The following is a 223,527-nucleotide window of genomic DNA, read 5'->3' as shown; positions in this document are numbered from 1 at the left end:
CGGAATCGCCAGGAGCCTTCTCGACCGCAGCGGTGCGACCGTCGGGCAGCAGCTCGGATGCGACCGCGAGCACTTCCTGTCCGTGCGTGTCTCCGACCGTGCGGATCGCTCCGGTGTCGAGGCCTGGAGGAACGTCGAACGGCACGAGGGACACGAGACGGAGATCGACGTGGCTGTCGCCGGCGAGGGCGACCGCCTCATCGAGCAGCGCGTCGGCGCCTGGGCGGTTGCCGACGGCGACCGTGACCCGCGGGATGACGTGATCGTCCTGCTGCGCTGTGCCCACGGGCGCCAGTGCCACCGGGATGGTCGACGAGTGCAGCAGCTCCGAGGCGACGCTGCCGAGCCGGTGGCGTCCGAAGATGCCCCCGCCGGCAGCGCCGATCACGATCAGCCTGGCACCGAACTCCTCACCGGCGGCGATGAGCCCTTCGGCGAACGACTCCGAGAACCGCACATGGCCGCTGCGAGTGAGCTCCTGAGGGAGGCGGACCACGGCGTCGCCGAGCCACTTCTTCGCCTGCGCCCTGATGTGCTCCTCGTAGGCGCGCTCCGGTGGAACCGCAGCACTGCGAGTGCCCTCGTTCGGCAGCACGATCACCAGGTGCAGGGTCGCACCGAGGCTCCGAGCGAGCCGTGCACCGAGAGCAGCGGCATCCGCTCCCGCATCCGTCGCCGTGTAGCCCACGACGACCGAGCCGGTCATCAGCTGCTGCTCTCGACCGCGCCGGTCTCGCGACTCGCGTCGACGATGTCGGATGCGACGAGGTGCCCCATCCGGATGGCGCCGTCGACGTGCTGGTATCCGGCGCCGGCGATGTCGCTGCACGCGAAGTGGATCGGGCCGACCGCGGTGCGAAGATCAGCACCGTAGCGGTGCAGGCCGCCCATGTCGAAGCTCGCGGCGTAGGCACCGCGCGTCCACTCCTCGCTGCCCCAATCGCTCTCGTAGTAGACGACGGTGTTCTTGGCCTCGGGCCCGTAGTAGTGCGACAGCGACTCGAGGATGCGCTCCTTGCGCTCCTCAGCCGAGAGCTCGAACACGCCGTCGGCGTTGGCGTCGGAGACGAAGCCCACCAGCGTGCCGCGCTCGTCGCCGTGGTTCGTGTTGTCGTAGGCCTCGTGCACCAGCTCGTAGGGGCTGAACGCGGTGCCGCTGAGGCCCTGCTCACGCCAGAACGGACGGTCGTAGACCGCGTGCACCTTGATCACGAAGCCCATCGAGAGGTGCTGGTGCAGCTGGTGCTGTCGGCGCGGCAGCGGCGGCACGAACGCGATGCGGCTGTACAGCACCGGCGCGTGCGCGAGGATCGCGTGGCGGGCGCGGACCGTGACATCGTCGGTCGTCGCCACGACCCCGGCATCCGACCATTCCAGGCTCCGCACCGGCTGGTTCAGCAGCACGTCGTCACCCAGGCGCTCGGCCAGACGCAGCGGAACCTGCTGCAGACCGCCGACGACACGCTTGTCGAGGATGAAATCGGCGTCGACGAGGTTCGAGTAGGAACCGGCGGATGCTGCCATCAGCAGCGACTGCAGCAGCGAGAACGCGTGCGTCGGCTTGGTGAGCATCGCCGACCCCGTGGCGAAGGCCAGGTTGCGAACGGCCTCATCGTCGTCGGTCTGCTGACGCAGCCACGCGTCCCAGGTGACGGAGTCCCACTCCTCGGCGTTCGGGTGCGCCCACGGACGATCCGGCTCGATCTCGGCGACCAGTGCGTCGAGGATGTCGGTGATGCGGGCGATCTCGGCCTCGGTCTCCGGCGCGACGGGGAACATCTCACCGGTGAAGCGGTGCGTCTTCCCGTCGGGGCCGACGTACACGCTGTCGCCCTCGCGGTAGCGGCTGTAGGTCTCGAGCCCCAGCTCTTCGATCGCTTCCTTGAGCGCGTCCTGATCCGGCGAGACCCACTGGCCACCGATCTCGAGCATGGCGCCGTCGATGACGTCGGTCCACAGGCGCCCGCCCACGCGGTCGCGGGCCTCCAGCACGGCAACCGAGAGGCCGGCCTTGCGCAGGTCGTTCGCGGCCGTGAGCCCTGCGGCTCCGGCACCGATGATGAGTACGTCGCGGGTGATCTCAGACATCTGCAACTCCTTCGTTGGGTGAAGTAGTGCCGGTCGCGACCCGAAATCCCCCGATTGGGGTCGCGACCGGACAAGGGGTCAGACCGCGCGGGAGCGCGGCCTGCACGTCATTCCTTCGTCGCGGCGAGTGCCGCAGCGACGATGTCGATTCCTTCGTTCAGCAGGTCGTCGCCGATCGAGAGCGGAGGCAGGAAGCGGATGACGTTGCCGTAGGTGCCGCAGGTGAGCACGATCACGCCCTGGGCGATGCACGCCTTGGCGACGGCAGCCGTGAGAGCGGCATCCGGTGCCTTGGTCTCGGGGTCGACGAACTCGGCGGCGATCATCGCACCGTGGCCGCGGATGTCGCCGACGCGCGGGTCGTCCTGCTGGATCGCGGTGAGGCGCTCGATCAGGATGGAGCCGATCTCCCGCGCACGCTCGATCACACCGTCGTTCTCGAAGACGTCGATCGACGCGAGTGCCGCTGCACACGCGATGGGGTTGCCGCCGTAGGTGCCGCCGAGGCCACCGGAGTGCGAGGCATCCATGATCTCGGAGCGACCGGTCACGGCGGCGAGCGGAAGGCCGCCGGCGATGCCCTTGGCCGTGGTGATCAGGTCGGGCTCGATGCCGAAGATCTCGCTCGCGAACATGTGACCCGTGCGGGCGAAGCCGGTCTGCACCTCATCGGCGATGAAGACGACGCCGTTCGCGCGGCACCAATCGACGATCGCCGGCAGGAAGCCGTCGGCCGGGACGATGAAGCCACCCTCGCCCTGGATGGGCTCGATGATGACAGCGGCCAGGTTGTCGGCGCCGATCTGCTTCTCGAGCTGCAGGATGACGCGGGCCGCAGCGTCGCCGCCGTCGAGCCCGTCGCGGAACGGGTACGACATCGGTGCGCGGTAGACCTCGGGGGCGAACGGACCGAAGCCGCTCTTGTACGGCATCGACTTGGCGGTCAGCGCCATGGTCAGGTTGGTGCGGCCGTGGTAGCCGTGGTCGAAGGCGACGACCGCCTGGCGACCGGTGTGCTTGCGGGCGATCTTGATCGCGTTCTCGACGGCCTCCGCCCCGGAGTTGAACAGGGCGCTCTTCTTCGCGAAGTCACCGGGGGTGATGCGGTTGAGCGCCTCGGCGACGCCCACGTACGACTCGTACGGCGAGATCATGAAGCAGGTGTGCGTGAACTGCGCGGCCTGCGCGGCGACGGCGGCTGCGACCTTGGGGTGCGCGTTGCCAACGGTGGTCACGGCGATGCCGGATCCGAGGTCGATGAGCGAGTTGCCGTCGGCGTCCACCACGACTCCGCCACCGGCGGCGACGGCGGCGATCGGCACGGTGTGACCGACACCGGCCGCCACGGCATCCGCCTTGCGCGCGAGGATCTCGGCCGAACGAGGGCCGGGGAGGTCCGTGACCAGGCGACGCTCCTGCGGGAGGTCGGGTCCGCCGAGAGGGACTGCGGGGGCTGCGGTGTCGAGGAGTGCCATGTTCGCGAGCGTACGGCGGCGTCACAAACGGTCGCACTCACCGATCTGTACAATTTGGATAAGGATTTCACCCGCGTGTACAAGAGTCGGAGAACGTCATGGCCGCAAGCGCTGAACCGACGCTTCGTGCACTCCTGCAGCGCCGCGACCTCGGCCTCGCCCTCGTCCCCCTCGAAGCCGACATCCCGGAGGGCGCACTCGACCGCCCGTTGCGGTGGGTGCACAGCTCCGACCTCGCCGATCCCACACCGTTCCTCTCCGAAGACCTGGCGCTGCTGACCACCGGCACCCAGTTCGATGAGGCCGTCAGCATCGACACATATGTCGGACGCCTCGCCGACCGTGGCGTCCTCGGTCTCGGCTTCGGCACCGAGGTGCACCGCTCCGGCATCCCTGAGGAGCTCGTGGCCGCCTGCGCCGCGCACGGGATGCCGTTGTTCACGGTCCCCTATCGCACGCCGTTCATCGCCGTCGCCCGCGCGCACTCCGAGACCATCGCCGCCCAGGCATACGCACGGCGGTCCTGGGCACTCGACACCCAGCGCGCTCTCGCCCTCGCAGCCCTCCGCCCGCACGGCCTCGACGCGACGATCGCAGAACTCGGCCGCAGGCTCGGCGTGTGGGCGGGGATGTTCGACGCCGCGGGTGCGCTCACCCTCTCCCACCCTCGGGACGCGGTCGGCCCACCGGTCCTCGACGGGCTCGGCGACCGTGTGATGGAGATCCTGACGCGTGGGCTCGAAGCCGGGCAGTCGCTCAGCATCGATGAGCACTCGTTCATGCTGTTCACGGTCGGGCGCGGCGGACACCTCCGGGGAGTGATCGCATTGGCCCTCGACGCGCTCGACCCGGAAGCACGGTCGGTCGTCACCTCGGTCATCGCCATGGCCGGGCTCGCGATGGAGCAGAGCGAGCAACTCGCCAGGAGTCGTCGGCGCCTGCACGCCCAGCTGCTCGGGTCGCTGCTCACCGACGACCCTGCCCTCGCCAGGCGTGTTCTGGGAAGCCTGCCTCCCGCCCCGGTGGTCGTGGCCGTCGCCGCAGACGCCCCGGCCGGGCCGATGGCGGAGTGGTGGGAACGGCACCGCGCCGAGCACGGCACCTCGGTGTTCCTCGCCGAATCCGAAGACGGCGTCACGATGTGCATCTCCGTCGGCGACGACGCCCTGCTCGACGAGGTCGCCGCCCGCTTCGGCATCCGCATCGGCGTCTCCGACCCCGACACGTACGACTCGTTCGCTCGCGCACACGCGCAGGCCCTCACCGCGCTCCGCCAACACGGCACGCACGGGGTCGCCCGGTACGCAGACACCGTGGGCTCGAGCATCCTCACCGCCCTCGCGACAGACGAGGCGCGCCTGGTCGCCGAGTCGCGCCTCGCGCCGGTCCGCGAGCACGACGCCCGCACCGGTGCCGAGCTCGAACGCTCGCTGCGCACCTGGCTCGAGCACGACGCCAGGGCCGAATCCGCCGCAGCAGCCCTCGGCGTGCATCGGCACACGCTGCGCTCCCGCATCACCCAGGCCGGGGCACTGCTCGACATCGACCTGTCGACCTTTCCCGCCCGCGCCGAGCTCTGGACGATCCTGCAGACCGCCCGCGACTGAGCCCTCGGCGAGCCGTTCCGGTCGCACTTCCTGCCGCCCCGACGCCGTGCGTGCGACCGGAAGTGCGACCGGAACGCCGAGAACGTGCGATCGGATCAGTCGGTGGCGCCCTCGCCGAGGTTCGCGGAGACGACCTCGAGCGCATGCGCGCGTGCCAGAACGGCATCGTCACCGCGTTCGGCCGTGACGGCAGCGGCGAACACCTCGGCGAACACGAGGTAGGCCACGCGGGAGGTGTGCTCGAGCTCGTCGCGGAAGCTCACCCCGGTGGGGGCGATCACGAGCGACAGCGATGCGACCTCGGTCAGCGCCGAGGAGGCGAACGAGGTCAGTGCGATGACCGTCGCCCCACCCAGGGCCGCTGCGGTCGCGACACGCAGGCTCGCCTCGTTGGCGCCCGATCCACTCACGACCAGGCACACGTCCTCGGAGGTGAGATGGCGAGCCGCGATCTGCTGGGCGATGGCGTCGGCGATGAACTCCGCCGAGCGTCCGGCGGCGGTCAACCGCATCGAGAGGTCGTTGGCGATCGGTGAGGACAGACCGTTCGCGAGCACGAGCACACGGCGAGCGGATGCCGAGAGCCGCACGGCTTCGGCGACCGCATCCGGGTCCAACAGGCTGGCGAGCGCGGGGAGCGAACCGGCCAGACGGTCGATTTCTCCCCGCATGCGCCCGAGAACTCCGGGACCATGATCGACAGCCGCCTCACCGGGCCCGCTGCCGAGTTCTGAGGCCAGCGCGACCCGCAGCTGCGGGTACCCGCGGTAGCCGATGCCCTGGCAGGTGCGCACCACGGTGGCTCGTCCGACACCGGCCCGATCGGCGAGCTCCTGAGCCGTCCATTCCACGACCTCGTCGGCCGATTCGACGATCAGTTCGGCGACGCGACGCTCGGCGGGCTGCAGCGTGTTGAGCACGGCGGCGATGCGCGCCGTGGGCGGGGCACTAGGCGAGAACACGGGCACGGGCTCCCTCCATGATCCGGCGACGGATGGCACCGGAAGCCGCATCGATCAGCATCGTCACCACGACGACCACGATGAGCAGGACACCCACCGTCGACCACTCACGGTACTGGGTGTAGGAGGTGAGCATGTCGCCGATCCCGCCGACGCCGATGAGTCCGAGCACGGCCGAGGAGCGCACGTTGATCTCGAAGCGGTAGAGCCAGAACGACCAGAACGTCGGCTCCGCCTGCGGCCACACCCCCCAGCGCAGCACCTGCAGGGTGCCGCCACCGGCTGCGCGCGCTGCCTCGATCGGCCCGCGCGGCACGGCCTCCACCGCCTCGTACCCCCACTTGCCGAGCGTGCCGACGCCGTTGATCGCGAGAGCGAGCGCCCCGGTGAAAGGGGTGAGCCCCGTGACCGAGAGGATCACGATCGCGATGATGATCTCGGGGACGGCACGGATCAGTGAGAACAGTCCGCGCAGGAGCGTCCGCAGCCAGGCCGGACCGAATCCGCGAGCGGCGAGCAGGCTCAACGGTGTCGCGAGCAGGATGCCGAGGATCGTGCCGACCCAGGCCATCTCGATGCTGCGCCAGGTCTGCCACAGTGCCTCCGGCAGCTTCTCCCAATTGGGGTCGGCGAACATCAGGAAGGTATACCGGATGATCTCGGACGGCAGGTCGGCGAGGCGTGACCAGTCGATGTCGATCGACCAGAAGGCGAGCACGACGATGCCGGTGACGAGAGCCCAACCTGCGATCAGCCAGGGCCGCCGGGGCTTGGCAGGGATGACGGTGAGCGCCGCGCTCATACGAGCCTCCGTCGGATGGCGTCCGAGACGAGGTCGATCACGATGACGACGATGAGGATCTCCAGGATGATGAGCGAGAGCTGGTCGTAGCGGTAGAACGTGCGCACCGCGTCGATGAGCAGACCCATGCCGCCGGCTCCGACGAGACCGAGCACGGTCGAGGCGCGCACGTTCAGCTCGAACACGTACAGGGTCTGGTTCGCGAAGGCGGGCCAGGCATCGGGCAGGGCGAGCGTGCGATTGATCTTGGTCTGTGTCGCACCCACCGCGCGTCCGGCCTCGAGGGGGCCGCGGTCGTTGGTGTCGATCGCCTCCGAGACGAGTTTGACGATGATGCCGACGTTGAACAGCAGCAGCGCCAGGATGCCGGGGAGCGCGCCCACCCCGACCATCGCGACCAGGATCGCGGCATACAGCAGGTCGGGGACACTCCGGATGACGTTGAGGATGCCGCGCACGATGATGCGCACCGGCGTATTCGGGTTGGTGGCGCGCGCGGCCCAGAAGCTGAGCGGCAACGAGACGAGTGCACCGATCGCCGTCGCGATCACGGCCATCTGCAGCGTCTCGACCAGAGGTGCGACGGTGCGGGGGAAGAAGCTCCAATCGGGCAGGAGCAGCTTCACGATCTTGTCGGCGCCGTTCTGCCAATTGCGCGCGATGGCCGAGAAGTCGACGCCGATGCCGATCACCGGCAGGCACATCACGACCGTGACAGCCACGACGGCAGCCAGGATCACCGGTCCCTTCCACGCGCCCGATGGTCGGGCGGGGATGTCGAGGGTGGGGATGTCGAGCGTGGCGGACTCCGGGGCGCTGCTCATGCGTCCAACCGATCGTCGGGGTTGAGCGAGCGGCCGTAGATGCTCTCGAAATCGGCATCCGTCGCACTGGTCGCCGGACCGTCGTAGACGATCTCGCCGGCGCGCATGCCGATCATCCGCGCACCGTACTCGCGGGCGAGGTCGAGGAGGTGCAGGTTCACGAGCACCGTGATGCCGAGGTCGCGGTTGATGCGGCGCAGGTCGTTCATGACGCCATGGGCGGTGGGCGGGTCAAGGCTCGCGACCGGCTCATCGGCGAGGACGATACGGGGTTCCTGCGCGAGAGCGCGGGCGATCGCGACGCGCTGCTGCTGGCCGCCGGAGAGCTCGGAGGCGCGGGAGTGCAGCTTGGGCAGGATGCCCACGCGATCGAGCGCGTGATACGCGAGCTGCTTGTCGGCTTCCGGGTAGAGGCCCAGGAGTGTGCGCCAGAGCGGCGTGTGCGCGAGGCGCCCGACGAGCACGTTCTGCAGCACACTCGCGCGACCTGCGAGGTTGAACCCCTGGAAGACCATCCCGATGTCGCCGCGGAGGCGGCGAAGCGTGCGCGGCGAGGCGCCGCTCACCCGATGCTCCCCCACGTCGAGCGTGCCGGTCGTGACCGGCACGAGCCCGTTGATCGTGCGGATGAGCGTGGATTTGCCTGATCCGGAGAGCCCGACGACGGCGACCATCTCGCCGGCCCCGATGTCGAGGGAGACGCGATTCAAGCCGATGGTGCCGTTGGGGTAGCGGACCGTGACCTCGTCGAGGCGGATGGACCACGGCGTGGACGCCGCAGCCGGAGCTGCGGCGTCCACGTGCTGGATCTGATCGGACAATTTACTGGAGCCCCAGGGCCTGCGCAGCGCGGGCCACGACGTCGAGCGAGTCGGGGTCGGCCGGCGCGAGCTTGGTGATCGAGTAGATGCTGGTGAGGATCTCAGAGCCCTCCGGGGTGTTCGAGAAGTCCTCGAGCGCCTTCGTGATGCGGTCCTGCAGCTCGGGCGAGAGGTCGGACGAGAGCGCGACGCCGTCGTTCGGGATCTCCTCGGTCATCGCGAAGACGACGACCTTCTGGCCGACGTCGGGGGTGTCCTTCGCGACGATCGTGCGCGCGTCCCAGAAGCTGAAGCCCACCTCGGCGTCACCGTTGTAGACCGCGAGCACCGAGGCGTCGTTCGCGGTGACCGGGATCTGCTGGATGTCGGTGTCGGTGTCCAGGCCCGCCTCCTGCAGCGCGAGGATCGGGTAGATGTAGCCGGCGGGTGATCCGGGGCCGAGCACCGCGACCTTCGCACCCTTGACCTTGTCGATGCTGTCGAGCCCTGCCGGTCCCTTCATCGCGTCGGCGCCGTTGCAGAACAGCATCCCGTCGCGCTCGACCGGCTCGTCGTCACAGTACTTGTCGGGGTTGTTGGTCATGAACTGCGCGGGGTAGGTGATGTTGCCGTTGCGCTCGGTCTGCAGCACGACCTTCGCGTCGTACATGTCGTTCGCCTGCCACAGCTGCAACGACGGCAGGAAGCCGATCTGCGCCTGGCCGGCGCCCATGGCCTCGACGGCGGCCTGATAGTCCTTCGAGACCACGCCGGTCACGTCGATGCCGAGTTCCTTCGTGAGGTAGTCGGTGAGTGGCGCTGCGGTGTCGACGAGTCCATCCTGATCCTGCGAGGGCACGAGGGCGAGCACGATCGAGTCGGGGTCGGCGACGGGAGCTGCGGAGTCGTCGGGCGCTGCGGTGCTGCTGGAACAGCCGGCGAGCGCCACGGTCAGCAGGGCGCCGACCGCGACGACGCCCGCTGCGGAGGAGCGGAAGAGAGAGGTACGCATGTTCATCCTTCGATGGGGGTGGGTATGTGAGGGAGGGAGGGGCTCAGCCACGCAGCCAGGCTTCGAGCTGGGGAACCAGCGTCGAGAACTCGGCGGCGCGGAAGGTCGGGGTGGCGTCGGGGTCGGAGAATCCGCCGATCAGCGCGGTCGCGTGGCCACGGGCGTGCGCGGGGGCCAGGTCGTTGTGCCAGATGTCGCCGATGCTCAGCACCCGGGCATTGTCGGGGAGCTCGACGAGCAGCGCTTCGAGTCCCTGGGGCTTGCCGGCGCCGGTGACGATCCGGTCGAACAGGCCGCCCAGCCCCAGGCTCTCCAGCGCGTCGACGATCCGGATGTCCGGCGCGTTCGTGACGAGGATCCGCTCGGCGTCGACCGATGAGAGGAAGTCGACGAGGCCATCCGGTGCGGTGATCGGAGCGTCCGGGGTGCCGAGCTGCGCACGGCTGGCGAGGTAGGCGGCACTGAGGAGGCGGGCATCCGCTCCCCTGGCCTCGGCGACCCGGCGCACCGCGTCGTAGCCGTCGAGCGAATCACCACCACCGGCGGCGAGGGCCGCGCGGGTGTCGTCGAGGAAGGCATCGTCACCGAGGCCGGCAGCGACCTGCTGTGCGTAGGCGAGGACCGGACCGTCGCCGAGTGCGATCGTGCCGTCGAAATCGAAGAGGAGAATGGAGTTCACGGAGTTCTTTCTGTGGGGACGCTCCGTCCAGCATGGGGAACGATTGTGGACAGAAAGTCCCGAACGCGTGAACGCCGTGTGAACAATCCGTCCACGCGACTCGCGTATGGTGAGCGCCGTGTCCGAACTCGAAAAGCTCGCGAAGGCGGCGAACCTCGCCGCAGACGGAACAACCTCCGGCGCCCGCACCGCCATCGATGCCCTCCCGTGGCTGGCACCCGCGATCCGTGAGGACCGCAGTGTCGGCCGCTTCGCCGCGTGGGGTCGATCGACGGTGGTCGATGAGAACACGGGTGTGGCGGTCATCCCCCGCACACTGTTCGAGGAACTGCATGAGCGCGCGGGCATCGATGCAGACTGGCCGCTCGGCAACGCCGGGCTCTTGCATTGCTACGGCTACCTGCTGTCGCTGGAGCCGACGCCTTACGGACTCAAGCGGGACCGCTGGACCGAGGGCGCACTGGCCAGGGCATGCCACCTGCCCCCGGACGCGTTCCACCCCTGGCTCGAGGGACCGACGCTGCTCGCGCGAGCCACCTCTGCGGCGACCGCACTCTCAATCGATCCGACCGTCGGCGCACGCCAGGGCATCGGCGGACGAGAGGCACACTTGGCGCTCAGCGCCGCATGCGGCCAGGCCGCGCTCACCTACGCGGTCGCCCCGGCCGTCGGCACCGCACCCCTGCTGGTCACGATGTTCCCGGTCGCCGACGCTGCTGCCGCCCTCACGGAGTTCCAGACGGATCCGCGCCTGCGCTGGAACGCCGTCTAGCCCCGGCCTTTCCGTCCAAGCCCGGCCTCTCCGTCCGGTGGGGTTCCGGTCGCAGTTGCGGCCGCGCACACGGGCGCCAGCGCGGCAACAACTGCGACCGGAACGAGGGTCAGGAGCGGGTCTGCGCGCGACCGGAGCAGAAGATCAGGGACGGGTCTGCGCGCGACCGGCGAGCAGCAGTCGACAGCGGACGACGTCGTCCGCGGTCTGCGCGATCAGAGCGTCGACACCGTCGAAGCGCAGGGTCGGGCGCAGGCGGGCGATGAGGGTCACGGCCAATCGGCGACCATACAGGTCGAGGTCCACATCATGCAGATGCACCTCGACGCGTCGCTCGCGGTCGCCGTCGAAAGTCGGATTCGCTCCGACGCTGACGCTCGCCGCCCAGGGGTTCACATCGTCGTCGATGTGAACCCATGCCGCGTAGATCCCGTCCGCCGGCAGTTCACCGTGATCGAGCGCCAGGTTCGCCGTCGGGAAGCCGAGCTCACGCCCCCGACCGTCACCCGGGACGACCACTCCGACGATCGTCCCGAGCGGCGAGGCGCTCACGCGCTCTCGGGGGCTGCGATGGAGCGGTAGCGGCTCTGGTGGAAGACGAGCGGCTCGACGTCGTCGAACAGGGTGATGTCGGCGATCTCGTACAGCGCGATCTCGTGGTCCCCGCCGTCGAAGGTGCTGTGCAGGCGGCAGGTGAGCCAGAGGGCGGCATCCGAGATCAGCACGGCCCCGCCATCGGTGCGCTTCCAGTCGTGCCCGCCGAACCTGTCGCCTTCCCGCGCCGAGAGCGAGCGGCTGAGCGGCTCGTGGTGTGCGGCGAGCACGCTCATCCCGAGCTCGGGCACCGTGCGCAGCACCGGCCAGGTCTTCGAGGTGCGGGCGGCGCTGATGGCGACGAGTGCGGGTTCGAGCGAGATCGAGGTGAAGGAGTTGACCGCCATCCCGACGGCTCGATCGTCGATGTGCGCGGCGAGGGCCACGACACCGGTCGGATACACCGAGAAGGCCCGGCGGAGGGCGAGGTCGCGCGGCAGGGCGTCGGTCACGGCAGTCGTCATTTCGGCTTCCTTTCGTTAGTCAACTTTGACTAGTTTTGATAATAGGCAATTTTGATCATGCAAACAACAGGAATCTGCGATGCCAGCCGTTAGCATGAGGGGCATGTCGACCACCCGCCTCGTCGTCCTCGGCGCCGTGAAGCAGTTCCAGCCCGTGCACGGGTACTTCCTCCGCCGCGAGCTGATGACCTGGCACGTCGACGAATGGGCGCACATCCAGCCCGGATCGATCTACAACGCCCTGCGCGCCCTCGAGGTCGACGGCTACATCGCCGAGAGCGGCACCGAGGCCGAGGGCAAGCGCCCCGCCCGCACGACGTACCGCATCACTCCGGCCGGCGAGGTGGAACTGCAGCGGATGCTGCGCGAGAACCTCTGGAACGTCGCAGCCTTCGACACACAGGCCATCATGACGGTCGCCTCGTTCATGTTCGTGCTGAGCCGGCAGGAGGTGATCGCCGGTCTCGAGCACCGCCTCATCAAGAGCGACGCGATCATCACGCAGAACGGCTTCGACGTGCAGGACACGCTGCGCTCCGAGACGACGCCCAAGTACGTGCGGGAGATCTTCGACCTCTCCACCGCCCGCCTCACCGCCGAGAAGCAGTGGCTGCTCGATCTGCTGGAGCGCTTGCGCGGCGGCGAGTACACCTTCGCCGGCGAGACGGTCGAGGGTGCGGCGCCGACCGACGCCGCACCCTCGAACTGACCTCAGCGCGACGAGACGAGCGCTGCGATCGACGCGGGCGAGAGCTCCTGCGTCGTCGCCCCGCGATGCTGAGCCACCACGGCTCCGGCGGCGCATGCTCGGACCAGAGCATCCTCGATGCACTCCCCTTGGGAGAGCGCTGCGGCCAGCACACCGCAGAAGGCATCGCCGGCACCTGTCGAGTCCACCGGATCGATCCGGAACGCATCGATGTGCAAGGGCTGCTCGTCCGTGCGGTGCAGGGTCACTCCCCCGGCACCTTGCGTGAGCACGACGGTCCGCGCTCCGGCCGCATGCAATCGGTCGATGCCGTCGAGCTCGGCGCACTCCGTCTCGTTCACGACCAGCACATCGACATCGGCGAGCATCCCGATCGTCGCGGCGTGTGCGGGCGCGGCGTTGAGGATGGTCAGAGCGCCGGCTCCCCGCCCCGCACGCAGCGCGGCGGCCACGCTCGGGACGGGCACCTCCAGCTGCGCGAGCACGACCGCTGCTCCCGCGATCCCGGCGACGGCGTCATCCGGGGCGAGCTCGGCATTCGCACCGGCCGCGACGATGATGCTGTTGTCGCCGTCGTCGAAGGCCAGCACGTGGGCGACGCCGGTCGGAGCATCGGCACTGCGGCGCACGGCCGCCACCACTCCGGCATCCGCCAACGTCTGCTGCAGCACGTCAGCCGCCTCATCCGCTCCGACGACCGCACAGAACCGGGTGGGCGCCCCGCTGCGGGCGGAGGCCACCGCCTGATTCAGGCCCTTGCCCCCGGAGAAGCGCCCACCCGACCGGCCGAGCAGGGTCTCGCCGACGCGGGGAGGGCGCGAGACCTCGACCACGAGGTCGAGGTTCGCGCTCCCCACGACGGCGACACCGGTGAGGGTGTCAGACACGCGACATCGTCCGCCGGTACTGCGATCCGGTGTGCGAGTCGGCGAGCGCGGGGGTCGGCGTGCCGATCAGACGCTCGCGCAGCGACTGCGGCTCCGACGAAGGCTCGACGATCGCGCCGCGCTCCTTGAGGATCGGCAGCACATGCTCGATGAAGTCGACCGTCGATGCCGGCGGGATGACGGGGGCGAACAGGAATCCGTCGAGGTCCGCGCCGGCGGCGAGCTCGATCATCCGGTCCGCCACCTGCTCGGGCGTGCCGACGATCGGACGGGCACCGACACCGTGCGCGTGCCAGTCGCCGAGCACGTCGCCGACGGTCTTGTCGGCGAAGCGCGCGACCTGCGTCTGCGAGAGCTCGGTGCTGAGCTCGGCCATCGGCGTGCTCGGCGCATACGCCGAGAGGTCGAGGCCGGTGAACCACGCGTACGAGGCGACCGTGACATCCGGGTTCTGCGCGTCGGCGACTTCGGCGTACTTGCGCCGGGCCTCCTCCTCCGTGCTGCCGACGATCGCGGCGAACGCCGACATGATCTTCACCTCGTCAGCCCCGCGACCGTTCTTGACGGCCTCCTCGCGGATCGCCGAGGAGTGCGCACGCAGCTGCTCGACCGAGCCACTCCCGACGAAGATCGCCTCTCCGTGCTTGCCGCCGAACTCACGGCCTGCGGGAGACGCTCCAGCCTGGAACAGCACCGGGGTGCCCTGCGGCGAGCGCTGCGTGTTGCCGTAGCCGTGCGAGCGGAAGTAGGGGCCGTCGTGGGCGATGCGGTGCACCTTGGACGGGTCGGCGAAGCGGCCGGACTTGTCGCGCTCCAGCGCCCCCTCTTCCCATGACTGCTCCCACAGCTTGTAGACGACCTGCATGAAGTCGTCGGCCATGAGGTAGCGCTCGTCATGTCCGACCATCGGCACGCCGAAGCCCTGCACCGCGGTATCGGCCGTGCCGGTGGTGACCACGTTCCAGCCGATGCGGCCGCCGGAGAGGATGTCGAGGGTCGCCATGCGGCGCGCGAACGAGTAGGGCGGTTCGAGCAGGGTCGAGCCGGTGGCCACGAGGCCAAGGCGCGTGGTCTCGGGGATGAGCGCGGCGAGGATGATCGCCGGGTCGAGGCGCGGCAGGTCGAGGCCCTCGACGGAGCAGATGTCGGGACGCTCACCCGCGACGTCGGCCCAGCCCCAGGCATCCGCGAGGAACAGGAAGTCGAACCCGGCGTCCTCGACCATGCGCGCGGTGTCGCGCCAGTACTCGAGCTTGTCGAACAGGTAGCGCCCGTTGTCGGGGTGCCGCCAGGTCGCGGTGCCGGAGTCGTTCGCCTGCGCGTTCTCGAAGAGGCCGAGACGCAGCGGCTTGACGGTGTTCTGATCGGTCATGTGCGGGTGCCTTCCTTGTGGGTGGTTCGTTCTGGTGGTTCCGGAGTCGTTCTGGTGGTTCCGGAGTGGTTCTGGAATGATTCCGGGCACGCCGGAGGAACCCCGGGACGGGTGGGGGCGCCCGTCCCGGGAGGCGGGTGCGCGTCAGCCCTTGGCCGTGACCTCGCCGTCGCTCCACCAGAGCACGCGCTTGCGCACCAGGGCGAGGACGATGATCAGCAGCACACCGAGCAGGCACAGCAGGGCGATGCTGGCCCAGGTGACGGGCAGGTTCGCCTGTGCGGCCGAGGTGGTGACGAGCGAGCCGAGACCGGCCTGCTGTCCCGCCGCGACGAACTCGGCGACCGCAGCACCGACCACCGCGAGCGGCAGCGCGATGCGGAGACCGGCGAACACGTAGGGCATGCTGCCGGGGAAGCGCAGCTCGCGGAAGATCTCCCACCGCGAGGCGTGCAGCGTCTTGAAGACGTCCATGGCCTTCTGGTCGACGTCGCGCAGACCCGCCAGCGAGTTCACGAGCATCGGGAAGAAGACCACGAGCCCCGTCACGATGAACTTCGGCACCATGCCGAACCCGAAGGCCACGACCAGCGCCGGGGCGATCGCCACGATCGGGGTCACCATCACGATGATCACGAGCGGCATCACGGCGCGCTCGATGATCTGGAACTCGGCCATGACCACGGCCAGCAGGAAACCGGCGAGGATGCCGGCGGAGGCACCGACCACCACTTCGAGCAGCGTGACGAGGAAGTTCGACCAGTACATGCCGGCGTCGTCGACGAGGCTGCCGCCGATCGCCTCCAGCGTCGGGAGCACGTACGGGTTGGTCCAGGCCACGACCTGCCAGAGCAGCGCGGCGATCACGAACGTGATCAGAGTCGGACCCCACGATCCCCAGCGCAGCCAGGCGGGGATGCCCCGATGCGGCTGGGCCTTCAAACGGGCGGTCGCGAGTGTCGCGGTCGTGTCTCTCATCGTCAGCTCAGACATGGGCCTTCTCCGTCTGCGCGCGCAGCGCATCGCGCACGACTGCTTCCATCTCGCGGAACTCCTCCGTGGCATACGACTGCTCGTCGCGCGGCCGCGGCAGGTTCACATCGATCACCTGGGCGATGCGCCCCGGGTGGGCGGCCATCACCACGATGCGGTCGGAGAGCATGATCGCCTCCGGCACCGAGTGCGTGACGAACATGACGGCCTTGCGGTTGGACTGCCAGAACTCCAGCAGGGCGATCCGCTGCAGGTCGCGGTTCATCTCATCGAGCGCCGAGAACGGCTCGTCCATCAGCATGATGGCCGGGTCGAACACGAACGCCCTGGCGATCGCGGCGCGCTGCTGCATGCCGCCCGAGAGCTGACCGGGATACTTCTTCATCGCCTGTCCGAGCCCGAACGTCGCCAGCAGCTCCTCGGGGTCGCGCAGCGCCCGCCCGGAGTTCGCCTTCGCGTTGATGCGCACCGGCAGCTCGACGTTCTCGCGCACGGTCTTCCACGGCAGCAGTGCGGGCGACTGCGGCACGAGGCCGATCTTCTTGTCGCGCGAGGCCGCGGTGACGCTCTCGCCGTCGATCGTGACGGTGCCGGAGTCGGCGTCGAGGAGGCCGGCGACCACCTTGAGCAGCGTGGACTTGCCGCAGCCGCTCGGACCGATCACCGACACGAACTCGCCCATGCCGATCGTGAGGCTCACATCGTCGAGCACCGTGACCTTCGCGCCGTCCGCACCGAAGGACTTCGAGACGTTCCTGACCTCGACGCCTGCGCCCTGTGCGACCGACATCACTTCGCCGGCCACGTCAGGGTGTCGCCGTCGTAGAGGTCGGCGACGAGGTCGGCGTCCATCATGTCGGCGATCGCGGGCAGGTTCTTGACGTCGCCGTACTTCTTCACGAGGGCGTACTCGGGCTCCCACATGGACTCGTTCTGCACGCCGGGGTTGCCGCCGGCGCTCTCACGCACCCACGCGGACTCGACCTCCCACGTGCGGGCGAGCTGGTCGCGCGGGAACGCGGCGCCCTGGTTGTTGTCCTCCGCCAGCTTCGCGAGCTTGTCGATGCAGGCATCCGACTCGTCGAGGCAGTACTGCAGCGCCTTGAGGCTCGCCCGCATGAAGTCGGCCGCGACCTCGCGGTGCTCGTCGAGGAAGCGGGAGTTGACCTCCATCACGTTGTACGTGCCCTCGACACCGAGGTCGGAGGGGAGGAACTCGCTGAACGGCAGGCCCTGCGCCTTGAGCGACTGCGGCTGGTTGGAGGCGTAGCCGACGATCGCGTCGACCTGCTCGCGCACGACGACCGTGGGGTCGTAGTTGGTCATCTTCACCATCTCGACCTTCGAGACGTCGACACCGGCCTCGTCGAGCATGGCCGAGGCGATCGGGGTCAGGTTGATGAAGTACCCGAGCGATCCGCCCTCGAGGTCCTTGAGGCTCTCGAGCTTCTCGTTGCCGAAGATCGAGAACGGCGGGGTGGTGCCGTAGGTGGCGACCGCTGTGAGGTTCTTGCTGTTCGCCGCGGCCAGCATCACGTCGGATGCGGAGCCGAGAGCGGTGAACTGCGCCTGACCGGATGCCACGAGCTGCTGCCCGTTGGCGCCTGAGGCGTTGATCTCCACATCCAGGCAGAGATCGTCGAAGTAGCCCAGTTCCTCGGCGAGGAACACGTCGAGCTGACCGGCGCTGGCGGAGTAGCCGTAGCCGGAGATGTAGGTGATGGTACCGGCATCCTGATTCCGCTTGCAGGCGTCGGTGTCGCTCGCACTCGTGGGGGCGGTATCGCCGCCTGGCGTCTGCGCGGAGCATGCTCCGAGCGTCAGCGTGGCGGCGAGAACGCACGTCAGGGTGGCAGTGATGCGGAATCGGGTTTCCGCAGAGGAAGTAGCCATGAGGGTCCCTTCTCGGCCGTTCGTCATTGATGGCTCGACGAAAGTAACATAGTCAAGATTGACTAAGCAAGATCAAACTAACTTTTGACGAAACACTGCGCGTTCCCGGCGTCGAGTTGGCGTCGAGTTGGCGTCGAGTTGGCGTCGAGTGCACGGGAACTCGTCGAGTGCACGGGAACTCGTCGAGTGCACGGCGTGGCGACGCGCAGAAGCCGTGCACTCGGCGGGAACCCGTGCACTCGGCGCCGGCGCTCGGGAGCGCGAGAGGGCGGGAGCGCGTCAGCGAGGGTAGAGGTAGCGGGTGACGAACTCTTCGAAGAGGGGGACCATGTCGACCGACTCGTCCAGCAGCCACTGCAGCTGGATGCCGTCCATCACTGCACTGATCAGACGCGCAGCGAGCACGGGGTCGATGTCGTCCCGCACCTCTCCGGCTTCCTGCCCCTGGCGGAGGATCTCCACGGCTTCGTCAGCTCGGGCCCGATAGCGCGCGGCGAAGTCGGCGTGCGAGGGATGCTCGGGGTCGGTCGCCTCAGCCGACACGATGGCGTACAGCGAAGTGAGGCCGCGCGAGGTCTGGTTGTGGGCGACGACTCGCTTCGCCTGCTCGAGGAGCGTGTGCTCGGCGGGGTCGCCCGCCGCCGCGCGCACCTTCTCGTCGCGCTGGTGGAGCACTTCGGCGAACAGCTCTTCCTTGTCGGCGAAGTGGTGCAGGAGACCGGCCGGCGTCACACCGACGCGCTTGGCGATCTCCCGCAGGGACCCACCGTGGAACCCGGTCCGGGAGAAGACGACGAGCGCCTCGTCGACGATCGCCTGCCGTCGCGCCTGCCCTGTGGCGTAGGGGCCACGAGAACCACGCCCTGCCGCCGGCTGACCGTCCGCTCCCACCGCCCACACCCCTCCCTCGGGGTGGGGAGGAAGCGGCTCAGCCCTTGTAGCCGTCGCCTCCTGCTCCCCACGACGAGCCGAATTCCTGCTGTCGCATCGCGGGACGCAGAAGCTTCTCCATCTGGCGATCCACGAAGTAGTCCTTGAGCTTATCCTTCGTGAGCTCGTTGCCGATCGCCGCCATGATCATCGACTGGTCGAGCGACAGGTAGCGCTCGGCGATCGTGCCGCTCTTCACGGCGACCGCGTCGTAGAACCCGCCGGGACCATAGGCGCCGAGGTCGTTCTCGATGCCTTCGAGGTTGCTCAGCACACCCTTGCGGTCATAGGGCAGCGCGAGGAATGCCGCATGCGGCGTCACCACTCCGTCACCGAACTCGGGAGCGGGATTCTTGCCCACCGCGCACCCCGGCCGGTTGACGTCGACGTCGGTCTTCTCGGCGTCGGACGTGTAGCCGTCAGAGCGCATCCCCGCGATGTCGACGCCGTACTCCGCGTATCCGCCGAAGGGATTGCTCGCGGGCGAGAAGCCCCAGTACCCGTAGCCGGCCTCCTCGAGCCCATGCTGCTTCTGCACGGCGACCGTGATCGGATGGTTGAGCTTCCACGACTTCGGCCCCCACTTCGTCTCGGGGACGAGCAGGTCGGGCATCAACGACTCGAACATGCTGCCGCCCCAGCTCGGAACGAACGACATCCCGCCGTAGCTGTAGGCGCCCTCCCAGACCTCGACGCCGCTGTAGGTGCGGTACTCGCCCTCGGGGAGCTGCTCCTGCCAGGCCCAGTCGCAGCCCGGCGGCATCGTGCGGTGCGTGCCGTACAAGGCGGTCGCCGGGATCTGACCGTTGGCGATGCCGAGGTAGGTCGCGATGCGGCTCTCGCTCACGGTCGTGTCGTAGTGGTGGCACGTGTAGTACGCGGTCTCGCCCGATCCGTTGTACATCGGCGCCGCGACGTTGCACTCCGGCGGCGCCTCGTCCCAGAAGCCGCCACGGTTCGTGCCGGCGGGGAGGCCGGCAGCTCCGGCGGGATCGAAGAACGAGGCGAAGTCCATCGAGTCGTAGAGGGCGTCGGCCTGCACCGTGAGCGTGAGGTCGGCCTCGCGGACGATGCGCAGAGCCGCGGCGAGCCATCCGTTGTCCACGGTGCTGAGGAACGGATACACCGGATCGCCCGAGTCGGGCCAGGTCGACAGCTTCTCCCCCGTCGTCGGCGAGTACCAGTTGTAGAACATCCCGCTCGCGTCGTTGCGCTCGAGCCCTTCGAGGGTGTCGAGCGTGGCGGACATGCGGACGCGCGCCTCGTCGGCACCGATGATGCCGAGGTCTCGCGCCGTGACGGTCGACCACAGGTATCCGCCGATGTTCGTCGGCGAGGTGTAGGCACTGGGAGTCTGCAGATCGCCGGTGACGTTGTCGGAGGGAAGGCCCGTCTCCTCATCGGTCATGGCCACCAGGGAACCCCAGGTGTCCTGCGCCCAGCGCTTGAGTTCCGCGTTGCCCTGACGACCGTCTCCCGCCGCAGCCGGCCCGGCGAGGGCCAAGCCCGAGACGACCAGCCCGACCGTCGCCAGTGTGCTCATCCACCGCTTCATCGTGTCTCCTCATCGAGAACGGGCGCCGCTGACCGGAGCCACTCAACACGCGAAAACCTAACATGTGTTCAGTGTTCGCTCAACCCCTCTTCGCGAACGTTTCGCGGCTTCAGCGGAATACTGCCCAGTCGCCGTTCCGGTCGCGTTTGCTGTCGCTTTCGCGGCTCCAGCGCGACAGCAAGTGCGACCGGAACCACTCGAGCGGACCGCACTCACCGTGGCGCGTGCGCCTCCAGGAACTCGTACACGTCGGTCGTGTCGACACCCGGGAAAGCGCCGGTCGGCAGGGTCGCCAGCAGCGTGCGCGGGGTCTTCACGTTCGGCCAGGAGTTCTCGCGCCAGCGGTCCTCCAGGTCGGCGGGGGCCCGACGGCAGCACACCTCGACCGAGTGCTTCGAGACGCCGCGGTGCGGGGTGTCGCGCCCCACGAACCACTTCGTGTCGTCGAAGCGCACACCGACGCTCACCGAGTGCAGCCCCTCGCTCGACGACTCGACCCGCGCGGTGCACCAGTACGTGCCGTTGCCGGTGTCGGTGTACTGGTAGTACGGGTTGAAGCGGTCGTCCTCATCGAACACCACGCGCGAGGTCCACCGGCGGCAGCACATCTGCCCCTCGATGGCTCCGAGCCGATCGGTCGGGAAGTTCACGTCGTCGTTCTCGTACGCCTTCGTGATCGTGCCCGACTCGTGCACTTTGAGGAAGTGCACCGGAATGTCGAGGTGCCGCGTCGCGAGGTTGGTGAAGCGGTGCGCGGCGGTCTCGTACGACACCGAGTACGCATCGCGCAGGTCTTCGATCGAGATCGCCCGCCGCTGCTTGGCATCCTTCAGCGCCGGGACGACATGCGGCTCCGGGATGAGGAGCGCACCGGTCAGATAGTTGGTCTCGACGCGCTGCCGCAGGAACTCCGCGTAGCTGCGGGGCTCGGAGTGACCGAGGATCCGGCTCGACAGAGCCTGCAGCACCGCGGTGCGCGCATCGCCCTTCGCCGGCACGCTGCTCGACAGGTACAGCCGGCCGTTCGCGAGATCGGCGACGCTGCGGGTCGTCTGCGGCAGATCGGGCGCGTAGTGCAGGGTGAAGCCGAGGTAGGCGGCGATCTCGGATGCCGCGCGCTGGGTCAGCGGTCCACCAGGGTGCCTGACCGCGGCGAGGATCTCGGCCGCCTTCGCCTCGAGCTCGGCGAAGTGATTGTCCTGCCGCCGCATCAGGTGCCGCAGCTCGACGTTCGCCCGCCTGGCCTCCTCCGGCGTCGCGGCCCGCTCGTCTTTGAGCCGATCGATCTCACCGTGCAGCGCGAGCAGCGCCTTCAGCGCATCCGTGGGCAGGCTCTTCGCGATGCGGAACGGCTCGATGCCCAGCGCCTGGAACGTCTGCCCCTTCATCGCCCGCTCGAGTGCGATCTCGACCGCACTGCGCTCGTCGAGCGGCTCGCCCTCCAGCAGCGCATCGATCGTGACCCCGAGCGCCCGGGCGATCGTCTGCAGCTGGGTGAGCTTGGGTTCGCGCTTGCCGGTCTCGATCATCGACATCTGGCTCGGCGCCCGATCGACGGCGGATGCGAGGTCGTCGAGGGTCATGCCCTTCGCCGTGCGGAGCTGGCGGATGCGACGGCCGATCGTGAGGGCGTCGGTCTCTTCTGCAGCGTCGATGGTGCTCATGGGGCCGATTCTGTCACAGAAACAGAATTTCAGCCGATCTTCTCCTTCCGATCGGTCGTTCGAGGCGTCGAACTTCACTCACAGTGGAACCACGCCACACCGGCACAGCCGCCGGATCCACCGAGGAGACACCATGACGAACACCGCCAACACCCCGACGCCCCGCCCCGCCGGTCTGCGAGCCGGCGACCAGGTTCAGACGGCCGCCGAGCTCCAGGAGATCTGGGAGACCGATCCCCGCTGGGACGGCGTCGAGCGCACCTACTCGGCCGAAGACGTCATCCGCATCCGCGGCTCCGTTCGCGAAGAGGCCACACTCGCCCACCGCGGGGCCGACAACCTGTGGAACCTCCTGCACACCGAGGACTACGTCCGGGCGCTCGGCGCCTACACCGGAGGCCAGGCCGTGCAGCAGGTGCGGGCCGGTCTCAAGGCCATCTACCTCTCCGGATGGCAGGTCGCCGCCGACGGAAACCTCGCAGGTCAGACCTACCCCGACCAGTCGCTGTACCCCGCGAACTCGGTGCCGGCGGTCGTGCGCCGCATCAACAACGCGCTCATCCGTCAGGACCAGCTGGAGCACGCTGAGGGTGAGACCACGCAGGACTGGCTCGCACCGATCGTGGCCGACGCCGAGGCCGGCTTCGGGGGACCGCTGAACGCGTACGAGCTCGCGCAGTCGCTCATCCAGTCCGGCGCCGCCGGCATCCACTGGGAGGACCAGCTGGCCAGCGAGAAGAAGTGCGGCCACCTCGGCGGCAAGGTGCTCGTGCCGACCCAGCAGCACATCCGCACCCTGAACGCGGCCCGGCTCGCGGCGGACGTCGCGGGCGTGCCGACCGTCATCATCGCCCGCACGGATGCCCTCGCCGCCGATCTGCTCACCAGCGACGTCGACGAGCGCGACCAGGAGTTCACCACCGGCGAGCGCACCACCGAAGGGTTCTACCGGATCCGCCCCGGTCTGGAATCGGTGATCAGCCGCGGACTCGCCTTCGCCCCCTACGCCGACCTGCTGTGGGTCGAGACGGGCGAGCCCGACATCGAGCTCGCGCGCAACTTCGCCGCAGCCATCCACGCGCAGTTCCCGGGTAAGCTCCTGGCCTACAACTGCTCTCCGAGTTTCAACTGGAAGAAGCACCTGTCCGACGCCGAGATCGCGACGTTCCAGCAGGAGTTGGCTGACCTGGGCTACAAGTTCCAGTTCATCACGCTCGCCGGCTTCCACGCCCTGAACTACTCGATGTTCGACCTCGCCCGCGGCTACGCCGATCGCGCCATGAGCGCCTACGTCGAGCTGCAGGAGGCCGAGTTCGCCGCAGAAGCCGACGGCTACACCGCCACCAAGCACCAGCGCGAGGCGGGCACCGGCTACTTCGACGTCATCTCCACCGCGCTCAACCCCGACAGCGCGACGCTCGCCCTCGCCGGCTCCACCGAAGCCGCACAGTTCCACTGATCCCCACGCCCCCTCCACCCGGCGCTGGCGCGCCGCGCGGAGCCTCCGGGCGCGTGGCCCCTCTTCGTCGCGGTGCTCGACGCATTCGTCGCAGTACTCGACACGACTCAAAGGACTCACGATCATGACCACTCCCACCGCTCCCCCGACCACGGCTCCGATCCAGACGACCCAGCAGGGTCCGGCGATCGAGGTCACCGGCCCCCTCCGCAACCGCTACGAGGAGATCCTCACCCCCGAGGCGATCGCCTTCCTCACCGAGCTGCACCACCGGTTCGCATCCCGTCGCCACGACCGGCTCGCCGACCGGATGCGCCGCCGCTTCGAGATCGGCAACGGGCACGACCCCCGCTTCCGTGACGACACGGCGCACATCCGTGAGGACCGCGACTGGCGGGTCGCCGGCGCCGGACCCGGCCTCGAAGACCGCCGCGTCGAGATCACCGGGCCGACCGACCCGAAGATGACGATCAACGCGCTGAACTCCGGCGCGCGGGTCTGGCTCGCCGACCAGGAGGATGCCACGAGCCCGACCTGGAAGAACGTCATCGAGGGGCAGTTGTCGCTCCGTGACGCGATCCGCGGTGAGCTGTCGTTCACCTCGCCTGCCTCTGAATCCGGCCCTGGCAAGGAGTACCGCGTCACGGCGGAGCGCACGCCCACGATCGTGATGCGTCCCCGCGGGTGGCACCTGCCCGAGAAGCACATCGCCTTCATCGATCGCGCCGGTCGTCGTACCTCGGCATCCGGCTCCCTGGTCGACTTCGGCCTCTACTTCCTGCACAACGCGCAGGCGCTGATCGACGGCGGTCGGGGACCGTACTTCTACATCGCCAAGATCGAGTCGAGCGAGGAGGCGAAGCTCTGGGATGACGTGTTCTCGTTCAGCGAGGAGTACATCGGAATCCCGCACGGCACGATCCGCGCGACCGTGCTGATCGAGACGCTGCCGGCTGCTTTCGAGATGGATGAGATCCTCTACGAGCTGCGCGACCACTGCGCGGGCCTGAACGCCGGCCGCTGGGACTACATCTTCTCGATCATCAAGAACTACCGCGGCCGCGGGGCGCGCTTCGTGCTCCCCGACCGCAGCGAGGTCACGATGACGGTGCCGTTCATGCGGGCCTACACCGACCTGCTCGTGCAGACCTGCCACAAGCGGGGAGCCTTCGCGATCGGCGGCATGAGCGCGTTCATCCCGAACCGCCGCGACCCCGAGGTGACGGCACGCGCGATCGAGAAGGTCACGGCCGACAAGAAGCGCGAGGCCGGCGACGGCTTCGACGGTACCTGGGTGGCGCACCCCGACCTGATCCCCACGGCTCAGGCGGAGTTCGACGCCGTGCTGGGCGATCGCCCCAACCAGGTCGACCGTCAGCGCGACGACGTGCACGTGGAGGCACGTGACCTGCTCGACCTGCACATCGGTCGGCCGATCACGGCGCAGGGCGTGCGGGACAACGTGTCGGTCGCCATCCGGTACCTCGAGGCCTGGCTGCGTGGGCTCGGCGCCGTGGCGATCGACAACCTGATGGAAGATGCCGCGACGGCCGAGATCAGCCGTTCGCAGGTGTGGCAGTGGATCCACCAGGACCGCACCACGCAGGACGGCACCCCGATCACGGCGGAGTACATCGAGGGTCTGATCACGCAGGTGCTCGCGCAGGCGACGCGCAGCCACGGCGACCGCTACGACGACGCCGCGGAGATCTTCCGCGAGGTCGCCCTGCAGGAGGAGTTCCCCACCTTCCTCACGCTGGGCGCATACAGCCGGTTCCTGATCGACGAGGACTGAGCGCGCGGAAGAGCCCCCCGAGCTGCGGCTGATGCCGCGGCCCGGGGGCTCTTGCGTGTCCCGAGCCGGTGCCGTCACACGCGCCCGGAGCCGGTGCTGACAGGCGGGCGTAGCCTGGAGGCATGACCGACGTCTGGGCGGACATCGCCTCCGAGTTCCTGCACTTCTACCCGCGCGGCCGTCGGCTGCTCGCGGTCGCCGGGGCGGATGCCGAGCGCTCACGGCAGGCGGCAGACGACCTCACTGTCGCGCTGACGGCGTCGGGCCAGCAGGTCATCCGAGAGCACTCGCCGAAAGGCGAAGAAGCCGGGCTCCGCGCCGTGGTCACCGCGTTCCGCGAAGGCCCGAAGAGCGACGACATCCTGCTCGTCTCCGGGCCGACGACTCTGCTCGGCGAGCGCACCAGGGGCATGTGGAACTATGCGGTGTGGCAGCTGGCGGGCGATGAGCCGCCGCACACGGTCGCGGGTTCGATCGTCGATGTGACCGACCCCGCGCATCCGGTGCGACGGTTCGCCGACTACTGCGCGCTGCCTGCCTCCTACGGCGCCTGACCCGCACCGTTCAACGCGCGTCGGCCGGTTCGGCGTCGAGGCGCTCACGCACCTCGACATCCAGCACCAGGTCGGCGGCGCCCAGTGCCTCCTCCAGCTGGGCGAGCGACGACACTCCGACGACGGGGATGACGGGGACCTCCGCACCGAGAAGCCACGCGAGGGCGACCTGGTTCGGCGTCGCGCCGACCTCTGCCGCGACTTCGTGCAGCAGCGCGCGGCGGGCGTGGCTGGTCGGGTGATCGACGCCTCCCCACAGCGGCTTGTCGAGACGCGCGATCCCGCCCTGGTGCAGCGGCGAGTACACGGTGATCGCGAGCTGTGGACGCTCGGGGGTGCCAGTGGATGCCGCATAGTCGAGCAGGTCGGGGGTGACGAAGTTGTTCCGCCCGATGCGCGGCGCGGGGTACAGGTAGCTGTACTGCTGCTGCACGACGCCGTAGGGAGCGATGCCCTGGCGCTGTGCCTCCTGCCGCGCCTCGACCACGCGCCAGGTCGGCACGTTGGAGATGCCGGTGATCCCGACGAGCCCCGCTGCCTGGAGCTCCCCGAAGGCGCCGACCGTCTCGGCGAGCGCGACGTCTCGGTCGTCGACGTGTCCGTAGAGGACATCGATGTGGTCGATGCCGAGGTGGCGGGCGCTCTCCGGGGCCTGCCGACGGATGACTTCGGCCGAGAGCCCCTCGAAGTTCGTCGGCGGGGTGTTCGACAGCGGCTTCGACGGATCCTTCTGCGCGGCGCCGAGCTTGGTGGCGATGCGGAGAGCGTCGCGGTTACCGCGGTCGCTCATCCAGCGGGCGAGCAGGTCTTCGCTGTCACGGCCGTCGCCGCCTGCCCAGAGGCTGTAGTTGTTGGCGGTGTCGATGAACGTGCCGCCCGCCTCGACGAAGCGGTCGAGGATCGCGCGTGAGGTGGCCTCGTCGGTGCGGGTGCCGAAGTTCATCGCCCCCAGGCACAGGGTCGAGACGTCGAACGAGGTGCGGCCATCGGAGAGGGTGCGGTACTGCATGGTGTTCCTTTCTCGGGGATGGCTCCACGGTAGGGAGATATCGGCTCGGAGATACACTCCAATCACGATGCAGAAGACCAGACCGATTCTCGCGTGGGAGATGCTCCTCGATCTCGAGGCCGAGGGCACCGACGCCCGACCGCCGCTGCGGGACCGGGTGGAGAACGCACTGCGCCGCGCGATCGAAGATGGCCGCCTGGTCACCGGGTCGGCCGTGCCGCCCAGTCGCACCCTCGCGGAGACGCTCGGAGTCTCCCGCTGGGTCGTGACCGAGGCGTACGGGCAGTTGGTCGCCGAGGGCGTACTGGAGGCGAGGACCGGATCGGCCACCCGCGTCGCGGAGCGGCAGGAGGTGCCGAAGGCCACCCGGGGCAACGATCATCCCCGGCCGCGTGACCCCGCGCCCGCACCGCCCATCCGCTACGACCTGCGTCCGGGCATCCCCGACCTGCGCGCCACTCCCCGATCGCGGTGGGCGGCAGCGCTGCGCGCCGGCCTCGCCGACCTCCCCGATCGCGAGCTCGCCGCCGCGCACCCCTTCGGATACGCTCCCTCCCGCGCGGCCGTCGCCGCCTACCTCTCCCGATCGCGTCACGCGGACGCCGATCCCGACCGTGTCACGATCACCCACGGCGCCACCGACGGCATGGACATCCTCACGCGCGAACTGCACGGGCGCGGGCACCGGGCGCTCCTGGTGGAGGATCCGAGCTGGCCACGGCTGCGAGCCGTCGCCGAAGACAACGGACTGCGCCCGATCCGGGTACCGGTCGACGACGACGGCATCGACATCGAGGTGCTCGCCGCCCTGGCCACGCGCACGGGGGCCCGTGCCGCGCTCGTGACGCCCGCGCATCAGTTCCCCCTCGGTGCAGCGCTTGCGCCGTCCCGACGCGAGCAGCTGGTCCGCTGGGCGCGAGAGCACGCGGGGCTGGTCATCGAAGACGACTACGACGCCGAGTTCCGCTACGACCGCCGGCCCGTCCCCGCCCTGCAGCGCCTCGCGCCCGACCACGTCGCGCTCATCGGCTCCCTGTCGAAGTCGGTGTCGCCCTCCCTGGGCCTCGGATGGATGCTGCTGCCGCCGGACCTCGCTCCCCCACCCTCGGCAGCCCCGCCCTCTCTGATCGATCAGGCCGCCCTCGCGGAGTTCATCACGCGAGGCGACCTCGAACGGCACCTGCGCTCCTCACGCACCCGTTTCCGCCGCCGACGACAACGGCTGCTCGACGCGCTCACGATCGAGCTCCCCGAGCTGGCGGTCACGGGCATCGCCGCCGGCATGCACCTGGTTCTGACCCTCCCGTCGCATGTTCCGGCTTCCGCCGTGGTCGGCGCCGGTGCCTCCGAGGGGCTGGCTCTCACCTCGCTGCGCCGCTACACCGACACAGCCGATCGCCCGGATGCGCTGGTCCTCGGATACGGAAATCTCGACGATGCTCTCGTCGAGGAGGCGATCGCTCACCTCGCCGCCCTCGTCCGATGAGGCTCGAGCCGCGCGCACCCGCCGCTCCGGTCGCAGTTCTTGTCGGATGTAGCGCGTCCAGGCGTCACCAAGTGCGACCGGAGCCGAATCCGAGGCGTTCGAGAGACCGTCTCAGCGGAAGGACGCCGCCACCGAGTTGCGGTGATAGTCGAACACGATGCTCGTGCGGGTCGAGGCGACGCTGCTCTGCGCCGAGAGATGCTCGAGCACGAACTCGCGCATCTCCGACGAGTCGGCGACCGCGATGTGCAGCAGGAAGTCGTCGTCGCCACCGAGGAAGAAGAGCTGGATCACCGGGGGCAGCACGCGCACGCGGTCCGCGAACTCGACGATGCTCTCCCGCCGTCCACTCGGACGCAGCGTGACGCCGATGATCGCCTGAAGGCCAGCGCCCAGCGCCCGCTCGTCCACGCTCGCATGGAAACCGGTGATCACGCCGCGATCGACCAGAGCGCGCAACCGGGCGTGCGCGGTCGACGGCGCGACGCCCAGGCGCCCGGCGAGCTCGGCGTTCGTCATGCGCCCGTCCGCCGTGAGCAGTTGCACGATCCTGGCATCGATCGCGTCGAGTGCCGGGGCCCGAACGGTGTTCGGCTCCGGGGCCTCTGAAGTCGTCTCCATACGAAGCATTATTCAGGAATCCCGCGGTTGACGAATCATCTTCACTGATTCTGTTGTTCCGTCGATGTTTCTGCGATCCTTGGTGCCGCACCGCGCAACCAATCCTGGAGGATCGATGAAGATCGGCGTACCGACCGAGGTCAAGAACAACGAGAACCGCGTCTCCCTCACTCCCGCCGGCGCAGACCGCCTGGTGCGCGAGGGCCACCGTGTGCTCGTGCAGTCCGGAGCAGGGCTCGGATCGCGCATCACCGACGACGACTACCGCGCGGCCGGAGCCGAGATCGTCGCGACCGCCGCCGACGCGTGGGGCGAGGCCGATCTGGTCATCAAGGTCAAGGAGCCGATCGCCCAGGAGTACGGCTTCCTGCGCGACGACCTCACCCTCTTCACCTACCTGCACCTCGCGGCCAACCTCGCGCTCACGACCGCCCTCGTCGATGCCGGGACCACCGCCGTGGCCTACGAGACCGTGCAGCTGCCCGACCGCAGCCTGCCGCTGCTCGTGCCGATGAGCGAGATCGCCGGACGCCTCTCGGTCACCATGGGCTCGTACTCCCTGCTGCGCTCTCAGGGCGGGCGCGGAATGCTGCTCGGCGGCATCGCCGGCACGCCGCGCGCCAAGACCGTCGTGATCGGCGGCGGTGTCGCCGGAGAGCACGCCGCGGCGAACGCCCTCGGACTCGGTTCGAAGGTCACCGTGATCGATGTCTCGCTGCCGCGCCTGCGCGAGCTCGAGCACCGCTACGGCGGCGCCCTCGAGACCCGCGCCTCGAGCCGCTACGACATCGCCGAAGAACTCAAGACCGCCGACCTCGTGATCGGCTCCGTGCTGATCCCGGGTGCTGCGGCCCCCAAGCTCGTCACCGACGACATGGTCGCCGCGATGAAGCCGGGCTCCGTGCTCGTCGACATCGCGATCGACCAGGGCGGATGCTTCGAGGGTTCGCACCCGACCACCCACGACGACCCCACGTTCGCGGTGCACGACTCGATCTACTACTGCGTCGCGAACATGCCGGGCGCAGTTCCCGAGACTGCGACCCGTGCCCTGACCAACGCGACCCTCCCCTACGTCTCGGCGATCGCCGGCAAGGGCTGGGAGCGCGCGGCGTCCGAAGACGCGGCGCTGGCTGCGGGCCTCAACGTGCAGGGCGGACGCATCACGCTGCCGGCCGTCGCGCAGGCGCACGGACTCGTCGCCGGCTGACCTTCCGAACCCGAAAGAACTCCGGATCTTGGCGGCATCCCACACCTCTCCTGCTGCATCGACCCGAGTACGCTCGTAATCGTGACCGAACGCGCTCCTCTCTCCCGCAAGCTGTCCGCCATCGCCGAGTCCGCGACCCTCAAGGTCGATGCCAAGGCCAAGGCCCTCAAAGCCGAAGGCAAGGACGTCATCTCCTACGCCGCCGGCGAGCCCGACTTCGCGACGCCGCAGTTCATCGTGGATGCCGCGGCCGAGGCTCTGGCCGACCCCGCGAGCTACCGGTACACGCCGGCCCCCGGCCTCCCAGCGCTGCGCGAGGCGATCGCCGCGAAGACCCTGCGCGACTCCGGCCTCGAGGTCTCCCCCAGCCAGGTGATCGTCACCAACGGCGGCAAGCAGTCGGTCTACCAGGCGTTCCAGGCGGTCGTGAACCCCGGTGACGAAGTGCTGCTGCCCGCGCCGTACTGGACCACGTACCCCGAGGCCATCCGCCTCGCCGACGGCACCCCTGTCGAGGTCTTCGCCGGCGCCGACCAGGAGTACAAGGTCACGGTCGCGCAGCTCGAAGCGGCCCGCACCGCCCGCACCACCGCGCTCGTGTTCGTCTCGCCGTCGAACCCCACAGGCTCCGTCTACACCGCCGAGGAGACCAAGGCCATCGGCGAGTGGGCGCTCGAGCACGGCATCTGGATCATCAGCGACGAGATCTACCAGAACCTCACCTACGAGGGCGTCAAGGCCACCTCGATCGTCGAGGCCGTCCCCGAGGTCGCCGGTCAGACGATCCTGGTCAACGGCGTCGCGAAGACCTACGCCATGACCGGCTGGCGCGTGGGCTGGATGGTCGGCCCGGCCGACGCCATCAAGGTCGCCGGCAACCTGCAGTCGCACCTCACCAGCAACGTGAACAACGTCGCTCAGAAGGCCGCGATCGCTGCCCTCACCGGACCGCAGGACGAGGCCGAACAGTTCCGCCAAGCATTCGACCGCCGTCGCCAGCTCATCGTGTCGGAGCTGTCGAAGATCGACGGCCTCGTGGTGCCGAACCCGCTCGGCGCGTTCTACGTGTACCCCGACGTGCAGGGCCTCCTCGGCCGCACCTGGGGCGGCGTGACGCCGACCACCTCGCTCGAGCTCGCCGACTTCATCCTCGACCAGGCCGAGGTCGCTGTCGTCCCCGGTGAGGCCTTCGGCCCGTCCGGCTACATCCGCATGTCGTACGCGCTCGGCGACGACCAGCTGCTCGAGGGCGTTCAGCGTCTGCAGCGACTGTTCGCCTGACCCGCTGAACCGACGAAGACCCCTCCCCTCTGCAGACGGGAGGGGTCTTCGTCATCTACACGAGGGAGCTCAGGCCCACGCCGATAGGCTGTCGCTGCCCTGAGGTGAGCTCCGCGATACTGGAACCATGACGAACGGCGAGCAGCGTGATGGTCGGATGCCGGTGACTCTGGGGGTGGCTTTCGCCATCCTGATCACGGTGACCGTGCTGGTCTTCTTCCTCTCCCTCGTGGTCGCTCCCTTCCTCTGGTACTGGGGAGGAGAGTCGCGACAGTGGCTCAGTGTGCTCCCCTTCGTCCCGGTGGTCGTCTATGCGACCATCACCGTGCTTGTCGCAAGACGAAAGTCGTGGGCCCGATACGCGACCCTGCTGTTCCCCCTCCCGCTCGCGCTCTACGTTCCGGCGGCAGCGGCCCCGATCTGGGAGTTCTGGGTCGGCCTCGCGGCCCTCGCCCTCACCACCACGGCGGTCGTGTTGATCTTCCTGCCGTCGTCTCGTCCCTACTTCGGCATCGGGACGCCTCAGTCCTCGGGGTGGAAGCCGATCAGCCAGCGGATGCCGTAACGGTCGACGAGCGTGCCGTCGAAGTCACCCCAGGGTCGCTTCTGCAATGCGTCGATCACACGGCCGTCGGCGGCGAGCTTGTCGTACCAACCGGTGAGGGTCAGGGCGTCTGCCGTGCCGAGGAGCGACAGGAACATTCCGCCCATCTGCACGGCGTCGTCGTCGGCCCCGGCATCCGCTCCCGCGATCTCGACCAACCCGCTCAGCTGCCCGTGTGCGATCGCATCGCCCGGTCCATCGTGTCGGCCAGCGGTGGCGTAGTCGAGCAGCTGCAGGTCACCGCCGAACACCGACCGGTAGTGACGCAGCGCCTCTGCGGCGTTGCCGGGGAACAGCAGGTACGGGATCAGTCCGCTCATGCCGCGAGTGTAGCCGCGACCGCCGACGCGTTCTAAGGGTTCGACCGTCTACAGCTCGACGCCGACGAGCACCGGCTCCGGCTGCAGCACGAGACCGAACTCGGCATGCACCCTGCTCTGGATGAACCGCGCGAGCTCGGAGACCTCGCCGGCGGTCGCGCCACCACGGTTGGTCAACGCGAGCGCGTGCTTGGTCGACACCGAGGCGCGAGAGCGCGGGAGCTTGAATCCCTTGCGGATGCCGGCCTGCTCGATGAGCCACGCTGCGCTCACCTTGACGTCGGAGACGGCCGCGGGCTTCGACGCGGGCACCTGTCCGGCGTAGGAGGCGAGCGGGATCACGGTCACCGCATCGAGGTCGGGGGCGACCGGCCAGCGCGGGCACTCCGGGGGCAGCGCCCTGGCCACCGCCGCCGTCACGATCGCGTTCTGGAAGAAGGAGCCGACGCCGTGAGTGTCGGGGTCATCCGCATCGAGCAGCATGCCCTTCGACGCGCGAGTCGTGAGGATGCGCTCGCGCACCCAGCCCAGTGGAACCGGTGTCTCATCGGTCAGGTCCAGCGCCCGACGCAACTGCTCGCCGCGCACCACGCGCTCGCCCGCGATCAGCAGGTCGACGGTCACGGAGAGGATCACGGCGCGGCGCAGCGGCACGCTGCCGTGGTGGTGCTTGAGCACCGAGGTGCGGAACCCGAGTCCGAGCTCGGCTGCGGGAACCGTCGAGATCTCGCCGGTCGACTCGTCGATCAATTCGACCTCGACCAACGTCTCCTGGATCTCCTGCCCGTACGCACCGATGTTCTGCACGGGGGCGGCGCCGACGGTGCCGGGGATCCCGCTCATGGCCTCGAGGCCTGCGTACCCGTGGCCGACGGCGTAGGCGACCAGGTCATCCCAGCCATGCCCGGCCTGCGCGCGCAGACGGATGCGGCCCGCGTGCGGGGACGGCAGCTCTTCGATGCCTTCGGTGCGGACGCGGATGACCGTGCCCTCGAAGGTCTCGTCGCCCACGAAGAGGTTGGAACCGCCGCCGAGGACGAACCACTCGTCGCCGCGCTCCCACGTCTCACGCAGCGCTTCGACGAGGCCCGCGGTGGTGGTGGCCTCGAACATCCGCTCCGGCGCCGCACCCGTGCGGAGCGTGGTCAGCTCCGCGAGACGGACCGGCTCGATCTCGCGCATCAGAGCGTCCGCATCAGACGGCGATGCGCAGCTGCGCCTTGACGAGGACGGTGGTCTCGCCGAACGTGACCTTGAGGTCGATGCGAGCGGCCTCCTCGTCGACTGCGCCGACCGTGGCGACGACGGTGATGTCAGCACCGTCGACCGGGTCGACCACTACCGGCTTCGTGAAACGAACGCCGTAGTCGAGGATGCGCGTGGCCGGGTCGAGTGCCGCGACGACCACCGACGAGGCGATGCCCATCGTGAGCATCCCGTGCGCGAGCACACCGGGAAGCCCGACGGATGCCGCGATGTCATCGCGGTAGTGGATCGGGTTGAAGTCTCCGGATGCGCCGGCGTAGCGCACGAGCGATTCGCGGGTGAGGTGCACGGTGCGCTCGGCGAGCACGTCTCCGACGGTGTAGCCCATCAGGCGGCCTCTCCTTCATCCGCAGTCGGCTCAGCACCGACCAGCAGCACGCTGGTCGCCGTCACGACATGGGCTCCCGCCGGGTCGGTGATCTCCGCCTCGCTGGTGATCATCGCGTTGCCGCCCATCATCCGGATGCCAGTGACGCGCAGCTGCGCGGTGAGCTCGTCGCCCGCGATGATGGGACGCGTGTAGGTGAAGCGCTGCTCGGCGTGGATGGTGCGCGCGAGCACGATGCCGGAGTCTTCCTGCCCCAGCAGCTGCTGGAGCGTGAGGTCCTGGATCACCATCGCGAAGGTCGGCGGCGCGACGACGTCGGAGAAGCCGTCCGCGCGGGCCGCCTTGACGTCGGTGTGCTGCGGGGCGTCGGCGAAGACGGCACGAGCGAACTCGCGCACCTTCTCGCGGCCGACGAGGTACGGGGCCGTCGGCGGGAACTCCCGGCCGACCAATTCTTGGTTCACTGCCACCCCTCGATCCTACCGAGGCCCGGCCCGATGCCAGGCCCCGGCAGGCTCAGGCCGCCCGTGCCGACATGGCCGATCCGAGAAGAACCATCCGCATGCTGCGCTCCGCGGCATCGCGCAGCAGCGCCTCGCCATGCTCCACCGCCTCCTCTAGCGGCATCGGCACGGTGATGATCGAGGCGATCGCGTCGATGCCGATGTCGTGCACGGTCGGGGCGCCCACTCCGAGAGACCCGGCGATGCCGAGCACCGGGACACCGGCGACCCGGGCACGCATCGCGATCTCGGCCGGCACCTTGCCGCGAGGGGTCTGGAAGTCGATGGCGCCTTCGGCCGTGATGACGAGGTCGGCCACCGCCATCAGCTCGTCGAGCGGTTCGGGCAGCAGCCCACTGTCGAGCAGCACCTCGAAACGCGGGGCGAGCCGCGCACCGAGCACCGCAGCCAACCCGGCCCCGAGTCCGCCCGATGCCCCGGTGCCGCCGCCGGTGCGCACATCCATCGACGCTCCGAACGGACCCTGCTCCTCGAGGAGACCCGCCCAGACGTCGAGGGCCTCTGCGAGCTGCTCGACCTGCTCCGCCGTCGCGCCCTTCTGCGGGCCGAACACCCTGGCCACGCCGCGCGGGCCGCACAGCACGTTGTGGATGTTGCAGGCGAGCACGATCTCGACCTCTCCGATACGGGGATGAAGACCCGCGAGATCGAGGCTCGCCGCTTCCCGCAGGTGCCGTCCGCCCGCGGCGATGGGTACACCGTCGCGATCGAGGATGCGCGCGCCGAGCGCTTCGAGCGCCCCGGCACCGCCGTCGCTCGTGCCGGAATCTCCGCAGCCGACCACGATCCGATCGACGCCGGCATCCAGTGCCGCGGCGATCAACTCGCCCACGCCGCGAGTGGTGGTCTCGCCCGGGTCGCGGCGGTCGCGGGGCACGAGCCTGAGGCCTGCGGCGGATGCCATCTCGACGACAGCGGTCCCTGTGGCATGTCGACCGAGCCTCGCCCAGTGCGCATCGACCGGCTCGCCGACGGGACCGGTGACCCGCACGGGGACGAGCTCGCCGCCGGTGGCCGCGGCGAGCGCGGCGGCGGTGCCCTCTCCGCCGTCCGGCACCGGGTACTCATCGACCTGCACGCCGGGGATGACCCGACGCACGCCGGCGGCGATCGCCTGCGCCACGGCCTCGGCACTCAGACTCTCCTTGAATCCGCTCGGTGCGACCAGGATGCGCTGCGGGGTGTGGATCGACATGGTTCCTCCTTCTGCGCCCGAACGGGCGACGAATGCCCGGTGTGCGGGCACGACGAGCACCGGTGCACCGGCGGCGCACGCGGAGTGAAGCGGATGTGAGGGGCGGGAGCGCTGCGGATCAGAGCAGCAGCGGCAGCCCCATCAGCGGCCAGACCCACAGGGCGAAGACCGCGACCAGCACGAACATCGCGGGAGCGAGCAGCGCCGAGAGCCGACGCAGATCGTGCGGGGTGAATCCTCCGCTGACGATGTCGGGGTCGGCGAACATCGCGACCGGCTTCGCAGAGCTGGGCAGCGTGTGGCAGAAGCCCGCCGCGGCGGTCGAGGCGAACGCCGCGGCCATCGGGGAGACGCCGAGCGCAGGAGCGAGAGCGATCACGACCGGGATGATCGCGGCGGAGCGCGCCGACCGCGACGGGATCAGCAGGTGCGCAGCGGTCGAGATCGCGATGACCACGAGCACGAACGCGACGGCTCCTGCAGCGCCGAGTCCATGCAGCGGAGCGAGCGCCGACGAGCTCAGCCAGGCCGCGGCCCCGGTCGTGGTGAGCGCGGATGCCAGCGCGAGAGTCGCGGCGAGGAACAGCAGCAGCGACCACGGCACACGCTTGATCGCTGCGGGGAACGTCAGGCAGCCGATGCCCGGCGTCACGGCGGCGACGGCTCCGATGAGGGCGACCAGGGCCGGCGACAGGTGGTGCAGCGGTTCGGTGGCCCAGAGGAGGATCACACCGCCCAGCAGCACGGCAGCCCGCCGCTCCATGGTGCTGAGCGGCCCGGTCACGGCGGTCGATGCGGAACGGCCGATCTCCGCAGCATCCATCGTCAGGGGCGTCGCGCGGTCGGCTCGGCGGGTGAAGCGCCAGAGGATGATCTCGCAGGCCAGGTGCGAGGAGACCACCGCCAGCGGCAGCCCGAGCCAGAGCCAGCTCAGGAACGTGAAGCCCTCTTCGCCGGCGGCGCGCAGAAGCTGGTCCGTGACGATGTGCGCTCCTGCGCCGAGCAGCGAGCCGACGGCCGAGAGCAACACCACGGTCGGCATCAGCAAGGCGAGGGCGCGGATCACCCGCTCACGTCCGGGAAGAGTCGCGGCGACAGCTGCGTATACCGGAACGGCCAGCGCCGCGCGCCCGGAAGTCGCAGGAACGGCGAAGGCGGTGAGCGTGAGGGCGACGGTCGTCAGATGGAAGAGGCTCCGCGGTCCTCGTGCGAACCGAAGCAGATGCGAGGCGCCACGCAGGGCGAGGCCCGACGACGACACTGCGGCGGCGATCACGAACGCTCCGATGAGCAGCCAGATGGTCTCGTCGCCGAGCGAGGCGAAGAAGTCGCTCGCCGGCAGCACGCCGGTGACGATCAGGGCGATCGCGGCGAGGAAGGCGACGAGAGTGTCGTCGAGCCGCGTCGAAGTCCAGGCCCACACCGCGAGCAGGAAGACGGTGAGCGTCACGGCGATCGGCATGGTCACCTGGCCGGGGCCGGCGCCCTGAGACAGCGACGACACCGCCATGGCGAGCCCCGCGACCAGCACGAGTCCGAGGGCGCTGAGGCTGAGGATGCGCCCGCGCCCGAGCCGGCGCACCGCGAAGCCCGATCCGGCCGAGCTGCGACGGGTGAACGGGGCCGGACGCTGCGGCGGCATGGTCGAGAATCGCGTGCGCTCGATCACCGACGGCTCGCTCTCGGTCTCGGTCTCGGTATGGGTGCGATCGCTCATCGGAATCGGTATCCCGCCCCGCGCACCGTCTCGATGCGGTCGACCCCGATCTTTCCGCGCAGCGCTCGCACGTACACGTCGACCACGTTGGAGGCCGGGTCGAAATCCATCCCCCAGACGTGCCCGATCAGCTGGTCCCGGGACAGCACCTGACCTGCGTTCTGCAGGAACACCTCGAGCAGTGCGAACTCCCGCGAGGTGAGTTCGCGCATGTCTCCGTCGACCGTGACCGTGCGGGCCCGCACATCGACCCGCACGTCGTCATGGGTGAGGACGGGGCCGGCCGCACGCCCCTCCCCGTCGCCGATCCGCAGCCGCACACGGGCGATGAGCTCGGCGAACTGGAACGGCTTGGTGACGTAGTCGTTGGCTCCGCTCTCCAGGCCCCGCACGGTGTCGATGACCGAGTCGCGCGCGGTGAGGATGATCACGGGTGTCGTGACGCCTTCACCGCGAAGGTTCGCCAACACGTCGAACCCGTCCATGCCGCCGAGACCGATGTCGAGCAGGACCAGATCGAACATGCCGCTGCGAGCCATCAGCAGGGCGGTGTGTCCGTCGGCCGCCTCGGCGGTCTCGTACCCGGCCGCCCGCAGGCCGCGGCGGACGAACGAGGTGATGTGCGGGTCGTCTTCGGCGATCAGGATGCTGCGCATCTCACTCGCTCCTCTCTGCCGCGGCGTCGAACCGCGTTGTGGCGGGTGCCGGGAGGTCGATGCCGAATGTGGCGCCGTCGCCGAGCACACTGTCGACCCAGGCTGAACCGCCGTGCCCGTCGGTGATCGCCCGCACGATCGCGAGCCCGAGCCCCGACCCGCGGCGCACGCCGGAGCTGTCGCCACGGGCGAAGCGCTCGAAGATGCGCTCGGCATCGGCAGCCGCGACGCCTGGACCGGAGTCGCGCACCCACAGCCGCAGGCGCCGTTCCTCGCCGTCGCCGTCGAAGCGCGATCCGATGAGGATGCGGTCGCCCGTCTCGGTGACCTGTACCGCGTTGGCTGCGAGCTGGAGCACGGCTTGGGTGACCCGCTGAGGGTCCAGCGCCGCGGTCCCTTCCGCCACCTCCATGAGCTGCCAGCGACGATCACCGAGGTTCTGGGCCTTGGCTTCGATGTCGAGGGTGAGGGCGGCGATGTCGCAGTTCGCGACCCGCACGAAGTCGGGCTGCTCGGCCCGCGCCAGCACGAGCAGGTCGGTGACGATGCGGCTCATCCGGTCGAGCTCGTCGCTCACCAGCCGCAGGGTCGCCGCGCGCTCCTCGGGGTCTTCGCTGAGCAGTTCCAGTTGCCCGCGAACGATCGTGATCGGGGTACGCAGCTCATGCCCCGCGTCGTCGACGAACCGTTGCTGCGTGGCGTGCACGGCCTCGAGGCGGTCGAGCATCTGGTTGAAGGTCGTCGCCACGGCGGCGATGTCGTCGGTCCCCTCGACCGGGACCCTGGCGGAGAGGTCATGCTCGCCGATGTCGCGGGCCACGCGGTAGACCTCTCGCACCGGTGCGAGGATCTGTCCGGCCACCAGCCACGCGACGCCGGAGCTGAGCACGATCCCGATCAGGGCGACCCACGCGATGGTGGCGAAACCTGCGTCGACCTGCGCTCTGGCCTCCTGCGTGTACTGCACGATGAGGACGGCCCCGTCGCGGTCGCCCGTGGTGAAGTCCAGCCGCCCCCAGCGCAGGGGTCCGGCTTCGGGCGAGTCCATCGCACCGGATGCCACGGATTCGCCGAGCAGTCGGGTCACCAGCGACTCGCCTCCCGGAACAGCCGACAGTGTGGACGCATCGGTCGCCTCCACGCGGCCGTTCGCGACCGCGATGACCATGCCCTCGACCGCGGCCACGACGACCTCGTTCTCATGCACGGACTGCCGGGCGACATACTCGGCGACCAGCTCCTCGGCCGTGGTGTGACCGCTGGCGGCTGCATCCTCCGCGAACCGGGAGAACTCTGCGGCCTCCTGCTCGATCTCGGCGTTGGCCGACTGCTCGACGCCGGCGAGGAAGATGCTGCGGCCGATCATCCCGACGGCGAGAAGCGTGATCGCCGTGCTCAGGATGATCCACAGTGTGATGCGCCAGCGGGCGGGCAGCGTGCGGCGACGCAGCGTGCGAAGCGGCGCACCGGCGGGGGCGGAGCCCTGCGGCACCGCGCGCGTCTCGGGGCGTGCCGGAGCGGCCTCGCCGAGGTCGAGGGGCAGGGTGGGTGCGTCAGTCATCGTCGCCGCCGTCATCGTCGTCGTCACCGGCAGGTGGTGCAGGCGCGGGCGCCGGGGCAGGGGGCGGTGCGGGCGCTGGAGCGGGAACCGGAACCACGGGAGCCGGTGCGGGGGCTGGTTCCTCGGTCGGCGCCGGCGGGGCGAGTTGCACCGATACGGGTTCGGTGGGGATCTGTGGTGAGGGAGGCATCTGCGCCAGCACGACGCTCCCGATCGCGAAGGCGACGGGGATCGCGATCAGCGCGCCGGTGATGAGGAGGCGTCGTGGGGTGGTCATGTCCCCATGATGCCCGGCGATCATGATGTGCAGATGAGTCGTGGATGAAGATCTCTTCATCCACGATCCAGCTCAGCTGCGCTTGCGTCCTCTGACCGCCTTGATCGCCATCTGCACGGCGATCACGACGAGGTATGCCGCGAACAGCATGTTGCCCAGCGTCGGATCGACGATCGTCGCCAGCCACGCCCCGAGAGCTGTCGTCGTGCAGGCCGAGACTCCGATCAGCGCGGCAGCGAGAAGATCGACGTTGCGGTTGCGGAGGTTGCCCACCGTGCCGGAGATCGCCGTCGGGATCATCATGAGGAGCGACGTGCCCTTGGCGACCAGATCGCTCGTGCCGAAGGCCAGCATCAGCACGGGGACGACGATGACTCCGCCGCCGACGCCGATGAGACCGGCGAGGATCCCGGTGCCGACGCCGACCCCGACGAGCGCGATGCCGGTGAGCCAGGAGAGTTCGAACGCGGCGTCGCGCGAGGGGATCACCAGGAAGAGGCTGATGATCACGACCACCAGGAAGCCGACGAAGCCCCAGCGCAGGGCCGTCTGCGAGATGCGAGGCAACAGGCGCGTGCCGATCTGCGCACCCACGACGGCGCCGGCCGCGAGGATGATCGCCGGGATCCAGGCCACCGACCCGGTCGTGGCGTAGGAGATGACGCCCACGCTGGCCGTGGGCACGATCGCCGCGAGCGAGGTCCCGGCGGCGAGGCGCTGATCGAAGTGGAGCAGGAGCACCAGCAGCGGGACGATGACCGTGCCGCCGCCGACGCCGAAGAGGCCGGAGAGGAGGCCGGCGAGAAGGCCGATCCCGATGAACGCCGTGTAGGCACGAGGCCCTCTTGCCGGGGCCTGTACGTCACTCACCGGATCAGCCTACTCGTGACCTCCTCCCCTCCCGAACTCAGACCTCCGAGTCGGCCTTGATCGGCACCGCGATCGACTCGGTCAATGCCTGCTCGTACCGACGCTGCCGCCGGCGCAGCCACAGTCCGCCGACGATCAGGAGTGCGAGCACCCCGTACGCGATCGCTGCGAAGGGCTGCATGACCAGCGTGCTCAGATCTCCCTGACTCAGCTGTAGCGCCTTGCGCAGCTGCTCCTCCGCCATCGGCCCGAGGATCATCCCGACCACGAGCGGCGCCACCGGATAGCCGTACCTCCGCATGAAGTAGCCGAGGATGCCGACGATCAGCAGGATCACGATGTCAGACGGCGAACCGTGCAGCGCATAAGCGCCGAAGACCGCGAACAGCAGGATGCCGGCGTAGAGGTACGGCCGCGGGATCTGCAGCAGCTTCACCCACATGCCCACGAGCGGCAGGTTCAGCACGATCAGGATGACGTTGCCGATGTAGAGGCTCGCGATCAGCGCCCACACCAGGTTCGACTGGCTCTCGAACAGCAGCGGTCCCGGCTGGATGCCGTACGACTGGAACGCCGTGAGGATGATCGCCGCGGTCGCGGTCGTCGGCAGTCCGAGCGTGAGCAACGGCACCAGCACGCCGGCGGCCGCCGCGTTGTTCGCCGATTCCGGGCCTGCCACACCCTCGATCGCACCGTGTCCGAACTCGCCGCGGTGCTTCGAGAGCTTGCGCTCGGTCGCATACGACAGGAAGGTCGCGACGTCAGCGCCGCCGGCGGGGATCGTGCCGATCGGGAAGCCGATCGCGGTTCCTCGCAGCCAGGGCTTCCACGACCTCCGCCAGTCCGACTTCGTCATCCACGAGCGCCATCCACGGGTGACGGGGATGACGTCCGCGGCGCCGTGCCGCAGCCGGGCGGCGATGTAGAAGGTCTCTCCTACCGCGAAGAGCCCGACCGCGACCAGGACGATGTCCACGCCATCCGAGAGCGCGGGGAGCCCCAGCGTGTAGCGCTGCTGCCCCGACAGCCAGTCGGTGCCCACGAGCCCGAGGAACAGGCCGACGCCGAGCGAGAGCATCCCTCGCGAGATCGAGCTGCCGATCAGCGCGCCGACCGTGATGAACGCGATGACGATGAGGGCCACGTAGTCGGCGGGCCCGAGGTTGACCGCGAACTGCGCGAGCAGCGGAGCCAACAGCGTCAGGCCCAGTGTCGCCAGCGTGCCGGCCACGAACGAGCCGATGGCGGCGGTGGCGAGCGCGGCAGCACCGCGCCCGATCTTCGCCATCTTGTTCCCCTCGATCGCCGTGACTATGGAGGCCGACTCTCCCGGGGTGTTGAGCAGGATGCTCGTCGTCGAGCCGCCGTACATGCCGCCGTAGTAGATGCCGGCGAAGGTGATGAGCGCGGCTGCAGGGTCGAGCGTGTAGGTGAGGGGAAGAAGCAGCGCCACCGTCATGGCGGGCCCGATGCCCGGCAGCACACCGACCGCGGTGCCGACGAAGACGCCGAGGAAGGCGAACGCGAGGTACTGCGGCTGCAGCGCCGTCGCGAAGCCCTCCATCAACAGGGTCCAGCTGTCCATCAGAACATCCTTCCGAGCCAGCCGAGGGCAGGGCCCCAGGGCAGCGACAGGCCGAGCAGACCGCCGAAGACGACCTGGATCACGAGAGCGACCACGATGCCGATCAGGAACGCCATCCACCAGCGCTTGGCGGCGAGCGACCATGCGACCCCGCCGAACAGCAGCGCGGCGGCGGGCGCCCAGCCGAGGGGCTCGATCAGGAGCAGGTGCGCGACGACCAGCCCTGCGAGCTTGGCCAGGGTGACCCAGTCGGTCGGGAGGCTCTCATCGATGTCCTCCGCCTCCTCCGCTCCGCCGCGCTCACCGCGCAGCACACCGATCAGCACAGCGACCGCGGAGGCGAGAAGGATGACCGAGACGAAGATCGGGAAGACCGTGGGACCCGCTTTCATGCCGACGGGGACATGGATCAGGAAGATGCCGACGACGGCGAAGACGCCGAGCACGACCATGATGCCGGCGAACACGAGCTCGCCGATGGGGACGGAGGGAGAGCGGCGTGCGGGCCGACCGTCGTGGTCGACCCGCACCCCCTGCTCCTCGGTCCCCGATGATGCGGGGACCGTCATGTCACTGCACCAGACCGATGTTCTTCAGCGTCGCCGTGACCTCTTCGATGTTGCCGGTGAGGAATTCGTCGAACTCCGCCCCGACGAGGAACGCGTCGGTCCAGCCCTTGGTCTCCAGCTGCTCGGTCCACGCCTCGGACTCGTGCAGCTCGGTGATCACCCGCACCAGTTCGTCTTTCTCGCCGTCGGAGATGTCGCCGGGCGCGATCACGCCGCGCCAGTTGGTGAGGACGACGTCGTAGCCCTCTTCGGTGATGGTCGGCACGTCGGGGAGCTGTGAGACGGGCTCCTCGCTCGACACCGCCAGTGCCTTGAGCGCGCCGCTCTCGATGTGCTGCGCGAACTCTCCGACACCGGAGATGCCGGCGGCGACCTTGCCCCCGATGAGCAGCGGCACGGCCTCGCCGCCGCCGGAGTTCGGGGTGTAGTTCAGCTTCTCGGCGATCTCGGCCCCATCCAGACCCGCCTCTTCGAGCATGAGCCCGGCGAGGATGTGGTCGGCGCCTCCCGCCGAACCACCCGTGATCGTGACCGACTGGCCGTTGTCGACGATGTCCTCCACGAGGTCTTCGAGGGTGTCGTACTTCGAGTCGGCCGGCACGACCACCACGAGCGGCTCGTCGGTGAGGCGCGCGATCGGGGTGGTGTCCTCGATCCGCACGGCCGAGGCGTTCGTCTCGACCGCCCCGACCATGACGAGCCCCATCACCATGAGCGTGTTCGGGTCCTTCTCATTGGCGAGCTGTGCGAGACCGACGGTGCCGCCGGCGCCTCCCACGTTCGTCACCGGGGCGGACCTCACGATGTCGTCCTCGGTGAGCACCTGCGACAGGGCGCGCCCGGTCTGGTCCCAGCCCCCACCGGGATCAGCGGGCACGACGATCGAGACGTCGGTGATCTTGGCGGTCTCCTCCTGAGCGTCGCCTTCGTCGGTCGCTGCGCTGCCTCCGGCACACGACGTCAGTGTGAGTGCGGCCGCAGCCGCCAATGCGACCAGGGTTCCGATGCGTGCATTCTTCATGTGCGCTCCTCCTTGAGCGTTCGTGATGCTGTGTGGATCCACAGTGGAAGCTCCGGCTTCTGCGCTCAACCTTCGGAAACCATTGGTCGGAGTTTCGGAACTATTGGTCGCGAGCGGTGTCCTCCCCCGCTCGCACCGCCGGAGCGGAGCGGCCAGAATGAGCAGGTGGCCTCAAAGATGACGCTGCGCGTGCAGTTGCTCGTGCTGCAGGCGCTGATCGTGTTCCTGGTGACCCTCGCGACCGGCATCCTCGCCGGAGCATTCCAGGAGCAAGCGCTCCGCGAGGCCTACAAGGACCGGATGCAGGCTGTGGCCCAATCGATCGCCGCCCTGCCCGTCGTGCACTCGGCCTTCGACGATGCCGAGCCGTCGATCACGATCCAGCCCATCGCGGAGGTCATCCGGGAGGCCTCCGATCTCGCCTATGTCGTCGTGGCCAACGAAGACGGCATCCGCTATTCGCATCCGAACCCGGCTCGCATCGGAGAGAAGGTCTCCACCGACCCGTCGATCCCGCTCTCCGGCGAGATCTACGTCGGCACCCAGACCGGCACGCTCGGTACGTCCTGGCGGGTCAAGGTGCCCATCCGCGACGACGACGGCGATGTGATCGGCACAGCGTCGGTCGGCATCCTCGAGTCGGAGCTCAGTGAGGAGTTCAGCGCGAACCTCGTCTGGCTGATCTCGGCGATGCTCGCCGCGGCCGTGCTCGGGGTGTTCGGATCCGCCTGGGTGACCTCGATCATCCGCCGCCGGATCTATCGACTCGAGCCCCATCAGATCGCGGCGCTCGTGAAGAACCAGGAGACGACGCTGCACGGTCTCAGCGAAGGGGTGATCACCGTCGACGGCACCGGGCGGATCACACTCGTGAACGATGCCGCCGCACGTTTCCTCGACAGGGACGCCGCCGATCTCGACGGCGAACCTGCCGCGGAGGTGCTGGGCGAAGAGTTGGCGACCGTGCTCCGCGAAGGCGAGTCGGCCGGGCGACCGGTGATCGTCGGGTCGCACGTGCTCGTCGCCCGCAGCACCGGCAGCGATGCCGACGGCGGCGGTATCGGCGCGACACTGCTGCTTCGCGATCACACCGAGCTCCACGACGTGGTCCGACGTGTCGAGGCAGCGGATGCCATCATCGCGTTCCGCCAGCGCCTCGGGCTGCCCAAGGGGCTCAGCGCCGAGACACTCGGCCGAGTCTCCACGGCACTCGCCGCCCGCTCCGACGCCTCGGCGAGCGAGATCGGAGATGACCTCGACATCTCTCGGGTCAGCGCGCGCCGCTACCTCGAACACCTCGCCGGGTCCGGACGAGCGACGCGCGCGCTCGACTACTCGACCAAAGGCCGACCGAGCACCCGCTACCGCATCAGAGATGCCGTCTGAACATCACCTCGACACTGGGACGCAGTGCCGTAGTGTGCGACACTGGATCGCATTCGACGACGCCGTCGGCTCCCCCGGATCGAAGGAGATCTCATGGTTCGCAGCACCTATCCCGATGTGGAGATCCCCGAGGTCTCCATCCACGAATTCCTCTTCGGAGGACTCGGCGAAGCCGAGCTCGACACGATCGCCCTCGTCGACGGGATGAGCGGGGCGACCACGACCTACCGACAGCTGGTCGGACAGATCGATCTGTTCGCCGGAGCCCTCGCTGCTCGCGGGGTCGGCGTCGGAACGACGGTCGGCGTGCTGTGCCCGAACATCCCCGCGTTCGCCACCGTGTTCCACGGGATTCTCCGGGCAGGGGCCACGGCGACCACCATCAACTCCCTCTACACCGCAGACGAGATAGCGAACCAGCTCACCGATGCCGGCGCGACCTGGCTCGTCACCGTGTCACCTCTCCTCCCCGGGGCGCAGGCGGCCGCTGAGAAGCTCGGATTCGCCGCCGATCACGTCATCGTGCTCGACGGCGCGGAAGGACACCCCTCGCTTCCGGCACTCCTCGGCGAGGGACATCCGGCCCCCGAGGTCTCGTTCGATCCAGCCACCCATCTCGCCGTCCTGCCCTACTCCTCGGGAACCACCGGACGCCCGAAGGGGGTCATGCTCACGCATCGGAACCTCGTGGCCAACGTGTCGCAGTGCCGCCCGGTCCTCGGCGTCGACGCGAGCGACCGCGTGCTGGCCGTGCTGCCCTTCTTCCACATCTACGGCATGACCGTGCTTCTGAACTTCGCTCTGCGCCAGCGGGCGGGGCTCGTCACGATGCCGAAGTTCGACCTCCCCGAGTTCCTGCGCATCATCGCCGAGCACCGCACCACCTGGGTGTTCGTCGCGCCGCCGATCGCGGTCGCACTCGCGAAGCATCCGATCATCGATCAGTACGACCTCTCCGCGGTGAAGGTGATCTTCTCGGGTGCCGCCCCTCTCGACGGCGCTCTGGCCTCAGCCGTCGCGAACCGGCTCGGCTGCATCGTCACGCAGGGTTACGGCATGACCGAGACGAGTCCTGCCGTGAACCTGATCTCCGAGACTCGCAACGACATCGACCGCTCGAGCATCGGGCCGCTCGTTCCGAACACCGAGGCACGACTCGTCGACCCCGACTCGGGTGAAGATGTCGCCGTCCCGACCGATGGTGCCAGCGAGCCTGGTGAGTTGTGGGTGCGCGGGCCGCAGGTGATGGTCGGATACCTCAACCGCCCGGATGCCACAGCCGAGATGCTCGATGCCGACGGCTGGCTGCACACCGGCGACGTCGCGACCGTGACCCATGACGGGATCTATCGGATCGTCGATCGACTCAAGGAGCTCATCAAGTACAAGGGGTATCAGGTCGCCCCTGCCGTGCTGGAGGCGGTGCTGCTCGAGCACCCGGCCATCGCGGATGCCGCCGTGATCGGTGCGTTCGATGAAGACGGCCAGGAGGTGCCGAAGGCCTTCGTGGTGCGGCAGCCCGGAGCCGACCTCGATGCCGATGTCGTGATGGCTCACGTCGCCTCGCACGTCGCACCGCATGAGAAGGTGCGGCAGGTGGAGTTCATCGAGGTGATCCCGAAGTCGAGCTCGGGGAAGATCCTCCGCAAAGACCTGCGCGCCCGCTGACGAACAACGCCTTCACTTCCACATAGAAGAAGCCCGCCGCCCCACAAGGGGCGACGGGCTTCTTCTATGAGCGAGGTCCTTACTCGGACTTCTTCTCGACAGCGTCCTCGGCGGCAGCCTCGGCTGCTTCGCCCTCGGCCTGCGACTCGGCACCGGCGTCGGCGGCGTCCTCGACGGGAGCCTCCTCGACGGGAGCCTCCTCGACGACCTCGGCGGGCTTCTCCGCCTTGGCGGCCTTCTCAGCCTTCGGAGCAGCCTTCGCGGCAGCCTTCTTCTTCGGCGTGACGGGCTCGAGAACGAGCTCGATCACGGCCATGGGCGCGTTGTCGCCCTTGCGGTTGCCGACCTTCGTGATGCGGGTGTAGCCACCCTCACGGTCAGCGACCAGCGGTGCGATCTCGGCGAAGAGCGTGTGAACGACGCTCTTGTCGCCGATGACGGCGAGCACGCGACGGCGCGCGTGCAGGTCGCCACGCTTGGCGAAGGTGATCAGACGCTCAGCGAGCGGACGAAGGCGCTTGGCCTTGGTCTCGGTCGTCTTGATCGACTTGTGGGTGTAGAGCGCCGCTGCAAGGTTTGCAAGCATGAGGCGCTCGTGTGCGGGGCCGCCTCCGAGGCGGGGACCCTTAGTGGGCTTGGGCATAATCGTCTAGCTCCTGGTCAGAAAGGTCGGGTATCAGAAGGACTCGTCTTCGCTGCCGCCGTAGAAGTGGGCGCCGTCGAAACCGGGCACCGAATCCTTGAGCGACAGACCGAGCGAGATGAGCTTGTCGCGCACCTCGTCGACCGACTTCTGGCCGAAATTGCGGATGTTCATGAGCTGCGTCTCCGAAAGGGCGACGAGCTCAGAAACGGTGTTGATGCCCTCACGCTTCAGGCAGTTGTACGAGCGGACCGACAGGTCGAGGTCTTCGATCGGCATCGACAGCTCGCTGGAGTTCACAGCCTCCACCGGCGCCGGGCCGATCTCGATGCCCTCGGCCTCGACGTTCAGCTCGCGAGCGAGACCGAACAGCTCGGTGAGCGTCTTCGCAGCCGATGCGACAGCGTCGCGGGGGCTGATGGCCGACTTGGTCTCGACGTCGAGGACGAGCTTGTCGAAGTCGGTGCGCTCCCCGGCACGGGTCGCGTCGACGCGGTAGCTGACCTTGAGGACCGGCGAGTAGATCGAGTCGATCGGAATCTGACCGGCCTCGGCATACTCGTTACGGTTCTGCGTCGCCGAGACGTAGCCACGGCCACGCTCGATGGTGAGCTCGAGCTCGAACTTCGCGGTGTCGTTCAGCGTCGCGATGACGAGCTCGGGGTTCTGCACCTCGACACCGGCCGGAGCCGAGATGTCAGCGGCGGTGACTTCGCCGGCACCCGTCTTGCGCAGGTACGCGGTGATGGGCTCATCGCGCTCTGACGAGACGACGAGCTGCTTGATGTTGAGGATGATCTCGGTGACATCCTCCTTCACGCCGGGGATGGTGCTGAACTCGTGCAGCACGCCGTCGATGCGAACGCTGGTGACAGCAGCACCGGGGATCGACGACAGCAGGCTGCGACGCAGCGCGTTGCCGATCGTGTAACCGAAGCCGGGCTCCAGAGGCTCGATGATGAACCGGCTACGGTTCTCGACGATCTTTTCCTCGGTCAGTGTGGGACGCTGTGCAATAAGCACTCTGTGTTCCTTTCGATCACATGCCCGCTATATGACATGTGGTGGGGTGAGGTCTTGAGTTTTTAAAGTCGATGCCCGCTGGCGGGCGTCGAGCCGCCCGGACCCCGAAAGGGCCGAGCGGCTCGAACGCACGTCAGACGCGGCGGCGCTTCGGCGGGCGGCAGCCGTTGTGCGCCTGCGGGGTGACGTCCTGGATCGAACCGACCTCGAGGCCAGCGGCCTGCAGCGAGCGGATCGCGGTCTCGCGGCCGGAGCCCGGACCCTTCACGAAGACGTCGACCTTCTTGACGCCGTGCTCCTGCGCCTGACGCGCAGCAGACTCGGCAGCAAGCCCTGCGGCGTACGGCGTCGACTTGCGCGAGCCCTTGAAGCCCACGCCACCCGACGAGGCCCAGCTGATGACAGCGCCGGACGGGTCGGTGATCGAAACGATGGTGTTGTTGAACGTCGACTTGATGTGGGCATGGCCCAGCGCGATGTTCTTCTTTTCCTTGCGGCGCGGCTTGCGCGCGGCGGCCTTGGGTGCAGCCATGAAAGTGTTCTCCTAGTCCCTGGGGCCGCGCTTAGCGGGCCTTCTTCTTGCCTGCGACGGTGCGCTTCGGGCCCTTGCGGGTACGGGCGTTGGTCTTGGTGCGCTGACCACGGACCGGGAGACCACGACGGTGGCGGATGCCCTCGTAGGAGCCGATCTCGACCTTGCGGCGGATGTCTGCTGCAACCTCGCGGCGCAGGTCACCCTCCACCTTGTAGCTGCCTTCGATGTGGTCGCGGAGGGCGATCAGCTGGTCGTCGCTGAGGTCCTTCACGCGGATGCTCTCGTCGATGTCCGTAGCCTTGAGGATCTCGACCGAGCGGGTACGGCCGACGCCGTAGATGTAGGTAAGGGCGATCACCACGCGCTTGTCGCGCGGGATGTCAACGCCGGCAAGACGTGCCATGCGGTTCTCCTGGGTTTTGTGGAGGTGTGGAACAGGATCGGTGCCCGGGCCTCCGCCCGAGGTGTCCCCCGCTTCCGCGAGTTCTGACCCTGCCGTTGTGTATTCAGTTGTGAGATGTGCACGAGCGATGCCGCGCAGCGCGGGCCGTCGATCAGATCGGCGGCCCGCCAGGGCTCAGCCCTGGCGCTGCTTGTGACGCGGGTTGCTCTTGCAGATCACCATGACGCGGCCGTGACGGCGGATCACCTTGCAGTGATCGCAGATGGGCTTGACGCTGGGGTTGACCTTCATGATGTTTCCTGTTCGCTGTCTTCGTACCGCCTCGAGCAGAGGCAGGCCGTTACTTCTCGACCGATCAGCGGTAGCGGTAGACGATACGGCCGCGGGTCAGGTCGTAGGGGCTGAGCTCCACGACCACACGGTCCTCGGGGATGATGCGGATGTAGTTCTGCCGCATCTTGCCGGAGATCGTTGCAAGGACCTTGTGTCCGTTGCTGAGCTCAACGCGGAACATCGCGTTGGGCAGAGCCTCGGAGATCACGCCCTCGATCTCGATGACACCGTCTTTCTTAGCCATAGCCTCGCTGACGCTTCTGCAGATCGGTCGATCTGCGGTGGGTGATTGGATTGTGGTACTGCGCCGCCGGACACGCCGAATCAAGGCACAAAGCACCAAAGATCTATGTTAGACGCTCTGGGGCCATCCGGCAACTTGAGATCCCCGATCAAGGCACCGTTTTTCGACCCGTCGCAACTCGAAGATGAGAGCAGCGCCACACGGGTCAGGAGTCTTGCTCATCTTTCGTGCGTCAACGGCGTTGTGCCAGGTGCTCACCGACAACCCGAAGAGCGACGGCACGAAGCACACGAACGCTAGGACGGACAGCGGCGGGACCGTGGAACGATCCCGCCGCTGCGTCTACCCGTTGGAGATATCAATTGGAGTAGTAGACCTGTCGGGCGAATCCTCTGTCGCATCCCTTGAATACCTGCGATGACCCGGTGCCGAAGTTGATCTTCTTCTTGTTCTCATACCCGGTGAGATCGCTGGAACACTTCCACCAGATGGTGACCGTTCCGGTGCATGATGCGGCAATGGTCCCGTCGGGTGTGCCACCCTTTACGGCACTACATGACCCTGCGTAGGCTGGCGCCCCTCCAGCGATCAGCATTCCTCCCGCCAGCGCAAGCGACGCGAGGATCGTTCCAAGCTTCTTAGACTTCATCATCTCTCCGATCGATTACCACTGCCCGCCATACAAGCGGCCATGCGGTTCATCGAGAGCGTAGGTCTAATGCACGCGCAGGCACACACAACACCCGACGCGACGGAGAACTTTGAACCAAAGTCGCTCGACGCCGGCAACGAAAGTCAGCCCAGGAGCTTCTCCATCTGGGCAATGTCGCCAGCCTGGAGATCGAGACGCTTGCCGTTGACCTCGATGGTCGGCGTGCCCTTGATCTCATGGGCCTTCGCCTGAGCCGCGGGGAACTTGATGTACGTCTTATCCGTGATGCAGTCGACGGACGCATCCGCACCCACCTGCTTCGCGTACGCGATCAGCTGCTCATCGTCGAGACCCGCGGAACCTTCGGCCGGCTGATTGTCGAACAGCGTCTTCATGTAGTCCACAGCCACGTCGGGATCGTTCTCTGCGACGCAATACATCGCCGCGGCAGCTCTCGACGAATACTCCGAGGTCGATCGGAAGTCCAGAATGGCGATCGGGTGGATGTTGAGCGTGATCTTGCCGTCGTTGGCGGCAGCCTGAAGCTGCTCACCGTACTGCTGCTCAAACTGACCGCAGATCGGGCACATGAAGTCGATGTAGGTATCGACCGTGTCCTCTCCGTCACCAATCACGATCGCGCCAGTCTCCTGGTTGATGATGTCACCCTTCGGCGCCGCACCGGGCGCAGTGGCCTGGTTGTTGAGGAACACCACGAGTCCACCGATCGCCACCAGTACAACGACCACGGCGATCGAGACGCCGATCGCGAACCAGTTGGTGTTGCTCTTCGCCGCTGCCATTACTTTCCGATCTCTCGAGGCTCTACCCCGAACGGGGCGAGTCCGGCTCTTCCACCATCGGGCGCAGTCAGCACCCAGATACCACCATCATGCAGTGCGACACTATGTTCCCAATGGGAGCCGTCCGTGCCGTCGACCGTGGTGACCGTCCAGTCGTCTTCCTCGATGAAGGTCGCATCGCCGCCGGCGGTGACCATCGGCTCGATCGCGAGCACCAGACCGGGCTTCACGTCTTCGCCGCGGTCGGGCGTGCGGTAGTTGAAGACGCTGGGCGCCTCGTGCATCTTGCGACCGATGCCGTGGCCCACATACTCGCGCAGGATCCCGTAGGTCTCGCCGGAGACCGCTGAGGAGCCCTGTGCCTCGATGTACTCCTGGATGGCTGCACCGATCTCATCGATCGATGAGACGGATGCCATCGCGGCAATACCGGCCCACATGGAGCCCTCGGTGACGCGGGAGAGCTCCTCGCGGCGGGCGACCAGCTCCGGTCGCTCCGGGTCGGGAACGACCACCGTGATGGCGCTGTCGCCGTTCCACCCCTGGAACTGCGCTCCGCAGTCGACCGACACGATGTCGCCCGGCTGCAGCACCCGCTCCCCCGGGATGCCGTGGACGACCTGCTCGTTGACCGAGATGCAGGTCGTGTGGCTGTAGCCGCGCACCAGCTGGAAGTTCGACTCCGCGCCACGGGCCAGGATCGTGCGGTTCGCGACCGCGTCCAGCTCCAGCGTCGTGACGCCGGCCTTGATCAACGGGCGGACGGCATCGAGCGCCGCAGCCGTGATGAGCCCAGGCTCCACCATGGCTCGCAGCTGAGCCGGGGTCTTGTAAATCGACCGGCGGAACATCTCAGGACGCTGAGGCCGCGAGGCGCAGGCCTCGCGCGGCCAGTGCCTCGGAGATACGCTCGGTGATCTCGTCGAGCGAGCCGACGCCGTCGATGCGATCCACGATGCCCTTGGGGCCGTAGACCTCGATGATCGGGGCGGTCTCACGCTCGTAGATGTCGAGGCGGTGACCGATGGCCTCAGGGGTGTCGTCAGAGCGCCCCTGTTCGGTCGCACGGAGCGTCAGACGCTCCAGGCTCTCCTCCCGCGGCACATCGAGGAGGATGACGGCGTCAAGCGCCTCTCCCCGCTCGGAGAGGAACGACTCGAGGTGGGCGACCTGCGCGGTGTTGCGCGGGTACCCGTCGAGCAGGAACCCCTGGGCGGCGTCATCCTGTGACAGCCGGTCGCGCACGATCTCGCTCGTCAGCTCATCCGGGACGAGGTCACCCTTGTCGAGGATCGCCGTGACCTGCTGGCCGAGGGGCGTCCCCTCCTTGATGTTCGCGCGGAAGATGTCGCCGGTCGACACGACCGGGATGCCGTAGGACTCGGCGATGCGCACGCCCTGCGTGCCCTTGCCGGAACCCTGCGGGCCGACGATGAGAAGACGTGCGGATGCTGTCATCGGAGGAGCCCTTCGTAGTGTCGCTGCTGCAGCTGCGCGTCGATCTGCTTGACCGTCTCGAGACCCACACCGACGATGATGAGGATCGACGCGCCGCCGAACGGGAAGTTCTGGTTGGCGCCGACGGTGGCCAGAGCGATGAGCGGGATGAGCGCGATCAGGCCGAGGTACAGGGAGCCGGGAAGCGTGATGCGGGTGAGCACGTAGTCGAGGTACTCGGCCGTCGGGCGCCCGGCACGGATACCCGGGATGAACCCGCCGTACTTCTTCATGTTGTCCGCGACCTCGACCGGGTTGAACGTGATCGCCACGTAGAAGTAGGTGAACCCGATAATCAGCAGGAAGTATGCGGCCATGTAGACCGGGCTGTTGCCGGTCGTGAAGTTCGCGCTGATCCAGGTCACCCAGGCTGCCGGAGTCGATCCGTCCTGCGGGGTGTTGAACTGCGCGATGAGCGCCGGGATGTACAGCAGCGACGAGGCGAAGATCACCGGGATCACACCCGCCATGTTCACCTTGATCGGGATGTAGGTGTTCGTACCGCCGTAGGTGCGGCGGCCCACCATGCGCTTGGCGTATTGCACCGGGATTCGACGTTGGGATTGCTCGACGAAGACGACGAGCCCCATGACGATGATTCCCACCAGCAGGACCAACAAGAAGACCTCGAAGCCCTTGCTCTCCCAGATCGTCCACATCGCACCGGGGAAGGTCGCAGCGATCGAGGTGAAGATGAGCAGCGACATTCCGTTGCCGATGCCGCGCTCGGTGACGAGCTCTGCGAACCACATGATGAGACCGGTGCCGGCCGTCATCGCCATGATGATGAGCAGCTGTGCCCACCACACGTCGTTCGTCAGCAGCTGCTGGCACGCTGCGAGGTCGGTGGTACCGAAGAGCTGACCGCTGCGCGCGACCGTGACGAGAGTCGTCGACTGGAGCAGCGCGAGGGCGATCGTGAGGTAACGCGTGTACTGGGTCAGACGGGCCTGTCCGGCCTGTCCTTCCTTGTGCAGCGCCTCGAAGTGTGGGATGACGACGCGCAGGAGCTGCGTGATGATCGTCGCGGTGATGTATGGCATGACGCCGAGCGCGAAGATCGACAGCTGCAGCAGCGCGCCGCCGGAGAAGAGGTTGACCAGTCCGAGCAGCCCATCGGTGCCCGCGTTGGCGGCGAGACACTCTTCGACGTTCGGGAAGTTCACGAACGGTGCCGGAACGTTGGACCCGAGACGGTAGATCGCAACGATGGCGAGAGTGAAACCGATCTTCCGACGCAGGTCGGGGGTGCGGAAGATCCGCGCGATGGCGCTAAACAAGGACGTTCCTCCTGAAAAGGTTGCCGGCTCCCGAAGGACGGCTGAAAGACCAGGGTAACGCAAACCGGGCTTCCCGGAATTCGCCACCGATACCAGGCCCGCCGGATGCGGCCCCAGAGCGAGGTCTCGGAGTGTGAAACCACAAGAGGGGCCGGAGAATCTCCGGCCCCTCTTGCAATGCGGCTACTTGACGGATCCGCCTGCCGCGACGATCTTCTGCTCGGCAGAACCCGAGACCTTGTCGACCGAAACGGTGAGCTTCACGGCGATGTCGCCGTTTCCGAGAACCTTGACCTTCTCGTTCTTGCGAACGGCACCCTTGGCGACCAGGTCGCCGATGGTGACATCGCCACCCTTGGGGTACAGCTCCGCGAGCTTCTCCAGGTTCACGACCTGGTACTCCACGCGGAACGGGTTCTTGAACCCGCGCAGCTTCGGGGTGCGCATGTGCAGCGGCATCTGCCCACCCTCGAAGCCGACGCGAACGGTGTTGCGCGCCTTGGTGCCCTTGGTTCCACGACCAGCGGTCTTACCCTTCGAGCCCTCACCACGGCCGACGCGAGTCTTGGCGGTGTTGGACCCGGGGACGGGACGCAGGTGGTGCACCTTCAGCACGCCGGGGCGGGATGCCGGAGCATCCTTCGCAGGCGTTGCCTTCTTGGCAGCAGGCTTCTTGGCCGGAGCCTCAGCCTTGGCGTTGGCAGCGGCCTTGGCCGGAGCCTTCTTCGCTGCCGGCTTCTTCTCGGCGGCAGCCTTGGGAGCTGCAGCCTTCTTCGTGGCCTTCTCAGCCTCGACGGCTTCGTTCTTCTCAGCCATTAGTCGATCTCCTCAACCTTGACGAGGTGTGCGACGGTCTTGACGTAACCGCGCGTCTGCGCGTCGTCGGGGCGGACGGTGGTGTCACCGATCCGCTTCAGACCGAGGCTGCGCAGCGTGTCGCGCTGGTTCTGCTTCTCGCTCACCTTGGACTTGATCTGCGTGACCTTCAGTCGCGCGGCCATCAGGAACCTACCTTCTGTGCGGCGATTGCCTCAGCCTCGGCGCGCACGAGACGCGCAGGGGCGACCTGGTCGAACTCGAGGCCACGACGCGCGGCGACCGCACGAGGCTCCTCGAGCTGCTTCAGGGCGGTGACCGTCGCGTGGACGATGTTGATCGTGTTCGAGGAACCGAGCGACTTCGACAGCACGTCGTGGATACCGGCGCACTCGAGCACGGCGCGGACCGGACCACCGGCGATGACACCGGTACCGGCAGCGGCCGGACGAAGCAGGACCACACCGGCGGCCGCCTCACCCTGCACCGGGTGCGGGATGGTGCTGCCGACGCGCGGAACGCGGAAGAAGTTGCGCTTGGCCTCTTCGACACCCTTCGAGATCGCCAGGGGGACCTCTCGGGCCTTGCCGTAGCCGACGCCGACCAGACCGTTGCCGTCGCCGACGACCACGAGAGCGGTGAAGCTGAAGCGACGACCACCCTTCACGACCTTCGAGACGCGGTTGATCGTGACGACGCGCTCCAGGAACTGGTTGTCGCCACGGTCGCGCGAGTTGCGGTCACGACCGCCACCCTGGTTCCGATCGCGACCGCCGCCGCGGCGGCCCTCGCGAGCAGGCTCGGCCTGGGTCGTGCCGGCGGCCGTCTCAGAGACGACAGCAGCCGCCTCGGGAGCGGCAGCAGCCGTTTCGGTCACTTCGTTCTCCTTGTTGTCACTCACAGTGCCAGACCCCCCTCGCGGGCGCCGTCGGCGATGGCGGCGACACGACCGGCGTAGCGGTTGCCGCCACGGTCGAACACTGCCTCGGAAACGCCGGCAGCCTTCGCACGCTCGGCGAGGATCTCGCCGACCTTGCGGGCCTTGGCGGTCTTGTCACCCTCGAGCGAGCGCAGGTCGGTCTCGAGCGTCGATGCCGACGCGACGGTGTGACCCTTGCTGTCGTCGACCAGCTGCACGAAGACGTGGCGGGCCGAACGGTTGACGACGAGACGCGGACGCGCCTCGGTGCCGACGACCTTCTTGCGAAGGCGGGCGTGACGACGCGCGCGGGCGTCAGACTTTGACTTGAGAGCCATGGTTACTTACCACTCTTTCCGGCCTTGCGACGCACGATCTCGCCGGCGTAGCGCACACCCTTGCCCTTGTACGGCTCGGGCTTGCGGATCTTGCGGATGTTGGCAGCTGCCTCGCCGACAGCCTGCTTGTCGATTCCGCTGACGGTGAGCTTGGTGGTGCCCTCGACCGTGAGCGTGATTCCGGCAGGCGGGTCGATCAGGACCGGGTGCGAGAAGCCGAGGGCGAACTCGACCGAGCTGCCCTTCTGCTGCACGCGGTAACCGGTACCGACAACCTCGAGACCCTTGGTGTAGCCCTGGGTCACGCCGATGATGTTGTTGTTGATGAGCGTGCGGGTCAGGCCGTGAAGCGACCGCGACTCGCGCTCGTCGTCGGGACGGGAGACCAGAACCTGGTTCTCCTCGACCGCGACCTCGATGGGATTGGCAACCGTCAGGGTGAGCTCACCCTTGGGGCCCTTCACCGCGACCTGACGGCCGTCGACCGTAATGGTCACGCCCGCAGGAACGTCGATGGGAAGTCGTCCAATACGCGACATTTCGAATTACCACACGTAGGCGAGAACTTCTCCGCCCACGCCCTTCTGCTCAGCCTGACGGTCGGTGAGGAGACCGGAGGAGGTGGACAGGATGGCCACGCCGAGGCCGCCGAGAACCGTGGGGAGCTCGGTGGACTTCGCGTAGACGCGGAGGCCGGGCTTCGAGACGCGCTTGATGCCAGCGATCGAGCGCTCACGGTTCGGACCGTACTTCAGCGTCAGTGTGAGGTTCTGTCCGACGCGAGCGTCAGAGGTCTCCCAGCCGGCGATGTAGCCCTCCTGCTGGAGGATCTGGGCGATGTGCGTCTTGAGCTTGCTCGACGGCAGGGTCACGGAATCGTGGTGCGCCGAGTTCGCGTTGCGCAGACGGGTCAGCAGATCTGCGACCGGGTCTGTCATTGTCATTGTTGATTTCCTTTGTTCATGAGGTTCCGGCTGCCGTTACACGACAGACGGCCTGCGATGACACGCAATTTTCAATTGTACGTGCACATCGACGGGCTCAGTGACACACCTGGCTTATGACGGCAAGAGGTGTACTGAGCCCGTCAAGGGTGTTACGCCTGTGCGTCTTCCGAGCGGAACGGGAAGCCGAGGTGACGGAGCAGTGCCCGGCCCTCGTCATCCGTCTTCGCGGTGGTGACGACAGTGATGTCGAAACCGCGAACCCGGTCGATCTTGTCCTGATCGATCTCGTGGAACACGCTCTGCTCCTGGAGACCGAAGGTGTAGTTGCCGTTGCCATCGAACTGCTTGCCCGAGAGACCGCGGAAGTCGCGGATACGGGGCAGTGCGAGCGACACGAGGCGGTCGACGAACTCCCACGCACGGTCGCCACGGAGGGTGACGTGCGCACCGATGGCCTGGCCCTCACGCAGCTTGAACTGCGCGATGGACTTACGGGCCTTCGTGACGATCGGCTTCTGGCCGGTGATCTTGGTGAGGTCTTCGACCGCGCCATCGATCACCTTGCTGTCGCGAGCTGCCTCGCCGACACCGGTGTTCACGACGACCTTGACCAGTCCGGGGATCTGCATGACGTTCGCGTAACCGAACTCTTCCTGCATCGCCTTCTTGATCTCGGTGTTGTACTTCTGCTTCAGGCGCGGCTGGATCTTGCCAGCCGGCGCGGCAGTGTCGGTGCTCATCAGAGGTCCTTACCGCTCTTCTTCGCGTAACGCACGCGGACGGTGCGCTTGACGCCGTCCTTCGTCTGCTCCTCGACCCGGTGGCCGACCTTGGTCGGCTTCTTGGTCGAAGGGTCGACAAGTGCGACGTTCGAGATGTGGATGGAGGCTTCGACGGTCTCGATGCCTCCGGTCTTCGTGCCACGCTGCGTCTGTCCGACGCGGGTGTGCTTGGTGACGTAGTTCACGCCTTCGACGATGACGCGGTTCTTCTCAGCAAGGATGTCGAGCACCTTGCCCTGCTTACCGCGGTCGCCGCCACGCTCCTGCGTGGCACCGGTGATGACCTGAACCAGGTCACCCTTCTTGATCTTCGCCATGATTAGATGACCTCCGGCGCCAGCGAGACGATCTTCATGAACTTCTTGTCACGAAGCTCACGACCGACCGGCCCGAAGATACGGGTGCCGCGGGGCTCCCCGTCGTTCTTCAGGATCACTGCGGCGTTCTCGTCGAACTTGATGTAGGAGCCGTCCGGACGACGGACCTCCTTCTTGGTGCGGACGATGACCGCCTTGACGACGTCGCCCTTCTTGACGTTGCCACCGGGGATCGCGTCCTTGACGGTCGCGACGATGGTGTCGCCGAGGCCCGCGTAACGGCGCTTCGAGCCACCGAGCACGCGGATGGTGAGCAGCTCCTTGGCGCCGGTGTTGTCGGCGACCTTGAGTCGGGATTCCTGCTGAATCACTTGGCCTTCTCCAGAATCTCCACCAGGCGCCAGCGCTTCGTGGCGCTCAGCGGGCGGGTCTCGTTGATCAGGACCAGGTCGCCGATGCCGGCGGAGTTCGCCTCATCGTGCGCCTTGACCTTCGAGGTGCGGCGGATGACCTTGCCGTAAAGCGGGTGCTTCACGCGGTCCTCGACCTCGACCACGATGGTCTTGTCCATCTTGTCGCTGACGACGTAGCCGCGGCGTGCCTTGCGGTAACCGCGGGCAGCGGAGTCGCGGACATCGCGCTCGGACGACTCGTGTCCGACGACCTGCGTCTCCGCAGTCGCTTCCTTCTTCGTGGCCATCACTCAGCCTCTTCCTTCACGGCGTCGTCAGCGGAGTCCGCCTTCTTCGCCTTCGACTTGGTCGCCTTCTTCGCGGGAACCTCGACCGGAGCGGGCGTCGCACGGATGCCCAGCTCGCGTTCGCGGATCACCGTGTAGAGACGCGCGATGTCGCGCTTGACGGCGCGGATGCGGCCGTGGCTCTCCAGCTGGCCGGTGGCCGACTGGAAACGGAGGTTGAACAGCTCCTCCTTGGCCTTACGCAGCTCCTCGACGAGGCGCTGGTCTTCGAACGTGTCGAGCTCTGTAGGAGCGAGCTCCTTGGTGCCGATCGCCATTACGCGTCGCCCTCCTCGCGCTTGATGATGCGTGCCTTGAGCGGCAGCTTGTGAATTGCACGGGTCAGAGCTTCGCGAGCGAGCTCCTCGTCGACTCCCGCGACCTCGAAGAGGACACGGCCCGGCTTGACGTTTGCGACCCACCACTCGGGGGAACCCTTACCGGAACCCATGCGGGTTTCGGCAGGCTTCTTCGTGAGCGGACGGTCGGGGTAGATGTTGATCCACACCTTGCCACCACGCTTGATGTGACGGGTCATCGCGATACGAGCGGACTCGATCTGACGGTTCGTCACGTACGCGGGCGTGAGGGCCTGGATACCGTACTCGCCGAAGGAGACCTTCGTGCCACCGGTTGCCTGACCCGAGCGACCCGGGTGGTGCTGCTTGCGGAACTTGACCTTACGGGGGATGAGCATTATGCCGACGCTCCTTCTGCAACAGGTGCCTCGTTGCGCGGGGCACGGCGGCGGTCGCCACCACGGTCGTCACGACGAGCCTTGGGTGCATTGGCCTGCTCGCGAGCGAGCTCCTTTGCCGTCAGGTCGCCCTTGTAGATCCAGACCTTCACGCCGATGCGGCCGAACGTGGTCTTCGCCTCGTAGAAGCCGTAGTCGATGTTCGCGCGAAGCGTGTGCAGCGGCACACGACCTTCGCGGTAGAACTCCGAACGGCTCATCTCGGCGCCGCCGAGGCGGCCGGAGACCTGGATGCGGATGCCCTTGGCGCCGGCGCGCTGAGCGCCCTGCAGACCCTTGCGCATCGCACGACGGAACGCCACGCGAGCAGAGAGCTGCTCGGCGATGCCCTGTGCGACGAGCTGAGCATCGGCCTCGGGGTTCTTGACCTCGAGGATGTTCAGCTGGATCTGCTTGCCCGAGAGCTTCTCGAGGTCGCCGCGGATGCGCTCGGCCTCGGCTCCACGACGACCGATCACGATGCCCGGACGGGCGGTGTGGATGTCGACGCGGACGCGGTCACGGGTGCGCTCGATCTCGATGTTCGAGACACCGGCGCGGTCGAGCTGCGTCTTGAGCAGGTTGCGGATCTTGATGTCCTCGGCGACGTAGTCGGCGTAACGCTGACCCGGCTTCGTCGAGTCAGAGAACCAACGCGAGACGTGGTCCGTCGTGATGCCGAGACGGAAGCCGTACGGGTTTACCTTCTGTCCCATTACTTGCTCGCCTTCTTGTTGCTGTCGCCCGTGGCGGCCGGAGCCGCCTCAGGCGTCGAGAGCACGACCGTGATGTGGCTCGTGCGCTTCTTGATCTGGAAAGCGCGACCCTGTGCACGGGGGCGGAAACGCTTGAGCGTCGAGCCCTCGTCGACGTAGATGCTGGACACGTAGAGGTCCTGCTCGTCGAGGAACTCGCCGTCACGATCTGCCTTGACCTGCGCGTTGGCCATGGCCGACGCGACAAGCTTGTAGATCGGCTCGCTGGCGCTCTGCTGTGCGAACTTCAGGATCGCCAGAGCCTCCTGGGCCTGCTTGCCCTTGATGAGCGCGATGACACGACGAGCCTTCTGAGGGGTCACGCGGATGTGTCGCACGCGTGCGATCGATTCGACCATTAGCGGCGCCGCCCCTTCTTGTCGTCCTTCTCGTGGCCGCGGAAGGTGCGGGTGGGCGCGAACTCGCCCAGCTTGTGACCGACCATGGTCTCGGACACGAACACAGGAATGTGCTTGCGTCCGTCGTGGACCGCGATCGTGTGACCCAGCATCGCCGGGATGATCATGGACCGACGGGACCAGGTCTTGATGACGTTCTTGGTGCCGGCTTCGTTCTGCACGACCACCTTGCGAAGCAGGTGATCGTCGACGAAGGGGCCCTTCTTAAGACTGCGAGGCATCTTCTCTTACTCCTACTTACGCTTCTTGCCGGCGTTACGACGACGCACGATGTACTTGTCGCTTTCCTTGTTGGCGTGACGGGTACGACCCTCAGCCTGGCCCCACGGGGAGACGGGGTGACGACCACCAGAGGTCTTACCCTCACCACCACCGTGCGGGTGATCGACCGGGTTCATGGCGACACCACGCACGGTCGGGCGGACGCCCTTCCAGCGCATGCGGCCGGCCTTACCCCAGTTGATGTTCGACTGCTCGGCGTTGCCGACCTCGCCGATGGTCGCGCGGCAGCGCGCATCGACGTTGCGGATCTCGCCCGAGGGGAGACGCAGCTGAGCGAAGTTGCCATCCTTGGCGACGAGACGGACGGAAGCTCCGGCCGAACGTGCCATCTTCGCGCCGCCGCCGGGGCGGAGCTCGATCGCGTGGATGACGGTACCGGTGGGGATGTTCTTCAGCGGGAGGTTGTTACCCGGCTTGATGTCAGCCCCGGCACCGGACTCGATGACGTCGCCCTGCTTCAGCTTCGCCGGCGCGAGGATGTAGCGCTTCTCACCGTCGAAGTAGTGCAGCAGCGCGATGCGCGCGGTGCGGTTGGGGTCGTACTCGATGTGAGCGACCTTGGCGTTGACGCCGTCCTTGTCGTTACGACGGAAGTCGATGACGCGGTACTGGCGCTTGTGGCCACCACCGATGTGACGGGTCGTGATGCGGCCCTGGTTGTTACGACCACCGGTCTTCGAGAGCGGGCGCAGCAGCGACTTCTCCGGCGTCGATCGGGTGATCTCGGCGAAGTCAGCCACCGACGAGCCGCGACGGCCCGGGGTCGTGGGCTTGTACTTGCGAATAGCCATTATTGTCCTTATCCCCCGGATCAGCCGATTGCCGTGAAGATGTCGATGGTGCCCGACTTCAGGGTGACGATGGCGCGCTTGGTGTCCTTGCGCTTGCCGGTGCCGAAGCGGGTGCGACGAGCCTTGCCGACGCGGTTGAGGGTGTTGACCCCAGCGACCTTGACGCCGAAGATCTTCTCGATGGCGAGCTTGATCTCGGTCTTCGAAGCGCGCGGGTCGACGAGGAAGGTGTACTTACCCTCATCGATGAGCCCGTAGCTCTTCTCGGACACGACCGGCTTCAGGATGATGTCGCGCGGGTCCTTGTTCAGGGCCGTCTGGAGAACAGCTGCCTGCTCGCTCATGCGGAGACCTCCTGGTTGGCGCCGGACTTGGAGGCGATGAAGCCCTCGAGCGCGGCCTGGGTGAAGACGATGTCGTCGGAGACGAGAACGTCGTATGCGTTGAGCTGGTCGAACGTCAGCACGTGCAGGTTCGACAGGTTGCGGATGCTCTTCAGCGTCACGTCGTCGTTGCGCTCGATCACGACGAGCACGTTCTTCGACGAGACGACGTTGGTGAGGAAGTTCACCGCGGTCTTGGTCGAGGGCGTGCCGTCGATCCCGAAGGACTCGATGGCGTGGATGCGGTCACCGCGGAAACGGTCGCTGAGCGCGCCCAGCAGGGCGGCGGCGATCATCTTCTTGGGGGTGCGCTGCGAGTAGTCACGCGGCTTCGGGCCGTGGACGATGCCACCGCCGGTCATGTGCGGCGCGCGGATGGAACCCTGACGGGCGTTACCCGTGCCCTTCTGCTTGAAGGGCTTGCGACCGGCACCGGAGACCTCGCCACGACGCTTGGTCGAGTGCGTGCCCTGGCGAGCCGCCGCGAGCTGCGCGACGACGACCTGGTGGATGAGCGGGATGTTCGTCTTGGCGTCGAACAGTGCGGCGGGAAGCTCGATCGAGCCTGCCTTCTTGCCGTCTGCCTTGAGGACGTCGAGCGCGAGAGTGGAGTCAGCCATGTTCAGGCACCCTTCACTGCGTTGCGGACATAGACGATGCGGCCACGAGCACCGGGGACGGCGCCCTTGACGAGCAGCAGACCCTTCTCGATGTCGACGGCGTGCACCGTGAGGTTGAGGACGGTCACGCGCTCGCCACCCATACGGCCGGCCATGCGCATGCCCTTGAAGACGCGGCTCGGGGTCGACGATGCGCCGATGGAGCCGGGCTTGCGGTGGTTGCGGTGCGAACCGTGCGATGCCGAGACGCCCTTGAAGTTGTGACGCTTCATGACACCGGCGAAGCCCTTGCCCTTGCTCGTGCCGACGACGTCGACGAGCTGGCCTGCATCGAAGGTGCCGTCGACCGTGAGCTCCTGGCCCAGGGTGTAGTCGCCGGCGTCCGCGGTGCGGATCTCGGTGACGTGACGACGCGGCGTGACGCCGGCTGCCTCGAAGTGAGCCGAGAGCGGCTTGTTCACCTTGCGGGGATCGATCTGGCCGTACGCGATCTGAACGGCGTTGTAGCCGTCCTTCTCGGGCGTGCGGACCTGGGTGACCACGTTGGGCGCCAGCTCGATGACGGTGACGGGAATGAGCTTGCCGCTCTCGTTCCACACCTGGGTCATGCCGAGCTTCGTGCCCAGCATGCCCTTGGAAATCTTGGAGTTGATGTCAGCCATGTCGAACCTCAGAGCTTGATCTCGATGTTGACATCGGCCGGCAGGTCGAGGCGCATCAGCGAGTCGACAGCCTTGGGCGTCGGGTCGACGATGTCGATCAGACGCTTGTGGGTGCGCATCTCGAAGTGCTCGCGGCTGTCCTTGTACTTGTGCGGCGACCGGATGACGCACACGACGTTCTTCTCGGTCGGAAGCGGCACGGGTCCGACGACGGTCGCGCCCGCACGGGTCACGGTGTCGACGATCTTGCGTGCGGATGTGTCGATGACCTCGTGGTCATACGACTTCAGGCGAATGCGGATCTTCTGTCCCGCCATTGTCTGCTCTCTCTCTTTAGGCGTCATACCGTCCGGGACCGGGTGGTCTCGGGGCATTGGACGCACGTCGGCGCTGTTCGCGCCTCGGCACGAGAACGGCTCTTGCGAGTCGATCTGCTGCACCACTGTTCTTCTGTCAGCCGGACGCCGTGAGGCGAACGGATGCCGACCTCCTGCCGCGCACGGCAGAACCCTTCGCGAGGAAGGGTGTCGGGGATGTGTTCTGCTACCCGCGGCCTAGAACCCTGCACCGTCCCGGAGGAGGCGCCGTCTATGCACTGCCCTGGCAGTGATCCGGCGCACGCACAGCGGCGACGGAATATCGAACCTGTCTATTCTGCCACGGCGGATTTCACTTCCGCAAACCCGGGCGTGTCGCGACCGTCGGGAGCTCAATCCGCGGCGGCCGGGAACATGCCCTCGCAGCCCGGATCGATGGTCACCGGAGTCTGGGTTACCGTCGGCGTGTGGCGGACCGAGAGGGGCGCCGTCGCGTCGTCGGGCACGGTCGAGGTGAACGACACCGTGCGCGACTCCCCCATCGGGACCGCGATGAACAGGCTCCTGCCCTCGCGACCGTTGTAGACACCGCTGCGGTCCCACTGGTCGTCACGGTCACCCGCGGCGGGGTCCGTCGCGACGAGCGTGCCGCCTGGGAGCGCAAAGGAGAGGACATCGAACAGCATCGTCGTCCGGGGGTAGCCGAGGCTCTGGTTCCGCCATGCGAGCGTCCACCCGTTCAGGTCGGGGGTCGGCACGGCGTTGTTCATGGTGATCGACGTGGTAACCGTACGGTCCTCTGCATTGCAGGTGACCGCCATGGACGTGGACAGGAAGTACTCCAGCTTCGAGTACGAGGCGTTGTTGAGATAGATCCCGAGCTGCGTCGTCGCTTCGTTTGAGGCTGTGACGGTTCCCTCGAGACCGAACTCTGCCGCCATGGCCTGCTGATTCGCGTCGGCGAACCAGAGGTAGAGGCGCTGTTCGTCTATCCCCTTGCGGACCTGGTCGATCATCGCGATCGGATCCCAACCGCCGCCCATGATGCGCGAGAAGATCCCGGCGGTCGCCTTGGCGAAGTACGCGTCCGATGCCACGGCATCGGTCCCGAACCGCTCGTACGTGTCGAACAGCAGTAGCGAGACGGCGTTCTCCGCCGTGATCGGCTCAGTCTCGCCGGCGAGCGTGACCGGGCCCGCGACGGAGAGCATGTAAGACAGGATGACCGGGTCGAGCGAGAAGACACCGTCGAGCGTCCCCCCGGTCGTGTCGTTCCAGAGCCCGGACACCATCGCCGCGGTGTCGCTGAAGTCGGGGGTGCGCGTGAAGTTCTGCGTGTAGCGCCAGGTGTCCTTCTCGAACAGCTGGGCCTTCTCGGGGGGCTCGATCTCCTGGCTGAAGTCGCCACCACGCCCTTCCAGCAGGAATCGGGCGACATCGGCGTCCACCCGCATCTGCACCCGACCGTCGGCTACGGTCAGGATCGCCGCGGCGCCGGGGTTGCCACCGGTCGCGCGGCTCTCGGCGTTGTTCTGGAAGAGGATCGCATAGGTGCGCACTCCTCCGTCGCCGAGCACGCTGAGCACGTTCGGAAGGTACTTCTCCGCAAGGCCGAGCATCGGCACCGCCTGATCGACGATGTCGACCAGCTGACCGATGTTCTCGTCGACGAACGGCAGGATCGCATCACGATCGATCTGATCGACGTGAGCCTTCGCCTCGTCGAACGCGGCCCGCAGTGCCGGGAGCTGTGGCTGCATGTCGCGGAACGGCTGGAGATTGATCCCTCCGCCCTCGACCATCAGGTTCTTCACGTCCGTCTTGGCGAGCAGGTCGAGCGCGATCGGCATCGCGTCGCGCACCAGCACATGGGTCGCCATGGTGGTCTCGCTCACCGCGGAGACATTCTCGCCGACGAAGGGCACGGCACCGGCGACCTGCCACAGCGGGTTGCCGACGATGTCGTTCGCCTCGGTCGTGAGAGTGAGCACTTCATCCGCGACCTTCTGCACGCCGGCGGTGTCGCCGGCCTTGACCAGCGGCACGACCTGAGAGATCTGCCCCTTCGCCTCCTGGAGATTGTCGCGCACCGTCAGCGCCTGCAGGACGAAGATCCCGCCCACCACCGCCAAGATGAGGAGGAGACCGAGAATGGGGAAGACAATCCACGGCCACCGCCGCTTGCGTGCTGGCGAGCCGCCACGTGCCGCGCGAGCCGTTTTCGGTTCCGTGGGCCCTTCGCTCGCTTCCGCCGCAGCAGCCGCCATGCGAGCTTCCCGTCGGGTCCGAGGACGGTGATGACTGGTGATGATGTGCTCCTTAGATTCGCCCGATCCTACCGTCCCGGCCGCGGCTCGACTGGCGTGGTTCCGAAGCGCCGTCGTCGAGGCCCATACGACTGGACGCCGCCACGCGTGCGGCGGGCAGCTCTCCGCGGCGCTCATTTCTATCGACGGCCGTCGGCCCGCCTACTCTTCCGAAAGGCGATCCCCGGATCTCATGCGGGATTCATCTTATGGGCCGCCGATGACGGGACCCTGGGCGCGGGCGGATCGCGACTGCAGGGGTGGATCGCCGGTTCTCCTAATGATCCGGCGTGCGTCTGCCGTCAGATCGCAGGAGATAGCGGGGCGAGGCATCCCCATGCCTCGCCCCGCTTGGGGAGGGCGTTCGGTGCGAGGGGGCACACCGAACGCGAGTAGTTCGGCGTGAAGGGACGCCGAACTCCTCGACCGAGGGCGCGGCGGTAGACCCGCCGCGCAGGCAGGGAGACGCTCAGGCGCACAGAGTGCGCGCGTCGCACGATGATCCCCAAGATCGCATATCCCCAGTTTGAACGCGGAAGAACCGCGTGCTTCGGGAAACCGAACCCCTTCGGCTTCCCCGACCACAAGATCCCCAGGTGGTCGAGATGATCCTACTGGATACACGAGTGAATGCGCCACATTCGACGACATTCCGGTGCGGACGCGGTGCCCCCGCAGACGTAAGAGCGGCGACCCACCGGTGGTGGATCGCCGCTCTTGACTAGCGCTGCTGCTTACTCGTTGCCGACGGCCTTGTCGGCGCCGTCCCGGATCTCGTCGATCTTGTCGGCAGCACCGGGGGCGATCTTCTTGGCGAAGTCGGCGACGCCGTCCAGCACCTTGTCGCTGATGTCCTCGGCCTGCTCGCTCTTCACGGCCTCGGCAATCTTGTCCTTGTTCTGCTCGTAGAGCTCCTTGCCCTTGTTGACGGCGTTGCCGACGTTCTCCTCGATACCCATGAGGGCCCCCTTCGTGCGATCAGTGTGCACCGGAACCCGGCACACGTTCATTCTGCACGCAACGGTCGACACAGGGAAGACCAGCGAATCCGCCGCCAGTGGAGTCCTAATCAGTGCGCACTGACGCCGGGGGCGGCCACCGCACGCACCGTGCGGAAGAGGATCACGATGTCCTGCGTGAGGGACCAGTTCTCGACGTAATACAGATCGAGTCGAATCGTCTCCTCCCAAGAGAGGCTCGATCGACCGCTCACCTGCCAGAGGCCGCTCATACCCGGCTTCACCGCCAGTCGCCGCAGAGCGATGTCGTCGTAGAGCGCGACCTCGGCGGCTCGCTGCGGCCGCGGGCCCACCAGGCTCATCTCTCCCTGGAGCACGTTGATGAGCTGTGGGAGCTCATCAATCGAATGTTTGCGGAGGAATCGTCCGATCTTCGTGATGCGCGGGTCGTCCGTGACTTTGAAGAGGGGTATCCCGCTGGACCCCTGCAGGTCAAGAAGGCTGGCCAGCTGGTCGTCGGCGTCTGCGACCATCGAGCGGAATTTCCGCATTCCGAAGGTGTGACCGCCTCTCCCGATCCGCTCCTGCCGATAGAAGATCGATCCTGGCCCATCTACCCGAATGGCGATCGCCGTGATGAGGAACACCGGAGAGAGGAGCAGCAGCAGGAGCACGGAGCCGATGAGATCGAAGACGCGCTTGAGGAAGCGGCTGGCGCCTTCCATGCGCGGGAAGTCGACGTGGACGAGGGGGAGCCCTGCAACCGGTCGGGAGTGAAGCCGAGGGCCGGCGACGTCGGTCAGAGACGGAGCCATGATCATCTGGAGGTCACGGTCGGCGATAGCGTATCCGAGCCTGCGCATCATCTCAGGACCGAGCTCGTCGGCACCGGCGATGATGACCGCGTCGAGACTCGCGTCGTCCAGAGCGCGCTCGGCGCTCCCGATCTCTCCGAGCACGTCGAGCTGCGGCATGCCTTCCGACGGGACACCGTCGGTGATGACTCCCACGATCGTGTAGCCGCTGTCGACGCTGCTGCGGATCTGCTGGGCGACGTGCCGCACCTTCTGACGCTCGCCGATGATGACCGCACGATGGGTGTAGAGGCCCTCGCGCTGGCGTCGGCGCAGCCACTGCCGCCACATCCAGCGCGAGGTGAGGAGAAGAAGGAGCCCCACGGGGAAGATCACCGCGAGCAGCAGACGTGAAACCTCGACGCCGAGGAAGAACGCCATGGCGACGGTGAACGCGAAGACGGCGATGGTGGAATCGACGATTCGACGGTACTCGAGGACCCCATGTCCCACGATGTGGTGGTCACGAGTGTCGATGGCGTCGAGTCCGGCCAACCAGACGATGCCGATGACGGCGAGGACGACGACGTAGCTGACGGTCGGCCCATCCGGCCACGTGACGTCGTCGTTCATGCTCGGGCTGGCGAGCAGCCACGCGGAAACGATCGTGACGGCAAGGACGAGCACGTCGCTGTAGAACAGTCGATGCGCGTAGCGGCGCGGCCAATCGCCACGGCGACGTCTCGCTGAACTTGCGACGCGAACAGACCCGGTCATCCGTGCGGAGGCCAGACCAAGCGATCGCCCTGAAGGCTCCGATCGCATCGACGCAGCATCACCGACGATGCCGACCACCCCCTTCGCTGGTGTATCCGCGTTCAGGTCGCCGCAGATTCACTGAATCGCCGAACAGCCTACTCCTGTCACCGGGTTCCGGTATTCCGGTCAGCAGAATTCATCGACGGATGGCGGAGCCGTCGATGCATGAGCCGCCTGAGCCCGCCGATGCCGCCTCGTCGTGGAGCGCGTGGCGGTATCTGTTCAATAGGATGATGGAGTCCGAGTACGGTCGCGCTCCTCTGTCGAGCGTGGAGTACATGGCCCCCGCCTTCGAGGAATCCCTACGTGTCAGTTCTCCGTGAATCCAGCATTCTCATCACCGGCGGGACCGGCTCCTTCGGGAAGGCGTTCATCCGCTACGCCCTCGACAACCTGAACCCGCGCCGGCTCGTCATCTTCTCGAGAGACGAGCTGAAGCAGTACGAAGTTCGCCAGCAATTCCAGAACGACCCGCGATTGCGCTGGTTCATCGGGGACATCCGCGACGAGCGACGTCTCGCACGCGCCCTGCACGGTGCCGACTACGTCGTGCATGCCGCGGCACTCAAGCAGGTCGACACTGCCGAATACAACCCCTTCGAGTTCGTCAAGACCAATGTCCTCGGAAGCCAGAACGTCATCGAGGCCTCCATCGACGCGGGGGTTAAGAAGGTCGTCGCTCTCTCGACCGACAAGGCGTCGAGCCCAATCAACCTCTATGGTGCGACCAAGCTAACCGCTGACAAGCTGTTCATCACCGGCAACCACTATGCCGCGGCGTACCCCACACGATTCGCCGTCGTGCGCTACGGAAACGTGATGGGCTCGCGCGGCTCGGTCATTCCGTTCTTCGAGACGCTCGGCGCAAGAGGCGAACCCCTGCCGATCACTGACCTGAGGTGCACACGGTTCTTCATCAGCCTGCCGCAGGCGGTCGAGATGGTCGTCGAGACATTCGACTTCATGCAGGGCGGCGAACTTCTCGTTCCTAACATCCCGTCGATGAAGGTAACCGATCTGGCACATGCGGTCGTTCCCGGTGCCGAGCTGGTCGATGTGGGGCTGCGTCCCGGCGAGAAGCTGCACGAGGAGATGATCAGTCCGGAAGAAGGTCGTCGGGCGGTGACCATCCAGGACGGCAAGTACTTCATCATCCAGCCGGATATCGCCTCTTGGGGCTATCAGACGCCAGCGGGATCAACGCCCGTCGAAGAGGGCTTCGCGTTCCGATCGGACAAGAACGACCTCTGGTACAGCCGCGAAGAGATCGCGGAGATCATCCGGGCGGGTCTCTAGCCCAAACGCAGGGCGCTCAGTCGCCGCGCATCCAGCGCTCATCGACGGCGCCGAGGAGCTTCTGCGAAACCCCCGCGTTGATCAGGTCGATGTCCGGATGGGCACGGACCACGGCGAGCACTTCCTCCCAACCGGCATGCGGACCGCTGAGGTACGCCCAGATCGCGCGAACGGCCTCCAGGTCTTCTGGTGTGTCGATCGTCCACCGGTAGTGGGAGAGGTCTTCCGACATATCGGCGATCTCGACGTGGAAGCGTCCGGGTACGCGATAGAGGAACGGCATAACGTGTTCGCGGTCCGCAGGTTCGTCTGCCGACTGCCGGGCCGCTTCGAGGGCGTCGCGACGGGCCACCTCGACGTCAAGGCCTATGGGCGTCGTCCGCCGCGAAGGAGGAGGCAGCCGGTTCGCCGAGAAGTCCGCGTCCGACTCCAGATGGAGCCGGATCACTTCGTCGACGAGTCGGGGATCAACTAGCGGACAGTCCCCCGTGACCCTCACGAAGTGCTTCGCTGCGGGAAACTCGCCCAAGACGGAATGGAACCGATCGAGGACATCGAACTCATCGCCCCTGACGACCGGATACCCGTGGCTGTCCGCCCATTCCGCCAACGCATCGTCCTCCGCGCCCGTCGAGGTGGCGATCACGACCTCGTCGATCAGGTGCGAGGCCCCGAGTCGTGTTAGGACGCGATCGACGACCGGCCGACCACCGAGGTCGGCGAGCACCTTCGCCGGCAGCCGCGACGAGCCCATCCGCGCCTGGACGACACCGAGAATCACGATGCGCCCTTGGCGTCGTGACGGGTGATAGCGAGATCGGCCGCACCGCGCAGCTTCTTGGGCCCATCATTCCAGTCCGCCCGCTCCCGGACCAGTTGCTGGGCCGTATGCGCCAGACGGCGACGCCGCGACGCGTCCGCAGCGAGCTCGACGAGAGCACGGGCCAGCGCCTCATGGTCGCCGACCGGGAAACGCAGTCCCACGTCCGAGGGAACCCACTGCCGGTTGCCGGCGATATCCGTCACGAGGGGTACCGCTCCACTCGCCATCGCCTCGAGGAGCGAGATCGAACTCCCGTCGACGGTCGATGTGCTGACGTACACATCTGCGGTGCGGTAGAGAGCGGCGAGCTGCTCTCCCCGCAACTCTGCGAGGAAACGCACCCGATCAGCGAGGCCTGCCTCGTCGACGAGCTCGCGCAACATCGGAGTCAGACGACCCTCCCCACCGATGAGCAGCACCGTGTCGTGTGAGACCGGGGCCGCCAGGGCGAACGCACGCACCAGCGTGGCGACGTCGTAAAGCGATTCGTGTCGGCGCACGCTGAGGATGCACGTCACGCCGTTGTCCAACCCCAATGCCTCGCGCATATCTGCGCCCTCCTGGCGGAACAGCTCATGGTCGATGCCCCACGGGAACTGGACGACCGCCTCTTCGGAAGCGCCCAGCGCTCGCGCACGATCCCGCACCGCGTCACTGTCGACCATCACCACCTCGGCTCGGGTCAATGTCGACGCCGCGCGCTCACGCGCAGCGTCATCGGCATCAATGTCCGCTAGAAGGTCGAAGCCCCAGGACGTCGCGATCAGCGGACCCTGCCAGGACTGTGCGACGGCGAAAGCGATGTCAGGCACAGGACCCGCCTGCACGACATCCGGCGAGAACTGAGACACCGCTTCGGCGACGAGATCCGAGGATCGCGATGAGCCGTCGAGCACCAGGCTCGTCACTTCGACGCCCCCCTCTGCCCACGCTGTGATCATTCTCCGGTCATGGACGCCGCTCGTCGCGGACACGTACAGAACTCGCGTCATGGGGCGGGGGAGAAGTCGCCCCAGGCGACGCCCTCGTCAGCGCTCAGGTCACGAGAGGCGAGCGCCCCGACGACGCGTTCCAGCTCGTTCGCGGGAACGAGGTGCGGCGACGCCGGGCGCAGCACCGCCAGGTCCTCGCGCGTGATGATGGAACCTGCGGCGATCGGTCGCCGCGCGCGCACCGCTCGCCGCTGGACGATCACGGTCTCGACCTCGTTCTCCTCGATCCGCTTCACTGTCTGACCGAAGGATGCCTCGAGCTCGCGCGCACGATCGACCATTTCCCGCCACGTGCGCGGGTCCATGGAGAAGACATGATCCGGGCCTTCTCGACCCGTGTCGTCGGTGAAGTGCTTCTCGATCACACGAGCCCCTAGCGCGATGGCGCCGAGCGTCGTCGCATGCCCCGGAGTGTGGTCGGAGAGACCCATCACCACGTCGGGGAACATCGCAGCATAAGTGTGAAGCACATTGAGGGAGATGAATCGGAAGTTGTCATCGCTGCCGGTGTAGTTCGTGTTGCACTGCATCAGCACGAGCTGGTCCGTGTGACGACGCACGGCGTCGACGGCGGCCACGACGTCCTGAATCGACGACGCGCCCGTGGCCACCAGCATCGGCTTGCCCTTCGACGCCGTGTACTCGATCGCTTCGATCCACGTCACGTCGCCGCTGCCGATCTTGTACGCGGGAACATGCGGCTCGAGCATGTCGACCGAGGCGAAGTCGTACGCGGAGGAGAAGTAGTGGATCCCCGCCTCGTCACACGCCGCTTTGAGCCGGGGCGTCCAGCCATACGGGATGGATGCTTCGGCGTAGACCTGGGTGACCGGCTTGGTCCACGACGACTGATGCCCGAGCTTCCCTCCCAACTCGGCGAACCCGCGGTCCGAGACGATCTCCGGCGCGGTGAAGTTCTGGAACTTCGCCGCATCTGCACCAGCCTCGGCAGCGAGGTGGATGAGATCGATCGCGCGGTCGAGTTCCCCGTCATGACTCGCGGCGATGTCCGCGATGAAGTAGGTCGGGTGTTCCGGACCGATCCGGCGATCAGCGATCGAAAGTTCCATGAGTCTCCTCGTTGTGGTCGAATTTCTTCAGCAGTTCAGGGCGGCCCGCGTGCCGATCCGCCTGCAGGTCTCGCAGCCCGGCGATCGTGCTGGGGAGATCGTGACCGATGGCGGCTCTCAACCGATCGGTTCGAAGTCGGAGATCCGCCCCGCGAGGAGCGTCGAGGACGTCCGTGGAGAGGACGGAATTCACCCGACCCGGATCGAAGCCGAAACGTTCAGCGAGCGCTCGCCCGAACTCGTACTTCGATACGCCATGCGACGCGGCCACGTGGAAGATGCCGGATGCGTCCGTGGCCGCGAGCTCGCGAATCGCACGGACGAGATGACCGACGTACGTCGTGCTGACCTTGACGTCAGTGAATCCCCCGACGTCGGCATCGGTGGAGAGCCGATTATAGAAGAACTCGGCGAGACTGCGCGTGCCGGTCGGGCTCCAGCCATAGAAGTTGACTCGCGCGACGACGGCATCGGGGTTGGCGGCGAGCACCCTCCTCTCCGCCTCCACCTTTCCGCGCCCGTACTCCGAGATCGGAGACGTGGGGTCCTCCTCGGCGTAATCTCCCGATTCTCCGTCGAATACAGCGTCAGTCGAGATGAAGATGAATCGCGCGTCTTCCGCATACGCCTGCGCAGCGAGATCCTCTGATGCTCGGACGTTGAGCTCGAAAGCCCCCTCGGGGTCGCTTTCACAGCCTTCGATGGTCGCGATCGCGGCCGTGTGGAGCACGTGATCGACGCCCATCTTCGCCACCAGTCCGCTGCGAGCCGCGCGGGAGGATAGATCCGCCCGCACGAAGAGACCCCCCGAAGCGTCAGCAGGGACGTTGCGTGCCACTCCGAGCGCGCGCCCGTCCCGCTGAAGGTCGAGGAGCGCGTTCGCTCCCAGGAGCCCTGTGCCGCCCGTCACGAGCCATCCGGTCATCGATCGCTCCTCATTGGCCTTGTCTCTGTGCGCTTTCCATCCGGGCTGGATCTCATGGGTGATCATCGAACAGTGCGGGGCACCCCGTGCTGCGATCCAGATCAGATTACCGAGCCTCCGGCCATCCTCGTGCCCGCACCCTACTTTCGCGCGCGTCGGAGCCGAGGAGACCGCCAGGATCCCGCAAGGAGTGCGAGAGCGCGGAGCGGCGGAACTCGTCCGCCGATGATCTCCGGAACGAAACGGGAGATCAAACCGAACGAAAGCCGGTCGGCCGCCACGGATCGGAGAAATTCGCTGTCCGCCGCTCCCGGCGCGCGTTCCAGAAGAGCCGTCGCCATGTTGACGCGCCAGCGCCAGCGATGAGCACTGATGTAGTCGAGATTCTGCCCGACGCCACCCCCTGAACGTCCCGACAGAGCCGACAAGCGATCGGCGACTCTTCGCCCCTGCTCCTCGCCGATGACGTTCTCGCCGTGCTGGATGTAGTCCTGAACCACGTCCGGCAGCACAGCGATCCCCTGTCCCGCGAGAGCACACACACCGAGCCAGTGATCATGGAAGGCGGAATCCGTCGCGTCAGGCAAGGGCAAGGCGGTGTCGAGCAGCGCTCGTCGGAACACCGAGATGCTCCCGGTCACCTGATTGTCGATAAACGCCGCAGCCAACGAGGTGGAACGACGGCTCGTGGCCTTCTCCGGCACGCGCGCCTCGCCGGCGTCGACGACGAGGGCCTGCCCGAACGCGAGATCCGCATTGTCGAGAAGCGGGACCAGCAGCGCCAGCTTCTCCGGATACCAGGCGTCATCCTGGTCCGCGAGCGCGACCCACTCCGAACTCGGAAGCACCTCCTCGAGCAGACGCTCGAAGTTCCGGTAGAACCCGACGTTCGATTCGTATTCGACGATTCGGAATCGCTCGTCGCCGGCGACCATCCCCTCGATCGCGGCCCGGGTATGGGCGTCCGCACCGTCGATTCCCACGATGCAGTCCCAGGACGTGAGAGTCTGCGATCTGATGCTGTCGATCTGGGTGCGGAGCAGATCCACCCTCGGCCGGTACACGGCAAGGCACACGGTTCCGCTCATGTGTCGTCTCGTTCCAGAAGTCGGTCGGCGCGGGACGGCAGGCCGGGTTCGGTAATCTCGACATCATGCCGAGAACGTGGTCACTCATAACTGTGACATACAACAGTGCCGCGCCCCTTCGTGAGTACTGGGCCGCTGAGCGACCGGCGCACGTGGAGTGGATCGTCGTCGACAACGGCTCGACCGACGACAGCGTTCAGGTTGCGAAGTCCCTCGGAGCCACTGTCATCAGCGTCGAGCAGAACATCGGCTTCAGCGCGGCGAATAATCGCGGCCTGACATCGGCCTCGGGAGACGACATCGCCTTCGTCAATCCCGATGTCCGGGTCGACTACGCCGACCTTGCGCAACTCTCGAACGCCATCGCGGAACTCGGCGGTCTCGTCTCGCCCCAGCTTCTCAATACCGACGGCACGCTGCAGCCGAACGGTCGCGGTGCGCCATTGCTCGCGCACAAAGTCCTCAACCGCGCGACATCTGAAGATCGAGGCAACGGCTATCGTCTGCTGGCGGCCCCGACCGAGCGAAGAAGCGTCTTCTGGCTCATCGGTGCCGTCGTCGCGGGAGACGCCGAGACGATCCGTGCCCTCGGCGGGTGGAGCGAGCGCTTCTTCCTCTATTACGAAGACAAGGACATCAGTATCCGCGCCTGGCGCCAGGGCCATGCCGTGACTCTTCTCGGAGACCTCACGTGGACGCACGGATGGGCACGGGAGACGACGCATTTTCGGCTCATGCCCTGGGTGCGAGAGCTCGACTCGCTCTTCCGCTTCTACTCTCTCTATCCCGAATTTCTCCTCGGCGGAAGGCTCGTGAGGCGACGGCATCCGCTCGCCTCTGCGCAGTCGGGGAAGCTCGTCGACAGTGAGTAGGAAGACGGGACCCGACCGACGAGAAGGACTGCTCGGGTCAGGAGCGCTCTACTCCCTCGCCACAGTCGCCCCCGTCCTCGTCAGCCTGCTCATCACCCCCTTCATCACGCGCACGCTCGGCGCCGAAGGGTACGGCGTCGTGGGTATCGGCATCACGCTCTACCAGTTCGCATCCATCGGCCTCGGACTGGGACTCTCTACCGCGATCACCCGCCACGCGATCATCGGCGGCACGGGAGTCTCCGGCGCAACCGCGCTGGTATGGTCCGGCGCCGGGCTGGCGGTCATCGGCGGCGGAGTCGCCGTCGTCCTGCTGCCTGTGTGGGGCTCGGCGCTCCTCGGAGACGCTTCCGACGTCGAAACGTTGGTGTGGCCCACCCTCTCCGCCGTGGCGCTCAGCGTGCTGACCCTCTGCCAGTCGGTGTTCCGGGCCATCAGCAGAGTGAAGACGTTCGTCGGACTCGGCATGTTCTCAGCGCTTGCCGGCCCGACGATCGGTCTGATCGCCGTCGCATCCGGGCACCCGGAGCCGGGAACGTATCTCACCGGCCTCGCGGCCGGCCATCTGATCGCCGCGCTCGCCGCGCTGCTCCTGTTGCCACGGATACCGCTCAGTGCGTTCTCCCTGACGGAACTCCGTTCCGGATTGGCCATCGGCCTGCCCACCGTCCCGCATTCGATCACAGGGGCGCTCGTGACCATCGTGCTTGTCGCATTCGCGACGCAGGTCGATGGAGTGGCCGCCGGAGGCCGCCTGCAGCTGGCGCTGTTCCTCGGCACAGCGCCGATGCTGATCCTCGGCGCGTTCAACAACTCCTGGGCGCCGATGGTCTACCGCGAGCCCGACGCCACCCGCGCGAGATTCCTCTCGCGTTCGATGCAGGCGATCTCCGTGCTGGTTCTCGGTCTCGTCGCGTTCTTCTGCACTCTGATCGAGCCCGTCGCACGTTTCATCGCCGGCCCCCACGTCTACGACCAGAGCCTGAGCACCGCCGCGCTGATCACCTGTGCGGCGACTCCGCTCATGGCCCTCTACCTCGTAAACATCCATCTCGTCTTCCTGCGAGGACGCACCCTGGCGCTGGCCGCTACCACCCCCTTGTCCGGAGCAGTCGGCATCGGCGCCGCTCTGTGGGTGTTCGATCTCGTCGGAGAGCCGTCGATCTTCGCTCTCGGGCTCCCCGTCTTCCACGGCTGCCAGGCGCTCTGGGCGTGGTGGCTGGGCACACGAACGGGATATCCGCTCGTATCGATCACCCGATCGCTCCCGCTCCTGACCATCGCTTTCACCCTACCGATACTCACCCTCTGGCTCCAGCCGCCGATCCTCGTGCTCGCGCTGGGCTGCCTGATCATCCTCACCGGCGCTGTCGCGGTGAACTGGCGGGCGATCCGCGAGCTCCGCTGACCACGCGACCGCGCGTGGAGCAAATAGGATCGAAGCACCATGACCGCGACTTCGGAGATATCTATGCCATCCCCCACTCGCACCGTGGTCCGTGGATTCCGCTGGAGTGCCTGGTCGTATGCCGCGTTCATCGCGTTGACCCTGCCTCCGGCCGCCATCCGTCTCGGATTCTCCACCGAGGCGGCGTGGGGTGTCAAAGCCCTCGCGGTCACCACTCCGATCGTGTTGGCCGCGGGATTGTTCCGCGCCTCCACGACACGACAGTTCAGCCTGGCTTGGGCGATGTTCTGGCTGTGGTCGTACATCTTCCTCGGACTGGCCCCGGTGCACCAGATCGCGTTCGGGACGTTCCCCTGGCACGGCGTCTTCTCCGAACAGACGGTGCTGGTCGGGCTGTGCGTCGTGCTGCTCGGGGTCGCTGTCGCCGCCGCGGCAGAGCTGTTCACGTCGAGACACAAGAGTGGCTCGCAGCTCTCGGATGTGGGCCTCGAGCCGACGCCTCTCGGAATCAGCCGGATGCGGGGAGTCCTTGTCGGCATTCTCGCCGGATATGTGATAGTCGCCGCACTGTTCATCACGATCACCGGCACCGCGCTGTTCCAGGGGAAGCAGGCGCTCCAGCAGCAGCTCTTGGAGAACGCCGACATTCCCGGCGCCGGCACCCTCTTCTTCATCGGAACGGCGGGCGGTATCGTGCTGCCTGCGATTGCGATCGTGGCTCGTCGGAACGGCATTCGGATACCCGTTTGGCTCATCGCGCTCGTGACGGCGAGTGCGGCGATCGCGACCAACCCCCTCACGGGATCGAGGTTCTTGACCGGAGGATTCCTCGTCGCGACCATCGGTGCGCTCGTCGTGGGCCGCTCGATCTCGAGGCTGATGCCCCTCGGGATCGGCGTCGCTCTCATCAGCATCTTCCCATCGCTCGACCTCGCCCGCGGCGATGGCACCGGCTCGGTGGGCATCGCTCTCTCCTTGCCGTCCGAATCGCTCGTCGGATTCGACTTCGATGCATTTGAAATGCTCCTGCGCGCGGTGTCAGTCGCAGGCGACCTGCCGGTCGGCGGCCCGGGCCCCCTCCTGCTCCTCATCGCACCGTTCATTCGCTGGGTGCCATTCCTTTCTCCCCTCGTCTCCGACATGGCCACTGGCAGGATCGTCGCAGAGGCGACCGGAGCCAGCTACCACAACCTGTCCATGCCGCTGTGGGGAGAGGCGTACGTCGTCGGCGGCGTCGTCGGCGTCATCGTCGCGTTCGCCGTTCTCGGTATGGTCATCGGGATGATCCGCCCTCCCGCGGGCACACCGATGCTGCGCCGCTACCCGACAGCCCTGATCATCGATGCTCCGATCGCGGCATTGCTGCTCATCATCCTTCGCGGCTCGCTCTACGAGGTTCTCGGTTACGCGCTGTTCACATTCGCTGTCGTGATCGCCCTGCGTTGGACGTCGCTGTCCGGCGCGGCCGCGAAGCGCACCGCCGCACTCGCCCCTCGTCCGCGGACCGTCGCCTTCTATCTCCCGCAGTTCCACACGATCCCGGAGAACGATCAGTGGTGGGGTGAGGGCTTCACGGAGTGGGTGAACGTCCGTCGCGCTGTGCCACAGCATTCGGGGCACGTCCACCCGCGTGCGGCGGGAGAGCTCGGCGAGTACGACTTGGGTGATGTAGCGGTCATGCACGAGCAAGCTGCGATGGCCCAGGCGAACGGGATCGACGCGTTCTGCTTCTACTTCTACTGGTTCGACGGCAAGCGTCTGCTCGAACGCCCTCTCGAGCAGTACCTCTCCGCGGGACCTGACATGCCCTTCTGCATCTCATGGGCGAACGAGAGCTGGTCTAGGCGGTGGGATGGCAAAGAGCACGAAGCACTCATCACGCAGGAGTACACCGAACTCACGCCCGAGAGGGTTTTCGAAGACTTCCTCCCCCTGCTCCGGGATCCTCGCTATCTGCGCGTGAACGGTGCGGCGGTGCTGCTGGTGCACCGCTCGGATCACCTGCCCGCCGGCACGCAGTACGCCGAGACATGGCGCCGCCTCGCGGACGCAGCCGGCATCGGCCCCCTCCATCTTGTCGCCGCCGAGACTCATCCCGGCATCGATCCGACAGTCAGCGGGTTCGACGCGGCAGCCGAGTTCCCGCCTGTCGGTGCGAACACTCTCAGCGCGGCCCAGCTGATTCCGGTGAAGGGTGTCGCGGCCGATTTCCGAGGGCGCCTCATGTCGTATGCACGCCTCACACGCCGTTTCAGACGCCGCCCGGTCCCGCCGTTCACGCGCTATCGAGGCGTCGTTCCCGGCTGGGACAACACAGCTCGCCGCGGCGCCAACGCGACGATCTACGTCGGCTCCACCCCTGCCCGTTATCACGACTGGCTGACACATGCACGGGTGACCGAGCAGCGCCTGCGCGGCGACGACGGTCTCGTCTTCGTGAACGCGTGGAACGAGTGGGCAGAGGGTGCCTATCTCGAGCCGGATGCGCATCACGGGCGGAGCTATCTCGACGCGACGCCGTGGGACGCCGCATCACCGGCCGTTCGGCGAGAAGTGTCGTCCGTGGGCCGCCCCACCTATGGATGGGCGCATTCGGTCGCGCTGGCGGCTGCCGGTTCCGCGCTCCAGTCCGCCCGGCGCATGGCCTCCGTGCTCGGCCGCCGAACATACAGAGGCTGACGCCGACGGTGCATCAGCCGAGGGAGTCGAGTCTGGCGGAGAGCCATGCACGAATCCGCTGCGTGGCCTCGCCACCGACCGCTGCGACGTGATGCGCCGGATCGACGCTTTCCGCAGAGCCGCTCCTCCGCGCAAGTTCCTCCAAGTCGGCTGGAAGTCTTCGATCCCGATCCGCTAGCACTTCCGCCCGCACACCTCGCGCAAGAGCGTCCATCGCGGAGCTCGACCTGACGACGACCACGACATCACCAACGCCCAGGTCATCCGACAGTGAGCCCCCGCCGCTGACAACGCGATCCGCGGCCTCCGCGATGCGTGCCCAGCTCTCGTCCAACCGCTCGAATGGAACGCTCGGATGGAGCCTCAGGACGATTTCTTGCTGCGTGCGCCGCCCGGCGGTCATGCGTGCGAGAAGCCGCTCAACTTCCGATGGGCTCAGACTCTCTGCGGAGTGCGAGATGAGCAGGCGGGCGGTCTCGCGGAGCTTGAGTGGTTCAGCCGAGATATCGGGCCGCCCGACGACGTGCACTCCGGCCTCCACACCGTTCTCGCGCATCCATTCGCGCTGGGCCTCTCCCCACACCAGAACATCGTCGGCGAGCACGGGAAGATAGTTCCAGGCGTTCGGCATTCCATGCACGAGTGTCACGGTAGCGACGCCCTGGTTCTTCGCCGCATATATCCAGGGTGCGGCATACGCATGTCGGTCGAAGTCCACCAGAATCAGTCGGGTTCCGCCATCGATCAGCGCATCGTGTGCTGCGGCGAATCGGACCGCCTGAGCGAGGAAGAGATACTCGCCGTAGAGGCGGGAGGCCCCTCCTGGCCCTCCGGGGAGCGAACGACGGAGACGCAACGCAGTTCGCAGCCGTCGCCAAGTGACGAGATGAACCATCGAGCGTGGCGCCAGAGACGGAAACTCCTCTCCCGTCGAGAGCGGCGCCGCTGCGAGACGGTGGTCGCTGAGCACCGTCGAGCCCGGCGGCAGCGCCTCCATCACCGCTGCACCTAGCCGCGCACCGTGGGCGACGGGATTCGCGATCACGAAGCGCAGCGGCGCGGACCGAGCAGTCGACGCACCCGACGTCAGGCACCCCAGACCAAGGAAGAGAACGCCGAGCGCGCCCCGAATCGGCTTCTTGTCGAGACCGATGTGGTCACCCTGTCTGAGCGACTCGGCAACCAGACGGGCATCATCAGACGTTCGCGTACTTCTGTGAATCTCAGTGTCCTTCACGGCGTGCGGGGGGATCGTCGTTTCCGCCCTATTCGATCGGTGCTCCACGCACCCGGCGGGTCGGAGTCAGCTGTGAAGCCTCATCGTCGGAGCATCCCCAGTCTCCCAGAAGTCCGGGTCCAGCACTCTCGTCGCCGGGTCGAGATCGATGGCTCGCTGAGCGGCGGGCGAAGAGGCGCGGACTACGGCACCAGCAGCGTTCTCGCTCTGCAATCGCGCGGCGATAGCTCGTCGATCCCACAGCTCACGCTCAATCTTCGTGCGATCTCTGGCGTGGATCATCGCGCGCAACATCATCGCAAGCAGCAATCCGATGTAGCCGCCGATTGTGTTGGCGAGAACGTCGAACACCGTGGAAACACGCTCGTCTAGAGCAACACCCTGCGTGAACTCGATCGCACTTGAAAATGCGGGAAGCAGGAAGATCGCCACCCACCACGCCTGCCGCGCGAGGGCGAGTCCGAGCAGGAACCCGAGAGGCACGAACATCCCGACGTTGGCGACGAACTCGAGCTTGTCGTACCCGAACCACGCGGGCACACCGATGTTGTGCAGCGCTCTGAGCAGTCGGGACGCGATCCCATCGAACTCGAGTTGCTGCGGTTGGGGCCACATCGTCACGAGCAGAACGAAGGATGCGTAGACGATCAGCAGCAGGGTCGATACCCAGAGCCGAGCATGGCTGCGAGGAGGCTTTCGCCCGATGTCGATGTCCGTCACCCGTCGATGCTATCGCTGGCCTCTCGCCGCTCCCCGGGAAAGCGCCGGGGACACCCCGGTGTTAACGACAAAGGGGCCGGACCCGAAGGTCCGACCCCTTTGCGAGGAAGCAGATGCTTACTTGACGATCTTCGTGACCGTACCGGCGCCGACGGTGCGTCCACCCTCACGGATGGCGAAGCCGAGGCCCTCCTCCATGGCGATCGGCTGGATCAGCTCGACCGTCATGTCGGTGGTGTCGCCGGGCATGACCATCTCGGTGCCCTCGGGCAGCGAGATGACGCCGGTGACGTCGGTGGTGCGGAAGTAGAACTGCGGGCGGTAGTTCGTGTAGAACGGGTTGTGACGCCCACCCTCATCCTTGGACAGGATGTACGCGGTGCCCTCGAAGTCGGTGTGCGGCGTAACCGAACCCGGCTTGACGATGACCTGACCGCGCTCGACGTCCTCACGCTTGGTGCCGCGGAGCAGCAGACCACAGTTCTCGCCGGCCCAGGCCTCGTCGAGCTGCTTGTGGAACATCTCGATACCCGTGACCGTGGTCTTGACGGTCGGACGCAGTCCGACGATCTCGACCTCGGAGTTGATGGCCAGCGTGCCACGCTCGGCGCGACCCGTGACGACGGTCCCACGACCGGTGATCGTGAAGACGTCCTCGACGGGCATCAGGAACGGCTTGTCACGGTCACGCTCCGGGTCCGGAACGCTGTCGTCGACAGCCTGCATCAGGTCGAGGATCGCCTGGGTCCACTTCTCGTCACCCTCGAGTGCCTTGAGAGCGGAGACGCGGACGACAGGAGCGTCCTCGTCGAAGCCCTGGGCGGCGAGCAGCTCGCGAACCTCGAGCTCGACGAGCTCCAGGATCTCCTCGTCGTCGACCATGTCCGACTTGTTCAGCGCGACCAGCAGGTACGGCACGCCGACCTGCTTGGCGAGCAGCACGTGCTCACGCGTCTGAGCCATCGGGCCGTCGGTGGCGGCGACCACGAGGATCGCGCCGTCCATCTGAGCAGCACCGGTGATCATGTTCTTGACGTAGTCGGCGTGGCCGGGGGCGTCAACGTGAGCGTAGTGGCGCTTGGGGGTCTCGTACTCGATGTGCGAGATGTTGATGGTAATTCCACGCTGGCGCTCTTCCGGCGCCGAGTCGATGGAAGCGAAGTCGCGCTGCACGTTGGTGTCAGACGGGAACTTGTCAGCAAGCACCTTCGAGATCGCTGCGGAGAGCGTGGTCTTGCCGTGGTCAACGTGACCGATGGTTCCGATGTTGACGTGCGGCTTGGTCCGCTCGAACTTGGCCTTAGCCACTGGGTCCTCCTCAGGACGTCGTTGTAAAGGTGACCGGGCACTGGTTTGCGACCGGTTCTCTACGGGTTAGGTTCTCAGTTTAGTAGAGAGGGAATGTGAAGTTGTAGGGGGCCTGGGAACCCCGCGGCGCTTCGCCGTGCTCGGCGCCGCGGGGAACCCAGAAGGGTGATTACTCGCCCTTGGTCTTCTGGACGATCTCGTCGGCCACAGCGCGGGGAACCTCAGCGTAGCTGTGGAACTCCATGGAGTAGACGGCACGACCCGAGGTCTTCGAGCGCAGGTCGCCGATGTAGCCGAACATCTCGGACAGCGGAACCTGAGCGCGGACGACCTTGACGCCTGCGGCGTCTTCCATCGACTGGATCTGGCCACGACGCGAGTTCAGGTCGCCGATGACGTCGCCCATGTACTCCTCAGGAGTACGGACCTCGACGGCCATCAGCGGCTCGAGCAGCACGGCGTTGGCACGACGAGCGGCCTCCTTGAAGCCCATGGAGCCCGCGATCTTGAACGCCATCTCCGAGGAGTCGACGTCGTGCGCAGCACCATCGGTGATCGTCGCCTTGACGCCGACCATCGGGTAGCCCGCGAGGACTCCGACGTTCATCGCGTCCTGGAAACCAGCATCGATCGAGCCGATGTACTCACGAGGGATGCGACCACCGGTGACGGCGTTCACGAACTCGTAGGTCTTCTCGGAGTCCAGGTCCATCGGCTCGATGGTGAACTGGATCTTCGCGAACTGGCCGGAGCCACCGGTCTGCTTCTTGTGCGTGTAGTCGTGCTTCTCGACGATCTTCTTGATCGTCTCGCGGTACGCCACCTGCGGCTTGCCGACGTTGGCCTCGACGTTGAACTCGCGCTTCATGCGGTCGACGAGGATGTCGAGGTGCAGCTCGCCCATGCCCTTGATGGTCGTCTGACCGGTCTCGGGGTTGAGCTCCGTGCGGAAGGTCGGGTCCTCTTCAGCGAGCTTCTGGATGGCGACACCCAGCTTCTCCTGGTCGGCCTTGGTCTTCGGCTCGATCGCGACCTCGATGACGGGCTCGGGGAACGTCATCGACTCGAGGACGACCGGAGCCGCCGGGTCGGTGAGCGTGTCACCCGTGGTGGTGTCCTTCAGACCGATGACCGCGTAGATGTTGCCGGCGGTGACCGAGGGAACCGGGATCTCCTTGTTGGCGTGCATCTGGAAGATCTTCCCGATGCGCTCCTTCTTGTTCTTGGTCGAGTTGATGACCGGAGAACCGGAGTCGAGGTGACCCGAGTAGACGCGAACGTAGGTGAGGCGACCGAAGAACGGGTGCACGGCGACCTTGAACGCGAGAGCTGCGAACGGGTCATTCGCGTCGGGGTGACGCTCGATGATCGTGTCGTAGTCCTTGGGGTCGTGCGCCTCGATCGAGCCCACGTCGAGCGGGTTCGGGAGGTAGTCGACGACCGCGTCGAGCATCGGCTGGACACCGCGGTTCTTGAACGCGGAACCACACAGCACCGGGTAGATCTCAGAGGCGACGGTCAGCTTGCGGATCGCGCCCTTGATCTCGGCGACCGTGAGCTCCTCGCCACCGAAGAACTTCTCGAGCAGCGCGTCGTCGGTCTCGGCGACGGTCTCGAGGAGCTGCTGACGGTAGTCGGCCGCCTTCTCCTTGAGGTCTTCCGGGATCTCCTGGATCTCGTAGGAGGCGCCCATGGTGACGTCACCCTTGGAGTCACCGGCCCAGACCAGCGCGCGCATCTCGACCAGGTCGATGACACCGACGAAGTCGTTCTCCGCGCCGATCGGCAGCTGGATGACGAGGGGCTTGGCACCCAGGCGGTTGATGATCGTGTCGACGGTGAAGTAGAAGTCCGCGCCGAGCTTGTCCATCTTGTTGACGAAGCAGATACGCGGGACGTTGTACTTGTCGGCCTGGCGCCAGACGGTCTCGGACTGGGGCTCGACGCCCTCCTTGCCGTCGAACACGGCGACCGCACCGTCGAGGACGCGGAGCGAACGCTCCACCTCGACCGTGAAGTCCACGTGACCGGGGGTGTCGATGATGTTGATCTGGTTGTTGTTCCAGAAGCAGGTCACGGCGGCAGACGTGATCGTGATGCCGCGCTCCTTCTCCTGCTCCATCCAGTCGGTGGTCGAGGCGCCATCGTGCGTCTCGCCGAGCTTGTGGTTGACGCCCGTGTAGAACAGGATGCGCTCGGTCGTCGTGGTCTTGCCGGCATCGATGTGCGCCATGATGCCGATGTTGCGGACCTTGCTCAGGTCCGTGAGCACGTCTTGTGCCACAGGAGTGTCCTTATCGTTTCGAGCAGTCGTACTGCGAAGAGTGGGGTGCCCGCCCCCGGCGGATGGCCGAGGGGCGGGCGAAGCTGTTTACCAGCGGTAGTGAGCGAACGCGCGGTTCGACTCGGCCATCTTGTGCGTGTCCTCGCGGCGCTTGACCGCGGCACCCAGGCCGTTCGACGCGTCCAGGATCTCGTTCTGGAGACGCTCGGTCATCGTCTTCTCACGACGACCCTTGGCGTAGCTGACGAGCCAGCGCAGTGCGAGGGTGTTCGCACGGTGCGGCTTGACCTCGATCGGCACCTGGTAGGTCGAGCCACCGACGCGGCGGCTGCGGACCTCGAGGGTCGGGCGCACGTTGTCGAGCGCCTTCTTGAGGGTGGCGACGGCATCCTGGCCGCCGTTCTTCGCCTCGACGCCGCGGAGGGCGCCGTAGACGATCGACTCGGCCAGCGACTTCTTGCCGTCGACGAGGATCTTGTTCACCAGCGAGGTGACGATCGGAGCGCCGTATACCGGGTCGTTGACGACGGGGCGCTTAGGGGCGGGACCCTTACGAGGCATCTAACTCAACCCTTCTTCGCGCCGTAGCGGGAACGAGCCTGCTTACGGTTCTTGACTGCCTGGGTGTCCAGGGCGCCACGGACGATCTTGTAACGCACACCGGGGAGGTCCTTCACACGACCGCCACGCACGAGCACCAGCGAGTGCTCCTGCAGGTTGTGGCCCTCACCGGGGATGTACGCGGTGACCTCGGTGCCGTTGCGGAGCTTCACACGAGCGACCTTGCGCATCGCCGAGTTCGGCTTCTTCGGGGTGGTGGTGTAGACGCGGGTGCAGACCCCGGCCTGCTGCGGGTTCGACTTCAGGGCTGGCGTCTTGGTCTTGGTGACCTTCGGCGAGCGACCCTTGCGAACCAACTGCTGAATGGTTGGCACGTTCTCTCCTCATAGTGCTGCACGGTGACAGCGTGATGGGTTTCACATCATGCCCCACCGGCACGCCGGAATCGACGTGCTTTTGGTGTGGTGGGTATGCCGTGGGGGCGGACCGGCATGGTGCCGACGCCCAGTGCGCACGTCAAGACGTGCACACACCTGGTCAAGTGTAATGCCGCGTAACCTAGCGGTCAAATGAGCGCAAATCCTGCCGCAGTAGGCAGCCGAGCGAAGTCAGCAGCCGACGCCCGACTCAGGGCAGATCGGGGTCGAACGGAGAGTCCAGCGACTCGGTCAGCTCCGCCAGCAGCGCCTCGATCTGCGGCTCGACATGCTGCGAGATGGCCGCCTGGATGTAGATGCGGTGACGGAGCAGGATGCCGCAGATCTCACGGCCGACCATGTTCGCGTATTCGTCGGCGAGGGCGACCTCCTGCCGGAGCGCGGCCTTCGCCTCGTCCGTGAGCGGGGGCAGGGCGGGCAGATCGGCGGCGGAATCATCCGCGAGTCCCGCGATCGTGAACAGGAACGGCGCTCCCGGCACGGGCTCGGGGTCGAGCGGCAGGCCATCGAACTCGGGGTCGAGGTCTTCGGCCGGGCGGTAGCTGCGGGCGCGATTTCGTGCGGCTTGCTGATCGAGTTCGCGCTGCAGCATCGGCAGGTTCCGCGCCGTGTACTCGGCGACGGCGTGGTCGACGATGGTCTTGATCCGCGTGGAGAGTCCGTGCTGCACGCCGTGCGGAGTGTTCGCTCCGATACCGGCGGCCGAGAGGATCGGGGAACCGAGACAGCGGCGGCACGGCGCGACACGACCGCGGTGGGTCGCCGGCTCCCAGCGCGGCACCCAGCGCAACCAGGCCTCGACGGCCTGGTCCACCTGCGTCTCCAACGAGCGCTCCACCCCACCAGCGTACGGCGCGTCGTCCGCCACCGCCGCGATTTCCCCCGCGACGGCGGGGCGAGACCCGCGTGGAGCTCACTCCTCTTCGTCGCGCTCCCACGGCCAGCGGGGATGCTCGGCGCGCGTTCGACGCAGTGCGATCCCACCCCATGCAGCGATCAGCGCCGCGAGCACGAGGACCGCACTCGCTCCACCGCGCACGAGATCGCCGGCGACCGCTGTCGCGAGCACGACGTTTCCTGCGCCGACGAGCACTGCAGCCCACACCGCGACCAGATGGACGATACCTGCGACCAACGCGATCGCGATCGTCGCGACGTACGACGGATGCGGTCGACGCAGAGTCGACCACAGCATGAGCGCGAACGAGACCACCGCCGCGATCATCCCGACCACGCCCGGCGTCTGGCCGAGATCCGGCACCGCGATGATGTCCGTGTCGGTGGCGATGCTCACGGCCCCGAGCCCGAAGACGGCGAGCGCGAAGAAGCTGATGGTGGCGAGAACGACCGCCAGGACAGCCGAAACCCCCGCGGACTCGGGTCCGCGGGGGTTCGGCGTGGTGGAGTTCGTGATTACCTCGACAGCGTCGGGCCGGCTTCGAGCGTGCGCTCGTACTCGCGCTGCGCCTCGGCGTTCAGCTCGGTCTTGCGTGCACCGCTGCGGGCGACCCAGGCTCCGAACCAGATGGTCAACTCGCGGGCGAACACGAAGGCGGCGATGGCCAGCGGGGCGAGCAGCTGCTCGCCGACGAGGTCGAGCCCCTGGGCCGCGGTGAGCTTCCAGAACGGAGCCTCGAACAGCTGCCCGAGGATGTGCCCCGCATAGGCGATCACGCCGACGATGATGCCGAAGACCACCCAGAGGCCCCAACGGCCACGGTTGATGATCGCGCCGAGCAGCCAGAAGCCGAGGAAGAACACGACGACAGGCGTCCAGTATCCCCAGGTCGTCAGCGGGGCGATCGCCGTCTGGCCGATGTTCTCACCGGTCACGTCGCCGGCGATCGCGCCGAGGCCCAATGCTGCGCCGAGGTACAGCACAGCGAACACGAGCGTCGCGAGGAGTCCGATGGCGCCTGCGGTGCCGCGGTTGCCACGGTCACGCGGCGGCTCAGGGGCCTGCACGAAGATGGGCTGCGGCTGCGCTGCGGCCGCGGCGACGAGAGGCTCGGACGGGACGATGCGAGTGTCGACCTCGTCGCCGTACTGGGCGTAGGCGGCACCCGCCATGCCGGACTGCTCATGACCGAACGGGATGGTAGCGCCCACGACCGGCTCGGGGTAGAAGGATGTCGTCTCGGCGTCGGCCTCTGCCCTGACTTCGCGGGCGTACTCGCTCTGCTCTGCCGCCGGGACCGGCGACACCGCGGGCGGCGGGGAGGCGAACGTGCCGGGGTGGCTGCGCTCAGCTTCTTCGAACGCGGCGAGGTCGGGGTCGACGGGCGCGACGGCAGGCTTCTCATCGACGCCGTCGTTCGTGACGGGAACATCCGCACCGGCCGCGGCGGCGGCGTCGAGTCCGGCGTTCGCGCTGCCGACGACGTCGTCGACGTCAGCCGGCTTCTCGGGCTGGGGAACGTCGGGGTCACTCATGGGGTGCGCCTCTCATCGGATACGTGCATTGCGAGGGTACCTCTGTGCGCTCGGCCGCTCGCGCAGGCGTGCCGACGTGTCGGCATACGCGACCGGAAGCGACCGGAGGAGGTCAGGGAAGGACGTTCCGCAGCGCGTCCCCGGCGAACTGCGCGAGCACGGGGAGCATCGGCAGCGACAACCACAGCAGAGCACCGATGACCGCGACGCAGACGATGCCCGCGAACCAGCTCATCCCGAGGTTGCGCCCACCCACCCGTGCCATACCTCAACGCTACGACCGAAGGGGTCGAGTGCTCGTGAGCAACGCCGATCAGCCGGCGCGCCCCCGAAGCCGCCACAGCAACCAGAGCCCGGATATCGGGATGAGGAGTATTCCGATACCCATCACTCCCACCCAGATCATGTCGTACCAGGCGGGGACGAGGGGGTTGTTCGCGGGAAGCTCGACTCCGGACGAGCTGCTGCTGGATTCCCACGTCGACACCGTGACCATGGTCGAGAGGAGCAGGATCGACAGGCCGCCCACCACAAAGGGCACGACGATCGCCACGACCTTCTCCCACGTCTTCCAGAGCGGGCTCATGATGACCAGGACGGCGCCGACGAACCACCCCACCACGGGCACGACGATGCCACCGAAGCTCAGCGTCAGTGCAGCCACGATCGCGAACCCGCGGGTGGAGGTCGTCGACGGCGAGGACCCTGGCAGCTCGGGCTCCGACGCAGGGCGCTCGATCGGCGACACCGCTGACGTCTCGCTCTGGGCTTCGCGAGCGATCTCCCCCGGGTCGCCGAGGTGGGCGATCCGTTCGGCTGTCACGTCGGCGTCGAGCCCTTGGAGCTCCTCGAGGATGCCGGCCCGGATCTCCGAGGCGACGCCGTGCGGCACGGCGCGCATCGCCTCGTCGAGTCGGGCGAGGTACTCCTCGCGTAGGACGTCTGCGGTGGCCTGTGTCATTGTCATCCCTCTCCGACGATGCCCGTGACCACACGGGCGAACGGTGTCCATTGGGCGCGGAAGTGCTCGAGCTGATCGATGCCGTCCGCGGTGAGGCGGTAGTACTTGCGCACCGGCCCGCTCTCCGACGGCTGGTCGAACGTCGTGACCCAGCCGTTGTCTCGCAGCCGCCCGAGCAGCGGGTAGAGCGTGCCGATGCTGGCGATCAGGCCGGCGCTCGTGAGCGCATCAGCCAGCTGCCACCCGTACATCGGCTCGCGCGAGAGCAGGCCGAGCACGCAGTACTCGACCACTCCTTTGCGCATCTGGGCGCCGACTTCGGCTGTCATGCATGACAAGCTAGCATGCGAGGCAAGTTAGCCGGGGTGTCACCAGTGGGATGCAGGTTCTCCCGTGATCTCATACGAGTCGCCGTACACCGACCAGCGCAACGGCGGCTCGAGCCCGAGGTTCCCTGCATCGAGGAACACCCGCTGGGCGGTGTCGACCCGACTCGTGTCCTCGTGAGCCGCTTCCGTGCGCATCTCGACGACTCGCGCGTCGAGGAACGCCTCGAGGTAGCCGGCCTGATCGCCTCCCTCGGCCGGGATCGCCTTCGCGCGCAGCGCCTCTTCCCGGATCGCGGCGAATCCGGAATCGCCGTGCATGACCATCGCGTCGAAGTAGATGAACTGCCCGAGCACCCCCAGGCCATCGGCGATCGCCCGGTCGATGGCCGGCTCGAAGTACAGCCGATCCACCTCGTCACGCTGCGCCTGCTGGAACGCCGATCGTGCAGCCTCCGCCCGCCACGCGTCCTCGAACGCCTCGCCGAGACCCTCGTGCGAGTCGGTGCCGTCCACCGCACGCAATGCCGGCAGGAATTCAGCGAGCGCGTTGCCCGGCACCTGATCCGTGTAGTGCTCGATCAGCATCAGCATGTCGTGTGTGCCGGAGGTGAAACCCACGAGTCCGCCGGTGTAGCCGCGCTCGTCGCCGATGTCCTCGATGTAGTCGTAGCGGTCGTACCAGGCGAGTGTCGAGTTCTCGGCCGAAGCCACCATCTCCATCGCGATCTCGCGCTTGACGGGATCGCGCAGCGTGAGGGCTCCGGTCGCCGTCCCGCGTGCCGCCAGCCAGACCGCAGCACCGACCGCGGCCAGCACCACGACGGCGAGGAGCACGAGCAGCACGGCTGGACGGCGGCGTCGCACGGACGGGGAGATCGGAGCGGTCATCTACGCATCGTAGACAACGCCCGACCGCGCCGCTCAGCCCTTCGTCGCACCGGCGGTCAGCCCGCCGACGATGTACTTCTGCAGGAAGAGGAACAGGATCATCACCGGGATCGCAGCCATCACCGCGCCGGCGGAGAACGCCGACCAGTCCGCGTAGCGCGGGTTCGCGACGAGCTTGGTGAGTCCGACGACGAGCGTCTGCTGTTCGACGTCGACGAGCATGACGCTGGCGATGACGTACTCGTTGACCGTGCCGATGAAGGACAGCAGTCCGACCACCGCGAGGATGGGTGCGACCAGACGCAGGATGATCGTGAAGAAGATCCGTGCGTGGCCGGCGCCGTCGATGCGCGCCGCCTCGTCGATCTCTTTCGGGATCGTGTTGAAGAACCCGTACATCAGGTAGGTGTTCACGCCGAGCGCTCCACCGAGATAGACCAGGATCAGCCCCGTGTGCGTGTTCAGGCCGATGGCGGGGAACCAGTCCCCCAGCGTCGACATGAGCAGGAAGATCGCGACCACGGCGAGCAGCTGCGGGAACATCTGCACGACCACGATCGTCACGAGTCCCACACGGCGCCCCGCGAAGCGCATACGCGAGAAGGCATATGCGGCGCAGGCTCCGATGAACACGGTGACCGCTCCGGTGACGACAGCGATCAGAAGCGTGTTGAGGAACCACGTGCCGTAGGGGTTCTGCGGGTCGCTCAGGATACGCACGTAGCTGTCGATCCCGATCGCGGAGAACAGCTGGTTCGAGCCCGTCAGCGTCCCCTTCGGGTTCAGCGAGGCGGAGACCACGTACAGCAGCGGGAACAGCGCGAACGCACTCACCACGATCGCGACGAGGTGCCGCCATCCGGTGTCGGCGAACCAGGCGCCGAAGCTGCGGCGACGCGGGGCGAGGCTCTGCGCGTCGTTGGTGGAGCGAGTGGTGGCGGAGCGGGTGGTGGCGCGGCTTGCGGTGCTCATGTCAGTTCAGCTCCTCGAGGGCCTTGGTCTTGCGGAAGCTGATGATCGAGATCGTCGCGACCACGATGAAGATCAGGATCGTGAACGCCGACGCCAGGCCGTAGTCGCGGGTCTGGCCCGTGAAGGCGACCTTGTAGACCATCGAGATCAGGATGTCGGTATGCCCGACCGGGATCGAGACATCGCTGAAGCGCGGACCACCCTTGGTGAGCATGTAGATCAGGTTGAAGTTGTTGAAGTTGAACGCGAACGACGAGATCAGCAGCGGCGCGACGGTGACCAGCAGCAGCGGCAGCTTGATCCGCCGGAAGACCTGCCACGGGTTCGCGCCGTCCATCACGGCCGCTTCGTTCACATCCTCGGGGATGCCCTGAAGGGCGCCCATGCAGACGAGGAACATGTAGGGGAACCCGAGCCACAGGTTCACCAGCAGCACCGACACCTTGGCGAGCACGGGGTCGGTCAGCCATGGGATGTCCGCGCCGCCGAAGATCACCTGGTTGATGAAGCCGAAGCTCTCGTTCATCATGCCGGCCCAGACCAGAGCCGAGAGGAAGGCGGGGAACGCGTACGGGAGGATCAGGATGATCCGGTAGCCGTTGCGGAAGCGCATGCGGGTGTTGTTGAAGACGAGCGCGAGCAGGAGTCCGAGGAAGAACGTCGTCGCGACCGAGATCAGTGCGAACGCGAAGGTCCACAGCGTGACCGAGATGAGCGGCCCGCGGATCGAGGAGTCGGTGACCGCGCGGACGAAGTTGTCGAAGCCCACCGTGGTCTGCCATCCGGGGAGCAGCTGCTCTCCGCCTTCGGCTGTGAAGGCTCCGTCGCCCGTGTCGGAGTACACCGTGCCCGTGGTGGTGTCGGTGATGGTGTCTGCGGTCTCGTCGTACTCGAGCGTCGAGACGTACAGGTAACCCTTCTGGCCGTCGGGAGCGCGCAGGCTTCCGTCGTTCGGGTCGTCGCTGAACGGGACCGACAGCTTCTCGAGCTCTTCGGAGAGCGTGAAGACGGTCGCCAGCGGAAGGGTCGTCCACCCGTCGACGGCAACGGCCTTGCCGCCCTCGAACTGGGCGTCGACCTCTTCGAGCGGCTGCTCCGAAGTGCCCAGGAGCGCGTCGCCCGAATCCGGGTCGGTCGCGAGCAGACCATAGGTGCCGAACTGCTCCACCACCGTCACCGGGTAGGTCGGCGAGTCCTCGACCCGCTCCTGCGCCGAGGCCAGGAGTGAGGAGATCGCCTGATCCTTGGTTCCGTTGTGGCCGGTTCCGTAGTTGGTGAAGCCGATGTACCCCGTGTAGAGCAGGGTGAACACCTGGAACACGATCAGGAAGATGATGCCCGGTGTGAGGTACTTCGCCGCGATGCGCTTGCGGGAGAAGTAGATGTAGTTGACGAGGACCGCCACCACCACGACGATGCCGAGGATCAACCACTCCTGGTGGGCGAAGAGCACGAACGCGGCATAGAGCGCGATCGCGTCGACGACGGCCAGCAGGAGGATCTTCAGCAGCATCCACCCGATCGGTCCGGATGCGGCCTCCGCGATCTTCGCGGCCTGGCGCTGGCGTCTGGTCGGAGGAGCTGTGCGCTCGTCGGTGTCAGTCATGTCGTCCTCGTCATGATCCTGCCGGGGCGGGCGAAGACGCCCACCCCGGCAGGGTCAGTGTGCTGGCTGTTACTTGATCGCGGCGGTCACGTCGTCGACGAGCTTCTGCCACGTCGTCGCCGGGTCCTCGCCGTTGATGATCGCGGCCTCGGCCACGCCCCAGTACTGCCAGACCGCGCCCATGGCCGGAATGGCCGGCATCGGCACAGCGTCGGCGCCGACGGCCTGGAAGCCGGCGATGATCGGGTCGGCCGCGGCGGTGTCGGCGGCAGCGGTCAGGGCGGGCAGGATGTTGCCGGCCTTGAACAGCTCGAGCTGCACGTCTTCGGTGCCGATGTAGTTGACGAGGAAGTCGTTCGCGGCGACCTTGTTCTTCGACTCCGAGCTCACGAAGAAGCCCTTCACACCGGCGAACGGCGAAGCGGTCTCACCGGTCGGGCTCGGGATCGGGTCGATCGCGACGTTGATACCGGCGTCAGTGGCCGCGCCCACGTTCCACGGACCCGTGAGCCAGAAGGCCGCGGTGCCGTCGAGGAACTGCTGCTTGGCGATCTCGCCGTCGACGTCGGTGTTCAGAACGCCCGCTGCGCCCTGCGCACCCAGCCAGTCGGCGAAGGCGAAGCCGCCCTCGCTGCCGAGCTGAAGGTCGGTGGGGTCGTAGCTGCCGGTGTCATCCGTACCGAAGACCGGGGCTCCGAAGGCCGTCTGGAACGGGTAGAGGTGGTACGGGTTGCCCTCGGCGCCCTGCTCCACGACGAACGTGCCCTTGGCGACCATGTCGTCGAAGCTGGTCGCAGCGGTCGGGACGAGGTCGGCGTTGCGCAGCACCGCGATGTTCTCGACGGCGTACGGGAGCATGTAGACGGTGCCCTCGTACGTGGCGGCCTGGAGAGCGACGGGAAGGTAGTCTTCCGAGCTGTCGCCGAGCTCGATCGGGGCGACCACGCCGTTCGTGGAGAGCTCACCCAGCCAGTCGTGGGCGCCCATGACGATGTCGGGACCCTTGCCGGTCGGAACCTGCTGGATGAAGTCGTCCTTCATGTCGTCGACCGACTTGCCCGTGAGCTCGACCTTGACGCCGGTCTTGTCCTGGTAGGCGTCCGCAGCGCTCTGCAGTGCGTCGACGCGTTCGGCATCGACCCAGACGACCAGCTTCCCGCTGTCGTCGGAGCCGGAGGTGTCGTCGCTGCTGGTCCCCGTGGAGCAGCCGGCAAGCGTCAGAGTCGAAACGATGGCGATCGCGCCCGCGGCGACGATGCCCCTCTTGTTCACCTTCATTGGTGTGTGCCTCTCTCAGTGCTGATCACCTGCAAGGACTGCAAGCGCTTACAGTATGCATCGAAAACGGCGGCTTTTGCAATGAGAGAGGCCGTCGATATCAACCCGTGACCGAGAAGAGGGCGTCGCCATTCAGTGAAAACGCTTCCACGAGGCGGGCAGGTATGGAGTCCTCCTACGCTTGGGGCCGAGCGGGGAACCGGTGTCAGACATGTACCCTCACTGCGCCCCCGAGTAGGATGAACGCATGGCTGACAGCTCATTTGACATCGTCTCGAAGGTCGATCACCAGGAGGCCGAGAACGCTCTGAACCAGGCCCGCAAGGAGATCGAGCAGCGCTACGACTTCAAGGGCACCGGAGCATCGATCGCCTGGAGTGGCGAGAGCATCCTGATCATCGCGAACACCGAGGAGCGGGCGAAGGCCGTCCTCGACGTGTTCCAGTCCAAGCTCATCAAGCGCGGCATCTCGCTGAAGAGCCTCGAATCGGGCGATCCGTTCGCCAGCGGCAAGGAGTTCCGCATCTCCTCGACGATCAAGGACGGCATCTCCTCGGAGAACGCGAAGAAGATCAACAAGATCATCCGCGACGAGGGCCCCAAGGGCGTCAAGAGCCAGATCCAGGGCGACGAGCTGCGCGTGCAGTCCAAGAGCCGCGACGACCTGCAGCAGGTGATCGCCCTCCTGAAGGGCTCCGATCTCGACCTCGACCTGCAGTTCATCAACTACCGCTGAGCAGCTGGAGCGAGAACGAGAGGGGTCGGATGCCATGCGCATCCGGCCCCTCTCCCGTTCTCATCGGATTGCATACCGATATATGGGTCGCAGTGCCCAAGACTGGAAGCGGTCGACTCGATGCGACCGATGACGCGAACGCCGCGTGACGCACTGCCGTCGTAGGGCTAAGTGATTTTCGGGATTGCGAGCTTGCCCTCGTGGGGACGAGGCCGCGGCAGTTCCATGCGCTCGCGTCTTCGGTGGCCGGCGGATGCCATGCATCCGCCGGCCACGGAACCACGGACAATAGAAGAGCCCATCTGATTCGCACTGCGCGCCCCCACGCGGGATGCGAAGTCAGGTGGGGGTTATTGGCATCCGATGCGACTTCATGATGTAGTTGCCCTCCCGGGCGATCATGGGGCGCTCGGGACAGAAGGCAACTGGGGGCGGATCCATGAGCAGTATCGGATCGACGAACATCGGCGAGAGCAAGCAACTCCTGGCCGAGGAGGTCTTCCACTACATCGGAAGACAGATCATCGACGGCACGCTGGCCGCAGGCGAGCGCATCCGCGATGTCGACGTCGCCGAAGAGCTGCACGTGTCGCGGACACCGGTTCGCGAGGCGCTCCAGCGGCTGGAACGACTGGGCATGGTGACGATGTATCCGAGCAGGTACACCGAGGTCACGGCGGTGACACCTGAGACCATGGCGCAGTCGCTCGAGTTCGCCGGCTACCAGGCGGGGATCGCCGCGCGACTGGCGGTACCGCGGATCACCGCTGCACAGCGTGAACATGTCTTCAAGCTGGTGGCTGCGATGAGCGCGTCATTGGAAGACAGCCCGCGCACGTCGAACACGCGGTGGGCGGTGTTCTCCTACCTCGGCGACCACAGTGGCAACACGCAGCACCGGACCCTGATGGACGATGCGAGCATGGTGCTCTTCCGCAATCTCCGCGACTGGGTGGTCCCCGCCGCGGACCGCGGACGGATGCGGCGGGTGTACGCCGACTTCCATGACGCCGTGCGCAGAAGCGACGGCGAGAAGGCGGAACGCCTCGTCAGGGCGATGTATTACCTATGAGCGGGATCAGCCACCCGCACGCCACCCCTTGACCCATCGATCCAACCGTTGATAGGCGTCTTCCCGGGCTTCATGGCGCGACAGGAAGACATCGTGCAGAGCGCCGTCGATGCGCTCGACGGTCACGGTCGGTCCCAGCCGCAGCGCGGCCCGGGCGATGTCGTCGACCACGAGCACGGAGTCTGCGGAGGTGAGATCCGGCGACCATCGCGTCGGCGGCGCGAACCGCGCTGACAGCAGCACGCACACCGGCGCCGTGATCGACAGCCCCGCAGCGACAGCCTTGTGCCCGGAGAGGATCGCGTGCAGCCATCCCGCGTACACGGCCATCGTCTGCGCAGGGCGCCACTGGAGGTTCACCTCCATCGGGTCGTCCGGATCGGCGACTTCCTGTTGCGCGCGGGTGTAGAAGCCGAGATCGACCTGCGGCGCAGCCTCCATCGGCCAGATCCTCGCCTGCAGCTCGACCATCGGCGCGATCGCCGCTCTGGCCGGGGCGAACTGAAACTCCAGCCAAGGGCTGTTGAGGATCACGGCGTCGGCGGCATCCGGGTGTCGGGATGCCCACAGGCTCAACGTCAGGCCTCCGGTGGAATGCCCGAGCAGGATGAGGCGCCGGGCGGATTCGGCCCCGCCCTCGCCTCGACCCATCGCATCCAGCGCCGCACCGATGTCTTCGTCGTAGGTGGCGAGGTCGGCGATGTAACCCGGCGTCTGCCCATCGCGGAGGCTGCGACCGTACTTGCGCAGGTCGAGAGCGAAGAAGCGGGCGCCACGAGAAGTCCAGAAGCGGGCAAGGCGCTTCTGGAAGAAGTAGTCGGACCAGCCGTGCACGTACAGCACGTCGACGCCGTCGAGGAGGGGTCGGTGACCGCGTATCCGGTCCCACAGACTCGGCTCTCTTGGCAGCGCACGCACCAGCGTCGCCACGACAGGGCCCTGTTCGTCCGCGCCGAGGTCGAGCGTGAGCTGCTTGAACTCGTCGCCGAGAACATCGGGCACCCAATCGGCCATGCGTTCCTCCCCCGTCGTCGCCAGGCTAGCCGAGCGCGCGACCTGGTGAGGGAGGCCGGACCGTGGTGGTGCTACTCCCCGCGCGAGACGCGGACCATCTCTTCACGAGGGACGACCTTGACGCGAGCGCGCTCCTCGGGGGCGCCGAGAGCGATCTCGTGCTCGTCGAGACGGTGCCAGCCGTCGAGGTCGGTCCAGCGCACGCCACGCTCCTGCAGGAGCGCCGGGATGGCCTCCTCCGAGGGATCCTCCGCATGCCACCACGAGCCCTGGTCGTTGATGATGTGCCGCACGGTCTCCATGGCGTCGGACTTCGTGTGTCCGATCAGACCCACCGGGCCGCGCTTGATCCACCCGGTCGCGTAGATGCCGGGGACGCGCTCATTGGAGTCCTTCGCGAGAACCTGCCCCTCGCGGTTCGGGATCACGCCGTGCTTCTTGTCGAACGGCACACCGGGCAGCGGCGAACCGAAGTATCCGATCGCGCGATAGAGCGACTGGATCGGCACCTCGCGCATCTCACCGGTACCCACGGCGCCACCCTGCCCATCAGGCTGAGTGCGCTCGTACACGAGTGCGGCGACGCGTCCGGCGTCATCCTTGCGGATCTCGACCGGCTTCGCCCAGAAGTGCAGGTGCAGGCGGCGAGACGCCGTGCCCCCTGCGTTGTTGACCGAGTCGCGCTTGCGCCAGGACTGCAGGATGCGATCGATGACCATGACCTGCTTGTTGCTCGCGACGGCATCCTTCGCAGCGTCGTCGTAGTCGAAGTCCTCGTCGTACACGACCATGTCCACATCGCGGAGCTCACCGAGCTCACGCAGCTCGAGAGGGGTGAACTTCACCTGTGCAGGACCACGGCGTCCGAAGATGTGCACATCGGTGACTTCGCTGGCCTTCAGTCCCTCATAGACGTTGGCAGGCACCTCGGTGACGAGCAGGTCTTCCGCGTGCTTGGCGAGCATGCGTGCGACGTCGAGCGCGACGTTGCCGTTGCCGAGGACGCCGACGGACGCGGCATCCAGCGGCCACTCACGCGGGACGTCAGGGTGCCCGTCGAACCAGCTGACGTAGTCGGCAGCGCCGTAGGACGCGACGGCATCGATCCCGGGGATGTCCATCGACGTGTCGCGGATCGCTCCGGTCGAGAAGATCACCGCGTTGTAGTGCTTCTTCAGATCGTCGAGGGTGATGTCCTCGCCGAAGCGGACGTTGCCGAACAGGCGGATGTCACCACGGTCGAGCACGTCACGCAGAGCCGTGATGATGCCCTTGATGCGGGGGTGGTCGGGCGCGACGCCGTAGCGCACCAGCCCGTACGGCGCCGGGAGCTGCTCGAAGAGATCGATCGAGACGTCGAACTTGCGCTCGGCCTTCAGCAGGATGTCCGCGGCGTAGATGCCGGCGGGGCCCGCACCGACGATGGCCAGTCTGAGCTTGGTCATGGGAGGTCCTTTCGTATGCCGTCGCAGTCGGCGCGCGACCCGACGGGCCGCCCGCGCAGATTCAGCTGGAGCGTTCGGCGAGGGTCTCTGCGAATCGAGTCAGTGCCTCACGCACAGTGCCGCGCGGGAGTGGCTGGAGGGCGTCGACGGCATCTCGCGTCCACGCGTGCGCGAGCTCGAGGGTCTTCTGCGTCACCGCATGGTCACGCAGCTCGTCCAACGGACCGTCGAGGATCGAGGGGTCAGCGCCGTCTGCGATGAGGGCGACCCCGTCGTCGATGCGCGCCGCGAGATCGGTCGACGCCGCATCTCCCTCAGCCTTGAGCAGCAGGTACGGCATGGTCGGAACCCCTGCGCGCAGATCGGTCCCCGGCACCTTGCCCGTCTCCTCCGGCTTGGCCGAGAGGTCGATCACATCGTCGAGCAGCTGGAAGGCGACGCCGATCTTCTCGCCGTACACCCGCAACGGCTCCTCGTACTCCGAAGAGGCGTTGGAGAAGATCACGCCGCCCTGCGTGGCCGCCGCGATCAGCGAGCCCGTCTTGTCGGCGAGCACCTGGATGTAGAACGCGATCGGGTCGTCACCCTCCTGCGGACCGAGCGTCTCGTGCATCTGACCGAGGACGAGACGCTCGAACGTGTCTGCCTGGAGCCGGATGGCGCGCTCGCCAAGTCGTGACATCAGCTGGCTGGCGCGGGAGAACAGGATGTCGCCCGTGAGGATCGCGATGTTGTTTCCCCACACGGCGTGAGCTGCTGGAACTCCGCGTCGACGGTCGGCGCCGTCCATGACGTCGTCGTGGTAGAGCGAGCCGAGGTGGGTGATCTCCAGCGCCTTGGCGACGTCGATGACCTCAGTGGTGTTGCCGTCGCCGAGCTGGGCGGCGAGGAGCGTGAGGACGGGACGGATGCGCTTGCCACCGGCCTCGTACAGGTAGCGGCTGGCCGCGTCTGCGAGCGGGTCGGCGACGCGGACGTCTTCGGCGAGCCCGGTCTCGACGAGTTCGAGCCCGTCTTCGATGGCGCGCGCCACACGTCGGGCGGCAGGGCCGATGAAGACGCGATCGCTGAAGCCGAGACGGCTCGCCAGTCGCGAACCCGGGGCGGTGGGGCTCGAAGTCACGGTCCCAGCCTACCTTCGTCGAGTGTCGCGGTTTCGACCGAGAGAATCACTCCGGCTTGCGCGCTCTGTGCAGGGCAACGATGCCGAACGAGAGATTGCGGTAGGCGACGTCGACCCAACCGGCCTCGCGGATCCACGCCGAGAGCCGCTTCTGGTCCGGCCACTCGCGGATCGACTCGTTGAGGTAGTCGTAGGCGTCGCCGTTGGTGCCGGCGACGCGTGCGACGCGAGGCAGCACCTGGGCGTTGTAGAAGCGGTAGGCACCGCGGAAGAGCTTGGCCGGTGGGGTGGAGAACTCGTTGATCACGAGTCGGCCGCCCGGCTTGGTCACGCGGTACAGCTCGCGCAGCGCCTTCTTGGGGTCGTTCACGTTGCGCAGCGCATACGACATGGTGACGGCGTCGAACTGCGCGTCGGGGAACGGCAGGTCGGTGGCATCCGCCTGCACGAACGACAGGTTGCGCATGGCACCGTGCCGGCGCTGGCCCTCGGCGAGCATCCCCGGCGAGAAGTCGGCCGCGACCACCTCGGCGCCGCTGCGCGCGAGCGATGCCGACGACGACGCGGTGCCGGCACCGAGATCGAGGATCCGCTCCCCCGGCTTCGGTGCGACCGCCCGGGTCGTCGCCGCGCGCCACAGGACGTCGTTGCCGAAGGTCATCGCCGTGTTGGTGCGGTCGTACCCCGCGGCGACCTGGTCGAACATGCCGCTGACGCGGGAGGGGTCCTTGCCGAGATCGGCGCGGTTCACATCGTTCGGGGTCACGGGTTCAGTCTAGGCGCGAGACCCAGGGCTTCGAGGCGGTCGAGCCACGGATCGGCGGTGGCATCGTCGAACGGAGCGACCTGCGCACGCACCTGCGCCTCGAGGTCGAGCGCGAGAGCCTCGAGGTGGGTCATCACGTCGGCCGGATAGCCGTAGCGGGCGCTGTGCTCGGCCCACTCGTCGCGGTCGTCGACCCAGGTCCCGCGCGCCCCTTCCACACGCACCACATCGAGGTCCATGTCGATGCCGGTCGCCAGCAGCGGGTCATCCGACCACCGGATGTCCCACCCCAGGTCGATGTAGATGCGCATGCCCTTGCGGTGACGACGGTTGACGGTCAGAGCATGGTCACCGCTCGCCGGGACGAGCGTGACGTTCGGACCGCCCGCGTGGAACTCGGCGCCGGGTCGCACGCTGTGCCACCCGACGGGCTGCCCGATCCAGTCGCCCCACTCATCGGCGCCGAGATAGACGCACTCGTGCCGCCAGTGCGGCGAGCCGTCCCACTTGCGCCACTGGAAGACCATCTCGGTGCCGGGTGCGGGGCGTGCATCGCTCATCCGCTCACCCTACGACCACGCGAATCCATGCGCCCTGAGCGGCATAGGCTGGATGCGTGCACACCACCCACCTGGTCGTGGAGACCCGAGAGATCGACCCGGTCGAAGACCTCCTCGCCTACGCGGATCCCGCGCGGCCCCTCGCGTGGCTACGCCGCGGAGACGGGATCGTCGCCGTCGGCGAGACCCTGGCGGAGATCCGACCTCCTGCGCGTGCCGATGAGTCGCGCACGGCGACGCTTGCGACCGTGTGGCGGGCCATGGCCGCGCAGGCGGAGATCTCCGACCCGGTGGGACTGCCCGGCAGCGGGCTGGTCGCATTCGGAGCGTTCACCTTCGACGAGGCCTCGGACGCCGACAGCGTGCTCGTGCTCCCCACGCAGGTGGTGGGACGACACGGCGACCGGTTCTGGCGCACCACGATCCGCCACTCCGGAAACCCGCAGAGCGATGACCGCTTCGCCACGCAGCCCTATGGTCCGCACTGGGCGGGCACGCTCGGCCCCGGGGCGCAGAGCCCACAGGGGTACCAGGATTCGGTCCGCCGCGCCCTCACCCGCATCGCCGACGGCGAGTTGAGCAAGGTCGTGCTCGCACGCGATCTCACCGGCAGCATTCCGGCCGGGTCCGACCTTCGCCGCCTGGTGCGGGAGCTGTCGACCGGCTATCCCGACACCTGGGCGTTCGCCGTCGACGGACTGATCGGCGCGAGCCCCGAGACTCTCGTGACCGTGCACGACGGCACCGTCACGGCGCGGGTGCTCGCCGGCACGATCGGTCGCGGAGCCGACGCGGATGCCGACACCGCAGCATCCGCCCACCTCGCCTCGAGCACGAAAGACCTCGATGAGCACCAGTACGCCGTGCAGAGCGTGCTCTCGTCGCTGCGCTCTCACACGCGGGTGCTCGCCGCGAGCGAGCAGCCCTTCCTGCTGAAGCTGCCGAACCTCTTCCACCTCGCGACCGACGTGGAGGGCGAGCTGGCGGACGGCGAGTCCGCGCTCGACCTCGTCGGGGTGCTGCATCCGACCGCCGCCGTCGCCGGCACACCGACGCCTTCGGCCATCGCCGCGATCCGCGACCTCGAGCCCTTCGACCGTGGCCGCTACGCCGGACCGGTCGGCTGGGTGGATGCTGCGGGCAACGGCGAATGGGCGATCGCCTTGCGCTGCGCGCAGTTCACCGCAGGTCGGGGTGAGATCGGTGTGACCGCATACGCGGGCGCGGGGATCGTCGCCGGCTCCGACCCGGAGAGCGAACTGCTCGAGACCCGCGTGAAGTTCCGGCCGCTGGTCGACGCGCTGGCCTGACCACGGCTTGCACTCAGCTCGCGGCGAGGCGCTTCTTCTCGGCCTCGACGTCGAAGTCGGCCGCCGGCCACTGGGGGTCGATGTCCTCCAGCGCTGCGAGCAGCAGCTCCTGCACAGCGAGCCGCGCGTACCACTTGGCGTTCGCCGGGATCACGTGCCACGGCGCCGCCTCCGTCGAGGTGCGATCGAACACGGTCTGGTAGGCCTCCATGTACTGCGGCCACAGCATCCGCTCGTCCACGTCGCCCGGGTTGTACTTCCAGTGCTTGTCCGGGCGGTCGAGGCGCTCCATGAGGCGTGACTTCTGCTCCTCGGGCGAGATGTGCAGCATCACTTTGACGATGCGGGTACCGGATGCCGCGACCCGGGCCTCGAACTCGTTGATCGCGTCATAGCGGCGCTCGATCTCGGCGGGTGCGGCGAGCTCGCGAACCCGTCCGATCAGCACGTCCTCGTAGTGGGAGCGGTCGAACACCCCGATGAACCCGGGATCGGGCAGCCGCTTCTCGACCCGCCAGAGGAAGTCGTGCTCGCGCTCCTCTGCGGTCGGCGCCTTGAACGCGGCGAGCGCGACGCCCTGTGGGTCGACGCCGCCGACGACGTGCCGCACGATGCCGCCCTTGCCTGCCGAATCCATCGCCTGCAGCACCAGCAGCACCGCATCCTTGGCCACTCCCGCGCGGCTCTCGGCGAACAGCCGCTCCTGCAGGCCGTTCAGGCTCTCCAGGCCCGCGGCGAGGTCGCGAGCGCCGTGCGACTTGCCGCCGACGTATCCGGGCTTGCTGTCGGGATCGATGTCGGCGAGGCGGAAGCCGTCGTCGACCTGCAGCTTCTGCGTCCAGGTGTGCGCGTTCATACGCACATCCTGCCAGTCAACGCGGCAGCGGCACCTCGATGATCTGACGACCGCCGCGAGGCGAGGTGAGGGCCTGGTCGAGTGCGGTGCGGGTCGTGACCCGCTGGTACTCCCAGCCGTAGGCGAGTGCGAGGTGCTCCAGGCGCACGGTGTGCGGTGTGAAGAAGGCCCGGTCGAGGTCGCCGGGGCGCGCGGATGTCGCAACCTCCAGCGAGTCGAAGATGGTGCCGCCGCCGTCGTTGCCGACGATGACCTGCAGCCGGGGCTCGGTCTCGTCCGGCGGGAGCAGCAGGGCACCGACATCGTGCAGGAAGGCGAGGTCGCCCAGCAGTACTCGGGTCACGCCCGGTGCGCCGGCAGCCTGACTGGCGATGGCGATGCCGGTCGCCGTCGCGATGGTGCCGTCGATGCCGGCCAGACCGCGGTTGGCGTGGACCGGGACCTTCTTGCCGCCGAGCACCTGATCGGCGACGCGGACGAGTCGGGAGGAGCCGAACACCAGACGGTCGTGCGGCCAGGTGGCGCGCCACACGGCGTCAGCGAGCAGCTTTCGGTCGAGCGGACGGCGGACCGCGTCGAGCTCGGCCTTCACCGCTTCTCTGCGGGCGGCGAAGTCGGTGGAGACGAGACCCTCCGAATCGGGTGCATGCTCGCTCAGATCGACGACCTCTGCCGCGGATGCCTGCAGCCACTCCCCGAGCCAGACGCGGTCGGCGGCACCAGGAGCGACGGCGACCGATCCGACGGCTCGGGTGCGGTGGTTGAGGTTCAGCTCCTCGCCGCCCCGACGGACCGCGACGATGTCGATGTCGGGACGGGAGAGCAGCGCGGTGACTTCACGACTGAGCGTCGGGTGTCCGAGGACGACGACCCGCTCGATGCGGCCGCCGAGCTCGTCACGCGACAGCAGCCCGCGGTAGCCGTGCACGATCTGCCGTCCGAACCTCGCGCCGCTCACGATCTCGGCGATCAGCGGCCACCCACCGGCGTGCGCGATCTCCTCGGCCTCGGCACCGGCATCGGCGCCGGCGACCACGACGGTGCGAGGACCGCGGTCGAGTGCGAAGGGCTCCTCGTGGAGCGCGCTGGGCACCTCGCCGGGGATGACCGCCATCGTGGGCAGCACACCCGAGAGAGGTTCCCTGGCCGGGAGGTTCAGGTGCACGGGGCCGGCGACGCCGCGGACTCCGTGGTCTGCTTCGCTCACGCCCACCGCCGCGGAGACAGCACGCTCGGCGAGCCCGGCCCAGTCGCCGTCGCCCGGCACCGGCGCATCGATCTGATCGCGCACCCAGGGATGGAAGAGCCCGTCCTGGAGCGTCGCCTGGTTCGCTCCGACGCCCCGCAGCTCGGGCGGACGGTCGGCGGTGAGCAGCACCATCGGCACGCCGGAGTGGAAGGACTCCATCACCGCGGGCAGCAGGTTGGCGACGGCCGTCCCGGAGGTGCAGATGACCGCGGCCGGCACACCTGTCTCCCTGGCGATTCCGAGCGCGGTGAATCCGGCGACTCGCTCGTCGATGCGCACATGCACCCTGAGATGCCCGTCATCGGCTGCGCGCACGGCGGCGAGCGCGAGAGCCTGCGAGCGCGAACCGGGAGACAGCACGATGTCGCGCACACCGTTGGCGACGAGGTCGGCGATCAGGGATGCCGCAGCATCCATCGCCGGCGACGAGGTCACGGGCGCTGGTCCGTGGCGGGAGGCTCGTCGGTCTCCTCGTCCAATCGGGCGAGTTCCTCTTCGAGGCGGCTGATGCGCGCGTCCTGCTCGCTCTTGCTGATGCTGCGCAGGAAGGCGGGGTCGTCATCCGGTGCGATGACGGGGCGCATGCCGGGGTCGTTCGCGCGCCTACGGCCGATGATGAACCAGAGGATGCCGCCGATCACGGGCAGGAGCACCACGATGAAGATCCAGGCGGTCTTGGGCACGCCACGGTGCCGCGTCGCCGGCTGCACAGCGCAGTCGACGATGCTGAACACCCAGAACACGGCGGCAAGGAAGCCGCCGACGATCAGTAGTCTCGCCACCCCCTCAGTCTAGGCGCGTCAGAGGCGCCCCGGCCCCGGAAAGGACAGAGGCGCCGTTGCTAGACTGCGCGGGAAATGCTGCCCTCATCGCCGGATCGGATGCCGCGAGCGCGGGCCGAGCGGATGCTGATCGCCCGGGTGATCACCGCCGTCGGCCTCGCGCTGCTGCTCGTGGTCGGCGCGTGGTCGACCTCACGCGGCTCCGCCGATGTGCACGCCACCCTCTGCGTCGCGGCCGGTGTCTCGACCCCCGCCGGAGCGGCGTCGAACGCGGACGGCGCGAGCACGATCGACGTCCTCACCTCCGAGGCCGGCGTCTGCCTGCTCGCGGTGCTCTGCGGCGTCGCACTGGTGCTGATCTTCCGGCGACTCGCCGGTCACGGCACCCGGCCGCTCGGCAGCCGCGCACCTCGCACCGTCACACCGAGCCGGGCGGGGCCGAGCGCCCTCGTCCCCGCACTCACCCTCACGCAGCTCTCGATCTCCCGCACCTGAACTCCGACGCACGCATCGAGCCGCCCCGCGCGGCATCCCTTCCCTCGTCGTACCCGTGTGTCTGGAGACCCCATGAAGAACTCTGTCAAAGCGACCCTGATCGCCATCGCCGTCGCCGTCGTCCTGCTGATCGCCGGCATCGTCTTCGCGATCACCCAACAACAACCCGCCGCGCCGTCCGAGGGCGGCGAGCCTCAGCAGACCGTGCGCACCGACTCCCGGGTGCTCGACGACGGGGGCGAGGGCGCGGTCACCGTCGTCGAGTTCCTCGACTTCGAGTGCGAGGCCTGCGGGGCGTTCTACCCGGTCGTCGAAGACCTCCGCGAGAAGTACGACGGCGAGATCACCTACGTAGTGCGCTACTTCCCCCTGCCAGGACACACCAATTCCACCCAGGCCGCCCTCGCCGCCGAGGCGGCCGGCCAGCAGGACCGCTTCGAGGACATGTACCACCGCCTGTTCGAGACGCAGGCGCAGTGGGGCGAGCAGTCGGAGGAGACCCCCGAGGTGTTCCGCGCCTTCGCAGAAGACCTCGGCCTCGACATGGCCGCCTACGACGCCGCCATCGCCGACCCCGCGACCGCGCAGCGCGTGCAGTCCGACAAGACCGACGGCGAGAAGCTCGAGGTGAACAGTACGCCGACGTTCTTCATCGACGGCGAGAAGGTCGTGCTGCAGGAGTGGGACGACCTGGAACAGGCCATCGAGAAGGCCGTCAAGGGCTGAGACGGCGGGCGGGATCGCACAGCCTCCGTGTCGGCGCCGCGCGATCCCGCCGCACCGATATTCTGGCCGCATACCCAGGAGAGGGCCAGAATGACCATCGATATCTCGACCGCTTTGCAGACGACGCACAACGCCCGCGAACTCGCCGGGCTCCCGGCCTCCGGAGGCGGGACGCTCGCCTCCGGACTCCTCTTCCGGTCGGACGCCCTCGCCGCGCTCACGGATGAGGGGCTGCAGGCACTAGCCGACTTCCGCATCGGCACCGTCATCGATCTGCGCACTGATGGCGAGCGCTCCCGTGCCGCTGACCGTCTCCCCGATGACGGCAGCATCACGCTGCTGACTCTGCCCATGCAGGGCGGTGCGATGGACGAGATGGTCAAGCAGCTGCTCCCCGCGGCCGGCGGCGTAGGACTCTCGGTGACCCAGGTCGCCGAGGTGCTGAAGCAGGTGCCGACCCTGGACGAGCTGTACGTCGCGATCCTGGAGGCCAGCGCCCCACAGTTCGCGACCATCGCCCGGACCGTGCTCGTCTCTTCCCGCACCTCCCGGCCGGGTGTGCTGTTCCACTGCACCGCGGGCAAGGATCGCACCGGTCTCGCCGCCGCGATCCTGCTGCTCGTCGCCGAGGTACCCCGTCAGGCGATCGTCACGGACTACACGCAGACGGAGAAGAACCTCGCACGGGGATTCGCCGAAGCGCTCACGGCGCTGATCACCTCGCTCGGCGTTCCGCTCACCCCGGCGCTGAAGACTCTGGCGACGGAGTCACCCGCGTCGGCCATCGAGACGGCCATGGACTGGATCAGCGCCAATCACGGCGATGTCTCGGGCTACCTGCGAAGCGGCGGGATGACGGACGAGGAGATCGCCGACCTCCGCCGGGTGCTTCGCGGCGAGTAGCCGCGCACACAGGGCGTCAGCTCGTCCGGGTGCCGAGCAGCGAAAGAAGTCCGTCCGTCGTTCGAGTCGCCTTCGAGGCCTCCGAATACTGCGGGCGGAACAGCGCCATCTGCTTGACGCCCTCCATGGCGGCGAGGAGGAGATCGACGGCACGATCGACGTCATCGCACTCCAGCTCACCCGCACCGACAGCGCGGTGTGCGAGGCCGAGGAACAGCCGCTCCGTCTCGTCGAGGAAACCGGCCCAGCTCGCTCGCACGTCTTCGTCGGTGAGGGATATGGCGACGATCTCTGTGGTGAAGACACGGTTCCCGTCGTCGAGGAGACAACTGCGCACCGAGAAGTCGACAGCGGCTTCGAGCCGCCCGAATGCAGTTCCCGCCGAATCGACGGCGGCGGACATGTTCTCGCGCCAACGCAGGTAGTACTGCCCGCACGCGGCGAGCACGATCTCCCGTTTCGAGGAGTAGTGCCAGTAGAGGCTTCCCTTGGTGACACCCGCTCCCGCCGCGATGTCGTCCATGCTCACGCCGTCGACGCCGCGCGTCGAGAACAGCTCCAGGGCCGCCGTCGCCAAGGCCTCGGGCCGCGCAAGGGCATCCGCCTTCGCCGGCGCAGTCATCGCCATGTCGGACATCCCCTCAGGATACAACCGGCCTCGACAGGTGGCCGGGCGGACCACGGCATCAGCGGTCCACCCGACACCCGAGGCTCAGACCGCGACCGAGGCGAAGGACGGGATCCGCTCTGTGAAACCCGCCTCTGAGATCTCCCGACGCAGCCACGTCAAGGAGTCAGCCAGCATTGGACCGCCCTCGCCTTCGCACTCGATGCTCAGCACGCCGTCGAACCCGTGCGCTGCGAGCTTGCGCAGGATGGCACGGATGTTCTCGGCGTTGACGCCGCCGCCGGCCGGAACGTGGCTGATCGCGATGCCGGTGGCACCTCCGCGAACGGCTTCGGCGAGCGAGGCTGACACGTCCTTGATGTGGACGTGGTTGATCCTGTCGAGGAATCGCTCGGCGAACTCCACGGGATCGTTGCCGGCGATGAAGGTGTTGCCTGTGTCGAGGTTCAGCCGCAGCCATGGCGTGTCGCCGCAGAAGTCGAGCATCTCGGCCAGCCAGTCAGGACGTGTCGTGAAGTACCCGTGTACCTCGATGTTCACCACGATCTCGTGTGCCTCGGCCACGCGGATGATCTCGCCGTAACTGCGCTTCATCAGATCGAGCGCCTCGCGGTCGTCGAGCCCCTCCGGCTTGTGCAGGCCGTCAGTGGTCGCGACCCGAGGGCTGCCAGCCAGGGACGCCCATGCGATCGCCTTCTGGATGTAGGGCACGGCGACCGTGAGACCGTCGCGTCCGGAGAGCGGATACGCGGCGTCGATCTGGGAGAACTGCACCCCGTACGACTCCATCTTCCGACGCAGCAGCACCGGGTCCTCGATCAGCGAGATGTGGGGGAAGTAGCCGAGGCCATGGATCCACGATGCCCCCTCGATGACCCCCGGCTCGATGTAGTGCACGTCGTGCTCCTGCGCCCAGGCGAGTGCCTGTTCGAAAGACTTGTGGCTGGAGTTGAAGGCGTCCGTGTGGAAGCCGATCCCGATCTCGGGCATGGAGGCCCCTCTCTTTCTTTGTCGCATCGTCGCGAGAAATTACATACTGGCCAGTATGGTCATACTCGTGGAGTCTTGACTTTTCTGCAAGATGCCATGGAAATCAACATACTCACGCGTATTGACTCACCCGCATGAAGAGATCGCGAAGAGCATCCGCCCACGACGGCCATGACCATCCGGCCGACCCTCCCGCCTCCCCACCGGCCGCTGCGGCCGAACCGGGGTTCCGTGCGCTGATCTTCTCCGAGACAGCAGGCTTCGTGCACGACTCGGTCGCCGAGGCGAGACCAGCGACGTTTCAGTCGAGTACCACCTCGACTGGAATCCCGTGACCGCCGCCGTCGCCGCGAAGCGCTGCAAGCCATGCTCGAACAAGCACGCAGGGAAGGTGTCCGCAGCGCTCTCGATCCACCCGCGCTCGCCTTGGACGACGCCGCACCGATGCCGCCCTCGCTACGCTGAGCGCATGACTGAGGAGCACTCTCCCTCGCCGCACCCCGTGATGGCGGTCGTCCGTCGGATCCCGGCGACGCTGACGATGATGCTGCTGATCATCGCGGTGGGAGTGATCTGGCGCGGACTCTGGGCGCCCTTCGAGGACACGGCGCTGTTCAAGGCCGTCGCCTACGGGCTGCCGAACCTCGCCGACGGCAAGTGGTGGACGCCCCTGACCGGCACGTTCTTCGTGAACCAGCCGTGGGTCTACCTGTTCACGATCGCCGGCTTCTGGGGCATGGCCTATCTGGAGTTCCGTCGCGGATCGCGGGTCGCGCTCGCCTACTACTGGGTCGGTCAGCTGTTCGCGATCTTCGCCACCGCTCTGCTGCTGTTCGTGCTCTCGCAGTTCCCGTGGGCGTGGGCCGCAGAACAGGCGCAGGCACTCGACGTCGGAGCCTCCGGCGGCACGATGGCCTGCATCGCCGCGGCGGTCGGCCTGTTCCGCCCGCCCTGGCGGGTGCGCGGATGGCTCATCCTGCTCGGCTTCGTCTTCATCGCCATGCTCTTCTGGGGCAAGGTCGCCGACCTCGAGCACCTGCTCGCGGTACTGCTGATCCTCGTCGTCGATCGGTCGCTGCGAGTGCGGCACACGACCGTCCGCGAACAGCGGCTGATCGCCGTGGTGGCAATGCTCGTGCTCGGCGCAGTCGAGATCATCACGACCCTCGTGCCGACAGACGGGCCGTTCGGTCCAACCGAACCCGTCTCCGGCGGCTTCATCAGCCTCGCCATCGACCTCGTCGTGATCCTGGTGCTCGTGAACGGTCTGCGTCGAGGTCGACGCTTCGCGTGGGTACTCGCGCTCCTGCTCGGGCTCTTCAACGTGCTGATCGCGGCACTCGTGCTCACCCTCATCACGGTGTTCAGTCAGGCGCAGCTCGACGTCCGCTGGGATGGCGAGACCGAGCTCGAACTGGCCAACGGCTTCCTCTGGCTGATCATGCTCGTCTACCTGGTGTGGGTGCGCCGGGCGTTCCGGGCAAAGCGTCGTGCCAAACTCGGCATCCAGCCGGCCCCGACCGTGGACGAGCTGAAGCAGGAACTGCAGGCGCATGGTGGCGGGACGCTCTCGTGGATGACGACATGGGAGGGCAACAGCTACGCACGCGTCAACGGCGGCATCGTCGCGTATCAGCGTCGCAACGGCGTGGCACTGGCGCTCGCCGACCCGATCGGACCAGCGGCCGGCCGCGCCGAGGCCGTGACGGACTTCATCCACGCTGCCGAACTCGCCGGCCTCGTTCCCTGCTTCTTCAGCGCGGACGAAGCCACCCGCGCGGCGGTCCCCTCCACCTGGCGGAGCATCGTCGTGGCCGACGACACCATCGTCGACCTGCCGGGGTTGGAGTTCACGGGCAAGCGCTGGAACTCGGTGCGCACCTCGCTCAACAAGGCAGGCCGGGAGGAGATGACCTTCCGGATGACGCACCTCAAGGCGGAGCCGTGGGGTGTGCAGCAACAGTTGCGTGCGATCTCCGAGGCCTGGGTCGGCGACAAGGATCTGCCCGAGATGCGCTTCACCCTCGGCACGCTCGACGAGGCGGAGGATCCGGAGGTGCGGCTCGCCCTGGCGCTCGCCCCCAACGGCGACGTCGACGGCTTCCTCTCCTGGCTGCCGGTGCACGGGGCGGACGGTGCGGTGCGCGGCTGGACCCTCGACCTCATGCGTCGGCGGGAAGGGGGCTTCGGCCCGGTGATGGAGTACCTGATCGGATCGTCTGCGAAGCAGTTCTCCGAGGAGGGCGCTCAGATCATGTCGCTCTCGGGCGCACCGCTCGCCCACGACTATCCGCCGGACGCCGGAGTGATCGCTGCTCTCAGCGATCGGCTCGCCGAGGCCCTGGAGCCGGTCTACGGCTTCGGGTCGCTGCACCGCTTCAAGCAGAAGTTCCACCCACGCTACGAGACCATGTACCTGCTCTTCCGCGACGAGAGCGACCTCACCCGCATCGGCGGGGCGCTCACCCGGGCGTTCCTGCCGGATGCGACGCTGCGTCAGTTCGCCGGTGCGGGGCTCGAACTCGTGCGCGGCGGGAAGGACTGAGCCACCCGGCGTCAATCAGCGGTTGACATCGATCAACGTCAACACTAGATTGACGCCATGGTCGACTCCTCACAACACTCAACACGATCCGAACGACTGACCACAGGCATCGGAATGGTGCTCCTCGCAGTAGGCGCGGCGGCACTCCTCCTGTCCATCGGCTTCGATCTGCGCGGGTTCGGCGGCGGACTCGCGCAGGGCACCGGCATCGGTGCGATGCTCGTGGGGACCTATCTCTGGGGATTTGGAAACGGCGCCCGACGCACTCACCGGCGGCAGTGGCTTCCGAGCCGCGGACCCGCGGAGTGAGCGCACTCGGGGACGCGATCGGCCATGCCGTTGTCGCCGAGGCCGGCGTCGCCGAAAAGACATCCCTCGCCACAGAAGACCACATCGCCCTGATCGCGGCGAGCGCCCGAGCGGAAGACGAGGTGCGCAGCATTCTGCGGCGAACAGTGCTCTCCGCCCGGGCAGCGGGTGCGAGCTGGTCGATGATCGGTACCGAGCTCGGCATGTCCCGCCAAGCAGCCCAGCAGAGGTTCGGCCATCCGAGCGAGACGGTTCGCCAGGACGGAAACGAGCGCTGGCTCGGCCCCGTGAGCGTCTTCGATGAAATGGCCGAGCTGGAACTCGCCGGCCTCGAAGGCTGGCACACGGTCGAGGCCGGCGCGTCCGCACACCGGATGCTTCGCAGCGACACGCGGTGGGAGCATCGCCGAAGCGTGTGGCGCCCGATCAGAGCAGCGGAGCGCTCCGAAGGATGGAAGATCAGTTGCACGGCGTTTCCCTGGGTGTACCTCGTTCGCGATACCGGCGTGCCCGTCTCCTCACCCCCGGAGCCCACAGCGGACTGAGCCACCTGGGTTCAGTCAGCACGGAGAGCGCAGCACCCTCACCGCGCCCCGATGGCACGCCCGTCGAGCAGGTTGCGGACGAAACGAAGTATGTCTTCCTGAAGGTTCGGATGCGCGCTGTCCGACGGGACCTCGAACTGGACCAGCGCCTGCAGTTCTTCCAGAGCCTCCCGCACCAGAGGCTCAGGGCGCCGCACTCCCCACACACGTAGTTCGGTGATGAGGTCGTCGGCCACGAGGTCGGCGTGCCGGTACTTCTTGTTGATCGCCAACGCCAACTTCCCATCAGCATCGGCGTGGTGCGACATCGGCACCACGTCATACGCGGGCGCGAGGGAGACGTCCCCAGACGCGGGATGCAGGAGTCCGAGGTTCTTCGTGTGCATGTCGAGATTGCCGATCGCGAGCCCGAGCGTCGTCATGCGTGCCAGGGAACGGATATCCGCTCCCCCCGCATAGCTGCGAAGCGTCTGCGCCACCCGCTCCAGGCTCACCACCCCGCCGATCTCCTGGTACTTCTGGTTGCCCGATGCACCCAGCGCCTGGTTGAAGTCCTCCTGATGAACACGCGCTCCCCCGATCCGATCGAATCGCTCGATCACGAGGGCAGGCAAGCCATCGAACTCCTCGATACGCGTATCGAATTGAGCAAGGCCTAGACCGCGAGCAAGCCGTGACCCGTATTCCTCATCGAAGATGACAGTCGGCTTCTTCTCCAGCTGAGGCTTGAGGATATGCGTGGATGGGTGTCCTCCGATGACCTGGTTCCACCCTCCGTCGATTCGCGCCAGGACGATCTTGGGTTGAACCCCGCCGAGCGACGATTTCCCCAAGCCCGGCGCATTCGCGAGCGGCGCCTGCAGGGGATGCTCGAGCAGGTCGCGGACGCCTCGGACGTCAAGTGGAAGAAGCCCTGGACTTCTCGGCTCACTCGGATCCTCGACGTCCCAGATCTGCAGTGCGCCCGCGACGTCACGCCCGTAGCGCCCCAGAAAGGCCGGAGTGTCGCCGCGTCTGATGCCGCCCTCGGCGAGCATGTAGTCGAGTTGGTCTCCCTCAGGAAGCAGCTCGCCGAACCAGTTCCGTCGCCTGACCGCATGATGGCGCGGAAGTGCGCGGACGAGCGGAATGGCAACAGACAGCACCCGGCTGTTCATGCCGAACACGTCGGTCGCTCCCCTCACGCCGACGAAGTCGAAGCTGCGGGAATCCTGACCTTCCAGATGCCCGATCACTGTTGCATACAGCTCCACGGCGAGCCTCATCCTGCGTCGCCGTCTTCCCAGTGCGCCGAGAGCTCAACACCGGTCGCCTGCAGAAGGTCGAAGACCTTTCGCATGTAGATCGTCGGGGTCCCCGACTCGATCTCGCTCACCGCGCGCTGAGACATCCCCAGGTTTTCCGCGAGCGCGGTCTGAGACATTCCGTGAGCGAGTCTCGCCTGTTGGATGATCAGTCCGATGTCGCCGGGCGAGCGGAGCTTCATGCTCTGATCCGACACGAGCACTCCCTTCTATTACGTTTTCCGGATAACGCGAGGCTATTACGTTTTCCGGATAACGCAACCCCTATGTCGATTTCCGGATAGAGGTCGAACCCGCTCGCGACCGTGTGAGTACGATCGGTGTCGTGCTCGATGAAGAACGCCTCCGCTCCATGGCCGACGAACTGAGCCGGGTGTCCGGCGTGCGGGCCGTCGCGCTGGGAGGCAGCCGCGCCCGCGGCACGCATCGGCCCGACTCCGACATCGATCTGGGTCTGTACGTCGACGCGGATCTCGACCGTGACGGCCTGGCACGGGTGGCGAGCGGCTGGACGGGCGAAGCCGTCGAGGTCGCCGAGCGGGGCGGATGGGGGCCATGGGTCGACGGCGGTGCCTGGCTGATCGTCGACGGTGTGCCGGTCGACCTCATCCTCCGCGATGTCACCCGCGTCGAGGAGCAGTGCGCTCGTGCAGTTCAGGGTGAGTTCGCGTTCCACGCCCAGCCGGGGCATCCGCTGGGCTTCCTCGACATCGCCTACGCGGGCGAAGTGGCGACGAGTGTGCCGCTTCGCGATCCGGAGGGGATCCTGGTCGCGCTGGCGCGCAGTGTCACCCCTTACCCCGAGGCCCTCCGCGACGCATTCATCGCCAACCTCTGGCAGGTCGATTTCCTGCTGAACGCGGCCATGAAGGGTGCGAAGGCGGGTGACGTCGCCTACGTGTCGCTGTGCGGGACCACGACGACGATGCTCACCGCGCACGCCTGGCATGCCTCTGCCGGCAACTGGGTCACGAACGAGAAGGGCCTGGTGCCGAACGTGGCTCGCCTCGCCACCGACACTCGCGGGTTCAGCGCGGCAGCGGCAGCGGCGCTCGGAAGCCTCGGAACGTCGCCGGAAGAGCTTCTGGCCACGATCACACGACTGCGGGAGCTGCCGCGCCCGGCAACTCCCGCAGGTGGATCAGACCTCAGCTGATCGACGCCTGACCGGTCTTCAGCCGATCGTCTCGGCGAGCTCTGCGGGAGTCTCGCCGGTCGTGTCGCCGGTGGGACGCTTGGCCGTGTTCGCGATGTGCGCACGGCTGACGACGATCGCGGCGACGATCATGAGCGCGACACCGAGCCAGTAGGGCGCGGCGTGGCTGACCAGGGCGTAGAGCGCACCCGCGATGAGCGGCGCTGCCGTGCCCATCGCCGCGTTCAGCGACTGGGTCGCCCCGCCGAGCCAGCCCTGCTCGTCGTCGCCGACGGCGTTCGACATCGCGCCGTCCATGGCGGCCTGCGATGCACCCTGGCCTGCCGCGAGCATGAGTGCGCCGACGATGAACACCCAGGGCTGGGCGAAGACGGAGGCGACGATGGCGAGGGCCGCGAGACCGATCATCTGCGCGATGATGCCGCTCACGATCACCCCGCGCTCGCCGATGCGGGGAAGCAGGATGCCCAGCAGCACACCCTGGATGACGATGTCGATGATGCCGACGGCCGCGGTCAGCAGACCGATCTGGGTCGGGCCCCACTGGATGGAGTCCAGGGCGAGCACGCTGAAGTTGTTCACGAAGAACCCGAACGGCAGGGCGAGCAGTCCGAAGCCGATCATCAGTCCACGCAGCTCCTTGCGACCGAACGCGTCCTTGAAGACGGCGAACGGCTGGACGTCACGCAGCTTGATCGTGGCGATGCGATTGCCTGGTTTGAGGCTCTCGGGGAGCAGGAAGATGCTGAGGATCGCGATCGTGAGGGCGACGGCCGCTGTGAGGAAGACGGGGAGCTGGATGCTCACCGCGGCGAGGAGACCACCGATCGCCGGGCCGATCATGGTGCCGATGCCGGAAAGGGCGCCGAGAAGCCCGAAGCGCTTCGCGCGCTGCTCGGGCGGGGTGATGTCGGCGAGGTAGGCGAAGAGGGCGGGAAGGTCGCCGGCGGTCAGACCCTGGATGACGCGGGCGAGGACGAGCACCCAGATCGCACCGCCGATGCCGAACAGCGCCATGGAGAACGCGGCGCCGAACGCCGCGACGATGATGACGGGTCGACGGCCGAAGCGGTCGGAGAGCCGGCCGAGGAACGGGGCGACCAGGAAGGCGCAGAGTCCGTTGATCGCCTCGAGCACACCCACCCAGATGGCGAGGTCGCTCTCGTGCGAGACGTACTGCAGCACGACGAAGGGGAGGACAGGGAGGACGACCGTCATGCCGATGACGGTCAGCATCGTCAGGACGATGAGCATGATCCACGCGCGGTTCTGATCCCGTCGCGTGAGGGAAGTGGGTGAAGTCATACCGAAAGTGTATCAATACCAGTTTTGGTGTCAAGCCACTTTTGTAGTCGGTTCGCGGTAGGCTGTCGAGCATGACGACTCCAGAACCCCTCGGGCGCCGTGAACGGAAGAAGGCCGCGACGCGTAAGGCGATCTCCGACGTCGCGACGGTGATGTTCCTGGAGCGCGGCTTCGACAATGTGAGCATCCGCGAGGTCGCCGACGCCGCGGATGTCTCCCCGACGACCGTGTTCGCGCACTTCCCGCAGAAGGAGGCCCTCGTCTTCGATGAGGACGACGAACAGCGCGACCGCCTCGTCGCGGCGGTACGGGAGCGCCCCGAGGGGAGCACGATCAACCACGCGATCCACGACTTCTTCTCCACCGAGGTCAAGGCGAACTTCGACGAGCACGGTGACGACGTCACCCGTGTCTTCATGCGCTTCCTCAACGAGACACCGGCACTGCGCGACTATGCGGCGAAGATGTGGCTCCGACACGAGGATGCCCTCGCCGCAGCCATCGCCGAGGAACTCGGCCTCAGCGAGCCCGTCGCCGAGATCCGCGTCTACGCCCGGTTCGTGCTGCAGATGCAGCTGCTGATCAACGACAGCGCTGACCCCCTCGACACCGTGGACGCGGGGTTCCGCGTGCTCGAGAGCGGGTGGGCCCCGGTCGAGGCCCGGCTCGCCGGATCCAAAGCCTGATTAACTTTAGATGCGCTAAAGTTAATCAAGCGACACGGTCGCCCAGGTTATGGAGGTGACCATGGCACGGTTCGTCGAACGCCTGTGGAACCCGACGGAATACGGACAGCTGAGCCGACGCGACCGCGCCGCCGGCCGCTATCGCGCCTACGTCCCCGATGAACTCGGGTCTGCGCTCCCCCCAATCGGGTCCGAGGCTCGGGCCGCCGCAGAGGACGCCCTCACTGTGCTTGCGCGGGCAGACGAACGTATCGGCTCCCGATCCTCTTACCTCAACCACCTGCTGATCCGGTCGGAGAGCATCTCGTCGTCGTGGATCGAAGGCAATCGGATCACACCCAAACGCCTCGCGGTGGCCGAACTCCTCCATCACGGCCCACGCGTCGCGCTCGATGTCATCGGCAACATCCGAGCAACCGAAGATGCGATCGACACGCTCGCAGATCACCGTCGGATCATCGAGGTCGCCGACATCGAGGACCTGCAGCACGTGATCGAGCCCTCCCTCGAGCGCGGGCTACGAACCGAGCAGAACTGGGTCAGCGGAGCCGGTTGGAGCCCTCTCCGCGCCGAGTTCATCCCCCCGCCCGAGTCCGAAGTCGAGCGACTCGTGTCCGACCTCGCCGGCTTCCTCACCCAGACCTCCGGCAACGCCGTCGTCCGCGCGGCCATCGCCCACGCCCAGTTCGAGACGATCCACCCCTTCATCGATGGCAACGGACGCACCGGGCGCGCGCTCATCCACACGGTGCTGCGACGCGCGGACGCCGTGCGCCATACCCTGATCCCGATCAGTACCGTCTTCGCCGGAGACACCGACTCGTATATCGCCGGCCTCTCGGCCTTCCGAGCGGATCCTCCACGCCTCGACGAATGGGTGCTCGGCTTCGCGAGGGCGACCGAGCTCGCCGCCGCGAACGCCGTGCGCCTTGCCGATGACATCGCCTCACTGGACGCGCAGATCAATGCCGACTTCATCGCCTATCGCCGCGCGCAGGGACTCTCGCCTGCGGTACCGAGACGCGACTCCGTGGCCCTCCGCATCCTGGAGCGCCTTGCGTCCGAACCCGTTCTGACGATCGATTCAGTCGCAGAGCGCCACGGCGTATCGACAACGGCTGCCCACCGAGCCCTCACCCTGCTGGCCGACGCAGACATCCTGTCCCGCACCAAAGACCAGCGCGGACGGCTCGTGTGCTGGTCCGCCGATCGTCACCTCGCCCTCGTCGCACTCACCGAACGCAGCAACCGTATCGGTGGCGGCGACACCGCTGCTCGGGCCCCCAGATCAGGACCACCTCAACCGGAGATCGAGCGGCTGGGCCTGCTGCGCGATCTCTCTGGTGACACCGACGGGTAGAACCACTTCACGCGCTCGCCAGCTCCGCCCACTCATACTCCGGGAGCTCGATCGCCTCGGACTTGTCGAGCATCTTCGCGACGAGCTGCCGCATCGGCCAGTGGTGCATCAGGCGCGCGGTGAGCACTCGCATCCGCAGCGCGAAGCGCCCACGCGGCAGGAAGCCGTCGACACCTCCTGGCGCGAGCGTGTGAGAGGCGACGACATACGGCCGCATGATCTCCTCGTAGCGCGCGAAGGCCGCCGCATGGTCGCCGCGTGCACGCCCGAGTTCGCCGGCCAACACATACGCGCCGACCAGGGCGAGACTCGTGCCCATGCCGGTGAGGGGTGACCCGCAGTAACCGGCGTCGCCGACCAGCGCGATCCGTCCAGTGGCCCAGTGCTCCATGTGCACCTGGCTGACCGTGTCGAGATGGAACTCGTCATCTGCGTCGGCCGCAGCGAGAAGCTCCTCCGAGCGCCATCCCATCCCTGCGAAGACCTCGCGCAGGAGGCGCTTCTGGCTGGCGACGTCACGCCGATCCACGTCGAGCCCGGTGTCCGCGAACGCGAGCATCGCCTTCGCTGTACCGCCGCGCTCGGGCCGCAGCGCGAGCATCCGACCCGGCTCGCTGTACATGTCGAACCAGGAGTCGAGGGGGCCGGGATCAGGAACCGTGCAGTACCCGAGGTAGGCGCCGAGGTGGACGACGTAGTCGGATTCCGGCCCGAAGGCCAGCGCCCGCACACCGGAGTGGATGCCATCGGCGCCCACCACGACGTCGAAGGTGCGGACGAGCCCGCTGCGGAACGTGACCTCGACGCCGTCGGGGCCGTCCGAGAGCGCTTCGATGCGATCGCCGAAGATCGTCTCGGTGTGATCGGCGACGAGATCATGGAGGATCTCGGTGAGATCACCCTTCATGATCTCGATCTCGGTCACAGGGCTGCCATCGCCGACGAAGAGGTCGGCGGGCATCGTGGCGAGCGCTCGGCCGGCGCTGTCGATGTAGCGCAGACCCTTCTCGTGCACGATGCGCTCGCGCACCCGAGGCATGATGCCCATCCGCTGGGCGACGACTTCGCCCAGACCGCGAAGGTCGACGGCCTGCCCGCCGAGACGGAGATCTGACGCCTGCTCGACGATCGTGGAGCGGATGCCCTGCCGATGAAGCCAGTGCGCGAGAGCGGGTCCTGCGATGCCTGCGCCGGAGATGAGTACGCTGTATTCGTTCATGCATCGCACGGTAATACAGGTGATGTACGGTGTACAAGTGTTCTAGTTGTGAAGGTGGTGTACTAGTACGGTGCGAGCAACTTCTCAGAGCATCGCGGCGGAGATCGCCGACCGGATCGCGTCCGGAGACCTGAGCCCCGGCGAGCGGGTTCCCTCGGCGCGCGGCATCACCAGGGACTGGGGTGTCGCGATCGCCACCGCGACCAAGGCCCTCGCCGTACTGCAGCAGCAGGGGCTCATCGTCTCGACACCCGGCATCGGGAGCATCGTCGCCTCCCCCGCCTTCACGCCCTCCCCGTCGTTGTCGACGGCGACGGTGGTCCCGACTGCGATCGCGATGGCAGACGCCGAGGGCATCGCGGCGATCTCGATGCGACGCATCGCCGCCGAGCTCGGCACGCCGACCATGTCGCTCTACCGCCACGTCGACAGCAAGGACGGCCTCGTGCTGCTGATGATCGACGCGGTGCTGGGCGAGGATTCGTTCCCCACACCGTCATCCGACTGGCGTGCCGACCTCGAGGTGTCGGCACGCCTGCAGTGGGCGGCTTTCCAACGGCACCCCTGGCTCGCGGGTGTGATGTCGATCTCTCGGCCGCAGCTCGTGCCGAACGGGTTCCGCTACACGGAGTGGTGCCTGCGGGCACTCGCACCGCTGGAGCTGAGCATGGAGACGATGATGTACATCAGCGTGATCGTGTTCAGCCACGTCAAAGCCCTCGCGACCGACTTCGCCTTCGAGACCGAGCAGCAGCAGGACACCGGACTCACAGCAGACGAGTACATGACGACCCGGTCGACCGACATCGCGGCCATGGTGTCGCCGAGCGACCTGCCCCTGCTCGCATCCCTGGTCCACTCCGACGACTTCGACCTCGACCTCGACGCCCTGTTCGAGTTCGGACTACAGCGACTGCTCGACGGGATCGAGAGTTGGATCTCGCGCTGACTCAATCGTCTCGGGGGCGCTGACGCAGGCTCTTTACGTCGGTGCGTCGCTGCTTGGCCTTGAGCCGGCGCTCCTTCGATCCGCGACTCGGCTTCGTCGGCCGCCGCGGCGGTGCCGGTGGACGCAGAGCTTCCCCCACCAGCGCGACCAGCCGGTCACGGGCGGCATCCCTGTTGCGCAGCTGCGCGCGGTGCTCGGATGCCGCGATCGTCAGCACGCCGTCGACCAGACGACCGCTCAGTCGGTCGAGCAGTCTCTCGCGCTGATGCGGCGTGAGCACCGTCGAGTTCGCCGCATCCCACACCAGCTCCGCCCGCGAGTCAGCCGTGTTCACGCCCTGCCCTCCGGGCCCGGACGACCGCGAGAAGCGCCACGACAACTCGGCCTCGGGGATCGTGAGACCCGACGAGACCCGGAGACCCGGACGATGGGCGGAAGGCATGTGTCCATCATCGGGCCTCCGGAAGGGATGGCGCATCTCCCGGCTAGCATTGGCGAGGCGGCACTCACTCCCCGGAGGCGCCTGCCGCCACACGCGGAGCACGAATGAACTCATACCGGCAGGACGACTGGGCGGCGAGCCCCTCGTATCCGTCGACCGTGAATGAGCCGTACTTGATGGGCACGGGCGTCGTCACCGCCGAAGACACCGGCACTCGCCCGCTCTCGCCGCCGCACAGCCACGCCGATCCGATGCTCGCCTGGTGCTACCGAGGCACGGTCTGGGTGCACCTGCAGGATGCGCGGTGGCGCCTCGCTCCGGGTCAGGGTGTGTGGATTCCTGCGCACACCCCGCACACCGCCCACCACGAGCCCGACTCCACCGGCTGCTACACCTACATCCCGGATGCTTCGCTGATCGCACCGGTCGACGGCATCACGCGTGTGCTCGTGCCGCGCGCGGTGCAGGAGATGCTCCTCCACCTCGGCATCAACGACATGCCCACCGATCTGCGCGTGCGGATCCAGTCGGTGCTCATCGAGATGCTGCAGCAGCCCCTGCCGGAGGATGCCGGCGGCTGGGGCGAGGTGCCGATCCCTTCAGACGAACGGGTCGCCCCGCTCGTGCAGGCCGTGCTCGCCGACCCGGGCGACCCGCGCAGCGCGAACGAGCTGTTCCTCGCGCACGGACTCCACGAACGGACGGTGCTGCGCATCTTCCAGAACGACGTCGGCATGAGCTTCGGACGCTGGCGCACCGGGGTGCGGATGACCCTCGGCGCTCGACTGATCGTCGACGGCACACCGATCGGGGCCGCCGCCCACCGTTGCGGCTACGCGACGACGAGCGCCTTCTCGGCGGCGTTCAAGGAGCGGTTCGGGATAACACCGCGCCAGCACGTCGCCCGCGTGCAGGCCGATGCTGCGCACCAGCTGTACTGGCGGTGACCTCCGGCGGTCGATCCGCCCTCCGGTGTCTGTTCAGCGACACAAGTCGTCTATCCCGCAACACTGAGCGCGGCATCCGCGTTCTAGCATCGTTCTGTTAGGGCATGCTTACCTAACTTCTCGCCGCGTCGACGCGGCAACACCCCTCCCCCCTTCCCGAAGGAGAACCATGTCGCTCGCTTCTGCGCGCCCGAAGATCCGCCGAGGCTCTGCCCTCGTCGCCGCGGCCCTCGCCGCCGCCCTCACCCTCGCCGGATGCTCGTCCAGCCCCGAGGAATCCAGCTCAGCCTCCACCACGACGGACGGCGTCGTCATCGAGCACGGCCACGGGAAGACCGTGATCCCCGAGAAGCCGCAGCGCATCGTCACCCTCGGCTGGATGACGGCCGACATCGTCGCCGCCCTCGGCACCAACCCCGTCGGCATGGAAGAGGTCTGGGGCGCCGACGAGAGCGGCTACCAGCCCTGGTTCGAGGAGTTCGTCACCGAGGAGTACGGCGAGACCCCCGAGATCATCCCCTTCACCGACGACGGTCCCAACTACGAGGCGATCAAGGCTCTCAAGCCCGACCTCATCCTGAGCCTGTACTCGGGAATCACCGACGTGCAGTACGAGCGCCTGACCGAGATCGCACCGACCGTCCCCTACATCGAAGGCCCTTGGAACCCGGGCACGTGGGAGGACATGACCCGCACGGTCGGCAAGGCACTGTCGGAAGACGCCAAGGCTGAAGAACTGATCGGCGAGACCGAGGAGCAGATCACGACCCTCGCCGGCGAGCACCCCGAGTTCAAGGACAAGACCTTCGTCTGGGGCCTGACCCTGAACGAGGGCGGCACCGACCTCGGCGTCTACCTCGAGTACGACCCGCGTGTGCGCATCACCGAGGCGCTCGGCTTCACCTCGACCTCGGCGATGGACAGCTTCCTCAAGACCGCTGAGGGCGACAACTGGTACACGGGCGTCAGCCTCGAGAAGCTCTACGACGTGGAGGCAGACCTGTTCGCCGCCTGGGGCAGCAGCGCCGCCGAGGGCGAGTACACGGTCGAGAACAAGGTCGTCTCGCGTTGGAACCCGATCGCCAACGGCTCCTACGTGATCTACGCCGACGACGCCGAGGCCTCGGCCATCAGCGCACCGACCGTACTGTCACTGAAGTACATCCTCCCGAAGTACGTCGACGACCTCGCTGGTGCGCTGCAGGGCGAACCCACCATCACCGGCAAGTGACCACCGAGATGTCCCTGGCGACGGACGACGGCACGGACGTCTCGAACACGGGTGCGGGGAATCGCAGCGTCGACTCCCCGCACCGCAACGGGACGCTCGTGGTCGGACTGATCATCTCGGCGGTGGTGCTGGTGCTCGCCGCCATCGCCTCGCTGGCGGTCGGCAGCCGTGCGATCGACCCCGCCACGGTGCTCCAGTCGCTCTTCTCCTACGACGATGAGAACCCGCTGCACCTGATGGTCATGGAGCTGCGGGTGCCCCGCACCCTGCTCGGCATCATCGTCGGTGCCGCGCTCGCCGTGTGCGGCGGACTCATCCAGGCCTTCACCCGCAACCCCCTCGCCGACCCCGGCATCCTCGGGGTCAATGCCGGAGCATCCTTCGCCGTCACCTTCGCGGTCGGCGTGCTCGGGCTCACCACCCCCGGCGCCTACGTGCCCTTCGCCCTCGCCGGAGCGTTCGTCCTCACCATGCTCGTCTACATCCTCGGATCATTCGGAGCCTCGGGCGCGACCCCCATGAAGCTGACCCTCGCCGGAGTCGCTCTGGGCGCCGCCTTCACCGGCTTCACCACCGCGATCGTGCTGCGCGACCACAGCACCCTCCAGGTCATGCGCTTCTGGGGCGTCGGCTCGATCGGCGGACGCACCCTCGACCAGCTCACCTGGGCAGTGCCCCTGATCGTGACCGGCCTGCTGATCGGGCTCCTGTGCGCACGATCTCTGAACGCCCTCGCACTCGGCGACGACCTCGCACAGGCCCTCGGTGCCCGGGTGCGGGTGACCCGCGTGCTGGTGATCATCGCCGTCACGCTGCTGGCCGGAACCAGTGTCGCCGCGGCCGGACCCATCGCTTTCGTCGGGCTCATGATCCCGCACATCGTCCGCTGGTTCACCGGGCCCGATCAACGCTGGGTGCTCGCATACTCGATGCTCATCGGCCCCTCCTTCCTGCTGTTCGCCGACATCATCGGCCGCGTCGTGCTCCCCAACGGCGAGATGCGCGTCGGGATCGTCACCGCCCTCCTCGGAGCCCCCATCCTGATCGTCCTCGTGCGCCGCAAGTGGGTGAGCGGACTGTGAGCATCGACCAGAAGCCCGTCACCGTCACGAACACCGAAGCCTCGTCTCCCGCATTCACCCCGGTCGATCACGGTCGCCGCCTGATCCGCATCGAGAACTCGCGGATCGCCGCCCTCATCCCGACCCGCTCGGTGGTCGTGTCGGTCGCCCTCGTCATCGTGATCATCGGCGCAGGACTCGCCTCCATGACGATCGGCGCCTACGAGGTGGACTTCGCCTCGGTCCTCCGGGCGATCTTCGACCCGGCATCCGATCCCGACATCCGCCAGGTCGTCTTCGAGTGGCGCCTGCCTCGCGTGCTGTTCGCGGTGCTGTGCGGGGCAGCGCTCGCCCTCGCCGGCGGCATCTTCCAATCTCTCACCCGCAACCCGCTCGGCTCTCCCGACATCATCGGGTTCGGGATCGGCGCCCAGTTCGGCGTGACGCTCGTGATGATCGTGCTCGAGCTGAACACCTACATGTTCAAAGCGGCAGGCGCGCTCGTCGGCGGCCTGTTCACGGCCCTGCTCGTCTACGCCCTGGCCAGCAAGAACACCATGTCGTCGTTCCGCCTGATCATCGTCGGCATCGGCGTCTCGGCAGGGCTCGGGTCGCTCACCTCGTGGATCCTGATCTCGGTCAGCGTCGAGAAGGCGATGATGGCGGCGACCTGGGGTGCGGGTTCGCTCGCCTCCCTCGGGTTCGACCAGCTGATCCCGGCGGCGATCGTGTTCGCGATCGTGACCGTGCTCGCCCTCCCCCTCGCCCGCACACTGCCGGTGCTGGAGATGGGCGACGACGCGGCGACAGCGCTGGGCATCAGCCCCGGACGCACCAGGCTCTCGGCGATGGTTCTGGGTGTTGCCCTGGTCGCGCTCGTCACCGCGGCCGCCGGACCCATCTCGTTCATCGCGCTCGCCGCCCCGCAGATCTCGCAGCGCCTCACCCGCTCGAACACCCCGATGGGCACGGTGCCGGTGATGCTGACCGGAGCCGCCCTCGTCGTGGTGTCGGATGCCGTCGCCCAGCTCGTCGCCGTACCGGTCGGCGTCGTGACGGTCTCGGTCGGCGGCATCTATCTCGCCTGGCTGCTCGCCGCCCAGTACGCGCGCCGCACTTGAAAGGAACACGCATGACCACTTCGCTGCTGGCCCGCGACATCACGCTCGGCTACGGGGAGACCCCCATCATCTCCGACCTGTCGCTCGAGGTTCCGGACGACTCGTTCACGATCATCATCGGCCCCAACGCCTGCGGCAAGTCGACCCTGCTGCGCGGATTCGCACGACTGCTGCGCCCGAGCACCGGCGCCGTTCTGCTCGACGGCGACGAGCTGCGCTCGCTCAAGCCCAAGGAGGCCGCCCGCAAGCTGGGGCTCCTCCCCCAGTCATCCATCGCGCCCGACGGCATCACGGTCGCCGACCTCGTGGGGCGCGGACGCTTTCCACACCAGAGCGCCATGCGCACCTGGAGCAGCGCCGACGAGCGCGCGGTCTCCGAGGCCATGGCCGCGACCGGGGTCACCGACCTGTCGCGCCGTCTGGTGGACGAGCTCTCCGGCGGGCAGCGGCAGCGCGTCTGGGTCGCGATGGCCCTCGCCCAGCAGACCAAGCACCTGCTGCTGGACGAGCCGACGACCTTTCTCGACATCGCGCACCAGATCGACCTGATGGAGCTGTTCGCCGACCTGCACCGCAGCGGCACCACACTCGTCGCGGTCCTCCACGACCTCAACCACGCGGCCCGCTACGCGACCCACCTCGTGGCGATGCGCGACGGGGCCATCGTGGCCCAGGGCGACCCGCGGGAGATCATCACCGCCGAACTCGTCGACGCCGTCTACGACCTGCCGTGCAAGGTGATCACCGACCCGGTCTCCGGCACCCCGCTCGTGCTCCCGCTCGGCCGGCGCAAGTCGTGACGGGCACCCCTCGGCGACTCTTCGGAATCGCGCTGAAGTCGGAGGGGCGCGGCGTGGCCCTCGCGGGAGCGACCGCCCTCCTCATGGTGCACGCGCTCGCGGAAGCGACGATCCCCGTCATCATCGGTGCGACCATCGACCGCGCTGTGCTGCCGGCCGACCCGACAGCTCTCGCGATCTGGATCGGCGTGCTGATCGGCACCTTCCTCGTGCTGACCGTGAGCTATCAGTCCGCATCCCGGCTCATGGTCTCGATCTACGGATACGGCGAGCAGGCGCTGCGCCATCTGACCCTGTCGCGGATGCTGCGCCCCCGGCTCTCCCGCCGCACCGTGACCCCCGGCGAGGCCCTCACCTTCGTCACCTCAGACACCTACCGCGTGGCCGGAGTCGCCTGGTCGGTCGCCCAGCAGTGCTCCACGATCGCCGCGATCATCGGCGCAGGGCTGGCGATGCTGGTGATCTCGCCCGTCGCGACGATCGTGGTGTTCGGGTCGACCATCGCGATGATGCTCGTCATGCAGGTGGTCTCACGCCCCCTCGAGCGTCGCGGTTTCGCAGAGCAGCATGCGGCGACCGAGGCCGGGGCGGTCGCCGCCGACTTCATGAGCGGATTCCGAGTACTGGTCGGCATCGGTGCGCGCGAGGAGGCCGTGCGTCGGTACGTCGCGGCCAGCGACACCTCCCGTCGCGCCGCCACGGCAGCCGGGCGATCGCTCGCCTCGTACGAAGCGGTGAGCGGCACGCTGGCCGCGGTCGCGACGACTGCGTTGGCCGGCATGTCGGCCTGGTTCGCCGCGGAAGGTCGCATCAGCATCGGCGAGCTGGTGACCGTGCTCGGGCTCGCCCAGTTCATCAGCGGCTACCTCGCGTACGCGGGCTCGTTCCCCTCGAACTGGATCCACAAGCTCGCCTCTGCCAAGCGGCTCGCCGAGGTGATCGACGCCGACGACCTGCTCGATGCACCACCCGCGTCTTCTGCCCCGACAGAATCGGCCGGCGATGTCGTGCTGGCCTTCCGTCCCGGCTCCGCCTCCGCTCTCATCGAGGTGCGCGAACGTGAGCTGCTCGGCATCCGCCCCGCCGACAGCGACACCGCCCGCGCGCTCTCTCGCCTGCTCGGACTTCGCACGCGAGCCGACCGCGGTCTGGTGTCACTCGCCGTCGACGGCGACCTCCGCGATCTGACCGACCTCGATCCGGTGGAGTACCGGCGCCGTGTCGTCGCCCCGCCGCACGGCCAGACGATCGTGAGCGGCACTCTGCGCGAAGCCGTGCGAGGGCACGGGGCGGACGAGCCTGCACACGCGCCCTTCGTCGAGATGGCGGCGCTGCACGACACCGTGGTGCAGGTCGGCGGGTGGGAGTCGCAGGTCGGCGAGGCCGGGCGACGACTCTCCGGTGGACAGCGGCAGCGCATCGGCATCGCCCGCGCCCTGCACGCGGACGCCGAGGTGCTGGTGCTCGATGAACCGACCTCCGCCGTCGACGCCATCACCGAGGCCCACATCGCGCGAGCCCTCGCCGAACACAGCGAGACCGTGATCGTGATCACCACCTCTCCCGTGCTGCTCGGCGCCTGCGACCGGGTCATCGAACTCCCCGCTGAAGGATCGGACGCGCCATGAGCGACCTCACCTCGACCGCCGCCCTGCTTCCGATCGCCTCCAGCGCCCGTGTGCGTGCCGTCGTCGGCGCGCTGCTGCGACAGCATCCGGGTCGCACCACCGCGGTCGCCGTACTCTTCCTCGCCGCGTCCGCTCTCGGGATCGTCATGCCTGCGTGCCTGGGGCGCATCGTCGACGCCGTGTCGTCGGATGCCGGGTTCGCGATCATCGCGGGGTGGGTCGCCGGCGCCGGTCTCGGTGCGATCGGTGCCGCCGTGATGATGCTGTGGGCCGTTCGAGTGCTCACCGGGCTGGTGCAGGACATGCTCGCGAGCCTCCGCGAAGACGTGTTCGCCTCGGCGATGCGCCTTCCGGTGAGCTCGGTCGACGACGGCGAGAGTGCAGACCTGCTGTCGCGGGTCACCGGCGATGTGGATGCTGTGGCCGAAGCCGGAGGCAACGTCGCCCCGACGCTGCTGTCTGCCGCGTTCGCGATCGGGGTCTCGGTGGTCGCGCTGGCCGCGCTGGATCCCTGGCTCGCGCTCGCGGGCATCGCCTCTGCGCCGTTCTACGTGCTCGGCACCCGCGCGTTCCTGCGGAAGTCCCGAGTCGTGTTCCGCGAGGTGCGGGTGCGCGAAGCCGCCCGCAGCCAGGCAGTGCTCGACGCGGTCGAGGGCATCGAGACGCTCACCGCGTTCAACGAGCAGGAGCCTGCCCTCGAGCGCGTGCGTGAGCGTGCAGAGGCCTCGATCCAGATGCAGATCGAGGGCGTGCGGGTGACGAACCGGCTGTTCCGCTGGATCAACGGCGGCGAACTCGTCGGCCTCGCGGCGATCCTCGGCACCGGCTTCCTGCTGCAGTCCGCCGGCGCGATCACGGTGGGCGCTGTCACCACGGCCGCGCTGCTCTTCCACCGCCTCTTCGGCCCCGTGGGTCAGCTGATCTTCGGACTCAACGACATCCAGCGGGCGGCGATCGGGCTCGCCCGGCTCGTCGGCGTCATCGACCTCGCACCCGCGGCATCTGCAGCGCCGGGTGCGGGAGCGGATGCTGCGGCACGGGTATCCACGGGGATCGAGGTGCGTGATCTGACCTTCCTCTACCCGACGACCGGACGCGGCATCAGCGGTGTGAACCTACAGGTCGATCGCGGCACCACAGCGGCGCTCGTTGGCACCTCGGGGTCGGGCAAGAGCACGCTCGCCCGCGTGATCGCCGGGCACCACCCACCGACTTCGGGCAGCGTGCACCTCACCTCGAACGACATCGCGCCGTACTACCTGTCGCAGGAGCTGCACCAGTTCCGCGGCACGATCGCCGACAACCTGCGACTGGTCGCTCCCGAGGCGAGCGACCACGAGATGGTCGCGGCCCTGCAGGCGGTCGGAGCGCAGTGGGCGATCGATGCGATGCTTCGCGAGGAGACGGCGGCTGCGGAAGAGGACTCATCCGCTGATCCCGTCGTGCCGCTGGACGAGGGGCGCATCCAGCAGCTCGCGGTCGCCAGGGCGTTCCTCGCCGACCCGGATGTGGTGATCCTCGACGAGGCCACCGCCGATGTCGGACTCCACCACCGGGAGGCCGTCGAAACGGCGATCTCCGCGCTGCGCACGGGACGGACTGCTCTGCTCATCGCACACCGACTGCAGCAGGCCGTCACCGCCGAGCAGATCGTCGTGTTCGCCGAGGGCAGGGCTACGCAGCGCGGCACGCATGAGGAGCTCCTCGCCACCGACGGGCTCTACCGCGACTCCTGGCTCGCCCAGACCCGCAGCAGCCCGCACCCGCAGCACCCGACCGACCGATCCCCCACAACAGAGACGGAGACTCCGTGAGCATCCACCGCGGCATCGTCAGCAGCACGACCACACTCACCCCGACCCTGGTGCGCGTCACCCTCGGTGGTGACGGCGTCGCCGAGTTCCTCAGCACCGGCATCGGCGACGAGTACGTGCGGGTGTTCTTCCCTCACGGCGAAGACCCGAAGGACGTCTCCCTGCCCGTGCCGGCCGGTGACTGGTGGGAGACGCCGGAGGGAGCACCCGAAGCGCCGATGCGCACGTACACGATCAGCGGCGTGCGCGCAGATGCCGGTGAACTCGACATCGACTTCGTGATCCACGAAGCGGGGGTCGCGGGCCCCTGGGCCGCGCGCGCAGAGCCGGGGCACGTGCTCGGACTGAACTCCCCGACGGGCCTGTACTCGCCACCGGACGGCATCACATGGCAGGTGCTCGTCGCCGACCTCACCGGGCTTCCGGCCGTGGCGCGCATCATCGCCGAGGCACCTGAGGGCGTGCGCACGCGGGTCGTGTTGGAGGTGCCGAGCGAGGCGGACCGCGTGCCGCTCGAGGTGGCCCCCGACGTCGAGGTCACCTGGGTGGTCGGTGGCAACGGTCACGGGCCCAGTGCGCTCGGCCCGCTCGTGCGCGGCATCGTCGACGACCGACTCCCCCTCGACGAGGGCTACGTGTGGGTGGCCGGCGAGACCGTGGCCTTGCGCGACGTGCGCAAGTACCTGCGCAAGGAGCTCGGCCTGCCCGCGACCCGCTTCAAGGTCGTCGGCTACTGGACGCCGGTCGCCGCGTGGGACGAGAAGTTCGCCGCGCTGCCCGACTCGGTGCAGAAGGAACTCGACGCGATCTGGGCCGATGCCACCGACGATGAGCCCGAGGACGTGCAGGTGCGCTTCGAGGAGCGGCTGGACCAGTTGGGGTTGTGAGGTCGCGCCCCGCCCTGAGCTTCCGGTCGCAGTTGCTGCCGTCCGCGGGGCGTTTCGACGGCGGGAAGTGCGACCGGAGCGGCAACTCGGGCTCGGGCTCGGGCTCGGGCTCGGGCTCGGAGGATCACTGCACGGTGAGCTCCGTGCCCTGGCCCACGTCGACGATGACCCCGATGTAGGAGGGGATCGCCTTCGCCATCTGCTCCCGCAGCTCGTCGAGCGGCGGGGTCGATCCGTCCGGGGTCGTGAGCGAGATCGTGGCTGTCAGCCCGCTCCATTGCACCGCCCCGTGGATGTGCCCTTCGGTCTCGCCGTCGAGCCAGTCGGCTGTCGTGTTCTGGATGTCGACCGACCAGCGGGCGACCGCGACCGAGGCGACCGAGTTCGCGGCGAGCGGCACCGCGATGATGACAGCCAGAGTCGCGACGACCGCATAGGCACGGCGTCGATTGGCGGTCGGCGAGGAACCGGGATCCCGCGCGTACCCCGCCATCGTGAACACGATGCTGCCCGCGATCACGAGTGCGAACACGTTCGAGAGGAACAGCACCAGCGCCCCGAGCGCCGCCGGCCACTGCCCCTGCCCCGCGCACACACCCACAACTCCGAGCGGCGGCACGAGAGAGATCGCGATCGCCACCCCCGGCAGCACTGCACTCAGGTCTTTGCGGCACATCGCGAAGCCGCCGGCGAACCCGGTCGCAAGCGCTGCCATCAGATCCATCAGGCTCGGCGAGGTGCGTCCGATCACCTGGGAGTTCGTGGAAAGGCTCTCGGGGGTCGCGACGAAGACGGCGAACACCAGCCCGAGGGCGATCACGATGCCGACCCCGCTGAGCACCCACAGGATCGACGAAACGACCAGCCGAAGGTGCCCGGTGACGATGCCCCACGCGATGCCGAGGATCGGCGTGCCGAGCGGGGCGATGATCATGGCCCCGATCACGGTTGCGGTCGAATCGGTCAGCACCCCCGCGATCGCGATCATGCCCGAGAGCGTGAGCATGATGAGGAACCCGGAACGCTTGCTGAGGGTGTCACCGGTGCTCAGATCGAGCACGTCGTTCAGTCCATCGGCTGTCGGTCGCTGCGACCTCGGGATCAGCGTCTGCGTCAGTCGGGACATGGGCCAGCCACTCGACCGGCTCTACGCGCGTTCGTCATAGCGGAAAGCTAGGGGTACCGGACACGACCCGCAAGAACCCCTTCACCCGCGCAGGAGGAGGGCCGGCGACCGGCCTGAGGAACCGAAGTGGACGCGACGGCGGGAGTCGAACCCGCAACGCCATCAGGTATGAACTGAGGCCCGGGACCGCCCGGATCGCCGCGATGGGAATGACGTTACCCGGCCGTGATCTGACCCGCCAGGACCGTTGCCTGGGATAACCCTATGAGTCTGAGGATGACCGATGAACGTCACTCGGCGTCATCGGGCTCCGGGGCGTCGAGGGCGCGCATCAGGCGACCGACCGCCTCGCGAAGCTCGCTGCGGTGCGGCTCCGAGAGGGCCACCGTGTACTCGACGCCCTCGGGGATCCAGAGCAGTCCGTACATGGCCTCGCGCCAGTCCGAGCCGCCGACGGGCCACCGTGTGCGGTCTTCGCCCACAGCCGTCGCGCCCTGCCACCACGGCCCGAAGCGCTCCTGCATCTCGGCGAGCGGAAGCTCCATCACGGCGGCCGCTTCGACCTTCTGGGGCGACCACGACGAGGCGATCAGCACGCGCTCCTCGATCTCCTCCTCGGTGATGCCGCGCCGCGTGAACAGCACCCGCGTGTGCTCGACCGCGGCGATGCGGTCGACGCGGAAGGTGCGCCAGTCGTCGCGGTCGAGGTCCCAGCACAGCAGGAACCACTTGCGGCCGGACGGCGCCAGAGCGTGCGGCTCGACGCGACGGAGGCTCTCCTGCCCTTCGCCATCGACGTACCGGAGCCGCAGTCGCTCGGTGTCGCGGGTGGCGAGGGCGATCTCCCCGAGCACTTCCGGTGAGACGACCGGCCCCTCTCCGATGCGCGGTGCCTGCACCGACGCGGCGAGCGCATTCACCCGCTGCCGCAGCGCGGAGGGCAGCACCTGTTCGAGTTTCGCGAGCGCGGTCAGTGTGACCTCGGGTCCACCGACGAGCTGCTGCGTGGCGGCGACGCGCAACCCGATCGCCATGGTCACGGCCTCATCGTCGTTGAGCAGCAACGGTGGCACCGCACTCCCGGCCTCCAGCCGATAGCCGCCGGCCACACCCGGGGCCGACTCCACGCGATAGCCGAGCTCGCGCAACCGGTCGACATCGCGGCGCACGGTGCGCTCGGTCACCCCCAGCCGGGTGGCGAGCTCGATCCCCGGCCAGTGCCGGTGCGTCTGCAGCAGATTGAGCAGAGCGAGTGCGCGAGAGGTGGTGTCGGTCATGCGTCTCAGATTGCCAGATGATGCGGACAGGATCTGTCCGCATTGGTTTCTACTCTCATCCCATGAACGAATCCCTCATCGAGACCGAAGGCCTGACCAAGGTCTTCACCGTCAAGAAGACGCCGGTGCATGCCGTGACCGACGTCTCCTTCACCGCCGTCCGCGGCGAGCTCGTCGCCTTCCTCGGACCGAACGGCGCCGGCAAGTCGACCACGCTGCGGATGCTCACCACCCTCATCCCGCCCACCTCGGGGCGCGCGAAGGTCGTCGGGCACGACATCCGCACCGACGCGGCAGGGGTCCGTGCCCGCATCGGCTACGTCGGACAGCTCACGAGCGGCAGCTTCTCGCAGCGGGTGCGTGACGAGCTGCTGAGTCAGGGCGCGTTCTACGGGATGTCCCGACGGGACAGTGTGCGACGGGCCGACGAACTGATCGAGTCGCTCGATCTCGCATCCTTCGCGACCCGGAGCGTGCAGCAGTTGAGCGGCGGGCAGAAGCACCGACTCGACATCGCGCTCGGGCTCATGCACGCACCGCCCCTCATCTTCCTCGACGAGCCCTCCACCGGACTCGACCCGCAGAGCCGTGCGAACCTCTGGGAGCACATCCTCGACCTCCGCACCCAGCACGGCACCACGGTCTTCCTCACCACGCACTACCTGGAAGAGGCCGACCGCTACGCCGAACGCGTGATGGTCATGGACAAGGGCCGCATCATCGCCGACGACGACGCCGCCTCCCTCAAAGCGACGCTCGCCGGCGACGTGCTGACCTTCGGATTCGCGGATGCCGTCGAGGCGGCGAGCGCCCGCGCCGTGGTCGCTCGGCTCAGCTCCGCCGAGGTCGCCGTCGATGACGCCTCGGTCTCGGTCGCGGTGCAGGACGGCGACCGGCTGCTGCCCGTGATCGTGCGCGAGCTCGACGCCGCGGGCATCCTCGTCCGTCGCGCAACCGGTGTTCCACCCACGCTCGACGACGTCTTCCTCGCCCTCACCGGGCGCACGCTGCGCGAAGCCGGGGAAGGAGCGGATGCCGCGGGCGAAGCATCCGGATCCGCCGCCCCTGCCGACACCCGCACCGCTTCCGAGAACAGCACGACAGGAGTCCTCTCATGATCACCAACGACACGCTCGTTCGCCCGAATCTCGCGCGCGACACCAGGAACGTACTGACCCGCGAACTCAAGCCCGTGCTGCGCGACCCGTTCACGCTGATCTTCAGCCTGTTGCAGCCGCTCATCTTCCTCGGGTTGTTCGCGCCCCTGCTGATCGGCGACTCGGGTCGGCCGGCCGGCGAGACGCTCGCCTGGTTCGTACCGGGTGTGCTGGTGATGATCGTGCTGTTCGGGACCGGGTCGACCGGGTCGAACCTGCAGTACGAGATGATGACCGGCTCGCACGAGCGCACCCTGGTCGCCCCGCTCGCCCGTTCTTCACTGCTGGTCGGACGCGCCCTCAAGGAGATCGCGCCGATCGTCGTGCAGGCGCTCGTGATCGTGCTGATCGCCTGGCCGTTCGGGTTCGCGGCCGACATCCCGGGTCTGCTCATCGGCCTGGCACTGCTGGCCGTGTTCGGGGTGGGCCTCGGCTCACTGTCGTACTCGCTCGCACTGGCGACGAAGGACCGGGAGTGGCTGTTCTGGGGCGTGCAGCAGTCGCTGATCTTCCCGCTGCTGATCCTCTCCGGCATGCTGCTGCCGCTGGACGCAGCCCCCGAATGGATGCAGGCCGTCGCCTCGGTCAACCCCGTGAACTGGGTGGTTCAGGCCGAGCGCGCGCTGTTCGCCGGCGACCTGGGAGATGTGACCGTGCTCTGGGGCTGGGTCTCGGCACTCGCGGTCGCTGTGGTCGGCCTGATCGTCGGAGTACGTGCGATCCGTCGCAGCAGCTGAGCTCTGCGGAGGTGCGCCGCTGGGTCGAAAGCCCAGCGGCGCACCCGCTCAGCGCCGGATGGAGTCGTGGAACGGGTTCGGCTCGAGCGTGAAGTCGGTCGCGGCGTCCGACCAGGTGCCACCATCCGATGGCTCCCTGCGTCGACGCAGTGCGGCGAGTGCCCGCGTCGCCGGAGAGCCCACCGCGAGCGCCAGGGACCCCTGTACCGTGCGATCCTCTGCGCCGAGCACACTCGCCCGATGCCAGGCCTCGTGCAGCGATCCGCCTCGGGCGGCAGGCACCCGTCTGGCGGGCAGCGCCCCCGAGCGTCGCAGGGCGACGAGCTGCTCGACCCGCTCCCACCACGTCGATTCCGCCTCGGGGTGGAAGTAGTTGTCGCGGAGCCAGTCGGGATGCGGATGCCGGAACCTCCCCGCGACGACCTCGCTGCGACCGCCGAGCAGGCCGCTTCCCACGAACACCGTGTTCAGCAGGCTCTTGCTCACCCCGAAGGAGTCGAGCGCGATCACGGGCACACCGACGGCCGTGGCCTCGATCGCGGCGGTGGAGCTCACCGTCACGAGACCGGCCGCCCGCTCCAGTACGGTCGCCATCGAGTCGTACGAGAAGACGAGGTTCTTCGGAAGGCGCGAGGGCAGCAGCCCCGCATACGGCTCGCGTTCGAGGTGCGTCTCCGACTCCCCCGGCCGCGACCGCAGCTTCACCACCACGCGGCGTCCGGGCTCGGCTTCGGCGGCCCGGACGAGCATGGCTGCGATCTCGGCGCGTTCCTCCCTCGCGACGGGGACGAGGGCCTGTGCGGCGAAGACGATGTCGGTCGCCGCGGGCCGCACGGGTGCCGTCGGCGCCGGTCGTTCGGCGACAGCCACACCGCCACGACCTCCGACCACCGCATCGACGCGGGCGCGTTCGGGTGACAGCATCCGCTGCCTCCTCCTGGCGAACGGCAGAGTTGCGAGCGCCACGGGCGTCTGCACGCCGATCCGGCGGCCGAGCTCCTCGAAGGCCCGCACCTCACGGTGCGAGTGCACCACCAGCAGGTCGGTGTGCCGACGGTAGTCGAGAGCCCCCCGCTGTGCGGGGACAGCCATGCCCGGCAGACCCGAGACCGTGACCGGCCGATGCTCCAGCGAGTCGATCACGCGCCCCATCAGCCGCACGAACGGCCCCCGTCCGGCGAGCAGCACCACATCAGGACGCTGCCCGGCCAGCCAGCCGGCCGCCTCCGGGAAACCGATGCGGGTGACCTCTTCGCTCCGGAGCGCCGTTCCCGCGAGCGCTGTGCGCTGCTGTTCGATGCTCGCTGTGAGCGGCGTGCGCACCAGCAGCAGGTGCGGGCGGAGCCCCGGTACGGATCCCAGCAGCGATGCCGCCCACTTCACGAAGGAGTCGGCGTCCGCGATGGCAACGACGCGGATGCCGGAGGCCCGGGTCATGCGGGGACGCGGCGCAGCTTCGCCATCGGCGCCCGCTCGCTGTCGAACACCCGCTTGACACCGTCGCCGGTCGCGCGCTCGATCACGCGGATGTCGCGCACCAGGTACTCAAGTCCCGTCGGCTCGAGCGATGCTGCGTGGTCGGAGCCCCACATCGTGCGGTCCAGCGTGATGTGACGCTCGACCGCGACCGCGCCGATGGCCACGGCGGCGAGCGAGATCTGGAGACCGCGCTCATGCCCCGAGTAGCCGACAGGCACGCCGGGGTAGCGGTCGCGCAGGGTCGCGATCACCCGCAGGTTCGCCTCCTCGGGCTCCAGCGGGTAGGTCGAAGTCGCGTGCATGAGCACGACGCGATCGGTGCCGAGTGTGTCGAGAGCCCGGTCGATCTGCTCGATGGTCGACATGCCGGTGGAGAGGATGACGGGCTTGCCGGTCTCGCGCAGGGCGACCAGCAGCTCGGTGTCGGTGAGGCTGGCCGAGGCGACCTTGTGCGCCACGACATTGAGCTCTTCCAGGAAGTGGACGCTGGGAACGTCCCACGGCGAGGCGAACCAGTCCAGACCCAGCATCGTGGCGTGGTCGCCGATCTCGACGTACTCGTCACGACCGAACTCGACGCGGCGACGGTAGTCGAGGTAGCTCATGACACCCCAGGGCGTCTCGCGCGGAACGTCGCGCATGTGCTCCGGCGTGGAGATCTCCGGCGTGCGCTTCTGGAACTTCACGGCATCGGCACCGGCACGGGCCGCGACGTCGATGAGCTTCTTCGCGATGTCGACATCGCCGTTGTGATTCAGGCCGATCTCCGCGATGACGTAGGCAGGACGCCCGCCGCCGATCACTCGTGAGCCGATGCTGACAGTCATGATTCCTCCGGTGTTCGAGCGTTGGTGCTACCCCTCCCTCCTGGATACGGGCCGAGGATGAACACCGGGCGACCGCCGGGTTACCGGCATCGGTCAGCTCGACAACACCCGTTCGATCAACTCCCGCACCGCACCCTCTCCGCCTCGGCGACGAAGCACGACGCGGGCCTCTTCGATCACCAGCGGATGCGCGTTCGCCACCGCGACCGGCCACCCCACGATCCGCATCGCCGGCAGGTCGTTGACGTCGTTGCCGAGATAGGCGATGTCGGCGAGCGGCACCGCGTTGTCCCGCGCCCAGTTGCGCAGCGCCTTCTCCTTGTCGTCGATGCCGTGCAGCACGGGCACCCTGAGCTTGTCGGCACGAGCGCGCACCACCGGGTTGACCTCGGTCGAGAGGATCAGCAGGGGAACACCGGCTCGGCGCAGCAGAGCGACCCCCATCCCGTCTTCCCGACTGACCCGCACCCGTTCGCCACCGTCGGCATCGATGATCGCCGTGTCATCGGTGTGCACCCCGTCGAAGTCGGTCACTACCGCGCGCACCGGGATGGGTCCTGGCACCTCGTGCAGGGCCGCGAGCGCTCGGGCGACCCTGAGCTGATCCGCATCGTCGATCTCGATCGCCGTCCACTCCGGCACCGACGCGATCCGGATCCTGCCGAAGAAGCGATGCCTGCTCTCACGGAAGCCCGCGGCGCGGAACACATAGAACGCCCCGGTCTCGAGGTGGTGCGGCTCACGGTCTTGCCGCCTCGGTCGGTGCGCTGCCTCGTGATTGATCGCGATCGCGTCGCCGTCTTCACCTTCCCGCCACAGGAACCCGTAGGTCTCGTGGGCCGCGAACACGCTGTCGGCCCGATCGGCGCGAATCTCCTCCACCGCGACAGTGAGCGCATCGCTCGGGATGAACGGTGAGGTCGCCTGCAGGAAGGCCACGATCTCGACCTTTTCCCCGGTCTCCTCGAGTTCATCCAGCGCGTGCAGGATCGCGCTCTCCGAGGTCGCGGTGTCGCCTGCGAGCTCGGCGGGGCGGCGGATGACACGGGCCCCCGCGCCCGTCGCCACCGTGGCGATCTCGTCATCGTCGGTCGAGACCACGACCAGGTCGATGCCCGATGCCGCAGCCGCAGCGCGAACGGCGCGCTCGACCAGCGGCACCCCGCCGACGCGCTGGAGGTTCTTGCGCGGCACCTGCTTCGATCCGCCGCGCGCCGGAATGATCGCCACCGTGAGGGGTCGCTGCTCGTTCATGGTCCACATCCTCGTCATCGTCCGCGTATCGCCCGCCAGGCGCGCCATGCTCGTTCGGCACGTCGTCGCACTCCGAGGCCGGTGAGTCGCCACTCCTCGATTCTGCTGACCCCTCCGGCAGGACGGAGTCTGCGACGCAGGGCATTCTCCGGCGGTGCGCCCGGCAGTCGGAGCTGAGCGAGCCGCCGAGGCGTGAAATAGCGATCCCGTTCCGCCGGGTCCAGATCGTGCAGCAGCTCCTCGGCTCGACCCCGCAGGTGGCCGGCGATCTCGGGCTGCATCGCATAGCCGACGGCGTCCACCAGCAGCTGCAGCCGCGCGGGATCGGAGTACGGGGACCGGTCGCGAGTGAGGGCATCGACCAGGGTCACGGGAATCCGGTTGCTGTTCTCGAACGGAGTCAGTGCTGCGAGTACCGCGTCGTTCCCCGTCGAACCGATCGTGCGCCCGAAGAGCGTTCGCGCGGTCGGCAGCGCCGTGGAGAACCCTGCGACCACCGCCACCGCGTCGAGGCGTTCCGCGAGCAGTTCCGCGATGAGCGGGCCGCGATACTCGATGAAGTCGATGCCGTGCGCGAGCGCCCGCGCCCGAACCTCCGCGGTCACCAGCGGTGGCGCCGCGGGGTGCGGTTTGAAGACGATGCGCTGCGGCGACCACTGTGCCGCGTGATCGATCAGCAGCCCCTGGTGCTCGATCTCCTGAGCGGGCGTCATCAGACCGAGCGCAGACAGATACTGGCCGAGCACGAGCACGCTCGATACGTCATCGTGTGCGGGTCCTGGCCCTGCGGTGGCGGTCTCCCCCAGCGTCTCAGCGAACGAAGCCGGAGGCACCGACACGATCTCCACATCGGGCGCTCCGACGAGAGGACGCACACCCGGAACGACGTCGACGTGCACGACCCGCTCGATACGTGCCGTGACCGGATACGGCATCCGCACCCGCATCGGCGAGTACGTCATGAGTCCGTCACCGACGATCGTGATCCGCGCCTGCGAGAAGATCTCCATCAGGGTGCGCGCCGGTGCGACCTGCGGACTCTGCACGAACAGCTGGAGATCGCGCGGGTCAAGGCCCCACGCGCGCACGAGCAGCCGCTCGAGCATCGGAAGGTCGGCGGCGGCCGGTTTCCACGAGCTCGGATGCAGCGGGCCGAGCAGGGCTTCCAGCGGTTCGATGCGGTCGAACCGTGCGCGCAGCGAGTGCAGTGCGGGATCCTCCGAGATGCCGACAGCCGTCTCCGGTACGCGCGACGATGTGAACGGCACCAGTATCCGCTCCTCGCTGCGATCGAGCACGCCGGCATCGAGCGCAGCCGCGGCTGTGGCGAGCCCATACGCACTGTGCAGGGCGAAGACCTGAGTCATGCGCCACGTCCCGCCTGGCGGAGGATCCGCGCGAGAACCCGGCGCCGAGGGCCGTCGAGACGCATCAGCGCTGAGGACACATCAGCGGCGGGGAGCGCGCGAAGCATGTCCCGGATACCCGCCCTCATCTCGACACGCAGTCGCGGGGGCATCCGACGTGCACGCACGAGGTGGTGGGAGCTGAGCGCGAGCGCGGACCACACGACCTTGGGCAGGAAGCGCTCAGCCTCACGATCCTGCTCGACCATCGCGATGACCTCGTTCATAGCGCGCGCGAAGTCGAGCTGTCTGCGATCGCGCACCTGAGTGAGCGAGGTGGCGACCCCCCGTCGGTAGAGCAGAGCAGGTGCATCCACGACCGCGAAAGACTCGGCCTGCAGATGCAGCCGCCAGATCCACGGTCGATCCTCTGCCGTGAACAGTCCCTCGGGAAACTCGGCGAGACCGCGGTCGATGACTCGTCGGTGGAAGATGCCGGCCCAGGCGAACGGGTAGTCGACCATCGTCGGCTCATCATCGGGGAGGATCACTTCTCTCGGCGACTCCACACGATCGCGCCACGGGTGCGGCGCACGCACCAGCGTGCGTCGGGTGCCGGTGACCTTGACATGGTCGGTGCGCAAGAAGTCGCAGTCGAGCTCCCGCAACCGTTTCGCCAGCACGTCGAGCCGCCTCGGCTGCATCCAGTCGTCGCCGTCCACGAAGCAGAAGGCATCACCCTCGACGTGCGCGAGGCCCTGGTTGCGGGCGCTCGCGAGGCCGCGGGCGACTGGATTCCGAACGAACTCGGAGATCGGAAAGCGCTCGGCATACTGACGCATGATCGTGCCGGTGTCATCGCGGGAGCCGTCATCGATCGCCACGAGTTTGATCGCTCGGGCATCGTCGAACTGTCGAGTGAGCGTCTCGAGCGTCGTACCGATGTATTCGCCGGCGTCCTTGGCAGGCAGGATGACGGTGACGAGGGGTGTGCGCACGGGACTCCCGGAGACAGACGGTGTCCGGGAATGGTGCCAGGCGATCGTTGACGGATGTCGACGCGCAGGTGAACGTCGGGTGTCCGCGGCGACGGCGAAAGAATCGGCACTGAGGTGTGGTCCCGCACCCGAACGGAACCACACCTCCCAGTGCTTCGCACTGCCGAACGTCAGACGTTCGGGACGCGAGATCGCAGATACGACCCCGCCTGCCACGTGGCCTGCTGACCCCCATCAGCCGACCCCGAGACGTTTTTCGTCGTCGCGCTCACTCCCCAGAGATGAACGCGACGCCACAGTAACATGATACATGCCAGCATGACGGAGCCTGCGAGTACGCCGAGTCCGCCGTCGACGATCAGGATTCCGGTTCGCCCCTTCGCTGTTCATCGACGACGATGGGAGCATGCTCTGGCCCTTCGGATCGACCTGGCGCCCGGTGCGGCAGAAGCGTCGTGACACCGTGGACCTGCGGTGGCTCAGCGCCCGCACCTGGACCAGACGCTGGTATCCGCAGGGCATCGACCTGGGCGAGTGGCGCGGACGACGCACCCTCGCAGTGAGCTGGTTCCGCCAGGAGCTCTCCGGAGTGCACCTCGCCTCGCGCGTGACGCTCATCGACCTGGAGCGCTCCCGCCATCTCGACGTCCTCCTCGCAGTCGCCGATGATTCCGACGAGCTGCAGCCGGCCACGATCCACGCCGGCGGTCTCGCCTGGTTCGGCGACCGGCTGTTCGCCGCAGCGACCGGCCGCGGCATCTGGGAGTTCGATCTCTCCGACATCCGAGAGGTGCGCGGCGCACTGGCCCAGCGACTCGCGGGCGGGAGCGGTCGCGGCCGTCGCACCACAGCCCTCGTCGCCGTGCGCACCCGCGTGCACCCGATCGCCCTGCGCTGCTCGTATCTCGGGCGAGTGTTCGACGGCGACGGCGACCCCCTCCACCGAGTGCTCATCGGCGAGCACCGCCCCGACGGGAGCGGTCGGATCGGCGAGTTCTCGATCCCCGCAGGCGACGACGACGATTTCGTCGAGGTCGACCGCTTCTCTCCCGACATCGCGAGCATGCAGGGAGCCGTCCGCTGGGGTGATCGCTACTTCGTGTCGCAGTCCGATCATCTGCGTCCTGGCACGCTCTGGAGCGGCGGACGCACAACCCTGGAAAAGGATGGCATCCCGCTCCCGGTCGGGTGCGAAGATCTGGCGCTCGACCCCGATGCCGAGCTGCTCTGGTCCCTCGGCGAGCACCCCTGGCGACGCGTCGTCCGCGGCATCCCCTTCGCCCGTCTCGGCATCCGCGACGGTGGCCCTCCGCGGCGAACGTAGACTGGAGGAGTGAAGAAGCCCGCGCCTTTCCTCGTCTACACCGTGCTGCGGCTGCTGGCGTTCCTCGTCCCGCTCGCCATCCTCTGGATCTTCCCGATCTTCCGTGAGTTCTGGTGGCTCGCCGCGATCTTCGCCGCCCTCATCGGCATGAGCATCTCGATGCTGTTCCTGCGCACGCCCCTCACCGACGCCTCCGCCCGGTTGCAGGAGCGCCGCGAGAGCCGCTCATCCGCCGGTCAGGCCGACGCCGATGCCGAAGACCAGGCGGTAGACGACGCGTCCGAGTCCGTCGACGGCGACCCCAAGGCCTGAGCGCGTCAGACCCGGTCAGGCCACGAACGCCCAGAACAGGGCGCCCGCATACAGCAGCGACGTCAGTGACGTGAGCGCGAGCGCGGTCACCAGTTCCTTCGGCTGGCGGTAGGACCAGACGATCGCGATGGCCGGAAGCCCCGCGAGCAGCGCCAGCAGTGAGATCCAGGCGATCGGGAACGCCAGCGCCAGGAATGCGGCGATGCCGAACGGCGCGAGCACGAACAGCGTGAACAGCACCTGGGTGGCTCTGCGCCCGATCAGCACGGTCAGTGTGCGCTTGCCGACCTCGCGGTCCTGGTCGATGTCGCGAAGATTGTTGGCGAGCAGCACGGCGCAGGCGAAGAGGCCGGCGGCGATCGCACCGAGCCAGGCCTGCTGCGGCAAGGCGAAGATCTGCACCCACGTGGTGCCGAGCGTGGCGACGAGTCCGAAGAACACGAACACGAAGACCTCGCCGAGGCCGTAGTAGCCGTAGGGCCGCTTGCCTCCGGTGTAGAACCAGGCGGCGACGATGCACGCGGCGCCGACGGCGAGCATCCACCACTGTCCGGTGCGCACCACGATCGCGAGCCCCACGAGCGCGGCGAGCGCGAAGAAGACCAGTCCGATCACGAGTACGGTGCGCGGGTTCACGCGACCAGATGCCGTGAGGCGTGCGGGTCCCACGCGGTGCGCGTCGGTACCGCGGACGCCGTCGCTGTAGTCGTTGGTGAAGTTCACGCCGATCTGCAGCAGCACCGCGACGGCGAGGCAGGCGAGCGCGATGACCCAGTGGAACTCGGGGCCGGTGCTGCGCGCGGCTCCCGTGCCGATGATGACCGGTGCGATCGCGAGCGGCAGGGTGCGCAGACGCGCGGCCCCGATCCAGTCGCCGGCCGTCGCCGGGCCCGCTTCGACGACCGGACGCCTCGCCGGGTTGCCGCTGGTACGGGCCGGGGTGCGCTTCGCGCTCTGGGTCTTCTTCTTGCGCTGGGAGGATGCTGCCACGCAGGGAATCCTACTGGCCGCGGCGATGCCCGACCTCAGCGAGACCGACGATCAGGGGTTCGGGTTGCTGTCCTTGCCGTCGAGCCAGAGCGTGTCGGACGGGTCGCCGTGCGCTCCGCCCTTGCCGACGTGCTTGTCGCTGATCTGCGGTCCCTTCGTGATCACGTGCACTAGTGCCATCGCGTGTCCCTGCCCCAGCTGGTAGTCCTCCTTGAGCCACGCGACGATGGGCGTCGCCTTGGTCGTCTGGTCGAACCCCTTCTCGGTGGCGAGCTCGATGAACTGCCGCGGGGTGAGGCCGGTCTTGGTCTCGATGTTGTCGAGGTATGCCTGGAAGGACATGGTGCTCCTGGTGCTCAGTCCTCGTCGAGGAACGTCTGGATGATGGTGGCGGAGGCGTGGATGCCGATGATCTTGAGGACCCCGTCACCCACGTTGGTGAAGCGGTGCGGGATGAACGCGGGGCCGGTGGCGGTGTCTCCCGCTCCGGCGACGAAAGTCTCCTCGCCCACGGTGATGGAGGCAACGCCTTCGATCACGACCCAGGTCTCAGGATAGGGATGCCAGTGCAGCCCCGGGCCTTCCCCCGGCTGGTTCTCGACGAAGAAGTACGAGACCGCGGCACCGTGCTCGGCCCCGACGAATCTGCGGCTACGGCCAGTGCCGATGCGGATGTCAGCGCCGGCGACGACCCCGAAGGCGGGCGATGTGCTGTTCATGGCTCCAGTCTCGACAGCCTCGCGTGCAGTCCCTAGAGTTTCGATGTGGATCGAAAGTCCAGCCCGATCGAGGGTGTCGAGCACCCTGACCATCGCGTCGAGTTCCATCTGAGCCCGGGCGACGTCGAGGCGGTGCGGTTCGGCATCTCCCCGGGCCACGAGCTGGCGCACGCCGTGCGGGTGCTGCGACGACCGACTGCGCATCCACTGCAATGGGGATGGCTGCGCGCCGTGCGAGACCGCCTGCCCCGAGAGCACTTCGCCCTGCTCGCGACCGTGATCGGTGACGACGGCTATCTGCCCGACTTCCTCACGACCGCGCCTCGATGGGATCTGACACCCGAGACCGAGCTCGACGAGCTGCGGGGCGCACGCCTCGAACCGATGCGGGTCGACCTGGGGAAGATGATCCTGCGTTCGACCGGAGCCCGACAACGGGCGCTGCGCGAGATGCAGGATCACCCGGAGCGCGCCCGCGAGATGATCGCCGACGCCTGGGCTGCGGTGTGGGACGCGGTGCTCGACCCGGTGTGGCCGCAGCTCGATCGTCTGCTGCGTGCCGACATCGCGGTCCGCGCCCGCATGATCGCGAGCACGGGCATCGCGGGAATGGCCGGCGACCTGCATCGCCAGGTGACCTGGAGCGAGGGCGCCGTCCGCGTCTCGCTGCGCCGCCACAGCGAACAGGTCGACTGCCGCGGCAGCGGACTGGTGCTGGTCCCCTCCGTGATGTCGTCGTGGGGCTGCATGGTGCTCACCGAGCCACCGGCGCAGCCGACACTCTTCTATCCGGCCCGCGGGGTCACCGCAGGCTGGGCCCGTGATGCCACCGCCATCGCCGACGCTCTCGGCGCACTGCTGGGACCTGCCCGCGCCGGCATCCTGCTCCGCGCCGGCACCGCACGCACGACGTCGCAGGTCGCGCACGACGCGGGCATCGCCGTGTCCACGGCGTCGCATCATCTCGGGGTGCTGCGAGGGGCCGGGCTGATCGACAGCGAACGCAAAGGCACCAGGATGCTGCACCTGCGCACCCCGCTGGGCGAGGCGATGGTCGGCGCTGTCCTCTGACGGTAGGGCGGGAAGCTACTCGACCGCAGCCACGGGGATGATCGGCCGGTGCTCGTAGTAGGTCTGCAGCACCACGGTCGTGCGGGTGCTGACGTTCGCGGCGAGACGCACGTCGCGCACGAGCGCCTCGAGCGCACGCGGAGAAGCGACGCGGACGAAGAGCATGTAACTCGCGTCGCCGGCGATGGAGTGGCAGGCCTCGATCGCGTCGAGGTGCTCGAGCAGCTCGGGGGCGTTGTCGGGCTGGGCCGGGTCGAGCGGGGTGATCTCGATGAAGGCCGAGAGCGGGGTGCCCACCTGCTCGGGGTCGAGGATCGCCTGATACCCGGAGATGACGCCCCTCGTCTCCAGCCGGCGCAGACGCGACTGCACCGCCGACACCGACAGACCGACGGCATCCGACAGCTGAGAGAGCGTGGCGCGGCCGTCACGGGAGATCGCGGTCAGGATCGCGCGGTCGACAGAGTCATCCATAGCTGTAAGATTATCGTCAGGATTCCGTATATGCCGGAATCTTTCCGTCAAACTCTCCGATCGGAGGTCCCGATGTCCCTTCTTTCCGCCAACAGTTCCGCTGTCCAGGCCATCGTCGGCGAACCCGAGGTCGTCGAGGACGCATCGATCGCCGAGCAGTCCGCCGCCTGGGCGCAGCTCAAAGACGCGGCGATCGCGATCCGCGAGATGCAGATCAAAGACGGCTCGATCCCGGATGCCGCGCACCACTCCGCCGCGCGCGCGCTCGTCGGTGCGATAACTGCCGCGATCCGCGCGCTCGCCCCCGCCTTCCCGCACGACGCCGAGTACCTCGCCGCCTCGGTGGTCGACTTCGACCGCTGGGCCGCCTCGGACTTCGGCGTACCGGACTTCCTCGACTCGCTGATGGCCTTCCAGCCGCAGCAGCACCGCGTCGACGGCATCCGCCACCTCGTGGTCTTCCCGATGTATACGCAGAACGGTTCGAGCGAGCGCCTGGTCGAGGCGCTGATCGTCGAGACGATCTGGCCGGAGTTCATCGCGGCACTCGAAGCAGGCGACTACGGCAACAAGCTGTTCGTCTCGCTGCGTCTGGTCGACTTCACGCCCGGCTACGACACGAACTCGGCCGTGCTGTTCCCCGAGACCGTCGCGATGCGCGAGATCCCGTCCTTCACGTGGGGCGCGATCTTCCAGGACCGCGAGGCCGCCCGGTACCGCCGAGTGACCCGTGCCGCCGCCGAGATCACCAACCTCGACTTGCCGGAGCGCGCAGCCGCGATGCTCGACGATCAGCAGATGGCCGAGAAGACCTTCGTCATGTGGGACATCATCCACGACCGCACGCACATGCGCGGCGATCTGCCGTTCGATCCGTTCATGATCAAGCAGCGGATGCCGTTCTTCCTCTACTCGCTGGAGGAGATGCGCTGCGACATGACGGCGTTCCGCGAGTCGGTGAAGATCGAGCGTGCCCTCGCAGCGCGCATCGAGGCCGGCGAAGAGCTCACCGAGATCGAGCAGGAGACGCACGACTACGCGCACCTCGTGCAGTACGCAGTGATCTTCGACCGCATCTTCCGCTTCTCGATCACGGGCACCCGCACGCGCAACTACGACGCGGTCGGCGGACAGCTGCTGTTCGCCTGGCTCCACCAGCGCGGCGTGCTGCACTGGACCGACACCGCCCTCGCGTTCGACTGGGACAACGTGCCGGACGCCGTGGTGGCTCTGGGAGATGCGATCGACGACCTGTACTGGCACTCGATCGACCGCCCCAAGGTCGCGCACTGGCTCGCCGCCTACGAGCTCGTCCGCGGCACCCTCACCCCGCACCCGGCATCGCAGTGGGCCCGGGGCCTGTCCGACGAGATCCTCGCCGGCGCGCCGAAGGGCTACACGGACGCCGTGATGGATGACGAGTTCCCGCTGTCGATGTTCTTCGAGACCCTCGACAAGAAGATGAAGCCGGTCATCGAATCGACCGTCGGCATCCGCGGCACGGACGACTGATGACCACGCGCGCACAGCGCGCGTTCCGAGTGTGACGCTGGGGCGCACCGCACTGCGGCCGGAACCTGTTCTGCGGATCTCTCCGCAGGTTCCGGCCGCAGAAGCCCCTCCGATCCGGAAGAGTGGATGACATGGCTGAACACACCGACTCGCATGCTTCGGGGCGCACCGTCGTCCTCGCCGGAGCGACCAGCACGGCCGGCCTCGCCGTGACACGCGCCCTGGTCGCCGCGAACGCCCGCGTCATCGCCACCGGACGCTCGGCTGAGCGCCTGCAGGAGCTGTCGGACGCCGGGGCGCAGATCGAGGTCGCCGACGCGACATCTCTCGACGAGATGACCGCTCTGGCCACGCGCATCGGCCCTGTCGACGCGGTGGTGCCGCTGGTCGGCGGCTGGCGTGGAGGCGGAGGCCTTGCCGGACAGTCAGATGAGGACTTCGCCGCGCTGCTGCCGGCGCTCGAAGCCGTTCGCGCCACGAGCCGGGCGTTCGACGGCGCTCTGCGCGCCTCCGATGCCGGACGCTTCGCGATCGTCTCATCGACCGCCGTCGCACGTCCCCTCGCTGGTGGAGCGAACTACGCCGCGGTCAAAGCTGCGAGCGAGGCCTGGGCCAGGGCGGTCGCCCAGGGCTATGCCAAAGCCGCACGGGATGCCGGAGAGCCGCTGCGCGCGGCATCCGTCGTGCTCCGCGCCAAAGCACTCGATCCCGACGCCCTCGCTGCACGGATCATCGCGCTGTGGGACGAGGACGCCGCCGAACTCAACGACCGGGTGATCGACCTGGGTTGACCGCCGACCGTCACCGAGATTCGACCGTCACCGAGATTCGGGCGGCACCCCCGGGATGACCGGCGGGGCCTCAGCGTGCCTGGTTTCGACCACCTCGTCTTCGCGGGGGTCGACAGCGCCGTCGAGCGCCTGCTCGCCGGCGCCCTCCTCACCGTGATCGATCTGCTGCTCCGGAGCTTCGGCGTACAGCTCGGTGAGCTTGCGATAGGAGCGGGTGAAGAACGCCAACGTCGCGGCGACGACCATGATGAGTCCGGCGAACAGGCAGATGAGCGCGATTCCTCGCGCCTCCCCCTCGCCGAGCAGCCACCCCCACTGCTGCTGCCCCTGAGCGGTCTTCATGTAGGGGATGATCAGGAACTCGGCGATCGGCGCGATCAGGAAAGCGGTGAGCGGGGCTGCCGCCGCCTCCATCGCAGCGGCCACACCGAACACCCGGCCCTGCCGCTGGAAGGGCACGACCTTCTGGATCACGGTCTGCTCCGCAGCCTCGACCGGCGGCACCAGCGCCATGTAGATCCACATGCCGACCACGTACAGCGGCCACCACTCGCGCAGCATGAACACCGAGCCGAGCAGCCCCATCGCGATGACCACGAGCAGCATCGTGCGCATGGGCTTGGGGCCGAGCCCGAACTTCGCCACCAGCCCTCCACCGATCAGGAAGCCGGTCGAGGCGAACGCGAGTGCGAAGCCCCAGGTCTGCGCGTTGAAGAGCGTCAGCCCGTAAGGGTCCATGAGCGCCATGTAGACGCCGCCGATGAGGTTGTTGAACGTCGAGAAGATGATCAGGGCGAACAGCCCGGGCGCGAGCCGGATCGCCCGCACGCTGCCACGGAAGTCGAGAGCGCTCGACGCGTTCGGGTCGGGCTCGGGAGTGCCTTCGGGGATGCGCACGAACAGCAGGTGCGCGAAGGTGAGCGCCATGGCCGCGATCGCTATCGCAAGGGTCCACCCCATGCCGAGGAACCCGATCGAGAGGCCCGAGAACACGCTCGTGACGAGGAATGCGATGCCCTGCACCGTGCCGACGAGGCCGTTGGCGTTCGCGCGCTTGTCTGCAGGCACGAGCAGGGTGACCGTGGTGGAGAGGGCGATGTTGCGCAGCTGCTCGATCACGCCGCCGAACAGGATGATGCCCGAGAACACCCAGAACCAGGGCCCGCCGAGGTCGAGGAGCGCAGCCTCGGGCTGCCAGAGATAGAGGACCCCGGCGATGAGGAAGGCGACCGCCGAGATGACGCTCGAGAGCACCATGACAGTGTGCTTGCGATTGCGGTCGACGATCGTGCCGAAGGCCATCGCGAAGAACGCGACGAACAGCATGTAGGCCCCGCCGATGATGCCGGTGGCGAGCACCGACTGCGTCTCGATGTAAACCCAGAATGTGAGCGCGAACCAGAGGAAGCTCGTCGTCACGTTCGCGATGAGAGTGTTGACGAGAACGTTGGCGAAGGCCGTCTTCGCTGCGGTGCGCTCCATGCCATCGAGGGTAGGACCGGGCTCCGACATCCGGAACCCCCTCCCCGCACCGAGAGCGGCGCCCGGACAATTAGGCTGGGGAGGTGAGCATCCAGCATGACCCCGCGATCCGGGGCTTCGCCAGTGACAACTACTCCGGTATCCACCCCGAGATCCTCGCAGCGATCGTCGCGGCGAACGGGGGTCACCAGAGCGCCTACGGCGAGGATGCGTACACCGCCCGCCTGCAGGAGGTGTTCCGGGCGCACTTCGGCGAAGGCGTGGAGGCGTTCCCGGTGTTCAACGGCACCGGCGCGAACGTGACCGGCCTGCAGTCGATGCTGCCGCGCTGGGGTGCGGTGATCGCGGCATCCACCGCCCACATCAATGTCGACGAGGCTGCGGCCCCGGAGAAGATCGGCGGCTTCAAGCTGCTCACGGTCCCCACCGACGACGGCAAGCTCACCCCCGATCTCATCGACCGCGAGGCCTGGGGCTGGGGAGACGAGCACCGCGCACAGCCGCTGGTCGTCTCGATCACGCAGACCACCGAGCTCGGCACTCTGTACACAGCCGACGAGATCCGCACGATCGCCGACCACGTGCACGAGCGCGGTATGAAGCTGCACCTCGACGGGGCGCGCATCTCGAACGCGGCCGCCGCCCTCGACCTGCCGCTGCGGGCCTTCACCCGCGACGCCGGCGTCGACGTGCTCACCTTCGGCGGCACCAAGAACGGCGCGATGCTCGGCGAGGCGATCGTCGTGCTGAACCCCGAAGCCGCCGACGGCCTGAAGTACTCGCGCAAGTTCAACATGCAGCTCTCGTCGAAGATGCGCTTCGTCTCGGCACAGCTGATCGCACTGCTCGAGGGCGACCTCTGGCTGCGCAACGCCCAGCACGCGAACGCGATGGCCGTGCGCCTGCGGTCGGCGATCGAGGCCGGCATCGCCGACGGATCGATCCAGGGCGTCGGCTTCACCCAGCCCACGCAGTCCAACGGCGTGTTCGCGACGCTGCCTGACGGCGTCGCCGACCAACTGCGCGACTCGTTCCGCTTCTACGACTGGGATGCCGCCCGCAAGGAAGTGCGCTGGATGTGCGGGTTCGACACCGAGGAAGCCGACGTCGACGCATTCGTCGCCGAGCTCTCCCGCCTCACCAGGGGCTGAGGCGCAGCGCGGTCAGCGCAGGAGGCCGAGGCTCGCGAGAGCCTGACGGATGAGCGTGCCGCGGCCGTTCTCCATCTCGGCAGCGACCGCATCGGAACCCGCGGCCTCCGGTGAGAACCAGGTGACCTCCAGCGCGTCCTGACGCGGCTCGCACGTACCGGTCACCGGCACGACGAAGGCCAGCGACACGGCGTGCTGCCGATCGTCGTGGAACGCGCTCACACCGGGCATCGGGAAGTACTCGGCCACCGTGAACGGCAGCGGCTGAGGTGGCATCAGCGGGAACGCCATCGGACCGAGGTCGTTCTCGACGTGCCGGAAGAGGGCATCACGGACGGTCTCGCCGAAGCGGACGCGGCCGGAGACGATCGTGCGGGTCATCTCGCCCATCGGCGTGGAACGCAGCAGGATGCCGATCTCGGTCACCTGACCTGAGCCGTCGGTGCGCACCGGAATCGCCTCGACGTAGAGCATCGGCAGCCGGCGTCGGGCTTCTTCGAGCTCGAACTCGCTCAGCCAGCCCGGGTTCGCATCGGGTACGGGACGGTTCGCGTCCGGGAAGTCACCGAGACCATCGTCGTCGGGCTCCGGATCAGGATCAGGTGTGCGGACCGCCATGTGTCCTTTCTACCAGCCGCCCCTGCGAACCGACACCGCGTGCACGTCTGTCGTCCCTGGCAGGATGACGGTGTGAGTGAGAACCTGACGATCGACGACACCGCGACCAGATGGTCGACCCCCGAGCGCGGGCGGATGCCGCTGCTGGTGCTGCTGCACGGGTACGGCGCCGACGAGCACGACCTGTTCGGACTCGTCCCCTACCTTCCTGCGGGAATCGCGGTGGCGTCCGTCGCTGCTCCCCTCGCCCCGCCGTGGCCGATGCCCGGCCGGTCCTGGTACCCGATCGAAGGACTCGACGGGCGCAGCGCCGAGGCCGTGACCACCGCCGCGGAGGCCTTCTTGCGATGGCTCGACATCGCAGCGGGAGATGCCCCCTCGGTCGCCCTGCTGGGCTTCTCGCAAGGCGCAGCCGTGTCGCTGCAGGCTCTCCGCCTCGCCCCGGAGCGCTTCGGCGCCGTGGCGGTCCTGAGCGGCTACGCAGCGCCGGGCGAACTGCCGCACGATGAGGAGCTGGCCGAGCTGCGCCCACACGTGTTCTGGGGACGAGGCACGCACGACGACGTCATCCCGCCCGCGTTGATCGATCACACTGCCCAGTGGCTGCCCGCGCACTCGGAGCTGTCGGGTCGGGTGTACACGGGACTCACGCACAGCATCTCCGAAGAGGAACTGACCGACGTGAACCGGTTCCTCACGAAGTGGATCGACGGCATCGCCGCGAGCTGATCAGCGCTGCGGAGGATCCTCGTCTCCGGCGGATCCCTCACCGGCGTCTTCTTCGTCGTCTTCGCCACTCGGGCGCGAGCCTCTGCCCGAGCCCGTGAAAGCCACGGAGAACGCGACGCCGATCGCCACTCCGATGCCCAGTCCGAGTGCCCAGTTCTGCATCGCGGTGCCGAGTGAGACGCCGATCGCCACACCGAGGGCGAGACCGACGCCCATTCCCATGCGGGCACGCGACTCCTGTGGACTCGGATTCTGGTCTGCCATGCCTCCACGGTACGGACCCGTCGGCGTGACGGCATCCCCCACGCGACGGACGCTCAGGCGCGGACCAGGAAGGTCGCCTCGATCCCCCAGCCGAGGGGCTGCACCTGCTCCGTCGTCCAGCCCGCGGCGGCTGCGAGCTCTCCCAGCGCCTCGCTGGAGCGGAACGGCGCACCGGTCATGGCGAAGCCGATGACCTGCTGCTCCTCGACGCCCGGGCTGAGTGCGTCCGGCCTGCTCGATTCGAGGAGGATCACGCGTGCCGCGTGCGGCGCGAGCTCGTCGAGGAGATCGACGGCCTCGGCATCCGTCCGGTGCGCGAGAGCAAGAGCGAGCACCGCGACGTCGACCAGTCGACCGGTCCACCCGGCGGACGGATCCTGCCCCACCGCCTCGACGACGGCGTCGCGCACCCGCCCGTGCTCGTGCAGGGCGACACCGATGCCGCCGCGTCCACCGTCCTCGAAGGCGCCGAGAACCGCGGGGGCGCCAGGGCCGACGACGAGCAGGCTGGAGACGTCCTGCCACATCGGGTCCGCCACGAACCCGTCGAGCAGGTAGGCGAGCCGGCCCGCATCCTCGATGAGTTCCTCGACGTGCGCAGCATCCGATTGCGCCTGCGTCGCGAGCGTCGCGCCGTTCGCTCGCTCCCACGGAGAGACGCCGTCCCGCAGCGCGTGGTCGAGATCACGCAGCGCCAGCACGGCCTCCGCCTCGAGACCATCGAACTCCTCGCGATGATGCTCCTCGAGAAGGTCCTCACCGAAACGGCCGAGAGCGAGCGACTCGGCATCCCCGATGACCACTTCCGCGGAGGCGAGGAGGCCGCGCAGGGCCTCGATCGACCGGGCAGCCACCCCGAGCCTGGCCGCCAGATCCCGCACCGACAGCGGACCCTCGGCGAGAGCATCCACGATGCCGAGCCGCACGGCCGCTCGCACGACGAGCCATGGCACGGGCGATGCCGGTTCGGACACGGGTGGCAGCGCGTGCTCCGCCGCATCGGCTCCCTCGGAGACGGTCTCGGCGTGCCAGTAGCCCGTGATGTTGATGCGCTCCTTCGCGAGCCCCCGCTCACGTTGCAGGTAGCGCCTCACCGGCAGCAGCGCGCGGCTCTCCGCCGCCGCCCATGCGTAGCCCGCGCCATCCTCCGGAAGCACGAGGGCTCGCACGGCCGCTTCCAGAGCAGCCGCGTCGCCGGCCGGTGCGGTCGCCCAGGTCACGGTGTCGCCCTCCCGCAGGTTCAGCTCCTGCTGAGCGGTCTCCTCCTCGACCACCACGAGCACGTGCGCGACGGCGTCGGTCGGGCGTTCGTCGAGGAACCGCCCCACCGCCGGCAGGCCGGTCTCATCGGCGATCAGCACGATCCAGTCGAGCTCCTGCGGCAACCGCAGCGACGACTTCGGTCCGACGAAGCACAGGTCGTCACCGGGTGCGGCCGACTGCGCCCACGTCGCGGCGGGTCCGTCGCCGTGCAGCACGAAGTCGAGCGCCATCTCCCCGGCTGCGGCATCCACCCAGCGCGGCGTGTAGTCGCGGGCGAGCCGGTTCTCGGCGGCCGTCCACTCGATGCCGTGCGGCAACTGGATGGGCAGCGCCGATTCCAGATCGTCGTCTGAGGCGAAGATCAGCTTGATGTGGTCGTCGAAGCCGGGAGCGGCGAAGGTCCGGTGAGTGTGCCCGTCGACGACGGTCTCCCCGAGCGCCTCCCCGCCGACGACGATGCGCCGCATTCGAGGGGTGATCTCCTCGATGCGGCGCACCGTCACGCGGCGCACGACCAGCGGATGCGAAGTGAATGCGCGCTGTGCCATCTCAGCCGAACAGCTCCTCGATGATGCCGAGCAGAGCGAGCGACTCGTCGTAGTCACCACGGGCCACCCAGTAGGGCAGCACGTGGGCGGAGCCGCTCTGGAACGCCGGGAGCGCGGCGAGGACCGGGTTCTCCGACAACGTGTCGATGTCGCCGATGTCGGTGTTGAAGCCGGTGATGAAGACCGTGGGCTGCGTGATGACCTGCCCCACCTGCTCGGTCGACAGCTCGAAGGAGTCGCCACCGGGGGTGTACGGCTCGTAGTCGCCCTCGGCGAAGATCGGCGCGGACTCGATGCCGACGGCGTCGAACACCACGGGAAGCCCCATGTCCTCGCGGGCGACGTACACCGTGCCGTCGGGAAGGATCGACAGGAATGCGGACGGAGCGGTCGGCACCGTGATGTTCGCGGCGACCTCGGCCACGCGGTCCTCGTAGGCGGCGAGCGCCTCGTCATAGACCTCGCCCTTGTCGAAGACGTCGTCGGCGAGGAATGAGTACTGGTCCTGCCAGGTCCCCTTGTCGCCGCTGACGAGAACGGTGGGGGCGATGTCACTCAGGTCGTCATAGGCATCGGTGGCGAGGAACAGCGGGAAACCGATTCCACCGCCGATGATCAGGTCGGGCTCGAGAGCGAGGATCGCCTCGAGGTCGAACCCGTCAGCACTCCATGTGATGAACTCGGTGCCCTGCTTCTCGGCGTCTTCCGCCCAGAAGTCCGAGAACGACGCCTCATAGCCGAAGTCCGCGGAGGTGAGGGCCGCCACCGGCACGTCGAGGTCATACAGGTAGCCGGCGAGGGCGTGATTCAGCACGACGACCTTCTGCGGGTCGGCGGGGATGGTGACCTCGCCCTGTTCGGTGGTGACGACGCGGGTCGTGGCGTCGCCGGATGCACCTGCACCCGATTCGGGGGCGGGATCGGTGGCGCACGATGCCAGTGCGAACAGGGCGACCACGGGGAGCGCAGCGAGGAGACGGATGGATCTGGACATGGAGACCTCGGGGATCGACGGATGCGGGATGACCCGACGGGCACGCGGCGGACGGGCGCTGCTCGGGTAAGGTAAGGCTATTCTCACTAACCGGTCGATCCGTGACGCATGCGACATCGACGCTGACGGATACGACATGTCTCGGAGGAGAACAGCGTGCGATCCACCGCTCTCGCCGGCACCGTCCCGGAGAACTCGATCCGCTTCCTCGGACACGACACCCACGAGCACGACGAACCCCACGTCGTCTACGTCGTGACCGGCTCGGCGGTGCTGACCGTCGACGGCGTCGACATCCCCCTGCGCCGACACGAAGCGGTATGGATGCAGCCGCACGTCCCGCACGCCGTGCGCATTCGCGAGGGCGGGACGGTCCTCGGTCCCATCCTGGAGGACGAGGCCGCCCCTTCGGTGCGCGTGCGCGTTCTCGGAGTGGTGCCCGCGCTCGTCGACGTCATGACCACAGCTCTCGTGGCGGCGCCCAGCACCGACGAGCAGATCCTGCCGTTCCGTCGGGCGATCGCCCGTGTTCTGCATGCCGTATCGCGACCTTACTTCCCGGTCGTCTACCCCGAACATCCGGCCGCTCGCCGGCTCGCGAAGGATGCCCTGCGCCTCCCGCTCCCCCTCGAGGAGTTGGCCGCCCGCCATCGGATGAGCGCGCGCCAGGTGCAGCGCATCTTCGTCGCCGAGACCGGCTGGTCGTTCTCCCGCTGGCGCGGACGGACTCGAATGAACGCAGCCGTCGCCCATCTGGTCGGCGGCGGCGACCTGGCCACGGCCGCGCGGCTCTCCGGGTTCGGCACCAGGGCAGGGCTCGTGAAGGCCCTCAGCAGGGAGACCGGGATCACGGCCGACCGTCTGACAGCCGACCCCCGCGCTGCCCTCGCACAGTCCTGAACCGCGCGGAGCGACCGTCGGAAGCTGTTAGCGTTTCGGCGTCCAGAGGAGCCCCATGACCACCGCCACGCGCACCGCACCGGCCTCCGACGCCGGCGTTCGGCAGACGCGCACCCGGCGTCGTGTCTTCGGGCTGATCGTCTCCCTGGTCCTGCTCGCTTCGCTCTGCGTGCTCAGTGTGGTCGTGGGGTCAGCCGCGCTGCCCCTCGATGTGGTCTGGCAGGCCTTCGTCGCCCCGGACGGATCGGTGAGTCAGGTCACGGTCACCAGCGCGCGCGTCGATCGCACGGTGCTCGGCATCCTGGTGGGCGTCGCGCTGGGCATCTCCGGTGCGCTCATCCAGGCCCTCACCCGCAACCCCTTGGCCGACCCCGGCATCCTGGGGGTGAACGCCGGGGCGGGCTTCGCGGTCACACTGGCCGTGGCCTTCCTCGGGATCACCCGGATCGACCAGTACCTGCCGTTCGCCTTCGTCGGTGCCATCGCGGCGTCCGCGCTCGTATACCTCGCGGCGGGTGCCGGTCGCGGATCGGGATCTCCGGTTCGACTGACCCTCGTCGGAGTGGCCTTCGCCGCCGTGCTCACCGGGTTCTCACACACGCTCGCACTCATCGACACCGAGACCTTCGACCGGATGCGCTTCTGGGGCGCGGGAACGCTCGCCGACCGCCCGGCCGGCACGATCGACGCAATCCTCGTACCCCTCGCGCTCGGACTCCTGATCGCCGCTTTCTGCGTGCGTCCGCTCAATGCCCTCGCCCTGGGCGAAGACACCGCCAGGGCCGTGGGGGTGCGGCTCGGCGCGACACGGGTGGGGGTCGTGCTGGCGGTCGCCCTGCTGTGCGGAGCCGCGACGGCCGCCGCCGGTCCACTCGTCTTCGTCGGTCTCGTCATCCCCCACGCCGTGCGCTGGATCACGGGCCCGGACTGGATCTGGATCACGCTCTACTCGGCGGTGCTCGCACCGGCGCTGGTGCTCAGTGCCGACATCCTCGGCCGCATCGTCGTGATCCCCGCCGAGCTGCAGGTCGGGGTGGTGCTGCCGCTGATCGGCGCCCCGGTGCTCATCGCCCTGGTCCGCGGCCGGAAGGCGAAGGCACTGTGAGCGCGGTGCTCGTCTTCCGCGCCGGCCCGCTCTCGATGCGCACCACCCGGCGGATGCTCCTGGTCTGCGCCGCGCTCGTCGCGGTCGCCCTCTGCGTGGCGGTGTGGGCGATGACCCTCGGCAGCTACGGCGTGAGCGCAGGAGAGGTGATCGGCTCGTTCCTCGGCCGGACCGACGGCGCAGTGCGCAAGGTCGTCATCGAGTGGCGGGCGCCCCGCGTCATCGCGGCACTGCTGTTCGGCGCCGCTCTCGGCATCGCGGGCAGCATCTTCCAGTCCCTCACCCGCAACCCTCTGGGGAGCCCCGACGTGATCGGCTTCAGCACCGGGTCGTACACCGGCGTGATCCTGATGATGCTGACCGGTGCGACCGGGTATGCCGCCTATGCCGCCGGCGCTCTGGTCGGCGGTGTGCTGACGGCAGCGCTCGTCTACGTGCTGGCGTTCCGGCGAGGCATGCAGGGCTTCCGCCTCATCATCGTCGGTATCGCGATGGGCGCGCTCCTGAACTCACTCAACACGTGGTTCAGTACCAGGGCCGATGTCGACCTCGCCCTTCGCGCGGCCGTGTGGGGTGCCGGCTCCCTTGCAGCAGTCGACTGGACCACGCTCGGATTCGCCGCGATCGCCATCGTCGCCGTGCTGCTGTGCGCACCGGCAGCGCAGCGGCGGATGCGACGACTCGAGCTCGGCGACGACGCCGCGGCCATGCTCGGCATCCCGCTCGAACGCACCAGAGGCATGCTCATGCTGCTCGGCGTCGCAGCGGTCGCAGCGGTCACCGCCGCCGCAGGGCCGATCGCCTTCGTGGCTCTCGCCGCCCCGCAGATCGGGCAGCGGTTGACCGGACGAGGCACCTCGGTCGATCTCGTCGGAGCAGCACTGACCGGGTCGGTACTGCTGCTCGTCGCAGATGTGATCGCCCAGCATGCGATCCCCGACGTCACACTGCCGACCGGCGCGGTGACCATCTGCATCGGCGGGATCTATCTGCTCGCGCTGCTCATGCGCGAGAGCAGGCGCTTCACCGGAGGAGGACGACGATGACACGACTGGCAACCGAAGCGCTGCGCGTGGGCTACGGCGGGCGGGGCGTACTCGACGGCCTCGACGTGCACATCCCCGATGGGGAGCTCACCGTGATCGTGGGCCCGAACGCCTGCGGAAAGTCGACTCTGCTGCGCGCCCTCGCCCGGCTGCTGCCGGCCACAGGAGGGCGCGTGCTCCTCGACGGCGGCGACATCACTCGGTTGTCCACCAAGGAGGTGGCGCGGCGGATGGGTCTGCTCCCCCAGAGTCCGCTCGCCCCGGAGGGCATCACCGTGGCCGACCTTGTCGGTCGCGGCCGCTACCCCCATCAGAGCGTGCTCTCCAGCTGGTCGACGGAGGACGAGCGTGCGGTCGCCGAGGCGATGGCCGCCACGAACGTCACCGACCTCGCGGAACGCAACGTCGACGAGCTCTCCGGCGGGCAGCGCCAGCGCGCCTGGATCGCGATGGCGCTGGCCCAGGAGACCCCGATCCTGCTGTTGGACGAGCCGACGACCTTTCTCGACATCGGCCACCAGATCGAGGTGCTCGAACTGGTCACGCGTCTGCATCGGGAAGGGCGGACCGTCGTCGTCGTTCTGCACGACATCAACCAGGCCGCCCGCTACGCCTCGCACCTGATCGCGATGAAAGGCGGGCGCATCGTCGCCGAGGGCGATCCTCGCGACATCGTCGACGCGCCACTGCTCACCGAGCTGTTCGACCTCGAGGCGCGGGTGATCGCCGACCCCGACACGGGTGCCCCCGTCGTGCTGCCCGGCCGCTGAACCCCTTCTGCTGAAACCCGGACCGACACGCCCGGGGTTGCGAGAAGCCGACACGCCCGGGTATCGTCGGGGAGTCCTGTCCGCCGTGTCTGGAAGTCCTTTGATCTGATCCGTCGCCTCCGCGCTCCTCTTTCCGCGCGCTGACCCGACGATCGCCGACTCCACGGCAGACCTCCCCCTCTCGCGACGTTCTCTGCGTCCCGTCGAGGCCTGGCAGAGGTCCGGTTTCAGTGCACCCTTCGCACTCGACAGGAGACACTCATGTCAAACCCCACCCTTCATGCATCGGTCACCCTCGACCACCTCACCTTCACCTGGCCGGACGGCACGGTAGCCCTCGACGGCGTCTCCGGAGCGTTCGGTTCCGGGCGCACGGGCCTCGTCGGACGCAACGGCGCGGGCAAGTCCACGCTGTTGCGACTGATGGCCGGCGAACTCGAACCGTCTTCCGGCTTCGTCGTGACATCCGGTGAGGTCGCGTACCTGCCGCAGCAGCTGACACTCGACGTCGACCGTCGGGTCGCAGACCTCCTCGGTGTGTCCGCGGCGCTCGACGCCGTGCGGGCGATCACCGCGGGCGACGTCGACCCCGCCCACTTCGACACGGTCGGCGACGACTGGGACATCGAGGCGCGCGCCGAGGCGTCACTCGCCGAAGCCGGCCTCGACCCGGAGTTCCTCGACCGCAGGGTGGGCGAGCTTTCGGGCGGAGAGTCGGTGCTCGTCGCGATCGCCGGCATCCGCCTGCGCCGTGCGCCGATCACGCTCCTCGACGAGCCGACCAACAACCTCGATCGCGACGCCAGGGCGAAGCTCGCGGCGATGGTGCGCGCCTGGAAGGGCACGCTCATCGTCGTGAGTCACGACCTGTCGCTGCTCGAGCTGATGGACGACACCGCCGAGCTCTACGCGCAGACGCTGAGCGTGTTCGGCGGCCCGTATTCGCAATGGCGTGCCTGGTTGGACACCGAGCAGGATGCTGCGAGGCAGGCCGAGGTCACAGCCGCCCAGGCGCTTCGCAAGGAGAAGCGCCAGCGGATCGAAGCCGAGGTGAAGCTCGCCCACCGCACACGCACCGCGAAGAAGGCGGAAGTCGAGAAGCGCGTCCCGAAGATCGTCGCCCACGGCCGCAAGATGGCCGCCGAGGTGTCGGCGGGCAAGCTCCGCACCGAGGTCGGAGCGAAGGAGGATGCCGCACGTTCGGTCCTCGACGAGGCAGGACGCCGCGTGCGCTCCGACGCCTCGATGAAGATCGAGCTGCCGGATCCACTGGTGTCTCGCAGCCGCCGGATCGCGACGATCGGCGATGAGGAGCGGGCCTGGGTGATCCAGGGACCGGAGCGCGTCGCTCTGATCGGCCGGAACGGTGCGGGCAAGACCACGCTTCTGGAGCGGCTGGTCGGGGGAGGTGCTCCGGCCGGGGGTGCGCTGCATGCCGAGGCCCACACCGACCTGATCGGCTACCTGCCGCAGCGGATCGACGGCCTCGACGAGCAGCGCACGGTGTTCGAGAACATCGCCGCCGCGGCACCGCACGTGCCGGAGAAGGAGCTGCGCAACCGCCTCGCCCGGTTCCTGATCCGAGGGGCCACCGCGGAGCGACCGGTCGCGGCCCTCTCCGGTGGCGAGCGCTTCCGCGTCGCTCTGGCGAAGCTGCTGCTCGCCGACCCGGCGCCACATCTCGTGGTGCTCGACGAGCCGACGAACAACCTCGACCTCGACACGGTCGGCCAGCTCGTCGAAGCCCTCCGCGCCTACCGGGGCGCCGTGCTCATCGTGAGTCACGACGATGCTTTCCTGCGGCGGCTCGACCTCGATCTGACGCTCGAGATCGACGCCGAAGGTGCGCTTCAGGAGGTCTCGCTGGAGCAGTGAGGTCGATGGAGCGACGATGCCGGGTGCCGGGGAGCGATCTCCTCGGCACCCGGACTCGTCACCGCGCCGGCGCCATCACACCAGCCACGTCACACCAGCGGCGTCAGACCAACCCGGCCTCGTAGGCGAGGATGACGGCCTGCACGCGGTCGCGCAGGTCGAGTTTCATGAGGATGCGTCCGACGTGGGTCTTCACGGTCGACTCCGACACGTACAGGCTCTCGCCGATCTCGGTGTTGTTGTAGCCCTTGGCGATGGCGAGGAACACGTCGCGCTCCCGCTCGGTCAGCACGCTCAGCCGCGAATCGTCGGTCTCGGACTGTCGGGGCAGGCGAGTGGCGAAGAGGTCGAGCATCGACCGGGTGACGCGCGGCGAGACGAGGGCGTCGCCGGCGGCGATCGCCCGGATCGCGGTGGTCAGCTGCGCAGGCGGCGTGTTCTTCAGAAGGAACCCGCTCGCCCCGGCGCGAAGGCTCCCGAACGCGTACTCGTCGAGGTCGAAGGTCGTCAGCACCAGGACGCGGCTCGTCGGTGTGCCCCTGACGATGCGCCTGGTGGCCTCGATGCCGTCCATCTCCGGCATCCGGATGTCCATCAGGACCACATCCGGACGCAGGTCATCCGCCAGATGCACGGCCTCGGCCCCCGACACCGCCTCGCCCACCACCTGGATGTCGTCTTCGGCGTCGAGCACCATCCGCATGCCGCGCCGGATCAGCTCGTGGTCATCGACGATGAGCACCCTGATGCGTTCCTCGGTCATCCCTGTTCCTCCTGTTCGGGGATCTGCACCCGCACGCGCCATCCGCCCTCCGCCAGCGGTCCTGCCTCCACTGTCCCACCCGCCAGTCGCGCCCGCTCCCGCACACCGACGAGGCCGCGACCCGAACCGACCGACGGTGCGGGTGGTCCCTGCCGCCCGTCGTCGGTGACTTCGATCACGAGGACGTCACCGCGGAAGTCGAGCTTCACGAGCACCTCGCGCGGATCCTTCGCGTAGCGCAGGGCATTCGTGAGCGACTCCTGCACGATCCGATGGATCGTGTTCTGCAGCGCGGGCGAGGAGGGCGCCGTCCCGTCCGTGCGCACCGTGACCGGCAGCCCGGCCGTGCGAAAGGTCTCGACCAGTGCGGTCAGCTCGCTCAGCCCGGGGTTGGGGCGCAGCGGGCTCTGCTCCTCACCGTCGTCGCTGTCATCGCCGAGAGCGCCGAGCAGCTGTCGCATCTCGACGAGCGATTGCCGCCCGACCTCGCCGATCTCCTGGATGGCACTCTTCGAGCGCTGCGGATCCTTCTCGGCGAGCGCGCTCGCGCCATCCGCGAGCGACACCATGACCGACACGCTGTGCGCCACGACGTCGTGGATCTCGCGGGTGATCCTGGCACGCTCGGCGAGGGTCGCGATGCGCGCCTGCTGGTCGCGTTCGCGCGCGAGCTGGTTGGCCCGGTCGAGGATCGCCCCGATGTACCGGCGCCGGTCACCCACGGTGACTCCGAGCAACGCCGCGATCAGCATCACGACGAGGAAGAGCAGACTGCCCGGCACCGAGGTGAGCGCGCTGTCCGGGTCGCCGCGGCGCAGCCAGTCCAGCGCCGGGAGGATGAGGATGCCTGCCGCTACGGTCACGCCGAAGGCGAGCCACCCGCTGCGGTTCGAGCGGTAGACGAAGAGCGCATAGAGCGCCAGTGCGATGCCGAAGGGCTCCGCGAGGGTGTCCGTCGCGAGAGCGACCACCGCGATGACGGCGAACACCCCGAAGGTGAGCCAGGGCCGCTGTCGCCGCACGAGCAGACCGATCGCACCGACGACGGCGAGGATCAGCGGGATCACGATGGGTGCGAGGGGCGACCAGACTCCGGACGACAGCGGGGTGACCACCGCCCAGAACGCGCTCAGGAGGAGATACACGGTCGCGAGTAGCCCGTCGACGAGCCAGGGATGACTCCCCCAGAAACGCCGCACCACTCCGGGTGGCCGTGGCAGATCCACCGCACGGATCCCCCCGTCGGCGACGGGCGCTGACTCTCGCATATGACGACTCTACGCACCGCACTTCGCGGTTCCCTCAGCGGGAGACGGCGACGAGCGAACCCGTCACCGGGCTGCGCGAGGTGCTCCGGTGAAGATCGGCGGCCTGCGGTGCCGGCTTCCACGACTCCCTCCGCACCCGGCGCCGCCGCTGCGCGACCGCCGTGTCCATTCCGAGGATCGCGAGCCAGCCCATGCCGATGGTGGTGGCGACGAGCTCGAAGATGCTGCCGATGTCGGTGCGGAACTGCAAAAGGGACAGGATGCCACCGGCCGCAGCGATCACTGCGGTGGAGATGCCGGCGCCCAGCGAGAGGACCCGCAGCGTCCGCCGTCCTTCGACGAACGACACCTGGAGCATCGCGAACGCGGCCAGGGCGAAGGCGAGCACCGCGACCGTCGTATGCACCAGGTCCTGCCAGGTGAACGCCGGACCGACCGGCAGCGGGCATCCGGTCGTGCAGGTGACCTGCGAGGCCACGAGGAACAGCGCAGACGCCATCGCCACCGAGAACGAGGGTGTCCAGACGCTCAGCCACGGCACCGTCGAGCGCAGTCCGCGCGCAGCCCAGGCCACCGCGAAGCCCCCGGCGACGAGGAGCAGGAGCGCGAGCTCGAACCACCCTGCGGTGGGTTCCCCGTCGGCCCCGAGACCACTCACGTACAGGACCCGGTCGATGCTCAGCCGGGCGACCCAGATGATGGTCAGCGCTACGGCGACGAGCACGCTCCCGCCGATCGAGGCGATGACGCGAAGAGTGGTTCCGGCAGGGTGAGAGGCGGTGTTTTCGGTGGGCATATGGAGACGGTATGAGCGGGAGCATCCCCGTCGCGTCGGCCCGAAGTGCCCACTGCGAAGGGGCGTCGTACCTGAGTACGACACCCCTTTCCCCGGTCGACTCCTACCCGAACGCCGTCATGGTCTTCGGCCTGCTGGGCGCCGCCGCGCTCGCTTTCGGCCTCCTGCTCCTCCCCTGGTGACCGGGAACGCGCGCGAAGTCAGGTGTCGATCCAGACGGTCGCGTTGACGGCGGCGATCTTCTGGATGAGCGCGGGCAAGAGGGTCTGCGCACCGCGTCCGAACGTCATGAACAGCCGCACGAACGACGCCTCGTCGAACAGCACCTCGCGCGGCACGTCCGACAACAGGTCGAGCAAGGTCGAGACGGCGCTGTCGAGTGCATGCACCCGTCGGTCGGTGTCGGGTTCGTCGATCCTGATCGTCCCGAGGCCGTACGATCGGACGCCGTCCTTCGCCTCTCCGGTCCATTCGAACGCCGACAGCTTGTCTATCGCCACCGGTGCGAAGACGGTCAGGGTGACGATCACCCAACCGAAGTCGTCATCTTCATCCTCCGCGTCCACGTCCACGTCCACGGTCGTCTCCGCGTCGTCTGCCTCAGCGGGCAACCCACCGCTCTCGTCCTCCACCCTCATGCCCGTCGGCTCCGCATCGCCCTCGTGTGCGCGACCTCGGTGTCTGCGGCGAGCGCCGCGTACTGCTCCGACTCCCGAGGCACCAGCGCGACCCGGCCCTCCGCGTCGTGATGGAGGCCCCATCCGTAGCGCTTGCCCAGCGGCGAGGAGCGCAGGCACGGCTGCCCCTTCGAGAAGAACGCCTCACGGGCCGAGGCGTCATCCACCGCGATGCCGTTGCGCAACGCGTATGTCTCGAAGATCACGTCGTCGGAGGTACGCGCGTAGGGCTGTTCGGCGATCAGACGGTAGTGCGTCGCCGCGATCGACGGCTTCTCGGCGACCGGCGGCTCCATCGCATGATCGGCCGGACAGTCCTCGGCGACCTCGATGAAGGTGTCGACGTAGTTCGTGGTGTGCGCCATTCGTCCAGCATCGCGCTCCCGTGGGTCTGCGCGCTACCCGAACGACACCATCCACCAGGGCACGGCACCCACCTCGACCTCACGGAAGGAGCCGTCGTCTTCGAGCACGAGGAGTCGATCCGCCGACCAGGACTCCGGGGCTGCGGCGATCACCGCCGTGGTGCCGGAGGGGCCGGTCAACGCGCGGACGGCGTCGGCCTGCATCTCGACGGTGTCGATGAGCTTCCCGGTCGCGATGTCCACGCTGCTGAGCAGCACCCGGTCGGCGTTCACCGACTCGCGGTGCTGGACGAGCACGAAGCCCTGCCCCGCGCCTGCCGGCGCCACGACGTGCTCGACCGAAGGCATCGCCCCGAAGGCCTGCTGCAGGAGCGCCTCGACGTCGTCCGCGTCGATGCCGGCGAAGTCGCCCGGTAGGAACTGCCCGGTCTCCAGAAGCACGCCCAGACGCGGCTCGAGTCCGACGACCGGGAGCAGCCGCGCATCGACGAGCTCGGTGCGGACCACCTGCGCCGGATCGGTCGAGGTGATCACGAGCGCGTCCCGCTGCACGGCCTCGGCAACCGGAACGATCTCGAACCGTGTGCCGTCGGGAGTCGCCGCCACCTCGACCTGTTGCGTGAGCACGGTCTCGTCGAGGAAAGGCCCCGACCCCAGCGTGTTCTGCCATCGGGCGGTGACTGCGGCGTCGGCCGGCACCGCCTGCGTGCTGCCGACCGCGATCTGCACGAGCGCCCCGGAGCCGGTGAGCGCGACGACGGCGTCGACCTCGGGGTCGTATCCGTACGCGCTGGCGGAGAGCACGGCATCCGCTCCGATCCCCGGAACGCCATCACCTTCGACCCGCACGGCACCGGTCGCAGCATCCAGGATCACCAGACCGTGATCGCTGCCGATGTAGACCGACGAGGCATCGCCGGCGAGCACGACCGCGTCGCCGATGAGGTCTTCGTTCAGGCGCTGATCCCACAGCTGCTCGCCATCGGAGAGTCGGATCGCCGAGACCCGCATCTGGAACATCGCCTCGAAGGGTCCGGGGCGCGAGTCGTCGTGGTACACCAGCACGGCAACGTCATCGCCGTCCATTCCGATCACCGCCGAGGACGGCACGATCTCGATGTCCCTGGTCGTCGGCATCAAGAACTGGGTGGCGAGGAAGATCAGGCCGCCGATGATCAGCGGCGCGAGCATCAAGAGCAGGAACCGGCGACGGATGCGACCACGCACCCGCTTCGGATCGCGCGGCGCCCGCAGAGGCAGAGCCGACGAACCCAGCGGAAGGACGGTGCTGCCGTTGAGCGTGTACCCGGTGGTCGTGTTGGTGTCCATGCCGCCAGGATGCTGCGCGGCCGACGCTCCCGATCACGGATTCTCCCCGCCGCGCGCACGCCTCTATAGGCTGAGCGGATATGAGCGCCGCGACCGAGCTCACGCCCCTGGACCCCGTCTCCACCGCGTCGGAGGCGCTGCAGCCGCGCGCCCGGGTGATCGCCCATGCGTGGCAAGAACTCGGGCAGGACGTCGCGCCCCTCAGCAACGGCTCCGGCCACCCGCTCGCCCGCACGGTGAAGCTGATCCTCGAACCGCTCGTGATCCGCCCCGTGCAGAACCCTGTCCTCGCCGGCGGAGCACTGCCGTGGGATGCCGCCTCTCAGCTGCACGCCCGCATCCTCGCGGCAGGCCCGGATCTAGCAGCGGCATCCGCGTGGTTCCTGCGCCTGAAATCCGCCAGGCGCCGACTTCGCATCACCGACGGTAACCCGCAGGAGAAGTACTTCCCGCGCTGCTTCGAGCTCGCCCGCACCGTCGGGATGCCGGGCGCCGATGCCGACGACCTGGCCACAGACGTCGTCACCGAGATCGCGCAGGCCTCGGGCGATTCCCTCCTCGGACGCATGCGCGAGCTGCTCCGCGATGCCGACGAGGTGGCGCGACTCGAAGCGCTGCTGCACGAGACCTGGTCGGGCCGCTTCCCGCAACCCCTGGCAGCGCCTTCGTCGGAGGTGGTCGGCGCAGCGCTCGACGGGTGCCCGGTCGGGGCCGCCGCTGAGGCGTTCGAAGCGCTGCTGGCTCTCGACGCGGGCTCCGCAGCGGCTCTCGCGCTCAGCGAGAGCGGCGCCGCACGAGCCCTGGGCCTGACCGCGCATCCGGCACCGCCTGTCCCCCTGGTCGGGAGCACCGCCTCGAAGCGAGGGCTGCCCCGCCCGTTCGACAGGTCGATCTACGAGCGGCTCTTCGCGGCGCTGTCCGGCGGCGCGCCCGTGGAGAGCGACCTCGACGGCGATGAACTGATCGCTGACGAGATCGCCCGATCCGCATTGCCGTGGGAGCTCGCCGACGAGCGCAGCCGCATCGCAATGCTGCTCGGGAGGGAGGCGAGTCGGGCCCTGGACGCTGCCGGCCCGTCGCTCGCGACCGCCGCACACCGGCAGCTGGGCTCGCGCTGGCACCGCGAGGCCTATGTGCGGCGCGCGCTGCGGCTGCCCGCCGAGGTGAGCGGTGTGCCTGCGACCGTGCTCGACGACATCCACGACGTCCGGCCGGCGTATCTGCGGCGCCTCTGGGTGCGCGTGCACGGGCGCGAGCTCCGCAGCCAGCAGCTCGATGCCGACCACCTCTGGGACATCCTCGACGGGGTCCTGCGCTCGGTCGTGATGGATCAGCGACAGCGGCTCAAGATCGCGATGGGCCGCGGCATGCCGTCACCCGCGCTCCCGGGGGTGGCATGAGCACGCGGATTCGGGTGCGCGACGGTCGCGCCGAGATCACGACGACGTCGCACGACACCGCTGTGCCGGGCGCTCTCGCCGAGCGGCCTTCGTTCTTGACCGCGCTCGTCGAGGCGAAGGGGGCGCTCCTCACCTGGGACGCCACCGCAACCCCTCACCTGCCCGACGCGGAGGTGCACGACGCACGTGCGGCGAGCGCCTGGCTGGACGATGTCTACGGTTCCGCCGTCGCGGATGCCGTGCGCCGAGGGGACGACACCATCGTGGCGCTCGATGCTCCGGCGGATCCTGCAACCGTCGCTTCGGTGTTCGCGCTGGGGAATCTGAGCTGGGCGCGTTCGTGGTGGCCGGCGAGCATCGGCATCCCCGCACTGGAGCCTGCGATCCTGGCCGCGGAGATCGCGGTGCAGAGCCACCGCATCTCGCATCTCCTCGACGACGACGATGCCGTCGAGCGTGCAGTGCTCGATGCCCGCGAAGCACCGTCGGCACTCGCTGCGCTTCCCTCTTCCCTGGCGGCAGAAGGCGCCGCCCTGGCCCTCGCGCTCGACGCCCTGGCCGAGGACGACGGCGTCGAGCTGCAACCCGCGACGACCGCGGAGCCGCGCGCGGAATGGGCGCTGGCTGCCGGCGGTGCGAGCGGCGCTCCCCCGGCGACCGGCATCGTGGTCGCCCACGGTTCGGCGCCGGTGCGCTGGTCCGATGTGCCGGCCCAGACCGTGGATGCCGGGGCCGAGGCCAGGTGGACACTCCTTCAAGGCACCGACGCGCCCTTCCTGCACGTCGTGGTTGCGGCCGTGGTCGGTCTTCCCTCCATCCCCGCGTTGCACGCCCGCTTCGGCCCCGCCGAGCTCGAGCTCGACGTCGTCTTGGCACTCGACGGGTCGCACTTCATCGGCGAGACGGCGGTCCCGGCATCCGCACTGTTCCTTCCTGTCTCCGCCCGCACGCTCTGGGTGCACGATCCCTCCCTGGCCTCGTCTTCGGGCGACCCCGAGTCTGCTGAAGATCGAGCTCGGGTGATGGCGTTCGCCGCGGGAAGGCTCGCTGCTCCCGACGCTTCGCTCGCCGAACGTGCAGCAGGAGCACGGGCGTGAGCCCCGACCAGGAGCAGCCTGCGAGCGCGATCCGCGGTCGAGTGCCGGCAACAGCTCGCTGGCGGGCCGGGCGCGACCTCAACAACGAGGCGGCGATGCTCCTGCACCAGGGGCGCGTCGCCGATGCGGCAGCGAAGCTCCGAGACGTCGCGGCGCTGACCCGGGTGCCGGATGTGGACGGTGAGGGGCTCGACCTCCGCGCCCGATCGCTGCTCAATCTCGCCGCAGCTCGGGAGTTCGAGGGAGCGCTCGACGACGCGGTGCACCTCGCCGATGAGGGACTCGCCGCGGCCGCAGGTGCCATCGCGCTGATCGGTGACGAGCGCGCCACTCGCACCGTGCAGATCAACGGCATGATCGCCCGGGCGCAGACCCTCACCCTGATGGATCGGTTCGTCGACGCCTTCACGGGCGTAGATGGAGCCGAGGCGCTGCTCGACGATGATCTCGATCAGCGCGAGCTGCTCACCTTCTCGGTGCGCAACGCCCGCACGACCCTGCTGATCCTGACCGGACGACTCCAGGAGGCGGAAGACGAGGCGAAGCGCGCGTTGGAGGTGGCGATCACCGTGGGGCCCGAGCTGTCCGGACACGCCTACGCGAACCTCGGCGTCATCGCCCAGCGCACGGGCGACGAGATCGCGGCCCAGCAGTATCTGACGCTCGCGCAGCAGGCGCAGGAGCACGGCGGTGATGCCGCGAGCAGACAACTGGCCGTGGAGAACCTCGCACGTTCGGCGATGCAGCAGGGTCGTCACCGCGAGGCGGAAGACGGCTTCCGCCGAGCGGCGGAGCTCGCCGCCGCAATCGGTCTCACCACGCGTCTGGCCGCCAGCAGGACCGGGCTCGCCGCCGTATTGCTGCAGGAGGGGCGGGCAGGGGCCGCCGTGAAAGCCCTGCGCACACTGCTCGCGGAGCTCGATCCGGATGCCGCGGTGCACGAGCGACTGGAGGCGTTCGCCTTCCTCGGCGATGCGGAATCGGCGAGGCACCGGTATCCCGCCGCCGACGAGGCCTACCGCGCGGCACGGGACCTGGCCCGCTACGCCGGCGACCGTTGTCGGGTGAACCTCCGTCGCGCCGAGATGCATGCGGAGTGGGCGGCGATGTCGATCACCCCGCGCTCGCGGTTGCAGCGGCTGGAACAGGCACGCGACCTCGCGATCCCGGTGCTGCTGGCGACCGAGGCACTGCGCGACGGCTTCACCCCCGGGCCCGTGCGAGAGCGCTGGACGCTGCAGGTCGCAGCCCCCGCCCGTGAGCTCGCGTTCCGACTCGCCCGCACGCTCGGCGACGCGACCCTGCTGTTCGAGCTCGTCGAGAACGCCGCCGCGACCGTGACCCTGCAGACCGATGCCGCCGCGGCCTTCGACGACGAGATCCCGTCCCCGATGGAGGGGACCGCCCTGTCGTTCGAACTCGCATCGGCCCTCGAGGACCGTTCCTTGGAGGAGAACACTGTGGACGACGATGGCGACGAGCTCCCTGCCGCGGCTGCCGGCCTGCTCACCGCGCATACATCGACGTCACACCTGCGTTTCGCACCTCCGCCTCGAGTGATCGCGATTCCGGGCGCAGCCCCGGTGCTCGAATCGTGGATCCGCCTCGCGGAAGCCGAGTACGGGGTCGCCGTGCGCGCCGAGACGGCGGTGGCGGCGTGGTGAGGAACTGGCGGGACATCCCCGAACTCACGGTGCCGCTGAGCCCGTCGCTGACCGACCCTTCCGCGGTGCTGGAGAATCTCCCGGCGGGCGGACGCCCCACCGCCCGCCTCCGCTACGTCGACGGTGAGGACCTGTTCATCAGCTGGGTCTGGGAGCATCAGCGCTCCTCACCCCGGATGACGCTCGTCGAGCGCTCCGTGGCGGCTCCGGTGCTGGCCGAACTGGCTCGGGCGCTGCCGACGCCGTTGCCGGGAGAGAACGGCATGGACGCGCTGCGGCGAGCGCTCACGGACGGCGTGCTGCTGGACCGCGAGCGCGAGCGACGACTGGCCGACGCGCTGACCACGACGCTGATCCCCCCGTGGCTGACCCGAGAGCTCAGGGCGTTCACGTCAGCCGGACTCCGACCGCACCTGCGCGTCCAGCTGTCGCCTTCGACCGCGCAGCTGCCGTGGGAGCTGCTGGGCGCCGCGGGCGAACCGCGAGGGATCGACCTCGCCGACGTGTCGGTGCTGCTGCCGGCGACGCTGCGCAACGACCCGGCTCGCACGGTGTCCCCGTGGCGGTCATCCGCTCCGGTCGTCGCCGTGCTGGACCCGGTCGTTCCCGGCTACTCGGCGGCGAGCGAGCTGGGCAGTGTGCTCGGTCCGGTCCCTCTCGGGTCGCCGCTGGCGGAGATGGCCGCGCGCCTCGACACCCGTCTGCGCCCCGCAGGTGCGGAGCGATTCCGTCGGGCGGATATCGGACGGGTCGCCCTGGCCGAGGCCCTCGCCGACGCCGGACGCCTGCTCTACGTCGGACACGTCACCTCCTCGACGCATGCCCTCGACGCCAGGATGCACCTCTCCGACGGCGCCGACTCACCGGGGAGCACTCCGCTCATCGGCGCGCACCGTCCCTACACGGCCGCCGAGATCGCGCTCGGGGCGCCGGGGCTTCCCCCGCTGCGAGCACCGAACCGTGTCGCCCTCATCGCGTGCGACTCGGGGAGCGACATGCGCTTCGCCGAACCAGCAGGCCTCGTCGCCGCGTTCGCACACCGGGGAGCCGAATATGTGACAGCGACCCGTTGGACGCTGCCGACCGAAGCGGGGCTCCGGCGGCTCGTGCCGCAACTCGGCGACCGGGCCGACGGCATGCTCGCCGACGCCGTCATCGCGGTCGACGCGGCCCATGAAGCTCCCGATCCCGTCGCCGCGCTGGCCTCCTGGCAGCGTGAACAGCGTCGTCGATGGACGTCGACGGGAGACCCCCGGCACTCCCCCGTCATCTGGGCAGCGCTCGCCACCGCCTGGGCTCCACCGCCACCGCCCGTCGGCTGACGACCCCGATGTCCCCGGCCTCGACGAAGATGGAGTGATGAGCGACGTGCTCGACCGCTTCACCCCCGCCACGCAGGACTGGTTCCGGGGTGCGTTCCCCGCGCCCACTCCCGCGCAAGCGGGTGCGTGGGAGGCGATCTCCGCGGGCAAGCACGCGCTCGTGGTGGCTCCGACCGGTTCGGGCAAGACGCTGTCGGCTTTCCTCTGGGCGATCGACAGCGTGTTCCGCGAGCGCATGACCGAAGCGGCTGCTCCCGCGAAGGGCGAGCCGCGCACGCGCATCCTCTACATCTCGCCGCTGAAGGCGCTCGGCGTCGACGTCGAGCGCAACCTCCGCTCCCCGCTGATCGGCATCGGGCAGTCGGCGAGGCGACTCGGAGTAGCGGCCCCCGCCGTGACCGTCGGGGTGCGCTCCGGCGACACCACGTCGAGCGATCGGCGCAAGCTCGTGTCCGATCCGCCCGACATCCTCATCACGACCCCCGAGTCGCTGTACCTCATGCTCACGAGCCGCGCGGGTGAGACTCTGCGCGGCGTGCACACGGTCATCATCGACGAGGTGCACGCGGTGGCGGCGACCAAGCGCGGTGCCCACCTCGCGGTGAGCCTGGAGCGTCTCGACGCTTTGCGCCGCTCGCACGGTGTCGAGGCGGCAGCCCAGCGGATCGGTCTCTCGGCCACGGTGCGGCCCATCGATGAGGTCGCGCGATTCCTCGGCGGCTCGGCACCGGTCGAGATCGTGGCCCCTCCGGCGTCGAAGACCTTCGAGCTCAGCGTGGTCGTGCCGATGGACGACATGACCAATCCGCCGCCGCCTCCCGGTGTGCCGGGCGAGGCCGCCGATGCCGAGTACACCGAGGTCACCGGCTCCGTCTGGCCGCATGTCGAGGAGGCGATCGTCGACCGCATCCTGCAGAACAACTCGACGATCGTTTTCGCGAACTCCCGCCGTCTGGCCGAACGGCTCACCGGACGCCTCAACGAGATCTACTCCGAGCGCATCGGCGTCGAGCTGCCGGTGGCGACGGTTCCGGCGCAGATGATGGCTCAGGCCGGAGCGACCGCCGGCGCCGATCCCGTGCTCGCCAAGGCGCACCACGGCTCGGTGTCGAAGGAGCAGCGCGCCCAGGTCGAAGAAGAGCTCAAGTCGGGCATCCTGCGCTGCGTCGTCGCGACGAGCAGCCTCGAACTCGGCATCGACATGGGCGCGGTCGACCTCGTCATCCAGGTCGAGGCGCCGCCTTCCGCCGCATCCGGTCTGCAGCGTGTCGGCCGCGCAGGGCACCAGGTGGGCGAGATCAGTAGAGCCGCGCTCTTCCCCAAGCACCGCGGCGATGTGCTGCACACCGCGATCGTCACCGAGCGCATGTTGGCGGGCAAGATCGAGGCCATCCAGGTGCCACGAAACCCGCTCGACATCCTCGCGCAGCAGACTGTCGCGGCAAGCGCACTCGGTGCCATCGGGGTCGAGGAGTGGTTCGAGACCGTCCGCCGGTCGGCACCTTTCCAGGCGCTCCCGCGGTCGGCCTACGAGGCGACGCTCGACCTGCTGGCCGGCCGCTTCCCCTCCGACGAATTCGCCGAACTGCGACCGCGACTCGTGTGGGATCGCGATGCGGGCACGCTGACCGGGCGTCCGGGTGCGCAGCGCATCGCGGTGACCAGTGGCGGCACCATCCCCGATCGCGGCCTGTTCGGGGTCTTCGTCGCGGGCGAGACCACCGGGGCGCGCGTCGGCGAGCTCGATGAGGAGATGGTCTACGAGTCGCGGGTGGGCGACGTGTTCACGCTCGGTACGACGAGCTGGCGGATCGCGGAGATCACCCACGATCGCGTCAATGTGATCCCCGCCTACGGGCAGCCCGGCAAGGTGCCGTTCTGGCACGGCGACGGCATCGGTCGACCGTTCGAGCTCGGCGAGGCCCTGGGGGCGTTCTCCCGCGAGGTGTCGGCGGCAGCTCCCGAGAAGGCGGCGCAACGACTGATCGATGCGGGGCTCGACGAGCAGGCGCGGGCGAACCTCATGGCGCACCTGACCGAGCAGCGCGAGGCGACGGGCACGCTCCCGACCGACCGCACCCTCACCGTCGAGCGCGGCCGCGACGAGGTCGGCGACTGGCGGGTCATCCTGCATTCCCCATACGGCATGAAGGTGCATGCGCCCTGGTCTCTGGCGATCAACGCCCGCGTGAGCGAGCGCCTCGGCGTCGAGGGGTCGGCGGTCGCGAGCGACGACGGCATCATCGTGCGCATCCCCGATGCCGAGGCCGAGCCGCCCGGTGCCGAGCTCTTCGTCTTCGAGCCCGACGAACTGGAGCATGTCGTCACGGAAGAGGTGGGCGGTTCAGCGCTGTTCGCCTCCCGGTTCCGCGAGTGCGCGGCGCGAGCGCTGCTCATGCCCCGCATGAACCCCAACAAACGCACGCCGCTGTGGCAGCAGCGACAGCGATCCGCACAGCTGCTCGAGGTGGCCAGGCGCCATCCGACCTTCCCGGTGATCCTCGAGACGCTGCGCGAGGTGCTGCAAGACGTCTACGACCTCCCCTCGCTGCGCAAGCTCGCGACGGCGATCGCCGATCGCCGGGTCCGCCTCGTCGAGACCGAACCGGGCCAGCCGTCGCCGTATGCCCGCGACCTGCTGTTCGGCTACGTGGGCGCGTTCATGTACGAGGGCGATTCGCCGCTCGCCGAGCGCAGGGCGGCAGCGCTCTCGGTCGACCCGGCGCTGCTCGGGGAGCTGCTGGGCACGGTCGAGCTGCGCGAACTGCTCGACCCCGACGTGATCGCCCAGTTCGAGCGCGAGGCTCAGCGTCTCGAAGCCGATCGTCGTGCGCGCGGGCTCGAAGGCGTCGCCGACCTGCTGCGGATGCTCGGGCCGCTCGACGCCGATGAGGTCACGGCCCGCCTCGACCCCGACACCGTCGGCGACAGTTCTGCTGCTGCGATGCTCGAAAACCTGATCACCGCGCGCCGGGCGATCCCGGTCACGATCGCGGGCGCGAGCCGGGTCGCCGCGATCGAGGATGCAGGGCGGCTGCGCGATGCGCTCGGGGCCGCTCTGCCCACCGGCATCCCCGTGGCGTTCCTCGAACCCGTCGCCGACCCGCTCGGCGACCTCGTCGCCCGCCATGCCCGCACCCATGGCCCGTTCACGACGGATGCCGTCGCCACGCGGTTCGGTCTCGGCGCGGCCGTCGCCAGACACACGCTGCAGCGCCTCGAGACCGCGGGGCGCGTCACGAGCGGGTACTTCCTGCCCGAGGCTGCCGGCAGCGGAGATGCCATCGAGTGGTGCGACACCGAGGGGCTGCGTCGCCTGCGAATGCGATCGCTCGCGGCCATCCGCGGCTCGGTCGAACCGGTCTCGCCCGAGGCGTATGCACGGTTCCTGCCCGACTGGCAGCACATCGGGCGACCGCTCGAAGGCGTCGACGGCGTGCTCAACGTGATCGAGCAGTTCGCCGGGGTCCCGATTCCGGCGAGCGCGTGGGAGTCGCTGGTCCTCCCCTCCCGGGTGCGCGACTACTCGCCCGCGATGCTCGACGAACTGACGGCAGCCGGCGAGGTCATCTGGTCAGGCCACGGCACCCTGCCGGGGCGCGACGGCTGGGTGTCGCTGCATCCGGCCGATCTCGCGCCCTTCACCCTGCCGGAGCGCGACGCCGAGATCGCGTCCGACTCCCTGGAGTCCCGCATCCTCATCGCCCTCGACGTCGGCGGCGCCTACTTCGCGGCGCAGTTGAAAGACATGGCCGCGGCCGAGAACGAGCAGTCCGTGCTCGAGGCGCTGTGGTCGTTGACCTGGTCGGGCTACGTGACCAACGACACCTTCGCGCCGATCCGCTCTCTTCTCGCCGGCGGGTCACAGGCGCACAAGGTCAAGCGCCGCGCACCCCGTGCTCGCACCTACCGCGGCGTGTCCTTCACCGGTTCTGCCGCGCCTCGGCCGCCGTCGATCGGCGGACGCTGGTCGTTGCTGCCCGCGCTCGAGACGAATGCCGCGCGCCGGGCCACCGTCACCGCGGGACTGTTGCTCGACCGCTACGGCGTCGTCACGCGCGGCGCCGTGCAGGCCGAGGGCGTTCCCGGTGGCTTCGCCCAGGCATACCGGGTGCTCGCCGGTTTCGAAGAGGCCGGTCACTGCCGCCGCGGCTACGTGATCGAGAAGCTGGGAGCTGCGCAGTTCGCCGCTTCGGGTACGGTCGACCGGCTGCGCACCTACGCCGGTCTCGCCGATCCCGCACCTCGCAAGGCTGTGACCCTCGCCGCGACCGATCCGGCGAACCCCTACGGCGCCGCACTCGGCTGGCCCAAGCTCGACGGCGTCTCCCACCGTCCCGGTCGCAAGGCGGGCGGACTGGTCGTGCTCGTCGACGGCGCGCTCGTGCTCTCCCTCGAACGCGGGGGCCGCACCGTGCTGGCGTTCACCGACGACGGCGAGGTGCTGCGGGCCGCGGCATCCGACCTCGCCGCCACCGCACGCAACCGCCGCCTCGACACCCTGACGGTCGAGAAGATCAACGGCGAGGGCGTATACGGCACCGAGCTGGCACTCGCACTGCAGGAGGCGGGTTTCGTCGCCACTCCCCGCGGCTACACGCTCCGCAAGGCCGTCTGAGCGATGCACCTACGCTGGAAGCCATGATCCGAGAGTTCGCCACCGGCATCAGCACCCTGCTGCGGGGGTTCGGGCTGTGGCGCACACGGCCGGGGCTCATGGTGCTCGGGCTGATCCCGGCGATCATCGCGCTCCTCGTGCTCGCTGCGGCCCTCATTCCGCTGGTGATCGGGATGCCGTCGGTCTCGGCCTGGCTCACCCCTTTCGCCGAGGGATGGGGCGAGCCGTGGCGGGGTCTGCTGCGCACCGCGGTGGGCCTCGTGGTGGTGGCCGCAGCGCTCGCCCTGGCCAGCGTCGTCTTCAGTGCGTTGACCTTGACCATCGGCGACCCGTTCTACCAGCGCATCTGGCACGCGGTCGAGGTCGACCTCGGTGAGGCACCGCCTGCCGACGGCGGCAGCTTCTGGACGACTCTCGGCGAGGGGCTGCGACTTGTGATGCTCGGCATCCTGATCGCGATCGTGGTCCTGCTGATCGGACTCATTCCGCTCGTCGGCGGCTTCCTCGGCCCGGTCTTCGGCGTCATCCTGACCGGTCGTCTGCTCGCACGCGAGCTCACCGGACGCGCCTTCGATGCGCGCGAGCTCACTCCGGCCGATCGCGCCGCACTGTTCTCGGGCAGTCGCGCACGAGTACTCGGCTTCGGTGTCGCCACCCAGCTCTGCTTCCTGGTCCCCGGCGGTGCCGTCGCGATCATGCCGGTCGCCGTCGCCGGGAGCACGATGCTCGCACGCGACCTGATCGCGCGCACCCCCGTGACGCCTGTGTCCGTGCCCGCAACGCCTCCGCCGACCGCGACCACTGCGCCGTCCGCCCCTGCCCCGAGGCTCCCCGATGCCAGAGGGTGACACCGTCTTCCGCACGGCGCGGCGCCTCGACGAGGCCCTGGCCGGCGCAGAGGTCACCCGCTTCGACCTTCGGGTCCCACGTTTCGCGACGCTCGATCTGACCGGGCAGCAGGTGCACGCCGTGGTCGCACGCGGCAAGCATCTGCTCCTGCGCGTCGGCGAGAGCACTGTCCATTCGCATCTGCGCATGGACGGCGCCTGGTTCGTGTATCGGCCCGGCGAGAAGTGGCGGCATCCGGCCTTCAAGGTGCGCGCGATCGTCGGCACGGCGCATCGCGAAGCCGTCGGCGTCGACATCGCCGAGCTCGAGGTCGTGCCCACCCGCGACGAGGATCAGCTGGTCGGCTACCTGGGCCCCGATCCGCTCGCCGAAGACTGGGATGCGGCCGAGGCTGTGCGACGACTCGGGGCCGATACGCGCAGCATCCACGTCGCCCTCCTCGACCAGCGCAACGTCGCGGGGTTCGGCAACGAGTACGCGGCAGAACTCCTGTTCCTGCGCGGAATCCTGCCCACGACGCCGACGCCAGAGGTCGATGTTCCCGCTCTTCTCGGGCTCGGCGTCCGCACGATCCGCGCCAACCGCGACCGCCCGGACCGCACTTTCACCGGCGTCAATCGACCGGGACAGACCACCTGGGTCTACGGCCGTGCCGGGCGCCCGTGCCGGCGCTGCGGCACCCTCATCAGACGCGGAGAGCAGGGCGCGGATCCGACCCGCGAACGCGTCACGTTCTGGTGTCCGTCCTGCCAGCGGTGACCACATCCATCCGCGGGAATGAATCCGCCCCGACCGTGGTTGTTGATATATCCGGAGAACACCGGAGCACGGGAGGAATCGTGGGCAAGAACTACGTCGACATCGAGAACGATCAGGGCGCGACGCTGCGGTACCGCAAGCACGCGAACGGTCGAGGTCTCGTCGCGCATGGCGCGAAGGTGCATCCGAAGGCGCACATCGAAGCGGGTGCCTATATCGAACCGGGCGCACGCGTCGGCGCCGGGGCGACCATCGCCCGCGGCGCCTGGATCGATGAAGACGCCGTGATCGGCGAAGGCGCGTTCGTCGACGCGCACGCGCACATCGGCCACGGCGCCGCGATCGGCGATCACGCCTACGTCGGAGTCCGCACCGATATCGGGCCCGGAGCACGAATCGTGCGCGGTGCCAGGATCGGCGACGACGAGACGGTCGCCGCGGGTCTCACCATCGCCACGGACCAGAAGGGCCTGTGGCTCGCGGCCTGACCGCAGGCCACCGCCCGATCACCCGGCCTGAGCGCCGAGCTACAGCAGGCGCCGCTCCGACGCCCATGCGGTGAGTTCATGGCGCGACGACAGCTGCAGCTTGCGCAGCACCGATGACACGTGCGTCTCGACCGTCTTGATCGAGATGAAGAGCTCCGACGCGACCTCCTTGTAGGCGTAGCCGCGGGCGATCAGGCGCATGACCTCCTGCTCGCGCGCCGACAGCCTGTCGAGCTCGTCGGTCGCCGTCGCGGTCTCTCCCGCCACTGCCCCGAATGCATCCAGCACGAACCCGGCGAGCCGAGGCGAGAACACCGCATCGCCGCCTGCCACAGCGTGCACGGCCTTGCTCACCTCGATGCCCGACGAGCCCTTGGTGATGTATCCCCTGGCACCGGCGCGGATCACCCGCACGACATCTGCCGCCGCATCCGACACACTCAGCGCGAGGAACCGTGCCGCGGTGGGCGCCGAGCCGCGGATCACGGCCTCGCCCCCGGCCGCATCGTCTCCGCTCCCCCCTGGCAGGTGCACATCGAGCAGCACCACGTCGGGTTGGGTCTGACCGATCACGGTGATCGCCGATGGCACGTCGTCGGCCTCGCCCACGACGTCGACGCTCGCATCGAGGTCGGCGCGCAGGCCTGAGCGGAAGATCGAGTGGTCGTCGACGATCACGACGCGGATGATGTCAGCCACGGTTCTCCTCCCGCGAGGGTGTGGGTCGAGACGCGGGCCGGTCGTGGTGCGCGCCCGTCGTGATGCTGAGGTGGACCTCGGTGCCGCTCTCGTCGCTGCGGACGGCTCCTGCCCCGCCGGCACGACGCATCCGGCCGATGATCGATTCCCGCACGCCGAGCCGGTCGCTCGGCACGTCGTCGAGCAGGAAGCCGGCGCCCCGGTCGCGGATGAAGACGTCGACGCCCGTCGTGCTCCCCTCGATGTACACCGAGATCTCGCCGCCCGCATGCCGGGCCGCGTTCAAGATCGCTTCCCTGGCCGCTGCCGCGAGCTCCCCGCTGGCACGCTCGGTGGAGAGTCCAGCGGATACGACCTCGATGCGCACCGGATAGTCGAGCTCGAGCGCCCCCGCGTAGTCGCGCAGATCTGTCGGGAGGTCGCTGTCGGCTGGGGCATCGCCGTCGTACAGCCAGGCGCGCAACTCACGCTCCTGCGCCCTCGCGAGCCGTGCGGCCTCGCTGGACGCTCCGGCCCTGTTCTGGATCAGCGCGAGCGTCTGCAGCACCGAGTCGTGCAGGTGGGCGGCCATCTGGCTGCGCTGCTCCTCGCGGATGCGGCGGGTGCGTTCCCCGGAGAGCTCTCGCCACCGCGGGATCAGCGTGGACGAGATCACGGCAGCCAGTCCGACGAGAGGGATCAGCACCAGCACGACCCCCGACGAGGCCACAGGCCATGCCAGCAGGATCACGAACAGCAGCGCGAGCAACAGGATCGCGAGGATCCGGATGCTCAGCGTGTGCCGGGGCCCGCGAGCGGTGTCGGTGCGATCGATGAGCGTCGCCCAGAGCCCTGCGCCGGTCGCGAACGCCACCGTGCCGCCCACGACGAAGGCGGCGAGGTCGGGCGGGATCGTCCCGGTCAGCCAGTCACTGCCCCCACGCCAGACGAGGACGACGAGCATCCCGACCGCGGCCGGAACGAGGAGCAGCCAGGCGACCGGCATCCGCCTCGTCGGGGCGCTCTCGCCCTCCGCCAACGGCATGAACGTCCAGCACCAGGCATAAAGGAGGATGCCGGCGCCGCCGCACAGTGTCAGGGCGATGAACAGCGCCCGCACCAACGACACCCGCACGCCGAGATGGCGGGCGACCCCCGTGCTGACGCCGGCCACCAGGCACTCACGATCCCGGGTCAGGGGTGGGCGCGGCGGAGCAGCCACGCGCGGAGGTCGCGCAGGAGCGTGCGCCGAAGAGGACATGTCGCCAATCCAACCATCCGCACGGCCGCTCCGGGTCCTCCCCTGCTCAGAATCAGGGGCCACTCAGGGGTTCCCCCCATGGCAGGCCACCGCCCGTTGCCGCCAGGATCGAAGCATGACGATTCCGACTGCGCCACCACCCCCTGCCGACCACGCCGCTCCGGCCGTCGGCACCCCGGGCTCCGACATCCCTCGGGGCGCCGATCGGTTCCTCCTCTGGGTCGCCGGCCTCGGGGTCGCTCGGTCCGACGGCTGGCTCGGTGGAGTCGCCGCCGGCATCGCCGCGCGCCTGCGCATCGACCCGCTGATCGTGCGGGGCGTGCTCGTGGTCGCGGCGCTGTTCGGCCTGCCGGTGATCTTCCTGTACGCCGCGGCCTGGGCGCTGCTGCCCGATGTCGACGGACGCGTCCACGTCCGCGATCTGCTGCGGCACGACTACCAGCCCGTGCAGTGGGGCATCCTGGCGATGGCCGTCATCGGACTGTTCCCCACCGCTCCACTGGCCGGTCGCCTCTTCGGACTCGGCTACGACGGCTGGTCGACGCTGTCTCTCATCAGCTGGATCGTCGGGATCGCCCTCGTCGCCGCCCTGCTGTTCCTGATCGTGCGTGCTGCCAGCCGCACCCCGGGTGCTTCCGCGCCTGATCTGCCGATGGCTTCCGCAGATCAGGCGGCCCCGGCCGCGTCCGCTCCCCTCGACGGTTCGGGTACCGCCGAGGGGACGGGCGCCACTCTCACGAACGAGGCGCCTGCCGGTGTCGACACCGTGATGACCGCGCCGACAGCACCTGCTGCCCTGGCCTCCGATGCGGCCGTCTCCGCCGCCCCTCCCGCCCCTCCGGCTCCGCTCGCCCCCGGCACGCAGGACCCGGCCGCGCTCGAGGCCTGGCGCGCTCAGCACGCCGCCTGGAAGGAACAGGATCAGGCATGGCGGCGCCAGCAGCAGGATGTCGAACGGGCTGCCCGTGACCAGCTGCGTCGCGAGCGTCAGGCCGAGGCCGCGGTGTTCGCCGCAGAGGCAGCCGAGCGCCGTCGCATCCGCCGGGCATCGAACCCGCGGGCGGGCTTCGCGTTCGCCGCGACCATGATCGGTCTCGCCATCATCACGGGCGCCGCCGTCGGGCTCGCCACGGGCGGCGCGGCACTCGGCGGAGCACTGGGGCTGCTCGCCGCCGCCCTCATCCTGGCGCTCGGGATGATCGTCGCCGGGGCCTTCCGCCGCCGCAGCGGCTTCCTCGCCTTCGTCACCGTGCTCACGCTGGTGGGCGGTCTCGTGGCCGGCGCGTTCTCTGCCTTCCCCGGAGTCACGCTCGGCTACGCCTCGATCGGCAACAACGCACCAGCCCATGTCCGTCAGCCGTTCGGAGACGTGTTCCTCACGCTGAACCCGCACGACGACGGCCCCCGGAAGATCGTCGTCGACAAGGGATCCGGAAACACGTTCGTCTACGTCCAACCTGGAGTGGAGCTCGATCTGCGGGCCACCGTCGATACGGCCACCGTGTCGTGGACGCGGCAGGACGAGGAGACGGGCCAGACCGTCGACAGCGGCGTATGGCCCGTGAGTGAACGCGACGGCGACTCGTCCGTGGCGGTGAAGATCGCCGCGGAGAACGCCTCGACCACCACCGTCCAGCCCGTCACCATCCACCAGACCAGCGGCGAGATCGCCGTCGTCATCATCGAGCCCGTGAAGGAAGACCAGTGATGAGCACGCCGACGATCACCGAGACCACCAGCCCGCCCCGCACCCGCTGGGGCGCCATCATCTGGGGCCTTCTGTTCGCCGCGATCGCGGCGACCGCACTCTGGATGCTCGCCGACGACGACCGCCGAGACGCGGTCGCAGACGGACTCGTAGCCTTGACGCCGACCACGATCGTCACGATCCTCCTGCTGACGGTGGGCGTGCTGCTTCTCGTGGGCGGCGCTGCGGGCCTCATCCGCCGAGCGCAGCGGAAGCTCGCGGCCACCACGTCTGCGCCTGGCCCCGAGATCCCGGACCCGCTCGCCGAGTAGCCTTGTCCCATGGCGAATCAGGGACGACGGCCCGCGAAGGGCGCAAGCAGGGGCACGCCTGTGCGCCGGAACAAGGCCGCCCCCGCCGAGCGGTTCCCTCCGCAGAAGCCGAAGAAGCCGACGACCAAGGTCGTCTTCGACGCTCCTCAGCCCGAATCCGATGAACCCCGCACCTTCCGGCTGGGCGCCGTGCCGGGGGCGACACCCGGCAAGTGGATCGATGCGTGGAAGCAGCGGATGCCACGAGTGCCGCTCGAGCTCGTTCCGATCGAGGCCGCTACCCAGCGTGCCGCGCTCGACGGGGTCGACGCGGCGCTGGTGCGTCTGCCACTCACCGACGATTCTCTGCACATCATCCCTCTGTACGACGAGCTCCCCGTCGTCGTCGCCGCGGTCGATTCGCACCTGATGGCGGCCGCTGAGCTCGCCGGCTCCGACCTCGAGGGCGAAGTCGTGATCGGCCTGACCGACGATGTGCTCGGCCCGCTCGAGCTGCCGGGTACCTCTCCGGCGCGGTTCGCCGCACTCCCGACGAATGAGGCGATCGTGACCGCCGCGTCCGGTGTCGGCATCGTGATCGTGCCGATGTCGCTGGCGCGGATGCATCACCGCAAAGACGCCGACCACCGCGTGCTCGCCGACGGGCCGGTATCGACCGTCGCCCTGGTCTGGCCGCGCGAGCGCACGACGCCCGACGTCGAGACGTTCGTCGGCATCGTCCGCGGCCGTACGACCAACTCCTCGCGGTGACCGCGTCGGAAGGCCCCCGCGCGATCGTTAGAATCTCCTGATGGCCTCGCTTCTCTACGTCTGCGTCCGGCCCGAGACCGGGGCGGCGGATGCCGAGCACGCCTCGTTCCGTCGGGCGCTGGGCGTCGACGTGGTCGACCGGCTCGATCTGCTCCAGACGCCCCTGCACATCGAACGCCTGCGGGGATACCGCGGGGTCGTGGTCGGCGGCTCGCCCTTCAACGTCTCCGACCCGGTGAAGTCGGCAGAGCAGCTGCGCGTCGAAGCCGACCTCCGGACGCTCGCCGATGCGGCGATGGCGGCCGAGATCGCCGTGTTCTTCACCTGCTTCAGCATCGGGGTGGTCACCCGCATGCTCGGCGGCGAGGTCGTGACCGACACCCCTGAGCCGGCGAGCGCCACCGTGATCGACACGACCGCAGAGGGCGCGGCCGACCCCGTGTTCGGGCCCAGCGGCTCCGCCCTGACGGTGTTCACGGCGCACAAGGAGAGCTCGGCGAGCACGCCGCCCGGCGCCGTACTGCTGGCGACCAACGCGGCCTGCCCGGTGCAGGCCTACCGTGTGGGCACGCACCTGTACGCTGCACAGTTCCACCCCGAGCCCACCCCGCGCGACTTCGCCGACCGGATGACGTTCTATCGCACCACCGGCTACTTCGACCCGGACGAGTTCGACGCGGTGCAGCAGCAGGTGCTCGCAGCATCCGTCACCGAGGGCGCGGCGCTCCTGCGCCGGTTCGCCGAGACGTTCGCCTGAGTCAGCGAGCCTGAGTCAGCGAGCCGGAGTTAGCGAGCCGGAGTCAGCGAGCCGGAGTCAGCTCGCTGCCGCGTCGCGCAGCAGTGTCACACGCTCGCGCAGGTATGCCTCCAGCGGCATGAAACCGCCGGCCGCGCTCCAGCGCACGGACGGCACCCCGTCGATCAGGGCGAGCGGACCGGATGAGCCGCCGGCATCCACGGCGTCCACATCGATCACGCTCCATCCGACGTGCACCACATCGCCCTCGTCGAAGCCACCACGCAGCGCCTCCGCGCGACGCTCGGCACGTTCCCTGGCCGACTCGGCCGTGTAGCCGCGGCGTCCGGGGTCGGCCGCCCGCAGCACTTCGGCGGTCGCCAGCGCATGCGTGTCGGTCAGCAGCAGAACGCCCAGGTGCCAGGCCTCGCCGACCCGCACGATACGACGCCCGCGCCAGCGGGAGTCGCGTTGCTCGCCGAGTCCTTCCTTCGAGACAGCGGCGAGATCCTGAACGGCCTGAGTGAGGAGCGCGGATGCGGTCGTCACAGCTCCCCCTGCACAGCTTCGCCGGCACGCGCGGGCCCGACGACTTCGGCACGATCTCCGCGCAGCGTCATACCGATCAGGGGGTACAGCAGCACCGACAGCATGCCGGCGCCGACCAGTGCGGCCGCGGTGCCGGTGTCGAGCATGTCCTGGTCCACGCCGATCGCGGTGACCGCGACGATGATCGGCAGGCCGGTCGCGGCGAGCAGACCGAGCGCCGTCCGGTCGCGGATGCTCATCCCCGCCGGCGCCGAGAGCTGTGCGGCCGATCCGCGGATCACGAGCAGCGCGATCAGGAAGATGGGGACGAGGGCCAGGGCGCCCGACGAGGTGAGCAGCGCCTGAAGGTCGAAGGTGACGCCGGTGTAGAGGAAGAAGATCGGCACCAGGAACCCGAAAGCGATCGCCTCGATCTTGCTCTCGACCTGCTCCGCCGACTCCTTCGGCGCCCGCGCCATGATGATGCGCCAGACCGCGCCCGCGACGAAGGCGCCGAGCAGCATGTCGAGGTCGAGCATCACGCTGAGCCCGACGAGCGCTGCGATGAGCAGGATCACGAAGCGCACCCCGAACTGGTCGGACGTGTGCAATGTGGCGAGGACGATGCGGTGCAGTCGGCCGTGAGGTACCCGATGCGCCAGCAGGACCGCGAGCCCTGCCAGCACCACGAAGGTCAGCAGGATCGCTGTGGCGAGCGGGGTCGTGCGGGTGCTGAGGAAGATCGAGATCGCGATCAGGGGCAGGAACTCCCCGACCGCGCCGATCGCGCTGATCGCGCGGCCGAAGGGCGTGTCCAGCTCGCGGGCGTCGCGCAGGATCGGCATCAGCGTGCCCAGAGCGGTCGAACTGAGCGCGATGCCGATCACGACCATTCCCTCGCCGGGGGCGAAGAAGAAGCCGAGGCCGATGCCCAGCACGACGCTGAGGAGCCAGCCGAGCGATGCCCGTGCGAGCGGCTTGCCCGCCACCATCTTGAAGTCGATCTCGGTGCCGGCGACGAAGAACAGCAGTGCCAGTCCGAAGTCGCTGAGCTTCTCCAGCAGCGGGCCGGGCTCCACCCAGCCGAGCACTGCCGGACCGACGAGGATGCCGAGCACGAGCTCGAACACCACGATCGGCACCCGCACCACGGGGCGCACACCGCGCGCGAGCAGCGGCGCGGCAACAGCCAGCAGGGGGATCAGCACCAGGCCGAGGTCGCTCGCATCCATGCTCTCAGGGTAGGTGAGAGCGCAGCCGCGCGGTTGCAGGGCACCGGGTGATCTTCTGCGATTCGCCCGCTCGGCGCATCCACGGCAGAATCGATGCACACCCTCGAGGAGCCCCCATGTCTCAGCCCGATACCGCCCGCCTGCTCATCGCCTGCGACGACCAGCCCGGCATCGTCGCCGCCGTTGCCGGCGTGCTCGCCCAGCACGGGGCGAACATCATCTCCCTCGACCAGCACTCGACCGACTCCGAGAACGGACGCTTCTTCCAGCGCACCGTGATCCACCTCGACGGGCTTTCGGCGGCCCGCCCCGCCCTCGAGGCCGACATCGCGACGGTCGCCGAGCGCTTCGGCATGGAGTGGTCTCTGCACGACGTCGCGCGGCGCAAGCGGGTCGCGATCTTCGTCTCGAAGTACGACCACTGCCTGATGGAACTGCTCTGGCGCACGCAGCGCGGGCAGCTCGACATCGACATCACGATGGTCGTCTCCAACCACCCCGACCTGGCCGAGGCCGTCCGCTCGTTCGGCGTGCCCTTCGTGCACATCCCCTCCGGCGACAAGACGGTGATGGAGGAGCGTCAGCTCGACCTGTTGCGTGGCAACGTCGACCTGGTCGTGCTCGCCCGCTACATGCAGATCCTCACCGACGACTTCATCACCCGGCTCGATGCACCGGTGATCAACATCCACCACTCCTTCCTGCCCGCGTTCATCGGCGCCAACCCGTATGCGCGCGCCAAGGATCGCGGCGTCAAGCTGATCGGCGCGACCGCGCACTACGCGACGGCCGACCTCGACGAGGGACCGATCATCGAGCAGGACGTCACCCGCGTGACCCACTCCGACTCGGCGGCCCAGCTGCAGAGCCGTGGCGCCGACGTCGAGCGTCAGGTGCTCGCCCGCGCAGTGCAGTGGCACGCCGAGGACCGCGTGATCGTGCACGGCAAGTCCACCGTCATCCTCTAGCCCGCCCCGTCTGGCTCCGGACCGCACCCCCGCCCGCAGTGTCGGGCCCGTCCGCCGCCCGTCTGGCTCCGGGCCCGTCCGCCGCCCGTCTGACTCCGGGCCGTGCCTGCGCCCGTCTGACTCCGGGCCGCGCCTCCGCCCGTCTGACTCCGGGCCGCGCCTCCGCGCCGGTCCGCACTCTCCGCTCCGGTCCGCACCCTCCGCTCCGGTCGCAGTTCCCGTCGCTTCGAAGGCGGTCAGTGCGGCAGGAAGTGCGACCGGAACGCCGCCGCGCGACCGGAACGCAGCCGTGCGGCAGGAATGCAGCGGGGACGTACCGGGTCAGGCGCGGACGCTGAGGATGTCGACCGCGAGCCCGTGGGAAGCAGCGGCGAGGCGTCTGTCATTCGTCCACAGCTCGGTGCAGCCGGCGATCTGAGCTGCAGCGAGGTGCACGGCGTCAGGCGTTTTCAACCCGAAGTCGGCGCGCAGCTCGGCCGAGCGGACGAAGACCGCAGCATCCAGGTCCACCTCCTCGATCCGTTCGAACATCGCGAGATAGCGGTCTCGCAACTCGGAATTGCGTTCGCGCAAAGGGCCGACCAGACATTCGTGAAGAGCAAGCGGACTCGATGCCACCGCTCCGTCGACCTCTCGGAGCGCGTCTCGGACTGCGATACCCCGGGGCCCCTCGTCTTCGATCGCGTAGATCAGGATGCAGGAATCCAGATAGATCATTCCCAGGAGTCCCGGCTTTCGGCGATCTGGGCATCGAGTTCGGCGGCGGAGCGAGAGAGGCGCCGAGGCAGCGGGTCCTGCTCGATCCACTCCACGAGGAGCCGTCCGCTGCGCACCAGGTCGACCGGCCCGATCGGCACGAGCTTCGCCACCGGCTTCCCGCGCTTGGTGATGACGACGTCTTCGCCCGCCTGCGAGTCCGCGATCAGCCGCGACAGACTGTTGCGCGCCTCGAGAACGTTGTGACTGCTCATCTGGCAATCCTAGCCATCTAGCTGGCTAGGTACAAGAGACCGGAACACCCACACCCACCCCGCTCCCCCTGCTGTCACGCCACCGCTCCCGTCCGCACCCTCCGCTCCGGTCGCACCCTTCGTTCCGGTCGCAGTTCCTGTCGTCTCGAGGCCGTCAGGTGCGGCAGGAAGTGCGACCGGAACGAAGCTGAGCGACGCGGAGTGCGACCGGAACACAGCCGAGCGGCCGGAACGCGGCCCTACAGCAGGAAGTGCGACCGGAACGCAGCCGAGCCAGCGTCAGGGAGCTGCCGGAACCCCCGCCACCAGCTCCGCGAACACCTCGGCGGCGGTGTCGAACTTCACGAGCGGGGCGGCCTGACCCATCCACAGCGACTGCAGCTCGCCGAGGTTCTGCTCACCGGCCGCGATACGGAAGCGTCCGGTGAGCCAGTTCTGCATCGGGAACTGAGCGATCGTGCCGCTCGCCTCGATCGCACGCATCGCACGGTTGCGCGCACCACGGGCCAACCGTCCACTCATCGCGCGCGTGAGCACGGTCTCGTCCGCGGCGGTCGCGCGGATGGCGTCGCGGTGCGCCTGGTTCGTCGCCGACTCCGAGGTCGCGAGGAACGCCGTCCCGACCTGCACGCCTGCAGCCCCCAGTGCGAATGCCGCGGCCACACCCCGCCGGTCGGCGATGCCTCCGGCCGCGATCACGGGCACGCCGACCGCATCCACGACCTGTGGGACCAGGGCGAACGTCCCGACGAGCGACTCCTCGGCAGGGCGAAGGAAGGACACGCGGTGCCCCGCGGCCTCGGCTCCGGTGGCGACGATGGCATCCACACCTGCCCCGTCGAGCGCCACAGCCTCGGCCACCGTGGTCGCCGTGCCGACGATCCGGATGCCGCGACGGTGAGCCTCGTCGACCACGGCGGCAGACGGCACCCCGAACACCACGCTGAGCACAGCGGGCTCGATATCCCAGATCGCCTCCAGCTGCTCATCGAGCGACGGGATGTACCGCTCCGGGCGGGCGGGCACGTCGACGCCGACCGCCTCGTAGAACGGCTGCAAGGCCTGCGCGAAGATCATGTGCTGCGGGTTCGGCTCGACCTCGTCACCGGTGGGGAGCCAGATGTTCAGCGCGTACGGGCGATCGGTCAGGGTGCGCAGCTCGGCGCCGGTCGCACGGATGCGGTCGCCGTCGTAGCCGTAGAGCCCGAACGAGCCCAGCCCGCCCGCGTCGTTGACCGCGGCGGTGAGGGTGGTCGAGGAGAGCCCACCGAACGGGCCGAGGATGATCGGATGCTCGATCCCGAGTAGGGCGCGAAGGTCACTCATACTTCGACGTTACGCCCGCCGCGTACCTCCGGGGCCGACCGTGACCGACTGACTCGCAGACCCCGGTGATACCCTCGCTACAGACGGGAGCGCGCACATGAGCGAGTGGTTCGGGCAGATGCTGAGCTTCGTCGCGACCGCGCTCGGACTCGTCTCGATGCCTGATGCTGCGGCCCTCGGTCTCGCGATCGCGCTGCTCGCCGTGACAGCCCTCACGCTCGCCCTCGTGCTGAGCGTGCGCCCCGGAGCCACCGCAGACGCCCCGCATCCGTTTCGGGCCATCGATGTCGGCACCCTTCTCACGCAGAGCGATCCTGATGCCGCCGGCCATCCGCGTCCGCGAGCGCCGGGAGTCGCGACCGCCGCGTAGTCCGTTCACACGACGGGATCACGCGGCCTTCGCCGACCCTTCCCGATGCCACGAACGGACACTTCCATGGACCCCTTTGCCTTCCCCCCACTCGCCGCCCTCCTCGATGCCGCCTACGGCGCCCTGACCGGGCTCTCCGACCTCCTCACCCCCATCGCCGGCGCCTCGGCCGCCGCCCTCGCCGTCGTGCTCGTCACCCTGCTGGTGCGGGCGCTGCTCATCCCCGTCGGCATCTCGCAGGCCAAGGCCGAACAGACCAGGGCACGCCTCGCCCCCAGACTGCGCGAGCTGCAGCGACGCCACAAGAAGAACCCCGAGCGCCTGCAGAAGGAGACGATGGCGCTGTACAAGGCCGAGAACACCTCGCCGTTCGCCGGGATGCTTCCGGTGCTGGCGCAGGCCCCGGTCGTCGGCATCCTCTACACACTGTTCCTCCGCCCCGAGATCGCCGGGCACCCGAACGAGCTGCTCGCGCACGACCTGTTCGGCGCCCCGCTGGGCACGAGCCTGGTCTCGGCGCTGTTCGGGGGCACGGCCACCCCGGCGACGTTCCTCGTCTTCGGAGTGCTGCTTGCGGTGATGATCGCAGTCGCCGAGGTCACCCGCCGGGTGTTCCGCCCGACGCCGGTCGATGCCGGCGACTCTCCGATGAGCTCCCCCGCCATGTTGCGCGTGGTCTCGGCGATGCACTACCTGACAGCGGTGTTCGCGGCGTTCGTGCCGCTCGCCGCGGCGCTGTACCTCACGGTCACAGTCGTGTGGACGCTCGTGCAGCGGGTCATTCTGCGTCGGCGGTTCCCGCTGCCGGCCCCGGTGGTCAGTCGGGCAGCGGTATCGGGGCGGTGAAGGGTCCGGAGTGGCCGCCGTCTCGGCGGTCCCTCCGCACCCCGAGCGTGGTCCCGACGCTCGCGGCGATCACGAGTGCGATGGCCAGCAGCCGCAGCGGCGTCGCATCCTGCCCGAGGATCAGCCATCCGGCGAGGGTCGCGAACGCGGGCTCGAGGCTCAGCAGCACACCGAACACGCGCTGCGGCAGGCGGCGGAGCGCCGCGAGCTCGAAGCTGTACGGGATCACCGACGACAGCACAGCGGTGATGGCCGCGAGGAGCAGCAGCTGCGGGTCCATGGCGACCGTCGAGGCTGCCGGGATGCCGACCGGGATGAGCAGTACCGCGGCGACGAGGAGTCCCATCGCCAGACCGCTGCTGCCGGGGATGAGCGCACCCACGCGTGCGCTCATCCGGATATACATGACCCAGAAGCCGGCCGCGATCAGGATGAACACGACTCCGAGCGGGTCGAGCGGCTCGGCGCCGATCAGGCCGTCGATGCCCAACACCACCATGCCGAGGAGGGCGACGCCGACCCACGCGAAGTCCCCGAGCCGGCGGGTGAGCACTGCGGCGAGCACGAGCGGACCGAGGAACTCGATCGCAACGGCCGGCCCCAGCGGGATGCGGTCGATCGCGGCGTAGAAGAAGCCGTTCATGGCAGCCAGTGAGACACCGAAGAGCACGGCGGCGAGCCACTGCGGGCGGGTCCACTTCCGCGGTTTCGGCCGCACGATGACGACCAGGAGGATCGCGGCGATCGCGACGCGCAGCGATGTCACGCCCCAGGGCCCGAGCACCGGGAACAGCTGGGCTGCGACCGCGGCGCCGAACGGCAGCGAGAGGCAGGAGCCGATGACGAGCGCGACCCCCACGAGGGGACTGGACGCGGCGGGCTTCTGCACCACACAAGCTTAGGCGGCGGCACCCTTCCGGCGCCGCCGCCCGCGCTCGGATCAGAGGGCCTTGCCGCCCGTGACAGCGATGACCGATCCGGAGGTGTACGAGGACTCGGTCGACGCCAGATACACGTACGCGCCCGCGAGTTCCGCCGGCTGTCCCGCGCGTCCGAGCGGAGTGTCGGCGCCGAACATCGCCAGGCGTTCCGCGTCCCACCCCGTCGCGGGGATCAAGGGCGTCCAGATCGGGCCGGGAGCGACGGCGTTGACGCGGATTCCCCGAGGCCCTGCCTCTTCGGCGAGCGCCTTCACGAACGCCACCTGAGCAGCCTTCGTCATGGCGTAGTCGATCAGCCCGGGCGAGGGGTTGTAGGCCTGGATGGATGCCGTCACGATGATGCTCGCTCCGGGCTCGAGGTCGGGATACGCCGCGCGGGCGGAGAACAGCAGGCCCGCCAGGTTCGTGTCGAACACCCGGCGCATCCGGTCGGTCTCCAGGTTCTCGAAGCCGTCGATGTCGTGCTGGTACCCGGCGTTGAGGACCAGCACGTCGAGTCCGCCCAGTTCACTCCGCGTGCCCGCCACGATCTCGGTCGCGAACGCCTCGTCCCGCAGATCGCCGGCGAAGCCCACACCCGTGCGGCCCGTCTCGCGGACCAGGGCGAGCGTGTCCTCGGCATCATCTTGTTCTTCGGGCAGGTGCGCGATCGCGACATCGGCGCCCTCGCGCGCGAAGGCGATCGCGACGGCTCGACCGATCCCGGAATCACCGCCCGTGATGAGCGCACGACGCCCTTCCAGGCAACCGTGGCCGATGTAGGTCCGTTCGCCGTGGTCCGGTTCGGGTCGGGTCTCGTCCGTCAGCCCCGGCTGATCCTGGTGCTGTGCGGGGAAGCCCTCTTCGCGATGCGCGTGCCGGGGGTCGGTGGTGTCGTCGGTCATACCGGTCCTCCTGATCTCGTCGAACGTGTCGTCCTGAGAACCACACTCTCCGATGCCCTCACCTTCCGGCAGGGGGTTGACAGGCCGCGTCGTCGGACGGGTGCCGTCGTCACCCACACGCAAGACGAGACCCACCGGCGGATGCGCGTCCGCGGGTGGGTCTCGATGACGTCGATGGGGGCTCGATGTGAGCCCGGTACGTCAGAGCGGCGGGGTGACCGGAACCTCTCCGACGCCGGGCTCGTCGCCGGCCTCGGCGGGCTCGGGAACGAGGTAGAGACCGCTCGGAGCATTCGCCGTGAACGCGAGCGCCTCGATCCAGGCCCGGTTGATGGAGGGCTGGCGACTGCCGAAGTACTTGAAGACGAGGGAGCTGCCGGGCTGGATCCACACGGTGGTGCGTCCGCCGCCCACACTCGCGTCTTCACGCCAGCTGAACGGGAAGGGCTCTCCGCGTCGCAGCTTCGCGGTGATGACGAGCTGCAGATGGGTGAGGGCGCGGTCCTCGATCTCGGTCTTCACGCCGCCTTCGTAGACGAACTTTCCCATTGGTGGTGCTCCTTGGTCGCTGCCTGGCCGAGACGACGGCTTCGGTCCATTCTCGCGCACTCCGCCGCCGGAAACCGCCTCTCACCGTGCGGGGGTGCCCGTTGGCGAATCGACGTGCCGAAGTCAACCCCCTCGGCGAGAGATCGACCGGAGCCTAGCCTCGATTCCACTCGAACGCGAGAAGGGCAGTGCCATGAACGACAGACACATCGATGACCGTCCCGACGAGGGCTACACGCCGACGACGACGCACGCCCAATGGGGCGCAGGCAACCCCCGATTGCGCATCTCCAGAGACGACGAACGCACCGAGTTCGCCCTTGTCGACGACGTGGTGCTGATCGGTTCGGCCGACGGCAACGAGCTGCGGCTCGCCGACACCGACCCGGTGCACGCCACGATCACGCATGACGACCGCGACGAGTATGTGCTGACCCTGCACGGCGAAGGCGAGACGAACGCGAGCCTCGGAGTGGATGCGACTCACGCGGACGAGAACTCCGAGACGCTCCGCACGGGCGCGCACTTCACCGCGGGGCCGTGGGCTCTGGTGTTCGCCCGGGACGAGTTCGCCGACCACGGACGACCTTTTGGAGGCCGCGCCGGCGGCGAGTACTCCGACCAGCCGTTGCAGCCTCCTCGGCCGGACTATGACGAGGGAGAAGAACGATGACCACCACCCGCGACCTCATGACGCCGAGTCCGCGCTGCATCGGGGTGAACGACTCGCTGCGCATCGCTGCTTCCGTGATGGCGGATCTGGACGTCGGTGCCCTGCCGATCTGCGGCGAGGACAGCAAGTTGAAGGGCATGCTCACCGACCGTGACATCGTCGTCGGCGCGATCGCCCTCGGGATGGACCCGGAGACGACTCCGGCGCAGGCGCTGGCCAAGGGGAAGCCCGTCACGGTGGATGCGGACGACGACATCCGCGTCGCCCTCGACCGGATGCAGGAGAACCAGGTGCGGCGCCTGCCCGTGATCGCCGACCGTCGACTGGTCGGCATCGTCAGCCAGGCCGACATCGCCCGCTCGCTGTCGGCGGAGACGACCGGGAAGACCGTGGAGAGCATCTCGCAGTGACCCGCGATGCCGCAGGTGGTCACTGCCCGGGAACGAGTCCGATCCGCAGCGGTGCGCCGGGAGCCGCGGCCTCGACGAGCGCCGCATCGATCTCGAAGAGTCCACGCACCGCGCCGACCGCGTCCGCGAACGGGTAGGCGCGTCCGCGTCCCGCCAGGAACGCGACGGCCTCGGCCAGCTCCGCCCCGGTGTAGTTGTGGATGCCGGCTATCGTGACCAACCGTCGCACGATGCTCTCGGCATCGAACGGCACCGGGTCGGCCGGGAACACGCTTCCGACGAGGACGACCGTGCCTCCGACGGTGACGCCTGAGAGCGCATCGCTCACCGCATGCCCCGACGCCTCGATCACCACGTCGGGCTCACGGTCGAGGCTCGTCGCACCGAATCGCGCTGCGAGAGCCCGCCGATCCGGATTGGGGTCGAGCACCTCCACCGTCGCTCCCTGCTCGGCGGCGATGGCTGCGGCGGAGAGCCCGACCAGTCCGGCCCCGTGGATCCGCACGGCCGCCCCGTCGAGATCGCGGTCCTTCGCGGCCCTGGCCACCGCGGCCCAGGCTGTCGCCGTCGCACACGATGCGGGGGCGAGCACGGCGGCAGGGAGCGCCTCGGGCACGCGCACGATGGCAGTCCCCTCCCTCAGCTGCACGTGGCTCGCGAAAGCTCCGGTGAGGTCGCCGTGCGCCCCGACCCGGTCGTGCCCGTACTTCCCCAGGTCGCGGCACTTCTGCGGCATCCCCTGCAGGCAGCGGTCGCAGCTCGCGCACGACACCGTGACCGACCAGACCACCCGGTCGCCGATGCGCAACGGGGTGCCGTCGACCGTGTGCGCCCCGGTGTCGCCGGTCGCGATGACCCGTCCGACGCTCTCGTGGCCGAGCACCAGAGGTGTCGGAGCGGATCGGCGACCCTGCACCGTGTGCACGTCCGAGCCGCAGATGGTCGACATCTCGACTGCCACGAGCACGTCGCCGTCGGCGAGCGCGACCCCCGGCACGGCGATCGTCTCGTGTGCGTGCCCTTCGCCGACCCAGACCATCGCGGTCGCCGCCGGGCGCAGCGCGACGTCCCTCCGATGACCGGGCGGACGGATCAGCAGCGTTCCCATGTCGAGATCTCTCAGGAGGTGGTGATGAGCGGGAGCAGTTCGCGCTGGACGAGCGCGCCGCGCAAGGCTGTGACATCGCTCAGCACGGCATCCGCCCCTGCGGCGCTCAGCGCCGGACGATCGTGCGCGCCGGTCAGCACACCCGCGACGAAGCCGGCACCGGCTCGACGCCCCGACTCGACATCGCTCACCGTGTCTCCAGCCACCGCGACCGCCTGCACCGACGAGGCCTGGGTGCGCAGCAGCGCCGCGAGCACGAGGTCGGGCGCGGGGCGTCCGCGACCGGCATCGACCGGCGACAGCGCGAGGTCGATCAGGTCCTGCCAGCCGAGGCCGTCGATCAGGGCGTCACGGGTGACCGGGGCGAAGCCGGTGGTGAGCACGACCTTCAGCCCGGAATCCTTCAGCCCCTGGATCGCGTCGGCGGCACCGGGGATCTCGGAGACACCCTGCTCCGCGACGATCTCGGCGTAGGCGCCCTCGAAGGCGGCCGTCGCGCGCTGGGCTGCGGGAACGTCTCCGCCGGAGAGGTGCGTGAAGACATCGATCTTCGACTGCCCCATGGTCACGCGCACGTGGTCGAGCGCCTCGTCCCACGGCATCCGATCCGCGACGCCGGTGCGCTCGGCGGCGCGCTGGAATGCCTGCTCGACGACGCCGTCGTCGAGCACTGTGGTTCCCGCCATGTCGAGGATGACGAGTTCGAGAGGAGTGGTCATGATGTTCCTTCCATTGCTGCCGCCCACCCGAAGGCGGCGGCGAGATTCTCTTCGGCAAGACCCAGGCCCGTGGTCATCCCGATGCCGGTCGTCGCGGCGAGCACCAGGACGCCGTCGTCACCCCGATCGATCAGGAACTCCTGCTGCCCCTTCGCATACACGCCCTGCCAGCGCTCGATCACCCGGGGCGCCGGTGCATCGAACAGCGCCTCCGCCTCGGTGAAGAACGCGGTGAACGCGGCTTCGGGCTGGAACGGCACCGGGGCGACAGCGGTGGAGTGCGAGTCACCGATGATGAGGGTCCCGTCGGGGAGCTGCGTGTACATCTGGTTGAGGTCGATCGCAGCGAGGTCGGGACGCTCGGCGTGCAGGCGTTCCCGCAGCGCGTTGGCCTCCGCCCCATCGGAGAATCTTCCGTAGCGCACGAGCGACCAGCCGGTGAGCAGCGGTGCGGCGAGCGGATGCCGGAACGACACGGCCGCCCGCATCATGTCGAGCGCGCAGCGGACGATCCCGTGCCGTTCGGCGACCTCGGGCAGAAGCTGGTCGATGTCGTGATTCACCGCGACGACCACGTTCTGGCAGCTGATGGAACCGCGGGTGGTCTCCACCTGGCCTGCTCCGACCGCGGTCACGGCGGTGCGGAATCGGAAGTCGACACCCATCCCCGCCAGGTACCGCACGATCGCGTCGGCGGCCGTGCGCGGATCGGTCTGCAGGTCGCTCTCGATGTGCGCGCCGCCCACGAGACCCTCGGCGCGCAACGGCGCGAGGCGCAGGAGTTCGGTGGCCTCCAGCATCCGGATCCCGCCATCGCGGGACGCGGCTTCCAGTACGGCGATCTCATCGTCGTGCCGGGCGGCGACCAGCGTTCCCGATTCGCGCAGCCAGAAGCCCGCATCCTGCGAGAGGCGCAGCCAGAGTTCGCGAGAGATGTCGGCGTAGCGACGGGCTTCTCCACCCTGGGCACCGATGCAGAGGTGCCCGAAGTTGCGGATCGTGGCGCCGACCGGCGAGTCGGTACGGTCGACGACGATCACGCGCAGCCCGCGCCGGACCGCAGCATATGCTGCGCCGAGGCCGACGATCCCTGAGCCGACGACGACCACGTCTGCCGTGTCGTGAGCGCGATTCATCGGAACACCTTCCGCATCCACATGGCGAGCCCTTCGACCACGAGCACGGTGGCGAGGATCATCAGCACGATCGCCGTCACGGTCTCGTAGCGCGAGCCCTGGCTGGCGTTGAGCAGGTAGTACCCGACGCCACCGCCGCCGACGATGCCGAGGATCGTCGCCGCGCGGATGTTCGTGTCGAGCATGTAGAAGCTGTGGCCGATGAGCGCCTGCATGCCCTGCGGCACGGTGGCCGAGGTGTAGGTCTGCAGACGAGTCGCGCCCACCGCACGCAGTGCGCGCTCCGGTCCGCGGTCCACCTCTTCGAACGAGTCGGCGATGAGCTTTCCGAGCAGTCCGATCCCGCCGATCGCGAGGGCGATGACACCGGCCTGCGCACCGAGACCCGTGATGACCACGAGCACGATCGCGAGGATCAGCTCCGGGATGCCACGGATGCCGACGAGCAGGAGTCGTGCGGTCCCTCGTGCACCCGAGCTCGGAGCGACGTTGCGGGCCGCGAGCGAGCCGAGCAGCAGCGACGGGAGCAGGGTGAGCACGGTGGCGGCGAGAGCGATCGCGACGGTCTCGCGCATCGCCTGGAACATGGCGCTCGCGTCGTAGTTGCCGAACGAGGGCGGCCAGAACTTCGCCGCGACCTCGGGCAGCTTCGCCCAGAAGGTGATGAGGTCCATCCAGTTGATCTGGCTGACCACGATGCTGCCGACCACCACGAGCACGGCGATGACACCGGCGATGGTGTGACGCACGCGCTGCGCGGTCCAGGGGCGGCGCACGGCCGTCTGCGGGTTCGCTGCCCAGGCGGGGCGACCGACGGGTGCCGCGGCGGCGTTCGCTCCGAGGCGCGGATGCAGAATCCTGTCGATCCACGAGCGCGTGTGCTTCTGTTCCCCCAGCATCGCGCCGCGGACCATGCTGGAGACGATCTCCATCGCGACGCAGAGGATGAAGATCACCAGTGCGATGCCGAGGCCCTTGCCGTAGTTGAGCGACTTGAACGCGTAAGACATCTCGAGGCCGAGGCCGGCGACGCCGACGTAGCCGAGCACGACGCTGCCGCGCAGGTTGATGTCGTTGCGGTGCAGCACGGTGGCCACCCAGCTCGGCAGCACCTGCGGCAGGATGCCGGATGCGAACTCCTGCATCTTCGAGCCGCCGGCGGCGCGGATGGCGAGGCGGGGACCTTCGTCGATCTGCTCGATCGCGTCGGCGAACATCTTCGAGATCATGCCGATCGAGTGGATGCCGATGGCGAGGATGCCGGGAAGCGTGCCGAGCGAGAACATCAGGACGAACGCCATCGCGAGGACGACGTCGGGGAGCGCCCGGGTGAGCACTCCGATGAACCGTGCGGCGGCTCGCCATCCGTTCCCCGGAGTGGTGTTGGAGGCTGCGAGGTAGGCGATCGGCACCGACAGCACGGCGGCGAGCAGCGTGCCCACGAGCACGAGTCCCACGGTGAGGGCGATCAGCCAGGCGAGGTCGCCGGGGGCCGGGAAGGTGAGGCCGCCCACGCGGGCCATGAAGTTCTCGGCATTGCCCCAGCTCTGCACCATCGCCGGGATCGAGATGTCGACGTCACGCACGGCGAGGATGCCGAGCACCACGAGGGCGACGAGCGTGAGCGATGCCGCGATCCGCTCGGGAGAGATCGGGCGCTTCGGAGCGCGCTCGGCGACCGTGCGCCCGCCGCTCTGGGGCACCGGGCCACCGCCGCGGGTCGCGGAGTCGGTCGCGGAATCGAGGGCCGTCATGATGCGGCCACCTGCGCAGCCACCTCCACGAGCTCTTCGGCCACGGCACGGATCTCGGCGGTCGTCGTGGCGACGCGGCCGTAGATCTCCATGACCTCGGCCTTGGTGAGGTCGCCGGTCGGGGTGTCCAGCACCACTTCGCCGTGGCGCAGGCCGACGATGCGGTCGGCCCACGAGATCGCGAGGTCGACCTGGTGCAGGCTGCACACGACGGTGAGGCCCTCGTCGGCGGCGATCTCGCGGATCAGCGCCATGACCTGTTCGCTCGACTCGGGGTCGAGCGAGGCGACCGGCTCGTCGGCGAGGAGGATCGCGGGCTTCTGCATGAGAGCACGGGCGATGGCCACACGCTGCTGCTGTCCGCCCGAGAGGGTGTCGCTGCGCTGGTAGGCGCGATCGAGCAGGCCGACGCGGTCGAGGTGCTCGAGGGCGGTGAGCTTCGATGCCCGCGAATAGCCCCAGAGCCCGAGACGCGGTCCGCGCACTCCGGACAGCGAACCGGTGAGCACGTTCTCGAGCACAGTGAGGGAGGGGACGAGCTCGAACTGCTGGAAGATGAAGCCCACGCGGCTGCGCAGGTCGCGCAGGGCCCTGCCCTTCAGCGACGGGACCTGCGAGCCGAGCACCTCCACGGAGCCTGCGGTGGGGATCTCGAGGCCGTCGAGGTGGCGCAGCAGGGTCGACTTCCCGGAGCCTGAGAGGCCGAGGAGCACGACGATCTCGCCGCGGGAGACCTCGAGCGAGGCGTTCTTCAGCGCGGTGGTCGTCCCGAAGGTCTTCGTCACGCCGTCGAGGCGGATGAGGGCGTCGGATGCCGAGGCGGTCATGTCGTAGCTCCTGTGGTGTCGTGGGTCTTGCGGTGGTGCCCTCCGTCTCGCCCGCCTGAGGCGGACGAGACGGAGGGCGCCGGGTGAGGCGAAGGGATCAGGCCGGGCTCAGGCCTGGCACTGCTCCGCTTCGGTCTCCTTGCAGATGTCGCGGATCAGGTCGTAGTACGCGTCGTCGACCGGCTTCGTGGCGTAGAACACGCTGCGGAAGGCGTCGGTGTCGGCGCCGTCGATGCCCGCGGCGATGATGTCGTCGATCGTGATCTCGGAGAGGCCGTCGATGAGCTTCTTCGAGACGTCGTCAGGGAGCGTCGACGAGTAGACCAGCGGCGCGCCGGGGACCATCGTCTCGTCGATGACCTTGACCTTGTCCGACTTCTCGACCTCGGAGTCCTCGGCGAAGCCCGCCTCGCACTCGACGCCCTCGCCGACCTTGGTGACGCTCACGTCGTGCTTGCCCGCGAAGACCGGCGTGATGTCGGTCTTGGGGTCGATGCCGGCCTTGAGCAGGTTGTACGACGGGAACAGGTAGCCCGAGGTCGAGGACGGGTCGACGAAGCAGACCTTCTTGCCCTTGAAGTCCTCGAGGCTCTTGATGTCGCTTCCCGCAGGGACGATCGCCTGCGAGAAGTAGCCGGGCTCCTGGCCCTCTTCCGTCACGATCGAGGAGATCGGGGTGAGCTTCGCGCCGTTGTTGGTGGCGGTGACGTAGGTGAAGCCGGAGAACGACGCGACGTCGACCTTGCCGGCGACGGCGGCTTCGATCAGGGCCGCGTAGTCGGTCGACTCGTGGTACTCGACCGTCTTGCCCGTGATCTCGGCGATGTAGTCCATGAGCGGCTGGTAGTTGGTCTCGGTGTCGACCGAGTCGGGAACGACGCCGAAGACGAGGGTGTTCTCGTCGACCGCGAACCCGCTCGCCGAGGACGAGTCGTCGGCGGCGGGGGTGCCGGCGGCGTCTGCGGAGCCGGAACAGGCAGCGAGGCCGAGTGCGAGGAGCGCGACGCCGGCGAGGGCGGGGAGAGCGCGAAGCTTCATGAGGACCTTTCAGGGTGTGAGGGGTGATCCACGGAAGACTCTCGCAGGTGACGAGTCGAGATATGTACCTAACTCGGAAGAGTTCAGAGCTCGTTTACCCAGCATTCTTCTGGATGAACACTCCCGAAACGTGCTCGCGCCGCCTGGGCTGACGAAGTAATGTGCCTATGTGGCAGAAGCTGTGTACACCCAGATCGCCGATGACCTTCGCGAGCAGATCACTGCGGGCGCGCTGCGTCCTGGTGACGACGTGCCGACCGAGGCGGATCTCGCCGAGAAATGGCACACGTCTCGAGGTCCGATCCGCAACGCCCTGGCAGCCCTGCGCGGCGAGGGTCTGATCGAGACCAGCCGCGGGCGCCCGGCGCGAGTCGTCGCCCGCAAGGCCAATCAGGCCGTCGACGTGTCGGTGCCGTTCACTCGCTGGGCGCGGGAGCTGGGCGTCGCGCCGGGCGCGCAGACCCAGGAGTTGAGCCTGCGCCGCGCGGGCGAGATGGGGGCGGCGCTCGGGGTCGGAGCGGACGACACGATCGTGAGCGTGGTGCGTCTGCGGCTCCTCGACGGGCGTCCGACCATGCTCGAGCGCCTCAACTACACCGAGGTCGCCGGTCGCCGGCTGTTCGAGGTGAACCTCGACGACGTCTCGATCACGGAGTACCTGTCCTCCGTCGGACACCCGATCGTCACACTGCAGCACGTGATCGATGCCGTGGCCGCCGACGAACAGGATGCCGCGCTGCTGCGGGTCCCACGCGGCACGCCCATCCTGCGGCTCACCCGCACGTCGCGTGACGCGGAGGGGCGGATCTTCGAGGCCTCGGAGGACCGCTACCTGAGCGAGGTCGTGCGCTTCACGGTCGCAGCATCCGGAATCTCCACCGACGGACACTACATGCGAGCGGTCGGCGCGTAGCGGAGCACGCGAGAAGCGGCAGCTCGGAGGCCGGAAGATCGGCCGTTGACACAGAAAAGGCGATCGCGAGCGCGCAAAGTGTTTCAGAAGCCAGAAAGACCGCGCTCGCGATCGCAGCGCTGGGGACGCTTTATCTGGGGAGCCTCCAGGATATGACTGCTCACAAGCCGTTTCGAAGGGTCGAACGTCGAGACTCTTCTAGACTTTCGTCTAGGTTCTCGCGGATATCGAAAAGGTGTGCTCACACACTCTAGAGCATCAGACGACCGGAAGTCGGGCCGACACGACCCAGAATCCATCGACTTCGCCGGCACTGAACTCGCCGCTCGCGCCCATGACGCGCTCAGCCATCCGGCCGAGGCCGGTGCGACTGGAGGAGAGCTCACGGCGCGGTGTCGTCGGGAGGGGGCTCTGCAGCGTGAGGTGCGCGACCTCGTCGTCTACGGCGAGGTCGATCTTCACCTCGCCGGGACCTGCGTATTTGAGGATGTTCGTGGCGGACTCGCGCATGATGCGCGCGAGGACGATCTCGACCGCTCGAGGGATGCGCTCATCGGCGGGGTTGCCTTCGCGGGCCACGGAATGACCTGCGGCCTCGAACTCGCCCTGCGCCTCGTCGATCGCTGCAACGAGGTCGCCCGTCTGCACGCTGGACGACTGCGGTCCATCATCGGCCAGTTCGATCACGAAGCGGAGATCGGTCATCGCCTTGCGAGCGGCGACGCGGATCGCTTCCTGCGAGTCGTTGCTGGTCGCAGGGTCTTCGAGCATCTGCACGTGCAGCGCCACCACCGTGAGGTGGTGCGCGATGCTGTCGTGCAACTCACCGGCGATCCATCGTCGCTCGGCGAGTACGGCCTGACGTTCTTGTTCTGCTCTCTCCTCGAGCTCGCGCTCGAGACGACTCCCCCGGGCGAAGGCGAGCCGCAGGGCGAACCCGACAGCTCCCGCCAGGGTGGCGAAGATGAGATAGATGCCGACATTGACCAGAACGGTGGAGTCACCGTAGGCGATGATCGTCGCCGATACCAAGAAGCCGCCGATGTACGACAGCACAAGTGAGGTCCAACCGAGTCTCATGACCAAAGCTGCGGCGACCGCGGCTGTGATCAGCACCTGGGTTTCCGTGCCGGTGAGGAACGACAACCCGAAGACGAGACCCATCGCGCATGTCGCGATGAGGGGGGACCAGAGATAGAGAGCGAGGACTGCGGTGGACGCAATGCTCACTACGGAGGTAACGGGACTCGTACCTGGAGTGGTGAAGAGCCCGAGGACGTCTAGGGCGATGATGACGGAGACGATGGCCAGAACCGCGATGCGCTCGATAGCGCTGAGCCGCTCACCTCGACTCAGCCGAAGAAAGTCCCGGGACTGCCGGGCCGACTGGTCGAAGGCCATGGTTCATTATCTCCTATTCGCCAGGTACTCTAGCGGTAGAGACCGATAAGCTTGCCAACCTGCTGCCAGAAAGACATAACGTTCACCTCCATTTTGTAGTCGTTCGTCGATGTCTGTATTCATCTTCTCGGCGATCTTCTCAGGGCACATCTGTCTCAGGTCCAGAGGTTTTTGGCCAAAGGTCTACATGCCGACGATGAGGGGCTCGCGCCGTTAGGCTTCCCCCTATGCAGGAAATCCGTGTCGTGATCGTCGACGACGATCCACTCGTCCGTTCGGCGTTGTCGCACTTCGTCTCCCGCGACCCGGAGATCAAGGTGATCGCGCAGGCAGAGGACGGCCTCGAAGCGATCGCCACCGTCGAACGCGAACAGCCCGACGTCGTGATGATGGACGTGCAGATGCCCGAGATGGACGGCATCGAGGCGACCGGCGTGATCGCCGAACGCTGGCCGCATGTCCGCGTTCTCGCCGTGACCACCCTCGACGGCAGCGAGACCGTGCTTCCGATGCTGAGCGCCGGCGCATCCGGCTACCTGCTCAAGGACTCCAGTGCAGAAGACATCGTCGCAGGCGTCCGCGAGGTGCACAGCGGTGCGAGCTCGCTGTCTCCCCGGATCGCATCGATGCTGATCAAGCACGTCCGCGCCTCCACCCCCGTCGCCGCGGATGCCGCTGCGCTCGAGCCGCTCACCGACCGTGAGGTCGAGGTGCTCCAGTGTCTTGCACAGGGCATGTCGAACGCGGAGATCGCCAAGACACTCATCGTCTCCGAGGGCACGGTGAAAGCCCACCTCGGACGCATGATGTCCAAGTGGCACCTGCGCGACCGCGTACAGATCCTCGTGACCGCCGCGCACGCCGGGCTCGTCAACTTCCGCTGATCAGACCGCGAGCAGCACGATCCCCGCGACGACCACGAGCGACGCCGCGATCCGCCACCCCGGCCGCGATTCCCGCAGCACGAACACCCCGAAGAGACTCACCAGTACGACACTCACCTCGCGCAGCGGGGCGACCAGCGCCACCGGCGCGATCTGGATCGCCGTCAGCACCAGGATGTACGACAGCGGCGACAGAATGCCGAAGACGAGGGTACGGCGCCATTGCGTGCGTCCGAGCGCCCAGACCGCGCCCCAGCGCCTGCGCACGGCAATCGAGTAGAAGGGCACCTGCAGCAGTGTGGTGCCGACCATGAAGGCGACCGGCGAGAGGTTCCAGGTGCGCACCACGTGTGCGTCCCAGATCGTGTAGACCGCGATCGCCACTCCGGTGAGCAGACCGAAGACGATGCCGGGGTCGATCCGCCGAGCACCGCCGCCGCTCACCCGGTCGACGAGTCCGATCGCGACGACTCCGACGATCACGGCCGCGACGCCGACGAGCGCGATGGCCGACGGACGCTCGCCCAGCAGCAGCACGGCCACGATCACCGATAGGAACGGGCCGGTGCCCCGCGCGGTGGCATAGACCGTGGAGAGATTCCCCTCGCGGTACCCCCGCTGCAGCACCGCCATGTACCCGACGTGCAGCACTGAGGAGACGGCGACACCGAGGACGAACGATCCGAGATCGTCGGCACCGAGACCACCCGTGAACGGCACGGCGCCGACCCACACGACCGTGCTGGCGACGGCGCCCCACCACAGGAACGGGGCTCCGGCCTTGCTGATGCCGTGGGCGATGATGTTCCACGCGGCGTGGGCGATGGCTGCGCCGAAGACCAGGACGAACGCGAGGGGAGACACGACGAGACCCTTCCGTCCGGCGCGCGGCGCGACGAACAGGGTCCTCCGGGCTTTTGTCCTGTCAGATGACGGCTCTCCTGCGGAGGAGGGCCGTGGCGCCGCTCGGACCAGACGGGTGTGAACCCCGGAACCCTAGGCGCTATCGAAACAACCGTAGCGCGCCAGGATGAACACCCGGGAAACGAGCAAGCGCCCCGCTCGAACATCGAGCGGGGCGCTTGGTCAGACGGGCCGGCGTCAGACCTCGACTTCGCGACGTCGCACGCGGGCGATCAGGAACACCAGGGCTCCGATCGCGAGCAGCGCGAGCGCCCAGCCGATCCCGGTGATCACGCCACCGGTCGCCGCGAGTCCGCTCAGGTCGACCGTGGCCGTGGCGGCCGCAGTGACCGTCACGGTCGCACCGACGCCGCTGACGGTTGCGACATTGACGACCTTGGTCGATGCGACATCCGCTGCGGTGAGGACGTAGGTCGTCGGTCCGCAGTTCGCCGTCGCTCCCGGCGCGAGGTCGGGGATCGTGCACGCGATGGCACCACCCAGCTTCGGGTCGTCGATCTTCACATCGGTCAGCGTCACCGCGCCGGTGTTGGTCACCGTGAACCGGAACGCGATCGTGTCACCCGCATTCATCTTGCCGTCGCGATCGACGTCGACGTAGTCGCCGCCGGTCTTGACGAGGGCGATCGCGGGCTGCGCCACGAGCGGGGTCACCACGGTGTCGGTGTCGACCGGGGGGATCTCCGAGGTGCCGGTACCGGTAGCGGTCGCCGTGTTCTCGATCTCACCCGCATCGATCTCCGCCTGCGTGAGGACCGCAGGAGATCCCGCCGCGCAGACGGTCGATTCCCCCGGGGCGAGCTCGGTCGCATCGCACGTGACGGCCGCGCCGAGACGCGGATCGCTGACCGAGACGCCCGTGAGGGTCGTTGTACCCTCGTTCGTCACCGTGAACGTGTAGGCGATCGTGTCTCCGGCATCCGTGCGTCCGTTGCCGTTCGCATCGACGACGGCCGCGGCGGACTTCAGCAGCGAGATGTCGTCGGTGCCGGCGACCCGGAGATCAGCCTCTGCCTCATCTTCGGCGCTGCCGTTGCGCGACTGCCCCTCGACGGTGGCCACGTTGTGCACGGTCCCCTCGTCGACGTTCTGCTGCGTGAGCGCGTAGTCGACCGGGCCACAGTCGACATCGTCGCCCGGGTTCAGTTCGAGGCCGACGAGTGCCGGGCAGCCGATGGCTCCGCCGAGCAGCGGGTCATCGAGCACGATGTCGCGGAGGACCGTCGTGCCGGTGTTGCGGATCGTGAACGTGTAGCCGGCCGTGTCACCGGCACCGACCCTGCCGTCGGCTCCGAGATCGATCGCTCCGGCCGTCTTGGTCAGTTCGATCGCGCTGGTTCCCGTGATCACGACGTCTGCCGATGCGTCATCGGTCACCGGCCCGAGCGGACTCGTGCCGTTCGTCGTGGCGGTGTTGCGGACGATCTCGGCCTCCACATCGGCCTGCGTCAGCGTGTAGGTGAACGGACCGCAGTCTGCAGAGCCCCCGACCGCGAGAGCCCCGATCGTGCAGAGCGTGCCGGCACCGAGGAGGGGATCGGAGACCGTGACACCGGCGAGCGTCGTGGTGCCGAGGTTGCGGACCGTGAAGGTGTACTCCACCGTGTCCCCGGCGCCGATGAAGCCGTCGCCGTTGGCGTCGAGCACGCGCCCGACGTTCTTGACCAGGTTGATCGCGGCGGTACCGGTGATGTCGACATCGGCCTGCGCGGTGTCGGACACCGTGCCGATCGGCGCGTTCGCCGTGACGGAGGCCTCGTTGTGCACGAGGCCGCCGTCGATGTCCCCCTGCGTGAGGGTGTAGGTGATCGGGGCGCAGGAGACCGTCTGGCCGGGCGCGAGCGAGACACCGCCCAGCTCAGCGCAGACCACGGTGCCGCCGAGCATCGCGTCGGTGATCACGGCGTTCTGCAGTGTCGTGGTCCCGTTGTTGGTCACGGTGAACGTGTAGTCCACGGTGTCGCCGGCGCCGACGGCCGAGTCGCCGTCCACATCGACGACCGTCGCGGGCGTCTTGGCGAGGTTGATGCTGTTGGTCGCTGCGATCGTGACGTTCGCCTCGGCGTCGTCGCTTGCGGGTCCCTGTGTCGACTGTGCCACCACCGAAGCGGTGTTGTGCACTGTTCCGGCATCCACATCCGCCTGGGTGAGGAAGTACGGAAGGGGCGCGCACTCGACCTCTGCACCGGGCACGAGCGGAGCGGAGAACTCGGCGCAGGCCACCGCGCCGCCCAGGAGCGGGTCGGTGATGATCGCGCTGGTCAGCGTGACATCTCCGGTGTTGCGGATCGTGAAGGTGTAATCGACCTTGTCGCCCGCGCCGACACGTCCGTCTTCATTGCTGTCGATCGGGGTGCCGACGCTCTTCACGAGCTCGACCTGCGGGGTGCCTGACACCGGGACGGTCACGTTAGACGTGTTGTCGCTCGGGTCGGGATCGGGAGTGGTCGAGGTCACCGTCGCCGTGTTCGACAGCGTCGTACCCGCGATCGACGGATCGACCGTTCCACTCACGGTCGCCGTGAAGGTCGCGCCGACGGCCAGCGTCGGCTGGGTGCACTCGAGCTGCGAACCCGTGATCGTGCAACCAGGGGTGGTGCTCGTCGGGCTCAGCAGTCCTGCGGGAAGGGAGTCGGAGACCGCGACGGCTGCGGCGATGCTCGGCCCGCTGTTGGTCACGACGAGCGTGTAGGTCACGAGGCCGTTGAGCGGCGCCGGGTTCGCCGAGATCGTCTTCACGATCGCGAGGTCTGCCGACGGGGTCACGACGACGGTCGCCGTGTCGGTGTTGTTGGACAGGTCGGGATCCGGCGTCCGCGAGCTCGCCGTCGCGGTGTTCGTGAGCGAGCCCTCCAGGTGGACGGATGCCGTCACCGTGATCATCGCGGATTCACCGGGCAGGAGGGTGCCGACGGTCCAGCGTGCGTCCTCCGCAGACCAGGTGCCGATGGACGGGGTGGCGCCGGTGAGCATGAAGCCCACGGGCAGGAGATCTTCGACCACGACGCCGGCAGCGGCCGAGGGCCCGCCGTTGGCCACGGTCACCTCGAACGTGGCCACACCCCCGAGCGGCACGGTCGGGGTCGACGTGGTCTTCACGACACTCACATCGGCGTTCGGAGCGAGGGTCACGTTGACCGTCGAGGTGTTGTTGCCGGTGTTCGGATCGGGCGTCGACGAGGTGGTCGTCGCCGTGTTCGAGACGACGCCGGTGGCCGTCGTGCTCCACGTGCCCGTCACCTGGACGACGACGGAGCCGCCCGGAGCGATGTCACCGAGTTCGCATCCGACCGTTCCACCGACGATCGAGCAACCGGGGTCGTTGACGGTGGCATCGAGGAAGCCGGCGGGGAGGGTGTCGGTGAGCGAGGCGCCGCGAGCGACGGACGGACCGCCGTTCGCGACCGTGAGCGTGTAGGTGAACGCGCTGCCGGGTTCACCGGTCGCGGGTGCCGTCTTCAGGATGCTCAGGTCGGCGCTCTGGACGACCTCGACGTCGACGGAGCTCGAGTTGTTCGTGGTGTCGCGGTCGGCGGCGGGAGCAGCCACCGACGCGGTGTTCGTCACGGTGCCGACGGGGGCGTCAGCGGCCACGACCGCATGCACGACGACGTTCGCCGGACCGCCGACCGGGAACGAGGCCCAGTTGCACATGATCGAGGTTCCGGTGGAGGTGCAGTTGACTCCGGGCGGGCCATCGACACCGGTCACGCTGAATCCGGCGGGCATGGTGTCGACGAGCGCGACGTTGACGGCATCCGACGAACCGAGGTTGCGCACTGCGAGGGTGAAGTCGATCGTGTCACCCGCGGAGACCTGGGCCGCCGATGCGGTCTTGACGACGGCCATGTCGGCGATCACGTCGGGCTGGAAGCTGACCGACGACACGTTGTTCGCGGGGTTCGTGTCGGTGGTGCTCGTGGTCACCGTCGCCGTGTTCTGGAGAACGGCGGTGGCACCGGGGTTGATCTCCACCACGACGAAGGTCTCGACGGAGCTCGCCCCTGGAGCGAGCGTGCCCACCTGACAGGTGAGCATCGACGCCTGGGCCGTACACGTCCCCTGTCCCGGGTCGGCGCTGATGAAGGTCGTGTCCGGGTCCAGCGGGTCGGTGACCACGACGTTGCGCGCTTCGGACGGCCCGGCGTTGAAGACCGAGAGCGTGTAGGTCACCTGCTCACCGGCGACCGGGGTCGACGGGGAGAAGGTCTTGATGATCGAGACGTCGGTCACGGCCGACATCGTGCTCATGACGCTCGCGGTGTTGTTCGCGAGGTTCGGATCGGTGCGTGTGCCGGAGACCGTCGCCGTGTTCGACAGCGCGGCACCGGGGTTGCCCGAGGGCGACAGCGTGCCGGTCACCTGGATCTGCACGCTCTGCCCGACCGCCATGTCGGGAACGGCACAGGTCACCGTTCCCGTGACCGTGCAGGTTGCGCCGGGCGAGGTGGCGGTGACGTTCGTGATGCCTGCGGGCACGGGGTCGGTGACCGCCACGCCGGTCGCCGTCTGCGGGCCGATGTTGGTGACGCCGATGGTGAAGTTGACCGGCTGTCCTGCGACGATCGGGTCGGTGTCGAGCGACTTCGTGATCGCGAGGTCGGCGGCAGCGTTCACCGGCGTCTGCGTCTCCTGGCTGATCGAGGTGCGGTCCTGGCCGACGACGTTGTCTCGGAACGCGACTCGCGCCTCGTTGATGATCGTGCCCGCTGCGGCCGAGAGATTGACCTTCGCATCGAACGTGTAGCTGGTGCTCGCTCCTACCCCGATGGATCCGCCGGCCGTCGCTGTGCCGCCGTCACCGAGGCGCACCTGCACCGTGCGGTTGCCCGAAGTGTAGGAGCCGCGGTCGTCGCCGGTGGCATCGGTGAGGTTGCCCGTGCCCGCGCCGCTGATGATCTTGAGGGAGCCGGGGACGAAGTCGATCCCGCTCGCGAGAATGTCGGACGACACCGACTGCAGGGCGGGGTTTCCGCCGCCGTTGTTGGTCGTGACGGTGTAGCGCAGCGTGTCGCCGACCTCTGCGGTCGTGCCGGCACGGTTGAGGTTGGTCACCGACTTGGTGGTGATGAGGCAGGGGCCGGTACCGAACGTGATGTCGTCGAGGAAGTTGCCGACGGAGGCGTTGCCGCCAGCCGAGCTGACCGCCTCGAACCCGAATCGCGTCACTGTCTGACCCGCCGGGACGACGTAGGTGCCCGTGTGGGTGCCCCAGGCCGCCGTGCCGTCGGAGAGGTTGGGGCCGCTCTGGACGAGAGCCCCGGTGGGGGTGCCGATCATGACGCGCATCACGTCGGTGCCGCTGCGCCCCCGGTGCTTGAGCGACCAGGAGAGCGTCTGTCCCGGTGTGGTCGCCACGTCCTGGTAGAGCCTGCTGGCACTGTTGGCGTTGAGCTCGGCGAACTGTCGGCCTGCGCCCGCGGTGACGCCGTTGAACCCGCTGCTCCACAGCTCGATCTGGCCCAGGCTGTCGGTAGTCCACCATCCGGGGACCAGGTCAGCCGACGGCAACGACACCGACGCATTCGGGATCACCGGCGACTCGAAGCTGCCGTTGACGAGCGCGACCGTTCCCTGACAGCTCGTCGGATTCTGCGCTGCCGATGCCGATGTCGGTGCGACCGCTTCGGTCACCACCGTGAGGCCTGCTGCCAGCAACAGTGCGGATGTGGCCCCGGCGATTGCACGACGGATGGACAGACGTGTGTTCGCACGCATGTGAAAGACTCCCCGGTTACTGGAAGGCTCCCCGCCTCCCCCGTTGGCAGGGTAACCCGGTTCTGGGTTAATCAGGTAGCCCCAGCCGGAGCCCGAACCCGAACCGTGACCGCGACTACGCTCGAAGGACCGCTGTTCCTGAGGAAGGTCTCGACATGCCCGTCACCCCCACAGCCCTCGCCCACGCCGAGGATCTCGCCGACTTCGTCGCCGCTTCGCCGTCGAGCTACCACGCGGCCGCCGAGGTCGCTCGACGCCTCGAGGAGACCGGGTTCACCCGCCTGCAGGAAGAGGACGGCTGGCCCGCTCCGAACGGCGGTCGGTACGTCGTCGTCCGCGACGGCGCGGCGATCGCCTGGGTCGTGCCGACGGACGCCGCAGCGATCACCCCGGTGCAGATCTTCGGTGCGCACACCGACTCCCCCGGCTTCAAGCTCAAGCCGCAGCCGACCACGGGTTCGCGCGGCTGGCTGCAGGCAGCGGTCGAGGTGTACGGCGGACCGTTGCTGAACTCGTGGCTCGACCGCGAGCTGCGTCTCGCCGGGCGACTCGCGCTGGCCGACGGCCGTGTCGTGCTGGCTGACACCGGCCCCCTGCTGCGGCTTCCGCAGCTGGCCATCCACCTCGAGCGCGGCGTGAACAACGGCCTGGCCCTCGACAAGCAGACCGAGACGCAGCCGGTGTGGGGGCTGGGGGACCCGACCGAGGCCGACATCCTCAGCGAACTCGCGTCCTCCGCCGGCGTCTCGGCGTCGGACATCCGCGGCTACGATGTGGTCGTCGCCGACTCCGCACGCGGAGCGGTGTTCGGCAAGGACAACGCGTTCTTCGCCTCGGGCCGCCTCGACGACCTCGCATCCGTGCATGCCGGAGTCGTGGCCCTCGCGGGGCACGAGCCGAAGGCCGGAGGCCCGATCGCCGTGCTCGCCGTCTTCGACCACGAAGAACTGGGCTCGGAGTCGCGCTCCGGCGCGGCAGGCCCCTTCCTCGAAGACGTGCTCGAGCGGGTGTATGCCGGGCTCGGCGCCGACGGGTCTGCGCGTCGCCAGGCCTACGCCTCGTCGTGGTGCCTGTCGAGCGACGTCGGCCACTCCGTGCACCCCAACTACGCAGCCAAGCATGACCCCGTGGTGCAACCGGTGCTCGGCTCGGGTCCGATCCTCAAGATCAACGCCAACCAGCGGTACGCGACGGATGCCATCGGCACGGCATCGTGGCGGAACTGGTGCGAGCGCGCCGGGGTAGCGACGCAGGAGTTCGTCTCGAACAACAGCGTGCCGTGCGGCTCGACGATCGGGCCGATCACCGCGACCCGCCTGGGCATCCGCACGGTCGACGTCGGCATCCCGATCCTGTCGATGCACTCGGCGCGCGAGCTCGCCGGGGTCTCCGACCTGCACGACCTGACCCGCACGACGCAGTCGTTCTTCGCCGGCTGACCGGTTCGGCCGTCATCCGCCCTGCGAAGTCCGCCCGGCGGCGGCGCGGCAGTGCCAGGATGTCAGCATGACGGACATCAAGCCGGGCCTCATCGAGCGCGCGGGCATCGAGATCATCCCCGAGTCGGAGCGCACCGCGAAGCCTCGAGACCTCTTCTGGCCGTGGTTCGCCGCCAACGTGTCGGTCTTCGGAATGTCGTACGGGTCGTTCGTGCTCGGCTTCGGCATCTCGTTCTGGCAGGCGACTGTGGTGTCGGTCATCGGCATCGTGGTGTCGTTCCTGCTGTGCGGGCTCATTGCGATCGCCGGCAAGCGCGGCTCGGCGCCGACCATGGTGCTCTCCCGAGCGGCCTTCGGCGTGCAGGGTCAGAAGGTGCCGGGCATCGTCTCGTGGCTGACCTCGATCGGCTGGGAGACCTTCCTCGCGATCCTGGCCGTGCTCGCCACCGCGACCGTCATCACGCAGCTCGGAGGCGACGGCGACAGTGTGTGGCTCAAGGTCGTCGCGACCGCGATCGTCGCCGCACTGATCGTCACGGCATCCGTGCTCGGGTATCACACGATCATGAAGCTGCAGTCGGTGCTGACGTGGGTCACAGGCGCCGTGACCGTGCTCTACATCGTCCTCGCGGCACCGGAGATCGACTTCGCCGCCGTGCTGGCTCGCCCCGACGGCGGCATCGGCCAGGTGATCGGCGCGCTCGTGATGGTCATGACCGGGTTCGGCCTCGGCTGGATCAACATCGCCGCCGACTGGTCGCGGTACCAGAAGCGCACGGCATCCGACGGGGCGATCGTCGCCTGGAACACGATCGGCGGATCGGTGGCACCCGTGATCCTCGTGGTGTTCGGCCTGCTGCTCGGCGGCTCCGACGAAGACCTCATGAACGCGATCGCTGCTGACCCGATCGGTGCGCTCGCCTCGATCCTGCCCGTGTGGGTGCTCGTGCCGTTCCTGCTCACGGCCGTGCTCGCGCTCGTCTCCGGCGCGGTGCTGGGCATCTACTCCTCCGGGCTGACGCTGCTCAGCCTCGGCATCCGCATCCCCCGCCCGTCTGCCGCGGCCATCGACGGCGTGATCCTCACGATCGGCACGATCTTCGTGGTGTTCTTCGCGACCGACTTCCTGGGTCCGTTCCAGAGCTTCCTGATCACGCTCGGGGTGCCGCTCGCCTCCTGGGCCGGCATCCTGATCGCCGACATCCTGCGTCGGAAGAAGGACTACGACGAGGAAGCCCTGTTCGACCAGAACGGACGCTACGGCGCCTGGGACTGGACCTCGATCGGCACCATGGTCGTGACGAGCGTGATCGGCTGGGGCCTGGTCGTGAACAACTTCGCCGAGGATGCCGCGTGGAACAACTGGCAGGGCTACCTGCTGTTCCTGATCGGCGGACGCGACGGCGAGTGGGCGTACGCGAACCTCGGTGTCTTCTTCGCGCTGGTGCTCTCGTTCATCGTGACCTACTTCGCCAGGGCCGGGAAGATCCGGCGCCAGGAGGCTGTATGAGCGCTCAGGCGCCCACCGACAGCTGGCTCGTCGTCATCGACCCGCAGGTGATCTTCGCCTCCCCCGACTCCGCGTGGGGCTCGCCGTTCTTCGCCGAGGCGCTGCCGCGTATCCGCGCCCTGGCGGATGCCTTCGGCGACCGTGTGCTCGTGACGCGCTGGATGCCCACCGCCGACCGCACCACGTCCTGGGGCGCCTACTTCGCCGCCTGGCCCTTCGCTGATCAGCCGCCGACCGATCCGTTGTTCGCCCTCGTCCCCGAGGCGGCCGGCCTCTCACCGCACCCGAGCATCGACCTGCCAACCTTCGGCAAGTGGGGGGCCGACCTCGAAGCCGTCGTCGGGCGCGGAGCCCACGTCGTCCTCGCCGGCGTCTCGACCGACTGCTGCGTGATCTCGACGGCGCTGGCCGCAGCCGACGCCGGCGCTCATGTGACGATCGCCGCCGATGCGTGCGCGGGCTCGACGGCCGAGAACCACGCGGCCGCGATACAGGTGCTGGGCCTCTATCCTCCGCAGATCACCGTGAGCGACACCGCGGCGGTGCTCGCCGCGCGCTGACCGCTTCAGGCCGAAGCGGAGGCGCGCACGGCTGCGGCGATGTCTGCAGGCGAACCGTGCCAGGGCGCTCCATGCCCCGGCAGCACCCACGACGCCGAGATGGCGGCCAGCCGGTCGAGCGAGGCGAGCGCCTCCTTCGGCTCATCCGTGAACGGCGCGGGCTGAGCGCCGGTGCGACCGGTGAGCACATGTCGGGTGGTCAACGCATCGCCCACGAACACGGCATCCACCGCAGGCACGTGCACCGCGATGCTCCCCGGCGAGTGCCCCGGCATGCCGATGACGACCGGAGCGCCCGGCACGTCGAGCACGTCACCGTCGGCGACCTCGCTCACCACGGAGACATGCGGCGTGCGCAACGCATTCTTGCGGAGACCGTAGGCGAAGAACCCGAGGGTCGGTCCGATCTTGGCCGGCCCCATCGCGGTCTTGGGCTTCTCTCCGGTGCGCACCCGATGACTGTCGGCGGCGTGGATGAACACCGGAACGCCCGTCTCTTTACGCAGGCGTTCGGCGAAACCGATGTGGTCGCCGTCGCCATGGGTCAGGACGAGGCCGCGGATGTCGGACAACGGTCGGCCGATCGCCTCGAGTTCCCGCGTCAGGTCATGCCAGTGTCCGGGAAGACCGGCGTCGATCAGGGTGATGCCTTCGGGCAGATCGATCAGGTACGAGGCGACGATGTCGTTGCCGAGGCGGTGCAGGTGCGGTGCGAGTTTCATGGCGGATCCTCTCGGAATGATTGCGATGGCTACGTTACGTAGCTATCATGGCTATTGTCAATAGCCATCCAGGAGGACCGATGCCGACACCGGAACGCACATCCACTGAGGAGATCGTCGCGGCGGGGCGCGAGATCCTCGAGGTCGCCGGCCCCTCAGGCCTCACGATGCAGGCCGTGGCGGAGCGCGTGGGCGTGCGGGCCCCCTCGCTGTACAAGAGGCTGCGCGATCGGGACGCCCTGCACGCCGCCGTCGCGGCCGCCTCCATCGATGCGCTCACGGCCAGGCTCGAATCAGCCGGCGACGACATCGCCGCACTCGCGCACGCCTATCGCCGCTTCGCGCAAGAACACCCGGAGGGCTTCCGGATCATGTTCTCGATCGCGGCTCCGCACGACGCGCTCGAGCGTTCGGCCGCACCACTCATCCGCGCCGCTACCGCCCTGGTCGGCGACGACGACGCGCTCGACGCCGCCCGCCTCTTCACCGCCTGGGCGACTGGTTTCCTGCAGATGGAGCTCTCCGGCGCCTTCCGTCTCGGAGGCGACGTCGACCGCGCCTTCGAGTACGGCGTGAGCCGACTCACCGCGGGGATGACCGGCTGAGCCCCGTGGCGGTGGCTCGGGCCGCCTTCGAATCGCGCAACTGGTCGCATTCCACCGTGATTTGCGGCAAGTTGCGCGATTCGAACGACGAGATGAGCACCGGAATACTGGCACACTGAGCGGTGGAGGGGTCCATGAGCATCGACGCACACGCCGAAGAAACCGCACGCCCGAAGCACGTCCGACGCCCCTGGCATCGGACGAAGATCTCGGTGGGAGTGGTCGTCGCAGTGGTGGCCGTAGTGGCGATCGTCGGATCCCTCACCCCGTGGCCATCGGCCATGATCATCCGCGCTGTCTTCACGAAGGGCGGCGAGGAGACCGCTGCCGAGATGGACAAGTACGTCTCCGACACGAAGCTCACCGAGAAGCTCGACGTCGCATACGGCGATGACGGTGCGGACACCACGATGGATCTGTTCCGTCCGGCATCCGCCACGGGCCCGCTGCCCACTGTCGTCTGGATCCACGGCGGTGCCTGGATCTCCGGGGCGAAAGAGAACGTCGACCCGTACCTGCGCATCCTCGCCGGCGAGGGTTACACGACCATCGGCGTGAACTACACGATCGGCCCTGAGGGCGTGTACCCGCTCGCTGTGCACCAGCTCAACGAAGCACTCGCCTACATCGACGCGCATGCCGAAGAGCTGGGCGTCGACCCCTCGCAGATCGTGCTCGCGGGAGATTCCGCCGGCGCGCAGCTGGCCAGCCAGATGGCGACCCTGATCACGAGCACCGACTACGCCGAGATCATGGACATCACACCGTCGATCTCATCCCACCAGCTCGTCGCGACCGTGCTGAATTGCGGCGTGTACGACCTCGCAGCGCTCGCACGACTACAGGGCATCGCCGGATGGGGATTGAAGACCTCGATGTGGGCGTACGCGGGCACGAAGACGTGGGCCGAGGATTCGACCGGATCGACCATGTCGACCGTCGACTGGGTCACCGCCGACTTCCCGACGACCTATATCTCGGGGGGCAACGGCGATGGCCTCACGTGGCTGCAGTCGATCCCGATGGCGCAGCGGCTCGATGAGCTCGGAGTCGATGTGACGACCCAGTTCTGGCCCGCCCCGCATGAGCCGCAGCTCCCGCACGAGTACCAGTTCCACCTCGACCTGCCCGACGCGCAGACCGCCCTGCAGAAGACCATCGACTTCCTCGACGCGCACACCACGCGCTGAGTCGGCGCGGCGCTCCGACGCCCGCCTTCTACTTCATCGTGTCTTACTTCATCGTGTCGAGGATGCCGACGAGGTCTTCGAACGTGGTGAGCGGGTTCAGGATCGCGAAGCGCGTGTTCGGACGCCCGGCGTGCGAGCTCGGCACCACGAACGCCCGCTGCGAGTCGAGCAGTGCCGCCGACCACCGGTCGTAGTCGGCGCGCTCCCACCCTTCCCGCTCGAACACCACGATCGAAAGCTGCGGGTCGCGCACCAGACGCAGCTCCGGCCGTCGGGCGATTTCGTCGGCGATCCGTCGCGTCAGTGCGAGTCCGGCGCTCACGGCCTCACGGTAGGCGTTCACCCCGTAGGTCGCGACCGAGAACCACATCGGCAGACCGCGCGGTCGCCGGGTGAGCTGGATCGAGTAGTCCGAGGGGCTGTACTCGTCGACGTCGGTCAGGATGTCGAGGTACTCGGCGTGCTGCGTGTGCGCCCGGCGCCCGCTGTCGGGGTCGCGGTAGATCAGGGCACAGCAGTCGAACGGCGCGAAGAGCCACTTGTGCGGGTCGACGATGACCGAGTCTGCACGCTCGACGCCCTCGAAGATGTGCCGCGCCTCGGGGGCCAGCATCGCGGTGAGGCCGTAGGCGCCATCGATGTGTAGCCAGAAGTCGAACTCGTCCTTGAGCGCGGCGATGCCCTTGATGTCGTCGACGATGCCGAAATTCGTCGAACCCCCGGTCGCGACCACCGCACAGATCTCGTCACCGTGCTCGAGGAGGGCCTCGCGCACGCCCTCTGCCCGCAGCACGCCGTCGTCGCCGGCCGGGACCAGCAGCACATCGACGTCCATGATCTTCGCGGCCGACTTGTTGGAGGAATGCGCCTCGACGCTGCACAGGATCTTCCACCGGGTCGGCAGATCTCTGCCGGCCGCGACCAGACGAGCCTTGGCGGCCTCGCGCGCGGCGACCAGTGCCGACAGGTTTCCGATCGTGCCGCCCTGCACGAACACCCCGCCCGCAGTGTCGGGCAGCCCGAACTCGCTCGCGAGCCAGGACAGCACCTCGTTCTCGGCGTGCACGGCACCTGCGCCTTCGAGCCAGCTGCCGCCGTAGAGCCCGGAGGCCGACACCACCAGGTCGAACGCGATCGCGGCCATGGTCGGCGCCGTCGGGATGAACGACAGATACAGCGGGTGGCTCGTGGTCAGGCACGCCGGCGCGAGGACGTGCTCGAACACGCTCAGGGCGCGCGCGGCGCCGAGCCCCGAGTCGGTGATCGTCGGTCCGACGAGACGGTTGAGCTCGGCCTCGGACTGCGGCTTGTCGAGCGGCACATCGGCTGCGAGCATGCGGCGGCGCGAGTAGTCGAGCACTGCATCGACGATCGCGGTCGATTCGGGCGAGGCCGCGTGCATGCGCACAGCATCCATGGGCGTTCCTTTACTTGTCATCAGATCTGGAGTCATCGGATCGGGAGTCTGTGGATCGGGAATCTGTGGATCGGGAATCTGTGGATCGGGAATCTGTGGATCGGGAATCGGTGGCGAGAGCATCGGATGTCGCGCTGTCGAGCACCGCGGACAGCGCCCGTCTGGCGAGGTCGGCACGGTCGCGAGGTGCCCACTTCACCAGCGAGTGCGCATTCATGCCGTCGACCATCGCGAGCAGCAGCCACGCGGCGGTGTCGGCACGGCCGGCGGCGATCGCCCCTGTGACGGCGGCACGGGCGAAGATCTCCTCGAGCGCGCTCTGCCACCCGTCCATCTCCTGCCGCACACGCGCCGCGAGCGCATCGTTGCGGGCACCGAGCGCCCAGGCCTGCACCCAGATGAGCGTGACATCGTCGCGGTCGGCGTCGAGCAGAGTCTCGATCAGGCGCAGCAGATCGGCCCGCAGATCGTCGGCGTCGTCGAAGGCCGTGTCGTCGAAGGCGGCGATCACCTCGTCCCGCTCCGCCGCCACAATCAGCCCGAAGACGTCGGCGACGAAGGTGTCCATCCCCGGCCGGTAGTGCGCCACCAGTGCGGGGGTGACCCCGACGCGGGCAGCGACCGCCCGCACGGTGAGGCTCTCCAGTCCGCTCTCGCGGGCAAGACCGAGCGCACCGTCGAGGATCGAGTGATCGCGCTCCTCCGGCGACATCCGCCGAGCGGCGGTACCTGTTGACGTGGTCTTCATCAGGGGCTACCGTAACACCTGTTGATCGCATGTTCAATAGACGAACGGCAACAGCGAGGAGAACACGATGAGCTGGCGCATGCCCACCGAGACCGCACCTCACGAGCGCACCTGGATGGCGTTCCCGGCCGAGGGCGAGACCCTCGGCGCGAGCGACGCCGAGCGCGAGGAGGGCTACGCCACCTGGACCGCCGTCGCCCATGCGGTCGCCGAGTTCGAGCCCGTGTCGATGCTGGTCGATCCGACCGAGATCGCCAGGGCTCGGCGCATGCTCAGCGGCAGCATCGAGATCGTGGAGGCACCCGTCGACGAGTTCTGGATGCGCGACTCCGGGCCGACGTTCGTCGTCGACGACGAGCGGCCGGGAGTCCTCGGCGCTGTCGACTGGATCTTCAACGGCTGGGGCGCCCCGGAATGGGCCGAATGGCGCAAGGCCGCGCAGCACGCACGCATCGTCGCCGGTGCCGTCGGAGCCGAGCTCGTGAGCTCCACGCTCGTGAACGAGGGCGGCGGCATCCACGTCGACGGCGAGGGCACGGTGCTCCTCACCGAGACCGTGCAGCTCGATCCACGACGCAACCCCTACGCCGACAAGCAGCGGATCGAGGCCGAGATGGCCCGCACGATCGGTGCGACCAAGGCTGTCTGGCTCCCCCGCGGGCTCACCCGCGACTACGACGACTTCGGCACGAACGGCCACGTCGACATCGTCGCCACCATCGTCTCGCCGGGGCGACTGCTCCTGCATGACCAGCAGAACCCCGATCACCCCGACCACGCCGTCACCCGTGAGCTGCGCGCCCTGCTCTCGGAGCAGACGGATGCCGCCGGCCGCCGCTTCGAGGTGATCGGGTTGCCAGCTCCTTCGACGCTGAGTGACGACGAGGGTCCTGTCGACTGGAGCTACGTGAACCACCTGGTGACGAACGACGGCGTGGTGGCGTGCGGCTTCGGCGACGAGAAGGCCGATGCCGCGGCGCGCGAGATCCTCGCCGATGCCTATCCCGGACGCCGGGTCGTCACCGTCGATGCTCGCCCCCTGTTCGACCGCGGCGGCGGCATCCACTGCATCACCCAGCAGCAGCCCGCGCTCGACGGAAGTCGCTGATGTTCGACGTGGTCGAGGCGTCCATCGCCGACCTGCGACGCGCCCTCGAGACAGGCGAGACGACCGCGGTCGAGCTGGTCGATGCGTACCTCGCCCGGATCGCCGCCTTCGACGCGCCCGACACCGAGACCGCTCTGAACGCCGTCGTGGTCACCAGCCCGGAGGCACGGCGGGAGGCCACGGAATCCGACGCGCGGCGCGCCCGCGGGGAGGCCCTGGGGCCGCTCGACGGCATCCCGTACACCGCGAAAGACAGCTACCTGGTGCGCGGGCTCACCGCCGCCGCGGGGAGTCCTGCGTTCGCGCAGCTCGTGGCCCAGCACGACGCGTTCACGATCGAGCGGCTGCGCGCGGGCGGCGCCATCTGCCTCGGGCTGACGAACATGCCCCCGATGGCCAACGGCGGCATGCAGCGCGGCGTCTACGGCCGAGCCGAGAGCCCGTACAACGCGGCCTTCCTCACCGCGCCCTTCGCCTCCGGCTCGTCGAACGGATCCGGCACGGCGACGGCAGCGAGCTTCGCGGCCTTCGGTCTGGGCGAGGAGACCTGGTCGTCGGGTCGGGGCCCGGCGACCAACAACGCCCTGTGCGCCTACACGCCGTCGCGCGGAGTGATCTCGACCCGCGGCAATTGGCCACTCGTACCGACGATGGACGTCGTGGTGCCGCACACCCGCACCATGGCCGACCTGCTCGAGGTGCTCGACGTGATCGTCGCCGACGACGCCGAGACCCGCGGCGACTTCTGGCGCGCGCAGCCGTGGGTGGAGCTGCCCACCGCATCCGCCGTCCGCCCGAAGTCGTATACCGCCCTCGCCGCGGGCACTGCGCGCGCGCTCGTCGGCGCGCGCGTCGGCATCCCCCGCATGTATATCAACGCGGATCCGGATGCCGGCAGCGCCGAGAGCCCTGGCATCGGCGGCCCCACCGGCCGGCGCATCGAGACGCGCGCCAGCATCATCGAGCGCTGGGAGGCGGCACGCCGCGACCTCACCGCCGCCGGAGCGACAGTGATCGAGGTCGACTTCCCCGTGGTGTCTAACTACGAGGGCGATCGGCCGGGCGCCCACACCATCGCGACCCGCGGCCTCGTCTCGCCCGGGTACCTGCACCGCGAGATCGTCGACCTCTCAGCGTGGGCGTGGGAAGACTTCCTCGGGGCGAACGGCGACCCGGCCCTGCACTCCCTCGTCGATGTCGACGGGTCCACGATCTTCCCCCACCCCGATGGCGCACTCCCCGACCGCTACACGGGCTTCGACGACGACATCGCCGAGTATCCCGACTGGGTGCGCGTCAATCCCGACGCCTCGTTCACCGACATGCCCGAGCTCGAAGACGGCCTGCGCGGCCTGGAGGAGACCCGTCGCCGCGACCTCGAAGTGTGGATGGACGTACTGCGGCTCGATGCCGTGGTCTTTCCCGCGGTCGCAGATGTCGGCCCGGCCGACATGGATGTGAACCCGGAGTCCGCCGACCTCGGTTGGCGCAACGGCGTGTGGATCGCGAACGGCAACCTCGCCGTGCGCCACCTCGGCATCCCGACCGTCACGGTGCCGATGGGCCTGATGAGCGACATCGAGATGCCGATCGGCCTGACGTTCGTCGGGCGGGCCTACGACGACACGAAGTTGCTCGGTTTCGCGGCAGCCTTCGAGGCTGTCGGCAGCCCGGGAACCCGTCGCACTCCTCCGCCGCGCACTCCCGCGCTCTGAAACTCAAAGCAGAATTCCGGGTCCGCGCCCTAGGTTGATCGCATGGACAACGGCGCGATCTTCTATGTGCTGCTCTTCGGGCCGATGCTGCCGCTGGTCGTGATCATCGGGGCCGTGGTGCTGTTCGGCGTGGGATTCGCGCTCCATGGACTGACCGGTGCGGTGATCCGCACGATCGACGAGACGAGTCGACCGCACCGCGAACGTGCGTACGTCAGAAAGCACCAGCGCGACATAACACTCCTGTGACGATCGCCACGAAAGTGATATGTTCGGCACATGCACACCGAGAACGAACGCGCCCTCGAATCCGGCATCGTCACCGACCTCTCGGGCCGGATGACGTACGGCTCGTACCTGGCGCTGGACCAGCTGCTCACGGCGCAGCATCCGGTGAGCGAACCCCAGCACCACGACGAGATGCTGTTCATCATCCAGCACCAGACCACCGAGCTGTGGCTCAAGCAGCTGCTGCACGAGCTGTCCTCCGCCCGTGAGCTTCTCGCCCGCGACGATCTGCGCGAGGCCCTGAAGCGCATCGCCAGGGTCAAGCGCATCCAGGACGTGATGACGCAGCAATGGTCGGTGCTCGCCACCCTCACCCCCACCGAGTACGCGCAGTTCCGCGGCGCTCTGGGCAACTCGTCCGGGTTCCAGTCCGTGCAGTACCGGGCGGTGGAGTTCGCGCTCGGCAACAAGAACGAGAAGATGCTGAGCGTCTTCGCCGACCACCCCGCCAACCTCGCTCTCCTCACCGCCGAGTGGGAGAAGCCGACGCTGTACGACGAGTTCCTGCGCTTCGCCGCTCGACGCGGGCTGCCGATCCCGACCGAGATCCTCGAACGCGACGTGCGCGAGCCGTACCGGGAAACCCCGGAGCTGGTGCCCGCGATCCGCGAGATCTATCAGGACCCGAGCCGGTACTGGGACCTGTACGAGGCGTGCGAAGACCTGGTCGACCTCGAGGACAACTTCCAGTTCTGGCGCTTCCGGCACCTCAAGACCGTCGCCCGCACGATCGGCATGAAGGTCGGTACCGGCGGCTCCAGCGGCGTCGGCTTCCTGCAGCGCGCGCTGGATCTGACCTTCTTCCCCGAGCTCTACACCGTGCGCACCGAGATCGGCCGCTGATGCACGCCGCGACGTTCTTCGACGGGTTCGGGTGGCGCGAGGGCGTCGTCGAGCTCGTCGACGGGCGTGTGCGGCTGCGCGAAGAGGTCCCGCCCGCCGGACTTCCCCGCATCGAAGGCGTCATCATCGGTGGGTTCACCGACCACCACGTGCACCTGCAGCTGGTGGATCACGCCCTGCTGGCGGGCTCCCGTCTCGGTCGCGTGGTCGACCTCGGCGGAAAGCCCGAGGAACTGCGCCGGCTCGCCGTGCACAACTCAGGAGGAACACCCTCCGACCGGTCCGCCACGGGCGAATCCGGCCCGGCCGACGCTCATGCTCCTGAGATACGAACCCGGCAGGCGGTGGAGATCGACTTCGCCGGCGCGTTCCTGACCGCTCCGGGCGGCTACCCCTCCGACCGCTCGTGGTCCCCGGCAGGCTCGGTGCGTGAGATCGCCGACGTGGATGCCGCGGTCGAAGCCGTCACGGAGATGGCGGATGCCGGCGCCTCCTGTATCAAGGTCACCAGCAACAGCATCGCGGGACCCGTCTTCGCCGACGACCTCTTCCGCCGGATCGTCGGACTCGCCGCCGACCGCGGCCTCCTCGTCGTCGCGCACGCCGAGGGTGCGGGCGAAGCGCAGCGCGTGGTCAGTCTCGGGGCGGCACGTCTCGCCCATGCCCCGTTCACGGAGCGCCTCGACGACGACGAGATCGCGCGCCAGGCGGCTGACGCCTCATGGATCTCGACCCTGGCGATCCACGACGACCCGGAACGTGCGATCGCGGTCGACAACGTGCGCCGCTTCCACGCCGCCGGCGGCACCGTGCTCTACGGCACCGACCTGGGCAACGGGCCGATGCCGGTCGACCTGAACCCGCTCGAGGTCGCCGCCCTCCGCGAAGCCGGACTCGACGATGCCGCTCTCCTGCGAGCGCTCGCCCCCGTGGACCCGCTCGGCCCCACCGCGCCTCTCCTGCTCCTCCCCGGCGGAACCCCCTCGACGGCCGAC

At 68.2% G+C, this 223,527-nt stretch carries 229 protein-coding genes and 1 tRNA gene (1 of these 230 only partly in view); 81 read left to right on the top strand and 149 right to left on the bottom strand.

Annotated features, from left to right (window positions below):
* From CQ040_RS08110 to gabT, 3 genes are all read right to left on the bottom strand, one after another.
* Window positions 1-706 carry the 5' portion of a universal stress protein gene (locus tag CQ040_RS08110; protein WP_028502406.1) on the bottom strand. The gene continues 179 nt to the left of window position 1, outside the view, so 706 of the gene's 885 nt are visible here — the first part of the coding sequence; the start codon lies at window positions 704-706; the stop codon falls past the left edge of the window.
* Window positions 706-2,088, bottom strand: a complete 1,383-nt coding sequence (locus CQ040_RS08105) for an NAD(P)/FAD-dependent oxidoreductase (protein ID WP_105528186.1) — start codon at window positions 2,086-2,088, stop codon at window positions 706-708. Before CQ040_RS08105 ends, CQ040_RS08110 begins: the two co-directional genes overlap by 1 nt.
* Before the next feature lie 107 nt (window positions 2,089-2,195).
* Window positions 2,196-3,563, bottom strand: a complete 1,368-nt coding sequence (gene gabT / locus CQ040_RS08100) for a 4-aminobutyrate--2-oxoglutarate transaminase (RefSeq protein WP_105528187.1) — start codon at window positions 3,561-3,563, stop codon at window positions 2,196-2,198.
* 98 nt (window positions 3,564-3,661) lie between these two features.
* On the opposite strand from gabT, the gene CQ040_RS08095 reads away from it, so the two are divergent.
* Complete coding sequence (locus CQ040_RS08095; RefSeq protein ID WP_105528188.1) at window positions 3,662-5,170, top strand: PucR family transcriptional regulator; 1,509 nt, start codon at window positions 3,662-3,664, stop codon at window positions 5,168-5,170.
* Window positions 5,171-5,265: 95 nt separating this feature from the next.
* Here the strand turns inward: CQ040_RS08095 and CQ040_RS08090 are convergent, their stop codons facing one another.
* From CQ040_RS08090 to CQ040_RS08065, 6 genes are read right to left on the bottom strand one after another with little or no spacing between them, the layout of a single operon-like run.
* Window positions 5,266-6,138 carry a MurR/RpiR family transcriptional regulator gene (locus tag CQ040_RS08090; RefSeq protein WP_258131632.1) on the bottom strand — a complete coding sequence of 291 codons (873 nt, stop codon included), beginning with the start codon at window positions 6,136-6,138 and terminating at the stop codon, window positions 5,266-5,268.
* Window positions 6,119-6,934 carry a phosphonate ABC transporter, permease protein PhnE gene (phnE, locus tag CQ040_RS08085; RefSeq protein ID WP_105528190.1) on the bottom strand — a complete coding sequence of 272 codons (816 nt, stop codon included), beginning with the start codon at window positions 6,932-6,934 and terminating at the stop codon, window positions 6,119-6,121. The genes CQ040_RS08090 and phnE (CQ040_RS08085) overlap by 20 nt, the downstream gene beginning before the upstream one ends.
* Window positions 6,931-7,758 carry a phosphonate ABC transporter, permease protein PhnE gene (phnE, locus tag CQ040_RS08080; RefSeq protein WP_105528191.1) on the bottom strand — a complete coding sequence of 276 codons (828 nt, stop codon included), beginning with the start codon at window positions 7,756-7,758 and terminating at the stop codon, window positions 6,931-6,933. Before phnE (CQ040_RS08080) ends, phnE (CQ040_RS08085) begins: the two co-directional genes overlap by 4 nt.
* A complete protein-coding gene (gene phnC, locus CQ040_RS08075) occupies window positions 7,755-8,558 on the bottom strand; it encodes a phosphonate ABC transporter ATP-binding protein (protein ID WP_181156788.1) in 804 nt (267 codons plus the stop codon). The genes phnE (CQ040_RS08080) and phnC (CQ040_RS08075) overlap by 4 nt, the downstream gene beginning before the upstream one ends.
* 22 nt (window positions 8,559-8,580) lie before the next feature.
* A complete protein-coding gene (gene phnD / locus CQ040_RS08070) occupies window positions 8,581-9,570 on the bottom strand; it encodes a phosphate/phosphite/phosphonate ABC transporter substrate-binding protein (protein ID WP_105528204.1) in 990 nt (329 codons plus the stop codon).
* Window positions 9,571-9,613: 43 nt separating this feature from the next.
* Entirely contained in the window at window positions 9,614-10,249 is a 636-nt protein-coding gene (locus CQ040_RS08065) for an HAD family hydrolase (RefSeq protein WP_105528192.1), read from the bottom strand.
* A gap of 118 nt (window positions 10,250-10,367) precedes the next feature.
* Here CQ040_RS08065 and CQ040_RS08060 point away from each other — a divergent pair, with 118 nt between their 5' ends.
* A complete protein-coding gene (locus tag CQ040_RS08060) occupies window positions 10,368-11,021 on the top strand; it encodes an amino acid deaminase (RefSeq protein ID WP_258131706.1) in 654 nt (217 codons plus the stop codon).
* A gap of 144 nt (window positions 11,022-11,165) precedes the next feature.
* Here CQ040_RS08060 and CQ040_RS08055 read toward each other — a convergent pair whose 3' ends face one another.
* Together CQ040_RS08055 and CQ040_RS08050 are read right to left on the bottom strand one after the other, a co-directional pair.
* The gene (locus CQ040_RS08055; RefSeq protein ID WP_105528193.1) at window positions 11,166-11,573 is read right to left on the bottom strand and encodes a riboflavin kinase; all 408 of its coding nucleotides are present in this window, start codon (window positions 11,571-11,573) and stop codon (window positions 11,166-11,168) included.
* Window positions 11,570-12,079, bottom strand: coding sequence for a flavin reductase family protein (locus tag CQ040_RS08050; protein ID WP_051250960.1), 510 nt, complete (start codon window positions 12,077-12,079; stop codon window positions 11,570-11,572). The genes CQ040_RS08055 and CQ040_RS08050 overlap by 4 nt, the downstream gene beginning before the upstream one ends.
* A gap of 103 nt (window positions 12,080-12,182) precedes the next feature.
* Here CQ040_RS08050 and CQ040_RS08045 point away from each other — a divergent pair, with 103 nt between their 5' ends.
* Window positions 12,183-12,788 carry a PadR family transcriptional regulator gene (locus tag CQ040_RS08045; RefSeq protein ID WP_028502412.1) on the top strand — a complete coding sequence of 202 codons (606 nt, stop codon included), beginning with the start codon at window positions 12,183-12,185 and terminating at the stop codon, window positions 12,786-12,788.
* 2 nt (window positions 12,789-12,790) lie between these two features.
* Here CQ040_RS08045 and CQ040_RS08040 read toward each other — a convergent pair whose 3' ends face one another.
* The 8 genes from CQ040_RS08040 to CQ040_RS08005 all read right to left on the bottom strand — a co-directional run bounded on the left by CQ040_RS08040 (window position 12,791) and on the right by CQ040_RS08005 (window position 22,082).
* Window positions 12,791-13,675: a ribokinase gene (locus tag CQ040_RS08040; protein ID WP_105528194.1), complete on the bottom strand. Its 885-nt coding sequence runs from the start codon at window positions 13,673-13,675 to the stop codon at window positions 12,791-12,793.
* A complete protein-coding gene (locus CQ040_RS08035) occupies window positions 13,668-15,047 on the bottom strand; it encodes an NtaA/DmoA family FMN-dependent monooxygenase (protein WP_105528195.1) in 1,380 nt (459 codons plus the stop codon). The genes CQ040_RS08040 and CQ040_RS08035 overlap by 8 nt, the downstream gene beginning before the upstream one ends.
* Window positions 15,048-15,191: 144 nt before the next feature.
* A complete protein-coding gene (locus CQ040_RS08030) occupies window positions 15,192-16,040 on the bottom strand; it encodes an ABC transporter permease (RefSeq protein ID WP_029260973.1) in 849 nt (282 codons plus the stop codon).
* On the bottom strand, window positions 16,033-16,830 hold the full coding sequence (locus tag CQ040_RS08025; RefSeq protein WP_105528206.1) for an ABC transporter ATP-binding protein: 798 nt from the start codon (window positions 16,828-16,830) through the stop codon (window positions 16,033-16,035). Before CQ040_RS08025 ends, CQ040_RS08030 begins: the two co-directional genes overlap by 8 nt.
* A complete protein-coding gene (locus CQ040_RS08020) occupies window positions 16,830-17,933 on the bottom strand; it encodes an ABC transporter substrate-binding protein (RefSeq protein WP_258131707.1) in 1,104 nt (367 codons plus the stop codon). The genes CQ040_RS08025 and CQ040_RS08020 overlap by 1 nt, the downstream gene beginning before the upstream one ends.
* Window positions 17,934-18,212: 279 nt before the next feature.
* Window positions 18,213-18,824, bottom strand: a complete 612-nt coding sequence (locus CQ040_RS08015) for a TetR/AcrR family transcriptional regulator (RefSeq protein WP_028502418.1) — start codon at window positions 18,822-18,824, stop codon at window positions 18,213-18,215.
* A 37-nt stretch (window positions 18,825-18,861) separates the two neighbouring features.
* Window positions 18,862-20,418 (bottom strand): glucoamylase family protein, encoded by a 1,557-nt coding sequence (locus CQ040_RS08010; RefSeq protein ID WP_105528197.1) that lies wholly within the window; start codon window positions 20,416-20,418, stop codon window positions 18,862-18,864.
* A gap of 212 nt (window positions 20,419-20,630) precedes the next feature.
* Complete coding sequence (locus CQ040_RS08005; protein ID WP_105528198.1) at window positions 20,631-22,082, bottom strand: helix-turn-helix domain-containing protein; 1,452 nt, start codon at window positions 22,080-22,082, stop codon at window positions 20,631-20,633.
* Window positions 22,083-22,215: 133 nt separating this feature from the next.
* On the opposite strand from CQ040_RS08005, the gene aceA reads away from it, so the two are divergent.
* The 3 genes from aceA to CQ040_RS07990 all read left to right on the top strand — a co-directional run bounded on the left by aceA (window position 22,216) and on the right by CQ040_RS07990 (window position 25,890).
* Complete coding sequence (aceA, locus tag CQ040_RS08000; protein ID WP_105528199.1) at window positions 22,216-23,541, top strand: isocitrate lyase; 1,326 nt, start codon at window positions 22,216-22,218, stop codon at window positions 23,539-23,541.
* Window positions 23,542-23,665: 124 nt separating this feature from the next.
* Entirely contained in the window at window positions 23,666-25,336 is a 1,671-nt protein-coding gene (gene aceB, locus CQ040_RS07995) for a malate synthase A (protein WP_105528200.1), read from the top strand.
* A gap of 122 nt (window positions 25,337-25,458) precedes the next feature.
* Window positions 25,459-25,890: a hypothetical protein gene (locus CQ040_RS07990; protein WP_105528201.1), complete on the top strand. Its 432-nt coding sequence runs from the start codon at window positions 25,459-25,461 to the stop codon at window positions 25,888-25,890.
* A 10-nt stretch (window positions 25,891-25,900) separates the two neighbouring features.
* On the opposite strand, the gene CQ040_RS07985 is transcribed toward CQ040_RS07990, so the two are convergent.
* A complete protein-coding gene (locus CQ040_RS07985) occupies window positions 25,901-26,899 on the bottom strand; it encodes an aldo/keto reductase (RefSeq protein ID WP_105528202.1) in 999 nt (332 codons plus the stop codon).
* Window positions 26,900-26,966: 67 nt separating this feature from the next.
* On the opposite strand from CQ040_RS07985, the gene CQ040_RS07980 reads away from it, so the two are divergent.
* Window positions 26,967-28,385, top strand: a complete 1,419-nt coding sequence (locus CQ040_RS07980; protein WP_181156789.1) for a PLP-dependent aminotransferase family protein — start codon at window positions 26,967-26,969, stop codon at window positions 28,383-28,385.
* Between the two features lie 111 nt (window positions 28,386-28,496).
* Here the strand turns inward: CQ040_RS07980 and CQ040_RS07975 are convergent, their stop codons facing one another.
* A complete protein-coding gene (locus tag CQ040_RS07975; RefSeq protein ID WP_105526185.1) occupies window positions 28,497-29,015 on the bottom strand; it encodes an Lrp/AsnC family transcriptional regulator in 519 nt (172 codons plus the stop codon).
* A 106-nt stretch (window positions 29,016-29,121) separates the two neighbouring features.
* Between CQ040_RS07975 and ald the strand changes: the two genes are divergently transcribed.
* The 3 genes from ald (at window position 29,122) to CQ040_RS07960 (ending at window position 32,062) form a co-directional block, all read left to right on the top strand.
* Complete coding sequence (ald, locus tag CQ040_RS07970; protein WP_105526186.1) at window positions 29,122-30,216, top strand: alanine dehydrogenase; 1,095 nt, start codon at window positions 29,122-29,124, stop codon at window positions 30,214-30,216.
* A gap of 81 nt (window positions 30,217-30,297) precedes the next feature.
* Window positions 30,298-31,497: a pyridoxal phosphate-dependent aminotransferase gene (locus tag CQ040_RS07965; protein ID WP_105526187.1), complete on the top strand. Its 1,200-nt coding sequence runs from the start codon at window positions 30,298-30,300 to the stop codon at window positions 31,495-31,497.
* 127 nt (window positions 31,498-31,624) lie between these two features.
* On the top strand, window positions 31,625-32,062 hold the full coding sequence (locus CQ040_RS07960; protein ID WP_105526188.1) for a hypothetical protein: 438 nt from the start codon (window positions 31,625-31,627) through the stop codon (window positions 32,060-32,062).
* Here the strand turns inward: CQ040_RS07960 and CQ040_RS07955 are convergent.
* The 13 genes from CQ040_RS07955 to CQ040_RS07895 form a co-directional block, all read right to left on the bottom strand.
* The gene (locus CQ040_RS07955) at window positions 32,020-32,421 is read right to left on the bottom strand and encodes a VOC family protein (protein ID WP_028502430.1); all 402 of its coding nucleotides are present in this window, start codon (window positions 32,419-32,421) and stop codon (window positions 32,020-32,022) included. The two genes, CQ040_RS07960 and CQ040_RS07955, sit on opposite strands and share 43 nt — an antisense overlap.
* A 48-nt stretch (window positions 32,422-32,469) precedes the next feature.
* Entirely contained in the window at window positions 32,470-33,603 is a 1,134-nt protein-coding gene (locus CQ040_RS07950; RefSeq protein WP_105526189.1) for a UDP-N-acetylmuramate dehydrogenase, read from the bottom strand.
* A 13-nt stretch (window positions 33,604-33,616) separates the two neighbouring features.
* Window positions 33,617-34,015, bottom strand: a complete 399-nt coding sequence (locus CQ040_RS07945) for a MaoC/PaaZ C-terminal domain-containing protein (protein WP_105526190.1) — start codon at window positions 34,013-34,015, stop codon at window positions 33,617-33,619.
* Window positions 34,015-34,485 (bottom strand): MaoC family dehydratase N-terminal domain-containing protein, encoded by a 471-nt coding sequence (locus CQ040_RS07940; protein ID WP_105526191.1) that lies wholly within the window; start codon window positions 34,483-34,485, stop codon window positions 34,015-34,017. The genes CQ040_RS07945 and CQ040_RS07940 overlap by 1 nt, the downstream gene beginning before the upstream one ends.
* Window positions 34,486-34,531: 46 nt before the next feature.
* Window positions 34,532-35,734: a glycerate kinase gene (locus tag CQ040_RS07935; protein ID WP_105526192.1), complete on the bottom strand. Its 1,203-nt coding sequence runs from the start codon at window positions 35,732-35,734 to the stop codon at window positions 34,532-34,534.
* A 118-nt stretch (window positions 35,735-35,852) separates the two neighbouring features.
* Entirely contained in the window at window positions 35,853-37,451 is a 1,599-nt protein-coding gene (locus CQ040_RS07930; RefSeq protein WP_105526193.1) for an SLC13 family permease, read from the bottom strand.
* Window positions 37,448-38,107: a response regulator transcription factor gene (locus CQ040_RS07925; RefSeq protein ID WP_028502436.1), complete on the bottom strand. Its 660-nt coding sequence runs from the start codon at window positions 38,105-38,107 to the stop codon at window positions 37,448-37,450. The genes CQ040_RS07930 and CQ040_RS07925 overlap by 4 nt, the downstream gene beginning before the upstream one ends.
* A 1-nt stretch (window position 38,108) precedes the next feature.
* Window positions 38,109-39,668 (bottom strand): cell wall metabolism sensor histidine kinase WalK, encoded by a 1,560-nt coding sequence (locus CQ040_RS07920; protein WP_105526333.1) that lies wholly within the window; start codon window positions 39,666-39,668, stop codon window positions 38,109-38,111.
* The gene (locus CQ040_RS07915; RefSeq protein WP_146113861.1) at window positions 39,661-39,945 is read right to left on the bottom strand and encodes a hypothetical protein; all 285 of its coding nucleotides are present in this window, start codon (window positions 39,943-39,945) and stop codon (window positions 39,661-39,663) included. The genes CQ040_RS07920 and CQ040_RS07915 overlap by 8 nt, the downstream gene beginning before the upstream one ends.
* 72 nt (window positions 39,946-40,017) lie before the next feature.
* Window positions 40,018-40,815 (bottom strand): sulfite exporter TauE/SafE family protein, encoded by a 798-nt coding sequence (locus tag CQ040_RS07910; protein ID WP_105526195.1) that lies wholly within the window; start codon window positions 40,813-40,815, stop codon window positions 40,018-40,020.
* A gap of 37 nt (window positions 40,816-40,852) precedes the next feature.
* A complete protein-coding gene (locus CQ040_RS07905; protein ID WP_105526196.1) occupies window positions 40,853-42,400 on the bottom strand; it encodes a tripartite tricarboxylate transporter permease in 1,548 nt (515 codons plus the stop codon).
* The gene (locus CQ040_RS07900) at window positions 42,400-42,969 is read right to left on the bottom strand and encodes a tripartite tricarboxylate transporter TctB family protein (RefSeq protein ID WP_258131233.1); all 570 of its coding nucleotides are present in this window, start codon (window positions 42,967-42,969) and stop codon (window positions 42,400-42,402) included. The genes CQ040_RS07905 and CQ040_RS07900 overlap by 1 nt, the downstream gene beginning before the upstream one ends.
* Window position 42,970: 1 nt before the next feature.
* A complete protein-coding gene (locus CQ040_RS07895) occupies window positions 42,971-43,990 on the bottom strand; it encodes a tripartite tricarboxylate transporter substrate binding protein (protein ID WP_105526197.1) in 1,020 nt (339 codons plus the stop codon).
* A gap of 165 nt (window positions 43,991-44,155) precedes the next feature.
* Between CQ040_RS07895 and CQ040_RS07890 the strand changes: the two genes are divergently transcribed.
* Entirely contained in the window at window positions 44,156-45,376 is a 1,221-nt protein-coding gene (locus tag CQ040_RS07890; RefSeq protein WP_105526198.1) for a PAS domain-containing protein, read from the top strand.
* Between the two features lie 93 nt (window positions 45,377-45,469).
* A complete protein-coding gene (locus CQ040_RS07885; RefSeq protein ID WP_105526199.1) occupies window positions 45,470-47,044 on the top strand; it encodes an AMP-binding protein in 1,575 nt (524 codons plus the stop codon).
* Window positions 47,045-47,123: 79 nt separating this feature from the next.
* Here CQ040_RS07885 and rplQ read toward each other — a convergent pair whose 3' ends face one another.
* The 34 genes from rplQ to CQ040_RS07720 form a co-directional block, all read right to left on the bottom strand.
* The gene (gene rplQ / locus CQ040_RS07880; RefSeq protein WP_105526200.1) at window positions 47,124-47,687 is read right to left on the bottom strand and encodes a 50S ribosomal protein L17; all 564 of its coding nucleotides are present in this window, start codon (window positions 47,685-47,687) and stop codon (window positions 47,124-47,126) included.
* 33 nt (window positions 47,688-47,720) lie between these two features.
* A complete protein-coding gene (locus CQ040_RS07875; RefSeq protein WP_021201111.1) occupies window positions 47,721-48,710 on the bottom strand; it encodes a DNA-directed RNA polymerase subunit alpha in 990 nt (329 codons plus the stop codon).
* Between the two features lie 133 nt (window positions 48,711-48,843).
* On the bottom strand, window positions 48,844-49,242 hold the full coding sequence (gene rpsK / locus CQ040_RS07870) for a 30S ribosomal protein S11 (RefSeq protein ID WP_028502446.1): 399 nt from the start codon (window positions 49,240-49,242) through the stop codon (window positions 48,844-48,846).
* A gap of 31 nt (window positions 49,243-49,273) precedes the next feature.
* Window positions 49,274-49,648, bottom strand: coding sequence for a 30S ribosomal protein S13 (gene rpsM / locus CQ040_RS07865; protein ID WP_028502447.1), 375 nt, complete (start codon window positions 49,646-49,648; stop codon window positions 49,274-49,276).
* 174 nt (window positions 49,649-49,822) lie between these two features.
* On the bottom strand, window positions 49,823-49,939 hold the full coding sequence (gene rpmJ, locus CQ040_RS07860) for a 50S ribosomal protein L36 (protein ID WP_005050492.1): 117 nt from the start codon (window positions 49,937-49,939) through the stop codon (window positions 49,823-49,825).
* Window positions 49,940-50,003: 64 nt separating this feature from the next.
* Complete coding sequence (gene infA / locus CQ040_RS07855) at window positions 50,004-50,225, bottom strand: translation initiation factor IF-1 (protein ID WP_017201569.1); 222 nt, start codon at window positions 50,223-50,225, stop codon at window positions 50,004-50,006.
* A gap of 358 nt (window positions 50,226-50,583) precedes the next feature.
* Window positions 50,584-50,874 (bottom strand): hypothetical protein, encoded by a 291-nt coding sequence (locus tag CQ040_RS20440; RefSeq protein WP_146113862.1) that lies wholly within the window; start codon window positions 50,872-50,874, stop codon window positions 50,584-50,586.
* 146 nt (window positions 50,875-51,020) lie between these two features.
* The gene (locus CQ040_RS07850; RefSeq protein ID WP_105526201.1) at window positions 51,021-51,680 is read right to left on the bottom strand and encodes a thioredoxin domain-containing protein; all 660 of its coding nucleotides are present in this window, start codon (window positions 51,678-51,680) and stop codon (window positions 51,021-51,023) included.
* Window positions 51,680-52,531, bottom strand: coding sequence for a type I methionyl aminopeptidase (map, locus tag CQ040_RS07845; RefSeq protein ID WP_105526202.1), 852 nt, complete (start codon window positions 52,529-52,531; stop codon window positions 51,680-51,682). The genes CQ040_RS07850 and map overlap by 1 nt, the downstream gene beginning before the upstream one ends.
* A 1-nt stretch (window position 52,532) precedes the next feature.
* Window positions 52,533-53,138 carry an adenylate kinase gene (locus CQ040_RS07840; RefSeq protein WP_105526203.1) on the bottom strand — a complete coding sequence of 202 codons (606 nt, stop codon included), beginning with the start codon at window positions 53,136-53,138 and terminating at the stop codon, window positions 52,533-52,535.
* Window positions 53,135-54,457: a preprotein translocase subunit SecY gene (gene secY, locus CQ040_RS07835; RefSeq protein WP_028502451.1), complete on the bottom strand. Its 1,323-nt coding sequence runs from the start codon at window positions 54,455-54,457 to the stop codon at window positions 53,135-53,137. The genes CQ040_RS07840 and secY overlap by 4 nt, the downstream gene beginning before the upstream one ends.
* Before the next feature lie 183 nt (window positions 54,458-54,640).
* Window positions 54,641-55,273: a 50S ribosomal protein L15 gene (rplO, locus tag CQ040_RS07830; protein WP_036274225.1), complete on the bottom strand. Its 633-nt coding sequence runs from the start codon at window positions 55,271-55,273 to the stop codon at window positions 54,641-54,643.
* Window positions 55,273-55,458 carry a 50S ribosomal protein L30 gene (gene rpmD, locus CQ040_RS07825; protein WP_017201575.1) on the bottom strand — a complete coding sequence of 62 codons (186 nt, stop codon included), beginning with the start codon at window positions 55,456-55,458 and terminating at the stop codon, window positions 55,273-55,275. The genes rplO and rpmD overlap by 1 nt, the downstream gene beginning before the upstream one ends.
* Window positions 55,458-56,150: a 30S ribosomal protein S5 gene (rpsE, locus tag CQ040_RS07820; RefSeq protein ID WP_028502453.1), complete on the bottom strand. Its 693-nt coding sequence runs from the start codon at window positions 56,148-56,150 to the stop codon at window positions 55,458-55,460. Before rpsE ends, rpmD begins: the two co-directional genes overlap by 1 nt.
* Window positions 56,151-56,170: 20 nt before the next feature.
* Entirely contained in the window at window positions 56,171-56,530 is a 360-nt protein-coding gene (rplR, locus tag CQ040_RS07815; protein WP_028502454.1) for a 50S ribosomal protein L18, read from the bottom strand.
* Between the two features lie 2 nt (window positions 56,531-56,532).
* Window positions 56,533-57,069 (bottom strand): 50S ribosomal protein L6, encoded by a 537-nt coding sequence (rplF, locus tag CQ040_RS07810; protein ID WP_028502455.1) that lies wholly within the window; start codon window positions 57,067-57,069, stop codon window positions 56,533-56,535.
* Between the two features lie 6 nt (window positions 57,070-57,075).
* Window positions 57,076-57,474 carry a 30S ribosomal protein S8 gene (gene rpsH, locus CQ040_RS07805; protein ID WP_021201117.1) on the bottom strand — a complete coding sequence of 133 codons (399 nt, stop codon included), beginning with the start codon at window positions 57,472-57,474 and terminating at the stop codon, window positions 57,076-57,078.
* Between the two features lie 152 nt (window positions 57,475-57,626).
* Complete coding sequence (gene rplE / locus CQ040_RS07800; protein ID WP_036274229.1) at window positions 57,627-58,217, bottom strand: 50S ribosomal protein L5; 591 nt, start codon at window positions 58,215-58,217, stop codon at window positions 57,627-57,629.
* The gene (gene rplX / locus CQ040_RS07795) at window positions 58,217-58,576 is read right to left on the bottom strand and encodes a 50S ribosomal protein L24 (protein ID WP_028502457.1); all 360 of its coding nucleotides are present in this window, start codon (window positions 58,574-58,576) and stop codon (window positions 58,217-58,219) included. Before rplX ends, rplE begins: the two co-directional genes overlap by 1 nt.
* Before the next feature lie 2 nt (window positions 58,577-58,578).
* Window positions 58,579-58,947, bottom strand: coding sequence for a 50S ribosomal protein L14 (gene rplN / locus CQ040_RS07790; RefSeq protein ID WP_017201583.1), 369 nt, complete (start codon window positions 58,945-58,947; stop codon window positions 58,579-58,581).
* Complete coding sequence (gene rpsQ, locus CQ040_RS07785) at window positions 58,944-59,276, bottom strand: 30S ribosomal protein S17 (RefSeq protein ID WP_105526204.1); 333 nt, start codon at window positions 59,274-59,276, stop codon at window positions 58,944-58,946. The genes rplN and rpsQ overlap by 4 nt, the downstream gene beginning before the upstream one ends.
* Complete coding sequence (gene rpmC / locus CQ040_RS07780) at window positions 59,276-59,593, bottom strand: 50S ribosomal protein L29 (RefSeq protein ID WP_105526205.1); 318 nt, start codon at window positions 59,591-59,593, stop codon at window positions 59,276-59,278. The genes rpsQ and rpmC overlap by 1 nt, the downstream gene beginning before the upstream one ends.
* Complete coding sequence (gene rplP / locus CQ040_RS07775) at window positions 59,593-60,012, bottom strand: 50S ribosomal protein L16 (RefSeq protein WP_017829203.1); 420 nt, start codon at window positions 60,010-60,012, stop codon at window positions 59,593-59,595. The genes rpmC and rplP overlap by 1 nt, the downstream gene beginning before the upstream one ends.
* Window positions 60,012-60,767 carry a 30S ribosomal protein S3 gene (rpsC, locus tag CQ040_RS07770; RefSeq protein ID WP_017201587.1) on the bottom strand — a complete coding sequence of 252 codons (756 nt, stop codon included), beginning with the start codon at window positions 60,765-60,767 and terminating at the stop codon, window positions 60,012-60,014. Before rpsC ends, rplP begins: the two co-directional genes overlap by 1 nt.
* Window positions 60,767-61,165, bottom strand: a complete 399-nt coding sequence (rplV, locus tag CQ040_RS07765; protein WP_105526206.1) for a 50S ribosomal protein L22 — start codon at window positions 61,163-61,165, stop codon at window positions 60,767-60,769. Before rplV ends, rpsC begins: the two co-directional genes overlap by 1 nt.
* On the bottom strand, window positions 61,165-61,446 hold the full coding sequence (gene rpsS, locus CQ040_RS07760; RefSeq protein ID WP_017829205.1) for a 30S ribosomal protein S19: 282 nt from the start codon (window positions 61,444-61,446) through the stop codon (window positions 61,165-61,167). Before rpsS ends, rplV begins: the two co-directional genes overlap by 1 nt.
* 12 nt (window positions 61,447-61,458) lie before the next feature.
* Window positions 61,459-62,298 carry a 50S ribosomal protein L2 gene (gene rplB, locus CQ040_RS07755; protein WP_028502461.1) on the bottom strand — a complete coding sequence of 280 codons (840 nt, stop codon included), beginning with the start codon at window positions 62,296-62,298 and terminating at the stop codon, window positions 61,459-61,461.
* A gap of 20 nt (window positions 62,299-62,318) precedes the next feature.
* Window positions 62,319-62,642: a 50S ribosomal protein L23 gene (rplW, locus tag CQ040_RS07750; protein ID WP_105526207.1), complete on the bottom strand. Its 324-nt coding sequence runs from the start codon at window positions 62,640-62,642 to the stop codon at window positions 62,319-62,321.
* Entirely contained in the window at window positions 62,639-63,301 is a 663-nt protein-coding gene (gene rplD / locus CQ040_RS07745; protein WP_021201122.1) for a 50S ribosomal protein L4, read from the bottom strand. Before rplD ends, rplW begins: the two co-directional genes overlap by 4 nt.
* Window positions 63,302-63,303: 2 nt before the next feature.
* Window positions 63,304-63,963, bottom strand: a complete 660-nt coding sequence (gene rplC / locus CQ040_RS07740; protein ID WP_105526208.1) for a 50S ribosomal protein L3 — start codon at window positions 63,961-63,963, stop codon at window positions 63,304-63,306.
* An 8-nt stretch (window positions 63,964-63,971) separates the two neighbouring features.
* Window positions 63,972-64,280 (bottom strand): 30S ribosomal protein S10, encoded by a 309-nt coding sequence (gene rpsJ / locus CQ040_RS07735; RefSeq protein ID WP_017201594.1) that lies wholly within the window; start codon window positions 64,278-64,280, stop codon window positions 63,972-63,974.
* 392 nt (window positions 64,281-64,672) lie between these two features.
* Window positions 64,673-66,403 (bottom strand): DUF4012 domain-containing protein, encoded by a 1,731-nt coding sequence (locus tag CQ040_RS07730; protein ID WP_146114730.1) that lies wholly within the window; start codon window positions 66,401-66,403, stop codon window positions 64,673-64,675.
* A 917-nt stretch (window positions 66,404-67,320) separates the two neighbouring features.
* Window positions 67,321-67,545 carry a hypothetical protein gene (locus CQ040_RS07725; RefSeq protein ID WP_105526210.1) on the bottom strand — a complete coding sequence of 75 codons (225 nt, stop codon included), beginning with the start codon at window positions 67,543-67,545 and terminating at the stop codon, window positions 67,321-67,323.
* Window positions 67,546-67,655: 110 nt separating this feature from the next.
* A complete protein-coding gene (locus CQ040_RS07720) occupies window positions 67,656-69,116 on the bottom strand; it encodes a sugar transferase (RefSeq protein WP_105526335.1) in 1,461 nt (486 codons plus the stop codon).
* A 348-nt stretch (window positions 69,117-69,464) separates the two neighbouring features.
* Between CQ040_RS07720 and pseB the strand changes: the two genes are divergently transcribed.
* Window positions 69,465-70,454, top strand: coding sequence for a UDP-N-acetylglucosamine 4,6-dehydratase (inverting) (gene pseB / locus CQ040_RS07715; RefSeq protein WP_105526211.1), 990 nt, complete (start codon window positions 69,465-69,467; stop codon window positions 70,452-70,454).
* A gap of 16 nt (window positions 70,455-70,470) precedes the next feature.
* On the opposite strand, the gene CQ040_RS07710 is transcribed toward pseB, so the two are convergent.
* From CQ040_RS07710 to CQ040_RS07690, 5 genes are all read right to left on the bottom strand, one after another.
* Window positions 70,471-71,235 carry a cytidylyltransferase domain-containing protein gene (locus tag CQ040_RS07710; protein WP_105526212.1) on the bottom strand — a complete coding sequence of 255 codons (765 nt, stop codon included), beginning with the start codon at window positions 71,233-71,235 and terminating at the stop codon, window positions 70,471-70,473.
* Window positions 71,232-72,218, bottom strand: a complete 987-nt coding sequence (locus CQ040_RS07705) for a glycosyltransferase (protein WP_181156791.1) — start codon at window positions 72,216-72,218, stop codon at window positions 71,232-71,234. The genes CQ040_RS07710 and CQ040_RS07705 overlap by 4 nt, the downstream gene beginning before the upstream one ends.
* A 47-nt stretch (window positions 72,219-72,265) precedes the next feature.
* Window positions 72,266-73,339, bottom strand: coding sequence for an N-acetylneuraminate synthase family protein (locus CQ040_RS07700; protein WP_105526214.1), 1,074 nt, complete (start codon window positions 73,337-73,339; stop codon window positions 72,266-72,268).
* Window positions 73,320-74,264 carry an SDR family oxidoreductase gene (locus CQ040_RS07695; RefSeq protein ID WP_181156793.1) on the bottom strand — a complete coding sequence of 315 codons (945 nt, stop codon included), beginning with the start codon at window positions 74,262-74,264 and terminating at the stop codon, window positions 73,320-73,322. The genes CQ040_RS07700 and CQ040_RS07695 overlap by 20 nt, the downstream gene beginning before the upstream one ends.
* Before the next feature lie 140 nt (window positions 74,265-74,404).
* Window positions 74,405-75,352, bottom strand: coding sequence for a glycosyltransferase (locus CQ040_RS07690; RefSeq protein ID WP_105526216.1), 948 nt, complete (start codon window positions 75,350-75,352; stop codon window positions 74,405-74,407).
* A gap of 65 nt (window positions 75,353-75,417) precedes the next feature.
* Between CQ040_RS07690 and CQ040_RS07685 the strand changes: the two genes are divergently transcribed.
* The 3 genes from CQ040_RS07685 (at window position 75,418) to CQ040_RS20650 (ending at window position 80,311) form a co-directional block, all read left to right on the top strand.
* Window positions 75,418-76,224: a glycosyltransferase gene (locus CQ040_RS07685; protein WP_105526217.1), complete on the top strand. Its 807-nt coding sequence runs from the start codon at window positions 75,418-75,420 to the stop codon at window positions 76,222-76,224.
* A complete protein-coding gene (locus tag CQ040_RS07680; protein WP_181156795.1) occupies window positions 76,217-77,632 on the top strand; it encodes a lipopolysaccharide biosynthesis protein in 1,416 nt (471 codons plus the stop codon). Before CQ040_RS07685 ends, CQ040_RS07680 begins: the two co-directional genes overlap by 8 nt.
* A gap of 63 nt (window positions 77,633-77,695) precedes the next feature.
* Window positions 77,696-80,311, top strand: a complete 2,616-nt coding sequence (locus tag CQ040_RS20650; protein WP_181156796.1) for a glycoside hydrolase family 99-like domain-containing protein — start codon at window positions 77,696-77,698, stop codon at window positions 80,309-80,311.
* A gap of 13 nt (window positions 80,312-80,324) precedes the next feature.
* Here CQ040_RS20650 and CQ040_RS20430 read toward each other — a convergent pair whose 3' ends face one another.
* The 16 genes from CQ040_RS20430 to CQ040_RS07600 form a co-directional block, all read right to left on the bottom strand.
* Window positions 80,325-80,942, bottom strand: coding sequence for a hypothetical protein (locus tag CQ040_RS20430; RefSeq protein WP_146114729.1), 618 nt, complete (start codon window positions 80,940-80,942; stop codon window positions 80,325-80,327).
* 672 nt (window positions 80,943-81,614) lie between these two features.
* Complete coding sequence (locus tag CQ040_RS07665) at window positions 81,615-82,268, bottom strand: VanZ family protein (protein WP_105526221.1); 654 nt, start codon at window positions 82,266-82,268, stop codon at window positions 81,615-81,617.
* A 117-nt stretch (window positions 82,269-82,385) separates the two neighbouring features.
* On the bottom strand, window positions 82,386-83,576 hold the full coding sequence (gene tuf / locus CQ040_RS07660; RefSeq protein WP_028502475.1) for an elongation factor Tu: 1,191 nt from the start codon (window positions 83,574-83,576) through the stop codon (window positions 82,386-82,388).
* 169 nt (window positions 83,577-83,745) lie between these two features.
* Entirely contained in the window at window positions 83,746-85,860 is a 2,115-nt protein-coding gene (gene fusA / locus CQ040_RS07655; RefSeq protein ID WP_028502476.1) for an elongation factor G, read from the bottom strand.
* Window positions 85,861-85,947: 87 nt separating this feature from the next.
* Complete coding sequence (gene rpsG / locus CQ040_RS07650; RefSeq protein WP_028502477.1) at window positions 85,948-86,421, bottom strand: 30S ribosomal protein S7; 474 nt, start codon at window positions 86,419-86,421, stop codon at window positions 85,948-85,950.
* Between the two features lie 5 nt (window positions 86,422-86,426).
* Window positions 86,427-86,795 carry a 30S ribosomal protein S12 gene (gene rpsL / locus CQ040_RS07645; protein ID WP_028502478.1) on the bottom strand — a complete coding sequence of 123 codons (369 nt, stop codon included), beginning with the start codon at window positions 86,793-86,795 and terminating at the stop codon, window positions 86,427-86,429.
* Between the two features lie 253 nt (window positions 86,796-87,048).
* On the bottom strand, window positions 87,049-87,696 hold the full coding sequence (locus CQ040_RS07640) for a hypothetical protein (RefSeq protein ID WP_028502479.1): 648 nt from the start codon (window positions 87,694-87,696) through the stop codon (window positions 87,049-87,051).
* 75 nt (window positions 87,697-87,771) lie between these two features.
* Complete coding sequence (locus CQ040_RS07635) at window positions 87,772-88,152, bottom strand: hypothetical protein (RefSeq protein WP_258131234.1); 381 nt, start codon at window positions 88,150-88,152, stop codon at window positions 87,772-87,774.
* A gap of 119 nt (window positions 88,153-88,271) precedes the next feature.
* Entirely contained in the window at window positions 88,272-89,291 is a 1,020-nt protein-coding gene (locus CQ040_RS07630; RefSeq protein ID WP_105526222.1) for an ABC transporter, read from the bottom strand.
* A gap of 112 nt (window positions 89,292-89,403) precedes the next feature.
* Window positions 89,404-89,556, bottom strand: a complete 153-nt coding sequence (locus CQ040_RS20645; protein ID WP_181156797.1) for a hypothetical protein — start codon at window positions 89,554-89,556, stop codon at window positions 89,404-89,406.
* A 48-nt stretch (window positions 89,557-89,604) separates the two neighbouring features.
* Window positions 89,605-90,252, bottom strand: coding sequence for a hypothetical protein (locus CQ040_RS07625; RefSeq protein ID WP_105526223.1), 648 nt, complete (start codon window positions 90,250-90,252; stop codon window positions 89,605-89,607).
* A 2-nt stretch (window positions 90,253-90,254) separates the two neighbouring features.
* On the bottom strand, window positions 90,255-90,581 hold the full coding sequence (locus tag CQ040_RS07620) for a PadR family transcriptional regulator (RefSeq protein ID WP_181156799.1): 327 nt from the start codon (window positions 90,579-90,581) through the stop codon (window positions 90,255-90,257).
* Between the two features lie 39 nt (window positions 90,582-90,620).
* Window positions 90,621-91,469: a chitosanase gene (locus CQ040_RS07615; RefSeq protein WP_105526224.1), complete on the bottom strand. Its 849-nt coding sequence runs from the start codon at window positions 91,467-91,469 to the stop codon at window positions 90,621-90,623.
* Between the two features lie 33 nt (window positions 91,470-91,502).
* A complete protein-coding gene (locus tag CQ040_RS07610) occupies window positions 91,503-92,441 on the bottom strand; it encodes a sugar ABC transporter permease (protein ID WP_105526225.1) in 939 nt (312 codons plus the stop codon).
* Window position 92,442: 1 nt separating this feature from the next.
* On the bottom strand, window positions 92,443-94,047 hold the full coding sequence (locus CQ040_RS07605) for an ABC transporter permease subunit (protein WP_105526226.1): 1,605 nt from the start codon (window positions 94,045-94,047) through the stop codon (window positions 92,443-92,445).
* A 69-nt stretch (window positions 94,048-94,116) separates the two neighbouring features.
* Window positions 94,117-95,325: an extracellular solute-binding protein gene (locus tag CQ040_RS07600; protein ID WP_105526227.1), complete on the bottom strand. Its 1,209-nt coding sequence runs from the start codon at window positions 95,323-95,325 to the stop codon at window positions 94,117-94,119.
* Window positions 95,326-95,572: 247 nt separating this feature from the next.
* Between CQ040_RS07600 and CQ040_RS07595 the strand changes: the two genes are divergently transcribed.
* Together CQ040_RS07595 and CQ040_RS07590 are read left to right on the top strand one after the other, a co-directional pair.
* Window positions 95,573-96,061: a YajQ family cyclic di-GMP-binding protein gene (locus tag CQ040_RS07595; RefSeq protein ID WP_028502487.1), complete on the top strand. Its 489-nt coding sequence runs from the start codon at window positions 95,573-95,575 to the stop codon at window positions 96,059-96,061.
* A gap of 439 nt (window positions 96,062-96,500) precedes the next feature.
* Window positions 96,501-97,133: a GntR family transcriptional regulator gene (locus tag CQ040_RS07590; RefSeq protein ID WP_105526228.1), complete on the top strand. Its 633-nt coding sequence runs from the start codon at window positions 96,501-96,503 to the stop codon at window positions 97,131-97,133.
* A 6-nt stretch (window positions 97,134-97,139) separates the two neighbouring features.
* Here the strand turns inward: CQ040_RS07590 and CQ040_RS07585 are convergent, their stop codons facing one another.
* The 5 genes from CQ040_RS07585 to CQ040_RS07565 form a co-directional block, all read right to left on the bottom strand.
* Complete coding sequence (locus tag CQ040_RS07585) at window positions 97,140-98,147, bottom strand: alpha/beta hydrolase (RefSeq protein WP_105526229.1); 1,008 nt, start codon at window positions 98,145-98,147, stop codon at window positions 97,140-97,142.
* A gap of 71 nt (window positions 98,148-98,218) precedes the next feature.
* Window positions 98,219-99,592, bottom strand: a complete 1,374-nt coding sequence (locus tag CQ040_RS07580) for an FAD-dependent oxidoreductase (RefSeq protein ID WP_105526230.1) — start codon at window positions 99,590-99,592, stop codon at window positions 98,219-98,221.
* Between the two features lie 61 nt (window positions 99,593-99,653).
* Window positions 99,654-100,715 carry a polyprenyl synthetase family protein gene (locus tag CQ040_RS07575; protein ID WP_105526231.1) on the bottom strand — a complete coding sequence of 354 codons (1,062 nt, stop codon included), beginning with the start codon at window positions 100,713-100,715 and terminating at the stop codon, window positions 99,654-99,656.
* 46 nt (window positions 100,716-100,761) lie between these two features.
* Window positions 100,762-101,481, bottom strand: a complete 720-nt coding sequence (locus CQ040_RS07570; protein WP_105526232.1) for a class I SAM-dependent methyltransferase — start codon at window positions 101,479-101,481, stop codon at window positions 100,762-100,764.
* Window positions 101,478-102,041 carry a hypothetical protein gene (locus CQ040_RS07565; protein WP_105526233.1) on the bottom strand — a complete coding sequence of 188 codons (564 nt, stop codon included), beginning with the start codon at window positions 102,039-102,041 and terminating at the stop codon, window positions 101,478-101,480. The genes CQ040_RS07570 and CQ040_RS07565 overlap by 4 nt, the downstream gene beginning before the upstream one ends.
* Before the next feature lie 56 nt (window positions 102,042-102,097).
* On the opposite strand from CQ040_RS07565, the gene CQ040_RS07560 reads away from it, so the two are divergent.
* Window positions 102,098-103,351, top strand: a complete 1,254-nt coding sequence (locus CQ040_RS07560) for an isochorismate synthase MenF (protein ID WP_105526234.1) — start codon at window positions 102,098-102,100, stop codon at window positions 103,349-103,351.
* Between the two features lie 13 nt (window positions 103,352-103,364).
* Here the strand turns inward: CQ040_RS07560 and CQ040_RS07555 are convergent, their stop codons facing one another.
* From CQ040_RS07555 to CQ040_RS07545, 3 genes are read right to left on the bottom strand one after another with little or no spacing between them, the layout of a single operon-like run.
* Window positions 103,365-104,207 (bottom strand): PPK2 family polyphosphate kinase, encoded by an 843-nt coding sequence (locus tag CQ040_RS07555; RefSeq protein WP_105526235.1) that lies wholly within the window; start codon window positions 104,205-104,207, stop codon window positions 103,365-103,367.
* 16 nt (window positions 104,208-104,223) lie between these two features.
* A complete protein-coding gene (gene menD / locus CQ040_RS07550; protein ID WP_105526338.1) occupies window positions 104,224-105,873 on the bottom strand; it encodes a 2-succinyl-5-enolpyruvyl-6-hydroxy-3-cyclohexene-1-carboxylic-acid synthase in 1,650 nt (549 codons plus the stop codon).
* A 14-nt stretch (window positions 105,874-105,887) separates the two neighbouring features.
* On the bottom strand, window positions 105,888-106,238 hold the full coding sequence (locus CQ040_RS07545; RefSeq protein ID WP_105526236.1) for a PLD nuclease N-terminal domain-containing protein: 351 nt from the start codon (window positions 106,236-106,238) through the stop codon (window positions 105,888-105,890).
* 75 nt (window positions 106,239-106,313) lie between these two features.
* On the opposite strand from CQ040_RS07545, the gene CQ040_RS07540 reads away from it, so the two are divergent.
* The 3 genes from CQ040_RS07540 to CQ040_RS07530 all read left to right on the top strand — a co-directional run bounded on the left by CQ040_RS07540 (window position 106,314) and on the right by CQ040_RS07530 (window position 108,362).
* Entirely contained in the window at window positions 106,314-106,733 is a 420-nt protein-coding gene (locus CQ040_RS07540) for a hypothetical protein (protein ID WP_258131235.1), read from the top strand.
* A gap of 72 nt (window positions 106,734-106,805) precedes the next feature.
* Window positions 106,806-107,459, top strand: coding sequence for a thioredoxin domain-containing protein (locus tag CQ040_RS07535; RefSeq protein WP_105526238.1), 654 nt, complete (start codon window positions 106,806-106,808; stop codon window positions 107,457-107,459).
* 90 nt (window positions 107,460-107,549) lie between these two features.
* Window positions 107,550-108,362, top strand: a complete 813-nt coding sequence (locus CQ040_RS07530) for a tyrosine-protein phosphatase (protein WP_105526239.1) — start codon at window positions 107,550-107,552, stop codon at window positions 108,360-108,362.
* Between the two features lie 16 nt (window positions 108,363-108,378).
* Here the strand turns inward: CQ040_RS07530 and CQ040_RS07525 are convergent, their stop codons facing one another.
* Together CQ040_RS07525 and CQ040_RS07520 are read right to left on the bottom strand one after the other, a co-directional pair.
* A complete protein-coding gene (locus tag CQ040_RS07525; RefSeq protein ID WP_105526240.1) occupies window positions 108,379-108,999 on the bottom strand; it encodes a TetR/AcrR family transcriptional regulator in 621 nt (206 codons plus the stop codon).
* Window positions 109,000-109,074: 75 nt separating this feature from the next.
* Entirely contained in the window at window positions 109,075-109,980 is a 906-nt protein-coding gene (locus CQ040_RS07520) for a sugar phosphate isomerase/epimerase (RefSeq protein ID WP_181156801.1), read from the bottom strand.
* A gap of 469 nt (window positions 109,981-110,449) precedes the next feature.
* On the opposite strand from CQ040_RS07520, the gene CQ040_RS07515 reads away from it, so the two are divergent.
* From CQ040_RS07515 to CQ040_RS07505, 3 genes are all read left to right on the top strand, one after another.
* A complete protein-coding gene (locus CQ040_RS07515; protein ID WP_105526339.1) occupies window positions 110,450-112,525 on the top strand; it encodes a bifunctional lysylphosphatidylglycerol flippase/synthetase MprF in 2,076 nt (691 codons plus the stop codon).
* 114 nt (window positions 112,526-112,639) lie between these two features.
* Window positions 112,640-112,834 carry a hypothetical protein gene (locus tag CQ040_RS07510; protein WP_105526242.1) on the top strand — a complete coding sequence of 65 codons (195 nt, stop codon included), beginning with the start codon at window positions 112,640-112,642 and terminating at the stop codon, window positions 112,832-112,834.
* Window positions 112,831-113,379, top strand: coding sequence for a hypothetical protein (locus CQ040_RS07505; RefSeq protein WP_105526340.1), 549 nt, complete (start codon window positions 112,831-112,833; stop codon window positions 113,377-113,379). Before CQ040_RS07510 ends, CQ040_RS07505 begins: the two co-directional genes overlap by 4 nt.
* Window positions 113,380-113,417: 38 nt before the next feature.
* Here the strand turns inward: CQ040_RS07505 and CQ040_RS07500 are convergent, their stop codons facing one another.
* Both CQ040_RS07500 and CQ040_RS07495 read right to left on the bottom strand, forming a co-directional pair.
* On the bottom strand, window positions 113,418-114,632 hold the full coding sequence (locus tag CQ040_RS07500; RefSeq protein ID WP_258131236.1) for a type II toxin-antitoxin system HipA family toxin: 1,215 nt from the start codon (window positions 114,630-114,632) through the stop codon (window positions 113,418-113,420).
* Window positions 114,633-114,640: 8 nt separating this feature from the next.
* Window positions 114,641-114,865 carry a helix-turn-helix transcriptional regulator gene (locus CQ040_RS07495; protein WP_258131237.1) on the bottom strand — a complete coding sequence of 75 codons (225 nt, stop codon included), beginning with the start codon at window positions 114,863-114,865 and terminating at the stop codon, window positions 114,641-114,643.
* A gap of 143 nt (window positions 114,866-115,008) precedes the next feature.
* Between CQ040_RS07495 and CQ040_RS07490 the strand changes: the two genes are divergently transcribed.
* Window positions 115,009-115,839, top strand: a complete 831-nt coding sequence (locus CQ040_RS07490) for a nucleotidyltransferase domain-containing protein (RefSeq protein ID WP_258131238.1) — start codon at window positions 115,009-115,011, stop codon at window positions 115,837-115,839.
* A gap of 18 nt (window positions 115,840-115,857) precedes the next feature.
* Here the strand turns inward: CQ040_RS07490 and tet(42) are convergent, their stop codons facing one another.
* Window positions 115,858-117,144 carry a tetracycline efflux MFS transporter Tet(42) gene (gene tet(42), locus CQ040_RS07485; protein ID WP_258131239.1) on the bottom strand — a complete coding sequence of 429 codons (1,287 nt, stop codon included), beginning with the start codon at window positions 117,142-117,144 and terminating at the stop codon, window positions 115,858-115,860.
* Between the two features lie 71 nt (window positions 117,145-117,215).
* Here tet(42) and CQ040_RS07480 point away from each other — a divergent pair, with 71 nt between their 5' ends.
* A complete protein-coding gene (locus CQ040_RS07480) occupies window positions 117,216-117,830 on the top strand; it encodes a TetR/AcrR family transcriptional regulator (RefSeq protein ID WP_105526245.1) in 615 nt (204 codons plus the stop codon).
* Window positions 117,831-117,891: 61 nt separating this feature from the next.
* Window positions 117,892-119,190 carry a Fic family protein gene (locus tag CQ040_RS07475; protein WP_105526246.1) on the top strand — a complete coding sequence of 433 codons (1,299 nt, stop codon included), beginning with the start codon at window positions 117,892-117,894 and terminating at the stop codon, window positions 119,188-119,190.
* A gap of 7 nt (window positions 119,191-119,197) precedes the next feature.
* On the opposite strand, the gene CQ040_RS07470 is transcribed toward CQ040_RS07475, so the two are convergent.
* Window positions 119,198-120,409, bottom strand: a complete 1,212-nt coding sequence (locus tag CQ040_RS07470) for an FAD-dependent monooxygenase (protein WP_105526247.1) — start codon at window positions 120,407-120,409, stop codon at window positions 119,198-119,200.
* A gap of 70 nt (window positions 120,410-120,479) precedes the next feature.
* Here CQ040_RS07470 and CQ040_RS07465 point away from each other — a divergent pair, with 70 nt between their 5' ends.
* On the top strand, window positions 120,480-121,358 hold the full coding sequence (locus CQ040_RS07465; protein WP_105526248.1) for a TetR/AcrR family transcriptional regulator C-terminal domain-containing protein: 879 nt from the start codon (window positions 120,480-120,482) through the stop codon (window positions 121,356-121,358).
* Window position 121,359: 1 nt separating this feature from the next.
* On the opposite strand, the gene arfB is transcribed toward CQ040_RS07465, so the two are convergent.
* Window positions 121,360-121,800, bottom strand: coding sequence for an alternative ribosome rescue aminoacyl-tRNA hydrolase ArfB (gene arfB, locus CQ040_RS07460; protein ID WP_105526249.1), 441 nt, complete (start codon window positions 121,798-121,800; stop codon window positions 121,360-121,362).
* 104 nt (window positions 121,801-121,904) lie between these two features.
* On the opposite strand from arfB, the gene CQ040_RS07455 reads away from it, so the two are divergent.
* The 8 genes from CQ040_RS07455 to CQ040_RS07420 all read left to right on the top strand — a co-directional run bounded on the left by CQ040_RS07455 (window position 121,905) and on the right by CQ040_RS07420 (window position 131,289).
* On the top strand, window positions 121,905-122,747 hold the full coding sequence (locus CQ040_RS07455; protein WP_105526250.1) for an AraC family transcriptional regulator: 843 nt from the start codon (window positions 121,905-121,907) through the stop codon (window positions 122,745-122,747).
* A gap of 169 nt (window positions 122,748-122,916) precedes the next feature.
* On the top strand, window positions 122,917-123,978 hold the full coding sequence (locus CQ040_RS07450; protein WP_105526251.1) for an ABC transporter substrate-binding protein: 1,062 nt from the start codon (window positions 122,917-122,919) through the stop codon (window positions 123,976-123,978).
* Window positions 123,975-125,060, top strand: a complete 1,086-nt coding sequence (locus tag CQ040_RS07445) for an iron ABC transporter permease (RefSeq protein WP_105526252.1) — start codon at window positions 123,975-123,977, stop codon at window positions 125,058-125,060. The genes CQ040_RS07450 and CQ040_RS07445 overlap by 4 nt, the downstream gene beginning before the upstream one ends.
* Window positions 125,057-126,160 carry an iron chelate uptake ABC transporter family permease subunit gene (locus CQ040_RS07440; protein ID WP_105526253.1) on the top strand — a complete coding sequence of 368 codons (1,104 nt, stop codon included), beginning with the start codon at window positions 125,057-125,059 and terminating at the stop codon, window positions 126,158-126,160. Before CQ040_RS07445 ends, CQ040_RS07440 begins: the two co-directional genes overlap by 4 nt.
* Window positions 126,161-126,171: 11 nt before the next feature.
* Window positions 126,172-126,960, top strand: coding sequence for an ABC transporter ATP-binding protein (locus tag CQ040_RS07435; RefSeq protein WP_105526254.1), 789 nt, complete (start codon window positions 126,172-126,174; stop codon window positions 126,958-126,960).
* Window positions 126,957-128,588: an ABC transporter ATP-binding protein gene (locus CQ040_RS07430; RefSeq protein ID WP_219844686.1), complete on the top strand. Its 1,632-nt coding sequence runs from the start codon at window positions 126,957-126,959 to the stop codon at window positions 128,586-128,588. The genes CQ040_RS07435 and CQ040_RS07430 overlap by 4 nt, the downstream gene beginning before the upstream one ends.
* A complete protein-coding gene (locus CQ040_RS07425; RefSeq protein WP_105526255.1) occupies window positions 128,585-130,402 on the top strand; it encodes an ABC transporter ATP-binding protein in 1,818 nt (605 codons plus the stop codon). Before CQ040_RS07430 ends, CQ040_RS07425 begins: the two co-directional genes overlap by 4 nt.
* Window positions 130,399-131,289 carry a siderophore-interacting protein gene (locus CQ040_RS07420; RefSeq protein ID WP_105526256.1) on the top strand — a complete coding sequence of 297 codons (891 nt, stop codon included), beginning with the start codon at window positions 130,399-130,401 and terminating at the stop codon, window positions 131,287-131,289. Before CQ040_RS07425 ends, CQ040_RS07420 begins: the two co-directional genes overlap by 4 nt.
* Before the next feature lie 124 nt (window positions 131,290-131,413).
* Here CQ040_RS07420 and CQ040_RS07415 read toward each other — a convergent pair whose 3' ends face one another.
* The 3 genes from CQ040_RS07415 to CQ040_RS07410 form a co-directional block, all read right to left on the bottom strand.
* Window positions 131,414-132,415 (bottom strand): TIGR00341 family protein, encoded by a 1,002-nt coding sequence (locus CQ040_RS07415; RefSeq protein WP_105526257.1) that lies wholly within the window; start codon window positions 132,413-132,415, stop codon window positions 131,414-131,416.
* Between the two features lie 127 nt (window positions 132,416-132,542).
* Window positions 132,543-132,618: transfer RNA gene (locus tag CQ040_RS20640), tRNA-Met, on the bottom strand.
* 87 nt (window positions 132,619-132,705) lie between these two features.
* Window positions 132,706-133,692, bottom strand: a complete 987-nt coding sequence (locus tag CQ040_RS07410; protein ID WP_105526258.1) for a YafY family protein — start codon at window positions 133,690-133,692, stop codon at window positions 132,706-132,708.
* A gap of 62 nt (window positions 133,693-133,754) precedes the next feature.
* On the opposite strand from CQ040_RS07410, the gene CQ040_RS07405 reads away from it, so the two are divergent.
* Window positions 133,755-134,810 carry an ABC transporter ATP-binding protein gene (locus CQ040_RS07405; protein ID WP_105526259.1) on the top strand — a complete coding sequence of 352 codons (1,056 nt, stop codon included), beginning with the start codon at window positions 133,755-133,757 and terminating at the stop codon, window positions 134,808-134,810.
* A complete protein-coding gene (locus CQ040_RS07400) occupies window positions 134,807-135,586 on the top strand; it encodes an ABC transporter permease (RefSeq protein ID WP_105526260.1) in 780 nt (259 codons plus the stop codon). The genes CQ040_RS07405 and CQ040_RS07400 overlap by 4 nt, the downstream gene beginning before the upstream one ends.
* Window positions 135,587-135,634: 48 nt before the next feature.
* On the opposite strand, the gene CQ040_RS07395 is transcribed toward CQ040_RS07400, so the two are convergent.
* The 5 genes from CQ040_RS07395 to CQ040_RS07375 form a co-directional block, all read right to left on the bottom strand.
* Window positions 135,635-137,023, bottom strand: coding sequence for a DUF6716 putative glycosyltransferase (locus tag CQ040_RS07395; protein WP_105526261.1), 1,389 nt, complete (start codon window positions 137,021-137,023; stop codon window positions 135,635-135,637).
* On the bottom strand, window positions 137,020-137,892 hold the full coding sequence (locus tag CQ040_RS07390; RefSeq protein ID WP_105712397.1) for an N-acetylneuraminate synthase family protein: 873 nt from the start codon (window positions 137,890-137,892) through the stop codon (window positions 137,020-137,022). Before CQ040_RS07390 ends, CQ040_RS07395 begins: the two co-directional genes overlap by 4 nt.
* A 93-nt stretch (window positions 137,893-137,985) precedes the next feature.
* Complete coding sequence (locus CQ040_RS07385; protein WP_105712399.1) at window positions 137,986-139,146, bottom strand: acylneuraminate cytidylyltransferase; 1,161 nt, start codon at window positions 139,144-139,146, stop codon at window positions 137,986-137,988.
* A 14-nt stretch (window positions 139,147-139,160) separates the two neighbouring features.
* Window positions 139,161-140,513, bottom strand: coding sequence for a polysialyltransferase family glycosyltransferase (locus CQ040_RS07380; RefSeq protein WP_105526262.1), 1,353 nt, complete (start codon window positions 140,511-140,513; stop codon window positions 139,161-139,163).
* Window positions 140,510-141,490 carry a glycosyltransferase family 2 protein gene (locus CQ040_RS07375; protein WP_105526263.1) on the bottom strand — a complete coding sequence of 327 codons (981 nt, stop codon included), beginning with the start codon at window positions 141,488-141,490 and terminating at the stop codon, window positions 140,510-140,512. Before CQ040_RS07375 ends, CQ040_RS07380 begins: the two co-directional genes overlap by 4 nt.
* 406 nt (window positions 141,491-141,896) lie before the next feature.
* Here CQ040_RS07375 and CQ040_RS07370 point away from each other — a divergent pair, with 406 nt between their 5' ends.
* The gene (locus CQ040_RS07370) at window positions 141,897-142,814 is read left to right on the top strand and encodes a hypothetical protein (protein ID WP_105526264.1); all 918 of its coding nucleotides are present in this window, start codon (window positions 141,897-141,899) and stop codon (window positions 142,812-142,814) included.
* Between the two features lie 9 nt (window positions 142,815-142,823).
* Window positions 142,824-143,126: a DUF4229 domain-containing protein gene (locus tag CQ040_RS07365; RefSeq protein ID WP_028502524.1), complete on the top strand. Its 303-nt coding sequence runs from the start codon at window positions 142,824-142,826 to the stop codon at window positions 143,124-143,126.
* Window positions 143,127-143,141: 15 nt separating this feature from the next.
* Here CQ040_RS07365 and CQ040_RS07360 read toward each other — a convergent pair whose 3' ends face one another.
* From CQ040_RS07360 to CQ040_RS07350, 3 genes are read right to left on the bottom strand one after another with little or no spacing between them, the layout of a single operon-like run.
* Window positions 143,142-144,116: a 1,4-dihydroxy-2-naphthoate polyprenyltransferase gene (locus tag CQ040_RS07360; protein ID WP_105526265.1), complete on the bottom strand. Its 975-nt coding sequence runs from the start codon at window positions 144,114-144,116 to the stop codon at window positions 143,142-143,144.
* A gap of 51 nt (window positions 144,117-144,167) precedes the next feature.
* Window positions 144,168-144,458: a DUF4287 domain-containing protein gene (locus CQ040_RS07355; RefSeq protein WP_105526266.1), complete on the bottom strand. Its 291-nt coding sequence runs from the start codon at window positions 144,456-144,458 to the stop codon at window positions 144,168-144,170.
* Between the two features lie 14 nt (window positions 144,459-144,472).
* A complete protein-coding gene (locus tag CQ040_RS07350; protein WP_105526267.1) occupies window positions 144,473-144,835 on the bottom strand; it encodes a cupin domain-containing protein in 363 nt (120 codons plus the stop codon).
* A gap of 45 nt (window positions 144,836-144,880) precedes the next feature.
* Between CQ040_RS07350 and CQ040_RS07345 the strand changes: the two genes are divergently transcribed.
* The gene (locus CQ040_RS07345) at window positions 144,881-145,906 is read left to right on the top strand and encodes a DUF5937 family protein (RefSeq protein WP_105526268.1); all 1,026 of its coding nucleotides are present in this window, start codon (window positions 144,881-144,883) and stop codon (window positions 145,904-145,906) included.
* 15 nt (window positions 145,907-145,921) lie between these two features.
* Here the strand turns inward: CQ040_RS07345 and CQ040_RS07340 are convergent, their stop codons facing one another.
* The gene (locus CQ040_RS07340; RefSeq protein ID WP_028502529.1) at window positions 145,922-146,380 is read right to left on the bottom strand and encodes an Lrp/AsnC family transcriptional regulator; all 459 of its coding nucleotides are present in this window, start codon (window positions 146,378-146,380) and stop codon (window positions 145,922-145,924) included.
* Between the two features lie 72 nt (window positions 146,381-146,452).
* Here CQ040_RS07340 and CQ040_RS07335 point away from each other — a divergent pair, with 72 nt between their 5' ends.
* Window positions 146,453-147,892 carry a DUF6421 family protein gene (locus tag CQ040_RS07335; RefSeq protein ID WP_105526269.1) on the top strand — a complete coding sequence of 480 codons (1,440 nt, stop codon included), beginning with the start codon at window positions 146,453-146,455 and terminating at the stop codon, window positions 147,890-147,892.
* A 131-nt stretch (window positions 147,893-148,023) separates the two neighbouring features.
* Window positions 148,024-148,683: an SDR family oxidoreductase gene (locus CQ040_RS07330; RefSeq protein ID WP_105526270.1), complete on the top strand. Its 660-nt coding sequence runs from the start codon at window positions 148,024-148,026 to the stop codon at window positions 148,681-148,683.
* 27 nt (window positions 148,684-148,710) lie between these two features.
* Here CQ040_RS07330 and CQ040_RS07325 read toward each other — a convergent pair whose 3' ends face one another.
* The gene (locus CQ040_RS07325) at window positions 148,711-150,165 is read right to left on the bottom strand and encodes an MFS transporter (protein ID WP_105526271.1); all 1,455 of its coding nucleotides are present in this window, start codon (window positions 150,163-150,165) and stop codon (window positions 148,711-148,713) included.
* 83 nt (window positions 150,166-150,248) lie between these two features.
* Between CQ040_RS07325 and CQ040_RS07320 the strand changes: the two genes are divergently transcribed.
* The gene (locus tag CQ040_RS07320; protein WP_105526272.1) at window positions 150,249-151,316 is read left to right on the top strand and encodes a low specificity L-threonine aldolase; all 1,068 of its coding nucleotides are present in this window, start codon (window positions 150,249-150,251) and stop codon (window positions 151,314-151,316) included.
* Window positions 151,317-151,328: 12 nt separating this feature from the next.
* Here the strand turns inward: CQ040_RS07320 and CQ040_RS07315 are convergent, their stop codons facing one another.
* Complete coding sequence (locus CQ040_RS07315; protein ID WP_105526273.1) at window positions 151,329-151,934, bottom strand: NUDIX hydrolase family protein; 606 nt, start codon at window positions 151,932-151,934, stop codon at window positions 151,329-151,331.
* Window positions 151,935-152,006: 72 nt separating this feature from the next.
* On the opposite strand from CQ040_RS07315, the gene CQ040_RS07310 reads away from it, so the two are divergent.
* On the top strand, window positions 152,007-152,663 hold the full coding sequence (locus CQ040_RS07310) for an alpha/beta hydrolase (RefSeq protein WP_258131240.1): 657 nt from the start codon (window positions 152,007-152,009) through the stop codon (window positions 152,661-152,663).
* Here the strand turns inward: CQ040_RS07310 and CQ040_RS07305 are convergent, their stop codons facing one another.
* The 3 genes from CQ040_RS07305 to CQ040_RS07295 are packed head-to-tail and all read right to left on the bottom strand — an operon-like array spanning window position 152,664 to window position 155,732.
* Window positions 152,664-152,927, bottom strand: coding sequence for a hypothetical protein (locus CQ040_RS07305; protein WP_105526274.1), 264 nt, complete (start codon window positions 152,925-152,927; stop codon window positions 152,664-152,666).
* 53 nt (window positions 152,928-152,980) lie between these two features.
* Window positions 152,981-154,738, bottom strand: coding sequence for a siderophore-interacting protein (locus CQ040_RS07300; protein ID WP_105526275.1), 1,758 nt, complete (start codon window positions 154,736-154,738; stop codon window positions 152,981-152,983).
* A 1-nt stretch (window position 154,739) separates the two neighbouring features.
* Window positions 154,740-155,732, bottom strand: coding sequence for an ABC transporter substrate-binding protein (locus tag CQ040_RS07295; protein ID WP_105526276.1), 993 nt, complete (start codon window positions 155,730-155,732; stop codon window positions 154,740-154,742).
* 156 nt (window positions 155,733-155,888) lie between these two features.
* Here CQ040_RS07295 and CQ040_RS07290 point away from each other — a divergent pair, with 156 nt between their 5' ends.
* The 5 genes from CQ040_RS07290 to CQ040_RS07270 all read left to right on the top strand — a co-directional run bounded on the left by CQ040_RS07290 (window position 155,889) and on the right by CQ040_RS07270 (window position 161,428).
* Window positions 155,889-156,632, top strand: a complete 744-nt coding sequence (locus CQ040_RS07290) for an AraC family transcriptional regulator (protein ID WP_105526277.1) — start codon at window positions 155,889-155,891, stop codon at window positions 156,630-156,632.
* Window positions 156,633-156,687: 55 nt separating this feature from the next.
* Complete coding sequence (locus tag CQ040_RS07285; protein WP_105526278.1) at window positions 156,688-157,737, top strand: iron chelate uptake ABC transporter family permease subunit; 1,050 nt, start codon at window positions 156,688-156,690, stop codon at window positions 157,735-157,737.
* A complete protein-coding gene (locus tag CQ040_RS07280) occupies window positions 157,734-158,783 on the top strand; it encodes an iron chelate uptake ABC transporter family permease subunit (RefSeq protein WP_105526279.1) in 1,050 nt (349 codons plus the stop codon). The genes CQ040_RS07285 and CQ040_RS07280 overlap by 4 nt, the downstream gene beginning before the upstream one ends.
* Entirely contained in the window at window positions 158,780-159,553 is a 774-nt protein-coding gene (locus CQ040_RS07275; RefSeq protein ID WP_105526280.1) for an ABC transporter ATP-binding protein, read from the top strand. Before CQ040_RS07280 ends, CQ040_RS07275 begins: the two co-directional genes overlap by 4 nt.
* A 261-nt stretch (window positions 159,554-159,814) precedes the next feature.
* The gene (locus tag CQ040_RS07270) at window positions 159,815-161,428 is read left to right on the top strand and encodes an ABC-F family ATP-binding cassette domain-containing protein (protein WP_105526281.1); all 1,614 of its coding nucleotides are present in this window, start codon (window positions 159,815-159,817) and stop codon (window positions 161,426-161,428) included.
* Between the two features lie 103 nt (window positions 161,429-161,531).
* Here the strand turns inward: CQ040_RS07270 and CQ040_RS07265 are convergent, their stop codons facing one another.
* Genes CQ040_RS07265 through CQ040_RS07255 form a run of 3 tightly spaced genes read right to left on the bottom strand, consistent with a single transcriptional unit; the run spans window position 161,532 to window position 164,255 of the window.
* Entirely contained in the window at window positions 161,532-162,191 is a 660-nt protein-coding gene (locus CQ040_RS07265; RefSeq protein ID WP_105526282.1) for a response regulator transcription factor, read from the bottom strand.
* On the bottom strand, window positions 162,188-163,459 hold the full coding sequence (locus CQ040_RS07260) for a sensor histidine kinase (RefSeq protein WP_105526283.1): 1,272 nt from the start codon (window positions 163,457-163,459) through the stop codon (window positions 162,188-162,190). Before CQ040_RS07260 ends, CQ040_RS07265 begins: the two co-directional genes overlap by 4 nt.
* A gap of 34 nt (window positions 163,460-163,493) precedes the next feature.
* Window positions 163,494-164,255, bottom strand: a complete 762-nt coding sequence (locus CQ040_RS07255; RefSeq protein ID WP_181156804.1) for a DUF998 domain-containing protein — start codon at window positions 164,253-164,255, stop codon at window positions 163,494-163,496.
* A gap of 11 nt (window positions 164,256-164,266) precedes the next feature.
* Here CQ040_RS07255 and CQ040_RS20635 point away from each other — a divergent pair, with 11 nt between their 5' ends.
* On the top strand, window positions 164,267-164,437 hold the full coding sequence (locus CQ040_RS20635) for a hypothetical protein (protein WP_181156806.1): 171 nt from the start codon (window positions 164,267-164,269) through the stop codon (window positions 164,435-164,437).
* An 18-nt stretch (window positions 164,438-164,455) separates the two neighbouring features.
* Here CQ040_RS20635 and CQ040_RS07250 read toward each other — a convergent pair whose 3' ends face one another.
* The 3 genes from CQ040_RS07250 to CQ040_RS07240 are packed head-to-tail and all read right to left on the bottom strand — an operon-like array spanning window position 164,456 to window position 166,626.
* Window positions 164,456-164,893: a hypothetical protein gene (locus CQ040_RS07250; RefSeq protein WP_146113864.1), complete on the bottom strand. Its 438-nt coding sequence runs from the start codon at window positions 164,891-164,893 to the stop codon at window positions 164,456-164,458.
* The gene (locus CQ040_RS07245; RefSeq protein WP_105526285.1) at window positions 164,890-165,297 is read right to left on the bottom strand and encodes a DUF6157 family protein; all 408 of its coding nucleotides are present in this window, start codon (window positions 165,295-165,297) and stop codon (window positions 164,890-164,892) included. The genes CQ040_RS07250 and CQ040_RS07245 overlap by 4 nt, the downstream gene beginning before the upstream one ends.
* Window positions 165,298-165,330: 33 nt before the next feature.
* Complete coding sequence (locus CQ040_RS07240; protein ID WP_105526286.1) at window positions 165,331-166,626, bottom strand: PA2928 family protein; 1,296 nt, start codon at window positions 166,624-166,626, stop codon at window positions 165,331-165,333.
* A gap of 80 nt (window positions 166,627-166,706) precedes the next feature.
* Between CQ040_RS07240 and CQ040_RS07235 the strand changes: the two genes are divergently transcribed.
* The 8 genes from CQ040_RS07235 (at window position 166,707) to CQ040_RS07200 (ending at window position 178,823) form a co-directional block, all read left to right on the top strand.
* A complete protein-coding gene (locus tag CQ040_RS07235) occupies window positions 166,707-168,026 on the top strand; it encodes a hypothetical protein (protein WP_105526287.1) in 1,320 nt (439 codons plus the stop codon).
* Window positions 168,023-169,123 (top strand): hypothetical protein, encoded by a 1,101-nt coding sequence (locus CQ040_RS07230; protein ID WP_146113865.1) that lies wholly within the window; start codon window positions 168,023-168,025, stop codon window positions 169,121-169,123. Before CQ040_RS07235 ends, CQ040_RS07230 begins: the two co-directional genes overlap by 4 nt.
* On the top strand, window positions 169,120-170,787 hold the full coding sequence (locus CQ040_RS07225; RefSeq protein WP_105526289.1) for a hypothetical protein: 1,668 nt from the start codon (window positions 169,120-169,122) through the stop codon (window positions 170,785-170,787). Before CQ040_RS07230 ends, CQ040_RS07225 begins: the two co-directional genes overlap by 4 nt.
* Complete coding sequence (locus CQ040_RS07220; protein WP_146113866.1) at window positions 170,784-172,109, top strand: CHAT domain-containing protein; 1,326 nt, start codon at window positions 170,784-170,786, stop codon at window positions 172,107-172,109. Before CQ040_RS07225 ends, CQ040_RS07220 begins: the two co-directional genes overlap by 4 nt.
* A 37-nt stretch (window positions 172,110-172,146) precedes the next feature.
* Complete coding sequence (locus CQ040_RS07215) at window positions 172,147-176,727, top strand: ATP-dependent helicase (protein WP_105526291.1); 4,581 nt, start codon at window positions 172,147-172,149, stop codon at window positions 176,725-176,727.
* 23 nt (window positions 176,728-176,750) lie between these two features.
* Window positions 176,751-177,575 carry an EI24 domain-containing protein gene (locus CQ040_RS07210; RefSeq protein ID WP_105526292.1) on the top strand — a complete coding sequence of 275 codons (825 nt, stop codon included), beginning with the start codon at window positions 176,751-176,753 and terminating at the stop codon, window positions 177,573-177,575.
* Window positions 177,562-178,335 (top strand): DNA-formamidopyrimidine glycosylase family protein, encoded by a 774-nt coding sequence (locus CQ040_RS07205; RefSeq protein ID WP_105526293.1) that lies wholly within the window; start codon window positions 177,562-177,564, stop codon window positions 178,333-178,335. The genes CQ040_RS07210 and CQ040_RS07205 overlap by 14 nt, the downstream gene beginning before the upstream one ends.
* Window positions 178,336-178,415: 80 nt before the next feature.
* The gene (locus CQ040_RS07200; protein ID WP_028502548.1) at window positions 178,416-178,823 is read left to right on the top strand and encodes a DapH/DapD/GlmU-related protein; all 408 of its coding nucleotides are present in this window, start codon (window positions 178,416-178,418) and stop codon (window positions 178,821-178,823) included.
* A 39-nt stretch (window positions 178,824-178,862) separates the two neighbouring features.
* Here the strand turns inward: CQ040_RS07200 and CQ040_RS07195 are convergent, their stop codons facing one another.
* Entirely contained in the window at window positions 178,863-179,522 is a 660-nt protein-coding gene (locus tag CQ040_RS07195; RefSeq protein WP_105526294.1) for a response regulator transcription factor, read from the bottom strand.
* The gene (locus tag CQ040_RS07190; protein WP_258132747.1) at window positions 179,515-180,723 is read right to left on the bottom strand and encodes an ATP-binding protein; all 1,209 of its coding nucleotides are present in this window, start codon (window positions 180,721-180,723) and stop codon (window positions 179,515-179,517) included. Before CQ040_RS07190 ends, CQ040_RS07195 begins: the two co-directional genes overlap by 8 nt.
* A gap of 154 nt (window positions 180,724-180,877) precedes the next feature.
* Here CQ040_RS07190 and CQ040_RS07185 point away from each other — a divergent pair, with 154 nt between their 5' ends.
* From CQ040_RS07185 to CQ040_RS07170, 4 genes are read left to right on the top strand one after another with little or no spacing between them, the layout of a single operon-like run.
* Complete coding sequence (locus CQ040_RS07185) at window positions 180,878-182,470, top strand: PspC domain-containing protein (protein ID WP_181156807.1); 1,593 nt, start codon at window positions 180,878-180,880, stop codon at window positions 182,468-182,470.
* Complete coding sequence (locus CQ040_RS07180) at window positions 182,470-182,781, top strand: hypothetical protein (protein WP_105526296.1); 312 nt, start codon at window positions 182,470-182,472, stop codon at window positions 182,779-182,781. Before CQ040_RS07185 ends, CQ040_RS07180 begins: the two co-directional genes overlap by 1 nt.
* Before the next feature lie 9 nt (window positions 182,782-182,790).
* A complete protein-coding gene (locus tag CQ040_RS07175; protein ID WP_258131242.1) occupies window positions 182,791-183,531 on the top strand; it encodes a substrate-binding domain-containing protein in 741 nt (246 codons plus the stop codon).
* A 40-nt stretch (window positions 183,532-183,571) separates the two neighbouring features.
* Entirely contained in the window at window positions 183,572-184,288 is a 717-nt protein-coding gene (locus CQ040_RS07170; protein ID WP_105526298.1) for a GMP synthase, read from the top strand.
* A 57-nt stretch (window positions 184,289-184,345) separates the two neighbouring features.
* Here CQ040_RS07170 and CQ040_RS07165 read toward each other — a convergent pair whose 3' ends face one another.
* Both CQ040_RS07165 and CQ040_RS07160 read right to left on the bottom strand, forming a co-directional pair.
* A complete protein-coding gene (locus tag CQ040_RS07165) occupies window positions 184,346-184,816 on the bottom strand; it encodes a glutaminase (protein ID WP_105526299.1) in 471 nt (156 codons plus the stop codon).
* Window positions 184,813-186,027: a cation:proton antiporter gene (locus CQ040_RS07160; RefSeq protein ID WP_105526300.1), complete on the bottom strand. Its 1,215-nt coding sequence runs from the start codon at window positions 186,025-186,027 to the stop codon at window positions 184,813-184,815. The genes CQ040_RS07165 and CQ040_RS07160 overlap by 4 nt, the downstream gene beginning before the upstream one ends.
* A gap of 116 nt (window positions 186,028-186,143) precedes the next feature.
* On the opposite strand from CQ040_RS07160, the gene purU reads away from it, so the two are divergent.
* The gene (purU, locus tag CQ040_RS07155) at window positions 186,144-186,995 is read left to right on the top strand and encodes a formyltetrahydrofolate deformylase (RefSeq protein WP_028502556.1); all 852 of its coding nucleotides are present in this window, start codon (window positions 186,144-186,146) and stop codon (window positions 186,993-186,995) included.
* A gap of 321 nt (window positions 186,996-187,316) precedes the next feature.
* Here the strand turns inward: purU and CQ040_RS07145 are convergent, their stop codons facing one another.
* From CQ040_RS07145 to CQ040_RS07135, 3 genes are all read right to left on the bottom strand, one after another.
* Complete coding sequence (locus tag CQ040_RS07145) at window positions 187,317-187,712, bottom strand: type II toxin-antitoxin system VapC family toxin (protein ID WP_105526302.1); 396 nt, start codon at window positions 187,710-187,712, stop codon at window positions 187,317-187,319.
* Complete coding sequence (locus CQ040_RS07140; protein WP_105526303.1) at window positions 187,709-187,966, bottom strand: type II toxin-antitoxin system Phd/YefM family antitoxin; 258 nt, start codon at window positions 187,964-187,966, stop codon at window positions 187,709-187,711. The genes CQ040_RS07145 and CQ040_RS07140 overlap by 4 nt, the downstream gene beginning before the upstream one ends.
* A gap of 279 nt (window positions 187,967-188,245) precedes the next feature.
* Window positions 188,246-189,292 (bottom strand): nitronate monooxygenase family protein, encoded by a 1,047-nt coding sequence (locus tag CQ040_RS07135; RefSeq protein WP_105526304.1) that lies wholly within the window; start codon window positions 189,290-189,292, stop codon window positions 188,246-188,248.
* Between the two features lie 97 nt (window positions 189,293-189,389).
* Here CQ040_RS07135 and CQ040_RS07130 point away from each other — a divergent pair, with 97 nt between their 5' ends.
* Together CQ040_RS07130 and CQ040_RS07125 are read left to right on the top strand one after the other, a co-directional pair.
* On the top strand, window positions 189,390-189,662 hold the full coding sequence (locus tag CQ040_RS07130; protein WP_105526305.1) for a DUF6412 domain-containing protein: 273 nt from the start codon (window positions 189,390-189,392) through the stop codon (window positions 189,660-189,662).
* A 66-nt stretch (window positions 189,663-189,728) separates the two neighbouring features.
* A complete protein-coding gene (locus tag CQ040_RS07125) occupies window positions 189,729-190,508 on the top strand; it encodes a membrane protein insertase YidC (protein ID WP_105526306.1) in 780 nt (259 codons plus the stop codon).
* Here the strand turns inward: CQ040_RS07125 and CQ040_RS07120 are convergent.
* From CQ040_RS07120 to CQ040_RS07110, 3 genes are all read right to left on the bottom strand, one after another.
* Window positions 190,480-191,397 (bottom strand): DMT family transporter, encoded by a 918-nt coding sequence (locus CQ040_RS07120; RefSeq protein WP_105526346.1) that lies wholly within the window; start codon window positions 191,395-191,397, stop codon window positions 190,480-190,482. The two genes, CQ040_RS07125 and CQ040_RS07120, sit on opposite strands and share 29 nt — an antisense overlap.
* A 51-nt stretch (window positions 191,398-191,448) precedes the next feature.
* A complete protein-coding gene (locus CQ040_RS07115) occupies window positions 191,449-192,333 on the bottom strand; it encodes an SDR family oxidoreductase (RefSeq protein WP_105526347.1) in 885 nt (294 codons plus the stop codon).
* 201 nt (window positions 192,334-192,534) lie between these two features.
* Window positions 192,535-192,882, bottom strand: a complete 348-nt coding sequence (locus CQ040_RS07110; RefSeq protein WP_105526307.1) for an ATP-dependent DNA ligase — start codon at window positions 192,880-192,882, stop codon at window positions 192,535-192,537.
* A 193-nt stretch (window positions 192,883-193,075) separates the two neighbouring features.
* Here CQ040_RS07110 and CQ040_RS07105 point away from each other — a divergent pair, with 193 nt between their 5' ends.
* A complete protein-coding gene (locus CQ040_RS07105) occupies window positions 193,076-193,555 on the top strand; it encodes an FHA domain-containing protein (protein WP_105526308.1) in 480 nt (159 codons plus the stop codon).
* The gene (locus tag CQ040_RS07100; protein ID WP_105526309.1) at window positions 193,552-193,965 is read left to right on the top strand and encodes a CBS domain-containing protein; all 414 of its coding nucleotides are present in this window, start codon (window positions 193,552-193,554) and stop codon (window positions 193,963-193,965) included. The genes CQ040_RS07105 and CQ040_RS07100 overlap by 4 nt, the downstream gene beginning before the upstream one ends.
* A 19-nt stretch (window positions 193,966-193,984) precedes the next feature.
* Here the strand turns inward: CQ040_RS07100 and CQ040_RS07095 are convergent, their stop codons facing one another.
* The 6 genes from CQ040_RS07095 to CQ040_RS07070 all read right to left on the bottom strand — a co-directional run bounded on the left by CQ040_RS07095 (window position 193,985) and on the right by CQ040_RS07070 (window position 200,547).
* The gene (locus CQ040_RS07095) at window positions 193,985-195,073 is read right to left on the bottom strand and encodes an alcohol dehydrogenase catalytic domain-containing protein (RefSeq protein ID WP_105526310.1); all 1,089 of its coding nucleotides are present in this window, start codon (window positions 195,071-195,073) and stop codon (window positions 193,985-193,987) included.
* Window positions 195,074-195,084: 11 nt separating this feature from the next.
* Window positions 195,085-195,792 (bottom strand): phosphonatase-like hydrolase, encoded by a 708-nt coding sequence (locus CQ040_RS07090; protein WP_105526311.1) that lies wholly within the window; start codon window positions 195,790-195,792, stop codon window positions 195,085-195,087.
* On the bottom strand, window positions 195,789-196,928 hold the full coding sequence (locus CQ040_RS07085; RefSeq protein WP_105526312.1) for a TIGR03364 family FAD-dependent oxidoreductase: 1,140 nt from the start codon (window positions 196,926-196,928) through the stop codon (window positions 195,789-195,791). The genes CQ040_RS07090 and CQ040_RS07085 overlap by 4 nt, the downstream gene beginning before the upstream one ends.
* The gene (gene phnE, locus CQ040_RS07080; protein WP_105526313.1) at window positions 196,925-198,682 is read right to left on the bottom strand and encodes a phosphonate ABC transporter, permease protein PhnE; all 1,758 of its coding nucleotides are present in this window, start codon (window positions 198,680-198,682) and stop codon (window positions 196,925-196,927) included. The genes CQ040_RS07085 and phnE (CQ040_RS07080) overlap by 4 nt, the downstream gene beginning before the upstream one ends.
* Window positions 198,679-199,509, bottom strand: a complete 831-nt coding sequence (phnC, locus tag CQ040_RS07075; protein WP_105526314.1) for a phosphonate ABC transporter ATP-binding protein — start codon at window positions 199,507-199,509, stop codon at window positions 198,679-198,681. The genes phnE (CQ040_RS07080) and phnC (CQ040_RS07075) overlap by 4 nt, the downstream gene beginning before the upstream one ends.
* Before the next feature lie 108 nt (window positions 199,510-199,617).
* A complete protein-coding gene (locus CQ040_RS07070; RefSeq protein ID WP_105526315.1) occupies window positions 199,618-200,547 on the bottom strand; it encodes a phosphate/phosphite/phosphonate ABC transporter substrate-binding protein in 930 nt (309 codons plus the stop codon).
* 169 nt (window positions 200,548-200,716) lie between these two features.
* Here CQ040_RS07070 and CQ040_RS07065 point away from each other — a divergent pair, with 169 nt between their 5' ends.
* On the top strand, window positions 200,717-201,460 hold the full coding sequence (locus CQ040_RS07065) for a GntR family transcriptional regulator (protein WP_258131243.1): 744 nt from the start codon (window positions 200,717-200,719) through the stop codon (window positions 201,458-201,460).
* A 258-nt stretch (window positions 201,461-201,718) separates the two neighbouring features.
* Here the strand turns inward: CQ040_RS07065 and CQ040_RS07060 are convergent, their stop codons facing one another.
* A complete protein-coding gene (locus CQ040_RS07060; protein WP_258131244.1) occupies window positions 201,719-202,690 on the bottom strand; it encodes a sensor histidine kinase in 972 nt (323 codons plus the stop codon).
* Window positions 202,691-203,088: 398 nt separating this feature from the next.
* Between CQ040_RS07060 and CQ040_RS07055 the strand changes: the two genes are divergently transcribed.
* Window positions 203,089-203,745 carry a response regulator transcription factor gene (locus CQ040_RS07055; RefSeq protein WP_258131245.1) on the top strand — a complete coding sequence of 219 codons (657 nt, stop codon included), beginning with the start codon at window positions 203,089-203,091 and terminating at the stop codon, window positions 203,743-203,745.
* Here CQ040_RS07055 and CQ040_RS07050 read toward each other — a convergent pair whose 3' ends face one another.
* The gene (locus CQ040_RS07050; protein WP_105526318.1) at window positions 203,746-204,609 is read right to left on the bottom strand and encodes an EamA family transporter; all 864 of its coding nucleotides are present in this window, start codon (window positions 204,607-204,609) and stop codon (window positions 203,746-203,748) included.
* A 237-nt stretch (window positions 204,610-204,846) separates the two neighbouring features.
* Window positions 204,847-210,387, bottom strand: a complete 5,541-nt coding sequence (locus tag CQ040_RS07045) for a DUF11 domain-containing protein (protein ID WP_105526319.1) — start codon at window positions 210,385-210,387, stop codon at window positions 204,847-204,849.
* A 155-nt stretch (window positions 210,388-210,542) separates the two neighbouring features.
* Here CQ040_RS07045 and CQ040_RS07040 point away from each other — a divergent pair, with 155 nt between their 5' ends.
* The 3 genes from CQ040_RS07040 to CQ040_RS07030 all read left to right on the top strand — a co-directional run bounded on the left by CQ040_RS07040 (window position 210,543) and on the right by CQ040_RS07030 (window position 213,896).
* The gene (locus CQ040_RS07040; protein WP_105526320.1) at window positions 210,543-211,826 is read left to right on the top strand and encodes a M18 family aminopeptidase; all 1,284 of its coding nucleotides are present in this window, start codon (window positions 210,543-210,545) and stop codon (window positions 211,824-211,826) included.
* A 67-nt stretch (window positions 211,827-211,893) separates the two neighbouring features.
* On the top strand, window positions 211,894-213,336 hold the full coding sequence (locus CQ040_RS07035) for a cytosine permease (RefSeq protein ID WP_105526321.1): 1,443 nt from the start codon (window positions 211,894-211,896) through the stop codon (window positions 213,334-213,336).
* The gene (locus CQ040_RS07030) at window positions 213,333-213,896 is read left to right on the top strand and encodes a cysteine hydrolase family protein (RefSeq protein WP_105526322.1); all 564 of its coding nucleotides are present in this window, start codon (window positions 213,333-213,335) and stop codon (window positions 213,894-213,896) included. Before CQ040_RS07035 ends, CQ040_RS07030 begins: the two co-directional genes overlap by 4 nt.
* 5 nt (window positions 213,897-213,901) lie before the next feature.
* On the opposite strand, the gene CQ040_RS07025 is transcribed toward CQ040_RS07030, so the two are convergent.
* Entirely contained in the window at window positions 213,902-214,618 is a 717-nt protein-coding gene (locus CQ040_RS07025; protein WP_105526323.1) for an MBL fold metallo-hydrolase, read from the bottom strand.
* Window positions 214,619-214,698: 80 nt separating this feature from the next.
* Here CQ040_RS07025 and CQ040_RS07020 point away from each other — a divergent pair, with 80 nt between their 5' ends.
* Both CQ040_RS07020 and CQ040_RS07015 read left to right on the top strand, forming a co-directional pair.
* A complete protein-coding gene (locus CQ040_RS07020; protein ID WP_105526324.1) occupies window positions 214,699-215,223 on the top strand; it encodes a TetR/AcrR family transcriptional regulator in 525 nt (174 codons plus the stop codon).
* Between the two features lie 134 nt (window positions 215,224-215,357).
* Window positions 215,358-216,413, top strand: a complete 1,056-nt coding sequence (locus tag CQ040_RS07015) for an alpha/beta hydrolase (RefSeq protein WP_105526325.1) — start codon at window positions 215,358-215,360, stop codon at window positions 216,411-216,413.
* A 43-nt stretch (window positions 216,414-216,456) separates the two neighbouring features.
* Here CQ040_RS07015 and CQ040_RS07010 read toward each other — a convergent pair whose 3' ends face one another.
* Together CQ040_RS07010 and CQ040_RS07005 are read right to left on the bottom strand one after the other, a co-directional pair.
* Window positions 216,457-217,830: a pyridoxal-dependent decarboxylase gene (locus CQ040_RS07010; RefSeq protein WP_105526326.1), complete on the bottom strand. Its 1,374-nt coding sequence runs from the start codon at window positions 217,828-217,830 to the stop codon at window positions 216,457-216,459.
* 10 nt (window positions 217,831-217,840) lie between these two features.
* On the bottom strand, window positions 217,841-218,578 hold the full coding sequence (locus tag CQ040_RS07005) for a TetR/AcrR family transcriptional regulator (protein ID WP_105526327.1): 738 nt from the start codon (window positions 218,576-218,578) through the stop codon (window positions 217,841-217,843).
* 67 nt (window positions 218,579-218,645) lie between these two features.
* Between CQ040_RS07005 and CQ040_RS07000 the strand changes: the two genes are divergently transcribed.
* From CQ040_RS07000 to CQ040_RS06980, 5 genes are all read left to right on the top strand, one after another.
* Window positions 218,646-219,686 carry an agmatine/peptidylarginine deiminase gene (locus CQ040_RS07000; protein ID WP_105526328.1) on the top strand — a complete coding sequence of 347 codons (1,041 nt, stop codon included), beginning with the start codon at window positions 218,646-218,648 and terminating at the stop codon, window positions 219,684-219,686.
* On the top strand, window positions 219,686-221,401 hold the full coding sequence (locus CQ040_RS06995) for an amidase (protein WP_105526329.1): 1,716 nt from the start codon (window positions 219,686-219,688) through the stop codon (window positions 221,399-221,401). Before CQ040_RS07000 ends, CQ040_RS06995 begins: the two co-directional genes overlap by 1 nt.
* Before the next feature lie 42 nt (window positions 221,402-221,443).
* The gene (locus CQ040_RS06990; RefSeq protein WP_105526330.1) at window positions 221,444-221,650 is read left to right on the top strand and encodes a hypothetical protein; all 207 of its coding nucleotides are present in this window, start codon (window positions 221,444-221,446) and stop codon (window positions 221,648-221,650) included.
* Window positions 221,651-221,680: 30 nt separating this feature from the next.
* Window positions 221,681-222,532, top strand: a complete 852-nt coding sequence (locus tag CQ040_RS06985) for a tryptophan 2,3-dioxygenase (protein WP_105526331.1) — start codon at window positions 221,681-221,683, stop codon at window positions 222,530-222,532.
* On the top strand, window positions 222,532-223,527 hold a 996-nt coding region (locus CQ040_RS06980), incomplete at its 3' end, for a hypothetical protein (protein WP_105720489.1). The genes CQ040_RS06985 and CQ040_RS06980, both read left to right, overlap by 1 nt.

Source organism: Microbacterium sp. MYb54 (assembly GCF_002979515.1).
Taxonomy (GTDB): Bacteria; Actinomycetota; Actinomycetes; order Actinomycetales; family Microbacteriaceae; genus Microbacterium.
Note: the sequence above shows the minus strand (reverse complement) of the source record. Positions and strands in the feature narration are given on the sequence as shown.

Excerpts from the sequence above, each read along its gene's own strand:
- CQ040_RS08105 (WP_105528186.1), bottom strand. The coding sequence starts at position 2,088 with ATGTCTGAGATCACCCGCGACGTACTCATCATCGGTGCCGGAGCCGCA.
- gabT (WP_105528187.1), bottom strand. The coding sequence starts at position 3,563 with ATGGCACTCCTCGACACCGCAGCCCCCGCAGTCCCTCTCGGCGGACCC.
- CQ040_RS08095 (WP_105528188.1), top strand. The coding sequence starts at position 3,662 with ATGGCCGCAAGCGCTGAACCGACGCTTCGTGCACTCCTGCAGCGCCGC.
- phnE (WP_105528190.1), bottom strand. The coding sequence starts at position 6,934 with ATGAGCGCGGCGCTCACCGTCATCCCTGCCAAGCCCCGGCGGCCCTGG.
- phnE (WP_105528191.1), bottom strand. The coding sequence starts at position 7,758 with ATGAGCAGCGCCCCGGAGTCCGCCACGCTCGACATCCCCACCCTCGAC.
- phnD (WP_105528204.1), bottom strand. The coding sequence starts at position 9,570 with ATGCGTACCTCTCTCTTCCGCTCCTCCGCAGCGGGCGTCGTCGCGGTC.
- CQ040_RS08050 (WP_051250960.1), bottom strand. The coding sequence starts at position 12,079 with ATGACGACTGCCGTGACCGACGCCCTGCCGCGCGACCTCGCCCTCCGC.
- CQ040_RS08045 (WP_028502412.1), top strand. The coding sequence starts at position 12,183 with ATGTCGACCACCCGCCTCGTCGTCCTCGGCGCCGTGAAGCAGTTCCAG.
- CQ040_RS08035 (WP_105528195.1), bottom strand. The coding sequence starts at position 15,047 with ATGACCGATCAGAACACCGTCAAGCCGCTGCGTCTCGGCCTCTTCGAG.
- CQ040_RS08030 (WP_029260973.1), bottom strand. The coding sequence starts at position 16,040 with ATGTCTGAGCTGACGATGAGAGACACGACCGCGACACTCGCGACCGCC.
- CQ040_RS08025 (WP_105528206.1), bottom strand. The coding sequence starts at position 16,830 with ATGTCGGTCGCACAGGGCGCAGGCGTCGAGGTCAGGAACGTCTCGAAG.
- CQ040_RS08020 (WP_258131707.1), bottom strand. The coding sequence starts at position 17,933 with ATGGCTACTTCCTCTGCGGAAACCCGATTCCGCATCACTGCCACCCTG.
- CQ040_RS08010 (WP_105528197.1), bottom strand. The coding sequence starts at position 20,418 with ATGAAGCGGTGGATGAGCACACTGGCGACGGTCGGGCTGGTCGTCTCG.
- CQ040_RS08005 (WP_105528198.1), bottom strand. The coding sequence starts at position 22,082 with ATGAGCACCATCGACGCTGCAGAAGAGACCGACGCCCTCACGATCGGC.
- aceA (WP_105528199.1), top strand. The coding sequence starts at position 22,216 with ATGACGAACACCGCCAACACCCCGACGCCCCGCCCCGCCGGTCTGCGA.
- aceB (WP_105528200.1), top strand. The coding sequence starts at position 23,666 with ATGACCACTCCCACCGCTCCCCCGACCACGGCTCCGATCCAGACGACC.
- CQ040_RS07990 (WP_105528201.1), top strand. The coding sequence starts at position 25,459 with ATGACCGACGTCTGGGCGGACATCGCCTCCGAGTTCCTGCACTTCTAC.
- CQ040_RS07985 (WP_105528202.1), bottom strand. The coding sequence starts at position 26,899 with ATGCAGTACCGCACCCTCTCCGATGGCCGCACCTCGTTCGACGTCTCG.
- CQ040_RS07980 (WP_181156789.1), top strand. The coding sequence starts at position 26,967 with ATGCAGAAGACCAGACCGATTCTCGCGTGGGAGATGCTCCTCGATCTC.
- CQ040_RS07975 (WP_105526185.1), bottom strand. The coding sequence starts at position 29,015 with ATGCTTCGTATGGAGACGACTTCAGAGGCCCCGGAGCCGAACACCGTT.
- ald (WP_105526186.1), top strand. The coding sequence starts at position 29,122 with ATGAAGATCGGCGTACCGACCGAGGTCAAGAACAACGAGAACCGCGTC.
- CQ040_RS07960 (WP_105526188.1), top strand. The coding sequence starts at position 31,625 with ATGACGAACGGCGAGCAGCGTGATGGTCGGATGCCGGTGACTCTGGGG.
- CQ040_RS07955 (WP_028502430.1), bottom strand. The coding sequence starts at position 32,421 with ATGAGCGGACTGATCCCGTACCTGCTGTTCCCCGGCAACGCCGCAGAG.
- CQ040_RS07950 (WP_105526189.1), bottom strand. The coding sequence starts at position 33,603 with ATGCGCGAGATCGAGCCGGTCCGTCTCGCGGAGCTGACCACGCTCCGC.
- CQ040_RS07945 (WP_105526190.1), bottom strand. The coding sequence starts at position 34,015 with ATGGGCTACACCGTCGGAGACGTGCTCGCCGAGCGCACCGTGCACCTC.
- CQ040_RS07935 (WP_105526192.1), bottom strand. The coding sequence starts at position 35,734 with ATGTCGATCCACACCCCGCAGCGCATCCTGGTCGCACCGAGCGGATTC.
- CQ040_RS07930 (WP_105526193.1), bottom strand. The coding sequence starts at position 37,451 with ATGAGCGATCGCACCCATACCGAGACCGAGACCGAGAGCGAGCCGTCG.
- CQ040_RS07925 (WP_028502436.1), bottom strand. The coding sequence starts at position 38,107 with ATGCGCAGCATCCTGATCGCCGAAGACGACCCGCACATCACCTCGTTC.
- CQ040_RS07920 (WP_105526333.1), bottom strand. The coding sequence starts at position 39,668 with ATGACTGACGCACCCACCCTGCCCCTCGACCTCGGCGAGGCCGCTCCG.
- CQ040_RS07915 (WP_146113861.1), bottom strand. The coding sequence starts at position 39,945 with ATGACCACCCCACGACGCCTCCTCATCACCGGCGCGCTGATCGCGATC.
- CQ040_RS07905 (WP_105526196.1), bottom strand. The coding sequence starts at position 42,400 with ATGGACAGCTGGACCCTGTTGATGGAGGGCTTCGCGACGGCGCTGCAG.
- CQ040_RS07900 (WP_258131233.1), bottom strand. The coding sequence starts at position 42,969 with ATGACGGTCCCCGCATCATCGGGGACCGAGGAGCAGGGGGTGCGGGTC.
- CQ040_RS07895 (WP_105526197.1), bottom strand. The coding sequence starts at position 43,990 with ATGAAGAATGCACGCATCGGAACCCTGGTCGCATTGGCGGCTGCGGCC.
- CQ040_RS07885 (WP_105526199.1), top strand. The coding sequence starts at position 45,470 with ATGGTTCGCAGCACCTATCCCGATGTGGAGATCCCCGAGGTCTCCATC.
- rplQ (WP_105526200.1), bottom strand. The coding sequence starts at position 47,687 with ATGCCCAAGCCCACTAAGGGTCCCCGCCTCGGAGGCGGCCCCGCACAC.
- rpsK (WP_028502446.1), bottom strand. The coding sequence starts at position 49,242 with ATGGCTGCACCCAAGGCCGCCGCGCGCAAGCCGCGCCGCAAGGAAAAG.
- rpsM (WP_028502447.1), bottom strand. The coding sequence starts at position 49,648 with ATGGCACGTCTTGCCGGCGTTGACATCCCGCGCGACAAGCGCGTGGTG.
- rpmJ (WP_005050492.1), bottom strand. The coding sequence starts at position 49,939 with ATGAAGGTCAACCCCAGCGTCAAGCCCATCTGCGATCACTGCAAGGTG.
- infA (WP_017201569.1), bottom strand. The coding sequence starts at position 50,225 with ATGGCTAAGAAAGACGGTGTCATCGAGATCGAGGGCGTGATCTCCGAG.
- CQ040_RS20440 (WP_146113862.1), bottom strand. The coding sequence starts at position 50,874 with ATGAAGTCTAAGAAGCTTGGAACGATCCTCGCGTCGCTTGCGCTGGCG.
- CQ040_RS07850 (WP_105526201.1), bottom strand. The coding sequence starts at position 51,680 with ATGGCAGCGGCGAAGAGCAACACCAACTGGTTCGCGATCGGCGTCTCG.
- map (WP_105526202.1), bottom strand. The coding sequence starts at position 52,531 with ATGTTCCGCCGGTCGATTTACAAGACCCCGGCTCAGCTGCGAGCCATG.
- CQ040_RS07840 (WP_105526203.1), bottom strand. The coding sequence starts at position 53,138 with ATGACAGCATCCGCACGTCTTCTCATCGTCGGCCCGCAGGGTTCCGGC.
- rplO (WP_036274225.1), bottom strand. The coding sequence starts at position 55,273 with ATGGCTGAGAAGAACGAAGCCGTCGAGGCTGAGAAGGCCACGAAGAAG.
- rpmD (WP_017201575.1), bottom strand. The coding sequence starts at position 55,458 with ATGGCCGCGCGACTGAAGGTCACGCAGATCAAGTCCAAGGTGAGCGAG.
- rplR (WP_028502454.1), bottom strand. The coding sequence starts at position 56,530 with ATGGCTCTCAAGTCAAAGTCTGACGCCCGCGCGCGTCGTCACGCCCGC.
- rplF (WP_028502455.1), bottom strand. The coding sequence starts at position 57,069 with ATGTCGCGTATTGGACGACTTCCCATCGACGTTCCTGCGGGCGTGACC.
- rpsH (WP_021201117.1), bottom strand. The coding sequence starts at position 57,474 with ATGACAATGACAGACCCGGTCGCAGATCTGCTGACCCGTCTGCGCAAC.
- rplE (WP_036274229.1), bottom strand. The coding sequence starts at position 58,217 with ATGAGCACCGACACTGCCGCGCCGGCTGGCAAGATCCAGCCGCGCCTG.
- rplX (WP_028502457.1), bottom strand. The coding sequence starts at position 58,576 with ATGGCGAAGATCAAGAAGGGTGACCTGGTTCAGGTCATCACCGGTGCC.
- rpsQ (WP_105526204.1), bottom strand. The coding sequence starts at position 59,276 with ATGGCCACGAAGAAGGAAGCGACTGCGGAGACGCAGGTCGTCGGACAC.
- rpmC (WP_105526205.1), bottom strand. The coding sequence starts at position 59,593 with ATGGCGATCGGCACCAAGGAGCTCGCTCCTACAGAGCTCGACACGTTC.
- rplP (WP_017829203.1), bottom strand. The coding sequence starts at position 60,012 with ATGCTCATCCCCCGTAAGGTCAAGTTCCGCAAGCAGCACCACCCGGGT.
- rpsC (WP_017201587.1), bottom strand. The coding sequence starts at position 60,767 with ATGGGACAGAAGGTAAACCCGTACGGCTTCCGTCTCGGCATCACGACG.
- rplV (WP_105526206.1), bottom strand. The coding sequence starts at position 61,165 with ATGGTCGAATCGATCGCACGCGTGCGACACATCCGCGTGACCCCTCAG.
- rpsS (WP_017829205.1), bottom strand. The coding sequence starts at position 61,446 with ATGCCTCGCAGTCTTAAGAAGGGCCCCTTCGTCGACGATCACCTGCTT.
- rplB (WP_028502461.1), bottom strand. The coding sequence starts at position 62,298 with ATGGCTATTCGCAAGTACAAGCCCACGACCCCGGGCCGTCGCGGCTCG.
- rplW (WP_105526207.1), bottom strand. The coding sequence starts at position 62,642 with ATGAGCGAGCAGGCAGCTGTTCTCCAGACGGCCCTGAACAAGGACCCG.
- rplD (WP_021201122.1), bottom strand. The coding sequence starts at position 63,301 with ATGGCTGACTCCACTCTCGCGCTCGACGTCCTCAAGGCAGACGGCAAG.
- rplC (WP_105526208.1), bottom strand. The coding sequence starts at position 63,963 with ATGGCTGACATCAACTCCAAGATTTCCAAGGGCATGCTGGGCACGAAG.
- rpsJ (WP_017201594.1), bottom strand. The coding sequence starts at position 64,280 with ATGGCGGGACAGAAGATCCGCATTCGCCTGAAGTCGTATGACCACGAG.
- CQ040_RS07725 (WP_105526210.1), bottom strand. The coding sequence starts at position 67,545 with ATGGGTATCGAGGAGAACGTCGGCAACGCCGTCAACAAGGGCAAGGAG.
- CQ040_RS07720 (WP_105526335.1), bottom strand. The coding sequence starts at position 69,116 with ATGACCGGGTCTGTTCGCGTCGCAAGTTCAGCGAGACGTCGCCGTGGC.
- CQ040_RS07705 (WP_181156791.1), bottom strand. The coding sequence starts at position 72,218 with ATGATCACAGCGTGGGCAGAGGGGGGCGTCGAAGTGACGAGCCTGGTG.
- CQ040_RS07700 (WP_105526214.1), bottom strand. The coding sequence starts at position 73,339 with ATGGAACTTTCGATCGCTGATCGCCGGATCGGTCCGGAACACCCGACC.
- CQ040_RS07695 (WP_181156793.1), bottom strand. The coding sequence starts at position 74,264 with ATGACCGGATGGCTCGTGACGGGCGGCACAGGGCTCCTGGGAGCGAAC.
- CQ040_RS07690 (WP_105526216.1), bottom strand. The coding sequence starts at position 75,352 with ATGAGCGGAACCGTGTGCCTTGCCGTGTACCGGCCGAGGGTGGATCTG.
- CQ040_RS07685 (WP_105526217.1), top strand. The coding sequence starts at position 75,418 with ATGCCGAGAACGTGGTCACTCATAACTGTGACATACAACAGTGCCGCG.
- CQ040_RS20650 (WP_181156796.1), top strand. The coding sequence starts at position 77,696 with ATGCCATCCCCCACTCGCACCGTGGTCCGTGGATTCCGCTGGAGTGCC.
- CQ040_RS20430 (WP_146114729.1), bottom strand. The coding sequence starts at position 80,942 with ATGCCGAACGCCTGGAACTATCTTCCCGTGCTCGCCGACGATGTTCTG.
- rpsG (WP_028502477.1), bottom strand. The coding sequence starts at position 86,421 with ATGCCTCGTAAGGGTCCCGCCCCTAAGCGCCCCGTCGTCAACGACCCG.
- CQ040_RS07630 (WP_105526222.1), bottom strand. The coding sequence starts at position 89,291 with ATGAGTGACCCCGACGTTCCCCAGCCCGAGAAGCCGGCTGACGTCGAC.
- CQ040_RS20645 (WP_181156797.1), bottom strand. The coding sequence starts at position 89,556 with ATGGCACGGGTGGGTGGGCGCAACCTCGGGATGAGCTGGTTCGCGGGC.
- CQ040_RS07625 (WP_105526223.1), bottom strand. The coding sequence starts at position 90,252 with ATGACACAGGCCACCGCAGACGTCCTACGCGAGGAGTACCTCGCCCGA.
- CQ040_RS07620 (WP_181156799.1), bottom strand. The coding sequence starts at position 90,581 with ATGACAGCCGAAGTCGGCGCCCAGATGCGCAAAGGAGTGGTCGAGTAC.
- CQ040_RS07615 (WP_105526224.1), bottom strand. The coding sequence starts at position 91,469 with ATGACCGCTCCGATCTCCCCGTCCGTGCGACGCCGCCGTCCAGCCGTG.
- CQ040_RS07610 (WP_105526225.1), bottom strand. The coding sequence starts at position 92,441 with ATGAGCACCGCAAGCCGCGCCACCACCCGCTCCGCCACCACTCGCTCC.
- CQ040_RS07605 (WP_105526226.1), bottom strand. The coding sequence starts at position 94,047 with ATGACTGACACCGACGAGCGCACAGCTCCTCCGACCAGACGCCAGCGC.
- CQ040_RS07600 (WP_105526227.1), bottom strand. The coding sequence starts at position 95,325 with ATGAAGGTGAACAAGAGGGGCATCGTCGCCGCGGGCGCGATCGCCATC.
- CQ040_RS07595 (WP_028502487.1), top strand. The coding sequence starts at position 95,573 with ATGGCTGACAGCTCATTTGACATCGTCTCGAAGGTCGATCACCAGGAG.
- CQ040_RS07590 (WP_105526228.1), top strand. The coding sequence starts at position 96,501 with ATGAGCAGTATCGGATCGACGAACATCGGCGAGAGCAAGCAACTCCTG.
- CQ040_RS07585 (WP_105526229.1), bottom strand. The coding sequence starts at position 98,147 with ATGGCCGATTGGGTGCCCGATGTTCTCGGCGACGAGTTCAAGCAGCTC.
- CQ040_RS07580 (WP_105526230.1), bottom strand. The coding sequence starts at position 99,592 with ATGACCAAGCTCAGACTGGCCATCGTCGGTGCGGGCCCCGCCGGCATC.
- CQ040_RS07565 (WP_105526233.1), bottom strand. The coding sequence starts at position 102,041 with ATGAGCGATGCACGCCCCGCACCCGGCACCGAGATGGTCTTCCAGTGG.
- CQ040_RS07555 (WP_105526235.1), bottom strand. The coding sequence starts at position 104,207 with ATGAACGCGCACACCTGGACGCAGAAGCTGCAGGTCGACGACGGCTTC.
- menD (WP_105526338.1), bottom strand. The coding sequence starts at position 105,873 with ATGGATGCTGCGGCATCCCTGATCGCCGACCTCGTCGCCAACGGTGTG.
- CQ040_RS07540 (WP_258131235.1), top strand. The coding sequence starts at position 106,314 with ATGCTGCCCTCATCGCCGGATCGGATGCCGCGAGCGCGGGCCGAGCGG.
- CQ040_RS07535 (WP_105526238.1), top strand. The coding sequence starts at position 106,806 with ATGAAGAACTCTGTCAAAGCGACCCTGATCGCCATCGCCGTCGCCGTC.
- CQ040_RS07530 (WP_105526239.1), top strand. The coding sequence starts at position 107,550 with ATGACCATCGATATCTCGACCGCTTTGCAGACGACGCACAACGCCCGC.
- CQ040_RS07525 (WP_105526240.1), bottom strand. The coding sequence starts at position 108,999 with ATGTCCGACATGGCGATGACTGCGCCGGCGAAGGCGGATGCCCTTGCG.
- CQ040_RS07520 (WP_181156801.1), bottom strand. The coding sequence starts at position 109,980 with ATGCCCGAGATCGGGATCGGCTTCCACACGGACGCCTTCAACTCCAGC.
- CQ040_RS07515 (WP_105526339.1), top strand. The coding sequence starts at position 110,450 with ATGACTGAGGAGCACTCTCCCTCGCCGCACCCCGTGATGGCGGTCGTC.
- CQ040_RS07510 (WP_105526242.1), top strand. The coding sequence starts at position 112,640 with ATGGTGCTCCTCGCAGTAGGCGCGGCGGCACTCCTCCTGTCCATCGGC.
- CQ040_RS07495 (WP_258131237.1), bottom strand. The coding sequence starts at position 114,865 with ATGAAGCTCCGCTCGCCCGGCGACATCGGACTGATCATCCAACAGGCG.
- CQ040_RS07480 (WP_105526245.1), top strand. The coding sequence starts at position 117,216 with ATGACGACTCCAGAACCCCTCGGGCGCCGTGAACGGAAGAAGGCCGCG.
- CQ040_RS07475 (WP_105526246.1), top strand. The coding sequence starts at position 117,892 with ATGGCACGGTTCGTCGAACGCCTGTGGAACCCGACGGAATACGGACAG.
- CQ040_RS07470 (WP_105526247.1), bottom strand. The coding sequence starts at position 120,409 with ATGAACGAATACAGCGTACTCATCTCCGGCGCAGGCATCGCAGGACCC.
- arfB (WP_105526249.1), bottom strand. The coding sequence starts at position 121,800 with ATGCCTTCCGCCCATCGTCCGGGTCTCCGGGTCTCGTCGGGTCTCACG.
- CQ040_RS07455 (WP_105526250.1), top strand. The coding sequence starts at position 121,905 with ATGAACTCATACCGGCAGGACGACTGGGCGGCGAGCCCCTCGTATCCG.
- CQ040_RS07450 (WP_105526251.1), top strand. The coding sequence starts at position 122,917 with ATGTCGCTCGCTTCTGCGCGCCCGAAGATCCGCCGAGGCTCTGCCCTC.
- CQ040_RS07435 (WP_105526254.1), top strand. The coding sequence starts at position 126,172 with ATGACCACTTCGCTGCTGGCCCGCGACATCACGCTCGGCTACGGGGAG.
- CQ040_RS07425 (WP_105526255.1), top strand. The coding sequence starts at position 128,585 with ATGAGCGACCTCACCTCGACCGCCGCCCTGCTTCCGATCGCCTCCAGC.
- CQ040_RS07415 (WP_105526257.1), bottom strand. The coding sequence starts at position 132,415 with ATGTCCCGACTGACGCAGACGCTGATCCCGAGGTCGCAGCGACCGACA.
- CQ040_RS07410 (WP_105526258.1), bottom strand. The coding sequence starts at position 133,692 with ATGACCGACACCACCTCTCGCGCACTCGCTCTGCTCAATCTGCTGCAG.
- CQ040_RS07405 (WP_105526259.1), top strand. The coding sequence starts at position 133,755 with ATGAACGAATCCCTCATCGAGACCGAAGGCCTGACCAAGGTCTTCACC.
- CQ040_RS07400 (WP_105526260.1), top strand. The coding sequence starts at position 134,807 with ATGATCACCAACGACACGCTCGTTCGCCCGAATCTCGCGCGCGACACC.
- CQ040_RS07395 (WP_105526261.1), bottom strand. The coding sequence starts at position 137,023 with ATGACCCGGGCCTCCGGCATCCGCGTCGTTGCCATCGCGGACGCCGAC.
- CQ040_RS07390 (WP_105712397.1), bottom strand. The coding sequence starts at position 137,892 with ATGACTGTCAGCATCGGCTCACGAGTGATCGGCGGCGGGCGTCCTGCC.
- CQ040_RS07385 (WP_105712399.1), bottom strand. The coding sequence starts at position 139,146 with ATGAACGAGCAGCGACCCCTCACGGTGGCGATCATTCCGGCGCGCGGC.
- CQ040_RS07380 (WP_105526262.1), bottom strand. The coding sequence starts at position 140,513 with ATGACTCAGGTCTTCGCCCTGCACAGTGCGTATGGGCTCGCCACAGCC.
- CQ040_RS07370 (WP_105526264.1), top strand. The coding sequence starts at position 141,897 with ATGCTCTGGCCCTTCGGATCGACCTGGCGCCCGGTGCGGCAGAAGCGT.
- CQ040_RS07355 (WP_105526266.1), bottom strand. The coding sequence starts at position 144,458 with ATGTCCTTCCAGGCATACCTCGACAACATCGAGACCAAGACCGGCCTC.
- CQ040_RS07350 (WP_105526267.1), bottom strand. The coding sequence starts at position 144,835 with ATGAACAGCACATCGCCCGCCTTCGGGGTCGTCGCCGGCGCTGACATC.
- CQ040_RS07340 (WP_028502529.1), bottom strand. The coding sequence starts at position 146,380 with ATGGATGACTCTGTCGACCGCGCGATCCTGACCGCGATCTCCCGTGAC.
- CQ040_RS07335 (WP_105526269.1), top strand. The coding sequence starts at position 146,453 with ATGTCCCTTCTTTCCGCCAACAGTTCCGCTGTCCAGGCCATCGTCGGC.
- CQ040_RS07330 (WP_105526270.1), top strand. The coding sequence starts at position 148,024 with ATGGCTGAACACACCGACTCGCATGCTTCGGGGCGCACCGTCGTCCTC.
- CQ040_RS07325 (WP_105526271.1), bottom strand. The coding sequence starts at position 150,165 with ATGGAGCGCACCGCAGCGAAGACGGCCTTCGCCAACGTTCTCGTCAAC.
- CQ040_RS07315 (WP_105526273.1), bottom strand. The coding sequence starts at position 151,934 with ATGGCGGTCCGCACACCTGATCCTGATCCGGAGCCCGACGACGATGGT.
- CQ040_RS07305 (WP_105526274.1), bottom strand. The coding sequence starts at position 152,927 with ATGGCAGACCAGAATCCGAGTCCACAGGAGTCGCGTGCCCGCATGGGA.
- CQ040_RS07300 (WP_105526275.1), bottom strand. The coding sequence starts at position 154,738 with ATGGCACAGCGCGCATTCACTTCGCATCCGCTGGTCGTGCGCCGCGTG.
- CQ040_RS07295 (WP_105526276.1), bottom strand. The coding sequence starts at position 155,732 with ATGTCCAGATCCATCCGTCTCCTCGCTGCGCTCCCCGTGGTCGCCCTG.
- CQ040_RS07285 (WP_105526278.1), top strand. The coding sequence starts at position 156,688 with ATGACCACCGCCACGCGCACCGCACCGGCCTCCGACGCCGGCGTTCGG.
- CQ040_RS07275 (WP_105526280.1), top strand. The coding sequence starts at position 158,780 with ATGACACGACTGGCAACCGAAGCGCTGCGCGTGGGCTACGGCGGGCGG.
- CQ040_RS07270 (WP_105526281.1), top strand. The coding sequence starts at position 159,815 with ATGTCAAACCCCACCCTTCATGCATCGGTCACCCTCGACCACCTCACC.
- CQ040_RS07265 (WP_105526282.1), bottom strand. The coding sequence starts at position 162,191 with ATGACCGAGGAACGCATCAGGGTGCTCATCGTCGATGACCACGAGCTG.
- CQ040_RS07260 (WP_105526283.1), bottom strand. The coding sequence starts at position 163,459 with ATGCGAGAGTCAGCGCCCGTCGCCGACGGGGGGATCCGTGCGGTGGAT.
- CQ040_RS07255 (WP_181156804.1), bottom strand. The coding sequence starts at position 164,255 with ATGCCCACCGAAAACACCGCCTCTCACCCTGCCGGAACCACTCTTCGC.
- CQ040_RS20635 (WP_181156806.1), top strand. The coding sequence starts at position 164,267 with ATGAGCGGGAGCATCCCCGTCGCGTCGGCCCGAAGTGCCCACTGCGAA.
- CQ040_RS07250 (WP_146113864.1), bottom strand. The coding sequence starts at position 164,893 with ATGAGGGTGGAGGACGAGAGCGGTGGGTTGCCCGCTGAGGCAGACGAC.
- CQ040_RS07245 (WP_105526285.1), bottom strand. The coding sequence starts at position 165,297 with ATGGCGCACACCACGAACTACGTCGACACCTTCATCGAGGTCGCCGAG.
- CQ040_RS07240 (WP_105526286.1), bottom strand. The coding sequence starts at position 166,626 with ATGGACACCAACACGACCACCGGGTACACGCTCAACGGCAGCACCGTC.
- CQ040_RS07235 (WP_105526287.1), top strand. The coding sequence starts at position 166,707 with ATGAGCGCCGCGACCGAGCTCACGCCCCTGGACCCCGTCTCCACCGCG.
- CQ040_RS07230 (WP_146113865.1), top strand. The coding sequence starts at position 168,023 with ATGAGCACGCGGATTCGGGTGCGCGACGGTCGCGCCGAGATCACGACG.
- CQ040_RS07215 (WP_105526291.1), top strand. The coding sequence starts at position 172,147 with ATGAGCGACGTGCTCGACCGCTTCACCCCCGCCACGCAGGACTGGTTC.
- CQ040_RS07210 (WP_105526292.1), top strand. The coding sequence starts at position 176,751 with ATGATCCGAGAGTTCGCCACCGGCATCAGCACCCTGCTGCGGGGGTTC.
- CQ040_RS07205 (WP_105526293.1), top strand. The coding sequence starts at position 177,562 with ATGCCAGAGGGTGACACCGTCTTCCGCACGGCGCGGCGCCTCGACGAG.
- CQ040_RS07185 (WP_181156807.1), top strand. The coding sequence starts at position 180,878 with ATGACGATTCCGACTGCGCCACCACCCCCTGCCGACCACGCCGCTCCG.
- CQ040_RS07180 (WP_105526296.1), top strand. The coding sequence starts at position 182,470 with ATGAGCACGCCGACGATCACCGAGACCACCAGCCCGCCCCGCACCCGC.
- CQ040_RS07175 (WP_258131242.1), top strand. The coding sequence starts at position 182,791 with ATGGCGAATCAGGGACGACGGCCCGCGAAGGGCGCAAGCAGGGGCACG.
- CQ040_RS07170 (WP_105526298.1), top strand. The coding sequence starts at position 183,572 with ATGGCCTCGCTTCTCTACGTCTGCGTCCGGCCCGAGACCGGGGCGGCG.
- CQ040_RS07160 (WP_105526300.1), bottom strand. The coding sequence starts at position 186,027 with ATGGATGCGAGCGACCTCGGCCTGGTGCTGATCCCCCTGCTGGCTGTT.
- purU (WP_028502556.1), top strand. The coding sequence starts at position 186,144 with ATGTCTCAGCCCGATACCGCCCGCCTGCTCATCGCCTGCGACGACCAG.
- CQ040_RS07145 (WP_105526302.1), bottom strand. The coding sequence starts at position 187,712 with ATGATCTATCTGGATTCCTGCATCCTGATCTACGCGATCGAAGACGAG.
- CQ040_RS07140 (WP_105526303.1), bottom strand. The coding sequence starts at position 187,966 with ATGAGCAGTCACAACGTTCTCGAGGCGCGCAACAGTCTGTCGCGGCTG.
- CQ040_RS07135 (WP_105526304.1), bottom strand. The coding sequence starts at position 189,292 with ATGAGTGACCTTCGCGCCCTACTCGGGATCGAGCATCCGATCATCCTC.
- CQ040_RS07130 (WP_105526305.1), top strand. The coding sequence starts at position 189,390 with ATGAGCGAGTGGTTCGGGCAGATGCTGAGCTTCGTCGCGACCGCGCTC.
- CQ040_RS07125 (WP_105526306.1), top strand. The coding sequence starts at position 189,729 with ATGGACCCCTTTGCCTTCCCCCCACTCGCCGCCCTCCTCGATGCCGCC.
- CQ040_RS07115 (WP_105526347.1), bottom strand. The coding sequence starts at position 192,333 with ATGACCGACGACACCACCGACCCCCGGCACGCGCATCGCGAAGAGGGC.
- CQ040_RS07110 (WP_105526307.1), bottom strand. The coding sequence starts at position 192,882 with ATGGGAAAGTTCGTCTACGAAGGCGGCGTGAAGACCGAGATCGAGGAC.
- CQ040_RS07105 (WP_105526308.1), top strand. The coding sequence starts at position 193,076 with ATGAACGACAGACACATCGATGACCGTCCCGACGAGGGCTACACGCCG.
- CQ040_RS07100 (WP_105526309.1), top strand. The coding sequence starts at position 193,552 with ATGACCACCACCCGCGACCTCATGACGCCGAGTCCGCGCTGCATCGGG.
- CQ040_RS07095 (WP_105526310.1), bottom strand. The coding sequence starts at position 195,073 with ATGGGAACGCTGCTGATCCGTCCGCCCGGTCATCGGAGGGACGTCGCG.
- CQ040_RS07090 (WP_105526311.1), bottom strand. The coding sequence starts at position 195,792 with ATGACCACTCCTCTCGAACTCGTCATCCTCGACATGGCGGGAACCACA.
- CQ040_RS07085 (WP_105526312.1), bottom strand. The coding sequence starts at position 196,928 with ATGAATCGCGCTCACGACACGGCAGACGTGGTCGTCGTCGGCTCAGGG.
- phnE (WP_105526313.1), bottom strand. The coding sequence starts at position 198,682 with ATGACGGCCCTCGATTCCGCGACCGACTCCGCGACCCGCGGCGGTGGC.
- phnC (WP_105526314.1), bottom strand. The coding sequence starts at position 199,509 with ATGACCGCCTCGGCATCCGACGCCCTCATCCGCCTCGACGGCGTGACG.
- CQ040_RS07070 (WP_105526315.1), bottom strand. The coding sequence starts at position 200,547 with ATGAAGCTTCGCGCTCTCCCCGCCCTCGCCGGCGTCGCGCTCCTCGCA.
- CQ040_RS07055 (WP_258131245.1), top strand. The coding sequence starts at position 203,089 with ATGCAGGAAATCCGTGTCGTGATCGTCGACGACGATCCACTCGTCCGT.
- CQ040_RS07045 (WP_105526319.1), bottom strand. The coding sequence starts at position 210,387 with ATGCGTGCGAACACACGTCTGTCCATCCGTCGTGCAATCGCCGGGGCC.
- CQ040_RS07040 (WP_105526320.1), top strand. The coding sequence starts at position 210,543 with ATGCCCGTCACCCCCACAGCCCTCGCCCACGCCGAGGATCTCGCCGAC.
- CQ040_RS07035 (WP_105526321.1), top strand. The coding sequence starts at position 211,894 with ATGACGGACATCAAGCCGGGCCTCATCGAGCGCGCGGGCATCGAGATC.
- CQ040_RS07030 (WP_105526322.1), top strand. The coding sequence starts at position 213,333 with ATGAGCGCTCAGGCGCCCACCGACAGCTGGCTCGTCGTCATCGACCCG.
- CQ040_RS07025 (WP_105526323.1), bottom strand. The coding sequence starts at position 214,618 with ATGAAACTCGCACCGCACCTGCACCGCCTCGGCAACGACATCGTCGCC.
- CQ040_RS07020 (WP_105526324.1), top strand. The coding sequence starts at position 214,699 with ATGCCGACACCGGAACGCACATCCACTGAGGAGATCGTCGCGGCGGGG.
- CQ040_RS07015 (WP_105526325.1), top strand. The coding sequence starts at position 215,358 with ATGAGCATCGACGCACACGCCGAAGAAACCGCACGCCCGAAGCACGTC.
- CQ040_RS07010 (WP_105526326.1), bottom strand. The coding sequence starts at position 217,830 with ATGGATGCTGTGCGCATGCACGCGGCCTCGCCCGAATCGACCGCGATC.
- CQ040_RS07005 (WP_105526327.1), bottom strand. The coding sequence starts at position 218,578 with ATGAAGACCACGTCAACAGGTACCGCCGCTCGGCGGATGTCGCCGGAG.
- CQ040_RS07000 (WP_105526328.1), top strand. The coding sequence starts at position 218,646 with ATGAGCTGGCGCATGCCCACCGAGACCGCACCTCACGAGCGCACCTGG.
- CQ040_RS06995 (WP_105526329.1), top strand. The coding sequence starts at position 219,686 with ATGTTCGACGTGGTCGAGGCGTCCATCGCCGACCTGCGACGCGCCCTC.
- CQ040_RS06990 (WP_105526330.1), top strand. The coding sequence starts at position 221,444 with ATGGACAACGGCGCGATCTTCTATGTGCTGCTCTTCGGGCCGATGCTG.
- CQ040_RS06985 (WP_105526331.1), top strand. The coding sequence starts at position 221,681 with ATGCACACCGAGAACGAACGCGCCCTCGAATCCGGCATCGTCACCGAC.